This window comes from Amycolatopsis dongchuanensis (assembly GCF_039542405.1).
Lineage (GTDB): Bacteria > Actinomycetota > Actinomycetes > Mycobacteriales > Pseudonocardiaceae > Amycolatopsis_E > Amycolatopsis_E sacchari.
The window spans coordinates 112,863-338,090 of the sequence record NZ_BAABIB010000075.1; the positions used below are offsets into that span (position 1 = coordinate 112,863).

At 71.6% G+C, this 225,228-nt stretch carries 208 protein-coding genes and 1 pseudogene (2 of these 209 running past the window's edge); 117 read left to right on the forward strand and 92 right to left on the reverse strand.

The annotated features are described in order from the left end of the window. Together ABFX51_RS18155 and ABFX51_RS18160 are read left to right on the forward strand one after the other, a co-directional pair. A protein-coding gene (locus ABFX51_RS18155; protein ID WP_143249910.1) for a hypothetical protein crosses the window boundary here: on the forward strand, positions 1-241 show its 3' portion. The gene continues 74 nt to the left of window position 1, outside the view; the window shows 241 of its 315 coding nt (coding positions 75-315); the start codon falls outside the window, past its left edge; it ends in the stop codon at positions 239-241. A gap of 98 nt (positions 242-339) precedes the next feature. Then, positions 340-1,203: an alpha/beta fold hydrolase gene (locus ABFX51_RS18160; protein ID WP_346054294.1), complete on the forward strand. Its 864-nt coding sequence runs from the start codon at positions 340-342 to the stop codon at positions 1,201-1,203. 15 nt (positions 1,204-1,218) lie between these two features. On the opposite strand, the gene ABFX51_RS18165 is transcribed toward ABFX51_RS18160, so the two are convergent. Together ABFX51_RS18165 and ABFX51_RS18170 are read right to left on the reverse strand one after the other, a co-directional pair. Next, positions 1,219-1,749, reverse strand: a complete 531-nt coding sequence (locus ABFX51_RS18165) for a CGNR zinc finger domain-containing protein (protein ID WP_346054296.1) — start codon at positions 1,747-1,749, stop codon at positions 1,219-1,221. A 45-nt stretch (positions 1,750-1,794) separates the two neighbouring features. After that, the gene (locus ABFX51_RS18170) at positions 1,795-2,412 is read right to left on the reverse strand and encodes a TetR/AcrR family transcriptional regulator (protein WP_091510596.1); all 618 of its coding nucleotides are present in this window, start codon (positions 2,410-2,412) and stop codon (positions 1,795-1,797) included. A 113-nt stretch (positions 2,413-2,525) separates the two neighbouring features. On the opposite strand from ABFX51_RS18170, the gene ABFX51_RS18175 reads away from it, so the two are divergent. From ABFX51_RS18175 to ABFX51_RS18195, 5 genes are read left to right on the forward strand one after another with little or no spacing between them, the layout of a single operon-like run. Next, positions 2,526-3,560, forward strand: coding sequence for a fumarylacetoacetate hydrolase family protein (locus ABFX51_RS18175; RefSeq protein ID WP_346054298.1), 1,035 nt, complete (start codon positions 2,526-2,528; stop codon positions 3,558-3,560). Then, a complete protein-coding gene (locus ABFX51_RS18180; protein WP_346054299.1) occupies positions 3,550-5,007 on the forward strand; it encodes a class I adenylate-forming enzyme family protein in 1,458 nt (485 codons plus the stop codon). Before ABFX51_RS18175 ends, ABFX51_RS18180 begins: the two co-directional genes overlap by 11 nt. A 50-nt stretch (positions 5,008-5,057) precedes the next feature. After that, a complete protein-coding gene (locus ABFX51_RS18185; RefSeq protein ID WP_346054300.1) occupies positions 5,058-6,299 on the forward strand; it encodes an MFS transporter in 1,242 nt (413 codons plus the stop codon). After that, positions 6,296-7,258: an MBL fold metallo-hydrolase gene (locus ABFX51_RS18190; protein ID WP_346054301.1), complete on the forward strand. Its 963-nt coding sequence runs from the start codon at positions 6,296-6,298 to the stop codon at positions 7,256-7,258. Before ABFX51_RS18185 ends, ABFX51_RS18190 begins: the two co-directional genes overlap by 4 nt. Beyond that, positions 7,255-8,196, forward strand: a complete 942-nt coding sequence (locus ABFX51_RS18195; RefSeq protein ID WP_346054302.1) for an MBL fold metallo-hydrolase — start codon at positions 7,255-7,257, stop codon at positions 8,194-8,196. The genes ABFX51_RS18190 and ABFX51_RS18195 overlap by 4 nt, the downstream gene beginning before the upstream one ends. A 48-nt stretch (positions 8,197-8,244) precedes the next feature. Here the strand turns inward: ABFX51_RS18195 and ABFX51_RS18200 are convergent, their stop codons facing one another. Then, complete coding sequence (locus ABFX51_RS18200) at positions 8,245-9,444, reverse strand: MFS transporter (RefSeq protein ID WP_346054303.1); 1,200 nt, start codon at positions 9,442-9,444, stop codon at positions 8,245-8,247. 78 nt (positions 9,445-9,522) lie between these two features. Between ABFX51_RS18200 and ABFX51_RS18205 the strand changes: the two genes are divergently transcribed. The 9 genes from ABFX51_RS18205 to ABFX51_RS18245 all read left to right on the forward strand — a co-directional run bounded on the left by ABFX51_RS18205 (position 9,523) and on the right by ABFX51_RS18245 (position 19,552). Then, positions 9,523-10,401: a LysR family transcriptional regulator gene (locus tag ABFX51_RS18205; RefSeq protein WP_346054304.1), complete on the forward strand. Its 879-nt coding sequence runs from the start codon at positions 9,523-9,525 to the stop codon at positions 10,399-10,401. 83 nt (positions 10,402-10,484) lie between these two features. After that, entirely contained in the window at positions 10,485-11,771 is a 1,287-nt protein-coding gene (locus tag ABFX51_RS18210) for a CaiB/BaiF CoA transferase family protein (protein WP_346054305.1), read from the forward strand. A 43-nt stretch (positions 11,772-11,814) separates the two neighbouring features. Further along, the gene (locus tag ABFX51_RS18215) at positions 11,815-13,155 is read left to right on the forward strand and encodes an MFS transporter (protein ID WP_346054306.1); all 1,341 of its coding nucleotides are present in this window, start codon (positions 11,815-11,817) and stop codon (positions 13,153-13,155) included. Continuing rightward, a complete protein-coding gene (locus ABFX51_RS18220; protein WP_091510569.1) occupies positions 13,152-14,270 on the forward strand; it encodes a zinc-binding dehydrogenase in 1,119 nt (372 codons plus the stop codon). Before ABFX51_RS18215 ends, ABFX51_RS18220 begins: the two co-directional genes overlap by 4 nt. A gap of 31 nt (positions 14,271-14,301) precedes the next feature. Further along, positions 14,302-15,843 carry an aldehyde dehydrogenase gene (locus ABFX51_RS18225; RefSeq protein ID WP_346054307.1) on the forward strand — a complete coding sequence of 514 codons (1,542 nt, stop codon included), beginning with the start codon at positions 14,302-14,304 and terminating at the stop codon, positions 15,841-15,843. Between the two features lie 6 nt (positions 15,844-15,849). Further along, complete coding sequence (locus ABFX51_RS18230) at positions 15,850-16,731, forward strand: HpcH/HpaI aldolase/citrate lyase family protein (RefSeq protein ID WP_346054308.1); 882 nt, start codon at positions 15,850-15,852, stop codon at positions 16,729-16,731. After that, positions 16,728-17,687: a 2-hydroxyacid dehydrogenase gene (locus ABFX51_RS18235; protein ID WP_346054309.1), complete on the forward strand. Its 960-nt coding sequence runs from the start codon at positions 16,728-16,730 to the stop codon at positions 17,685-17,687. Before ABFX51_RS18230 ends, ABFX51_RS18235 begins: the two co-directional genes overlap by 4 nt. A 20-nt stretch (positions 17,688-17,707) precedes the next feature. After that, on the forward strand, positions 17,708-18,382 hold the full coding sequence (locus ABFX51_RS18240; protein ID WP_091510552.1) for a GntR family transcriptional regulator: 675 nt from the start codon (positions 17,708-17,710) through the stop codon (positions 18,380-18,382). A gap of 75 nt (positions 18,383-18,457) precedes the next feature. Further along, a complete protein-coding gene (locus tag ABFX51_RS18245) occupies positions 18,458-19,552 on the forward strand; it encodes an alpha/beta hydrolase family protein (RefSeq protein ID WP_346054310.1) in 1,095 nt (364 codons plus the stop codon). Between the two features lie 11 nt (positions 19,553-19,563). Here the strand turns inward: ABFX51_RS18245 and ABFX51_RS18250 are convergent, their stop codons facing one another. From ABFX51_RS18250 to ABFX51_RS18270, 5 genes are all read right to left on the reverse strand, one after another. Then, positions 19,564-20,124 (reverse strand): ester cyclase, encoded by a 561-nt coding sequence (locus ABFX51_RS18250; protein WP_091510545.1) that lies wholly within the window; start codon positions 20,122-20,124, stop codon positions 19,564-19,566. A gap of 156 nt (positions 20,125-20,280) precedes the next feature. Next, the gene (locus ABFX51_RS18255; RefSeq protein ID WP_091510541.1) at positions 20,281-22,023 is read right to left on the reverse strand and encodes a cation:proton antiporter; all 1,743 of its coding nucleotides are present in this window, start codon (positions 22,021-22,023) and stop codon (positions 20,281-20,283) included. A 101-nt stretch (positions 22,024-22,124) separates the two neighbouring features. Next, positions 22,125-22,718 carry a TetR/AcrR family transcriptional regulator gene (locus tag ABFX51_RS18260; protein WP_091510538.1) on the reverse strand — a complete coding sequence of 198 codons (594 nt, stop codon included), beginning with the start codon at positions 22,716-22,718 and terminating at the stop codon, positions 22,125-22,127. A 31-nt stretch (positions 22,719-22,749) separates the two neighbouring features. Further along, entirely contained in the window at positions 22,750-23,067 is a 318-nt protein-coding gene (locus ABFX51_RS18265; RefSeq protein WP_091510533.1) for a zinc-binding dehydrogenase, read from the reverse strand. Further along, complete coding sequence (locus ABFX51_RS18270; protein ID WP_143249909.1) at positions 22,968-23,600, reverse strand: quinone oxidoreductase family protein; 633 nt, start codon at positions 23,598-23,600, stop codon at positions 22,968-22,970. Before ABFX51_RS18270 ends, ABFX51_RS18265 begins: the two co-directional genes overlap by 100 nt. A gap of 384 nt (positions 23,601-23,984) precedes the next feature. On the opposite strand from ABFX51_RS18270, the gene ABFX51_RS18275 reads away from it, so the two are divergent. The 5 genes from ABFX51_RS18275 to ABFX51_RS18295 all read left to right on the forward strand — a co-directional run bounded on the left by ABFX51_RS18275 (position 23,985) and on the right by ABFX51_RS18295 (position 29,817). Continuing rightward, complete coding sequence (locus ABFX51_RS18275) at positions 23,985-24,920, forward strand: ABC transporter permease (RefSeq protein ID WP_245783185.1); 936 nt, start codon at positions 23,985-23,987, stop codon at positions 24,918-24,920. Between the two features lie 54 nt (positions 24,921-24,974). Beyond that, complete coding sequence (locus tag ABFX51_RS18280; protein WP_091510527.1) at positions 24,975-26,723, forward strand: ABC transporter substrate-binding protein; 1,749 nt, start codon at positions 24,975-24,977, stop codon at positions 26,721-26,723. A 66-nt stretch (positions 26,724-26,789) separates the two neighbouring features. Continuing rightward, on the forward strand, positions 26,790-27,803 hold the full coding sequence (locus ABFX51_RS18285) for an ABC transporter permease (protein WP_091510524.1): 1,014 nt from the start codon (positions 26,790-26,792) through the stop codon (positions 27,801-27,803). Then, entirely contained in the window at positions 27,800-28,804 is a 1,005-nt protein-coding gene (locus ABFX51_RS18290; protein ID WP_091510522.1) for an ABC transporter ATP-binding protein, read from the forward strand. The genes ABFX51_RS18285 and ABFX51_RS18290 overlap by 4 nt, the downstream gene beginning before the upstream one ends. A 14-nt stretch (positions 28,805-28,818) precedes the next feature. Continuing rightward, positions 28,819-29,817, forward strand: a complete 999-nt coding sequence (locus ABFX51_RS18295; RefSeq protein WP_091510811.1) for an ABC transporter ATP-binding protein — start codon at positions 28,819-28,821, stop codon at positions 29,815-29,817. A gap of 140 nt (positions 29,818-29,957) precedes the next feature. On the opposite strand, the gene ABFX51_RS18300 is transcribed toward ABFX51_RS18295, so the two are convergent. The 5 genes from ABFX51_RS18300 to ABFX51_RS18320 all read right to left on the reverse strand — a co-directional run bounded on the left by ABFX51_RS18300 (position 29,958) and on the right by ABFX51_RS18320 (position 36,258). Further along, positions 29,958-30,581: a glyoxalase gene (locus ABFX51_RS18300; protein WP_346054311.1), complete on the reverse strand. Its 624-nt coding sequence runs from the start codon at positions 30,579-30,581 to the stop codon at positions 29,958-29,960. A 63-nt stretch (positions 30,582-30,644) separates the two neighbouring features. Further along, complete coding sequence (locus ABFX51_RS18305) at positions 30,645-32,453, reverse strand: glycoside hydrolase family 15 protein (RefSeq protein WP_346054312.1); 1,809 nt, start codon at positions 32,451-32,453, stop codon at positions 30,645-30,647. Positions 32,454-32,457: 4 nt separating this feature from the next. Further along, positions 32,458-33,516 carry a glucose 1-dehydrogenase gene (locus ABFX51_RS18310; RefSeq protein WP_091510515.1) on the reverse strand — a complete coding sequence of 353 codons (1,059 nt, stop codon included), beginning with the start codon at positions 33,514-33,516 and terminating at the stop codon, positions 32,458-32,460. Further along, complete coding sequence (locus ABFX51_RS18315; RefSeq protein WP_091510513.1) at positions 33,504-33,854, reverse strand: DUF6292 family protein; 351 nt, start codon at positions 33,852-33,854, stop codon at positions 33,504-33,506. The genes ABFX51_RS18310 and ABFX51_RS18315 overlap by 13 nt, the downstream gene beginning before the upstream one ends. Positions 33,855-33,867: 13 nt before the next feature. Then, the gene (locus ABFX51_RS18320; RefSeq protein ID WP_091510510.1) at positions 33,868-36,258 is read right to left on the reverse strand and encodes an enolase C-terminal domain-like protein; all 2,391 of its coding nucleotides are present in this window, start codon (positions 36,256-36,258) and stop codon (positions 33,868-33,870) included. Positions 36,259-36,295: 37 nt separating this feature from the next. Here ABFX51_RS18320 and ABFX51_RS18325 point away from each other — a divergent pair, with 37 nt between their 5' ends. Then, on the forward strand, positions 36,296-36,736 hold the full coding sequence (locus ABFX51_RS18325) for a MarR family winged helix-turn-helix transcriptional regulator (RefSeq protein ID WP_245783184.1): 441 nt from the start codon (positions 36,296-36,298) through the stop codon (positions 36,734-36,736). Positions 36,737-36,751: 15 nt separating this feature from the next. Here the strand turns inward: ABFX51_RS18325 and ABFX51_RS18330 are convergent, their stop codons facing one another. Further along, on the reverse strand, positions 36,752-37,009 hold the full coding sequence (locus ABFX51_RS18330) for a YrhK family protein (protein WP_091510505.1): 258 nt from the start codon (positions 37,007-37,009) through the stop codon (positions 36,752-36,754). 191 nt (positions 37,010-37,200) lie between these two features. On the opposite strand from ABFX51_RS18330, the gene ABFX51_RS18335 reads away from it, so the two are divergent. Beyond that, positions 37,201-38,013, forward strand: a complete 813-nt coding sequence (locus ABFX51_RS18335; RefSeq protein WP_091510502.1) for an SDR family NAD(P)-dependent oxidoreductase — start codon at positions 37,201-37,203, stop codon at positions 38,011-38,013. Positions 38,014-38,031: 18 nt separating this feature from the next. On the opposite strand, the gene ABFX51_RS18340 is transcribed toward ABFX51_RS18335, so the two are convergent. Continuing rightward, a complete protein-coding gene (locus ABFX51_RS18340; protein WP_091510500.1) occupies positions 38,032-38,466 on the reverse strand; it encodes a nuclear transport factor 2 family protein in 435 nt (144 codons plus the stop codon). Positions 38,467-38,573: 107 nt separating this feature from the next. Here ABFX51_RS18340 and ABFX51_RS18345 point away from each other — a divergent pair, with 107 nt between their 5' ends. From ABFX51_RS18345 to ABFX51_RS18410, 14 genes are all read left to right on the forward strand, one after another. After that, on the forward strand, positions 38,574-39,029 hold the full coding sequence (locus tag ABFX51_RS18345) for a MarR family winged helix-turn-helix transcriptional regulator (RefSeq protein ID WP_091510498.1): 456 nt from the start codon (positions 38,574-38,576) through the stop codon (positions 39,027-39,029). 104 nt (positions 39,030-39,133) lie between these two features. Further along, positions 39,134-40,003 (forward strand): aldo/keto reductase family oxidoreductase, encoded by an 870-nt coding sequence (locus ABFX51_RS18350; protein WP_091510808.1) that lies wholly within the window; start codon positions 39,134-39,136, stop codon positions 40,001-40,003. A 344-nt stretch (positions 40,004-40,347) separates the two neighbouring features. Next, positions 40,348-40,875 carry an amidase family protein gene (locus ABFX51_RS18355; RefSeq protein WP_346054313.1) on the forward strand — a complete coding sequence of 176 codons (528 nt, stop codon included), beginning with the start codon at positions 40,348-40,350 and terminating at the stop codon, positions 40,873-40,875. A gap of 93 nt (positions 40,876-40,968) precedes the next feature. After that, positions 40,969-41,739: an SDR family oxidoreductase gene (locus ABFX51_RS18360; protein ID WP_091510493.1), complete on the forward strand. Its 771-nt coding sequence runs from the start codon at positions 40,969-40,971 to the stop codon at positions 41,737-41,739. Positions 41,740-41,969: 230 nt separating this feature from the next. Continuing rightward, positions 41,970-43,046, forward strand: coding sequence for a sugar ABC transporter substrate-binding protein (locus ABFX51_RS18365; RefSeq protein ID WP_346054314.1), 1,077 nt, complete (start codon positions 41,970-41,972; stop codon positions 43,044-43,046). Then, positions 43,043-44,668, forward strand: coding sequence for a sugar ABC transporter ATP-binding protein (locus ABFX51_RS18370; protein WP_346054315.1), 1,626 nt, complete (start codon positions 43,043-43,045; stop codon positions 44,666-44,668). The genes ABFX51_RS18365 and ABFX51_RS18370 overlap by 4 nt, the downstream gene beginning before the upstream one ends. Continuing rightward, positions 44,665-45,660, forward strand: coding sequence for an ABC transporter permease (locus ABFX51_RS18375; RefSeq protein WP_346054316.1), 996 nt, complete (start codon positions 44,665-44,667; stop codon positions 45,658-45,660). Before ABFX51_RS18370 ends, ABFX51_RS18375 begins: the two co-directional genes overlap by 4 nt. 68 nt (positions 45,661-45,728) lie before the next feature. Beyond that, complete coding sequence (locus ABFX51_RS18380) at positions 45,729-47,228, forward strand: long-chain-fatty-acid--CoA ligase (protein ID WP_346054317.1); 1,500 nt, start codon at positions 45,729-45,731, stop codon at positions 47,226-47,228. Between the two features lie 64 nt (positions 47,229-47,292). After that, positions 47,293-48,039 carry a TetR/AcrR family transcriptional regulator gene (locus ABFX51_RS18385; protein WP_346054318.1) on the forward strand — a complete coding sequence of 249 codons (747 nt, stop codon included), beginning with the start codon at positions 47,293-47,295 and terminating at the stop codon, positions 48,037-48,039. Between the two features lie 9 nt (positions 48,040-48,048). Next, positions 48,049-48,624, forward strand: a complete 576-nt coding sequence (locus tag ABFX51_RS18390; protein ID WP_346054319.1) for a QsdR family transcriptional regulator — start codon at positions 48,049-48,051, stop codon at positions 48,622-48,624. Positions 48,625-48,787: 163 nt separating this feature from the next. After that, entirely contained in the window at positions 48,788-49,369 is a 582-nt protein-coding gene (locus tag ABFX51_RS18395) for an alpha/beta hydrolase (RefSeq protein ID WP_346054320.1), read from the forward strand. Further along, a complete protein-coding gene (locus tag ABFX51_RS18400; RefSeq protein ID WP_346054321.1) occupies positions 49,335-49,805 on the forward strand; it encodes an alpha/beta hydrolase fold domain-containing protein in 471 nt (156 codons plus the stop codon). Before ABFX51_RS18395 ends, ABFX51_RS18400 begins: the two co-directional genes overlap by 35 nt. A gap of 15 nt (positions 49,806-49,820) precedes the next feature. Beyond that, on the forward strand, positions 49,821-50,273 hold the full coding sequence (locus tag ABFX51_RS18405; protein ID WP_091510481.1) for a MaoC family dehydratase: 453 nt from the start codon (positions 49,821-49,823) through the stop codon (positions 50,271-50,273). Then, a complete protein-coding gene (locus ABFX51_RS18410; RefSeq protein WP_346054322.1) occupies positions 50,273-51,109 on the forward strand; it encodes an enoyl-CoA hydratase/isomerase family protein in 837 nt (278 codons plus the stop codon). Before ABFX51_RS18405 ends, ABFX51_RS18410 begins: the two co-directional genes overlap by 1 nt. 6 nt (positions 51,110-51,115) lie before the next feature. Here ABFX51_RS18410 and ABFX51_RS18415 read toward each other — a convergent pair whose 3' ends face one another. Further along, positions 51,116-52,102: an NADPH:quinone oxidoreductase family protein gene (locus ABFX51_RS18415; RefSeq protein WP_245783182.1), complete on the reverse strand. Its 987-nt coding sequence runs from the start codon at positions 52,100-52,102 to the stop codon at positions 51,116-51,118. A 79-nt stretch (positions 52,103-52,181) separates the two neighbouring features. Between ABFX51_RS18415 and ABFX51_RS18420 the strand changes: the two genes are divergently transcribed. From ABFX51_RS18420 to ABFX51_RS18435, 4 genes are all read left to right on the forward strand, one after another. Continuing rightward, entirely contained in the window at positions 52,182-52,991 is an 810-nt protein-coding gene (locus ABFX51_RS18420; RefSeq protein WP_091510474.1) for an SDR family oxidoreductase, read from the forward strand. Then, a complete protein-coding gene (locus tag ABFX51_RS18425; protein ID WP_346054323.1) occupies positions 52,988-53,626 on the forward strand; it encodes an HAD-IA family hydrolase in 639 nt (212 codons plus the stop codon). The genes ABFX51_RS18420 and ABFX51_RS18425 overlap by 4 nt, the downstream gene beginning before the upstream one ends. A gap of 63 nt (positions 53,627-53,689) precedes the next feature. Then, complete coding sequence (locus tag ABFX51_RS18430; RefSeq protein ID WP_091510472.1) at positions 53,690-54,925, forward strand: acyl-CoA dehydrogenase family protein; 1,236 nt, start codon at positions 53,690-53,692, stop codon at positions 54,923-54,925. 4 nt (positions 54,926-54,929) lie between these two features. Further along, positions 54,930-55,976 carry a phosphotransferase family protein gene (locus ABFX51_RS18435; protein ID WP_346054325.1) on the forward strand — a complete coding sequence of 349 codons (1,047 nt, stop codon included), beginning with the start codon at positions 54,930-54,932 and terminating at the stop codon, positions 55,974-55,976. Between the two features lie 11 nt (positions 55,977-55,987). Here ABFX51_RS18435 and ABFX51_RS18440 read toward each other — a convergent pair whose 3' ends face one another. Further along, a complete protein-coding gene (locus tag ABFX51_RS18440; protein ID WP_346054326.1) occupies positions 55,988-57,487 on the reverse strand; it encodes a carboxylesterase/lipase family protein in 1,500 nt (499 codons plus the stop codon). Positions 57,488-57,848: 361 nt separating this feature from the next. On the opposite strand from ABFX51_RS18440, the gene ABFX51_RS18445 reads away from it, so the two are divergent. Continuing rightward, entirely contained in the window at positions 57,849-58,796 is a 948-nt protein-coding gene (locus ABFX51_RS18445) for an SDR family oxidoreductase (protein WP_091510466.1), read from the forward strand. A 7-nt stretch (positions 58,797-58,803) separates the two neighbouring features. Beyond that, entirely contained in the window at positions 58,804-59,655 is an 852-nt protein-coding gene (locus tag ABFX51_RS18450) for a helix-turn-helix transcriptional regulator (protein ID WP_091510464.1), read from the forward strand. Here the strand turns inward: ABFX51_RS18450 and ABFX51_RS18455 are convergent. Together ABFX51_RS18455 and ABFX51_RS18460 are read right to left on the reverse strand one after the other, a co-directional pair. After that, the gene (locus ABFX51_RS18455) at positions 59,652-60,833 is read right to left on the reverse strand and encodes a TetR/AcrR family transcriptional regulator (protein ID WP_177228804.1); all 1,182 of its coding nucleotides are present in this window, start codon (positions 60,831-60,833) and stop codon (positions 59,652-59,654) included. The genes ABFX51_RS18450 and ABFX51_RS18455 overlap by 4 nt on opposite strands. A 44-nt stretch (positions 60,834-60,877) precedes the next feature. Then, positions 60,878-62,425 (reverse strand): long-chain-fatty-acid--CoA ligase, encoded by a 1,548-nt coding sequence (locus ABFX51_RS18460; RefSeq protein WP_091510459.1) that lies wholly within the window; start codon positions 62,423-62,425, stop codon positions 60,878-60,880. A 119-nt stretch (positions 62,426-62,544) separates the two neighbouring features. On the opposite strand from ABFX51_RS18460, the gene ABFX51_RS18465 reads away from it, so the two are divergent. The 5 genes from ABFX51_RS18465 to ABFX51_RS18485 are packed head-to-tail and all read left to right on the forward strand — an operon-like array spanning position 62,545 to position 66,912. Next, entirely contained in the window at positions 62,545-63,720 is a 1,176-nt protein-coding gene (locus tag ABFX51_RS18465; protein ID WP_091510456.1) for a lipid-transfer protein, read from the forward strand. Further along, positions 63,720-64,178 (forward strand): MaoC family dehydratase N-terminal domain-containing protein, encoded by a 459-nt coding sequence (locus ABFX51_RS18470; RefSeq protein ID WP_091510455.1) that lies wholly within the window; start codon positions 63,720-63,722, stop codon positions 64,176-64,178. The genes ABFX51_RS18465 and ABFX51_RS18470 overlap by 1 nt, the downstream gene beginning before the upstream one ends. Next, complete coding sequence (locus ABFX51_RS18475) at positions 64,175-64,561, forward strand: MaoC/PaaZ C-terminal domain-containing protein (RefSeq protein WP_218153516.1); 387 nt, start codon at positions 64,175-64,177, stop codon at positions 64,559-64,561. Before ABFX51_RS18470 ends, ABFX51_RS18475 begins: the two co-directional genes overlap by 4 nt. Positions 64,562-64,581: 20 nt before the next feature. Further along, positions 64,582-65,412, forward strand: a complete 831-nt coding sequence (locus ABFX51_RS18480) for an SDR family NAD(P)-dependent oxidoreductase (RefSeq protein ID WP_091510452.1) — start codon at positions 64,582-64,584, stop codon at positions 65,410-65,412. Positions 65,413-65,421: 9 nt separating this feature from the next. Continuing rightward, positions 65,422-66,912 carry a carboxylesterase/lipase family protein gene (locus ABFX51_RS18485; RefSeq protein ID WP_091510450.1) on the forward strand — a complete coding sequence of 497 codons (1,491 nt, stop codon included), beginning with the start codon at positions 65,422-65,424 and terminating at the stop codon, positions 66,910-66,912. A 4-nt stretch (positions 66,913-66,916) separates the two neighbouring features. On the opposite strand, the gene ABFX51_RS18490 is transcribed toward ABFX51_RS18485, so the two are convergent. Continuing rightward, positions 66,917-67,519, reverse strand: a complete 603-nt coding sequence (locus ABFX51_RS18490) for a TetR/AcrR family transcriptional regulator (RefSeq protein ID WP_245783181.1) — start codon at positions 67,517-67,519, stop codon at positions 66,917-66,919. A gap of 83 nt (positions 67,520-67,602) precedes the next feature. On the opposite strand from ABFX51_RS18490, the gene ABFX51_RS18495 reads away from it, so the two are divergent. Continuing rightward, entirely contained in the window at positions 67,603-68,529 is a 927-nt protein-coding gene (locus ABFX51_RS18495; protein ID WP_091510448.1) for an SDR family oxidoreductase, read from the forward strand. 10 nt (positions 68,530-68,539) lie between these two features. Here the strand turns inward: ABFX51_RS18495 and ABFX51_RS18500 are convergent, their stop codons facing one another. After that, positions 68,540-69,748 (reverse strand): bile acid:sodium symporter family protein, encoded by a 1,209-nt coding sequence (locus ABFX51_RS18500; protein ID WP_091510445.1) that lies wholly within the window; start codon positions 69,746-69,748, stop codon positions 68,540-68,542. 212 nt (positions 69,749-69,960) lie between these two features. Here ABFX51_RS18500 and ABFX51_RS18505 point away from each other — a divergent pair, with 212 nt between their 5' ends. From ABFX51_RS18505 to ABFX51_RS18520, 4 genes are all read left to right on the forward strand, one after another. Further along, positions 69,961-70,923 (forward strand): amidohydrolase family protein, encoded by a 963-nt coding sequence (locus ABFX51_RS18505; protein WP_346054328.1) that lies wholly within the window; start codon positions 69,961-69,963, stop codon positions 70,921-70,923. Positions 70,924-70,968: 45 nt separating this feature from the next. Beyond that, positions 70,969-71,763 (forward strand): IclR family transcriptional regulator domain-containing protein, encoded by a 795-nt coding sequence (locus ABFX51_RS18510; protein WP_346054329.1) that lies wholly within the window; start codon positions 70,969-70,971, stop codon positions 71,761-71,763. 169 nt (positions 71,764-71,932) lie between these two features. Beyond that, positions 71,933-72,490: a TetR/AcrR family transcriptional regulator gene (locus tag ABFX51_RS18515; RefSeq protein WP_346054330.1), complete on the forward strand. Its 558-nt coding sequence runs from the start codon at positions 71,933-71,935 to the stop codon at positions 72,488-72,490. A 16-nt stretch (positions 72,491-72,506) separates the two neighbouring features. Continuing rightward, positions 72,507-74,075 (forward strand): carboxylesterase/lipase family protein, encoded by a 1,569-nt coding sequence (locus ABFX51_RS18520; RefSeq protein WP_091510434.1) that lies wholly within the window; start codon positions 72,507-72,509, stop codon positions 74,073-74,075. Here the strand turns inward: ABFX51_RS18520 and ABFX51_RS18525 are convergent. Further along, positions 74,072-74,506: a MarR family winged helix-turn-helix transcriptional regulator gene (locus ABFX51_RS18525; protein WP_218153514.1), complete on the reverse strand. Its 435-nt coding sequence runs from the start codon at positions 74,504-74,506 to the stop codon at positions 74,072-74,074. The two genes, ABFX51_RS18520 and ABFX51_RS18525, sit on opposite strands and share 4 nt — an antisense overlap. A 64-nt stretch (positions 74,507-74,570) precedes the next feature. Here ABFX51_RS18525 and ABFX51_RS18530 point away from each other — a divergent pair, with 64 nt between their 5' ends. Beyond that, a complete protein-coding gene (locus ABFX51_RS18530; protein ID WP_091510430.1) occupies positions 74,571-75,656 on the forward strand; it encodes a glycosyltransferase in 1,086 nt (361 codons plus the stop codon). On the opposite strand, the gene ABFX51_RS18535 is transcribed toward ABFX51_RS18530, so the two are convergent. Further along, positions 75,640-76,869 carry an alpha/beta hydrolase family protein gene (locus tag ABFX51_RS18535; protein ID WP_091510427.1) on the reverse strand — a complete coding sequence of 410 codons (1,230 nt, stop codon included), beginning with the start codon at positions 76,867-76,869 and terminating at the stop codon, positions 75,640-75,642. The genes ABFX51_RS18530 and ABFX51_RS18535 overlap by 17 nt on opposite strands. A gap of 90 nt (positions 76,870-76,959) precedes the next feature. Between ABFX51_RS18535 and ABFX51_RS18540 the strand changes: the two genes are divergently transcribed. The 4 genes from ABFX51_RS18540 to ABFX51_RS18555 all read left to right on the forward strand — a co-directional run bounded on the left by ABFX51_RS18540 (position 76,960) and on the right by ABFX51_RS18555 (position 79,439). After that, a complete protein-coding gene (locus ABFX51_RS18540; protein WP_245783180.1) occupies positions 76,960-77,592 on the forward strand; it encodes a TetR/AcrR family transcriptional regulator in 633 nt (210 codons plus the stop codon). 25 nt (positions 77,593-77,617) lie between these two features. Further along, positions 77,618-77,827: a hypothetical protein gene (locus tag ABFX51_RS18545; protein ID WP_091510423.1), complete on the forward strand. Its 210-nt coding sequence runs from the start codon at positions 77,618-77,620 to the stop codon at positions 77,825-77,827. Between the two features lie 8 nt (positions 77,828-77,835). Beyond that, entirely contained in the window at positions 77,836-78,825 is a 990-nt protein-coding gene (locus tag ABFX51_RS18550; RefSeq protein WP_091510797.1) for a MerR family transcriptional regulator, read from the forward strand. 65 nt (positions 78,826-78,890) lie between these two features. After that, a complete protein-coding gene (locus tag ABFX51_RS18555; RefSeq protein WP_091510422.1) occupies positions 78,891-79,439 on the forward strand; it encodes an RNA 2'-phosphotransferase in 549 nt (182 codons plus the stop codon). A gap of 11 nt (positions 79,440-79,450) precedes the next feature. Here ABFX51_RS18555 and ABFX51_RS18560 read toward each other — a convergent pair whose 3' ends face one another. Together ABFX51_RS18560 and ABFX51_RS18565 are read right to left on the reverse strand one after the other, a co-directional pair. Beyond that, on the reverse strand, positions 79,451-79,981 hold the full coding sequence (locus tag ABFX51_RS18560; protein WP_346054332.1) for a DUF4188 domain-containing protein: 531 nt from the start codon (positions 79,979-79,981) through the stop codon (positions 79,451-79,453). A 79-nt stretch (positions 79,982-80,060) separates the two neighbouring features. After that, positions 80,061-80,492: a helix-turn-helix domain-containing protein gene (locus tag ABFX51_RS18565; RefSeq protein WP_091510418.1), complete on the reverse strand. Its 432-nt coding sequence runs from the start codon at positions 80,490-80,492 to the stop codon at positions 80,061-80,063. 199 nt (positions 80,493-80,691) lie between these two features. On the opposite strand from ABFX51_RS18565, the gene ABFX51_RS18570 reads away from it, so the two are divergent. The 3 genes from ABFX51_RS18570 to ABFX51_RS18580 are packed head-to-tail and all read left to right on the forward strand — an operon-like array spanning position 80,692 to position 81,457. After that, the gene (locus ABFX51_RS18570; protein WP_245783179.1) at positions 80,692-80,934 is read left to right on the forward strand and encodes an alcohol dehydrogenase catalytic domain-containing protein; all 243 of its coding nucleotides are present in this window, start codon (positions 80,692-80,694) and stop codon (positions 80,932-80,934) included. Next, a complete protein-coding gene (locus tag ABFX51_RS18575; RefSeq protein ID WP_245783178.1) occupies positions 80,934-81,233 on the forward strand; it encodes an MDR/zinc-dependent alcohol dehydrogenase-like family protein in 300 nt (99 codons plus the stop codon). Before ABFX51_RS18570 ends, ABFX51_RS18575 begins: the two co-directional genes overlap by 1 nt. Beyond that, positions 81,224-81,457, forward strand: coding sequence for a zinc-binding dehydrogenase (locus tag ABFX51_RS18580; protein ID WP_245783177.1), 234 nt, complete (start codon positions 81,224-81,226; stop codon positions 81,455-81,457). Before ABFX51_RS18575 ends, ABFX51_RS18580 begins: the two co-directional genes overlap by 10 nt. Here ABFX51_RS18580 and mftD read toward each other — a convergent pair. Further along, the gene (gene mftD / locus ABFX51_RS18585) at positions 81,448-82,620 is read right to left on the reverse strand and encodes a pre-mycofactocin synthase MftD (protein ID WP_346054333.1); all 1,173 of its coding nucleotides are present in this window, start codon (positions 82,618-82,620) and stop codon (positions 81,448-81,450) included. The two genes, ABFX51_RS18580 and mftD, sit on opposite strands and share 10 nt — an antisense overlap. A 162-nt stretch (positions 82,621-82,782) precedes the next feature. Between mftD and ABFX51_RS18590 the strand changes: the two genes are divergently transcribed. The 3 genes from ABFX51_RS18590 to ABFX51_RS18600 are packed head-to-tail and all read left to right on the forward strand — an operon-like array spanning position 82,783 to position 86,112. Beyond that, complete coding sequence (locus tag ABFX51_RS18590) at positions 82,783-84,132, forward strand: iron-containing alcohol dehydrogenase (RefSeq protein WP_346054334.1); 1,350 nt, start codon at positions 82,783-82,785, stop codon at positions 84,130-84,132. Between the two features lie 4 nt (positions 84,133-84,136). Then, positions 84,137-85,468, forward strand: coding sequence for a MadS family sensor histidine kinase (locus ABFX51_RS18595; protein WP_346054335.1), 1,332 nt, complete (start codon positions 84,137-84,139; stop codon positions 85,466-85,468). Continuing rightward, entirely contained in the window at positions 85,465-86,112 is a 648-nt protein-coding gene (locus ABFX51_RS18600) for a MadR family response regulator transcription factor (protein WP_091510407.1), read from the forward strand. Before ABFX51_RS18595 ends, ABFX51_RS18600 begins: the two co-directional genes overlap by 4 nt. Here the strand turns inward: ABFX51_RS18600 and mftM are convergent. The 7 genes from mftM to ABFX51_RS18635 all read right to left on the reverse strand — a co-directional run bounded on the left by mftM (position 86,082) and on the right by ABFX51_RS18635 (position 94,207). Next, the gene (gene mftM / locus ABFX51_RS18605; protein WP_346054336.1) at positions 86,082-86,981 is read right to left on the reverse strand and encodes a mycofactocin oligosaccharide methyltransferase MftM; all 900 of its coding nucleotides are present in this window, start codon (positions 86,979-86,981) and stop codon (positions 86,082-86,084) included. The two genes, ABFX51_RS18600 and mftM, sit on opposite strands and share 31 nt — an antisense overlap. Beyond that, positions 86,978-88,468, reverse strand: a complete 1,491-nt coding sequence (locus ABFX51_RS18610; protein WP_346054337.1) for a VWA domain-containing protein — start codon at positions 88,466-88,468, stop codon at positions 86,978-86,980. Before ABFX51_RS18610 ends, mftM begins: the two co-directional genes overlap by 4 nt. A 10-nt stretch (positions 88,469-88,478) precedes the next feature. After that, the gene (locus ABFX51_RS18615) at positions 88,479-89,492 is read right to left on the reverse strand and encodes an AAA family ATPase (RefSeq protein ID WP_346054339.1); all 1,014 of its coding nucleotides are present in this window, start codon (positions 89,490-89,492) and stop codon (positions 88,479-88,481) included. Between the two features lie 59 nt (positions 89,493-89,551). Continuing rightward, entirely contained in the window at positions 89,552-90,844 is a 1,293-nt protein-coding gene (mdo, locus tag ABFX51_RS18620; RefSeq protein WP_346054340.1) for an NDMA-dependent methanol dehydrogenase, read from the reverse strand. Between the two features lie 202 nt (positions 90,845-91,046). Continuing rightward, on the reverse strand, positions 91,047-91,406 hold the full coding sequence (locus ABFX51_RS18625) for a DUF779 domain-containing protein (protein ID WP_091510396.1): 360 nt from the start codon (positions 91,404-91,406) through the stop codon (positions 91,047-91,049). Further along, entirely contained in the window at positions 91,406-92,923 is a 1,518-nt protein-coding gene (gene adh / locus ABFX51_RS18630; RefSeq protein ID WP_091510394.1) for an aldehyde dehydrogenase, read from the reverse strand. Before adh ends, ABFX51_RS18625 begins: the two co-directional genes overlap by 1 nt. A gap of 78 nt (positions 92,924-93,001) precedes the next feature. Next, positions 93,002-94,207, reverse strand: coding sequence for a sigma-54-dependent transcriptional regulator family protein (locus ABFX51_RS18635; protein ID WP_346054343.1), 1,206 nt, complete (start codon positions 94,205-94,207; stop codon positions 93,002-93,004). A 41-nt stretch (positions 94,208-94,248) separates the two neighbouring features. Here ABFX51_RS18635 and acs point away from each other — a divergent pair, with 41 nt between their 5' ends. Further along, positions 94,249-96,162: an acetate--CoA ligase gene (acs, locus tag ABFX51_RS18640; RefSeq protein WP_346054344.1), complete on the forward strand. Its 1,914-nt coding sequence runs from the start codon at positions 94,249-94,251 to the stop codon at positions 96,160-96,162. Here the strand turns inward: acs and ABFX51_RS18645 are convergent. Continuing rightward, positions 96,159-97,496, reverse strand: coding sequence for an FAD-dependent monooxygenase (locus tag ABFX51_RS18645; RefSeq protein ID WP_346054345.1), 1,338 nt, complete (start codon positions 97,494-97,496; stop codon positions 96,159-96,161). The genes acs and ABFX51_RS18645 overlap by 4 nt on opposite strands. A 51-nt stretch (positions 97,497-97,547) precedes the next feature. On the opposite strand from ABFX51_RS18645, the gene ABFX51_RS18650 reads away from it, so the two are divergent. Further along, on the forward strand, positions 97,548-98,147 hold the full coding sequence (locus ABFX51_RS18650) for a TetR/AcrR family transcriptional regulator C-terminal domain-containing protein (protein ID WP_346054347.1): 600 nt from the start codon (positions 97,548-97,550) through the stop codon (positions 98,145-98,147). Between the two features lie 15 nt (positions 98,148-98,162). On the opposite strand, the gene ABFX51_RS18655 is transcribed toward ABFX51_RS18650, so the two are convergent. From ABFX51_RS18655 to ABFX51_RS18665, 3 genes are all read right to left on the reverse strand, one after another. Next, a complete protein-coding gene (locus tag ABFX51_RS18655) occupies positions 98,163-98,906 on the reverse strand; it encodes an SDR family NAD(P)-dependent oxidoreductase (RefSeq protein ID WP_346054348.1) in 744 nt (247 codons plus the stop codon). Positions 98,907-98,994: 88 nt separating this feature from the next. Continuing rightward, positions 98,995-100,167, reverse strand: a complete 1,173-nt coding sequence (locus ABFX51_RS18660; protein ID WP_346054349.1) for an NAD(P)/FAD-dependent oxidoreductase — start codon at positions 100,165-100,167, stop codon at positions 98,995-98,997. Between the two features lie 82 nt (positions 100,168-100,249). Continuing rightward, positions 100,250-101,194 (reverse strand): RNA polymerase sigma-70 factor, encoded by a 945-nt coding sequence (locus ABFX51_RS18665; protein ID WP_346054350.1) that lies wholly within the window; start codon positions 101,192-101,194, stop codon positions 100,250-100,252. A gap of 150 nt (positions 101,195-101,344) precedes the next feature. On the opposite strand from ABFX51_RS18665, the gene ABFX51_RS18670 reads away from it, so the two are divergent. Further along, a complete protein-coding gene (locus ABFX51_RS18670) occupies positions 101,345-102,085 on the forward strand; it encodes an RraA family protein (RefSeq protein WP_091507122.1) in 741 nt (246 codons plus the stop codon). A 9-nt stretch (positions 102,086-102,094) separates the two neighbouring features. On the opposite strand, the gene ABFX51_RS18675 is transcribed toward ABFX51_RS18670, so the two are convergent. The 5 genes from ABFX51_RS18675 to ABFX51_RS18695 form a co-directional block, all read right to left on the reverse strand. Then, on the reverse strand, positions 102,095-103,381 hold the full coding sequence (locus ABFX51_RS18675; RefSeq protein ID WP_346054351.1) for a mandelate racemase/muconate lactonizing enzyme family protein: 1,287 nt from the start codon (positions 103,379-103,381) through the stop codon (positions 102,095-102,097). Further along, the gene (locus ABFX51_RS18680; RefSeq protein WP_346054352.1) at positions 103,378-105,309 is read right to left on the reverse strand and encodes an ABC transporter permease; all 1,932 of its coding nucleotides are present in this window, start codon (positions 105,307-105,309) and stop codon (positions 103,378-103,380) included. The genes ABFX51_RS18675 and ABFX51_RS18680 overlap by 4 nt, the downstream gene beginning before the upstream one ends. Before the next feature lie 92 nt (positions 105,310-105,401). After that, positions 105,402-106,826: an extracellular solute-binding protein gene (locus ABFX51_RS18685; protein WP_346054353.1), complete on the reverse strand. Its 1,425-nt coding sequence runs from the start codon at positions 106,824-106,826 to the stop codon at positions 105,402-105,404. 96 nt (positions 106,827-106,922) lie between these two features. Further along, the gene (locus ABFX51_RS18690; RefSeq protein WP_346054354.1) at positions 106,923-108,071 is read right to left on the reverse strand and encodes a Gfo/Idh/MocA family protein; all 1,149 of its coding nucleotides are present in this window, start codon (positions 108,069-108,071) and stop codon (positions 106,923-106,925) included. A 57-nt stretch (positions 108,072-108,128) separates the two neighbouring features. After that, on the reverse strand, positions 108,129-108,872 hold the full coding sequence (locus ABFX51_RS18695; protein WP_245783046.1) for a FadR/GntR family transcriptional regulator: 744 nt from the start codon (positions 108,870-108,872) through the stop codon (positions 108,129-108,131). An 83-nt stretch (positions 108,873-108,955) separates the two neighbouring features. Here ABFX51_RS18695 and ABFX51_RS18700 point away from each other — a divergent pair, with 83 nt between their 5' ends. Further along, positions 108,956-110,113 (forward strand): mandelate racemase/muconate lactonizing enzyme family protein, encoded by a 1,158-nt coding sequence (locus ABFX51_RS18700; protein WP_091507134.1) that lies wholly within the window; start codon positions 108,956-108,958, stop codon positions 110,111-110,113. 191 nt (positions 110,114-110,304) lie between these two features. Next, complete coding sequence (locus ABFX51_RS18705) at positions 110,305-111,441, forward strand: FAD-dependent oxidoreductase (RefSeq protein WP_091507136.1); 1,137 nt, start codon at positions 110,305-110,307, stop codon at positions 111,439-111,441. Between the two features lie 333 nt (positions 111,442-111,774). Here ABFX51_RS18705 and ABFX51_RS18710 read toward each other — a convergent pair whose 3' ends face one another. Genes ABFX51_RS18710 through ABFX51_RS18730 form a run of 5 tightly spaced genes read right to left on the reverse strand, consistent with a single transcriptional unit; the run spans position 111,775 to position 116,380 of the window. After that, positions 111,775-112,509 carry an HpcH/HpaI aldolase family protein gene (locus tag ABFX51_RS18710; protein ID WP_091507139.1) on the reverse strand — a complete coding sequence of 245 codons (735 nt, stop codon included), beginning with the start codon at positions 112,507-112,509 and terminating at the stop codon, positions 111,775-111,777. Then, on the reverse strand, positions 112,506-113,258 hold the full coding sequence (locus ABFX51_RS18715) for an SDR family NAD(P)-dependent oxidoreductase (protein ID WP_245783047.1): 753 nt from the start codon (positions 113,256-113,258) through the stop codon (positions 112,506-112,508). Before ABFX51_RS18715 ends, ABFX51_RS18710 begins: the two co-directional genes overlap by 4 nt. Further along, complete coding sequence (gene hisD, locus ABFX51_RS18720; RefSeq protein ID WP_091507144.1) at positions 113,255-114,550, reverse strand: histidinol dehydrogenase; 1,296 nt, start codon at positions 114,548-114,550, stop codon at positions 113,255-113,257. The genes ABFX51_RS18715 and hisD (ABFX51_RS18720) overlap by 4 nt, the downstream gene beginning before the upstream one ends. A gap of 10 nt (positions 114,551-114,560) precedes the next feature. Beyond that, positions 114,561-115,241 (reverse strand): alpha/beta fold hydrolase, encoded by a 681-nt coding sequence (locus tag ABFX51_RS18725; RefSeq protein ID WP_091507147.1) that lies wholly within the window; start codon positions 115,239-115,241, stop codon positions 114,561-114,563. Next, positions 115,238-116,380 carry a cupin domain-containing protein gene (locus ABFX51_RS18730; protein ID WP_091507149.1) on the reverse strand — a complete coding sequence of 381 codons (1,143 nt, stop codon included), beginning with the start codon at positions 116,378-116,380 and terminating at the stop codon, positions 115,238-115,240. The genes ABFX51_RS18725 and ABFX51_RS18730 overlap by 4 nt, the downstream gene beginning before the upstream one ends. Positions 116,381-116,497: 117 nt before the next feature. Between ABFX51_RS18730 and ABFX51_RS18735 the strand changes: the two genes are divergently transcribed. Then, positions 116,498-117,493: a LacI family DNA-binding transcriptional regulator gene (locus ABFX51_RS18735; RefSeq protein WP_091507151.1), complete on the forward strand. Its 996-nt coding sequence runs from the start codon at positions 116,498-116,500 to the stop codon at positions 117,491-117,493. A 4-nt stretch (positions 117,494-117,497) separates the two neighbouring features. Here the strand turns inward: ABFX51_RS18735 and ABFX51_RS18740 are convergent, their stop codons facing one another. After that, positions 117,498-118,337 (reverse strand): carbon-nitrogen hydrolase family protein, encoded by an 840-nt coding sequence (locus ABFX51_RS18740; RefSeq protein ID WP_091507153.1) that lies wholly within the window; start codon positions 118,335-118,337, stop codon positions 117,498-117,500. Then, positions 118,337-119,665: a histidinol dehydrogenase gene (gene hisD / locus ABFX51_RS18745; protein ID WP_091507155.1), complete on the reverse strand. Its 1,329-nt coding sequence runs from the start codon at positions 119,663-119,665 to the stop codon at positions 118,337-118,339. Before hisD (ABFX51_RS18745) ends, ABFX51_RS18740 begins: the two co-directional genes overlap by 1 nt. A 72-nt stretch (positions 119,666-119,737) precedes the next feature. On the opposite strand from hisD (ABFX51_RS18745), the gene ABFX51_RS18750 reads away from it, so the two are divergent. Beyond that, a complete protein-coding gene (locus ABFX51_RS18750; RefSeq protein WP_091507158.1) occupies positions 119,738-120,688 on the forward strand; it encodes a LysR family transcriptional regulator in 951 nt (316 codons plus the stop codon). 11 nt (positions 120,689-120,699) lie between these two features. On the opposite strand, the gene ABFX51_RS18755 is transcribed toward ABFX51_RS18750, so the two are convergent. Beyond that, positions 120,700-122,037, reverse strand: coding sequence for an MFS transporter (locus tag ABFX51_RS18755; RefSeq protein WP_091507161.1), 1,338 nt, complete (start codon positions 122,035-122,037; stop codon positions 120,700-120,702). Positions 122,038-122,551: 514 nt separating this feature from the next. Between ABFX51_RS18755 and ABFX51_RS18760 the strand changes: the two genes are divergently transcribed. From ABFX51_RS18760 to ABFX51_RS18770, 3 genes and pseudogenes are all read left to right on the forward strand, one after another. Then, positions 122,552-122,758: a heavy-metal-associated domain-containing protein gene (locus ABFX51_RS18760; RefSeq protein ID WP_346054355.1), complete on the forward strand. Its 207-nt coding sequence runs from the start codon at positions 122,552-122,554 to the stop codon at positions 122,756-122,758. Between the two features lie 25 nt (positions 122,759-122,783). Next, positions 122,784-123,709, forward strand: a pseudogene (locus tag ABFX51_RS18765) (hypothetical protein). 17 nt (positions 123,710-123,726) lie between these two features. Further along, positions 123,727-125,991, forward strand: a complete 2,265-nt coding sequence (locus ABFX51_RS18770; protein ID WP_346054356.1) for a heavy metal translocating P-type ATPase — start codon at positions 123,727-123,729, stop codon at positions 125,989-125,991. Positions 125,992-126,004: 13 nt separating this feature from the next. Here ABFX51_RS18770 and ABFX51_RS18775 read toward each other — a convergent pair whose 3' ends face one another. Then, positions 126,005-126,580, reverse strand: coding sequence for a TetR/AcrR family transcriptional regulator (locus ABFX51_RS18775; RefSeq protein WP_346054357.1), 576 nt, complete (start codon positions 126,578-126,580; stop codon positions 126,005-126,007). Beyond that, the gene (locus ABFX51_RS18780) at positions 126,580-126,990 is read right to left on the reverse strand and encodes an ester cyclase (RefSeq protein ID WP_346054358.1); all 411 of its coding nucleotides are present in this window, start codon (positions 126,988-126,990) and stop codon (positions 126,580-126,582) included. The genes ABFX51_RS18775 and ABFX51_RS18780 overlap by 1 nt, the downstream gene beginning before the upstream one ends. 155 nt (positions 126,991-127,145) lie before the next feature. Here ABFX51_RS18780 and ABFX51_RS18785 point away from each other — a divergent pair, with 155 nt between their 5' ends. From ABFX51_RS18785 to ABFX51_RS18795, 3 genes are read left to right on the forward strand one after another with little or no spacing between them, the layout of a single operon-like run. Further along, on the forward strand, positions 127,146-128,021 hold the full coding sequence (locus ABFX51_RS18785; RefSeq protein ID WP_346054359.1) for a helix-turn-helix domain-containing protein: 876 nt from the start codon (positions 127,146-127,148) through the stop codon (positions 128,019-128,021). Beyond that, complete coding sequence (locus ABFX51_RS18790) at positions 128,018-128,899, forward strand: NmrA family NAD(P)-binding protein (RefSeq protein WP_346054360.1); 882 nt, start codon at positions 128,018-128,020, stop codon at positions 128,897-128,899. Before ABFX51_RS18785 ends, ABFX51_RS18790 begins: the two co-directional genes overlap by 4 nt. Next, positions 128,896-129,801 carry an MBL fold metallo-hydrolase gene (locus ABFX51_RS18795; RefSeq protein WP_346054361.1) on the forward strand — a complete coding sequence of 302 codons (906 nt, stop codon included), beginning with the start codon at positions 128,896-128,898 and terminating at the stop codon, positions 129,799-129,801. The genes ABFX51_RS18790 and ABFX51_RS18795 overlap by 4 nt, the downstream gene beginning before the upstream one ends. A gap of 84 nt (positions 129,802-129,885) precedes the next feature. Here the strand turns inward: ABFX51_RS18795 and ABFX51_RS18800 are convergent, their stop codons facing one another. Beyond that, entirely contained in the window at positions 129,886-130,629 is a 744-nt protein-coding gene (locus ABFX51_RS18800; RefSeq protein ID WP_346054362.1) for an SDR family NAD(P)-dependent oxidoreductase, read from the reverse strand. 4 nt (positions 130,630-130,633) lie between these two features. Then, positions 130,634-132,703: a glycoside hydrolase family 36 protein gene (locus ABFX51_RS18805; RefSeq protein WP_346054363.1), complete on the reverse strand. Its 2,070-nt coding sequence runs from the start codon at positions 132,701-132,703 to the stop codon at positions 130,634-130,636. A gap of 63 nt (positions 132,704-132,766) precedes the next feature. Here ABFX51_RS18805 and ABFX51_RS18810 point away from each other — a divergent pair, with 63 nt between their 5' ends. Next, positions 132,767-133,540: a GntR family transcriptional regulator gene (locus ABFX51_RS18810; protein ID WP_346054364.1), complete on the forward strand. Its 774-nt coding sequence runs from the start codon at positions 132,767-132,769 to the stop codon at positions 133,538-133,540. A gap of 8 nt (positions 133,541-133,548) precedes the next feature. On the opposite strand, the gene ABFX51_RS18815 is transcribed toward ABFX51_RS18810, so the two are convergent. The 4 genes from ABFX51_RS18815 to ABFX51_RS18830 are packed head-to-tail and all read right to left on the reverse strand — an operon-like array spanning position 133,549 to position 137,860. Then, positions 133,549-134,493: a DMT family transporter gene (locus ABFX51_RS18815; protein WP_346054365.1), complete on the reverse strand. Its 945-nt coding sequence runs from the start codon at positions 134,491-134,493 to the stop codon at positions 133,549-133,551. After that, on the reverse strand, positions 134,486-135,496 hold the full coding sequence (locus tag ABFX51_RS18820; protein ID WP_346054366.1) for an N-acetylglucosamine kinase: 1,011 nt from the start codon (positions 135,494-135,496) through the stop codon (positions 134,486-134,488). The genes ABFX51_RS18815 and ABFX51_RS18820 overlap by 8 nt, the downstream gene beginning before the upstream one ends. Then, the gene (locus tag ABFX51_RS18825) at positions 135,480-136,580 is read right to left on the reverse strand and encodes an SIS domain-containing protein (RefSeq protein ID WP_346054368.1); all 1,101 of its coding nucleotides are present in this window, start codon (positions 136,578-136,580) and stop codon (positions 135,480-135,482) included. The genes ABFX51_RS18820 and ABFX51_RS18825 overlap by 17 nt, the downstream gene beginning before the upstream one ends. Then, a complete protein-coding gene (locus tag ABFX51_RS18830) occupies positions 136,577-137,860 on the reverse strand; it encodes a D-tagatose-bisphosphate aldolase, class II, non-catalytic subunit (protein ID WP_346054369.1) in 1,284 nt (427 codons plus the stop codon). Before ABFX51_RS18830 ends, ABFX51_RS18825 begins: the two co-directional genes overlap by 4 nt. 64 nt (positions 137,861-137,924) lie before the next feature. Here ABFX51_RS18830 and ABFX51_RS18835 point away from each other — a divergent pair, with 64 nt between their 5' ends. The 4 genes from ABFX51_RS18835 to ABFX51_RS18850 all read left to right on the forward strand — a co-directional run bounded on the left by ABFX51_RS18835 (position 137,925) and on the right by ABFX51_RS18850 (position 143,140). After that, on the forward strand, positions 137,925-138,701 hold the full coding sequence (locus ABFX51_RS18835; RefSeq protein WP_091507200.1) for a GntR family transcriptional regulator: 777 nt from the start codon (positions 137,925-137,927) through the stop codon (positions 138,699-138,701). 216 nt (positions 138,702-138,917) lie between these two features. After that, complete coding sequence (locus ABFX51_RS18840) at positions 138,918-139,046, forward strand: hypothetical protein (RefSeq protein WP_346054371.1); 129 nt, start codon at positions 138,918-138,920, stop codon at positions 139,044-139,046. A gap of 51 nt (positions 139,047-139,097) precedes the next feature. Next, positions 139,098-141,920, forward strand: coding sequence for a lantibiotic dehydratase (locus ABFX51_RS18845; protein ID WP_346054372.1), 2,823 nt, complete (start codon positions 139,098-139,100; stop codon positions 141,918-141,920). Further along, positions 141,917-143,140 (forward strand): lanthionine synthetase C family protein, encoded by a 1,224-nt coding sequence (locus ABFX51_RS18850; RefSeq protein WP_346054373.1) that lies wholly within the window; start codon positions 141,917-141,919, stop codon positions 143,138-143,140. Before ABFX51_RS18845 ends, ABFX51_RS18850 begins: the two co-directional genes overlap by 4 nt. On the opposite strand, the gene ABFX51_RS18855 is transcribed toward ABFX51_RS18850, so the two are convergent. After that, positions 143,129-144,334, reverse strand: a complete 1,206-nt coding sequence (locus ABFX51_RS18855; protein WP_346054374.1) for a glycosyltransferase — start codon at positions 144,332-144,334, stop codon at positions 143,129-143,131. The genes ABFX51_RS18850 and ABFX51_RS18855 overlap by 12 nt on opposite strands. Positions 144,335-144,610: 276 nt before the next feature. Between ABFX51_RS18855 and ABFX51_RS18860 the strand changes: the two genes are divergently transcribed. Continuing rightward, a complete protein-coding gene (locus ABFX51_RS18860; protein WP_346054375.1) occupies positions 144,611-145,114 on the forward strand; it encodes a glycosyltransferase family protein in 504 nt (167 codons plus the stop codon). Between the two features lie 95 nt (positions 145,115-145,209). After that, positions 145,210-146,667, forward strand: coding sequence for a serine hydrolase domain-containing protein (locus ABFX51_RS18865; protein WP_346054376.1), 1,458 nt, complete (start codon positions 145,210-145,212; stop codon positions 146,665-146,667). A 3-nt stretch (positions 146,668-146,670) separates the two neighbouring features. On the opposite strand, the gene ABFX51_RS18870 is transcribed toward ABFX51_RS18865, so the two are convergent. Further along, the gene (locus ABFX51_RS18870) at positions 146,671-147,897 is read right to left on the reverse strand and encodes a cytochrome P450 family protein (protein ID WP_346054377.1); all 1,227 of its coding nucleotides are present in this window, start codon (positions 147,895-147,897) and stop codon (positions 146,671-146,673) included. Between the two features lie 90 nt (positions 147,898-147,987). On the opposite strand from ABFX51_RS18870, the gene ABFX51_RS18875 reads away from it, so the two are divergent. Next, positions 147,988-149,781 (forward strand): MOSC domain-containing protein, encoded by a 1,794-nt coding sequence (locus tag ABFX51_RS18875; RefSeq protein ID WP_346054378.1) that lies wholly within the window; start codon positions 147,988-147,990, stop codon positions 149,779-149,781. Here ABFX51_RS18875 and ABFX51_RS18880 read toward each other — a convergent pair. Further along, complete coding sequence (locus ABFX51_RS18880) at positions 149,756-150,694, reverse strand: SMP-30/gluconolactonase/LRE family protein (protein WP_346054379.1); 939 nt, start codon at positions 150,692-150,694, stop codon at positions 149,756-149,758. The two genes, ABFX51_RS18875 and ABFX51_RS18880, sit on opposite strands and share 26 nt — an antisense overlap. Positions 150,695-150,886: 192 nt before the next feature. Here ABFX51_RS18880 and ABFX51_RS18885 point away from each other — a divergent pair, with 192 nt between their 5' ends. Next, complete coding sequence (locus ABFX51_RS18885; RefSeq protein ID WP_346054380.1) at positions 150,887-152,527, forward strand: long-chain fatty acid--CoA ligase; 1,641 nt, start codon at positions 150,887-150,889, stop codon at positions 152,525-152,527. A 12-nt stretch (positions 152,528-152,539) separates the two neighbouring features. Here the strand turns inward: ABFX51_RS18885 and ABFX51_RS18890 are convergent, their stop codons facing one another. Beyond that, positions 152,540-154,288, reverse strand: a complete 1,749-nt coding sequence (locus tag ABFX51_RS18890; RefSeq protein ID WP_346054382.1) for a helix-turn-helix domain-containing protein — start codon at positions 154,286-154,288, stop codon at positions 152,540-152,542. A gap of 137 nt (positions 154,289-154,425) precedes the next feature. Here ABFX51_RS18890 and ABFX51_RS18895 point away from each other — a divergent pair, with 137 nt between their 5' ends. Together ABFX51_RS18895 and ABFX51_RS18900 are read left to right on the forward strand one after the other, a co-directional pair. Then, a complete protein-coding gene (locus ABFX51_RS18895; RefSeq protein ID WP_346054383.1) occupies positions 154,426-155,829 on the forward strand; it encodes an MFS transporter in 1,404 nt (467 codons plus the stop codon). A gap of 11 nt (positions 155,830-155,840) precedes the next feature. Further along, the gene (locus tag ABFX51_RS18900; protein WP_428832484.1) at positions 155,841-157,466 is read left to right on the forward strand and encodes a tannase/feruloyl esterase family alpha/beta hydrolase; all 1,626 of its coding nucleotides are present in this window, start codon (positions 155,841-155,843) and stop codon (positions 157,464-157,466) included. A gap of 11 nt (positions 157,467-157,477) precedes the next feature. Here ABFX51_RS18900 and ABFX51_RS18905 read toward each other — a convergent pair whose 3' ends face one another. The 15 genes from ABFX51_RS18905 to ABFX51_RS18975 all read right to left on the reverse strand — a co-directional run bounded on the left by ABFX51_RS18905 (position 157,478) and on the right by ABFX51_RS18975 (position 173,111). Further along, positions 157,478-158,953 (reverse strand): FAD-dependent oxidoreductase, encoded by a 1,476-nt coding sequence (locus ABFX51_RS18905; RefSeq protein WP_346054385.1) that lies wholly within the window; start codon positions 158,951-158,953, stop codon positions 157,478-157,480. Positions 158,954-159,160: 207 nt separating this feature from the next. Beyond that, complete coding sequence (locus tag ABFX51_RS18910; RefSeq protein WP_346054386.1) at positions 159,161-160,021, reverse strand: SDR family oxidoreductase; 861 nt, start codon at positions 160,019-160,021, stop codon at positions 159,161-159,163. A 139-nt stretch (positions 160,022-160,160) separates the two neighbouring features. After that, on the reverse strand, positions 160,161-160,940 hold the full coding sequence (locus ABFX51_RS18915) for an IclR family transcriptional regulator (RefSeq protein WP_091507228.1): 780 nt from the start codon (positions 160,938-160,940) through the stop codon (positions 160,161-160,163). Positions 160,941-160,990: 50 nt separating this feature from the next. Further along, on the reverse strand, positions 160,991-161,935 hold the full coding sequence (locus ABFX51_RS18920) for a DUF6282 family protein (protein WP_346054388.1): 945 nt from the start codon (positions 161,933-161,935) through the stop codon (positions 160,991-160,993). Positions 161,936-161,957: 22 nt separating this feature from the next. Continuing rightward, the gene (locus ABFX51_RS18925) at positions 161,958-162,950 is read right to left on the reverse strand and encodes a cyclase family protein (protein WP_346054389.1); all 993 of its coding nucleotides are present in this window, start codon (positions 162,948-162,950) and stop codon (positions 161,958-161,960) included. Further along, positions 162,922-164,118, reverse strand: coding sequence for an MFS transporter (locus tag ABFX51_RS18930; RefSeq protein ID WP_346054390.1), 1,197 nt, complete (start codon positions 164,116-164,118; stop codon positions 162,922-162,924). The genes ABFX51_RS18925 and ABFX51_RS18930 overlap by 29 nt, the downstream gene beginning before the upstream one ends. 21 nt (positions 164,119-164,139) lie before the next feature. After that, entirely contained in the window at positions 164,140-165,495 is a 1,356-nt protein-coding gene (locus tag ABFX51_RS18935) for an MFS transporter (protein ID WP_346054391.1), read from the reverse strand. 32 nt (positions 165,496-165,527) lie between these two features. Continuing rightward, entirely contained in the window at positions 165,528-166,439 is a 912-nt protein-coding gene (locus tag ABFX51_RS18940) for a cupin domain-containing protein (protein WP_346054392.1), read from the reverse strand. After that, positions 166,436-166,831 (reverse strand): Zn-ribbon domain-containing OB-fold protein, encoded by a 396-nt coding sequence (locus tag ABFX51_RS18945; protein ID WP_346054393.1) that lies wholly within the window; start codon positions 166,829-166,831, stop codon positions 166,436-166,438. The genes ABFX51_RS18940 and ABFX51_RS18945 overlap by 4 nt, the downstream gene beginning before the upstream one ends. After that, complete coding sequence (locus tag ABFX51_RS18950) at positions 166,828-167,985, reverse strand: thiolase domain-containing protein (protein WP_346054394.1); 1,158 nt, start codon at positions 167,983-167,985, stop codon at positions 166,828-166,830. The genes ABFX51_RS18945 and ABFX51_RS18950 overlap by 4 nt, the downstream gene beginning before the upstream one ends. Next, the gene (locus ABFX51_RS18955; RefSeq protein WP_346054395.1) at positions 167,982-168,638 is read right to left on the reverse strand and encodes a 3-oxoacid CoA-transferase subunit B; all 657 of its coding nucleotides are present in this window, start codon (positions 168,636-168,638) and stop codon (positions 167,982-167,984) included. The genes ABFX51_RS18950 and ABFX51_RS18955 overlap by 4 nt, the downstream gene beginning before the upstream one ends. Beyond that, entirely contained in the window at positions 168,635-169,366 is a 732-nt protein-coding gene (locus tag ABFX51_RS18960) for a 3-oxoacid CoA-transferase subunit A (RefSeq protein ID WP_346054396.1), read from the reverse strand. Before ABFX51_RS18960 ends, ABFX51_RS18955 begins: the two co-directional genes overlap by 4 nt. Then, on the reverse strand, positions 169,363-170,151 hold the full coding sequence (locus ABFX51_RS18965; RefSeq protein WP_346054397.1) for an HpcH/HpaI aldolase family protein: 789 nt from the start codon (positions 170,149-170,151) through the stop codon (positions 169,363-169,365). Before ABFX51_RS18965 ends, ABFX51_RS18960 begins: the two co-directional genes overlap by 4 nt. A gap of 147 nt (positions 170,152-170,298) precedes the next feature. Continuing rightward, on the reverse strand, positions 170,299-170,781 hold the full coding sequence (locus tag ABFX51_RS18970) for a hypothetical protein (RefSeq protein ID WP_346054398.1): 483 nt from the start codon (positions 170,779-170,781) through the stop codon (positions 170,299-170,301). Beyond that, complete coding sequence (locus tag ABFX51_RS18975; protein WP_346054399.1) at positions 170,778-173,111, reverse strand: molybdopterin oxidoreductase family protein; 2,334 nt, start codon at positions 173,109-173,111, stop codon at positions 170,778-170,780. Before ABFX51_RS18975 ends, ABFX51_RS18970 begins: the two co-directional genes overlap by 4 nt. A gap of 152 nt (positions 173,112-173,263) precedes the next feature. On the opposite strand from ABFX51_RS18975, the gene ABFX51_RS18980 reads away from it, so the two are divergent. Together ABFX51_RS18980 and ABFX51_RS18985 are read left to right on the forward strand one after the other, a co-directional pair. Further along, positions 173,264-174,487, forward strand: coding sequence for an MFS transporter (locus tag ABFX51_RS18980; protein WP_346054400.1), 1,224 nt, complete (start codon positions 173,264-173,266; stop codon positions 174,485-174,487). After that, positions 174,484-175,950, forward strand: a complete 1,467-nt coding sequence (locus tag ABFX51_RS18985; protein ID WP_346054402.1) for an amidohydrolase family protein — start codon at positions 174,484-174,486, stop codon at positions 175,948-175,950. The genes ABFX51_RS18980 and ABFX51_RS18985 overlap by 4 nt, the downstream gene beginning before the upstream one ends. Here ABFX51_RS18985 and ABFX51_RS18990 read toward each other — a convergent pair. Further along, the gene (locus tag ABFX51_RS18990; RefSeq protein WP_091507256.1) at positions 175,877-177,283 is read right to left on the reverse strand and encodes an amino acid permease; all 1,407 of its coding nucleotides are present in this window, start codon (positions 177,281-177,283) and stop codon (positions 175,877-175,879) included. The two genes, ABFX51_RS18985 and ABFX51_RS18990, sit on opposite strands and share 74 nt — an antisense overlap. Before the next feature lie 145 nt (positions 177,284-177,428). Here ABFX51_RS18990 and ABFX51_RS18995 point away from each other — a divergent pair, with 145 nt between their 5' ends. The 4 genes from ABFX51_RS18995 to ABFX51_RS19010 all read left to right on the forward strand — a co-directional run bounded on the left by ABFX51_RS18995 (position 177,429) and on the right by ABFX51_RS19010 (position 181,041). Next, the gene (locus ABFX51_RS18995) at positions 177,429-177,884 is read left to right on the forward strand and encodes a Fur family transcriptional regulator (protein ID WP_346054403.1); all 456 of its coding nucleotides are present in this window, start codon (positions 177,429-177,431) and stop codon (positions 177,882-177,884) included. Next, the gene (katG, locus tag ABFX51_RS19000) at positions 177,881-180,157 is read left to right on the forward strand and encodes a catalase/peroxidase HPI (protein WP_346054404.1); all 2,277 of its coding nucleotides are present in this window, start codon (positions 177,881-177,883) and stop codon (positions 180,155-180,157) included. Before ABFX51_RS18995 ends, katG begins: the two co-directional genes overlap by 4 nt. A 79-nt stretch (positions 180,158-180,236) precedes the next feature. After that, positions 180,237-180,473 carry a WD40 repeat domain-containing protein gene (locus tag ABFX51_RS19005; RefSeq protein WP_346054405.1) on the forward strand — a complete coding sequence of 79 codons (237 nt, stop codon included), beginning with the start codon at positions 180,237-180,239 and terminating at the stop codon, positions 180,471-180,473. Between the two features lie 100 nt (positions 180,474-180,573). Beyond that, positions 180,574-181,041, forward strand: coding sequence for a hypothetical protein (locus ABFX51_RS19010; protein WP_346054407.1), 468 nt, complete (start codon positions 180,574-180,576; stop codon positions 181,039-181,041). A 37-nt stretch (positions 181,042-181,078) separates the two neighbouring features. On the opposite strand, the gene ABFX51_RS19015 is transcribed toward ABFX51_RS19010, so the two are convergent. Continuing rightward, positions 181,079-181,822: a DUF6597 domain-containing transcriptional factor gene (locus ABFX51_RS19015; RefSeq protein WP_346054408.1), complete on the reverse strand. Its 744-nt coding sequence runs from the start codon at positions 181,820-181,822 to the stop codon at positions 181,079-181,081. A gap of 64 nt (positions 181,823-181,886) precedes the next feature. Between ABFX51_RS19015 and ABFX51_RS19020 the strand changes: the two genes are divergently transcribed. Then, positions 181,887-182,438, forward strand: coding sequence for a TIGR03086 family metal-binding protein (locus ABFX51_RS19020; RefSeq protein WP_346054409.1), 552 nt, complete (start codon positions 181,887-181,889; stop codon positions 182,436-182,438). Position 182,439: 1 nt separating this feature from the next. Here ABFX51_RS19020 and ABFX51_RS19025 read toward each other — a convergent pair whose 3' ends face one another. Continuing rightward, positions 182,440-184,662, reverse strand: a complete 2,223-nt coding sequence (locus ABFX51_RS19025) for an FUSC family protein (RefSeq protein WP_346054410.1) — start codon at positions 184,660-184,662, stop codon at positions 182,440-182,442. Positions 184,663-185,052: 390 nt separating this feature from the next. Here ABFX51_RS19025 and ABFX51_RS19030 point away from each other — a divergent pair, with 390 nt between their 5' ends. Then, the gene (locus ABFX51_RS19030) at positions 185,053-188,631 is read left to right on the forward strand and encodes a discoidin domain-containing protein (protein WP_346054411.1); all 3,579 of its coding nucleotides are present in this window, start codon (positions 185,053-185,055) and stop codon (positions 188,629-188,631) included. Here the strand turns inward: ABFX51_RS19030 and ABFX51_RS19035 are convergent. Together ABFX51_RS19035 and ABFX51_RS19040 are read right to left on the reverse strand one after the other, a co-directional pair. Further along, positions 188,612-189,424 carry an alpha/beta hydrolase family protein gene (locus ABFX51_RS19035; RefSeq protein WP_346054412.1) on the reverse strand — a complete coding sequence of 271 codons (813 nt, stop codon included), beginning with the start codon at positions 189,422-189,424 and terminating at the stop codon, positions 188,612-188,614. The genes ABFX51_RS19030 and ABFX51_RS19035 overlap by 20 nt on opposite strands. A 125-nt stretch (positions 189,425-189,549) precedes the next feature. After that, positions 189,550-190,299, reverse strand: a complete 750-nt coding sequence (locus ABFX51_RS19040) for an IclR family transcriptional regulator (RefSeq protein WP_346054413.1) — start codon at positions 190,297-190,299, stop codon at positions 189,550-189,552. A gap of 167 nt (positions 190,300-190,466) precedes the next feature. Between ABFX51_RS19040 and ABFX51_RS19045 the strand changes: the two genes are divergently transcribed. From ABFX51_RS19045 to ABFX51_RS19085, 9 genes are read left to right on the forward strand one after another with little or no spacing between them, the layout of a single operon-like run. After that, the gene (locus ABFX51_RS19045; RefSeq protein ID WP_346054414.1) at positions 190,467-191,726 is read left to right on the forward strand and encodes an MFS transporter; all 1,260 of its coding nucleotides are present in this window, start codon (positions 190,467-190,469) and stop codon (positions 191,724-191,726) included. Then, positions 191,723-192,424 (forward strand): alpha/beta fold hydrolase, encoded by a 702-nt coding sequence (locus tag ABFX51_RS19050; RefSeq protein WP_346054415.1) that lies wholly within the window; start codon positions 191,723-191,725, stop codon positions 192,422-192,424. Before ABFX51_RS19045 ends, ABFX51_RS19050 begins: the two co-directional genes overlap by 4 nt. After that, entirely contained in the window at positions 192,421-193,167 is a 747-nt protein-coding gene (locus ABFX51_RS19055) for an SDR family oxidoreductase (protein WP_346054416.1), read from the forward strand. The genes ABFX51_RS19050 and ABFX51_RS19055 overlap by 4 nt, the downstream gene beginning before the upstream one ends. 23 nt (positions 193,168-193,190) lie before the next feature. Further along, complete coding sequence (locus tag ABFX51_RS19060; RefSeq protein WP_346054417.1) at positions 193,191-193,778, forward strand: nuclear transport factor 2 family protein; 588 nt, start codon at positions 193,191-193,193, stop codon at positions 193,776-193,778. Continuing rightward, positions 193,766-194,605 (forward strand): sugar phosphate isomerase/epimerase family protein, encoded by an 840-nt coding sequence (locus ABFX51_RS19065; protein ID WP_346054418.1) that lies wholly within the window; start codon positions 193,766-193,768, stop codon positions 194,603-194,605. The genes ABFX51_RS19060 and ABFX51_RS19065 overlap by 13 nt, the downstream gene beginning before the upstream one ends. Further along, a complete protein-coding gene (locus tag ABFX51_RS19070; RefSeq protein ID WP_346054419.1) occupies positions 194,602-195,471 on the forward strand; it encodes an intradiol ring-cleavage dioxygenase in 870 nt (289 codons plus the stop codon). The genes ABFX51_RS19065 and ABFX51_RS19070 overlap by 4 nt, the downstream gene beginning before the upstream one ends. Further along, entirely contained in the window at positions 195,468-196,529 is a 1,062-nt protein-coding gene (locus ABFX51_RS19075) for a maleylacetate reductase (RefSeq protein WP_346054420.1), read from the forward strand. The genes ABFX51_RS19070 and ABFX51_RS19075 overlap by 4 nt, the downstream gene beginning before the upstream one ends. 18 nt (positions 196,530-196,547) lie before the next feature. Next, positions 196,548-197,894 (forward strand): MFS transporter, encoded by a 1,347-nt coding sequence (locus ABFX51_RS19080; protein ID WP_346054421.1) that lies wholly within the window; start codon positions 196,548-196,550, stop codon positions 197,892-197,894. A 14-nt stretch (positions 197,895-197,908) separates the two neighbouring features. Then, a complete protein-coding gene (locus ABFX51_RS19085; protein WP_346054422.1) occupies positions 197,909-198,649 on the forward strand; it encodes an SDR family NAD(P)-dependent oxidoreductase in 741 nt (246 codons plus the stop codon). Here ABFX51_RS19085 and ABFX51_RS19090 read toward each other — a convergent pair. Further along, entirely contained in the window at positions 198,636-199,505 is an 870-nt protein-coding gene (locus ABFX51_RS19090) for an alpha/beta fold hydrolase (RefSeq protein WP_346054423.1), read from the reverse strand. The genes ABFX51_RS19085 and ABFX51_RS19090 overlap by 14 nt on opposite strands. Positions 199,506-199,556: 51 nt before the next feature. Next, positions 199,557-200,507 (reverse strand): LysR family transcriptional regulator, encoded by a 951-nt coding sequence (locus tag ABFX51_RS19095; protein WP_091507762.1) that lies wholly within the window; start codon positions 200,505-200,507, stop codon positions 199,557-199,559. A 120-nt stretch (positions 200,508-200,627) separates the two neighbouring features. On the opposite strand from ABFX51_RS19095, the gene ABFX51_RS19100 reads away from it, so the two are divergent. After that, on the forward strand, positions 200,628-201,497 hold the full coding sequence (locus ABFX51_RS19100; protein WP_091507297.1) for an alpha/beta hydrolase: 870 nt from the start codon (positions 200,628-200,630) through the stop codon (positions 201,495-201,497). Next, positions 201,494-202,891 carry an MFS transporter gene (locus ABFX51_RS19105; RefSeq protein ID WP_091507300.1) on the forward strand — a complete coding sequence of 466 codons (1,398 nt, stop codon included), beginning with the start codon at positions 201,494-201,496 and terminating at the stop codon, positions 202,889-202,891. Before ABFX51_RS19100 ends, ABFX51_RS19105 begins: the two co-directional genes overlap by 4 nt. Here the strand turns inward: ABFX51_RS19105 and ABFX51_RS19110 are convergent. After that, complete coding sequence (locus ABFX51_RS19110) at positions 202,845-203,675, reverse strand: helix-turn-helix transcriptional regulator (protein WP_091507302.1); 831 nt, start codon at positions 203,673-203,675, stop codon at positions 202,845-202,847. The genes ABFX51_RS19105 and ABFX51_RS19110 overlap by 47 nt on opposite strands. 101 nt (positions 203,676-203,776) lie before the next feature. Between ABFX51_RS19110 and ABFX51_RS19115 the strand changes: the two genes are divergently transcribed. After that, positions 203,777-204,529, forward strand: a complete 753-nt coding sequence (locus ABFX51_RS19115) for an SDR family NAD(P)-dependent oxidoreductase (RefSeq protein WP_177228693.1) — start codon at positions 203,777-203,779, stop codon at positions 204,527-204,529. 4 nt (positions 204,530-204,533) lie between these two features. On the opposite strand, the gene ABFX51_RS19120 is transcribed toward ABFX51_RS19115, so the two are convergent. The 3 genes from ABFX51_RS19120 to ABFX51_RS19130 form a co-directional block, all read right to left on the reverse strand. After that, on the reverse strand, positions 204,534-207,284 hold the full coding sequence (locus tag ABFX51_RS19120) for a helix-turn-helix transcriptional regulator (RefSeq protein WP_346054424.1): 2,751 nt from the start codon (positions 207,282-207,284) through the stop codon (positions 204,534-204,536). 135 nt (positions 207,285-207,419) lie between these two features. Then, on the reverse strand, positions 207,420-208,175 hold the full coding sequence (locus ABFX51_RS19125) for an MBL fold metallo-hydrolase (protein ID WP_091507308.1): 756 nt from the start codon (positions 208,173-208,175) through the stop codon (positions 207,420-207,422). Between the two features lie 20 nt (positions 208,176-208,195). Next, positions 208,196-208,630, reverse strand: coding sequence for a nuclear transport factor 2 family protein (locus ABFX51_RS19130; RefSeq protein ID WP_346054425.1), 435 nt, complete (start codon positions 208,628-208,630; stop codon positions 208,196-208,198). A gap of 87 nt (positions 208,631-208,717) precedes the next feature. Here ABFX51_RS19130 and ABFX51_RS19135 point away from each other — a divergent pair, with 87 nt between their 5' ends. The 7 genes from ABFX51_RS19135 to ABFX51_RS19165 all read left to right on the forward strand — a co-directional run bounded on the left by ABFX51_RS19135 (position 208,718) and on the right by ABFX51_RS19165 (position 217,014). Continuing rightward, positions 208,718-209,326: a TetR/AcrR family transcriptional regulator gene (locus tag ABFX51_RS19135; protein WP_091507765.1), complete on the forward strand. Its 609-nt coding sequence runs from the start codon at positions 208,718-208,720 to the stop codon at positions 209,324-209,326. Positions 209,327-209,412: 86 nt separating this feature from the next. Beyond that, a complete protein-coding gene (locus ABFX51_RS19140) occupies positions 209,413-210,156 on the forward strand; it encodes a PIG-L family deacetylase (RefSeq protein WP_091507313.1) in 744 nt (247 codons plus the stop codon). 27 nt (positions 210,157-210,183) lie between these two features. Next, on the forward strand, positions 210,184-212,448 hold the full coding sequence (locus ABFX51_RS19145; RefSeq protein WP_143249861.1) for a YfhO family protein: 2,265 nt from the start codon (positions 210,184-210,186) through the stop codon (positions 212,446-212,448). Positions 212,449-212,528: 80 nt separating this feature from the next. Further along, the gene (locus ABFX51_RS19150; RefSeq protein WP_091507317.1) at positions 212,529-213,548 is read left to right on the forward strand and encodes a zinc-dependent alcohol dehydrogenase family protein; all 1,020 of its coding nucleotides are present in this window, start codon (positions 212,529-212,531) and stop codon (positions 213,546-213,548) included. 20 nt (positions 213,549-213,568) lie between these two features. Beyond that, complete coding sequence (locus ABFX51_RS19155) at positions 213,569-214,408, forward strand: MmyB family transcriptional regulator (RefSeq protein ID WP_091507767.1); 840 nt, start codon at positions 213,569-213,571, stop codon at positions 214,406-214,408. A 153-nt stretch (positions 214,409-214,561) separates the two neighbouring features. After that, positions 214,562-215,419 (forward strand): formate/nitrite transporter family protein, encoded by an 858-nt coding sequence (locus ABFX51_RS19160; RefSeq protein WP_346054427.1) that lies wholly within the window; start codon positions 214,562-214,564, stop codon positions 215,417-215,419. Positions 215,420-215,508: 89 nt separating this feature from the next. After that, positions 215,509-217,014, forward strand: coding sequence for an amino acid permease (locus tag ABFX51_RS19165; protein WP_428832480.1), 1,506 nt, complete (start codon positions 215,509-215,511; stop codon positions 217,012-217,014). 271 nt (positions 217,015-217,285) lie between these two features. On the opposite strand, the gene ABFX51_RS19170 is transcribed toward ABFX51_RS19165, so the two are convergent. Then, on the reverse strand, positions 217,286-217,897 hold the full coding sequence (locus ABFX51_RS19170; RefSeq protein WP_346054428.1) for a TetR family transcriptional regulator: 612 nt from the start codon (positions 217,895-217,897) through the stop codon (positions 217,286-217,288). Between the two features lie 190 nt (positions 217,898-218,087). Between ABFX51_RS19170 and ABFX51_RS19175 the strand changes: the two genes are divergently transcribed. Both ABFX51_RS19175 and ABFX51_RS19180 read left to right on the forward strand, forming a co-directional pair. Further along, positions 218,088-220,463 (forward strand): glycoside hydrolase family 3 C-terminal domain-containing protein, encoded by a 2,376-nt coding sequence (locus ABFX51_RS19175; protein ID WP_346054429.1) that lies wholly within the window; start codon positions 218,088-218,090, stop codon positions 220,461-220,463. Between the two features lie 10 nt (positions 220,464-220,473). After that, positions 220,474-221,958, forward strand: a complete 1,485-nt coding sequence (locus ABFX51_RS19180) for a carboxylesterase/lipase family protein (RefSeq protein WP_346054431.1) — start codon at positions 220,474-220,476, stop codon at positions 221,956-221,958. Positions 221,959-221,961: 3 nt separating this feature from the next. On the opposite strand, the gene argG is transcribed toward ABFX51_RS19180, so the two are convergent. The 3 genes in view from argG to ABFX51_RS19195 are tightly spaced (at most 48 nt apart) and all read right to left on the reverse strand, a layout consistent with a single transcriptional unit that may run on beyond the window. After that, positions 221,962-223,410, reverse strand: a complete 1,449-nt coding sequence (gene argG / locus ABFX51_RS19185; protein ID WP_346054432.1) for an argininosuccinate synthase — start codon at positions 223,408-223,410, stop codon at positions 221,962-221,964. Between the two features lie 48 nt (positions 223,411-223,458). Then, entirely contained in the window at positions 223,459-225,096 is a 1,638-nt protein-coding gene (locus ABFX51_RS19190; RefSeq protein ID WP_346054434.1) for an ABC-F family ATP-binding cassette domain-containing protein, read from the reverse strand. Positions 225,097-225,142: 46 nt separating this feature from the next. Then, a protein-coding gene (locus ABFX51_RS19195; protein WP_177228694.1) for a TetR/AcrR family transcriptional regulator crosses the window boundary here: on the reverse strand, positions 225,143-225,228 show its final stretch. 505 nt of this gene lie beyond the right edge of the window; only the last 86 of its 591 coding nucleotides appear in the window; the start codon falls outside the window, past its right edge; the stop codon is at positions 225,143-225,145.

The following is a 225,228-nucleotide window of genomic DNA, read 5'->3' on the forward strand; positions in this document are numbered from 1 at the left end:
GGTGCTGGTGCGGCTGCCCGAGGACCTGGCGCGGCGCGCCGTGGCGGCCTGGGAACGCGAAGACACCGTGCCGCTGGTGGATCCGGAACCGCTCGGTGACCGCCGTGTCCGCCATCTCGCGGGCACCCTGGCGCTGATCGGCCTGGCCATCTCGGAGCGTGGTGACTGGACCGGCGACGAGGTCGTCGTCCCGCTCCCCGTCGAACTGGCCGGCGTGGCGATGGATTCGGCGGACGGCTGACCCACGCCGGCTCCGTTCTAACCTCCTTCGCACTCTTGACAGGTTACAAGCCCCATGCTTGCCTCTAACCACCGTCATGCGCTCAGGAGGTTAGAACGATGCCCGACGTCCACCACCGCTATGCCACCGTCCAGGGGCAGCGGCTGTTCTACCGGGAAGCGGGACCCCTCGACGGGCCCGCGGTCGTGCTGCTGCACGGCTACCCGACCAGCTCGCACATGTTCCGCCACCTGATCCCCCACCTGGCCGACCGCTACCACGTCATCGCGCCGGACCACCTGGGGTTCGGCCTGTCGGACGCCCCGTCCGCCGACGAGTTCGACTACACCTTCGACGCACTGGCGGACCTCACCGCGGGGCTGCTCGACCAGCTCGGCGTGCCCCGCTACGCCGTCTACGTCCAGGACTACGGCGCCCCGATCGCCTGGCGGCTGGCCCTGCGGGACCGCGACGCGCTGACCGCGATCGTCACCCAGAACGGCAACGCCTACGACGAGGGGTTCGTACCGGAGTTCTGGCAGCCGATCTGGGCCTACCACGCCGAACAGAACGCGGAAACCGAAGCGCCCGTGCGGGAAGCTCTCACGGAAGAAGCCATCAGATGGCAGTACGTCTCGGGCGTGCCCGACGCGAGCCTCGTCAGCCCTGACACGTGGCGCCATGACCACCGGTACATCTCACGCCCTGGCAACGATGAAGTGCAGCTGAAGCTGTTCCTGGACTACGCGACCAACCCGCCGATGTACCCGGCCTTGCACGAGTACCTGCGCGACACGCAGGTCCCCGTCCTGGCCGTGTGGGGCGAGAACGACCCGATCTTCGGGCCGGACGGTGCCCGCGCCTTCGCCCGTGACGTCGACGACGCCGAGATCCACCTGCTCGACGGCGGTCACTTCCTGCTCGAGAGCAAGTTCGACGAGGCCGCGAAACTCATCCACGACTTCCTCGACAAGCACCGGTGATCGTCCACAGTGGAGTCATCCGGCACTGTGGCGCTGCCGGGCGTAGTGGCGGGAGGCCTTGAACCGGTTCCCGCAACCGGCCATCGAGCACCAACGCCGCGTGCCGTTCTTGGAGACGTCGTAGAAGTGCAGGACGCAGTCGGGGTGGGCGCACGGCTTGATGCGGTCCGGGGCTTCGTCGAGCAGTTTCAGGTACCCGTCCGCCGCGAGCCACGCCGGGTACCACGAGGGCTCGTCGGTCTCCGGCACGCTGACCGGGCCGCCGGGCCCGAGCGTCCGGCGCACCCGGCCGTGTTCGAGGACCTCGTTGAGGCGCCGCCGTCCGCCGGTTTCGCCCAACAGCAAGGAGTTCAGCGCGTCACGTGTGTACAGCAACGCCTCGAGCACGCCGGGTGTGCTCTCCGCCGTGAGGTCGTTGGACTCGATCCAGACCGCCAGCCCGTCGAGCGAGTCCAGCAGGTCGCGGGAAGCCCCGCGCTCGGTCCACCGGGTGTTCACGAGATCCAGCGGCAGTGGTTCGCCGAGAAGTGGACGGGGGTCGGTCATGCGGCTCAGTGTAACCGCTCACCATCGCCACACCGGTTGGAAAGCTCACCTGCCGAGGATGCCGTCCAGGATCATCGCAAGGGTCTCCAGCAGCCGCCGCTCCAGGTCGAACGGGGCGGGCTCCTCGCCGATCCACGCGCTCAGCGTCGCGAAGTACGAACTCGCGAGCAGCAGGGCCGCGTGCTCGGGATCGGTGCCGGGCCGGACCTCGCCCGCCTTCTGGGCCCGGGCGACGAACCCCTCGAACTGGTGCGCCAGCTCGGGGTTGCCGAAAACGTTCGTGAAACGGATCGCCGCGCCCATGCACGCCACGGTCTCCGCCCTGCTGTCCGCGCTGATCCGCGCCAGCTCGGTCAGGTACCGGGCGAGGATGTCCCTCAGCGGACGGTCCTCCAGGTGCTCCAGCTCGATGGCGTGCATCGCGCGGCGGCGGCGGCGCAGGCTCCACTCGTCGAGGAAGGCGGTCTTGCGCTGGAAGTGGTTGAAGACCGTCGCGCGCGCGGTGTCGGCGCGTTCGGCGATCTCCTCCATCTTCGTGTTGTCGAAGCCCTTTTCCACGAACAACTCGACCGCGGCGTGGTACAGGCGGTCGCGCCGGGCCTCCCGGTGGCGCGCCCTCCGGTCCCCCGTCACGTGGAGTGAGCCCGTCGCGTCTGCCGTCATGATCCGTAGTCAACCAGTCACGTGAGGCCCTCTTGACTTGGACCCCGGTCTAGCTTAACTTTCCGACCCAATGGACTTGAGTCCAACTTCGGACGCTGATCCAAGGAGGCGTCATGCGTCTGGTCACGTACGTATCCGGATCCTCCCCGCAGCCCCGGCTCGGCGTCTTGCACGAGGACGTCGTGGTCGATCCCTCCCGGGTGCTCCGGGCCGAGCGGGCGCAGCGGCGCGGCGAGGCCGCGAGCAGCACGGCACCCGAGGTCCCGGCCGAGATGGTCGCGTTCTTCCAGGGCGGCGCCCAAGCCCGCGGCCTGGCCCGACGGGCGCTGGAAGCCGCGGACCTGGCCGCCGCGCGGGGTGACACCCTCACCGACGGCGGGGTGCCCGCCGTGCTCGCGCAGGACGACGTGCGGTTGCTCGCGCCCGTGCCTCGGCCACGCCGCATCCGCGACTACCTCACCTACAACGACCACGCCGCGGGCTCCGGGCTGGCCGTCCCGCCCGCGTTCTCGGCCATGCCGATCTGCTACAAGTGCAACGTCGAGACGGTGATCGGCCCGGACGAGCCCCTGCTGTGGCCCTCCTACACCGCCCAGCTCGACTTCGAGCTGGAGCTGGGTTTCTTCACCTCCGGTGGCGGCCGGGACCTGACGCCGGAGGAGGCGGCCGGCCTCATCGCGGGCGTGACGATCTTCAACGACGTCAGCGCGCGGGACATCCAGTTCTTCGAGATGAGCCTGACCATCGGCCCGTCCAAGGGCAAGGACTTCTGCACCGCGATGGGCCCGTGCGTGCTGACCATGGACGAGGTCGACGAGTGGGCGGTGCGGATGACCGCCAGCGTCAACGGCGAGGTCTGGGCGTCGGGCACCACCAAGGACCGGCAGTTCTCCTTCGCCGAGGTGCTCGCGTGGGCGTCCCTCGATGAAACCGTGTACCCGGGCGAGTTCCTCGCGCTGGGCACGGTGGGCGGCGGGTGCGGGCTGGAACTGGACCGCTGGATCCAGCCCGGTGACGTGGTCGAGCTCGAGGCGTCCGGGGTCGGCGTGCTGCGCAACCCCGTCGGCGAGCGGCGGCGGCCTCCCGAGGGCGCCGGGCTCCCCTCCTACACCGGGTCCCCCGAGGTCCACGTCCGCCATGACCACTGAGACGACCGCTGCCCTGGTCGCCGCGGCACCGCCGGACGCGGTTTTCTCCATTGTGGACGGCGGTGCCCCGGTGACCTACGGCGAGCAGCACCGCCGGTTGCGGGCCACGGCCGCGCGACTCGCCGCGCTCGGCGTGCGACCGGGCGACCGCGTGCACGTCAGCCTGCCCAACTGCCAGGAGTTCCTCGACGTCTGGTTCGCCACCGCGCACCTCGGCGCCATCCTGCTGCCGACCAACCCGCGGTCAGCCGCCGACGAGTACGCCCACGTGCTGACCGACGCCGGACCCCGCGTCTCGGTCGCCGACGGTGAGGCGGCGAGCGTGCTGGAAGCGCTGGGCCACCACGTCGTCCAGCCCGCCGCGCTCGCGGAGGACGGCGACGTCCCCGCCGTGGACGTCTCCCCCACCGACCCGGCCGCGATCCTCTACACCTCGGGGACCACCAGCCGGCCGAAGGGCGTCGTCCTCACGCACGCCAACTACCTCGCGGTGGGCCGGGCGGTGGCGGACCACCTGTCGGTCACCGCGGCGGACCGCTGGTTCGTCGCACTGCCGCTGTTCCACGCCAACGCCCAGTACTACTGCACGATGTCGGCGCTGGTGCGCGGCGCCTCCGTCGCCGTGGCGCCCCGGTTTTCCGCGTCGCGGTGGGGAATCCAGGCCGCCCGGCTCGGCGCCACGCTCGGCAGCCTGTTCGCCGCGCCGATCCGGATGATCCTGGCCAACCCGCCCGCCGACGGCGAGGCGGTGCTGCGCACGGTGCTGTTCGCGCAGAACCTGTCCGCCAGGCAGGCCACCGAGTTCGAACGGCGCTTCGCGACCCGGCTGGTGCAGCTGTACGGCATGACCGAAACCGTCCTGCCGCCGACCATGAACCCGGACTCGGCGGACCGGCGCTGGGACAGCATCGGCCGTCCCCTGCCGGGCGTCGAGGTCCTGCTCACCGGCGAGGACGGGGAACCGGTCCCGGACGGACAGACGGGCGAAATCCGGGTCCGTGGTGTGCCGGGCGAGACGATCGCCGCCGGGTACTGGCGCAACCCGGAGGCGACCGCGGCCACCTTCGGCGACGGCCTCCTGCACACCGGTGACCTCGCCCGCCGCGACGCCGACGGGTTCCTGTACTTCGTCGACCGGGCGAAGGACATGATCAAGCGCTCCGGGGAGAACATCTCGGCCGGTGAGGTCGAACGGGTCGCCGGTGAGCACCCCGCCGTCGCCGAGTGCGCCGCCGTCGGCGTCCCCGACCCGGTGCACGACGAGGCCGTCCTGCTCGTCGTCGTGCCCGCGCCCGGCACGAACCCCGACGCCGAGGAGATCCTCGCGTGGTGCCGCGAACGGCTGGCCGCGTTCAAGGTCCCCTCGCGCGTCCACTTCCTGCCCGCCCTGCCGCGCACCAGCGTCGGCAAGATCCGCAAGACCGAGCTCCGCACCCTGGTTCCCTGACCCGTTTCCGCCACCTGCACAGCAACGACGCTCTTGCCAGGAGGTCCCCCATGTCCACGCCCACCGGCGCCACCGGCCGCTGGCCGATGCTGGCGCTCATCAGCCTCGGCTTCGTCGCGCTCACCCTGAACTGGTTCGACGTCGCCGCCGCGTTCCCCCTCATCGGCGAGGAGTTCGGCGTCGGCATCGGACAGCTGACCCTGCTGATCTCCCTGTTCATCATCGGCTACGGGCTCGCGCACGTGCCGGGCGGCCTGCTCGCCACGGCGGTGGGCATGAAACGCACGCTCGTGCTCGGCCTGGTCGTGCAGGGCGTCGCCGGAGTCCTTTCCGGACTGTCCTATTCGTACACCGCGCTGGCTGTCTTCCGCACCCTCAGCGGAATCGGCGGGTCGATCTTCATCGCGGTCGCGTTCGCGGCCGTCATCGTGTGGTTCCAGCAGGGGCCGGTCACCCTCGCGCTCGGGCTGTCCGGTGGCGCGGCGTTCAGCGCGGGCGCGGCGTTCGCGCTGTACGTCTGGATCTACCTGCAGCACGCCACCGGCTGGCACCTGTCGCTGGTCATCGCCGGGGTGTTCGAGCTGCTGGTCGCGCTCGCCACGGCGATCTGGTTCCACACCCCGGCGGGCCTGCCCGCGCTGGCCGGGACGCGGTTCGAGGGCCCGGCGCTGCGGGCGGCCGTCGCGAGCCGGGACCTGTGGATCTACGGGGTCGCGCTGATGGGCGGCTACGGCGCGTACTTCACCGCCTCCCAGGTCTTCACGGAGTACGCGACGCAGGAACGGCAGTTCCCGGCGTCCCTCGGCGGTCTGCTGTCCGCCCTCATCGCACTGGCGGGCATCCCCGGCAGCGTCGTCGGCGGCCTGCTCGCCGACCGCAGCCGCAACCTGCGCGCGATCGTCGTCGGGTCGCTCGTGGTGTCCGCGGTGTTCCTCGTGCTGATCCCGTTCGTGCCCACGGGTGCGCTGTGGGTGCTGGGCATCGGGCTGGGCGCGTCGGTGATCTTCGGGTTCGCCGCGTGGTCCGCCGTGCCCGCGCGGGTGTCGCGGATCAAGCACGAGTACATCGGCACCGCGACGGGCCTGATGCTCACCCTCGCCGGGGTGGGCGGGTTCTTCGTGCCCATCGCCTTCGGGCACATCGTGCCCGCCGCCGGGTTCACCACCGGCTGGGTCGCGCTCGCCGGGATCTCGCTGGTGTGCGGACTGGTCGGCATGTTCGGCCGCAACCCCGCCCGGCCCGCGATCGAAACCACCCCCGCCCCGGCGGCCGACGTGGCGGAGGCGCTGTGAAGACCGGACTTCCCCGCGTGGCGCGGGACATCCCGTACACCAAGGGCCTGCACCGGATCACCCGGCACTGCGCGGCGTGGCTCGTGCCGGACGGGACGTGGGGGTGGAGCAACGCCGGGCTGATCACCGGTGAAGGCGAGTCGCTCCTCGTGGACACCCTGTTCGACGTGCCGATGACCCGCGAGATGCTCGACGGCCTCGCCGGCCCGCTCGCCCGGAACCCACTGTCCACAGTGGTCAACACGCACGCGAACGGTGACCACTGGTTCGGCAACCAGCTGGTCGCGGAGGCGGAGATCATCGCGTCGGCGCCCACCGCCGAGGAGATGCGCACGAACGGGCCGGAGCTCATCCGCGGGCTGCTGGGCCAGGAGGGGGCGGCGGGCCGCTTCGCCCGGCACATCTTCGAGCCCTTCGACTTCGGGTCGATCACGCCCACGTTCGCGACGCGGACGTTCACCGGCAGCCTGCGGCTGGAGGTCGGCGGCACGGCGGTGGAGGTGCACTGCCTCGGCCCCGCCCACACCGCGGGCGACAGCGTCGTGCTCGTGCCGGACGAGGGGGTGCTGTACGCGGGCGACCTGTTGTTCATCGGCGGCACCCCGATCACCTGGGCCGGGCCGGTGTCGAACTGGATCGCGGCGTGCGACGCGATGCTGGCGATGGACGTGGAGTTCATCGTGCCCGGCCACGGCCCGGTGACCACCAAGGACGGGGTGCGCCAGGTCCGCGGCTACCTCGAATGGGTGCGGGACGAGGCCGCCGAGCGGCACCGGAAGGGCATGACCCCCGAGGACGCGATGCGGGACATCACGCTCGGCCGGTACGCCGCGCTCGACGAGCGGGGCAGGCTCGCGCAGAACGTGCTGGCCGTCTACTACGAACTCGACCCCGCGATGGAGCGCGTGGACACCCGCGAGGTGTTCCGCCGCATCGCCGAACTGGAGGGATTCTCATGAGCTCCTCGCTCACCGAACAGCGTGACCTGGGTGCCCCGGCCGTCCGTGAGGTCGCCGACGGCGTCTTCGCCTACATCCAGCCCGACGGGACGTGGTGGATCAACAACACCGGCTTCCTCGTCGGCAGCACCCGGGTGGCGGCGATCGACAGCTGCGCCACGGAGGCCCGCACCCGTGCCTTCCGCGAGGCCATCTCGCGGGTGAGCCCCAACCCCGTGCGCACGCTGGTCAACACGCACCACCACGGCGACCACACGCACGGCAACGCGCTGTTCGGCGAAGCCGTGATCGTCGCGCACGAGCGGTGCCGGGAGGAGATGCTCGCGGAGGGCCGGCCGGGCACGAGCGCGCTCGTACGCAGCGGCACGTGGACGGACGTGCACTGGGGCGAGCTGGAGCTGGCGCCACCATTCCTCACCTACGCCGACGGGGTCACGCTCCACGTCGACGACCTCCGCTGCGAGATCCGGCACGTCGGCCGCCCGGCGCATTCCAGCAACGACAGCGTCGTGTGGATCCCCGAGCGCAGCACGCTCTTCGCGGGCGACCTGCTGTTCAACGGCGGCACCCCGTTCCTGCTCGCCGGGTCCGTGACGGGCGCGCGAGAGGTGGTGGCCGGGCTCAAGGACATCCCCGCCACCACCATCGTGCCCGGCCACGGCGACGTGTGCGGGCCGGAGGTGATCGACGACGTGCTGGCGTACCTGGATTTCGTGCTGGCACTGGCGGAACAGGGCGTGGCGGCGGGCGAGGCACCGCTCGACGTCGCGCGCCAGGCCGACCTCGGCCGGTTCGGTGAGCTCACCGACACCGAACGGCTCGCCGGCAACCTGCACCGCGCGTACGCCGACCTCACCGGAGGCACGGTCGACGTGGCCGCCGCACTGGCGGACATGGTGACCCTCAACGGCGGCAAGCCGTTGAGCTGCCTGGCGTAGGGCCGGGTCACGGGCGCCGCGTACGTGGGGCGCGGCGCCCGTGCCGTTTCAGGCTGGCCCGGCACCGCGGCGCTTGCCGAAGGCGGTGAGCAGTGCGGTCACCGTCAACGCGACGCCGAACCAGACCGCGCCGGCGGGCCCGAAGCCGCCCGCGAACAGCCCGCCGAGCAACGCGCCGAGTGCGATCGAGATGTTGTAGCCCATGGTGTTCAGCGACATCGCGGCCTCGAAGGTGTCCGGGGCGGCGGCGAGCATCATGTTCACCTGGCAGAGGTTGGCGGCGCCGAACGACGTCCCCCACAGCACCACGGCGACCGCCAGGCCCGCCAGGCTGCCGCCGGCCACCAGGAGCAGCAGCAGCGAGGCGACGAGCCCGGTGCAGGCGACGACGAACGTCGCGCGCGGGTTCCTGCCGGCCGTGTGCCCGGCGGCGAAGTTGCCGAGCGCGCCGCCGATCCCGAAGACGATCAGCAGCCCGGTCACCCACGCCGCCGACGCCCCGGCGCGCTGCTCCATGAACGGGCGGATGAACGTGTACGCGCCGAAGTGCCCGAGCACGTACAGCGCCACCGTGGTCATCACGCCGCGCAGCCGCCCGTTGCGGATCGGCAGCGCGAACACCTCCCGCACCGGGATGGCGCTCTGGGACGGCAGCGACGGGAGCGTGAGCACGACGGCGAGGAACACCGCCACGCTCAGGCCGCTCCAGATGAGGAACGTGGCGCGCCAGCCGGTGAGGCTTTCGATGAACGTGCCCAGCGGCATGCCCACGACCGTGGCGATCGACATGCCGGAAAGCACGACGGCGGCCGCCTTGCTCGCCTTCTCGCCGGGCACGAGCCGCATCGCCATGGCGACGCCGATCGCCCAGAACACGCCGTGCGCGAACCCGGTGACGAGCCGGGCGGCCAGGACGACCGGGAAGTTCGGCGACACGGCGGTGACGAGGTTCCCGGCCGCCATGACCGCCAGCAGCGTGGCGAGAAGCGCACGGCGGTTGACCGTGCGGCTCCACGCGACCAGGAACGGCACCCCGGCGCCCGCCGAGATGCCGTACAGCGTCACCATCATGCCCGCGACGCCGACGGAGACGGACAGTCCCGCGCTGAGCGGGGTGAGCAGCCCCACGGGCATCAACTCGGTGGTGACGAAGACGAACAAGCTCGCGGTGATGGCCGCGACGCCCAGCCACGCCCGGAACTGCGAACGCGGTCCAGTACTGACAGTGGATGTCCTTGAAAAACTCACGAACCGAGTTTCGAGGCGGGACAGCGATGAGTCCAACGCATTGTTGTCACTTCAGCGATGCCGGGAGATCATTGCTTCATGGAGCTCCAGCAGATGCGTTACGTCCTCGCCGTCGCCGAGACGAACAGCTTCACCCGCGCCGCGGAGCGGTGCCTGGTCGTCCAGTCGGCGCTGAGCCGCCAGATCGCCGCCCTCGAACGGGAACTGGGCGCGCGGCTGTTCGACCGCACCAGCCGCCACGTGCGCATCACCCCGGCCGGGCAGGCGTTCGTTGCCGCGGCCCGCGAGAGCCTCAACGCCGCGGAGCGGGCGGTCGCCGACGTCGCGGCGGTGACCGGCGAGGTGCGCGGCAGACTCGCCCTCGGCCTCATCCCCACCGTGGCCGCCGTCGACATCCCGGACGCGCTGAGCCGGTTCCGCGCGCGGTATCCGCAGGTCCAGCTGAACATCCGGGTCGGGGGCAGCGAAGAACTCACCGAGCAGGTCAGGCAGGGCAGGATCGAGGTCGCCTTCCTCGGGTTGCCCACCACCGCGCGACCGGCGGGGGTCAACGCCCGTGAACTCGCCCGGGACCGGCTGGTCGCCGTCGTCGCCCCCGACCACCCGCTGGCGGGCGAACCGGCCGTCAACCTCGCCCGGCTCTCCACCGAGACCTTCATCGACCTGCCACCGCACACTCCGGCGCGCGCGCAGTCCGACGAGGCGTTCGCCGCCGCGGGGCTGAGCCGCGAGGTCGCGTTCGAGGTCACCACCGCGGACTTCATGATGGCCCGGCTCGTGCGGAAGGGGCTGGCGATCGCGTTGCTGCCCGCGGCCTACGTCCCCCAGCTGACCGGGGTGGCGACCATCGAGATCACCGACGCGCCCGTGCGCGTCGAGTACCTCATCTGGAGCGGCGCCGGGCGCACCCCGGCGGCGACCGCGTTCCTCGACCTGCTGGACCTGCCGGACCGCTGACCGCTCCTCCGCCAAACCGGACTTCCCCGCCAAGATCCACCGGTGGTTGCCAACCGGCGAGCGCGTCGGCTAGATTTTATCAAATGTTTGACACGATCTCTTCCCGCCGGCTCCCGCTGACCGGAGTGCGCGTGGTCGACGCCGCGACGATCTACGCCGGGCCGATGATCGCGACGCTGCTCGGCGACTTCGGCGCCGACGTGGTCAAGGTCGAGCACCCCCGTGGCGACGGCCTGCGCTCCTGGGCCTGGCACAAGGACGGAGAATCGTTGTGGTGGGCGCTCGTGGGCCGCAACAAGCGGGACATCACGCTCGCCCTGTCCGATCCCCGCGGTGCGGACCTGCTGCGCCGGCTGCTGTCCGAGACCGACGTGTTCGTCGAGAACTTCCGGCCGGGCACGCTCGAACGGTGGGGGCTCGACCCGGAGGACCTGCTGCGCGTCAACCCGCGCCTCGTCGTCGTCCGGGTGTCCGGCTTCGGCCAGACCGGCCCGTACCGCACGCGGCCCGGGTTCGGCACCCTCGCGGAGGCGATGTCCGGGTTCGCCGCCACCAACGGACCCGAGGACGGTCCCCCGGTGCTCCCGCAATGGCCACTGGCGGACGGCATCGCGGCGCTCGCCGGTGCGTTCGCCACCATGACGGCGTTGCGCCACGCGGAACGCACCGGGGAGGGCCAGGTCGTCGACCTGTCCATCTACGAGCCGCTGTTCTGGATCCTCGGCGCGCAGCTGTCCGCCTACGACCAGCTCGGCCTGGTGCCCGGCCGCCAGGGCAGCCGCACCGACTTCAACGTCCCGCGTGGCTGCTACCAGACCCGTGACGGGCGCTGGGTCGCGCTCTCCGGGGCCACCACGGCCACGGCGCGGCGCATCCTGTGCGCGGTCGAGCGGGCCGACCTCGCCGACGCGCCGTGGTTCGCGGACATCACCGGCCGGTTCGCGCACCGCGACGAGATCGACGAGGCGATCGCGGCCTGGGTCGCGGCACGGGACAACGACGAGGTGCTCGCGACGTTCGAGGAGCTGGGCGCCACCGTCGGCCCGGTGTACTCGATCGACGACATCGCCGCGGACCCGCACTTCGCCGAGCGCGGCAGCACCACCACCGTCGAGCACCCGAGCCTGGGACCGCTGCGCATGCAGGGGCTCATCGCGAACCTCACCCGCACCCCGGGCCGCATCCGCGGCACGGGCCCCGCGCTGGGCGAGCACAACGAAGAGATCCTGCGCGACCTGCTGGGCTGCTCACGTGAGGAGCTCGAGCGCCTCGTGGCCGACGGCGTGGTCGGCCCGACCGGCGAGCGGTCCACAAAGGACTCCGAGCCCACAGCGTCCACTCCGGACACCGGTTCCCTGCGCGCGGGCTGAACCCCGCGCGGCCCCCATCTCAACGACGAGAGGACCTGCCACCATGTCCACGTCCACTCCCCCGGATCCGCGGCTGATCCGGCGTGTCGCACTGGCCAGCAGCGTCGGCACGATGCTCGAGTACTACGACTTCTACCTCTACGGCGCGCTGTCCGCGACGATCTTCGGCAAGCTGTTCTTCCACAGCAGCGATCCGGCGGTGGGCACGCTGCTGGCGCTGGCGACGTTCGGGGTGGGCTTCGTCGCCCGTCCGCTCGGCGGCATCATCGCCGGGCACTTCGGCGACCGCGTCGGCCGCAAGTCCGTGCTCATCGCGACCCTCGCGCTGATGGGCGCCTCGACGGTCGGGGTCGGCCTGCTGCCCACCTACGAGTCGATCGGCACCGGCGCCCCGCTGCTCCTGGTCGCCCTGCGGGTGCTGCAGGGCCTGGCACACGGCGGCGAATGGGGCGGCGCGGCGATCATGACCATCGAGCACGCCCCGCGCGGGCGCCGCGCCTTCTACGGCACCTGGCCGCAGATGGGGGTGTACGCGGGGATCGTCGTGTCCAACCTCGTCCTCGGCGGCTTCATGCTGCTGCCCGACGCGGCGTTCCACTCGTGGGGCTGGCGGATCCCGTTCCTGCTGGGGTTCGTGCTCGTGATCGTCGGGATCTACCTGCGCCGCTCGATCACCGAATCCCCCGAGTTCGAGAAGACGGTGAGCAGCCGCGAGACGGCCAGGGTCCCGATCGTCGAGGCGCTGCGCACGAACGGGCGGGGTGTCTTCGTCACCTTCGGCGCCAAGGCCGCCGAGACCGGCACGTTCTACCTGATCACCGTCTTCGCGCTGACGCTGGCCAACCGGGATTCGGGGCCCGGACAGGGAGTCGCGCTCAACGGGGTGCTGGTCGCCAGCCTCGTCTCGATCGCCACGGTCGGCGTGTTCGGGGTCCTGGCCGACCGGCTCGGGCGGCGGCCGGTCTACGCATTCGGCGCGGCGTTCATGGCGGTCTTCGCGTTCCCGTTCTTCTGGCTCGCCGGCACCGGGTCCGCGGCCGCGCTGTGGCTCGCGCTGATCGCGGGACTGGCGATCGGCCACGCCTCCATGTACGGCGCGCAGACCCTGTACTTCTCCGAGCTGTTCGACGCGCGGGTCCGCTACAGCGGCGCCTCGCTCGGCTACCAGCTCGGTGCCGCGCTGATCGGCGGGTTCACCCCGCTCATCGCGTCCGCGCTCATGTTGCGCGCCCACGGCGAACCGTGGCCGGTCGCCGTCTACATCGTCGGCCTGTGCCTGCTGACCCTGCTCGTGGTCGGGATCTGGGGCCAGGTCCGCACGCGGACCCCCGCCCCCGCCACGAGCACCTCCCCCACCGACCTCGACAAGGAGATCCGAGCATGACCGGTACCGGCGTCATCCCCGAGCACACCCGCGCGGCCGTGGTCCGCGCGTTCGGTGAGCCGATCACGATCGAGGAGGTCCCGGTACCGCCGTCGGTCGAGGCCGGCGGCCTGCTGGTCGAGGTCGTGGCGTGCTCGCTGTGCGGGACGGACGTGCACTGCTGGGAAGGCTCGCTGGCGCTGGACATCCGGCTGCCGCTGATCCTCGGGCACGAGATGGTCGGCCGGATCGTCGCCATCGGCGAGGGCGCGGACCACGACTCGGTCGGGCAGCGGCTGCGGATCGGGGACCGGGTGATCTGGACGCACGCCTTCTGCGGGCGGTGCCGGATGTGCACCGCCAAACGGCCCGCGATGTGCCTCAACCGGAAGGCCTACGGCCACGTCTCGCTGCAGGACTGGCCTTACCTGATGGGCGGCTTCGCCCAGCACGCCTACGTCCTCCCCGGCGCGGGCCGCGTCCGCGTCCCTGACACGGTTCCGGACGCGCTGGCGAGCATGGCCAGCTGCGCCCTGCGCTCGGTGGTCAACGCGGTCGAGCAGGCCGGCCGCGTGGGACCGGAGCACACCGTGGTGGTCCAGGGCGCCGGGCCGCTCGGCATCCTCGCCACCGGGCTGTTCGCGCAGGCGGGCGCCGGCCGGGTCGTCACGGTCGGCGCACCGGCCGCCCGCCTCGAACTCGCCGCGGCGTTCGGCGCCGACGAGGTGATCTCGCTGGAGGACACCCCCGATCCCGCCGAACGGCTGGCCAGGGTGCACGAAGCCACGGACGGCCGCGGCGCGGACCTCGTGGCCGAGTTCTCCGGGCACCCGGCGGCGTTCGCCGAGGGCGTCGACCTGGCCGCGCCCGGCGGGCGCTACGTCGTGGTCGGCCAGCTCGGCGCGGGCACCACCACGATCGCGCCGGGCACGATCACCAAGAAGAACCTCACCGTGATCGGCTCGTTCTCGGGCGACGTTTCGCACTACCACAAGGCGCTCACGGTCCTGGACCGCTACGCGCGCCGCCTGCCGTTCGACCGGCTGATCAGCGGCCGGTACCCGCTCGAAGACGTCAACGCCGTGATCACCCGGATGCAGGCCTTCCAGGAGATCAAACCGGTCCTGCTGCCCTGACCACCCCCACCTTCCCGGAGAAAGACCAACGATGACCGTGCAAGACCACGTGAAGCCCGGAACCGACCTCGTCGGCACCCTCGCCGACACCGACCACGGCGCGCCGGTGGCGCTGCGCATGTTCGTGGGCGGGCAGTGGGCCGAGGCCGCCGACGGCGGCACGTTCGATTCCTACGAACCCCGCAACGGCAAGGTCTGGGCCACCCTGCCCCGCTCGTCCGCCGAGGACGTGGACCGTGCGGTGACCGCGGCCCGCCGGGCGCTGACCGGCGCCTGGTCGCGGGTGAGCGCGGCCGACCGGGCACGCTTCCTGATCCGCATCGCGGCGATCGTCGACCGGCACCGGGACGACCTCGCCGTCATCGAGTCCCGCGACAACGGCAAGCCGTTGCGCGAGGTGCGTGCCGAGATCGACGCGATCGTGCGCTACTTCGAGTACTTCGCGGGCGTGTGCCAGACGGTGCTCGGGGAGACGCACCCGCAGGCCGCCACGGTCTTCAGCTACACGCGGCGGGAACCCGTCGGCGTGGTCGGGGCCATCGTGCCGTGGAACTCGCCGCTGCTCATGCTCGCGTGGAAGCTCAGCCCGGCGCTCGCCGGCGGGAACACCATCGTGCTCAAACCCGCCGAGGAGACCTCGGTGTCGTCCATCGCCTTCGCCGAGCTGATCGCCGAAGCCGGGTTGCCGGACGGCGTGTTCAACGTGGTGACCGGGTTCGGTGAAGCGGCGGGTGCCGCGCTGGTCGCCCACCCGGGGGTCGACAAGATCGCGTTCACCGGGTCCACCGAGGTGGGCAGGCAGATCGCCGCCACCGCCGCGAACGACCTCAAGCTGGTGACGTTCGAGCTCGGCGGGAAGTCCCCCACGGTGATCTTCGCGGACGCCGACCTCGACGCCGCGGTGCACCGCACGGCGTACGGCATCTTCTCCGCCGCCGGCCAGACCTGCCAGGCGGCGTCCCGGATCCTCGTCCAGGACTCCGTGCACGACGAGTTCCTCGACCGCTTCACCGCGCTCGCGCGGCGCATCCGCGTCGGGGACCCGCTGGCGGACTCGACGCAGATGGGCGCGCAGATCTCGGCGCAGCACCGGGAAAAGATCGCGGGCTACGTCGACAGCGGCACGCAGGAGGGCGCGACGCTCGTCTGCGGCGGCACCCGTCCCGCCGACCCGGCGCTCGCGGACGGCTACTACTTCACGCCGACCGTGCTCGACGGCGTCGACAACACGATGCGGATGATGCGGGAGGAGATCTTCGGCCCGGTCACCGGCGTGCTCACCTTCACCGACGAGGCCGACGCCCTCGCGAAGGCGAACGACACCGAGTACGGGCTCGCCGGATCGGTGTGGACGCGGGACATCGCCAGGGCGCACCGGGTGGCCGCGGGGATCGAGGCGGGGCTGATCTGGATCAACACCACCCGGACCATCAACCACCTCGTCCCCTTCGGCGGCTACAAGCAGTCCGGCTACGGCCGGGAGGGTGGGCTGCAGGTGATGGAGCACTACACCCGGGTCAAGTCGGTGTGGGTGGACATACAGGACGAGCTGCCGAACTGGTACGAGGGCTGAGCGCCGGTGGACCTCACGACGACACCACGCACGCTGCTGTTCGTCCCCGGCGACCGGCCGGACCGGATCCCCAAGGCCGCGGCGGCGGGTGCCGAGGCCATCGCGGTCGACCTGGAAGACGCGGTTGCCTTGTCCCGCAAGGAAACCGCGCGCGCCAGCGCCGTGACCGCGCTCGGCGCGCTGCCCTCCGGCGGCCCGCTCGTCACGGTGCGGATCAACGGCGTGGCCAGCGGGCTCGCCGAGGCGGACGTCGAGGCGCTCGAGCCGGTGCTCTCGCGCATCGACCTCGTGATCGTCCCGATGTGCTCCGGTCCTGACGACGTGCGTGCGGTCGCCGCCCTGCTCGAACGCGCCGAGCGGCACGCGCACCGGGAACCGGGCAGCACGGGGATCGTGCCACTCGTCGAGACGGCCGCGGGCATCTTCGCGGTGCGCGAGCTGGCCGCTGCCGAACGGGTGCGGACGCTCGCGTTCGGTCCCGCGGACCTCTCCCGCGAACTCGGTGTCACGCCGACCGCGGGCGGGCAGGAGCTGTTCGTCGCACGCTCCCAGCTGGTGCTCGCGGCGGCCGCGGCGGGGCTGCCGCGCCCGATCGACGGGCCGCACCTCGACCTGTCCGACGACGAGGGGCTCGCCACCTCCGCCGCGCACGCGCGCTCGCTGGGCTTCGGCGGCAAGCAGGTGCTGCACCCCCGGCAGATCCCCGCCGTCGCGGCGGCGTTCGCGCCGACCGAGGAGGAGCTGCGCTGGGCACGCCGGGTCGACGAGGCCTTCCGCGCGGCCGAAGCGGACGGCGTCTCGTCGATCCAGCTCGACGACGGCGAGTTCGTCGACTACCCGATCGCGCGGCGCGCCCGCGCGCTGCTCGCCGAGCGGGGGCGGCCATGACCGCGCCGCCCCGGATCGTCGTCACCCGCGCGCTGCCGGCGAAAACGCTGGAACCGCTGCGCGCCGCCGGGTCCGTCTGGGTCTCGCCGCACGACCGGCCACTGACACCCGGCGAGCTGCGCGAGGCGGTGCGGGGCGCCGACGCCGTGATCAGCATGCTCTCCGACCGCATCGACGACAGCGTGCTCGACGCGGCGGGAAGCGGTCTGCGGATCGTCGCGAACACCGCCGTCGGCTACGACAACGTCGACGTGCCCGCCCTCGCCCGCCGGGGTGTCGTCGCGACCAACACCCCGGGCGTGCTGGTGGACGCGACCGCCGACCTGACCATGGCCCTGCTGCTCGCGGTCACGCGGCGGGTGGCCGAGGGCGACCGGCTCATCCGGTCGGGCGCGGCGTGGTCGTGGGACATCTCGTTCATGCTCGGCACGGGGCTCCAGGGCAAGCAGCTCGGGATCATCGGCTACGGGCACATCGGCAAGGCCGTCGCCACGCGCGCCGCGGCCTTCGGCATGCGGGTGGTCCACCATTCGCGACGGCCCACCCCCGGCACGGAAGCGGTTCCCCTCGACGAGCTGCTGGCCACCTCGGACGTCGTGTCACTGCACTGCCCGCTGACCACCGAAACCCGGCACCTGATCGACGCGGGCGCCCTGCGGGCGATGAAGCGCGAGGCGTTCCTGATCAACACCGCGCGGGGGCCGATCGTCGACGAGGCGGCGCTCGCGGAAGCGCTTTCCGAAGGCCGCATCGCGGGCGCGGGCCTGGACGTCTACGAGCACGAACCCGAGGTCCACGAGCGGCTGCGCACCCTCGGCAACGTCGTGCTGGCCCCGCACCTCGGCTCGGCGACCGTCGAAACCCGCACCCGGATGGCTGAGCTCGCGGTCGAGAACGTGGTCGCGGTGCTCTCCGGCAGGCCGGCCCCGACGCCGGTCTCGGTACTGTCCTGCTGAGGGAACCAGGAAGGGGTCCGATGGCGGGGAAACGGGAGCGGGGCTCGGTGACGAAGGCCGAGGAGGCCTTCAACGCGATCAGGTGGCAGATCGAACGCGGGACGTTGCCGGGCGGGGCCAAGCTGACGCTGCAGAGCCTGTCGGACGGGTTGCAGATGAGCCTCACGCCCATCCGCGAGGCGCTCCGCATGCTCCAGGCACACGGTCTCGTCGAGTACCGGCCCCACCACGGCCACGTGGTGACCCGGTACTCGATCCCCCGCGCCGAGGAGATCTACCTGCTCCGCGAGACCCTCGAACCGCTGGCCACCAGGCTCGCCGCCGAGCGGGCCACCGACCGGGAGCTGGAGGAGATCCAGGGCCTGCACGCGGAGTTCCGCGCCGCGGCGGAGAAGGAGGACGGCGAGCAGGGCGTGGTCGTGGACCTCAACGCCCTGTGGCACCGCGCCGTGTACGAGGCGGCGCACTCGGCCTTCCTCGACGAGTTCATCGACCGGCTCTGGACGGGCGTGCCGTACCAGGCGATCTGGTTCATCCACCGGCGCCACCGTTCGGTGCTCGACCACCAGGTGGTCACCGACGCGCTGCGCGAGCACCAGCCCGACGCCGCGGCCGCCGCGATGCTCGACCACATCGAACGGGGCAAGAAGGCCACCATCGACCACCTGCGCGCGATCGGCGCCCCGGAGAGCTGAGCGGCCGCGAACCGGGGACGGCCTCCGGGATTTCCCTGACGACGCCGGGCGTTCTCGGTCACTAACTTGATCACCATGCTCCGGAGATCCTTCCTGCTGGCCACGACCGTCCTGCTCGCCTCGACGGCCCTGCCGGCCTCGGCCGCCCAGCGGCTCGCGCTGCCCGCGCCCAGCGGGCGACACCCGGTCGGCCGCACCGACCTGCACCTGGTGGACGCGTCACGGCCGGACCCGTGGCGGGGCGGGGTCCGGGAGCTGATGGTGAGCGTGCACCGGCCCGCGCGGTCCGGGCACGAGCGGATGCCGTACATGCTGCCGGGCGCTGCGGCGCACTTCGCCGCGGTGACGGCGAACGGCCTGCTCGGGCTCGGTGTGCCCGCCGGTGCGGACTGGGCGGGCGTGCGAACCGGCTCGTACGGCGGCGCGGTGCCGGTGCCCGGTGACCGGCCGGTGATCGTGTACTCGCCCGGGCTGGGAGAGCCGCGGACGTGGGCCACCGCGGCGGCCGAGGACCTGGCGAGCCGGGGTTACGTGGTGGTGAGCCTCGACCACACGTGGGAGTCCCCGGAGGTGCAGTTCCCCGACGGTTCCGTGCGCACCATGGTCGACCCCGGTGACCCGGACACCTTCGTGCGCAAGGCACTCGCCGTGCGCGTGGCCGACACGCGGTTCGTGCTGGACGAGCTGGCCGCCCGCGGGTTCGACGTGCGCCGCGTCGGCATGTTCGGCCATTCGATGGGTGGTTCGGCGGCCGCGCTGACGATGGCCGCCGATCCGCGGGTGGTGGCGGGGGTGAACCTGGACGGCAACCTGACCTACCTCGACGGCAGCCTGATGCCGCCCGCCGCGCAGGGTCTGGGACGGCCGTTCCTGCTGGTCGGCAAGGACGGCGAGACCGACACGGGTCCCGGCTGGACGGCCTTCCTCGCCGCGACGCGCGGCTGGGCCAGGCAGCTGAGGCTCCGCGGTGCCGAACACGCGTCCTTCACGGACGCCGCGGCGTTGCTGCCGCAACTGGGCGTCGGGCTGGGCACCCTCGACCCGGCGACCAGCGTGCGGACGCAACGCGCCTACGTGGCGTCGTTCTTCGACCGGTGGCTGCTCGGGCGGGACGACCACCTGCTGGGCGGGCCTTCACGGCGTTACCCGGCGATGGAGTTCGTCGCCTGAGCCGCTCCCCGTCAGCTCTGCAGAACCGGCTCGGCGGTGCGCAGCAGCCGCTCGTCCGGCGCCTCCGCGGACATGGACAGCAGGCCCCGCACGAGTTTCACCAGCAACGGCCAGTTCTTCGGGTTCTTCTTGTCCACGCCGCCGATGAGCTGCTTCAGCATCGACAGCGAGTCGAAGTAGACCCGTTCGCAGGAGAGGTTCTCGTCGGCGTCGAAGATGAAGTACGCGGTCATCCGGACGCGGAACTCCGAACCGGTCGGCGGCAGCTTCCCGAACGGGCCGAAGTGGGTGCCGATCAGCCAGAACTCCACCACGACCGCGTCCTCGCTGTGGCGCAGCGAGATCAGCTCGTGGTGCTGGTCGGGGAACGCCCGCCGCGTGTCTTGGTAGTACCCGCGGACGGCGGAGTCCCCGTCGTGCACCGTCATGGTCGGGACGATCTCGTAGTGCGGGTGCGGGAACGTCGACAGCGTGGCGTCCCAGTCCTGGGCGACCTCGTCGCGGAAGTGGTTCAGGACCACCTCCTGCCGGGCACGCAGGACCTCCGTACCGGGGATGTCGAACTCGCTCATGGTGGTGCACTCCTGTTCCTGTGTTGCGGCGCACCACAGTGAAGCAGGCTCGGGGCCCGTGCCCGGGGAGCCCGGCCAGGCGGGATCGAAGACAGGGACTATCGGGCACGCGACCTTCCGTGCACAGGCCGCGGGCGGTGATGTCCCCGGACGCGGTCAGCCGCGCTCCGCCTGCCCCAGTTGTTCGAAGCGCGCGGTCTCCACGTCGAGAGCGGTCTGGGCGCGGCTGAGGGCGGCGGAGCTGTACTCACCGCTGGCCCTGGCCTGCTGGAGGCGCTCGGCCTGTTCGGCCAGGACGCGCAACCGCAGCCGCAGGTACTGGTGCGCGATCTCGATCTGTTCCTGGGAAGGCGGGCCGGTCGTGGCCTCGGCGGGAAGGCGCGTGTCCGAACGGACCTGGTCGAGGACTCGTCCGGCGAACGGCGTCCCGTCGGCGTCCTCCAGCTCCGGGTCGTCCAAAATTGACTCCGCCACCCCCGCGAGCGTGCCCATGAGGCGGACGTACTCGGTGCGCAGCCGCCACGGGTCCTCCCGGGGCACCCGTGCCGCCCGGATGACCGCCGGCAGCGTCAGGCCCTGCGCCAGCAGGGTCGTGATCGCCACGACGTAGGCGATCAGGACGAGCTGGGCGCGGCCGGGGGTGGCCGCCGGGAGGGTCTGCGCGGCGGCGAGGGTGATCGCGCCCCGCATCCCGGCCCAGCCGAGCACCACCCCACCGCGCCAGCCCAGCGTCTCGGTGAGGCGGAACTCGATGTCGGCGGCCATCCGGTCCAGCCGCTCCCGGAACCGGCGCAGCCGCCGGGGCGACAACCGGCGCAGTCGCGCCCCGACCCCGCTGTCCGGTTCGTCGCCCTGCAGCGCCGCCTGCGCCGTTTCCACGCGGGGCTTGAGGCGCGCCGCTTTCCGTTGCTCGCGGTGCAGTCCGGCGATGAGCGGCGCGACGAAGACGACGCGTATCAGGATGACGACCGCCGAGGCCGCCAGCCCGATCAGGAGCGCGCGGGCGACGCCGGTGCCGTCGTCGTGTACCTCGTCGAGCAGCGTCTGCACGCTCAGGCCCATGAGCAGGAACATCCCGCTCTCCAGGAGGAACGCCACCGTGCGCCAGTTGGTGGCCTCGGCGATGCGGTCCGTCGCGCGCACGTGGCGCGGCCCGAGGTGACCCGTCACCAGGCCGGCGACGACGACCGCCAGGACACCGGAAGCGTTCAGCTCCTCAGCGGGCAGGAACGCGACGAAAGGCACCACGAAGGAGATCGCCGTGTTGAGCACGTCGTTGTTCAGCAGCGCGCGGACGCGGACGTTCACGACGCCGACTGCCAGCCCGATCCCGACCGCGAGCACGACCGCGTAGCCGAACTCCCCGACGATGCCCCAGACGGACACCGAACCGGCCACGGCCGCCACGGCCGAACGCAGCAGCACCAGTGCCGATGCGTCGTTGACCAGTCCCTCGCCTTCCAGCACGGTGAGCAGCCGCGGCGGCAGGCCGAGCCGCCGCCCCACCGAACTCGCCGCGACCGCGTCGGTGGGGCTGATCACCGCGCCCAGCGCGAACGCGGCGGGCCAGCCGATCCCCGGGATCAGCCAGTGGAAGAGCCAGCCCGCGCCGAGCGTGGACATCACCACGAGGAGGACGGCCAGGCCCCCGATCGGGCGGATGTTGCGCCGGAAGTCGACGACCGGCATGTTGACGGCGGCCGAATACAGCAACGGCGGCAGCACTCCCGCGAGGATCAGCTCGGGTGCGATCGCGGGGTGCGGGACACCGGGCAGGAAACTCGCGCCGATGCCGACCACCACCAGGCTCAACGGCGCGGCGAGCTTGAGCCGCTCGGAGAACGCCGCGACCACCGCGATGCTGACGACCGCGAGCACCGCGAAGAGAGTCGGTTCCACGGTCGCGCCCGTCCTCCCAGCTGCACCGAGCAATCATGGAATGCTGTTCCACGGGCATCTTGAAGGAGCGCACCGGACCTGTCAAAACGACGACCTGCGCCTCACCCGGCGTGGGTGCAGGAGCCTTCCCCGGCCACGCCCACTCCGGACAGGACTCCGCTCACCACGTCACGGACGAACCGCTGGTCGAGTTCCCGGTGCCCGAACAGCACGCGGAACACGACGGGCGCGGCGAAGAGGTCGATGAGCAGATCGAGGTCCAGACCGGGACGGACGTCGCCGCGTGCCTGGCCCTTGCGCAGCGAGGAGACGCACGCCTCCCGCCGGGGCTCCCAGACCACGGCGAGGAATTCCTCGCGCAGTTCCGGATCATCCGCGAGTTCGGCCGTCAGGGCCGGGAGGACGGTGCTCATGGCAGGATCGGCCATCCCGGCCCGGAGTGCTTCGAGATGGCCGACGAGGTCGCAGTAGGTGCACCCGGTGTCCATCTCCACCACGCAGGCGCGTTCCTCCGCCAAGGCCGCGACCACCAGGTGCTTCAGGCTTTTCCACCGGCGGCGGATGGCGGGCTTGGTGGTGCCCGCGCGCTGGGCGACGGCCTCCATGGTCAGCGCCGGGTAACCGGCCTCCCGCAGGAGCGCGATCACGGCGGCCGGCACCGATCGGTCGATCCGCTCGTCCCGGTGGCGTGCCATCGAATCCTCTCCCCCGCGATCCGGGATCACCCTACCCGCGGCGGAGGACGACCTTGCCGAACGACCTCCCCCGCTCCACCCGCTGGAGCGCGGCGGCTGCCTCGGCGAGGGGGAAGGTCCGGTCGAGCACTGCGGAGAGCCGGCCCTCGGCCAGCAGCGCGACGACCCTGTCCCAGGTCCGCCTGCGGGCCTCGGGTGCGAGCGAGTTCAGGCTGAACGCGAACAGCGCGGGTGAGTTGTGGAAGCCGTTCAGCACCGCCTCGAACACGCCGGTTCCCGGGGCTCCGCCCGCGCCTCCGCAGAGGACGTACCGCCCGTTGGGACGCAGCAATGCCAGGTGCTCACCCACCGCCGGGCCCGCCGCGGTGTGACCACGGTGACCTCGGCGCCCCTGGCGTGGGCGATTTGCGTGGCGAGCACGCCTATCCCGCCACTCGCGCCACGGATGAGCACCCGCTCCCCTGGCACCACCCCGGTCCGGCTCAGCGCACCCTCGGCGACCAGCGCGTTCAGGCCCAGCGCGACGACGTCGACCGGGTCGGCGCCGTCCGGCACCGGAAGCAGCTTGGCCGCGTCGACGACGACCCGTTCGGCGTAGCCACCGAAGTCCGGCAGCGCGAGCACCCGCTTCCCGCCCAACTCTTGCGGGACACCGGAACCGGCTGTCCGCACGCGGCCGACGACCTCCAGGCCGAGCACCGAACCGACACCGGGAAAGGGCGCGTACTCAACCTTCAGCGCCATGACGTCCACATAGCCCACCCCGATCGCCTCGACCTCGACCAATGCCTGCGCGGGACCGGGAACCGGCTCCGGCACATCGGCCACGGCGACCTGCTGGGGCGCCTCGACGACCACCGCTCGCCACCGATAACGTTTCATTCCGGATCGGAACGCATCGATGGACGGGGGCGCCTGTCAAACTTCCCGTCGCGGACACTGCGCGCTCCGGCGAACCGGACAACCGCCGATACCCGGCGAAACATCGCCGACAAGAAACGGAAACACGTGGTCCAGTCCTGTTTTCCAGGTTCATCCGGCCCCTTTTTCCCGCACTTTCAGGCAATTCAGCCGGTTCCCGGTCACGATTGAGCCTCGAAGCCCGGCGCGGGCTGGCCTTCGCCGTCACGGCGGCAGAGGCTGTCCGGGATTTCGGGCGGGCGCCCGGGAAGCTGCGGCACGACGCCGGGAAAGGGGCCGAAGCGGATGGCTGCTCCGCTCGATGTTCCGCCCACCGACGCGCAACCGGAATCCATCACGGCCGGAATGGGACGCGCGATCGAAGGCCGTTCACTGGGGCAGATCGCCTGGGTCCGGCTGAAAAGGGACAAATGGGCGGTGGGCGGCGGCATCGTCGTGGTCCTGCTCGTTCTCGGCGCGCTCGCTTCGCTGCTGCTCAACGCCCTCGGCGTGCTGCAGCCGGACACCTACCACCCCGAGCTGATCGACGCGACGTACGGCCGCCCGGTCGGCGCGTTCGGCGGGATCAGCTGGGCCCACCCCCTCGGCGTCGACCCCGGCAACGGCCGTGACCTGCTCTCCCGCGTGCTGGTCGGTTCGCAGTTCTCACTGCTCATCGCGGCCGGGTCCACGCTGCTGTCCGTGGTGATCGGCGTGACGCTCGGGCTCGTCGCCGGGTTCGCGGGCGGCTGGGTGGACAGCGCGATCAGCTGGCTGATGAACGTGTTCCTGGCGTTCCCCCTGCTGCTGTTCGCGATCGCCCTGTCGGGCGTGGTGCAGCAGTCGGCGTTCGGGCTGTCGGGCAACGCGCTGCACGTCGCCGTGCTGATCTTCGTGATCGGCTTCTTCAACTGGCCCTACCTCGGGCGCATCGTGCGCGGCCAGACGCTGTCCCTGCGGGAACGCGAGTTCGTCGACGCGGCCAGGAGCCTGGGTGCCCGCACCGGCTACATCCTGCGGCGCGAGCTGCTGCCGAACCTGCTCGCGCCGATCCTGGTCTACACCACGCTGCTGATCCCGACGAACATCCTGTTCGAGGCCGCGCTGTCGTTCCTCGGCGTCGGCCTGCACCCGCCCGCCCCCAGCTGGGGCGGCATGCTCTCGGACGCCGTCAGCAGCGGCTCCTACTCCGCCGACCCCGAGTACGTGCTGGTCCCCGGGCTCGCCATCTTCGTCACGGTCATGGCGTTCAACCTGCTCGGCGACGGCCTGCGCGACGCGCTCGACCCGCGAGCGAGGTAGCACCGTTCTTCCCGGTTTCCCCATCCCATCGAGTACGAGGAGCGTGGTGCGCGGATGAAACGACGCAACCTGACCGCGGTGGCACTGGCCATGACGGGTCTCGGCCTGCTCACGGCCTGCGGCGGCGGCAGCGGCGGCGGAGGCGGCAGCGCCGGCTACAACGCGGCCAACACCTCGGTCGTCAACGCGTCCGACGCGACCGGCGGCACCCTCAACTTCGGGATGACCAACACCCCGGACTCGATCGACCCCGGCAACACCTACTACGCGTTCATGTGGAACTTCTCGCGCCTGTACGCGAGCCCGCTGCTGACCTACAACCCCGCGCCGGGACCGGACGGGCTCAAGCTGGTCCCGAACCTCGCGACGGGGCTCGGGCAGGTCAGCGACAACGGCCTCACCTGGACCTACCACATCCGGTCCGGCATGAAGCTCTCCGACGGCGAGCCGGTCACCACCGCGCAGATCAAGTACGCGGTCGAGCGCGGCAACTTCGCCAAGGACGTGCTGGCCAACGGGCCGAGCTACTTCGCGCAGTACCTAGCGGGCGGGTCGGGCTACCAGGGGCCGTACAAGGACAAGTCCCCCGGCGGCCTGGCGTCGATCGAGACCCCCGACGACACGACGATCGTGTTCCACCTGGCGCAGCCCTTCGCCGACTTCGACTACCTCGTCACGAGCCCGCAGACCGCCCCCGTGCCGCAGGCCAAGGACACGGGCGCGAACTACCAGACAGCCCCGGTCTCGTCCGGGCCGTACATGGTCGAGCCCGGCTCGTTCAACCCCAGCACGGGGCTCAGCCTGGTGAAGAACCCCAACTGGAAGCAGTCGGACACCCCGAGCGTCAAGCAGACGGTGGACCGGATCAACCTGACCTACAACGTCTCCGGTGACGACCTGGACAACAGGCTGCTCAACGGTTCCCTCGACGTCGACGCGTACGGCACCGGCATGCAGACCGCGGGGCGCGCCAAGGTGCTCAACAACCCTGCGACGAAGAAGAACGCCGACGCCGCGCCCTCGGGCTTCGAGTGGTACTTCCCCATCAACACGCAGGTGATCCCCAACGTCGAGTGCCGCAGGGCGATCGAGTACGCCGCGGACAAGACGCTGTTCCAGAACGCCTACGGCGGCCCGGAGGCCGGCGGCGACATCGCGAGCACGGTGCTGCCGCCGAGCGTGATCGGCTACCAGAAGTACGACCTGTACGGGGCGACGACGCAGCCGGGCGGTGACCTGGCGAAGGCCAGGGACGCGCTGGCCAAGTGCGGTCAGCCGGACGGGTTCTCGTTCAACATCGCGATCCGCGGCGACCGCCCCAAGGAGGGCCAGACCGCGCAGGCGCTGCAGCAGTCGCTCGCGAAGGTCGGCATCAGGACCGACATCCTGCAGTACCCGACCGGCGACTACGGGACGAGCTACGCGGGCTCGCCGCAGTTCATGAAGGACCACAACATCGGCATGGCGACCTACGGCTGGTCCGCCGACTGGCCGGAGGGTTTCGGCTACCTGTCGCAGATCGCCGACGGCCGCGCGATCCGGTCCGCGGGCAACTCCAACATCGAGATGCTCGACGACCCGCAGGTGAACCACCTGCTGGACCAGGCGGCGGCGGCCACGGATGCCGCCACCCGCAACGGGTTCTACGCGCAGATCGACCACATCATGATGGACCAGGCGGTGATCCTGCCCGAGCTGTACGCGAGGTCGCTGTTCTACCGGGGGCCGAACCTGACGAACGTCTTCGTGTCACTGGCCTACGGCATGTACGACTACACCCAGCTCGGCAAGAAGTCCTCGTAGTCCCCGGAAGCAGGTGAAGGCACCGGTGGCCGGGGCGTCCCGCGCCGGCCACCGCCGCCGCCGTTCGTGATCACGTTCATCGTCCGCAGGCTGATCTCGGCCGTGGTCCTGCTGATCGTCGTCAGCATGGTGACGTTCGGGATCTTCTTCGTGGTCCCCCGGCTCGCCGGGCAGACCACCGACCAGCTCGCCGCGAACTTCGTCGGCAAGAGCCCCGGTCCCGACGTGCTGCACCAGATCGAGGCGCGGCTCGGGCTCGACCAGCCGCTCTACGCGCAGTACTGGCATTTCGTCAAGGGCGTCGTGGCCGGCGAGGACTACGACACCGGTACCCAGGTCGTGCACTGCTCCGCGCCGTGTTTCGGCTACTCGTTCAAGAACCAGCTGCCGGTGTGGCCGCAGATGGCCGACGCGCTGCCGGTGACGGTGTCACTGGGGCTCGGCGCGGCGGTGCTCTGGGTCGTGACCGGGGTCGGCGTCGGCGTGCTTTCGGCGCTGCGGCGCGGGTCGTGGTTCGACCGCGCCGCGATGAGCACGGCACTGGCCGGGGTGTCGCTGCCGGTGTTCTTCACGGCCCTGATCTGCCTCGCGCTCTTCCGCGACACCCTCCCGGTCTTCCCCGACGCGGGCACCTACATCCCGCTCGCGGAAAACCCGGCGCGGTGGTTCTGGGCGCTCGTGCTGCCGTGGGTCACCCTCGCGTTCCTCTACGCCGCGCTCTACGCACGGCTCACCCGCGCCGGGATGCTGGAAACACTCGGCGAGGACTTCATCCGCACCGCCCGCGCCAAGGGACTGCCGGAGCGGACCGTCGTGCTCAAGCACGGCCTGCGCGCCACGCTCACGCCGATCCTGACCATCTTCGGTCTGGACCTCGGCCTGCTGCTGGGCGGGGCGGTGCTCACGGAAACCGCTTTCTCGCTGCCCGGCCTCGGGCACTACGCGATCGTCGCCATCAACGGCAAGGACCTGCCCGCGATCATGGGCGTGACGCTGCTCGCCGGGTGCTTCATCGTCGTGGCCAACCTGGTCGTGGACATCGGTTACGCCGTCGTCGACCCGAGAGTGCGGTACTCATGAGCTTCCTGGAACTGAAGGACCTGCGGGTGCACTTCCCGACCGACGACGGGCTGGTGAAGGCCGTGGACGGGCTGTCGTGCACGCTGGACCGCGGCCGCACCCTCGGCATCGTGGGCGAGTCCGGCTCGGGCAAGAGCGTCACGAGCCTCGCGGTACTGGGGCTGCACAAGGGCGCGCACATCTCCGGCGAGATCTGGCTCGGCGGCAGGCAGCTCGTCGGCGCACCAGCCGAGGAGGTGCGCCGGCTGCGGGGCAGGCGGATGGCGATGATCTTCCAGGACCCGCTGTCGTCACTGCACCCCTACTACACCGTGGGCAGCCAGATCGTCGAGGCGTACCGGCTGCACAACGACGTCAGCAAGCGGGCCGCCCGCGAGCACGCGATCGACCTGCTGGCCAGGGTCGGGATCCCGCAACCGAAGACACGGGTCGACGACTACCCGCACCAGTTCTCCGGCGGCATGCGCCAGCGGGCCATGATCGCGATGGCCCTGTCGTGCGATCCCGAGCTGCTCATCGCCGACGAGCCGACCACCGCGCTGGACGTCACCGTGCAGGCGCAGATCCTCGACCTGATCCGGGACCTGCAGGAGGAGTTCCACTCGGCGGTCGTGGTGATCACGCACGACCTCGGCGTGGTGGCCGAGCTGGCCGACGACATCCTCGTGATGTACGCGGGGCGGGCGGTCGAGTACGGCACGGCGGCCGACGTGTTCCGGCAGCCGCGCCACCCGTACACGTGGGGCCTGCTCGGTTCGATGCCCCGGCTGGACCGGAACCGCGCCGAACGGCTCCGGCCCATCCCGGGCACGCCGCCGAGTCTCATCACACCGCCGCCCGGGTGCCCGTTCCACCCCCGGTGCGCCTACGCCTCCCGCAACGGTGGCGCGAGCGAGACCGTCGTGCCGGAACTCACCGGCGACGGCCACCAGGCCGCCTGCCACCTCCCGCTCGAGACGCGGCGGGAGATCTGGGAGCACGAGATCAGGCCGGTGCTGTGACCGAGGGGAAGACGATGCTCGAAGTGTCCGGACTGCGCAAGCACTTCCCGGTGCGGCGCGGCCCACTGCGGCGGCGGACGGGTTCGGTTAAGGCGGTCGACGGGCTCGACTTCACTGTCCACAAGGGAGAGACGTTGTCCCTCGTCGGCGAGTCGGGCTGCGGGAAGACCACGACGGGACGGTTGCTGACGCGGCTGCTGGAGCCGACCGGCGGGCGGATCGTGCTCGACGGCACCGACATCACCCACCTGCCGCCGAGCCGGATGCGCCCGTTGCGGCGGGACGTGCAGATGGTGTTCCAGGACCCGTACTCCTCGCTCAACCCGCGGCACACGGTGGGCACGATCATCGGCGCGGCGTTCCGGCTGCAGAAGGTGCCGACGGAGCACGGGGTGAAGCGGGCGGTGCAGGAGCTGCTGGAGCTGGTCGGGCTGAGCCCCGAGCACTACAACCGGTACCCGCACGAGTTTTCGGGCGGGCAGCGGCAGCGGATCGGGATCGCGCGGACGCTGGCGTTGCGGCCGAAGCTGGTCGTGGCCGACGAGCCGGTGTCGGCGCTGGACGTCTCGATCCAGGCCCAGGTGATCAACCTGCTGGAGGACCTGCAGGACGAGCTCGGGCTGACCTACGTGCTCATCGCGCACGACCTGTCCGTGGTGCGGCAGGTGTCCGACCGGGTGGCCGTGATGTACCTGGGCAAGATCGTGGAACTGGCCGACGCCGACGCGCTCTACGCCACGCCGCACCACCCGTACACGGTGGCGCTGCTCTCGGCGGTCCCCGTGCCGGACCCCGGCCGCCGCCGGAAGCGCGACCGGATCCGTCTGTCCGGCGAGACCCCGAGCCCGCTGTCGCCGCCCCCGGCGTGCCGGTTCAGCACCCGCTGCTGGAAGGCCCGCGACGTGTGCCGTACGCAGGAGCCCCCGCTGGCGGAGGTGTCCCCCGGCCGCCGGGTGGCGTGCCACTTCCCGGAGAACGCGGCGGGCGGCGAGCTCCGGGAGCCCGGTGCGTGAGTCCGCGGGGTTGTCTCAGCGCCCGCCCGGCGGCACCGGGTCCAGGCCGGCCTCTGGAAGCTCCGCCTCTGGAAGCTCCTCCTCGGCCGGGTTCCGGCGCACGTCCGCTTCCCGCTCCTGTGGCGGGCGGTGCAGGCACATCAGGACATCGCCGCCATCGGCGCGGTCTCCCACGCGAACCCGTCCGGGTCGGTGAACGGGCCGCCGGCTCCGCCGATCGCGATCCGGTGCGCGCCGTCGCCCTCCGGGGAGACCCCGGCGTCCTTGGCGAGGGCCTTCCGCCGGTACAGGGCCAGCTTGACCGCACCCGCCCCGGCGAACTCGACGTACATCCGGCCGAAGCTCTTCCCCACCGTGAACCCGCGCTCGGTGTAGAACCGCTTGCTGGCGGCCACATCCGCGACGCCGAGGAGGAGCACGACGCTGTCCACCCGCCGGGTGGCCGGGCCGCTGTCCTTCTTCGCCGACGTGGCGACCTTCCAGATCGTCCCGTCCGGCGCCTGCACCACCCCGCCCCAGCCCCACAGCGACTTCGCGACCGGCTTGAGGACGGTGGCTCCGGCGGCCACGGCGGCGTCGACCAGGGCACGGACGTCGGCGGGCTGGGACGCCACCAACGACAGGGTGAACCCGCGGAATCCCGTGCTGGGTTCCTGCGACGCCCGCAGGCGCAGCCGGTCGCCGAGTCCGAAGGCGGCGGCGTAGAAACGTTCGGCGGCCGCGGGATCGGCCACCTCGAGGGTGATCGTGTCGATTGAGGTCATGCCGGTAACGCTAGGTCCGCAGCCGTGACCGCCGCTTCTCGATTCCTGACCGGTCTCCCCCGCTCACCGGTGCGGCGGCCGCGTCCCGGCCCTGGTGTCGACCGGCTCGTCGGTGGCCGTGAGGTGGCGGGCGGTGTTGACCAGGCCCACCATGCTGAACGCCTGCGGGGTGTTGCCCGCCTGGCGCCCCCGCGTGGTGTCGTACTCCTCGCTCAGCAGGCCGACGTCGTTGCGCAGGTCGAGCAGCCGCTCGAACAGGCGCCGCGCCTCGGCCGTGCGGCCGGTGCCGTGGAGCGCGTCGGCGAGCCAGAAGGAACAGGCGAGGAAAGCGCCTTCCTGCCCTTCCAGGCCGTCGACTCCCCCGTCCGCGTCGGGGTCGTAGCGGCGCAGGAAGCCGTCATGGTCGAGTTCCTTCCGCACGGCGTCGACGGTGCCGCGCACGCGCGGGTCCGACCAGGGCAGGAAACCGACCCGCGGGATGAGCAGCAGCGCCGCGTCCAGCCCGCGGGAGCCGTAGAACTGGGTGAACGTGCCGCGCTCGGCGTCGTAGCCGTGCGCGCAGACGTCGTCGAAGATGCGGTCACGCAGGCTCCGCCAGGAATCCGCCGGACCGTCGAGACCGTGGTGCTCGACGGTCCGGACGGCCCGGTCCACCCCGGCCCACGCCATGACCTTCGAGTGCACGAAGTGCCGGCGCGGGCCTCGGACCTCCCACAGGCTGTTGTCCGGCTGGTCCCAGTGGCCTTCGAGGAAGTCGAGCAGCCCGCGTTGCAGGTCCCACGCGGGCTCGACCGTGGGCAGCCCGGCCTCCCGGCTCAGGTGCAGGCCGTCGAGGACCTCGCCCCACACGTCGAGCTGGAACTGGCCGGCGGCGGCGTTGCCCGCGCGCACCGGCGAGGAGCCCTCGTACCCGGCCAGCCAGTCCAAAGTGGACTCGGGCAGGCGGCGGGTGCCGTCGAGGCCGTACATGATCTGCAGGTCGGCGGGATCACCCGCGACCGCCCGCACCAGCCACTCGCGCCACTGCCGGGCCTCGTCGGTGTACCCGGTGCCCAGCAGCGCCTGCAGGGTGAAGGTGGCGTCCCGCAGCCAGCAGTAGCGGTAGTCCCAGTTGCGGGCACCGCCGAACTGCTCGGGCAGTGACGTCGTCGCGGCCGCGAGGATGCCGCCGGTGGGCCGGTAGGTCAGCGCCTTGAGGGTGACCAGTGCGCGGCGGACCTCGGCGGACCACGGGCCCTCGTACCGGCAGCGGGAGATCCACTCCGTCCAGAAGCGCTCGGTGTCCCGCAACGACTCCTCGGGGTCGGCCACCTTCGGGTGCGGCAGGTGGGACTCCCGGTGGGTGAGCACGAACGGCACGCGCTCGCCCTCGGCCACCGTGAACTCCGCCGTGGTGGCCGAGTCGTCCCCGTGCAGGGGCACCGGGGTGCGCAGCCACACGGCGTCGGGACCGGCGACCGCCGCCAGTCCGCCGTCCTGGCGCCGGACCCAGGGGACGATCGAGCCGTAGTCGAACCGCAGCCGCAGCGACATCCGCATCGGCACCCGGCCCGACACGCCTTCGACGATGCGCACCACGTCCGGCGCCTCGCCGCGCGGGGGCATGAAGTCCAGCACCCGCACGGTGCCCTCCGGGGTGTCCCATTCGCTGGACAGGACCAGGGTGTCGCCCCGGTAGCCGCGGCGGGTCGCCGGGCCACCCGACGCGGGGGCCAGCCGCCAGCTGCCCGCCTTCTCGTCGTCGAGCAGCGCGGCGAAGCACGCGGGCGAGTCGAAGCGGGGCAGGCAGAGCCAGTCCACCGCCCCGTCCCGGGACACGAGCGCGGCGGTGTGCAGGTCGCCGAGCAGGGCGTAGTCCTCGATGAGCGCCATCGGCTCAGCCTTCCCCGTCGAGCGTGAGCACCACCTTGACGTCGTCCTCGCCGCCGTCGAAGGCCTCCTTCGCACGTTCGAGCGGGACCCGCCGCGTGATCAGCGCTTCCAGCCAGGAGCGGTCCGCCTTGGCGAGGGCGTCGGCGGCGGCGCGGTAGTGGCGCAGGTTCGCGTTGACGGAGCCGAGCACGACCCCGTTGTCCAGCACCAGGTCCCGGTTGACCGAACCGGCGTCGACGCGCAGCGGGCGGCCGGTGGCGGAGACGCCGGTGAGGCACACGATGCCGTACGGCGCGGTGCCGCTGATGACGTCGAACACGACGGGTCCCGCGCCCGTCGCCTCGATCACGACGTCGGGGCGGAGCCGTTCGGTGACGGCCGCCGCGTCTTCGGCGTGGTACGTGGCGCCCAGCCTCGATACCAGGCCCGGCTTCGGCCCGTCCTCCACCCGGTCCAGCACGTGCACGTCGAGCCCGCGCTGGACGCCGAGCAGCGCGGCGAGCAGCCCGATCGGGCCCGCTCCGGTGACGAGTGCCCGGCGGGGCTCGAACCAGGCCCGCTCGCCCACCCGCTGCACCTCGTCCCAGGCCTTGGCGACGACCGTGGTCGGCTCCATCAGCACCCCGGTCTCGTGCAGCCCCGGGTCCAGGCGGACGGCGTAGTCGGCCTCGACCGTCCACAGTGTACTGCCGTAGCCGTCGAGCTCCTTGATCCCGCGCTCGGTGTAGCGGCCGTTGCGGCACATGTCGAACTGCCCCCGCGCGCAGGCGCCGCAGGGCTCCGGGTCCGGCCGTCGCACGACACCGACCACGAGGTCCCCCTCGGCAAAGTCGCCGCCCCGCGGCGCGCGGCGGACCCGGCCGAGCGACTCGTGGCCGAGCACGAGCCGGTCCCTGCCCGGTGGTGCCCAGCCGTACTCGCCGCGGGCGATCTCCTTGTCCGTGCCGCACACGCCGAGCGCGAGCCCCTCGACGAGCAGTTCGTGCTCCCCCGGCTCCGGGTCGGGCACCTCGGACACGGCCAGTGAGCCGCCGTGGCCGGGGATGACGGTCAGCGCACGCATTTCCGGTTCCTTCCCTCGGGTTGCTCCAGTGCCGCCCGGACCTTCCGCACCAGCCTGTCCGGTCGCGGCCGGACGGGCGCGGGCCAGGCCGCGAGGACGTCGGGCGGTTCGTTGCGTTCCGGCTCGACGGCCAGGCTCCAGCCGCCGTCACTGCTCCACTGGAGCATCAGGAACCGCCCCGGGTGGCGCGGCGAACGGTCGGCGAGCGCGATGTAGGCGGTGGACGGCGCGTTGGGCTCGCTCCAGCACGCCGCGGGTTCGACGCCGAGCAGCCCCGCGACCGCCTCGACGTAGCGGCGCAGCGCCTCGCGCCGCGCGTGTTCCGGTTCGGGTTTCACGGTTTCCTCCGCTTCAGCCGACCGCGAAGGCTTCGATGTCGGGTTTGAGCGTGAGCCCGTGCCCGGGCACGCCCGGGTCGGGCGCGACGCGGCCGCACGCCGGGTCGAGCGCTCCGTCGAAGAACCGCGACTCGATGCGGTCGTGGTCGGCGAACCATTCCAGGTGCCGGAAGTTCGGCGTGGCCGCGGCCACGTGCGCGGACAGGTTCGGCGCGCAGTGGGCCGACACCTCGCGGTTCGCGGCGGCGGCGACGGCCGCGGCGCGGCGCCATTCGGTGTACCCGCCGCACCGGGTCACGTCGATCTGCAGGCAGTCGACGGCGGGCACCATGCGCGCGAAGTAGGGCAGGTCGTAGCCGTACTCCCCCGCCGCGACGTCCATCGTGGTCTTCGCGCGCAGCTCCGCCAGGCCCGCCAGGTCGTCGCTGGACACCGGTTCCTCGAACCAGCGCACGTCGTGGTCCTCCAGCCGGCGGGCGATCCGGCGGGCCTGGCCGATCGAGTAGCCGCCGTTGGCGTCGACGTACAGCTCGGCGTCGTGGCCGATCACCGAACGCGCGGCGCGGACGCGGGCGAGGTCGCGCTCGGGTTCGCCGCCCCACGCCTCCCCGATCTTGATCTTCACCCGCGGGATGCCCTGCCGGTGCACCCACCCGTCGAGCCGCGCCCGCAGCTGGGGCACGCTCTCGCTGGTGAAACCACCGCTGCCGTACAGCTCGACCTCGTCCCGCACCCGGCCGAGCAGGCGGCTGAGCGACAGCCCCGCGACCCTGGCGGCGGCGTCCCAGAGCGCTATGTCCACAGCGGACAGTGCACAGGAGACGATCCCGGGGCGGCCGAGGTTGCGGATCCGGCGGCGCATCGCCTCCCACCGCGCCGGCACGTCGAGCACCTCCTGGCCCTTGACCACCGGGGCGAGCACCCCGGTGACGACGTCGGCCACGGCGGCGTCGGCGTAGGTCCAGCCCAGCCCCGTTTCCCCGCCGGCCAGTACGTGGACGACGACCACCGCGGTGTAGAGGTCGAAGGGGATCCTCGTGTGCACGCAGCCCTGTCCGAAATGGCCGTACAGCGCGGGCCCGGTGTCGCTCGCGTACCCGAACTCCTCGTACAGCCGCTGCAGCCGGCGCAGGTAGTCGCCCAGCCGCTCCGGCGGGACGGCGGAGTCCTCCCAGCCCTCGAACGTGTCCGGGCGGTCCGGCACGTGGGCGGTCGCCCCGAGCCCGGCCTCGCGGACCTGCCACAGCTCGTGCTCCCGGTCCGGGTCGTCGAGGAACGAGACCGCCGGGTCGTGCTCGGTGTCGTGGAGCGCGGCGAGCATCCGGTGCGCCCGCTCGTCGGCCTCGTCGGTGGTGTCCCCGCCGAACTGGACCATCAGGAACGCCTTGCCCTCGGGCAGTTCCCGCAGGGCCCGCGGGTTGAGGTGCTTGATGCGCTCGTCGCGGATCAGCTTCGCGTCCAGCCCCTCCAGCGCGATCGGCTCGTGCGGCAGGATCGAGGGCACCGCGTCGGCCGCCCTGTCTACGCTGGGGTAGCCGAGCACGACCAGTGTGCGCTCGCGGACGACGGGGACCAGCTTCAGCTCCGCGCGCAACACCGTGACCAAAGTGGACTCGCTGCCGACCAGCAGGCCCGCGACGTCGAACCCGTGCTCGGGCAGCAGGGAGTCGAGGTTGTACCCGGACACGCGGCGCGGGATGTCCGGGAAGCGGGCGCGGACCTCATCGGCGTACCGGTCGCGCAACGCCCGCAACTGCCGGTAGATCGCCGCCTTCGGGTCACCGCGGCGCTCGATCTCCGCGTACTCCTCGTCGGTCGTGGGGCCGCACCAGAACCGCGTGCCGTCGTAGCAGAGCACCTCCAGCGCGGCGATGTTGTCGACGACCTTGCCCGTGCGCTGGGCCGTCGCCCCGCACGAGTTGTTGCCGATCATGCCGCCGAGCGTGCAGTTCGGGTGCGTCGCGGGCTCGGGGCCGAACCGCAGCCCGGTCGGCGCGAGCCGCCGGTTCAGCTCGTCGAGCACGATGCCCGGCTGCACCACGCACGTGCGGGCCGCGGCGTCCACGGATTCCAGCCGGTGGCAGTACTTCGACCAGTCGAGCACGAGCGCGGTGTTGGTGCACTGGCCCGCGAGGCTCGTGCCGCCGCCTCGCGAAAGCACCGGCGCGCCGTGTTCACGCGCGACCGCGACGGCCTCCGCGGCCGCCTCCGGGGTGCGGGGCACCACGACCCCGATCGGCACCTGCCGGAAGTTCGAGGCGTCGGTCGAGTACGCCGCGCGGCTCCCGCGGTCGAACCGGACCTCGCCGTCCACGCGCTCGCGGAGCGCCGCGGCGAGCGCCTCGACGTCCGTTCGTCCGTTTTCATACCGGATCACCGGATCCGGCAGGTTCGTCGTACTCATCCGACCTCCCGCGTCCGTCTACCCCTACAATACTTGCGTGACGCAAAAGTGCATGGCGAACGAGGACACGCGGGTGGCACTGGCCGCCCTGCGCACCATGGTGTCCATCGGGGACGCCACCCTCGCGAAGGTGACGAACCAGCTGACCCTCACCCAGTTCCGCGCGCTGCGCACGGTCGCCGAGCGCACCCCCGTGACCATCACCCGCGTCGCGCAGGAACTGGAGCTCAACCCGTCTTCCGTGACGCGGGCCTGCGAAAAGCTGGTCGCGCTCGGCCTGGTGAACCGGGCGCAGAACCCCCTCAACCGGCGGGAGACCCTGCTCGCCCCGACCGCGCGGGGCCGCCAGATCGTCGACCAGGTCGACGCCGACCGCCAGGAGGTGCTCGGCGCGGTGCTGGACCGGCTGAGCCCGGAAACCCGGGCCGCGGTCGTCGCCGCGTTCGCCGAGTTCACCGCAGCCGCCGCCGAGCATTGATGCGTCGCGCAAAGATCATGAACGGAAGCCGGCCTCGGCGGGCGCCGGGCGTCCCGGGGCACCGTTGAGGCGGTGCCGCTCGTGGATGTACACCGCCTGGCCGATGGCACCGAGCATCATGCCGAACGAGCCGACGATGAACAGCCAGATCGCGACGAGCTCGACCGCCTTCCAGAGGAACAGCACGCTCCCGACGAAGAAGATCACGTTGCCGACCACTCCGATGGCGAGGTGGACAGCCGGGAATTCGCGGATGAACTCCTTGGTACGCACAGTTGCTCCTCCCGCTGCGGGCACGATCCTTCGTCCCTGACACCTTCCCGCGCACCGGGCACGGCAAACGGCAACCGGGGTCACGATGTCGCCGGCGTCCACTTCGGACCGTCCCGGCCATACCCGGACCGCATGACGAGGTGCGGAACAGGTCTTGGACGCGGTGACCGGCGGCGAGTTCGCTGGGTGCCATGACCACCGACTACCGCGCCCAGACCGTGCTGCTCACCGGAGCGAGTTCCGGTATCGGGGCGGCGTTCGCCAGGGCACTGGCCGCACGCGGCGCTGACCTCGTGCTCGTCGCCCGGCGCGCGGACCGCCTGACCTCGCTGGCGGAGGAACTCCGCCGCTCCACCGGCGTCCGCGTCGAAGCGCTCCCCGCGGACCTGTCCCGCCCGGACGTCGCGGACGCACTCCGCCAAGCGGTCGCCCAGCGGGGCATCCAGGTCACGGGCTTGATCAACAACGCCGCGTCCGGGTCGTTCGCCCCGTTCGCCGGTTCCGATCCCGGCACCCTTTCCGCCGAGATCGCCGTCGGCGCACTGGCGCCGATGCGGCTGACGGCGGCGTTCCTCCCCGCGATGGTGCACGCCGGCCACGGCTTCGTCGTCAACGTCGCCAGCGTGTCCGCTTTCCTGCCCTCTCCCCGGATGGCGGTCTACGGCGCCACGAAAGCCTTCACGCTCAGCTTCACGGAGTCACTGTGGACGGAGCTGCGTGGCACCGGGGTCACCGTGTTCGCGGTTTGCCCCGGCGCCACCGCCACCGAATTCACCCGCGACTTGGGGCCGGACGCCGCCGTGCTGACCGCTGGACGAGTACGCCGGCCAGACGACGTCGTGAACACGGCGCTGAACCACCTCGACAGCCGCGGCCCCGGCCCCGTCGTCATCGACGGGCGTTCGGACAGGTTCGGCGTGCTCGCGACCCGGCTGCTGAGCCGCCGGCGAACCGCGCTGATGATGACGCGCGTCTTCGACCCCGGCCGCTTGCCCGCGCGGTGAAGCGGAGGCCCGGCCCCGCTAGAGAGCCCGGCCGAGGGCTTCGGTCAGCGCGACCGGGGTGATCTCGAGGTGGTCGAAGCGCCAGCCGTGCTCAGTGCGGCGTGCCCGGTAGCGGTGCACCCCGGCCGCGATGGCCTCGGTCGCGTCGTCGATCACGAACACGGCGACGTCGTGCGCCCGCACCGCGGCGGTGTCGCCCTGGACCTCGATGACGAGGTTGGACTTGTTGTGCAGGGTGCGGACGTACCTGTCGTGGCCCGAGCGCGCCAGTTCGATGAGCGCCGTGACACCGCGGGCCTCCCCGCGCGGGGAAGTGACGACGACGTCCTCGGTGAACAGCCGGGCGGTCTCGTCGTAGCGGCTCTCGTCGATCCACAGGCTGTGGCGGGCGACCAGATCGGCGAGTTCGGCGCGGTCGGCGAGCTCACAGGTCAGGTTTTCGGTGGTGGACATGGGGCCTCCTCGGGCAGCGCCACGGATAACCGTTTGGGCGGCTAACGTTTGTCTACCGAACGATATCACAATCGTTGGCCGGTCCAACGATTTGGTAGGCTCGCCCCGTGGAGAACCCGCCCGAGGACCCGCCCCCCGGCTGGCAGAGCCTGCCCAGCTGGCTGCTCACCCAGACCGCCCAGCACGCGCACCGCCTGGTGGCCGACGGGTTCTCGGCCGTCGGGGCACGCGGCTACCACTACCGCCTGCTGGCGACGCTGGAGGAGTCCGGTCCGGCCAGCCAGGCCACGCTCGGCCGCCGCAGCGGCATCCACCTCAGCGACATGGTCGCGACGGTCAACGACCTCGCCGAGCGCGGACTGGTCGAGCGCGCGCCCGACCCCGCCGACCGGCGGCGCAACGTCATCTCGCTGACCGCCGCGGGCAGGCGGCAGCTCCGGCGGCTGGAGAAGCGGCTGGCCGAAACGCAGGAAGAACTGCTGGCCCCGCTGTCCCCCAGGGAGCGGCAGCGGTTGACCGAGCTGCTGTCCAGGCTGCTGGACCACCACAACCGGCACCCCTGAGCGTGATACCTGGGGAGTATCACGAGGTACCGGATCGGTGTTGGCCGTCTTCGCGACCGCTGCGGAGGATCGGCGGCAGGAGCACGAACGCACAAGCTGTTCCCCTGCCCGGCGGCACGTGGTCCCTGGGCGACCTCACCGTCACCCGGTTCGGCTACGGCGCCATGCAGCTGGCCGGCCCCGGGGTCATGGGCCCGCCGGCCGACCACGACGGCGCACTCGCCGTCCTGCGCAAGGCAGTGGAACTCGGCATCACCCACATCGACACCGCGGCCGCCTACGGCCCCCGCATCACCAACGAGCTGATCCGCGAGGCGCTGCACCCGTACCCCGAACCGCTGCTCATCGCGACCAAGGTGGGCGCCGACCGCGACGAGCAGGGTGGCTGGCCGCCCGCCCGGCAGCCCGCCGACCTTCGCCGCTCCGTGCACGAGAACCTGGAAACCCTGGGCGTCGAGCGGCTCGACCTGGTCAACCTCCGGCTCGGTGACGCACAGGGGCCGCGGCCGGGCTCGCTCGCCGAGGCGCTGGGCACCCTGGTCGAACTCCAGCAACAGGGCCTGATCCGGCACCTGGGCGTCTCCAACGCCACCAGGGAGCAGGTCGCCGAAGCGCTGACGATCGCGCCCATCGTGTGCGTGCAGAACCTGTACAACCTCGCCTACCGGCACGACGACGCGTTGATCGACGAGCTCGCCGGCAAGGGCATCGCGTACGTGCCCTTCTTCCCGCTCGGCGGGTTCAGCCCGCTCCAGTCCTCGGCGCTGTCGGCCGTCGCCTCCCGCCTGGGCACGACGCCACTGTCGGTCGCGCTGGCCTGGTTGCTGCACCGGTCACCGAACATCCTGCTCATCCCGGGCACGTCGTCGGTCGCGCACCTGACCGAGAACGTCGCGGGCGCCGGAATCCGGCTCTCCGAGGACGACCTCGCCGAACTGGACAAGATCGGCGCGACGGAGCACGTCGCCGGGTGATCCGGGACCGGGCGCACGCGGTCGACGAGACCACCGCGTGCGCCCGTAGTGGCCCTACTGCCCGCCCGGAACCCGCGGTCGGTGCCCGACATGCACAGGTAGGGCGGCGCCTGGTTCTGGTACCGGAAGTTGCCGTCCGCGGCGGCGGTCGCGTCACCCTTGGGCGCGGCGAAAGCCGGACCGGCGGCCGCGACCGTCAGCGCGGCGACAGCGCACAAGAGGGCAGTGGTCTTGCCGAACAGGTGTTTCCGACAAGACGGTCCCGGCGATTCGTCAGCAAGGGTGGGAAAGGCGCGCGGCACGGCAGCGGTGGGTTCCGGGCCGGCGTCGACCTCACCTGGCGCTTGGACGACATCAAACGGGCGCTGTGGGCGCACTTCGGCGTCGGCCGGTCCGCCGAGATCCTGGAGCTGCACCGGCGACGACCGGGGCTGATCACTCCGTACACTTTGGACTACGCGCAGCACGGTGCGGAGGCCGCGGCCCGGGTGGACGCCGCGACCGGCCGTGCCCTCGAACTCGCCGTCCAGGAGCAGCTGGATCGCGTGCTGGCCCGCTACGACGCACTGGTGCTGCCGACCGTGGGTGCGACCTCCTTCGCAGCCGGGGAGGGCTACGTCGGCACGAAGCTGGTCGTGGACGGCGGGGAACTGGACCACTTCTCCGACGCGTCGCTCACGCCGGCGTTCAACATCTGCTCGGCACACCCGGTGGTGGCCGTCCCCTCGGGCTGGGCTTCGCACGGTGTGCCCACCGGGGTGCAGGTCGTCGCCGGGAAGTGGGCCGACACCACGGCTTTCCGCGTGGCGGCGGCCATCGAGCGCGGGGTGCGCGCCGGGTGCGCGGGGGACCGGCGGCCTGTCGTCGCGTAGCCCTTCCAGCGGCAAAGTTGAGATTGACTTCGGATTCAGTTTCTGCCCACAATCGTGCACACCCCACTGGATCCAAGTCGCCGAAGGACGCCGATGGACACCTCCAAGCTCTTCTCCCTCGCCGGGCGGTCGGCGTTGATCACGGGTGGTTCCCGGGGGATCGGACGGATGATCGCGGCGGGTTTCCTCGCCCAGGGCGCCCGCGTGTACCTCTCGGCACGCAAGGCCGAAGCGTGTGACCAGGCCGCGGCGGAACTGTCGGAGCTGGGCACGTGCGTGTCGTTGCCCGCCGACGTCTCGACCCGCGAAGGGATCGACGAGCTGGCCGCCCGCTACCGAGCGCGCGAACCGTCGCTGGACATCCTCGTCAACAACGCGGGCACCGCCTGGTCGGCCCCGTTCGACGAGTTCCCGGAGTCCGGCTGGGACAAGGTGATGGACCTCAACGTCAAGAGTGTCTTCTTCCTCACCCAGGCGCTGAAACCCGATCTGGCGGCGGCGGCGACCGATCACCTCGCGAAGGTCATCAACGTCGCCTCGATCGACGGGCTCTCGATGCACCCCTACGAGACCTACTCGTACCACGCGAGCAAGGCGGCGGTCCTCCACCTCACCAAGCGGATGGCGTTGCGCCTCATCCAGGACCGGATCGCCGTCAGCGCGATCGCCCCCGGGGCGTTCCCCTCGGCGATGAACACCGACGCCCGCGACACCCCCGGGAAGATCCTCGGGCACATCCCCGCCGCCCGGATCGGTGAACCCGAGGACATGGCGGGAGTGGCGATCTACCTGGCGTCCCGGGCCGGTGACTACGTCGTCGGCTCGACGGTCCCCGTCGACGGCGGGGTCTTGCTGACCCGTTGAGAGCCTCCCGCCCGGCTTGGCACTCGAAGCCCATTCCCCCAAACATGAACCTGAGTTAGGTTTCAAAAAGTCGTTGACCGCCGCTGTGGCGGAAGCTACATTTTTCGAAGATGTAACACGACCCGGGGGAACCGCTACGAGTCAGGAGAATCATGAGGTCGTTCACAAGAGGCATCCCGTCGGCCCGGTCGGCGACGGTACTGGTACCGGCACTTCTCGCCGTCGGGACCTTGGTCACGGCGTGCGGCTCCACGACGCAGACCGGTGAACGCCCGTCGTCGGCGGCAATCGAGGGTGCACAGGCGACCGTGAGGGAAGCGGAGAAAGTCCCTACGACGATCTCCGCCACGACGCCGCTGACGAAGCGACCGCCAACGGGCAAGTCCATCGTCTTCCTCCAGGACGGGACCCAGCCCAGCGTGGAGATCTACGGTGGAATCCAAGAGGCCGCCGAGGCTCTCGGATGGACCGCGAGGTCCATCAAGTTCGATCCGGCCGACCTGTCCACACTCAACGCGGGCCTGCTGCAAGCACTCACGACCGGCGCGGACTACGTCGTCGATTCGGGCTTTCCCGAGAGTCAGCTGAGCACGTCGACCGTCGCCAAGTTCAAGGCAGCGGGCGTCCCGATCATCGTCGTCGGCACCACTCCCGTGCCCGAGACCGATACGTTGCTCGGCGACTACAGCGATCAGAACCACTACGTCCTCGCCGGCAAGCAGCTCGCCGACTGGTTCGTGACCGACGCCGACGGGCAGGGGACCGCGCTGGTCGTGAACCTCACGACCTACCCGTCGCTCACGTTGTTCACGGACAGCTTCTCAGCCGAGGTGGCGAAAATCTGCCCGTCGTGCAGGACCGACACGATCAAGTCGACCATCGGTGATGCACTCAAGGGCACGTTGACCGCGCAGGTCATCGCCAAGCTCCGTGCTGACCGGTCGATCAAGTACGCGGTGTTCGACAACTCCGGCGAGATCGCCGGTCTCGACGCGCAACTGAAGACCGCCGGGCGCACGGACGTGAAGGTCATCGGCCACGGCATCGACCCGGTCACCCTGAAGAGCTTGGAATCGGGCCAGGCCAAGGCGTTCATCGCGTACAACTTCCGATACTCGGGCTGGGCGGCGACGGACATCGCCGCGCGCAAGTCGGTCGGAGACCCGGTCGCGAACCCGAAGTCCGTGCAGCCCTCGCAGCTGATCACGAGTGCGACCGCGAACCAGTTGCCCGCCAACGCCATCTTCCGCGAGCCGGCCGACGGTCTGCAGCAGTTCAAGAAGCTGTGGCTGGATTCGGGCTCGTGACGGACGCCGACGTGGCCAGCTCAACCGTGCCATCACCCAAGACGGCCGGGGTTCCGGCGCCCGCCTTGGAGCTACACCATGTCGTCAAATCGTTCGGCAGCCGGACGGTGCTCGACGTCGAGGCGCTCGACATCAGAGCGGGCGAGGTCCACGCCCTGCTCGGCCAGAACGGATCGGGAAAATCGACGCTGATCAAGATCCTGTCCGGATACCACGATCCCGATCCACAACCGGGTATGACGGTCAGGGTATCGGGAGTGGACATCTCCCCGAACGCGGGCGACATGGCCCGGCGAGCCGGGCTCCGCTTCGTGCACCAAGACCTCGGCATCGTCCCAGCGATGTCGGTCGTGGACAACCTCTATCTCGGGCGCGCTTATCCGACCCGTGGCCTCACCGTGAGCACCCGCATCGCACGAGCGAATGCTCGAGAGGCGTTGGCGGGGGTCGGCCTCGCGTCGGTGGATCCGGACGCTCGCCTGGGCACACTGGGTCCCGCGGAAAGAACGGGCGTGGCGATCGCGAGAGCGCTCGCCACCGACAGCGACAGCGCGCCCAGCGTCCTCGTCCTCGATGAGCCCACCGTCACTCTGCCCGCGCCCGAGGTCGACAGGCTCCTGGGCATCCTGAGGGATGTAGCCGACGCTGGAGTGGCGATCTTGTATATCACCCACCACCTCGATGAGGTCTTTTCGATCGCGGAGCGCGTCACGGTCCTGCGGGACGGGCGAACGGCGGCGTCGGGTCCCGTCACCGAGTTCAGCCGCGAGGAGATCATCCACCACCTCGTCGGCAGTGAACTCGAGGAGCTGCACCGTCCCACCGGTGCCGCACACTCCGATGGCGCAGCCCGCGACGAGGACCCCGTGCTCGTCGTCGAGGGGCTCACGGCGGCCAGGATTCACGGCGTTTCCTTCTCGATCGCGCCGGGAGAGATCGTCGGTTTCCACGGCGTGAGCGGGTCAGGCCGGGATTCGATCCTGGGCGCCGTATTCGGCGCCGAGCACCGAGCCGCGGGATCAGTACGGACAGCGGAAACCGAACTCGTGCCCGATCGGCCTGACCTCGCGATCGCGAACGGCATCGGGTTCGTCCCCGCCGACCGCAAGGCGCGTGGCGGACACCTCGACCTGAAAGTCAAGGAGAACCTCACCCTGCCGGGCATCGGCGCCTTCTGGCGGCGCGGACGGCTCGATGCGACCGCCGAGCTGACCGAGACGAGGACTTGGCTCACGCGCTTGGACGTGCGCCCGCCCAACAGCGCCGACCTGCCCCTGTCCAGTCTCAGCGGCGGCAACCAGCAGAAAGTCGTCCTCGCCAAATGGCTCAGGAAAGGCCCCCGGGTACTCCTGCTCGATGAGCCGACCCAGGGCGTCGACGTCGGCGCGAAGGCGGCCATCCACCGCACGGTACTGGATGCTGCCGCGAACGGGCTGGCCGTGGCCATCGCCTCCAGCGACCACGAAGAGCTCGCGGCCCTCTGCTCTAAGGTCCATGTCTTCCAACGGGGTCGCATCGTCGACACGCTGGTGGCTGACGAGATCACCGAGGCGGAACTCAACAGGCGGCTGAACCACTCGGGACACGGGCAGTCGCCCACTACCGAAAGGACCCGCCCATGACCAAGCGCCTGAACCTCAAGTTCGATCGGCTCAGCGGCGTCTACCTCCTCGTGGTCTTCATCGTCGTCTTCGGTGCGCTGCGGCCGGACACCTTCCTGACCATGGACACCGTCCATCTGCTCGCCTCCGGTCAGGCTCTCAACGGCCTGGTGGCGATCGCCGTCCTGATCCCGATGACCTGCGGGCAGTTCGATCTCTCCGTTGGCGCCAACGCCAACCTGGTCGCCATGGTGGCCGTGCAACTGCAGGTCGAGAAGGGGATATCCGTGGTGCCCGCCGTCGCCGTCGCCGTCGTGCTCGGGATCGCGATCGGCTTCATCGTGGTCAAGCTCGGCGTGAGCTCCTTCATCGCCACGCTGGGAATGGCCTCCGTGTTGACCGCCTTCCAAACCATGGTGACCAAGTCCGAGCTTCCCCCGGTGCCTGAATCGTCGCTGTGGTCGGCCATCACCCAGAAGGAGGTTTTCGGTTTCCAGGTCGTGTTCCTCTATCTGGTCGTGGCCGTCGGCATCGCCTGGTGGGTACTGGAATACACCCCCGTTGGCCGTTACATGATGGCCACGGGCAGCAACGTCGAGGCAGCGCGACTGTCCGGGGTACGCACCGATGTCTGGTCCTGGACTTCCTTCGTGGCGGCTGGTGGGATCTCCGCCGTCGCTGGCGTCCTCTACGTCTCGCTCACCGGGCCGTCGGTCTCCTTCGGCAACTCGCTGGTGCTGCCGGCCTTCGCCGCGGTGTTCCTCGGCTCCACCCAGCTCAAGCCCGGCCGCTTCAACATCCTTGGCACCGTGCTGGCGATCTTCGTACTCGCCACCGGCGTGCTCGGACTCCAGCTGCTGACCAGTATTTCCTGGATCAACGACATGTTCAACGGCATCGCGGTCATCGCGGCGGTGGCGCTGGCGGTGGCGCGACGACCGGGCGCACGACCTCGCTTGCGGAGACGCCGCGCGGCCGCGGCCACGCGGCAGGCTCTCGCAGCAAAATATTGAATCCGAGCACATGTTCATTCATGTTCGATCGATCAAACACGCACTCACGTCCAGGAGAGCAGTCCAAGGTGAACATCGCAGCCAAGGTGTGGCGGCAGGCCGAGCTCCGAGGTTCGAAGGTGGCTGTGCGCTCGGCACGCCTCGACCTGTCGTACGCGGACCTGCGGGAGCGGAGCAGCCGCCTGGCCGGGGCCGTCCGGTCGGCGGGCCTGGAGCCCGCCGACCGGGTCGTCCTGATCTGCCCGACCGTGCCCGAATTCCCGGTGGCCTACTACGGCCTGGCCGCCGCGGGTACCACCGTCATCACGATGAACACGATGTCGACGGTGCCCGAGATCGAATACGTCCTCGCCGACTCGGGCGCGTCCCTCGTCCTCGCCTGGCACGAAAACGCAGGCGCGGCCCGGTCCGCCGCCGGGGCCGCGGGCGTGCCCTTCCGGGAACTGGGTGACGGCGCGCGGTCCGACGCCGCCCCGCTCGCGGAGGTCCACGAGTTCGCCCAGGACGACACGCAGGTGATCCTGTACACGAGTGGCACGACCGGGCGGCCGAAGGGCGCGGAGCTGACGGCACGGAACCTCGACACGGCCGCGACGATGCTGCTCGACGGCTTCGACTTCCGCGTCGAAGACCGCTTCGCGACGGCCCTGCCGCTGTTCCACGTCTTCGGGCAGGCCGCCGTGCTGAACAGCGCACTCGCCAACGGAGCGTCGATCTCCTTGCTGGCCCCCTTCGACGCCGCCGCGCTGCTCGACGTCATCCGCAGGGACGCGATCACACTCGTGTCCGGTGTGCCGACGATGTGGACCGCCTTGCTCCAGGCCGCCCGCGAGGGGGCACCCTCCGACTTCGGCACCCTGCGCTACGCCACTTCCGGTGGCGCCGCGCTGCCCCTGGAAGTGCTGCGGGAGTTCGAGGAGCGGTTCGGCTGCCAGATCCTGGAGGGTTACGGACTCACGGAAACCTGCGCCATCGCCACGACGAACGACGCCAGGACGACCAGGAAACCGGGGACCGTCGGCCGGCCGGCACCGGGCGTCTCGATCGAGATCCGCGACGAGGCGAACCGGCCGGCACGGCCCGGTACCGTCGGCGAAGTGCACGTGTCCGGGCCCACCGTGATGAAGGGCTACTGGAACCGCCCGGAGGCGACGGCCGAGACGAAGACCGGCGGCTGGCTGCGGACCGGCGATCTCGGCGTCCTGGACGACGACGGGTATCTGACCATTGTGGACCGGATCAAGGACCTCATCATCCGTGGTGGCTACAACGTCTACCCCCGCGAGGTGGAGGAGGTGCTGATCACCCATCCGGACGTCGTGGAGGTCGCCGTGCTCGGCGTCCCCGACAGCTACTACGGGGAGGAGGTCGCGGCCGTTCTCGCGCTGCGGCCCGGTTCCGCTGTCCCGGCACGGGAACTGAAAGCCTGGGCCAAGGACCGCCTCGCGGCGTACAAGGTTCCCCGCCTGTACCACTTCGTGGACGCGCTGCCCAAGGGGTCCACCGGGAAGATCCTCAAGCGCGGCCTGGACAGGAGCGCTCTCCTGAACGTCGCCGTGCGCGGTTAGCGGAGGACACCGTCTGGCAGGATGGTACGGCCGGGAGCCCACGGGCCGGCAGGAAGGAGCAGCGATGGCGGCCGACGACCCGTCCACGGACGTCCCGAGCCTCGCCGACACCACGGCGCTGCGCGAGCCGCCGACGGCGAAGGGCAACCGCACGAGGTCGGCGCTGATCGCCGCCGCCCGCAGGGTTTTCGAGCGGGACGGCTACTTCGACACGCGGCTCGTCGACATCACCGCTGAAGCGCGGTGCTCGATCGGCACGTTCTACACGTACTTCGCGAGCAAGGACGAAGTCCTGCAGGCGGTGATCGAAGCCGCGGAGCACGACATGCTGCACCCCGGCCTGCCACGGCTGGGCCCCGACGACTCCTCGCCCCTCGCCGTCATCGAGGCGAGCAACCGGGCCTACTTCGTGGCCTACCAGCGCAACGCCAAGTTCATGCTGATCCTGGACCAGCTGGCGGCCAGCGATCCGGCCTTCCGGGTCCTGCGCGCGCGGCGCAACGTCGCCTTCGGGCAGCGCAACGCGCGGAGCATCAAGGATCTGCAGGACCGGGGCCTCGCCGACCCCGGGCTCGATCCCTACCTCGCCGCACGCGCGCTTTCCGGCATGGTGAGCCGCATGGCGTACGTCGTGTACTGCCTCGGCGAGGAGGTCCCGCTCGACGACCTCGTCGCCACGGCGACGAGGCTGTGGGCCAATGCGCTGAGGCTCGACCAGGACGAGGAGCAGTCCGGCTCCGGGGCGAAGAAGCGCTCCCCCGCGCGGCGGCCGGACCGGCCTCGCCAGCGGACCGGCCGTACCCGGTCCTAGGATGACGCCATGGGCGCCGACCGAGAGTCCACGGGCAGTGGCCGGGCGAAAGCCCTGGAGCTGGCCAAGCGGAAATACCTCGCCGGTGAGCGGCTGGACATCGGGCGCCTCGCACAGGAACTGGGGGTCAACCGGGTCACCCTCCAGCGCTGGGTGGGCACGCGCGACGCGTTGATCGTCGAGGTCGTCTGGCCCCTCACGCAGGCCACCCTCGACCGGGAATGGGCGAAGGTCGAGTCCCTGCCCGGACCACGGGTGCCTCCTCTCGTCGGCGGTTACCTGCGGGCCAACCTGTTCCGCGGGCCTGCCCAGCGGTTCCTGCTGGAGGAGAACGAGCGTGCGATGAAGATCTTCACGCTCGCCTCCTACGGCTACCAGCCCCGCCTGGTCGCCGCCGTCCGCGGCTACCTCGAGGACGACATCCGCACCGGCCGGATCACGTCGCGGCTCTCGCTGGACGAGCTCGCCTACGCGACCGTCCGCATCGCGGAGTCCTACGCCTACCTCCCCACGATCACCGGGCAGAACCCCGATCCGGCGGGAGCCGAGCGGGTACTGGACGCGTTCCTGGGCGGCCACGCCTGACGGTTGACGCCGACTACAAAATTGAAATATGTTGCATGTCTCGGCTTCGGCCCGCGACGTGCAAAGGAGCATGGCAGTGGCGTCCGCTCATCCCCCGCTTGTTCCCACCGAGGCACCCGGACGGCTCGGTGACCCGGCTCGTACCCCCGCGACCGATCCGCGCGTGAACAGCGAACTGCTGGCCACCCTGGCGCGGTTCGGCCTCGATGGAGCCGCCGCCGATCCCCCGGTGGACCGCTCGGGCGCTCCCGCCGACATCCACGCCGTCCTGGAAAGCTCGCACGCCGGCACCGAACTCCTCCTCGAATCCCTGCCGAACTCGGATCCCCGTCGCACGCTGGAGCGGGTCACGCGGGACGTCCTGACGATCCGCGGCGCCGACGGCAACCCGATCGACCTCTACGTCTACGCACCCGCGGACCGGAGTGGCACCCTTCCCGCGGTCGTCTACTTCCACGGCGGCGGTATGACGATCGTTTCGGCGGACAACCGCGGGACGAGCACCTGGTGCCGGGAACTCGCGAGCCTCGGGCTGGTCGTCGTCGGCGTGGACTTCCGCAACGCACACCACGGCGGTCCGAACCCGTTCCCCGCCGGACTGAACGACTGCGTCGCGGCCGTGCGGTGGCTCGACGAGCGCCGCGCCGACCTCGGGGTCGCCAACATCGTCCTGCAGGGCGAGTCCCGGGGGCGCCAACTTGGCCCTCGCCGTGGCACTGGCGGCGAACCGCGGTGGGTGGAGTGACCGGATCGCCGGGGTCTACGCCCTGGTCCCCTACATCAGCGGAGCCTACGGCTGGCCGAGGGAGCGCAAGCTGCGGGAGCTGCCCTCGCTCGTGGAGAACGACGGGTACTTCGTGAACTGCGCGGAAATGGACCTCCTCGTGCACAGCTACGACCCGACAGCGACGCACACCACCGATCCGCTGGCGTGGCCGTATTTCGCGACGGCAGAGGACGTCAAAGGTCTTCCGCCGCACGTGATCTCGGTCGACGAGCTGGATCCCCTCCGCGACGAAGGGATCGCCTACTTCCGCAAGCTCCAGGACGCCGGGGTGCCGGTCGTCGGCCGGGTCAACCTCGGCATCACGCACGCCGCCGAATCGATCTTCCGGGAGGCGGCGGCCGGATATTTCGACGCGACCACCGCCGACATCCACCGCTTCGCCCACTCACTCTGAACGCGGGAGTCGCAGATGAGGGTTTTCCAGAGCCTGCGGGAGTTCGAGCGTGCCGCCGGCACCCGGCTGGGGCACGGCGAGTGGTTCGAAGTGGCCCAGGACCGCATCGACCGGTTCGCCGACGCCACCGGTGACCGCCAGTGGATCCACGTCGACCCGCGGCGGGCGGAGGCGGGGCCGTTCGGCACCACGATCGCCCACGGCTTCCTCACGCTCTCGCTGATCCCGGCGCTGACGGAGGGGATCGTGCGGGTGGCGGGTCTTGCGGCGGCCGTCAACTACGGCTGCGGCAAGGTACGTTTTCCCGCTCCCTTGCCCGTCGGCTCCCGCATCCGCGCGGGCGTCGACCTCGTCTCGGTGGACAGCACCACCGCGGGGGCGCTGTCCACGACGCGGGTCACCGTCGAACGCGAAGGTTCCGGAAAACCCGTCTGCGTGGCCGACACCCTCACTCTGCTGGTCCCGTGATGGACGAGAACGACTCCGGCGCACCGGTGCTGGTCTCTGTTGTGGACGGTGTCGGCCGCATAACGTTGAACCGGCCCGAGCGCCGCAACGCGCTGTCCCCCGAGATGATCAGCGAACTCGCCCGGGCGCTGTCGGAGCTCACCGAGCTCGACACCGTCGCCGCGTTGCTGATCACCGGCGCGGGCCGGGCGTTCTGTTCGGGAGGCGATGTCAAGGCCTTCGCGGAGCAGGGCGGCGAGGGGGGCGGGGCGGCGGTGCCCGACCCGGCCGCGATCGAGCTGCAACGCCAGGCCCAGCGCGCCACCGTGGGGACGATCTACCGCTCGCCGAAGCCCGTGGTCGCGGCGCTTCCCGGCGCGGTGGCCGGTGCGGGGATCGGACTCGCGCTCGCCGCCGACTTCCGCGTGGGATGCGCCGGCACGGTGCTCGTCACCGCGTTCGCCACCGTCGGCCTGTCCGGCGACTTCGGCGTCGCCTGGCTGCTCGACCGGATCGTCGGGCCCGCCAAGGCCCGTGAGCTGCTCTACCTCAGTCCGCGGCTCGGTGCCGACGAGTGCCTCGCACTAGGCCTGGTGCACCGCCTCGTGCCCGACGACGAACTCGACTCCGCCGCCCTGGACCTCGCCACGCGGCTGGCACGCGGTCCGTCGCAGGCGCTGGCGGGGATGAAGGCCAACCTCCTGCGTGCCCCGCTGGCAGAGCTCGAAGACTCGATGGACGCCGAAGTCGCACTGCACAAGGCAACCGGCACCACGGCGGACCACGTGGCCGCGGTCCACGCGTTCACCGCGAAGCGATCCCCCGTGTTCCCACCCCGCTGGAAGCCCTTGCCCTGACCCGCGTCAGGGCAAGGCCACCACACGGCCGGTCGTCTCACCGGCCGCGAGCCGCCGGAGGCCTTCGGGCACCTCCTCCAGCGCGATCCGCTCACTGACCAGGGGAACGGCGGCCCCGGCCGCCGCGAGCCCGGTCAGCGCCTCGTGGCAGCTCCGCACCAGCGCAGGATCGCGCTCGAGGTACAGCCCCCAGTGGAGGCCGTCCACGGAGTAGTTCTTCACCAGCGCGTGGTTCAGCGGCGCGGACTGGATCTCGCCGCCGGCGAAGCCGACGACCACGATGCGCCCCTCGAACGCGACGCACTTGGTCGACCGCCGGTAGGTCTCGCCGCCCACGGGATCGAAGACGATGTCGGCGCCTCGCCGTCCGGTCAGTTCGTTGACCACCGCCACGAAGTCCTCCTCACGCCGGTCGACCACGACGTCGGCGCCCAGCCCGCGCGCCGCCTCCGCCTTCCCAGGCCCGCCCACCACACCGACGACCGTTGCCCCCGCCGCCTTCCCCAGCTGGACCGCGGCGCTCCCCACCCCACCCGCGGCCGCGTGCACCAGAAGGACATCCCCGGCGGCGATGCGGGCCCGCCGGTGGAGCGCGAACCACGCGGTCTGGTAGCCGATGTAGAAGGCCGCGGCCTGCGCGTCATCCAGTGTGGAGGGAGCACGGAACGTGGTGCCCGCGTTCATCAACGCGAGTTCGCCGAAGGCTCCCGCCACGGAAGCGCCCACCACCCGCTCGCCGACCGCCAGGCCTTCCACGGCAGCGCCCAGCGCCACGACCTCGCCGCACAGCTCGACGCCGGGCGTGAACGGCAGCGGCGGCTTGACCTGGTACTGCCCGCGGCACATCAGCACGTCGGAGAAGTTGGCCGCGGCGCCCAGCACGCGGACGAGCACCTGTCCCGGCCCGGGTTCGGGCTCGGGCACCTCGCCCAGCGAAAGCGCTTCCTCGGGCTCCCCGAGGCGCACGACCTGCCACGCCCTCATCGCTCGCATGCCGAACTCCTCGTTGATCCGTGGCCCACGCCTACCCTAGCATGAAACTGAACTTGAATTCGGATTCGTAAGGAGCGACATGAAGGTGGCAGGCACGGTCGCCGTGGTGACCGGCGCGGCAGGAGGCATCGGATACGCGATCGCGAGGCGATTGCTGGAACACGGCGCACAGGTCGTCGTCCTCGATCTCACGGCCCGGACTGTCGAGGCCGCGGTGGACAGCCTGTCCCGGCACGCGCCGGGACAGGTCGCGGGACTGGCCGGTGACTGTTCCGCGGAGGACGACCTGCGAGCCGCCATCGACCTGGCCCGGGCCCGGTTCGGGCCGGTCGGCCTCTTCGCCGCCAACGCCGGGGTGGCGCTCGGCAGCGGGCTCGAAGCCTCCGATACCGACTGGGCGGCGTCGGTCGAGGTGAACCTCCTGGCACACGTCCGGGCGGCCCGCCTGCTGGTACCCGGCTGGCTCGACCGCGGCCGCGGCTACTTCCTCAGCACCGCCTCCGCGGCCGGCCTGCTGACGCAGCTCGGTTCCGCCGCCTACTCGGTCACCAAACACGCCGCCGTGGCGTTCGCCGAGTGGCTGTCGGTCACCTACGGCTCCCGCGGGATCGCCGTCAGCTGCCTGTGCCCGATGGGCGTGAACACCGCCATGCTCCACGACGGCAGGCAGTCCGCTGACGCCGTGGCCCGGCTGGCCGCGAAGGCCGTCGCGGACTCAGGCGCGGTCATGGAGCCACTCGACGTCGCGGACGCCGTGCTGGAGGGCATTCGCGACGAGCGCTTCCTGATCCTGCCCCACCCGGAGGTACTCGGCTTCTTCCGGCACAAGGCCGCCGACTACGACCGGTGGCTCGCCGGAATGCGCCGCTACCAGGAGGCGCTCGCGTGACCGGCGCGCGTACCGCGGTCCTTCTGGACTTCGGAGGTGTGCTGACGTCGAGCGTGCTCGAGGCGATCGGCGACTTCGGACAGGAGGTCTGTGGCGACCGGGCACTCCCCCTTCGGTTGCTCGCCGCCGACCCGGAGTCGAAACGACTCCTCGCCGACCGCGAAGAAGACCGCATCGGCGCCAGGACGTTCGAGTCGGCCTTCGCCGCGAGACTTCGCGCCCACGGCGCCGAACTCGGAGACGACGGCCTGCTCCACGCGCTGCGGTCCCGGCTGCGCCACGACTCCCGCATGATCGGCCTGGTCGGCACCCTGCGCGGCGCCGGCGTACCGGTCGGCCTGATCTCGAACTCGCTCGGCACGGACGACTACGCGGGTCTCGACCTCGACACGCTGTTCGACGCGGTCGCGATCTCAGGCCGGGAGGGTGTGCGCAAGCCGTCGCGGCGCCTGTACGAGATCGCCTGCGAGCGGCTCGACGTGCCCCCACGGGACGTCGTGATGGTCGACGACCTCCGGCAGAACGTCGAGGCCGCCGAGCGCCTCGGTATGGCCGGCATCGTGCACCGGGAGGCCGGCGCGACGACGGCGCGCCTCGGCCACCTGCTGGGACTGGACCTCGTCCAGGAAACTTGAACCTGAATTCGAATTCGTTTTAAGGTAGCCCCGTCAGGGCCGCCCGGCAACCGAGGAGAGCCGATGGATTTCACCCCCAGCCCGCGAGCACGCGAGTACCAGGAGAAGCTGCTGGCCTTCATGGACGAGCACGTGTACCCGGCGGAGCCGGTCTACGCCGCGCAGATGGCGGAATCGGGCAACCCGAACTTCCACCCGCCCGTCGTCGAGGAGCTCAAGGCCGAAGCGAAGAAGCGCGGGCTGTGGAACCTCTTCCACCCGCACCGGGACGAGGCGTGGGGCTCGCCCGGGCTCAGCAACACCGATTACGCGCCGCTGTGCGAGATCATGGGCCGGAGCCCGCAGCTGGCGCCCGAGGCGACGAACTGCAACGCACCCGACACCGGCAACATGGAGGTGCTGCAGCTTTTCGGCACGGCGGAGCAGAAGGAGACCTGGCTCAAGCCGATGCTCGCCGGTGAGGTCTCGTCGGCGTTCGCGATGACCGAGCCCGGGGTCGCGAGTTCGGACGCCACCAACGTGCGACTGCGCATGACGGCCGACGGGGACCACTACGTGCTCAACGGCCGCAAGTGGTTCGCGTCCAACACCTTGCACCCCCACTGCCGCGTGCTGATCGTGATGGGCAAGACCGACGCCGGCGCCCCGGTGCACCGGCAGCAGTCCATGATGGTCGTCCCGCTCGACACTCCGGGCGTCACGGTCGTCCGCGGCCTGCCGGTCTTCGGCTACCTGGACCGCGAGGGGCACGCCGAGATCGTCTTCGAGGACGTCCGCGTGCCGAAGACGGCGTTGCTGGCGGGCGAGGGCGACGGGTTCATGATCAGCCAGGCCCGGCTCGGCCCTGGCCGCATCCACCACTGCATGCGGGCGATCGGGATGGCCGAGCGCGCGCTCGACCTGCTGATCACCCGCGCGCAGAGCCGGGTCACGTTCGGCGAGCCGGTCGCCAGCCGCGCCAACATCCAGGACTGGATCGCCGAGTCCCGCATCGAGATCGAGATGGTCCGCCTGCTCACGATGAAGACGGCCTGGCTGATGGACACCGTGGGAAACCGGGCGGCCCGCACCGAGATCGCCGCGATCAAGGTCGCCGCCCCGCAGGTCGCGCTGAAGGTCATCGACCGGGCGATCCAGGTCCACGGCGCCGGCGGCCTGACCCAGGACTTCCCGCTCGCCCAGTTCTACGCCTACGCGCGCACGCTCCGCCTCGCGGACGGACCCGACGAGGTCCACAAGCGCACGATCGCCCGGATGGAGCTGCGGCGACTGGCGCCCGCGACGGAACGGCAGGGGTGAGCGGGTGGCGCACACGGCCAAGGCGGACATCGCACTCGACCTGGGCACTCTCGGGCGATTGCTCCGGCGGGACGGGATCGACGTCGCCGGCGAGCTCACGGCCACGCGTGTCGGTCTGGGCCAGTCGAACCTGACCTACCTGGTCGAGGACAGGGCGGGCGGCCGGTGGATCGTCCGGCGGCCACCACGCGGGCACCTGCTGGCCTCGGCCCACGACGTGCTGCGTGAGTACCGCATCCTGGAAGCGCTTTCCGGCACCGGGGTGCCGGTTCCGCGCACGGTGGCCGGATACCGTGACGACCGGCTCGCGGAAACCCCCGTCGTGGTGATGGAGTACGTGAACGGTCTGGTCGTCGACCGGATGGAGGTCGCGCGGTCGCTGGACAACGGCACCCGCGCGGCGATCGGGCCGTCGCTGGCGCGCACACTCGCCGACGTACACCGGGCCGACATCGACGCGGTCGGCTTGGGCGAGCTCGCCAGCCGCGCGCCGTACGCGGCACGGCAGCTCAAGCGGTGGTCGCGGCAGTGGGCGGACTCCAGGACCGGCGACCTGCCCCGGCTCGACGCGCTGACCGAGCTGCTCCGCCGCCGGATGCCGGAGCAGACCGAGGTCACGCTCGTACACGGCGACTTCCACCTCCGCAACGTCATCCTGACCCCGGACGGCGGGGCGGTCAGCGCGGTGCTGGACTGGGAACTCGGCACGCTCGGCGACCCGCTGGCGGATCTGGGCAGTTTCCTGGCGTACTGGCCGGAAGCCGGGGACGGGCCCACCCAGCTGTTCGCCGCTTCGGCGCTGCCCGGATTCGCGTCCCGTGCCGAACTGGCGGACGCGTACCTGGAGGCGTCCGGTCGTGCCCGTGCGGACCTGGACTACTGGCACGCCTTCGGGCTCTGGAAGATCGCCATCATCGCCGAGGGCGTGTTGCGCCGGGCGCTCGACGAGCCTCGCAACGCCGCGGAGGGCGGGCCCGCCACCCGGGAAGCGGTCAGCATGGCGGTCGAGCGCGCGTGGGCGGTCGCCGAGAGGGCCGGTCTCACCGCCTGAGCGCGCAACGCCTACCGGCGCCCGTCCCACGCCCGGCGCAGTGCGGCGTCCGGATCGTCGACCACGGAAACGGTCTCACCGAGCAGTGCCGTCGTGCGGGTTCCGGCGCGGTAGGCGGGCCAGCCGGGATCTCCGCCGGTGATGAACCGCACCCACACGTCGTGCGTCGACGCGGCGACCGCACGGGAGGGGGCCGGCCCGATCAAGGGCTCGAGCTCCGGCCGGCCGGTGGTGTCGAAGACGTACGGCAGTTCGACCGCGTGGGCGGCACCGAGGCCGTGGTTGTCCTCGGGGCGCGGCCAGTCGAACCGGTAAACCCACGTTGTCCCTCCGCCTTGTGCGCGTGCTTCCGCGAGCCGGACGGCCGGCACGGTGTAGTACCAGTCGGTCACCACCTGTGCCAGCAGGTCGCCGGGCGCCAACCCGGGAAAACGGCGGCGGTAGGTTTCGAGCCCAGCCCGCGGGAGGCCGTACGCCGCCGCGAGCTCGGCCAGAGCCGTCTCGTCGATGTCTCCGATGATCCCGGGGGCGACGAGGAAGAGCCGCGCCTCCTGGCGGTTGGCACCGGCCAGCACCGCGACGTCACTGCCCGCGCCACTGCGGAAAGCCTCCAGCGGGTGCCGTGGCAGGTTCGCGCTGTCGACGACGGGGGCGAACGGCAGCGTGCTCAGCGCGAGCGCACCCCATTTCGCCACATCGCGGGTCGTCTGGATCTCGGTGACGAGCTCGGTGACAGCCTCCACCACCGAATCGAGGTCCACGTCCGCGATCGCCGCGCGTTCGGGCTCGGTGCCGAGCCTTCCGGCCAGCGTACGGGCGACGGCGATGCCGGTCTCCGCGGTCAGGGTGTTCGCGGCTGCCCCGGACTGGGCGATCACCTGGCTGAAGAGCCCGGCGGCCGACGGCATCGACAGCAGGGTCGTCACCGCCATCGCTCCGGCCGACTGCCCGCCGACGGTGACCCGCGCGGGGTCTCCGCCGAAGGCGCGGATGTTCGCCTGGACCCAGCGGAGCGCCGCGATCTGGTCCAGCAGGCCGAGGTTGGCCGTGCCCGCACCACGATCGGCCGCGGTGAACAGGAAACCTTCGGCGCCCAGGCGGTAGTTGACAGCCACGCACACCACGCCGTCCCTGGCGAACGCGGAACCGTCGTAGGCAGCGACCGCGTTGGACCCGTTCGTGAACGAGCCGCCGTGCACCCACACGAAGACCGGCAGGGATCCACCGGGGAGCGCATCGGCCGGTGTCCACACGTTGAGGTTGAGGCACTCCCCGCCGGGGATCACCGGCTCGGGAAAAATGGCCCGGTACTGCGGTGGATACTCACCCTTGGGGGCGGTCGGCCCGTACGAGGTCGCCTCCCGCACCCCGTGCCACGGGCGCACCGGCGCCGGCGGCTTCATCCGGTGCGGACCGAAGGGTGGTGCGGCATAAGGAATCCCGAGGAACCGCGCTACCCCGTACTCGGTCGTGCCCCGGATGGTCCCACCGGTAATCGCAACGTCGACCACGGCCGCCTCCAGCTACATTTCGTAGGTTTGTAGCATAGTGGCTCGCGTCACCCCCGCCGTCAAGGTTCCAGGCCGCGATGATCATCCCCGGCACGTCGTCGGTCGCGCACCCGGCCGAGAACGTCGCGGGCGCGGGAATCCAACAGAGTTCCCTGCGCGAGCGCAAGAAGGCGCGCACCCGCGCCGAGTTGCCGCGAACAACTCCGCAGCGGCGTCCCGCTGTTCGGCGAGCCGGTCGTGGGCTCCTCGTGGCCGGCGGCCGGCGCGATGATAAGGCGACCGGTCCGAGCTGTCCAGGGAGCATCGCACCGCGGACGAGACAGCCCTTCTGGTCCGGCAGCGCGCAGGCAATTCTGGTGCCATGGCTCGAACTTCCACGGATATCGACGTTCCCGACCTCAGCGGAAAACTCGCGGTGGTGACCGGCGCGAGCGACGGCATCGGCTGGCACATCGTCGCGCGCCTCGCCCGTGCCGGCGCCGAGGTGGTCCTCCCCGTGCGCTCACGGCCCAAAGGGACAGCCGCGGTCGAGCGGATCCGCGCGCAGACCCCGGGCGCGAAGCTCTCGCTGCGCACGCTCGACCTCGCCTCGCTGGAGTCCGTCGCCGCGCTGGCGGACGGGCTCCTCAGCGATGGACGCCCGATCGACATCCTCATCAACAACGCGGGGATCATGTCGCCGCCCACGCGCCAGACCACGGCCGACGGTTTCGAGCTGCAGTTCGGCGTCAACCACCTCGGCCCCGTCGCGCTGACCACCCGGCTGCTCCCCCTGCTGCGGGCCGGCCGCGCCCGCGTCACCACCCAGATCGCCCTCGCGGCCGATCAGCACGAGCTGCACTGGGACGATCTGCAGTGGGAGCGCGGCTACCACCCGTTCCGCGCCTACTGCTCGTCGAAGATCGCACTCGGGCTGTGGGCGCTGGAACTCGACCGCCGCAGCACCCGGGGCGGGTGGGGCGTCACGAGCAACCTGGCGCATCCGGGTGTCTCGCCGACGAACCTGCTCGCCGCGCAACCGGGAATGGGCCGCCCGAAGGACACTCGCGACGTGCGCATCGCGCGGCTGCTCTCGCGGCTGGGTTTGCTGCTCGGCACTCCGGAGACCGCGGCGTTGCCCGCGGTGTACGCCGCCACCGATCCGTCCGCGGTCGGCGGCGGGTTCTACGGTCCGGGTGGCTATCGCCATCTGCGCGGCGCACCCGCGGCGGAGCCGCTGTACAGCCGGCTGTCGAGCGCTGAGGAAGCCTCGCGCGTCTGGGAGATCTCGGCGGAACTGGCCGGTGTCGCATCGCTCGCGAAAGAATAGAACCCTTATGGACCGATCACAGCTCGCGGACTTCCTGCGGCGGCGCCGCGAAGCACTCGAACCCGAGGAGGTCGGGCTCACCCGCGGCACGCGGCGCCGTGCTCCCGGGCTGCGCCGCGAGGAAGTGGCGATGCTCTGCGACATGTCCGTCGACTACTACAGCCGGCTGGAGCAGGCGCGGAGTTCGCAGCCATCGCAGCAGATGCTCGCGGCGATCGCCCGCGGTCTGCGGCTCACCGTCGACGAACGCGACCACCTCTTCCGGCTCGCCGGGCAGAATCCGCCGACGAGGACACCGGCCGACTCGCACGTCGCGCCGGGGCTGATGCGGCTGCTCGACAGGCTCAGCGACACCCCCGTCGTCGTGATGAGCGGCCTCGGTGAGACGCTGCTGCAGACCTCGCCCGCGAGAGCGTTGTTCGGCGACGAACGGACGCTGACCGGCCTCTCCCGGATCGCCGCGTACCGGTGGTTCACCGATCCCTCGTCCCGCAGCGCGTACCTGCCGGAGGATCACGCTGTGCAGTCCGGGATCCTGACGGCGGACCTTCGCGCGGCATACGGCACCCACGGGCCCTCGTCGATCGTGGGGTCCGTTGTGGACGCTCTGCTCGCGGAGAGCCCCGAGTTCGCGGGCCTGTGGGCGAAGCACGACGTGACGACGCCGCATTCCTACGAAAAACGGCTCCAGCACCCGGAAGTCGGGCTGATGAGCCTGCACTGCCAGATCCTCCACGACCACCAGCAGGGGCAGTCCCTGATCGTGTTCACCGCCCTGCCGGGAAGTGACAGCCAGCAGAAGCTGGACCTGCTCGCCGTGCTCGGCAGCGAACGGTTCGCCCCGGAACGGGGGCACTAGGCGCCGGTGCTGAGGACGGCCCTGGCCAGAGCGGCCGCCTCGCTGGCGAGGTGCGGGCGCGTGGCGAGCCGGTGGACGCCGACGAAGTGGTTGACCACGCTCAGCGCCGCGTGCACGAGGACCCGCACGTCGGTCTCCGCCAGCTCCGGCCTGGACCGTCCGAGCAGGACGGCCCACTCGTGGACGTAGGCCTGCTGGTACCGGCGGAACCGCTCGCGGTCGGCTTCCTCGAGGCTGATGATCTCCGACAGCAGCACCGAAATCGTGGCCGGCAGCTCGGCGGCGAGGGTGGCGTAGCTGTCCAGCACCCGGTCGAGCGCGTCGGCCACACTGTCGGCCGCGGCGAGAGCCTGGTGCAGGGCGAGCCAGATCGCCTCGTTGCCGCGGGTGAGCGCCGCGACCAGGATCTCGGTCTTGCCGCCGAAGTGCCTGTAGATCACCGGCCCGGAGAGACTGGCGGCGGCACTGATGTCGGTGATCCCCACCGCGCTGTAGCCGCGCCGGTCGAACAACCTGATGGCAGCGGCGAGAATCGCCTCCCGGCGCGAGGCGGGAAGCTGCGGCGCGGCGCCCGGCTTCGGGGCGCCGGGCAGGACATCGTGCGCGGGAACAGGAGCGCGCAGCACAGCGGCGGCGGCCTGGGTGAGCAGCCGGACGAAGTCGTCCGGCGCGAGCTCGACGTGGTGCCGCGAGGGGCTCGACAGCACGGCGTACAGCGCGTGCGTCCGCAGCCGCGCCTCGTCGGCGCGGTGCGCGAACTCGGCGGCCACGGCCTTGGTCACCCGGACTGTGATCGCGTTCAGCCGCGAGCGCAACGCGGCCCTGTCGTCGTCGGGCAGGGACGCCAGGTCCCGGCCCCACAACGTGCCGAACTCACGCCGCTCCAGCGCGAGCCGGGCCAGCGCCTCGACGGTCGCGGCCAGGTCCCGCGGCTCGCGGGTCAGGCGGTCGAGCTCGACGAGGGTGCGGTCGAGGACGGCGACGAGGAGGTCCTGCTTGCCGCGGAAGTGGCGGTACAGCGCGCTGGCGCCGATGTCGACCGCCTCGGCGATGTCGGCCATGGCGACCTGGTGGTAACCGACCTGCCAGAACTGACGGGCGGCGGCGTCGAGGATCTGCTGCTTCCGGTCACGCGGCCGTCGCCGGGCGACCGCCTGCTGTCGACTCGGCGTGGCCACGCAGGCGATTATCCCTTCCGGCGGGACCCGCGCCCCGGCGGCGGTCAATGCACCTGCCTGGCGGCTTCGCCCCAGTACCGCCTGCGCAGTTCCCGCTTGAGGATCTTGCCCGCGCCCGACAGGGGCAGCGCGTCGACGAACTCGGCGGTGCGAGGGGCTTTGTACCCCGCGATCAGGGTTTTGGCGTGTTCGCGCAACTCCTCGGCGGTGACGTGCCGGCCCTCGTGCAGGACGACGACGGCGTGCACGCGTTCTCCCCACTCGGCGTCGGGCACTCCGATCACGGCACACGCGGCGACGGCGGGATGGGCCGCCAGCGCGTTTTCGACCTCGGCGGAGTAGACGTTCTCGCCACCGGTGACGATCATGTCCTTCATCCGGTCCACGATGTACACGTAGCCGGCGTCGTCCATGTAGCCGCCGTCGCCCGTGTGCATCCACCCCCCGCGCAACGCTTCCGCGCTCTGCTCGGGCTGGTTCCAGTAACCGAGCATGACGTGCCCACCCTTCACGACAATCTCCCCCACGGTGCCGCGCGGGACCTCGCGGTCTTCGGCGTCGACGATCCGGACCTCCGCGTGCGGAGCGGCCCGGCCCGCGGACGGCAGGAGATCTGCTCGGTGGTGGTCGTCGGGGCCGAGCAGGGTCGCCACCGGGCCCAGTTCGGTCATCCCGTAGGCCTGCGTGAACGACGCGTTGGGGAACGCCTTCATGGCCCGTTCGAGAACCGGCTGCGTGATGGGCGAACCTCCGTAGGCGATCGTCCGCAGGCTGCTCACGTCGTGGCGGTCCAGCTCCGGGCTGTCGAGCAGCAGCTGGATCATCACCGGGATCAGCAGCACGTCGGTGACCCCGTGGGCGGCGATCGCGCTCAGCACGGCGGCCGGGTCGAACGCGGGCACGAACACCTGCGTGCTGCCGCTGGTGGTGGCGGCGTTCCAGCCCACGAAGTCGGCGAGGTGGAACATCGGTGCCGCGTGCAGGTACCGCATCCCGGGGGCGAAGAGGTGGCCGCTGGAGGCGACCCCGAGCGCGGAGACCATGAGGTTGTCGTGGGAGAGCATGACACCCTTGCCGTGGCCGGTGGTGCCGCCGGTGTAGAACAGCCCGGCGATCTCGTTCCCGCCACGGCGGACGTCCTCGGCCGGCTCACTGCCCGCGACCAGTTCTTCGTACGACAGCGTGCCGTCCGGTGCCGCGCCGTCCCCGGCGTGGATCACTGTGGTCAGCCCGGGATGTGCGTCGCGCAGCGCCGGGACCAGGTGCGCGAACGCGTCGTCGACCAGCAGCACGCGAGTGCCGGAATCACGGAGTGAATACGCGATCTCGGCCGCGCTCCAGCGGACGTTGACCGGGTTGAGCACCGCGTTCGCCCACGGGACCGCGAGCAGGTACTCGTGGTACCGGTCGGAGTTCAGCGACAGCATCGCCACCCGGTCGCCGCCGCCGACGCCCAGCCCGCGCAGCGCGGCGGCCAGCCGCGCGACCCGCTCCGCCACCTCCGCGAAGGTGCGTTGCCGGTCCCGGTAGACGGTCGCGACTCCGTTCGGGTTCTGCTGGACGGCCCGGTGCAGGCCCTGCGTGAGGTACATGCGACACACTCCGTTGTGAATCTCCGTTATCGCAACTATCGGATCAAAGTCTTCCTCTGTCAATGCTGATAGTGGTACTAAGTGAATATCCGATACAGACGACCGCGGGAGGTGCCCGAATGGGCCGACGGGCGGCGGTGGCGGGCGTGGGGATGGTGCCCTTCGCGACGCCGAGCCGGAGCAAGAGCTATGACGTGCTGGCCGAGACCGCGGTGCGGGCCGCGCTGACCGACGCCGGGATCGGCTTGGACCGGGTGGAGCAGGCCTACGCCGGTTACGTGTACGGCGACTCGACCAGCGGGCAGAACGCGCTGTACCGGGTCGGCATGACGGGCGTGCCGGTGATCAACGTCAGCAACAACTGCTCGACGGGGTCCTCGGCGCTGTTCCTGGCGCGGCAGGCCGTGACCTCGGGGGCGGCGGACTGCGTACTGGCCTTCGGGTTCGAGCAGATGCGGCGTGGTGCGCTGAAAGGGTACTGGGACGACCGGCCCAGCCCGTTCGCGCGGTTCGACGCGGTGCTGGGTGACGACGGTGCGGACGTGCCGATGGCGCCGCGGTACTTCGGCGGTGCCGGTGCGGCGTACTGCGAGCGCTACGGCCTGGACCCGCGGGTGTTCGCGCGGATCGCGGTCAAGGCGCGGCGCCACGCCGCGAACAACCCCTACGCGGTGTTCACCGGGCAGGTCACGGTCGAGGAGGTGCTCGCGTCACCGCGCATCACCGGGCCGCTCACCCGGCTCCAGTGCTGCCCGCCCACGTGCGGCGCCGCGGCGGCGGTGGTGGTGAGCGAGGAGTTCGCGCGCCGCCACGGGCTGCGCACCGGCGTCGTCATCACGGCGCAGGCCATGACCACCGACACCCCGGCCAGCTTCGGCGGCGACCTGATGAAGCTCGTCGGGTACGACATGACGAAGTCCGCCGCGCACCAGGTCTACGAAACCGCCGGTGTGTCCCCAGAGGACATTCCCGTGGTGGAGTTGCACGACTGCTTCACGACGAACGAACTGCTGTCCTACGAGGCGCTCGGGCTGACCCCGGAGGGCACGGCCGAAAAGTTCATCGCCGACGGTGACAACACCTATGGCGGCCGCGTGGTCACCAACCCCTCGGGCGGGTTGCTGTCCAAGGGCCACCCGCTCGGTGCCACGGGTCTCGCGCAGTGCGCCGAACTGGTGTGGCAGCTGCGCGGCGAAGCCGGCCCGCGACAGGTCGAGGGCGCGAACATCGCGCTGCAGCACAACATCGGGCTCGGCGGCGCCGCGGTGGTCACCCTCTACGAGAAGGTCCGCTGATGGCGATCGATCCCGGCCGGGCGAAGGCGCTCGCGCTGGACCCGATCACGGTGGCCGTCGAGCGGGGCAGGCTGGCGTTCTTCGCGCGGGCGACCGGCCAGCACGATCCCGTGTACTCCGATCCCGACGCCGCCGAGGCCGCCGGTCATCCGGACCTCCCGGTGCCGCCCACGTTCTTCTTCAGCCTGGAACTCGAATCCCCCGATCCGTTCGCCTACCTCACCGCGCTCGGCGTCGACCTGCGGGACGTGCTGCACGGCGAACAGGCCTTCACCTACCATTCGCTCGCGCACGCCGGGGACACCCTCACCCTGCGGCCCCGCATCGTCGACGTGTTCGCCAAGAAGGGCGGCGCGCTCGAGTTCCTCGTGAAGAAGACCGAGATCACCCGCGGCGGCGAGCCGGTCGCGGACGCCACTTCGACCCTCGTCGTGCGGAACCCGGAGGCGGCCCCGTGATCCAGGTCGGCGACGAACTCCCGGCGTTCACCGCTGAGCCCATCTCCCGCACCACACTGGCCCTGTTCGCGGGTGCTTCGGGCGACCACAACCCGATCCACCTCGACCTCGACGTCGCGCGCGGCGCCGGGCTCGACGACGTGTTCGCCCACGGCATGCTCTCGATGGCCTACCTCGGCCGCCTCCTCACCGACTGGGTGCCGCAGGAGCGCATCCGCGCCTACCGCGTCCGGTTCGCGGCGATCACGCCCGTGCACACCAGGCCGACCTGCACCGGGCGCGTCACCGCGCTCACCGGCGGCGTGGCCACCGTCGAGGTCGCGGTGACCCTCGACGACGGCACCACCACCCTCACCGGCGAAGCCGCGATCGCGCTCGCCTGACCGGAAAAGGCAGGACAGTCATGGGAAAACTCGACGGTAAGACGGCACTCGTCACCGGTTCGGGCCGGGGCATCGGCGCGGAGCTCGCCCGCAAGCTCGCCGCGGAGGGCGCCGCGGTCGTCGTCAACGACCTCGACGAGGCCCCGGCGAAGGAGACCGTCGCGGCGATCGAGGCGGCCGGGGGAAGGGCGGTCGCGTGCGCCGGCAGCGTCACGGAGGACGGCTTCGCCGACCGGTTCGTCCGCGCCGCCACGGACTCCTTCGGCGGGCTGGACATCATCGTCAACAACGCCGGTTACACGTGGGATTCGGTCGTGCAGAAGATGACCGACGAGCAGTGGGACGCGATCCTCGACGTCCACCTCAAGGCCCCGTTCCGCATCCTGCGCGCCGCGCAGCCGGTCATCTCGCGCCTGGTCAAGGCCGCGAAGGAGAACGGCGAGCCGGTGCCGTGCCGGAAGGTCGTGAACATCTCCTCGATCGCGGGGCTCGGGGGCAGCGCCGGGCAGGTCAACTACTCCGCGGCGAAGGCGGGCGTCACCGGCCTGACGAAGGCACTCGCCAAGGAGTGGGGCCGGTACAACGTCACGGTCAACACCGTCGCGTTCGGACTGATCAGGACGCGCTTGACCGACGCCACCGCCGACGAGGGCAGCACCATCGACGTCGCGGGCCGCGAGATCCGGGTCGGGGTCAACCCGGACCTGCTCGCCACGATGGAACGGCAGATCCCGCTCGGCCGCGCGGGCACCCCGGCGGAGGCCGCCGGTGCGGTGTACCTGCTGTGCCTGCCCGAATCCGACTACATCAGCGCCCAGACCCTCGTCTGCGGCGGCGGTTTCACGATCTGAAGGAGCACCATGACCTCGGACAGGATCCGCGTCCGGCTGTCCGACGGGACGGCCGAGGGTGTTGTGGCGCAAGGCGTGCAGTGCTTCTACAGCCTGCCCTACGCCGCACCGCTGACGAACGGGCGCCGTTTCCGGACACCGGCTCCCGTCGAACCGTGGAGCGGGATCCGGGACGCCACGCGGCCGGGTCCGTCAGCGCCGCAGAACCCTCCCCCACCGTCCGAAATCGCCCTCGGTCCCTTCGCCGCGACTTCCGGGGTTGCGGGCCCGGATTACCTGACCCTCAACGTTTTCGCTCCGGTGCGAGCCTCGGCGGCACTTCCTGTGATGGTGTTCGTCCACGGGGGCAGCTTCGTCGCGGGAAGCAAGGACGCACCGGTCACCGACGGGCGCGCCTTCGCGCGTGACGGCGTCGTCTGCGTGGTGATCAACTACCGTCTCGGCATCGAAGGGTTCCTGCCACTGGACGGGGTGCCCACCAACCTCGGGCTGCGGGACATGATCGCGGCACTGCGGTGGGTGGCGCGGAACGCGCACCAGTTCGGCGGGGACCCGCACAACGTCACGATGTTCGGCGAATCAGGAGGCGCCTACTGCGTGGCCGCGCTGATGACCTCTCCCCTCGCCCGAGGGCTCTTCCACCGCGCGATCTGCCAGAGCGGGCACGCGTACGCCAGCCGCGACGAAGCGCTCCTGCGCCAGGTTTCCGAGCAAACCGCCCGCTACCTCGGCGTCGCCCCGGACCGGGACGGTTTCCTGGCGGTGAGCGTCGAGAGGATGCTCGAAGCACAGGCGTGGATCATGACCCCCGAAGCCAGGATCGACCTGCGCGACGCCAGCGGCACGGACCCCAGCTTCGGTCTCACGCGGTTCCTGCCCGTACACGGCGACGATGTCCTGCCGGTGCCGCCGCTGGACGCCCTCCGCCAGGGCGCGGGACGTGATGTGGACCTTCTCATCAGCACCAACGCGGAAGAGGCGAACCTGTTCCTCGTGCCCGGTGGCCTGCGGGACACCATCGACCGGGAAACGGCGGTGCTGTTCCTGGAACGGGGGCTGGCACGCGCGCGAGAGGCGCTCACCGCCTACGGCTTCGACGACCCGGGCCACAAGCCCGGCCACGTGCTCGCCCGCGCGTTGACCGACCTGATGTTCCGGTCCATGGCACGCCGGACGGCCGAGGTGCACACCGGCCGCTCCTGGGTGTGCGAGTTCGACTGGCGCTCACCGGCACTGGGCGGCGAATTCGGTGCCGCACACGCGGTGGAGCTGCCGTTCGTCTTCGACACGCTGGACGCCGCACGGGGCGCCCACGGCGTCCTCGGGATGGCCCGCCCCCAGGAACTGGCGGACTCCGTGCACGGGCGCTGGATCGAGTTCGCCCGCTCCGGACGTCCGGACTGGCCTGAATTCGACCGGGCCGACCGTCAGGTGTTCTCTCTGACAGGCGGTTCGGCTGCCGCCGAACCGCCCATGCCTGCCACGCGCTTCCTGCGCTGAGAACTCAGCCGCACTCGGTGCGGAGCACGGCGGCGCACTGGTCGAAGAGCGTGCTGATCTCGGCGCGGCCGTCGCCGGCGACCCAGGTTTCCAGCGCCGCGTCCGCGCAGGCGGCGGCCGCGGCGATCAGCGCACGCGCGCGCGGGTCGGGGCCCGGGTCCTCGATGCCCATTCTCGCCTCGACGACCGGCAACAGCGCGTCCTGCATGCGCAGCCGCTTCTCGATGAAGCGGGCGCGCAGGGACGCGGTGCCCAGGATGACGCGCATCCGTTCGAGCAGCTGGTCCGGCCGGCCGGACGACAGCGTGGCGAGGAAGCCCGCGCGCAGGGCGGTCCAGGCGGAGACGTCGGCGGGCTGCCTCCGGACGGTGTCCACCAGGACCGCCGCGAACATCTCCTCGTCGCCACCGATGAGGTCTTCCTTCGTGCCGAAGTAGCGGAACAGCGTCCGCTGGGAGACGCCGGCCTCGCGGGCGATCTGCGCGATCGTCGTCTGCTCGAAGCCCTGCTCGGTGAACAGCCGCAGCGCGGTGTCGCTGATCTCCCGCCCGGCCATCTGCCGGGACCGTTCGCGCAGCGTGAGCGGCCTGCGTTCCTCGTCCTCCACGCCGCCGAGCTTACCCGACCGGTGTCAATATGACCGCTACCTTCATTTTGACAGCGACTGCCAATTAGTCCTACGCTGCCATCATGGAAGCCAGAGACATCTCGTCTGTGCTCGTGATCGGCGCGTCCGGGTTCGTCGGCCGTCACGCGGTCGGCGAACTGCTCGAAAAGGGCTACCGCGTGCGCTGCGTCGCCCGCAGGCCCGAGGCGATCGAGGACCTCGCCGCCCGTGGCTGCGAGGTCGTCAAGGGCGACATCACCGACGCGGGGTCCATGGGGCGGGCGCTGGATTCGATGGACGCCGTCGTCGTGTGCGTGCACACGCTGCTCCCCCGGGCGCGCGGGACGGACGCGTCGGCCGACTTCGTCGAAACCGAACTCGAGGGCCTGCGGAACATCGTCGCCGGGTGCCGGGCGAACAACGTCGGACGGCTCGTCTACGTCACGTTCCTCGGCGTCAGACCCGACGCCGAGAACCCGTGGACGCGGGGCCGCTGGAAGGCCGAGCAGTACCTGTTCGACAGCGGCCTGGACGTGACGGTCTTCCGCCCCGGCATGATCGTGGGTACCGGCGGGCGGGGGTTCGGCGTCCTGATGAGCCAGGCCAGGAACCCGGTCTCGGTGATACTGGGCAACGGCAGACAGCGCTTCCAGCACATTGCCGTGACTGACCTCGCCTACTACCTGGTCGGCTCGCTGGCCCGGCCGGAAACGTTCGGCCAGGCCTTCGACGTCGGCGGCAGCGAAATCCTGAGCTACAACCAGATGGTCGACCTGGCCGCCGGCGTGCTCGGGCGCGGCCGCACCGTGAAGCTCCACCTCCCGCGGTGGCCGCTCGCCATGGCCGCGCCGCTGATCGAGCGGGTGAGCCGCATGCCCCGCGGCTCGCTGCGTGCCTTCCTGGCCGGCCTCAAGACCGATTCGGTCGGCGACCCCGGCCCCATCCAGCGCATCCTGCCGCGTCAGCCCCTCAGCTTCACCGAGGCGGTGAAGCAGGTAGCGGGCAGGTAGGTCGGCGAGGTCAGTCGGCCACCGCCGAGTCCGGCACCCGCTGCGTCGGAGCCTCCCGGCCCGGCTGGTCGCGCCGCTGGAACCGGCGGGCGAAGACCATCACCGCCAGCAGGTTCTGGGTCTTGCCGTACACCACGGCCGGCACGATCGCGAGCGGACCGAAGTAGCTGGCCGCCAGCGCGGGCGCGATCGCGGCGTTCTCCACCCCGACCTCGAAGCACGACGCGATGCGCTGTTCGGTGGTGAACCGCAGGTACTTCGGGATGAAGTAGCCCAGCGACAGCCCGGCAAGGCCCTGGACCACGCACGCGGCGGCGACGTAACCGAGCACGTAGAGGTTGTTGAGCATGGTGGCGGTGCCCTTGGAGACGGTTCCCGTGAGCACGCAGGCCAGCGACAGCACGGCGAGCGGCCCCAGCACGGGTTTGACCGCCTCGACGACCCTCGGGAACAGCGTGCCGAAGATGCTCGCCACCACGACGGGGACCAGGACCGTCGTGGCGAGGTCGACGAACATCCCGTGCGCGTCCACGGAAGTGCTGCTGCCGACGAACAGTTTCACCAGCAGCGGCTGCAGGAACGGCGCGAGCAGCACGTTGACCGTGGTGGCCGAAACCGACAGCGCGAGATCGCCGCGCGCGATGAGGGTGAGGCTGTTCGAGGCCGCACCGGTCGGCGAGGTGCACAGCAGGATCATGCCGATCGCGAGGTCGTCCGCCAGGTGCGCGGGCAGCAGCAACCGGAAGGCGACGAAGGAAACGCAGTAGCCGACCAGGGGCATGACGAGCCACCTGAGCACGACCACGACCGACACGGCGCGGAGGTTGCGGGCCACCCCCAGCCACTCCCGGCCCATGATCTGCACCCCCATCACCACGAGGGTGATCGCCAGTATCGAGCTGAAGTGCGTGCCGACGAAGGTGTGGGAGACGGTCGGGTGGTAGACGAACCCGACTCCGATACCGAGCATGAGCCAGGTCGCCGAGGTGCCGGCGACGTACGCGCAGACCCCGCGCCAGCCCCGCTCGGCGGCGGGCCGCCGGGCCTGGAACGCCCGGTACCCCACCACGAGACCGGCGACCCAGAGGACGACGCTCGCCGCGAGCGCCACCGGACTGGCTCCCATCGGCATGCCCCGGAACCCGGACACGACGAAGGGCACGAGGAAGCCGAGGAGCAACAAGATCTGGGAACTCGCGGTGAGACGCCGTGGTGTCATGGGACAGTCCTTCCGGGATCGCCGGTATTCGGATAGCGAAATTCTCTTCGAACACCGAACGGATTCCTCAGCTTAACCCGATGTGTCAAGAGGGCACCGCGCGTCGATAGTGCCTGGTGCACCACAAGAGCCCGCGCCTTGACACCTGTTGCCGATGCCTGCTGTACTTTTCGATATTCGTTGGTTCGTTCGTTATCCGAAAGCAGGTCTCGATGAAACGCATCGCGCTCGAGGAGCACTTCGTCACCGAGGAGCTCTACGACCGCTACTCCCGCGGCTCGAAGTTCGTCATCGACCCCAGCCACGTCGAGTACGTACTGGGGCGCACGCTCGACATCGGCGAGCAGCGGTTGCGGGACATGGACGAGAACGGCATCACCACGCAGGTCCTGTCCCTGCGCCAGCCGGGGATCCAGGCCGAGCCGGACGCCGCCACGGCGGTGAAGGCCGCCCAGGCGACCAACGACTACCTCGCCGGCCGGGTGGCCGCGCACCCCGGCCGGTTCGCCGGTTTCGCCGTCCTGCCCCTGCAGGACCCGGCCGCCGCGGCCGACGAGCTCGAACGCGCCGTGCGCGAACTGGGCCTGCGTGGCGCGATGATCAACGGTCACTCGTGCGGCCGCTACCTGGACCACAAGGACTTCTGGCCCGTCTACGAGCGGGCGCAGGCGCTCGGCGTGCCGCTCTACCTGCACCCGGTGCGCCCCCAGCAGGCGGACGAGCTGCGCATCTTCGAAGGTCACCCGGAGCTGCTCGGGCCGAGCTGGGGCTTCGCGTTCGAGGCCGGCACCCACGCGTTGCGCCTGTTGTTCAGCGGTGTCTTCGACGCGTTCCCGCGCTTCAACCTCATCCTCGGGCACATGGGCGAGAACATCCCGTACATGGCGTGGCGGCTGAACCGGAGCTTCAAGCGCGCCAGCTTCGGCACCACGCTGCGCAAGGAACCGCTGGACTACCTCAGGGAGAACTTCTACATCACCACCAGCGGGCACTTCTCGGACCCGGCCCTGCTGTGCGCCGTGGAAACGGTGGGCATCGACCGCGTCCTGTTCGCGGTGGACTACCCGTTCGAGCTCAACTCCGAGGGGGTGGAGTTCATCGACAACGCGCCGATCAGCGACGAGGACCGGGCGAAGATCTGCCACCGCAACGCGGAGGCCCTGCTGAAGCTCTGAAACCCGGCGGTTTTCGGATACCGAAGAAGTGGCTAGACTGCGCACATGAGTTCGGACACCAGGCCTGCGAACGACCGGACCCGCCCGTCCCCACCGTCCGAAGGCATGGCCGGGCTCGCCAAGGGGCTGGCCGTCATCGAGGCGTTCGGCGCGGAGCGGACGCAGATGACGGTGACGGAGGCCGCCCGCGCGGTGTCGCTCTCCCCCGCCGCCGCGCGCCGGTGCCTGCTGACCCTGACCGAGCTCGGCTACCTGGTGCAGGAGGACCGCTACTTCCGCCCCACCCCGCGCATGATGCGGCTGGGCGAGGCGTACCTGGAAGGCGCGACGCTGCCGACGCTCGCCAGGCCCTTCGTGGAGGCCGGCCGCGACGAGCTGGGCGAGTCGATGTCGCTCGCGGTCTACGACGAGGGCACCGCCCTGTTCGTCGCGCGGGCGGAGGTGCACCGCATCGTGTCCACCGGCGTGCGGCTGGGCGCGCGCCTGCCCGCGTACGCGTCGGCCACGGGTCGCGTCCTGCTCGCCGGGCTGCCGGAGGAGGAGCGGGAGCGGTACCTGCGCACCTGCGAACCACGCAGGACCACTCCCCATTCGGTGACCACGATCCCGGAGATCCGGGACCGGATCGAGGCGGCCGCCGCGGAAGGGTTCGCCGTCACCGACGAGGAGCTGGAACTGGGCATGCGGTCGATGGCGGTTCCGGTCGTCGACTCGGCGGGGCGCGTGCACGCGGCCATGAGCACCAGCGTGTTCGTGGCGCGGGTGACCATGGAGGAGATGCGCCGCCGCTACCTCCCGGTCCTGCGCGCCCAGGCCGCGGCACTGGGCCGCCTCCTCTGACGTTCTGCGAGCTGCCGCCCTCCATCCGTCCTTTGTGGACGAACCGGCCAATCTCCTGCCGCGACGACGGCGGAGGGAGCGGCCGGGTGGCGTGCCCCACAGTTGACGGGGGCACCGGCCTGCTCCTATTCTTTGAACGTCTGTATTAGAAAATCGATCAGGAGGCGCCGTGGCGGGCAGGCCGGTCGACCACCAACGGCGGGCGGAGTTGCTGGACGCGGTGGTCGACTACACCGTCGAGCACGGGTTCTCCGAAGTGTCCTGGCGGCCACTGGCCACCGCCCTCGGCGTCTCGCCCACCACGCTGGTGCACCGTTTCGGCACGAAGGAACAGATGCTCGAGGAGGTCCTCGAACGCCTGCGGGAACGCATCTTCGCCGCCACCGGCGACGCGCTCGGGCAGCAGCCCGACCTCGCAACGGCGGCTCGCGCGGTGTGGGCACGGACTTCCGCACCCCGACGCGCAGCCGAATTCAGGCTGTTCTTCGCCGTCTACGGCCGGGCTTTGCAGGCGCCGCACCAGTTCCCGGACTTCCTCGAGCACGTTGTCGCGGACTGGATGAACGCACTGACCGGTGCCCAAGGCCCCGGCACCGACCCGGCGACGGCGACGCGCAGGGCCACCCTGGTGATCGCGACCGTCCGCGGCCTGCTGCTCGACCTGCTGGCCACCGGCGACCGGGACCGCGTGCAGGACGCGGCCGAAAACTTCTTCGCCACCCTGTGAAGACGGGAGCCCGAAAATGTTCGCACGACGGACCGCCCGGCTGGCGGCCGTGCTGGTCACCCTGGGCACCGCCCTGGGCGCGCTGCTCACGTCCGCGTCCAGCGGGCACGCGGCCGCCGACGACCTGGTGGTCCACACCAGCGGCGGCCCGGTCCGCGGCCTCGCCGCGGGGCCGGTCGACGAGTTCCTCGGCATCCCGTATGCCGCACCGCCGGTCGGTGCATTGCGGTGGCAGCCGCCGCAGCCGGCCTCGAAGTGGTCCGGTGTACGGGACGCGACGCGGTTCGCGCCCGACTGCGCGCAACCCACGGGCCCCTTCGGCCGGCCCAGCACGGCGGAAGACTGCCTGTACCTGAACATCTACACGCCCCACCGCAAGCCGCCACGCTCCGGTTTCCCGGTCATGGTGTGGATCCCCGGCGGCGGGTTCCACAGTGGAGCGGGCAGCTTCTACGACCCCGCGGCACTGGTGGCCGACGGCGTCACCGTGGTCACGATCAACTACCGGGTGGGCGCGCTCGGTTTCCTGGCGCACCCGGCACTGGCCGACGCACGCGGCCAGTCGGGCGACTACGGCCTCATGGACCAGCAGGCCGCCCTGCGCTGGGTGCGAGGCAGCATCTCCGGCTTCCACGGGGACGCGCACAACATCACGATCTTCGGGGAGTCCGCGGGCGGGGCGTCCGCGCTGGCACAGGTCGTCTCACCCCAGGCGGCCGGGCTGTTCGAGCGAGCGATCGCCGAGAGCGGCTCCTACGACACCACGCAGACGACGCTCGCGGCGGCCGAGTCGGCGGGAACGGATTTCGCCGCCAAGGCGGGCTGCGCCGACCAGAGCGCGGCGTGCCTGCGCGCCCTGCCCGTCTCCACGATCCTGGCCGACGAGGCCACCGAGTACCGCCCGAACCTCGACACCGAGGTGCTGCCGCGGCCGGTGGGGACCGCCCTGGCCACCGGCCTGTTCAACCACGTCCCGATCCTCAACGGCACGAACCACGACGAATGGCGGCTGATGGTGGCGGGCAGCACGCTCGCGGGCCGGCCCGTCACGGCGGCCGACTACCAGGCGATGATCTCCGCCGCCCTCGGGGTCTCCCCGGCCCGCGCCGCGGCCGTCGCCGCCCGGTACCCGCTGACCGCCTACCCCAGCCCGGCCCTCGCGCTCGGCGCGGTCGGCACGGACGCGGTCTTCGCCTGCCCCGCACTGACGATCGACCGGTCCGCCGCACGCTTCGTGCCGACCTTCGCCTACGAGTTCAACGACGAGAACGCACCGGAGGACTTCCTGCCCCCGGCGGGCTTCCCGTACGGCGCACCGCACGCGTCCGAACTCCAGTACCTGCTGGGCCTGCCCTACGCCGCCTACCCCAAGACGCTGTCGGCGCAGCAACAGCAGCTGGCGACGGTCATGCGCACGTACTGGACGAACTTCGCCAAGACCGGGTCGCCCACCGCTGCGGGCACCCCGCGCTGGCCGTCCTTCGGCGACGGCAGCCAGCGGGTGCAATCACTCCTGCCACCCGCTCCCGGCACCGAGACCGATTTCGCCGCCACGCACGACTGCGCGTTCTGGGACCGCGGCTAGGACTCGCCAAGGAGGAGTTCGATGCCCTCGATGAGCACGTTCAGCCGGTCCTCCGGCCAGGACCCGATCATCGAGCGCACGTTCCGGGCCAGCACCTCGTTCAACTCGGCGGCCAGCCGGCGGCCCTCAGGAGTCAGCGAGAGCAGGCTCGCCCGCCGATCGGCCGCATCGGGTTCCCGAAAGAGCAGACCTTCGCGGCTCAACCGGTCCGCGTAGCGGCTGGTGCCGGAGCGGTCGATCCCGATCGCATCAGCCGCCTGCGCCGCGGAGAGCGGGCCGCGCCGCGCCAGGGTGATCAGCAGGAAATAGCTCTGCGCATCGAGGCTGACCGGCGCCGCGGCGATGACCGGCGCGCACAGCCGGTTGCGGTTCCGCGGCAGCATGAGCTGGTTGAGCACCCGCTGGAGCCGGTCGGCCTGGTCGTCGTCCACCGGGCGAGCATAGGCCGCGACCGATGCGTGCGATTCGCACGCATCGGTGCTACGGTCCTCCCCCATGCGCCTGCTGATCAGTGCCGTGCCCGTCGCCGGCCACCTGCTACCGCTGCTGCCGATGGCCACCGCGGCCCGCGACGCCGGCCACGACGTCGCCGTTCTGTCCTCAATGGACCTCCGCGACCTGGTGGCCCCTTTCGACGTGCTGGTCGCGGGACCGTCGATCCGGGTCCAGCGCGAGACGACCGTCCGCCGCCTCGGCAGGGACTGGACCGCCCCCGGCCCCGAGGCCGCCGAGATGTTCGCGGGCACCCGGGTGGACATGACCTTCCCCCCGGCCCTGGAGCGGGCCCGGCAGTTCGCGCCGGACCTGGTGCTGTGCGATCCCCTGGACTTCGTCGGACCGATGATCGCCGCCGCACTCGCGGTCCCGTGGGCCGCGCACGGCATCTCCGGCGGGCTGCCGGCGCCCTTCCACGAAGCGCTCGACCACCGGTGGGCGAGTGAGCTGCGGAAGTACGACCTGCGGGCGTCCCCGCGCCTCGCCTACCTCGACCCCTATCCGGAGCTGCTGCACGCGGGCCCTTGGCCCGCCGACCGCCACCCGGTGCGGTTCCAGCCCTACCAGCGCCCGGATTCGGCCCCCGGACCGGCCTCCTTCGCCGACCCCGGCTTACCCACCGCGCTGCTCACCCTGGGCACCACCCTGCCGGACCCCGGCGTCGCGACCGGGCTCGCCGCCGCGCTGTCCGGAGCGGGGTTCAACGTGGTCTGTACCAATGACCTCCCCGCGGAGCTCGTCGCGCACCCGCGCGTCCACCACGTCGGGTTCACCCCGCTCGCGGAGTTGCTCGGCGCCGCGGACGTGGTGGTGTCGGCCGGAGGCACGGGAACCGTGCTCAGTGCGCTCTCGGCCGGCCTGCCGCTGGTCATCCAGCCGTTCATGGCGGACCAGCCGTTCAACGCCGCGCGCGCCGAGCACGTGGGAGCCGCGCGGGTGATCAGCGAGACCGGCGCCGCGGGGACGGCCGCGACGGAGGTGCTCGCCGATCCCCGCTACCGGCAGGCCGCCGAGCAGGTGCGGGATCAGATCCGCGCCTGCCCCACGCCCGCCGAAGTGCTGGACCGGCTCATTTCGAACCGGTGAGACCGACGTGGTCGTCGAGGAAGTCGAAGAAGCGCTGGGCGGCGAGGGAGCGGGCCATCGGCTCGCAGTGGCCGGCGGCACCCTCGGCTTCGGTGAAGCGGACGTGCACCTTCTCCCCCGGGATCATGTCGTACAGCCGCTGGGGCTGCCCGGCGAAATACCCCTCCTGGTCGGGGTCGGCGATGAGCACCGGTGTCGTGATCCGCGCGGCGAGTTCGGGCGTGATCCGGTAGCGAGCCGCTTCCACGAACGTGTCGTAGAAGGTCGGGCAGCCGAACGGGTGAGCCCGCCAGCTGAGGTTCCACTTGACTCGCGCCGGAAGAGCTTCGATCGCCGCGTTGAAGCCGTCCCGGTCCCCGGCGGCCAGCGATTCCCGCTGCTCGGGCGACAGCATGGCGTGCCAGGCCGCCGACACGTCGACCACGCCGTCGTCGAGGACCGCGGCCTTGAAACGGTGCTCGAACGCGAGCGCACGTGGGGCCCAGTACCCGCCCTGGCTGACCGCGTACAGCACGAGCCGCTCCGGGTCCACGTCCGGAAGACCCAGTGTCAGGTCGACGACCGGGGTGAGGACGTTCTCCCAGTCGGGCCGGAACGGCACGCCCCGCTCGAACAGCATGCGCTGCTGCCCCGGCCCGTCGAACACCACGACGTTGTAGCCACGCAGCGTCGCCTCGGAACCGTAGCCGGGCCACAGGTAGCTCGCCGCACCGTCGGCTCCGTTGACCATCACCAGCGTCGGCTTCGGTCCTTCCCCTGGCGCCGCGAAGAACCAGCCGGGCATCGTCGTGTCCTCGTAGGGGATCTCCAGCGGCCGCGGCGGGTTGTCAAGGAGGCTCAGGTACTGCTCCCAGCGGCGGCGGTACGCGGCGAAGGTCCGCTTCCGGACGGCCTCGGGCTCCGCGCACCCATCGGCCACGATCACGCAGACCGCGTAGTACGTCGCGGCACGCAGGAGCGCGTTGCGGCCGCTGATCCGGTGCCCCCGGCGCACGCAGTCGTCGCCGATCGCCGCGACGCGGTCCGCGGTCGCCTCCCACTCCCTCACCCACGACTCCAGGTCGCCGTCGGTGATGCGGTCGATCGTCGTCAAGGTCTCGCCGGTGTCCGCCGCACCGGTGTACACGCGCCCGAGCATCGCCCGGGTCATCGCGTTCATCCTCGCGTTGGCGAAGAAAACGCCGCGTGTTCCCGTCTCCGTCACAGTGCTCATCCCCTGGTTCCCCTTATAAGAGTTGGATCCCTCTCCTACGAGAGTAGGCCCGGCTGGTAAGAGATGCAACCCTTCCTTATAATGGGAGCCGTGAGCTCCTCCCCCGGCCCGTCTCCCCGCCAACGGCGGCGCGGGCCCGCACTCGAGGCCGCGCTGCTGGGCGCGGCCTGGGAGGAACTGGTCGAAGCCGGTTACGCGAAGCTGACCATGGAGTCCGTCGCCACCCGGGCGGGCACCGGCATCGCCGTGCTGTACCGCCGCTGGGCGAACAAGGACGAACTCGTGCTCGCGGCACTCGAGCACCACCGGATCAGCCATCCGGTCGACCTGCCCGACACCGGCAGCCTGCGCGACGACCTCGTCACCGCGCTGACCGGCATGGGCCGGGCTCGCGCCGCCTTCTTCGCCATCGCCATCGCCACGGCCTTTTCGGGACTCCTCACCGGTCCCGGACTGACCCCGGGCCAGGTCCGCGACCGGATCCTGGGCGAACAACGGCTGTCCCGGGTGGCGACCCTCTACCAGCGCGCGCACGACCGCGGCGAGATCGACCTGGAGCGGGTGCCGCCCGCGGTGCTCGCCCTGCCGTTCGACCTGGTGCGGCACGACCTGCTCGTGGACCTCGAAGCCGTGCCGCCGGACCGCATCCGCTCGATCGTCGACGAGCTCTTCCTGCCCCTCGCCCGCTACTATTCGGCCCAGGAGCCCGCCGGCGACCGGTGACCGCCTTCCCCGGTTCGGAGGTGCGATGCCCGAGGTGGCGACCTTCGCCGAGCAGGCGCGCCGCCCGTCGGTCAGCGAGCGGGCGAGGCGACAACTGGTCATCGACGAGTTGCTGGTGACCCCGGATCTGCTGCCCGCGTGGGAACTCCCGCCGAACTGGCCGGAGCTGTACTGGGACGAAACGGGCAGGCTCGTACGTCGGTCCTTGACTCTCAAGCCGCTTGAGATCTCATAGTGGCCGGCATGAACGAGCTCTACCCCATCGGGGACGTCGCCCGCCGCACCGGGCTCAGCGTGAGCGCGATCCGGTTCTACGCCGACGAGGGCGTCGTCGCTCCCACCGCGCTCAGCGAGGGCGGCTTCCGGCAGTACGACGTGCACGCCATCGCCCGGCTCGAACTCGTGCGCACCCTCCGCGACCTGGGCGCCGGCCTGGAGGAGATCCGCGGGGTGCTGGCGGCGGAGACCACCCTGCACGACCTGGCCGTGACCCACCTGCGGCTGGTGGAGGACCAGCTGCGGCAGTTCCGGGCGCGCCGCGCCGTGCTGCGGACCATCGTGCGGCAGCACACCACGGCGGAGCAGGTGAGCCTGATGCACAAGCTGGTGTCGATGTCCGACGACGAGCGGGAGCGGCTCATCACCGAGTTCTGGGACTTCGTGACCGACGGGCTGGACGTCCACCCCGGCTACGTCGAGCGGTTGTACCAGCAGCGGCCGCACCTGCCCGAGGACCCGTCGACCGAGCAGCTCGAAGCCTGGATCGAACTCGCCGAGCTCGTGCGCGACGAGGAGTTCCGCACTGCCGTGCGCGGTTACTACCACCGCGTTTTCGGCACGGAACAGGGAAAGCTGATGGCCACGCCGGAAATGCTGGACCGCGCCGGGCAGCACCTGGCTCTCTACCGGGAGGCACAGGCGGTACGGGAGAGCGGCGCACCCGCGGACTCCGCGCGGGCCAGGGAGATCGCCGAGCGCATGGCGGCCAGCTCGGCCGACTTCCTCGCCGCGATGACCGGCGAGCACGACCTCGACAAGGCCCGCCGCAGCATGATCGGCTTCGACCGGAACAGGGCGGCGGCGCTGCGATCCCGCATGACCGGGATGCACCTGGTAGTCCGGTACAGCACGCTTGTCGCGACGATCAACGGCACCGCCAAGCCGGACCCGGACCGGACGGCGGCGGTCCAGGAATGGCTGGCCGCCGCCCTGCGCGAAGGCAATTCCCCGTAGGCGCCGCCTGCCGGCCGCAATTCCGCTTGCGCGAGCAGGCTTGGCCATGAACCAATGGAACGGTCATGGACAACCGGCAAATGGTCAAGCTTTCCAAGCGCCTCGCGCGGCACCTGCGCCACGATCCCGCAGCCCTCGGCATCACCCTCGGCCCCGGCGGCTGGGTCGAGGTGAGGTCCCTGCTCGCCGCACTGCGCGGGGACGGGGTCAGGATCACGCGCGCCGATCTCGAAGAAGTGGTGGCGGGCAACGACAAACAGCGGTTCGCGTTCGACGCGACCGGTGAGCGGATCCGCGCGAACCAGGGCCACAGCGTCGAAATCGACCTCGGACTGCCCGCCACCACGCCGCCGGCCGTGTTGTACCACGGCACCGTCGAACGTTTCCTGTCCGCGATCTTCCACGAGGGCCTGCGCCCGATGAACCGCCACGACGTGCACCTTTCCCCGGACCGGGAGACGGCCGTCAGGGTCGGTTCGCGGCGGGGGAAACCGGTGGTGCTGGAAGTCGACGCGGGTGCGATGAGCCGGGAAGGTCACGAATTCCGCGTCAGCGCCAACGGGGTGTGGCTGACCGCCGCCGTGCCACCGGAGTTCCTGCGCAGGATCGGCTGACGCGCGGGCCGTCAGCGGGCGGCGTGGGCTTCCGCCGCCCGCCGGGACGCGCGTCCGCGCGCCACGCGCTGGCGGGAGCTGGACGTGGTGCGGTCGACCTTGGCGTGCCCCACCGCCTCGGCCAGGCCGAACAGCGGCATGTTCGCGTAGATCGCCTCGAAGGAGCCCGGGCCCACCAGGTAGGTCTCGTGCCACACGCCCACCGCGCCGGACTGGCTGGCACGGCGGTAGTAGCGCCGCCAGGCGGGCGCGTGCGGCGCGTCGTTGTCGGCGGCGAACGCGACCAGGTGCTCCAGGCTGCGCCAGTACCCCACCTGCATCGTGGTGCGGCCCAGCCAGTTGCGCGCGCGAATCATCCCCGCCTCGGGGTGCTCCGCGAGGTGGCGCAGCATCCGCGCCATCGCCAGGAACACCCACACGTACTGGTCGACGCGCCACCACTTGTTGACCCGCATGCCGATCAGGAACAGCACCACGCCCGTGTCGTCCGGACTCCCGGAGTCGAGCCGGGCGGTCCAGCGGCCAGGGAAGATCTCGGACATCGCTACCTCCGGAACAAGGTTTTGTGACACTGTTATGAAACGCCGTCGCAAGCGGGTTGTCAAGGAGCGCTCGTTCTCGCTACGGCAAAGCGGGCGTCGGGACCGCGGAGTGCGAGCCCTGACCACGCTTCCGCCAGGCGCCCGGGGTGACGCCCTCCCGGCGAAGGAACACACGGCTCAGCGCGGTGCCGGTCTGGTAACCGACCCGGACGGCGATTTCCTGGACGCTCAGGGAGGTGTCCCGCAGCAGGGTCTTGGTCCGGTACAGGCGCCAGGCCGTGAGGTAGCCCAGCGGCGCGTCTCCGGTCTTTTCCTTGAACAGCGCGGCGAACGCGGAGCGCGACATGCCCGCCGTACGCGCCAGCGCCTCGACGGCCCAGGGGTGGTCGAGGTTCACGTGCAGTTCGTGGATCGCCGTGGCCAGCTGAGGATCCCGCAGGGCCGCGAGCCAGCCGATCGTCCCACTGCCCACGTCGCTGCAGGCGGCGCGCAACGCCTGGACGAACAGCACGTCGGACAGGCGGCTCGTGACGAACCCGGCGCCGAGCGCGTTGGCCGCGGACTCCTGGGCGAGTCACAGTCGGCGAGTGCGCGGCCCTGCTCGTCCTGCAGCGCGAACTCGACGCCCGCCCGGACCAGGAACAGTCGTTCGTGGACAGCTGCTCCGGTTGGTCCAAAGTGGACCCGATGAGCCAGCGCGAACGGCGCGGATGTTCCAGGTGCGGGGCGACGGCCGCCCGGTGGTCGCGGAGGAACGTCCCGTGCCCGCGCCGGCGGCGGGTGAGGTGCTGGTGCGGGTGCAGGCCAGCTCACTCAACGCCCGTGATCTGCCGATCGTCGAGGGACGGTATTCGCGGCCGGTGCCACCCGGGCGTGTGCCCCTCTCCGACGGTGCGGGCGTCGTCGAAGCAGTCGGCGCCGGGGTCACCCGGTTCCAGCCGGGGATCGCGTGATGGGCACCTTCCACCCGAACTGGCTCTACGGCTCGCTGGGCGGGTGGGGCGAGCTTTACGGGGTGCAGCTCGACGGATGGCTGACCGAGTACCGCACGGTGGGCGAACAGAGCCTCGTCCCGGTACCCGGGCGCCTGTCGTTCGAGGAGGCGGCCACCCTCCCCTGCCTGCGCGCCCTCGGCGCGTCGGACGTCATCGACTACACCGGCACGCCGGAGTGGGGCGCCAGGGTGCGCGAGCTCACGGCGGTCGCATCTCGCTCGTCGGCAACCTCGCCCCGGGTGAGGGCATGGACCTGACCGAGTTCCTGAACCGCGGCGCGACGCTGCGCACCATCACCGTCGGCAGCCGCGGCGACTTCGAGCGGATGAACCGCGTCATCAGCCGCCACGAGCTGCGACCGGTCATCGACCGGGTCTTCCCGTTCGACGAGGCCCCCGCGGCGTTCGCCTACTTCCCGGAGCGAACGCACTTCGGCAAGGTGGTCATCACGCACCGACCACCGGCCCCGGGCTACCCGTGAAGCGCGAACCCGTCCGGGATGACGAGGTCCTCACGGCTCAGCTCGTGGACGCTGGCCTTGCCGAGGGCGAGCAGGGTGGAGTCGATGCCCTGGCGCAGCACCTCCAGGGTGTTGGTCACGCCCCGCTCGCCCGCGGCCGCCATGCCCCACAGGTACGCGCGGCCGATCAGCACCGCCCTGGCGCCCAGCGCGAGCGCCTTCACCACGTCCGAGCCCCGCCGGATGCCGCCGTCCTGCAGCACCTCCACCTGGTCGCCGACCGCGTCGACGATCGCCGGGAGGGCGCGGATCGACGCGGGGGTGCCGTCGAGGTTGTTGCCGCCGTGGTTGGACACCGAGATCGCCGTGCAGCCGGCGTCCACCGCGCGCCGGGCGTCGTCGGGGTGCATGATCCCCTTCACCGCGAACGGGCCGCCCCACTGCTCCCGCAGCCACGCCACGTCCTCCCACGTCACCGGTGGTGTGCCCATCCACTGCCCGGACGCGCCGAAGAACGTCGGCGCGGCCTCCCCTTCGGCGGCGAGGTTCGGCGTCGTCAGGTCCGGCAGCTTGCCGGTCTTCGCGAAGCTCCACAGCCACCGCGGCTTGCGCAGCACCTCCGGCGCGAAGTGCAGTGCCGCCTTGAGGTCCACCTTCTCCGGGATCATCGGCGCGTCCCAGTCCCGCGCCGAGTCGAATGACCAGTCCAGCGTCACGATCAGCGCCTTCGCCCCGGCCTTGCGCGCCCGCTCGGCCCGCGCGAGCAGCTGGTCCCGCGTGCCCACCCAGTACATCTGGAAGAACGTCTTGTCGTTGACCGCCGCCACGTCCTCGATCGACCGGCTGGCGAACGAGCTGAGCCCCATCGCCGTGCCAGCCGCCGCCGCGGCCCGCGCCACCGCGACCTCGCCCTCCGGGTGCACCGCCTGCACGCCCGTCGGGGAGATGACCACCGGCAGCGAGACGTCCTGCCCCAGCACGGTGGTCGCCTGGTCGCGTTTCGCCGGCAGGTCCGCGACCCTCGGCAGGAACCCCAGCTCGTCGAACGCGGCGACGTTGTCGGCGGTCGTCAGGCCCTTCCCCGTACCGGCGACCAGCGCGAGGTAGACCGAGCGCGGCAGCCGCTTCTTCGCGCGCCGTTGCGCCTCGGCGATCGTCTCGAACCAGTCCTTCGTGCTCGCCATGTCCCGGCCGTCCTTCCCTATTTTGGCACCGGGTGTCAGTATTAGGGAAAACCGGCTCGGGGGGAAGACCTGCCCGTCCGATCGGACAGGGCGGCCGGCCCGCGCGGAGAGGTGTCCCGCCCTCCCCGGGGCGGTAGCGTCGGCCCGACGAGGAGCGAGGTCATGCCACGACTGTCCGACCTGCCGAAACCGCCCGGCACCGGGGCCGCGGGTGTTCTCGACGGCCGCCGTCGTGCCGTACGGTGGGACCGGTCGCCGCGAGGACGCGGTGACCGCGAACCGCCGGAGGTCGCCGTGCCGCGCAGAGCCCTCGACGAGGCCGAACCGCTGACCGGACCGTGCGGGGCCGCCGCGGGCGCACCGGCGGAGCTGGCGAAGTTCCACGTCCCCGAGATCGTGTTCGGCCCCGGCTCGCTGGCCGAGCTCGGGCACGCCGCGCTCCGCGTCGGCGCCCGGCGGCCGTTCCTCGTGACCGATCCCGGGCTGATCGAGGCGGGCTGGGTCGAGGAGGCCCGCGGCCACCTCGAACTGGTCGGGCTGCGGCCGGTGGTGTTCTCGGGCGTCACGTCCAACCCGAAGGACCACGAGATCGAGGCCGCCTACCAGCAGTACGCGGCGGCGGGCGCGGACGTGATCATCGCCGTGGGCGGCGGCTCGTGCATCGACGCGGCGAAGGGCGTGGCGATCCTGTCCGGCAACGGCGGCACGATCCTCGGCTACGCGGGCGTGGACCGCGTCGTGCAGCCGATCCCGCCGCTGGTCATGGCGCCGTCCACGTCCGGCACCGGCGCCGACGTCTCGCAGTTCGCGGTCGTCACCGACACGACCCAGCACACCAAGATCACGATCATCAGCCGCACGCTCGTGCCGGACGTCTCGATCGTCGACCCGCGCCTGCTGACCACCATGCCCGACGAGCTGAACGCCGCGACCGGCCTGGACGCGCTCACCCACGCCGTCGAGTCGTTCGTGTCGCGGGCGCACAACCCGCTGACCGACCAGCACGCCCTGCACGCGGCCACCCTGATCACGCGCAACCTGCTGCACACGATGGTCCACCCCGCCGCCGCCGAACCGCGGATCGCGATGGCGCAGGGCGCGCTGGAGGCCGGGATGGCCTTCACCAACGCGATCCTCGGTATCACGCACGCGATGAGCCACCAGGTCGGCGGCCTGCTCGACGCGCCGCACGGCGTGCTCAACGGGGTGCTGCTGCCGCACACGATCCGGTTCAACGCGGCCACGGACCCGGAGCGGTTCGTGCCGCTGGCCGCGGCGACCGGGGTGGACGTCGCGGGCAGGTCGGCGGCCGAGGTCGCCGAGTCGTTCGCGTGCCGGGTGCGTGAGCTGGCCGACGCGGTGGGGGTGCCGCGCGGGCTCGCCGCGCTGGGCGTCACCGAAGCCGACATCGGCACCCTGACCCGCACCACGCTGCAGGACGCGTGCCTGGCGACCAACCCGCGCACGGCGAGCGCAGCCGACATCGCCGCGCTGTTCCGGCAGGCGCTGTAGACCGATGACGGCCAACGACTACCTCGGCGCGCTGACCGGCGTGCGATCCGGCAAGCGGTCCTACTACCCCGAATACGTCCGCACCGCGGAGCGGCTGGAGCGCGCCGTGGGCGCCCTCGACCGCATCTCGCGGGCCCTCGTGCGCACCGGGGAAGGACCGCGGGCGCTCGTCGAAGCGGTCGTGCGCGCGGCGGCGGACCACGTGCAGGCCGACTGGCTGCTGTTCGCCCTCGCCGATGGCGCCTTGCGCGCGGCCCGGCCGCGGTTCCTGTTGCTGGCTGGGGAAAACCTCGTGGAGGACGAGCGGCTGTTCCCGCCGGACGCGCTCGCGCACCTGCGGATCCTGCGGACGAGACCGTGGGAGGCCGGTGAACCCGCCGGAAGCGGAGTGCGCGTGCCGATGACGCTCGACTGCGAGCCGGTGGGCGGGATCGCCGCCCGGCCCGCCGCCGGGATGGAGGTGGCCGACACCGATCTCGCCGTGCTCCGCGTGCTGGCCAACCAGGCGGCGGTCGCGCTGCACAACTCGTTCCTCGTGCACGCCACGATGCGGCTGCGGGGCCGCACCGAGCAGCTGTCCGAGGCGGCCGAGCAGCAGGCGCGCGACCTCGCGGCGCGCAACGCCGAACTCCAGGAGACCCAGCGCCGCCTCATCGGGGTGATGCAACGGCAGGCGCTGGACGACGAGCGGCACCGGATCGCGCGGGAGCTGCACGACAGCGTCACCCAGGACGTGCTCTCCGCCGGGATGATGATCGAGATCTGCCGCAGCGACCTGACGGAACCAGACGCCGACCTCGCCGCCGTGCGCGAGAAACTCACCGAGGCCAAGGCGCTGACCCGGCACGCGGTGGAACGGCTGCGGGCCGCGATCTACGCGTTGCACCACAACGAATCCGAGCCGCCCGGCTCGCTGCCCGTGCTGCTCGAGCGACTGTCCACAGTGCACCTTCCGACCGACCTCGAGGTGGGCGTCACCGTGCTCGGCGAGCCGGTGCCGCTACCGGGCGAGGCCGAGCACTCGCTGCTGCGGATCACCGGCGAGGCGTTGTTCAACACCGTGATGCACACCAACGCCACCCGCGCGCGCATCCGCCTGCGGTACCTGCCCGACCGGATCCGGCTGTCGATCTCCGACGACGGGGACGGCGACCCCGGGCAGCTGCGCCGGACACTGCGCCTGGCGTCGGCGACGAACCTGGCCGGCACGCACCGCGGGCTGGCGAACATGCGCGCGCGGACCGAGGAACTGGGCGGAACGCTGGCCATCCGGCGTTCCCGGATCGGCGGGATCCAGGTGCTGCTGGAGATCCCGCTGCCACTGGAGGCCGGATGATCACCGGGCAGCGGACGCTGGGCATCGTGCTAGTGGACGACCACGCCATCGTGCGGCAGGGGCTGCGGACGATACTGGACCGCGAGGACGACCTCACCGTGATCGGCGAGGCGGCGAGCGCGGCCGAGGCGCGGGCGGTGGTGGACCGCACGCGGCCGGACATCGTGCTGCTGGACCTCAAGCTGTCCACCGGCTCCGACACCGAGGGCCTCGACCTGTGCGCGGAGCTGGCCGCCGGGCACCCGGAGACCGGGGTGCTGGTGCTGACCACGTTCCTCGACGACGCGCTCGTGGTGGAGGCGATCCACCGCGGCGCGCGCGGCTACGTGATCAAGGACGTGGAGACCACGGGCCTGGTGTCGGCGATCCGCGCGGTGGCACGCGGGGAAAGCGCTTTCGACTCCCGCTCCGCCTCGGCGATGGTCCGCTCGATCCGCACGCCGCGCGAGGAGCCGGTGCTGACCGCCCGCGAGCAGAACGTGCTGGAGCTGCTGGCCCGCGGGCTGAGCAACCGCGACATCGGGGCCCGCCTGTACATCTCGGAGACCACGGTCAAGTTCCACGTCCGCAACGTCCTGCGCAAGATCGGCGCGTCCAGCCGCGCGGAGGCCGTCTACGAGGCGGGCAAGCGCGGACTGCTCTGACGCGGCCGGTCCAGCACCAGCCAGCCGCCGTGGAACGCCGACACCCGCGCGCGCCAGCCGGTGCCCGCGCCGAGTTCGGCCAGCGTCGCCAGGTCGAACCGGCGCACGTGCCCGTAGTCGGCGTTCGGCACGTCCTCGAACGGCACCGCGACGACCACCGTGGACCGCGCCAGCCGCAGCGCCTCGGCCAGCACCGCCTCGCCCTCGGCGGGTGGCAGGTGTTCCAGCAGGTGCACGATCGTCACGGTGTCCACAGTGGAGTCCGGCAGCGGGACACGGGCGGCGTCGCACACCAGGGTGCGCAGCGGCACACCGCGGGCGGCGGCCACGGTGTCCAGCACCCGCATCGTCCCCGGCACGACGTCCGAGGCGGTCACGGTGGTGCGCGGCCGTTGCGCGAGCAGCAGCGGCAGGAACCCGAAGCAGGAACCGAGGTCCAGGACGCTGCCGGGCCGCACCAGCCTCAGCACACGCGAGTAGACGGGCGCGATCCCGGCGATCAGCGGTGGCGCGTGGCGTGGTTCACGCAGGTGGGCGAGCGTGTTGGCGTAGAAGGTGCACCACGCCTGCCGGGGGTCGGGCAGGGTGCTGCGCACGACGCCGGTGAACACCCGCTCGAAGACGTCCTGGCCGCACAGCCAGCCCGGGGCGAACAGCTCGTCGATCAGCAGCCCGGTCAGCCCGTTGTCGAGCTGTTCCGGGCGAAGCCGGTGCGAGACCTCGATCCGGCGTCCCGCGCGCGACAGCCGGAAGTGCTCGGTCCGCACCACCGCCGGCCCGCCGTCGTCCTCGGCGCGCACCACGCGCACGACGTCGTCGAGGTACTGACCCGCCGGGTACGACCCGAGCGGGTCCAGCACGGCCGTCACCGCGCCACCAGGTCGAGTGCCACCCGGTCCAAACCGGACAGATCACGGACCACGCGCACGCGGCGGCAGTACTCGGCGTAGGCAGGCAGGTCGCAGCCGCCGAGCCCCCACGAGTAGCGGGGCTCCGGGGTGAGCCAGATGGTCTCCTTCGCCCGGCGCGTGATCTCGGCGAACGCCGTGAGGTTGGGGTCGTTGCCGTTGCCGCGGCCGTCCCCCAGCACGAGCACCGTGGTCCGGCGCGTGATCGCGGAGGCGTGCTCGGCGAGGAACTCCCCGAACGCCCTGCCGTAGTCGGAGCCGGCGTCCACGTCCAGCACGTCCCCGCCGAAGACCAGGCCGAGCGCGCGCTCCAGCGGGTGCTCCGCGAACAGCTCCGTGGTCTCGGCGATGCCGTCCACGAACGCGAACGACCGCACCTGCGCGAACAGGTCCTGGAGCCCGTACACCACCTGCAAGGTGAACCGCGCGGTCGCCCGCACCGAGAGGCTGACGTCGGCGAGCACGACCAGGCGCGGCCGGTCCTCGGCCCGCCGGACGGTGACCGGGTTGAACGGGATGCCGTCGAACCGCATGTTGCGCCGCATCGTCCGGCCCGCGTCCACCCGCCCAGCCCGGGAAACCCGTCTGCGGGAGGTGAGCGCCCCGCGCAGCCTGGCGGCGAGCCTGCGCAACGCTTCCTCCAGCTCGGCGCGTTCGCTCTCCCCCGCCCGCGCCACGTCCGCCGCCCGGCTGGGCTCCGCTCTCTCCCTTTCCAGCTGCAGCAACGCTTCGGCGTGCTGTTTCAGCGCCTCCGGCAGATTCGCAAGCACGCCCGCCAGCCGTCGGCGCAGTGCCGCCGCGTCCTCCTCGTCCCCGCCCGCGTCCTCCACCCGGTCGAGCCACGCGATCAGCGCGTCGTGCTCGGCCAGCGACAGCGTCGAGTCCATCCGTGCGCCCGGCTGCGTCGTCAGCTGCCCGGGCGGGGCCGCGGTGTGCAGCCGCTCGGCGTCGACCTGCACGTGGTAGCCGTCCCCTCCGGTCACCACGTTGTCCTTGTCGAACACGATCTCGTCGGTGACGGACGCCAGCTCGATCTTGTTCTCCTCCTCGTGCAGGTTGTACCGCTCGGCGAGGTCCGCCGGGTCGAAGAAGTCCCGCAGGTCCGCGGGTTTGCCCGGCGTCAGCCCCCGCTGCGTCGTCCGGCTCGCCCCCTCGGACAACGTCACCTCACCGTCGCTCGGCTGCCCCTCCCCCGGCTCTGCACCCGGCCGCTGCTCGGCGGAGCCGAGGCGGACGTGCCCGAAGAACGCGTCGAACAGCTCCTCGAACACCGGATCGTCCCGCTGGTCCTTGACGAGCGCGCCCCGCAACGCCTCCTTCAGCACCAGCCGGTCGGCCAGCACCCCGGGCGCGGCCGCGCAGCGAAGCGCGTCGAGCACCTCCGACACCGAGACCCGGACGTCCCGCAGGCGCAGCAACCGCGCGAACCGGTGCAGGCTGGCTTCCACCCCACCGCTCCTAACGCGACTTCGGCCGCGCGAACGACCGGCTCCCCCGGTCCGCGCTGACCTTCGGCGGAGCGGGTTCCGTTGGCACCTCAGGGGTTCCGGGTTCCTCGCCGAGGAGACGGGGCAGCGCCTCCAGCGCCTTGCGCAGGTCCTTGTCGTACTTGACCACCACCGACACCGTGTCCGCCAGCACCGGCGCGGTCAGCTCGCCGACGCCCAGCACGGCGAGCGTGCGCGCCCAGTCGATCGTCTCGGAGATGCTGGGCGACTTGCGCAGCTCCAGCTCCCGCAACCCGCGCACGACGGCCACGAGCTCACGCGCCAGCGCGTCGGGCAGCCCGGTGTCCTTGCTGCGGACGATCTCCAGTTCACGTTCGGCCGAGGGGTAGTCGAGGAACAGGTGCAGGCAGCGCCGTTTCAACGCCGCTGCCAGATCGCGCGTGTTGTTCGACGTGAGGATGACGTACGGGCGGTTGCGAGCGGTGAAGGTGCCGAGTTCCGGTACGGAGATCTGGTACTCCCCCAGCATTTCCAGCAGCACGGCTTCGAGCGCCTCGTCGGCGCGGTCGATCTCGTCGATCAGCAGCACCACGGGTTCCTCCGAGCGCACGGCCTCCAGCAACGGGCGCGCGGCGAGGAAGCGTTCGGAGAAGAAAACGCTTTCCTGCGCGCCGACGCGGTCCACCGCCTCGTGCAGGTCCGGCGCGTCGGCGACGAGCTGGCCGATCTTCTCCCGCAGGAGCTGCGTGTACAGCAGCTGCTTGCCGTAGTCCCACTCGTAGAGCGCGCTGGCCTCGTCCTGCCCCTCGTAGCACTGCAGGCGCAGCAGCCGGCGGCCGGTCGCGGCGGCCAGCGTCTTCGCCAGTTCGGTCTTGCCCACCCCGGCCGGCCCCTCCAGTAGCACCGGCCGTTCCAGCCGGGTGAGCAGGAAGACCATCGTCGCCAGCCGCCGGTCGGTGAGATAACCCTGTGCCGCCAGTGCTTTCGCGGCCTCGTCGACCGAGTCGAACGCCGGTGCGCCCACGTCACGCCCTCCTTCGTCGCGGTGCCGGGGACGGGCCCGCGCCCGCCCCCGGCGGATCCTCAGCTGATCAGGTCGTCCAGGTCGCCGTTGAAGCAGTGGTCGACGACCGGGCGCACCGTTTCGAAGGTGCACTCCTTGGCGTTGCCCGGGGTGCAGGCGTCGCCGAGGACGTGGTGCGTGACGCGGTCGATGTCCCCGTCGTCGCCCTTGATGACCGATGCGCGCTGGTAGAACTTCGTCGGGCCCTGCCCGAGCCGGTTCTTCGAGTAGGTGTCCTGGCGGATGTCGGTGAACCGCTCGGGGATGCCGACGTCACGCAGCAACCGGATCGCCGCGGCGACCGCCGCGTCCGCGGCCTGGACCACCGTCATGCCGCTGGTGTCCACACCCATCATCTCGGCGAGGTCGGCGTAGCGGCGGTAGGCGACGGGCAGGTTGAACGCCCACACCCGCGGCAGCGCGATCGCGTTGTTCAGCCCGTGGTGGGTGTCGTAGAACGCGCTGACGGCGTGCGAAATCGAGTGGATGATGCCGAGCCCGCCGGAGTTGAACGCCTGCGCGGCGATGTACTGCGCGTACATCATGCCCTGCCGCCCGGACAGGTCCTGCGGGTTCCACGCCGCCGTCCGCAGGTGCTCGGCCACGAGTTTGGTGGCGTACAGCGCGTTGCCCATCGACGGCTCGAAGTTCAGGCGTGCCACATAGGGCTCCGAGGCGTGGGCGAGCACGTCGAACCCGCACTGCGCGGTGTAGTCGACCGGGCAGTCGTAGTACAGCACCGGGTCGTCGACCGCGAGCGTCGCGACCGAGGCGTCGTCGAAGGCCACGTACTTGTGCGGGTTGTCCGGGTCGGTGGTGGTGTCGGTGATGACGTAGGCCCAGGAGGTCTCCGAACCCGTGCCCGCCGTCGTGGACACCGCGATGTGCGGTGGGTTCTTCTGGTTCTCCGACTTGTTGAACCCCTCGAAGTCGTTGATGTTGCGCCCGTCGTGGGCCAGCGAGATCCGCGCCCCCTTGCACGCGTCGTGCGACGAGCCGCCGCCGATGGACACGAAGCTGTCGCACTTGTTCTCCTGGTACAGCTTCACCGCGTCCATGACGTTGTAGTCCTTGGGGTTGGACTCCACCTTGTCGTAGACCACGACCTCCAGCCCGTGGTACTTCAGCGACTCGGTGATCTTGTGCACGATGTCCGAGCCGCGCAGTCCGCTCGTCATCACCAGCGTCTTGCGGAAGCCCAGTTTCAGCGCCTCCGGGCCGATCATCTCGTGTGCGCCGGGCCCGAGCAGTGCGCGCGGGAACGGGTGGAACTCCTTGATGGGAAACGGTTTCAGTAGTTCGTCGACCTGCATGACCGGTCCGTCCTTTCCTGCGCGAGAGCGACTGTGATGACGCGCACTCCCGACGCTAACCAGGGGCCGGTAAGGCGGGAACTGTTCCGCGGGAGGGCAGGAATGTCCCAGTGGCGGGGGAAAGCCCGTCCTTTCGGACAGGGGTGTGGTGGCGCGAAAGAAAAGGGCCCGGACGAGCGTCCGGGCCCTTTCGTCGTTGTATTCACTTTTCCAGCAGTGCCAGCTCTTCGTCGGTGAGCAGGCGGGAGCGGATCAGGAAACGCACGCCTTCGGGCGCTTCCAGGGAAAACCCGCTGCCCCGTCCCTCGACGACGTCCACCGTCAGATGCGTGTGCCGCCAGTAGGCGTACTGGTCCGCGCTCATCCAGAACGGCGTGCCGTCGCCGACGTGGCCGAGCAGCACGTCGGAGTCGCCCACCCGGAACTCGCCCTCCGGGTAGCACATGGGCGCGCTGCCGTCGCAGCAGCCGCCGGACTGGTGGAACATCACCGGCCCGTGCTGCTCGACGAGCCGGCGCAGCAGCGCCGCGGCGGCCCCGGTCATCGAGACCCGCCGCACCATCAGAAGAAGCCGAGCTTGGTGGCCGAGTAGCTGACGAGCAGGTTCTTCGTCTGCTGGTAGTGCTCCAGCATCATCTTGTGGGTCTCCCGCCCGATCCCGGACTTCTTGTAGCCGCCGAAGGCCGCGTGCGCCGGGTACGCGTGGTAGCAGTTCGTCCACACGCGACCGGCCTTGATGCCGCGGCCCAGCCGGTAGGCGGTGTTGACGTCCCGCGTCCACACCCCGGCGCCCAGCCCGTACAGCGTGTCGTTGGCGATCTTGAGCGCCTCGTCCACCGAGTCGAACGTCGTCACCGACACGACGGGGCCGAAGATCTCCTCCTGGAAGATGCGCATGTCGTTGGTACCGCGGAAGATCGTCGGCTCGATGTAGTACCCGCCGGGGTGCTCGGCCACCTCGCGCGCACCCCCGCCGGTGAGGACCTCGGCGCCCTCCTTCTTGCCGATGTCGATGTAGGACAGGATCTTCTCGTACTGGTCGTTGCTCGCCTGCGCGCCGATCATGGTCGCCGGGTCGAGCGGGCTGCCGCCGCTGATCGCCTTGGTGCGCTCGAGGCAGCGGCTGATGAACTCGTCGTAGATCGCCGAGTGGATCAGCGCCCGCGACGGGCACGTGCACACCTCGCCCTGGTTGAGCGCGAACATGACGAACCCCTCGACGGCCTTGTCGAGGTAGTCGTCGTCGGCGTCGGTCACGTCGGGCAGGAAGATGTTGGGGCTCTTGCCGCCCAGCTCCAGGGTGACCGGGATGATGTTCTCGCTGGCGTACTGCATGATCAGCCTGCCGGTGGTGGTCTCGCCGGTGAACGCGACCTTCGCCACCCGGGGGCTGGACGCGAGCGGCTTGCCCGCCTCGACGCCGAACCCGTTGACCACGTTGAGCACGCCCGGCGGGAGCAGGTCGGCGATCAGCTCGACGACCTTGAGGATCGACGCCGGGGTCTGCTCGGCGGGCTTGAGCACCACGCAGTTGCCCGCGGCCAGCGCGGGCGCCAGCTTCCACGTCGCCATCAGGATCGGGAAGTTCCACGGGATGATCTGCCCGACCACGCCGAGCGGCTCGTGGAAGTGGTAGGCGACGGTGTCCGCGTCGATCTCGGCGATGCTGCCTTCCTGCGCGCGGATCGCGCCGGCGAAGTAGCGGAAGTGGTCGATCGCCAGCGGCAGGTCGGCGGCCAGCGTCTCGCGCACCGGCTTGCCGTTCTCCCAGGTCTCGGCGACCGCCAGCTCTTCGAGGTGCTCCTCCATGCGGTCGGCGATCTTGTTGAGGATGTTGGCGCGCTCGGTCGTCGACGTGGCACCCCATTTGGCGGCGGCCGCGTGCGCGGCGTCCAGCGCGCGGTCGATGTCGGCCGCCGAGGAACGGGCCACCTCGCAGAACACCTTGCCGTCCACCGGCGACGGGTTCCCGAAGTAGCGTCCCTCGGCCGGGGCGACCCAGTCACCGCCGATGAAGTTGTCGTACCGCGCGGCGAAGCTGACGACACTGCCGTCGGCACCGGGCTTGGCGTAGGCCATGGAAGCACTCCATTTCACTCGATCACGTCGGTGTGATGGGTGCCACCGTGCCCGGCGGAGGTTGGCGGAACGTTGGCGTCAGTCCCGCAACGCGTCCCGCACCCGCGCCGCGACGATGCCCCGGCGCCCGTCGCCGGGGGCGAGCAGGTTGTGGGCGTACTCGTGGACCTGCAGGTCGAACGGGTGCCGTTCGCCGTACCGCAGCGCGAGGTCCGCGCTGCCCGAAGCCAGCACCGCCTCCCGCACGGCGACCTCCAGGTGGTCACGCCACCGGGTGATCCCCGGTGCTTCGGAGGCGGGCAGCAGGGGTGCCGTGTAGCGGTGCACAGCCGTCGCGGTGTCGCCGGATTTCAGCGCGGCCAGCACGTCGGCGGCGTCGCAGTCGATCGGCGTGGTGAGCGCGTACCGGCGGCTGGTGAGCGCCCCGTTGAGCAGGCGCCGCAGGTGCGAGGCCTCGGCCCGCATCGTGGTGATCGTGACGGGGAGATCGCCGTAGAGAGCCTCGCGCAGCGCCTCCGGTGAGAACCCGGCGGGCTCCAGCGCCAGCAGGGTGAGCACCTCCAGCTGGCGCGGCGAAAGCCTCAGCGCGGAGCCGTCGAGCGTGGCGTGGCCGGGCCCGAGGCACGACAACCGCAGCCCCGGCGCGGCGGCCGGGGCGGAGTGCAGTCGTGACTCGATCGCGGTGACCAGGGTGCGCACCGTGGACATGGCCAGCGGGTGCGAGCGGTCCCAGGTGGTCGAGAGGTCCAGCACCCCCAGCTGACGGCCGCTGGCGTCCCGGATCGGCGCGCAGTAGCAGACCCAGCCGTGCAGCGCGGCCACCAGGTGTTCCGCGGAGAACACCTTGCTGGGCCGCCCGGTGCGCAAGGCCAGCGACAACGCGTTCGTGCCCATGTCCGGTTCGTCCCAGCGGCCGCCCGGCGCGAAGTTCACCTGCTCGGCGCGGCGCCGCATGACCCGGCCGCCGCAGGTCCACAGGATCGTGCCGGACTCGTCGGTCACGGCCGCGACGAACCCGGCGTCGTCGGCGATGCTGCGCAGCTCGTCGGCCAGTTCGGTGACCGGCCCGCGCAGCGGCGACTCACGCCAGCGGGCCCGCACCTCGTCACCCGACGCGGGCGCGCTGTCCCGCGCCGGGTCCACGATGGACAGTGAGCGGGCCCAGGACGCGGCCACCTCGCTGGGCAGCTCCCGGGTCTCCGGGCGTGCCCTGGCCGGCACCCAGCGGGCCCATTCGCGTTCCAGCACCGCCCGGCGCTCGTGGAGCGCACTCCGCTCTGCCATGTCCCGACTCCGTTGTCTCGTTCACCCGCACAACCGTCCTCATGGTGCCGGACGATCGGGCCCGGCGCACCTACCCGGCCGGACGGGTACCAACGTGCCGCCAACGTCGGCGGGCGAAGCTGCGGGGCATGGCGGACCGGGAAGCGTTCTGGGCGGAGCAGGCGGAGCGGTTGACGTGGGACACGAAGTGGTCCCGGGTGCTGGACTGGTCCGGTGCCCCGTTCGCGAAGTGGTTCGTGGGTGGCAAGCTGAACGTGGCCTACAACTGTGTGGACCGGCATGTCGAGGCCGGGCACGGGGACCAGGTCGCCATCCACTGGGTCGGCGAACCGGGCGACACCCGTGACATCACCTACGCCCAGCTCAAGGACGACGTCTCCCGCGCCGCGAACGCCCTGCTGTCGCTGGGGGTCAAGGCCCATGACCGGGTGGCGATCCAGCTGCAGATGATCCCCGAGGCGATCGTGGCGATGCTGGCCTGCGCCCGCATCGGCGCCCTGCACAGCGTGGTGTTCGGCGGGTTCTCCCCCGCCGCGCTGCGCTCCCGCGTGGACGACGCCGCCGCCAAGATCGTCATCACCTCCGACGGGCAGTTCCGCCGCGGCAAGGCCGCCCCCATGAAGGCCAACGTCGACCAGGCCCTGGAGGGCGCCGAGTCGGTGGAGAAGGTCATCGTGGTGCGCCGCACCGGCGAAGACGTCCCCATGAACCCCGAACGGGACGTGTGGTGGCACGACCTGGTCGACGCCCAGTCCCCCGAGCACACGCCGGAGGCGTTCGACTCCGAACACCCCCTGTTCATCCTCTACACCTCCGGCACCACCGGCCGCCCCAAGGGCATCCTGCACACCTCCGGCGGCTACCTCACCCAGGTCGCCTACACCCACCACGTCGTCTTCGACCACAAACCCGGCCGCGACGTCTACTGGTGCACCGCCGACATCGGCTGGGTCACCGGGCACTCCTACATCGTCTACGGGCCCCTGGCCAACCGCGTCACCCAGGTCGTCTACGAAGGCACCCCCAACACCCCCCACGAGGGCCGGCACTGGGAGATCATCCAGAACTACAAAGTCTCCATCTACTACACCGCCCCCACTTTGATCCGCACGTTCATGAAATGGGGCGACGACATCCCCGCCAAGTACGACCTGTCCTCGCTGCGCGTGCTGGGGTCGGTGGGTGAGCCGATCAACCCCGAAGCCTGGATCTGGTACCGCGAACACATCGGCGCCGGCAAAGCCCCCGTCGTCGACACCTGGTGGCAGACCGAAACCGGGGCGATCATGATCTCCCCGCTGCCCGGGGTCACCGCGACCAAGCCCGGTTCCGCGCAGACCCCGCTGCCCGGCATCTCGGCGATCGTCGTGGACGACACCGGCAAGGAGGTCCCGCACGGCGGCGGCGGTTACCTGGTGCTGGACAAGCCGTGGCCGTCCATGCTGCGCGGCATCTGGGGCGACGACGAGCGCTTCAAGGAGACCTACTGGTCCCGTTTCGCCGACCAGGGCTACTACTTCGCGGGTGATGGTGCGAAGTACGACGACGACGGCGACATCTGGCTGCTGGGCCGCGTGGACGACGTGATGAACGTGTCCGGCCACCGCATCTCCACCACCGAGGTCGAATCCGCGCTCGTGTCCCACCCCGCGGTGGCCGAGGCCGCTGTCGTGGGCGCCTCGGACCCGACCACCGGGCAGGGCATCGTCGCGTTCGTCATCCTGCGCGGGGAAGCGGCTGTCCAGGAGCTGCGCGACCACGTGGCGAAGGAGATCGGACCGATCGCCAAACCGCGGCAGATCATGGTCGTGCCCGAGCTGCCCAAGACCCGCTCCGGCAAGATCATGCGCCGCCTCCTGCGCGACGTCGCCGAAAACCGCCAGATCGGCGACGTCACCACCCTCGCCGACAGCTCCGTCATGGACCTCATCTCCGCGAAACTCGCCGAAGCCTAGTTCGCCCAGGCGACGTAGCCGTCCGGGCGGACGAGTGCGGACCGCACCCCCGCCCACTGCGGCGGAGCACCCACCAGCTGTGTCCCGTCGAGCCGCACCGGCTGCCCGGAACGCAGGAGCGACAACAGGTTGCTCCCATCCGTGAGCGCGAGATCGGGAGCACGGGTGCCGGTCAGCGGATGGGCGGCGGGGTCGGTGGGCCGGTAGGCGACGTCGAGCGCCGCCAGCCGTTCGGCGAGGACCCGGGAGAACTCCGGCACTTCGGCGATCAGTCCACTGAGGACGGACCGGAGCGCCCGCCCTTCGGGCGTGTAGGCGGTCATCAGCGCGGTTTGCGCCCGGGTGTGTTCGAGGAGGGCGGCGCCGACCGGGTGCCGTTCGGCGTGGTAGCTGTCGAGCAGCCCGTCCTCGGCGGTGCCGTGCACGGCGGCGGCGAGTTTCCAGCCGAGGTTGGTGGCGTCCTGCACCCCGACGTTGAGCCCCACGCCGCCGGCGGGGAAGTGCATGTGCGCGGCGTCGCCCGCCAGGAAGACCCGGCCACTGCGGTAGCGGACGGCTTGGCGCGTGGCGTTGCCGAAGCGGGACAGCCAGTGTGGATCGCGCATGCCGAAGTCGGTTCCGAGCACCCGTGTGGTCTTGGCGCGCAGCTCGTCGAAGGTCAGTTCGCCGGGGTGGGCGCCCTGGTCCTCGGGCGTGTGCCCGACGATCCGGCTGATCCCGCCCGGCAGCGGCACGAGCATCACGCCGCCGTCCTCCCCTGCGACGTTGACCGGCTGCGCGGGCGGCTCGTCGAGGACCACGTCGCCCAGCCAGCCCCACACCGTGGCGTCGGTGCCCGGGAAGCCGATCCCGGCGGCCTGGCGGACGGTGCTGCGGGTGCCGTCGCAGCCGACGACGTACTGCGCGCGCAGCCGTTCACCGCCTTCGACCTCGACCGTGACCCCGTCCCCGTCCTGCGCCAGGCCGGTCACGCGGTGACCCCACCGGATGTCCGCGCCGAGGGCGCGCGCGTGCTCCTCCAGCAGCTCCTCGGTGCGGACCTGCGGCAGGAACAGCGTGTACGGGAACGGTGTGTCGAGCACGGCGAAGTCGAGCCGGTTCTCCAGTGCGCCGAAGTGGCCCGTCGGCACCGGCAGGCCCGCTGTCGTGAACCGGTCGGCGATCCCGCGCATGGCGAAGATCTCCAGCGTGCGCGGGTGGAGGGTGAGCGCTTTCGAATGCGGGCTGCGCTCCCGCCGCGCCTCCAGCACGGTGACCGCGACCCCCTGCAGCCGCAGCTCGGCGGCGAGCCACAGCCCGGTCGGTCCGGCGCCGGCGATCAGTACGTCCGTCATAGTTCTCCTCTTGGTCAGTGACCTAGTGACTTGATCCAGTAAACTAGGTCAATGACCAAGGCGCAAGGTTCCCGGCTGACCCCCGAAACGGTCGTCGCCACGGCGCTCCGCCTGCTCGACGAGCGCGGCCTGGAGGCGGTCACGACACGGGCGGTGGCCGAAGCGCTCGGCGTGCGGATGAACACGGTGCTGTGGCACATCAAGAACAAGGCGCGGCTGCTGGAACTGATGGCCGACGCGGTGGTGGGCGAGGTCGTCTACGACGGACTCCCCGAGGACGGCACGGAACGCGCGCGCGAACTGCTGCGCCGCTACCGCCGGGCACTGCTCGCCCACCGGGACGGCGCCGCGCTCGTCACCGGCACGTACGCGGCTGACCCGGGCACCCTCCGGTTCGCCGACGCCGTGCTCGCCGCGCTCACCGCCCGTGGTGACAGCGCCGAGGCGGGGGCCTGGACGCTGTTCGCGTTGATCTACTTCACGCTCGGGCTCACGCAGGAGGAACAGGCGGTTTCCAGCGCCGACGAGCCCAGGCTGCACGGCGCGGTGCTGGCGGGTGAGTATCCGGCGCTGCAGCAGGCCCTGCCCCACCTGACGGGCAACACCTTCGAGGAGCGCTTCACCGACGGGCTGAACAGGCTCCTCGGCTGAGGCACCCGATCGGGGTCAGAACTGGTTCTCGCCGCCGTCGACGTAGAGGTTGGCGCCCAGGATGAAACTGCTCTCGTCCGAGGCGAGGAACGCGACGGCGGCGGCGACCTCCTCCGCGGTGCCCACCCGGCCGATCGGTACCCGCGCCGCGAAGCCCGCCTTGACCTCCTCGACGTTCTCCTCGCCGACCACGCCGGTGAGAGCGGGCGTGTCGATCGTGCCGGGCGAGACCGCGTTGACCCGGATGCCCCGGCCCTTGAGCTCGTTGGCCCAGGTCCGGGTGTAGGAACGCAGCGCCGCCTTCGTGGCGGCGTACGCGCCGAACGCCTCGACCCCATCATCGGCGCGGACGGAGAGATTCACGATCACCGAAGCGCCCTCGTTGAGCAATGGAAGCGCTTTCTGAACCGTGAACAGCGTGCCACGGACGTTGACGCCGAAGATCCGGTCGAAGTGCTCCTCCGTCGTTTCCTCCAGCGTCGCGAACCCGGCCGCCCCGGCGTTGGCGAAGAGCGTGTCCAGCCCCTTGCCCCGGGCACGCACCGCGTCGTAGAGCCGGTCCAGGTCGGCCGGGTCCGCGATGTCGCCGCGCACCGGGGTGGCCGAGCCGATCGCCTCGACCGCCGCGTCGAGCTCGTCCTTGCGGCGGCCGGTGACGAAGACGTGGGCCCCCTCGTCCGCGAGGCGGCGGGCCGCGGCCAGGCCGATCCCGCTGCTCCCGCCGGTCACGACCGCCGTCTTGCCTTCGAGCTGACCCACGTCTTCACCCTCCGCATAGTTGTGTACCGCTCAGTACCGAAGTGGACCGTAGCACTTCCGTATCGATCAGTACACAACAAGAGGGGTGTCACACAGCGGTCGCGAGGACCTCGACCGGCACCAGGTGGCGGTGGCGGACCGGGAGCATCGACGTCGGGTGGGAAACGCTCCAGACGGCGGTCCTGCAGATCAGCTCCTTCATCCGGGCGGCCGCCTTGCCCGTGACCGCGGACGGTTTGACCTGGTCATCGGGGGTCACCCACTGCAGGACCCCGTCGCGGCGGCCCAGGCTGACGCACTGGGCGTTGTAGCCGATCTTGTTCGGCGGGACCGGCCGTCCGGTCAGGCGCGCGGCGATGACGTCGGCCGCGTGGTGGGCCGCCGGAACCCCCGAGGCGCACGACATGCGCAGCGGACTGCCACTCGCGCCCGGCGCAAGCGCGGCATCCCCGACCGCGTAGACGTCCGGGTGCGAGACCGACCGCATCGTCTCGTCGACGATGATCTGCCCCTCCGCGGACACCTCCAGGGTCGTCGCCGCGGCGATCGGGTGCACGGCGAACCCGGCGGTCCACACGGTCACCTCAGCCGGGATCTCCCCGCCGCCGACGGTGATCGCGCGGCCCGGCTCGACACCGGTGACCTCGGTGTGCTCGTGCACGGTGATGCCGAGCCGGCCGAACGCCGTGCGCAGGTGGCTCTGGGCCTTCTCGCTCAGCCAGTCACCGAGGCCGCCGCGCGCGGCGAGCGCGACCTCGAGGTCCGGCCGCGCCTCGGCGATCTCGGTGGCGGCCTCGATACCGGTCAGGCCACCGCCGACGACGAGCACGGTGCCGCCCGCGGCGAGGTCGGCCAGCCGCGCACGCAACCGCAGCGCGGACTGCCTGCCCGCGACGTAGTGGGCGTGCTCGGCGACGCCGGGAACGCCGTGGTCCGCGGCGGTGCTGCCGAGGGCGTAGACGAGCGTGTCGTAGGCGAGCTCACCGGCACCCTCGGTGTGCACGGTCTTGCGTTCGGCGTCGACGGCGGTGACCCGCGCGATCCGCACCTGAACCCCCGTGCCGGCGAAGACTTCGGCCAGCGGGCGGGGCTTGAGGTCCTGGCCGGTGGCGAGCTGGTGCAGCCGGATGCGCTCGACGAACTCGGGCTCGGCGTTGACGAGGGTGATCTCGGTCTCGGCGGGGTGCAGCCGCCTGGCCAGCCGCCCGGCCGCGTTGGCTCCGGCGTATCCGGCCCCGAGGACGACGATGTGGTGCTTCATGGTCTCACTCCTGTCCGGTTGGTGTGTGCCCCCTGAACCGGACAGCGGTGCGAAACCTGACAGGAGCTGGACGTGACCTGCGTCACCAGGTGTCGGGAAGCGCTTCCCCGTGCTCGCCCGCGGCCCACTCGCGCGTCACACGCTCGAGCTTGCCCGGGTTGACCTGCGCGTGGACGGCCGCGATGCCGTCTTCGGTCACGTCCAGCGACACCACCCCGGCGACCCGGTCGCCGACCACCAGCACCAGCGCGGGCACGCCGTTGGCGACCGCGGCGAACAGGGTGGGCCGCCCGCCGATCATCTCCCACTTGGCTTCGCTGGGCTCGAACAGCCCGCGCAGGAACCTCGCCACCCGCAGCGCACCGGTGACGGGCCGCGGCAGCGAGAAGACCACGCCCCCGCCGTCGCCGATGCTGATCGCGTCGTCGGTCAGCAGCCGCACCAGCGAGTCGGTCCTGCCGCTGAGCGCCGCGGCGAGGAACTCCTCGACGATCTTGCGGGCCGCGGCCGCGTCGACCGGGACCCGGCGCCTGCCTGCGGCCAGGTGCTGCTTGGCGCGCCGGTAGATCTGCTGGCAGTTCGGCTCGGTGAGGTCGAGGACCTCGGCGATCTCGCCGTGCGAGTAGCCGAACGCCTCGCGCAGCACGTACACGACGCGTTCCCTGGCCGAGAGCCGCTCCATCAAGGTGAGCACCGCGATCGAGACGGATTCCCGCTGCTCGACGGTTTCCGACGGCCCGAGCATCCGGTCCCCGGCGAGGACCGGCTCCGGTAGCCACTGCCCCACATACGTCTCCCGCCTGGCGCGCGCCGAGGTGAGCCGGTTGAGGCAGATGTTGGTGAGCACCTTGGTCAGCCACGCTTCGGGCGCCTCGATGCTCTCCCGGTCGGCGGCCTGCCAGCGCAGGAACGTGTCCTGCACCGCGTCCTCGGCGTCGTTCGCCGACCCGAGCAGCCGGTACGCGATCGCCTCCAGCCGCGGCCTGGCCGCCTCGAACAACCCGACCTCTTGCGCACCGAGCAACATCTGCCCAGTTAACCATCCGTGCTGGTAGTGATCGACAGCGAAACGGTGTTCGACGCCGTGGCCGCCTCTCGGTAACCTGACCAAGCTGGGGGCGGTGAGATCGTCGTCCGCGGCAGTTCCGGTCAGTGCGGACCCGAGGGAGCCACCGACGTGGTCGAGACGCCCGACATCGTTCGCCCGCCCGCCGAGCTGAGTGCGGCCCTCGCGGCCATCGGCAGCGCCACCGCCAGCGCCGAGCTCAGCCGCATGGGCATCCGCAGCGCCTTCATCCGCGGCCCGGTCACCGTGACCCCCGGCGTGCGCGTCGCCGGGCCGGCGCTGACGTTGCAGTTCCTGCCCAAGCGCGAGGACCTCTACCCCGTCGACGAGTACGCAGAACCGGAAAAACAGCTGCACCGGCACGTCATGTACCACACCCGGCCCGGCGACATGATCATCGTGGACGCACGCGGTGACATGAGCAGCGGCGTGTTCGGCGAGATGATGCTGACCTACTTCAAGGGCCGCGGCGGCGTCGGCGTGGTGGTCGACGGGTGCCTGCGCGACATCGGCGAGGCCAAGAAGCTCGGCCTCGGGCTGTGGATCCGCGGCGCCACACCGAACTTCCACGCCCAGACCGACATCGTCCCGGCCGCCGTCAACGTGCCCGTCGCGTGCGGGGGCACGCTCGTCGAGCCGGGCGACATCGTCGTCGCCGACGACGACGGGGCGGTCGTGGTGCCGGTCAAGCTCGCACCCGCCCTGCTGGCCGCCGCCCAGGAACACGCGGAATGGGAGGAGTTCTCCCGGATCCGCCTGTCCCAGGGCGGGGACATGCGGTTGTACTACCCCCTGTCGGAGGAGGCCCGGCCCGAGTACGAGCGGTGGCGCGCCGAGCAGGACGGGGCCTGACAGACACCTTCAGCTCCACAGCCGGTCGTGGCTCGATTCGGCGTCCCAATGCGTCGTTTCGGCGAAGAACACCGGATCGCGCGGGTCGAGGTGGCGGCGCACCAGCTCCTCGTCGAGCTCACCGAACCCGAGCCCCGGTGTGTCCGGCACGGTGATGTGCCCGTTCTGGATCAGCGGGCGGGGCAGCCCGGTGACGAGGTCGTTCCAGAACTCCACATCGGCCGCGTGGTGTTCGAGCGCCAGGAAGTTCTCCGTGGCCGCCGCCAGGTGCACGGACGCCATCGTCGCGATCGGTGACGCCGCCAGGTGCAGCGCCATCGGGATCCCGCACTCCTGCGCGTGGTCGCCGACCCGTTTGGTCTCCGCGATCCCGCCCGCCGTCGCCGGGTCGGGGTGCACCACGCGGATGGCGCCCGCGTCCAGCAACGGCCGGAAGCCGTCCAGCAGGTAGATGTCCTCCCCCGTGCACGTCGGGACGGCGACGGCCTCGGTGAGCTGGCGCCACTGGTCGGTCAGCTGCCACGGGATCAGGTCCTCGATCCAGGCGAGGGTGAACGGTTCCAGCGCGCGCCCGATCCGGATGCAGGAATCCAGTGCGATGTGGCCGAAGTGGTCGGCGGCGAGCGCGACGTCGTAGCCGACGACCGACCGAACGGTGTCCACATAGGACGCCAGGTGTTCGACGCCCTTCGCGGTGACCTGGATGCCGGTGAACGGGTGCATCGTCGTCAGATCCGCGCGGGCACCCGCGGGCGCGATCAGCGCCCCCGGCACGTCCCACAGCAGGTCGATGCCCACGTCCATCTTGAGCATCGTGAACCCGCGCCGCTTGCGCTCCAGCAGTCGCGCGCCCATCGCGTGCGGATCCGGCAGCGACGGCGTGTCCGCGTAGCAGCGGACCTCGTCCCGGAACCGGCCCCCGATAAGCGCGTACGCGGGCACCCCGTACGCCTTGCCCGCCAGGTCCATCAGCGCCATCTCGACGCCGGAGACCCCGCCGCCCTGACGGCCGTGGAACCCGAACTGCTTGATCTTGCGGAAGATCTTGTCGAGGTTGCACGGGTTCTCCCCGACCAGCCTGCTCTTGAGCATCAGCGCGTAGGTGGCGCTGGCCTGGTCGCGCACCTCCCCGTAGCCGGCCAGCCCCTGGTTGGTGTCGATGCGGATGATCGACGACCGGAACGGCACCCCGGCCAGGTTCGCCACGCGCAGGTCGGTGATGCGCAGGGCGCTCGGCCGGGACCCCTGCGCGACGTGCTCCTCCGTGATCGCCGCGGTCTCGCTGTGCACACTCATCCCTTCACGGCCCCGGCGGTGAGGCCTTCGGTCAGGAACCGTTGTCCCAGCCCGTACATGAGCACGACCGGGATGCTGATCAGCAGTGACGCCGCGGCCAGCTGCCCCTGCGGCACGACGTCACCGAAGATCATCGACTGCATGCCGACGGGCAGCGTCTTGTAGTCGTCCTTGGTGATGAACACGAACGCGAACAGGAACTCGTTCCACGCGTTGGTGAGCGTGAACAACGCGACCGCGAGCAGGCCCGGTTTGGCCAGCGGCAGCACGATCCTGGTGAACGCGCCGAACCGCGTGCAGCCGTCGACGAGCGCGGCCTCCTCCAGGTCCGCCGGGATCGACTTGAAGTACCCGACGAGCAGCCACGTCGCGAACGGCAGGGTGAACGTCGGGTACGCGAGCACCAGCGACCACAGCGAATCGTTGAGCCCGATCCCGCTCACCAGCTGGTACAGCGGGATGAACAGCAGCGCGCCCGGCATCACGTAGGTGAGCAGGATCGTCACCGTGAAGCTCTGCGAGCCGCGGAACTTCAGCCGTGCCAGCGCGTACCCGGCGAGCGCGGCGCAGACCAGTGCGATCACGGTGGACGCCACGGACACCAGGACCGTGTTGACGTACCAGGTGCCGAACGCCCTGCCGGAGAACAGGTTCGTGAACTGCTCGGTGCTCCACGGGTTCGGCCAGAGGTCGTCGGTGCGCGCGACGATCTGGTCGTCGGACTTGAAGGCGGTGATCGTCATCCAGTAGAGCGGGGCCAGCACGAAACCCAGCAGGGCCAGGAGCGCCACACCCGAGCCGGTGCCGCTGACCAGGCGTGCGGCCAGCCGGTTGCCGCGCGTGGCGAGCACGGAGACGAGCCGCCCGACGGCGGCCGTGATCGCCACGAACACGCCCAGCACGAGCGCGGCCTTCCACACGATGTGCGGCGAGGCCCAGGCCAGCAGGAGCACCCCGGCCGCGACGACCACCCACGGCAGCGCCTTGCGCTGCGCGGGACTCAGGCGTCTGCGCCCGAGATCCGCCGCGCCCGGCTGGTCACCGCGCCGCATCAACCGCACGAGGATCACCACGAGGACCGCGATGATCGGCAGCATCACCAGCGTGACCGCGGCACCCGCGCCCAGCTGCAGCTGCTGGATGGCCTTCGAGTACGCGACCATCACGTACGGGGCCGTGGCGTCGCCCGGCCCGCCCTGGGTCATCAGCCAGATCAGGTCGAAGTTGTTGAACGTCCAGATCGACGACAGCAGCACCGTCACGATCATCACGGGACGCAGGCCCGGCAGCGTGATGTGCACGAAACGCTGCCACGGCGACGCGCCGTCCACCATCGCCGCCTCGTGCAGGTTGCTGTCGATCGCCTTGAGCCCGGCCAGGAACGTCACCGTGAAGAACGGGATGCCCTTCCAGACGTTGACGAGGATGACCGCCGGCATCGCGAGCGCGGGGTCCGACAGCCACTCCGCGGGCCAGGAGCCGACCAGCCCCACCGCGGCGAGGGCGGGCCCGATCCCGGAGTCGGTGAGCAGGACGTTGACGCTGCCGAAGATCGGGTCGAACAGCGAGCGCCAGGTGAACGCCGTGACCACGGTCGGGATCACCCACGGCAGCAGGATCACCCCGGCGACGACCGCCTTGCCGCGGCGCATGTGGTGCAGCATCAGCGCCGCGATGAGGCCGAAGACCACCTTGAAGATCTCGGCGTACGCGGTGAAGACGAACGAGTTGAGCACTCCCTTGTGGAACAGCGCGTCGCCGATGAGCGCGGTGTAGTTGGCCAGCCCGACGAACGCGGTCTCCGCACCGTGGCGCTCCGTGGTGCTGGTGACGACCGAATCGGCGATCGGGACCAGGATCAGGCCCGCGACCAGCAGCAGCGTCGGCCCGATGAACACGACGGCGAGGCGCCAGTCGCGGCCGAGCACGCGTTGCCACCTCGTCAGAGAGGAGGACCCGCCCGGTGACGGGCGGGCCTGCGGCGACCGCGTCAGTTCTGTCCTCTTTGGACGCAGGACCGTCATTGCCGGTAGCCCTGCTGCTCGAAGATCTGCACGATCCGGCTGTGCGTCGTGGCGACCGCGTCGGCGGGCCGGGTGCCCTGGATGACCGACTGCATCATGTCGGTCAGCAGGTAGGCGGCGACGGCGGCCTGCTCGCCCGGGCTCGGCGCCTGCGGGAACGCGTAGCCGGTCTTGGTGGTCACCGGGAGGGGCACGCGGGTCTGCTCGCGCAGCGCGGGGAACGCCGGGTCGCCGCTGGTGTAGTACGGGTCGGAGTCCCACACCTTGTCCCACGACGGGTTCACCAGGCACGGCGCCTCCTTCGCGACGCCGAGCAGCGCGCTCCCGCCCGCCATGAACTTCGCCACCAGCTTGGCGAGATCGGGGTTCTTCGCCCCCTTGAACACGACGAACGAGTTGGACTCGCCGAACGCGAGCGGCCGGTCGAGCGCGGGCCCGGTGGCGCCGTTGAACGGGTGCGTGTTGGCGTAGACCGGGTTCTTCTTGGTCTTCGAGTCGGCGTAGACGCTGAACTGGTTGAGCGTCAGGCCCAGGATCTGCGCCAGCCAGTTCTCGTTGTTGCTCGAATCCGTCCAGCTCCCGACCCCGGGCGGCAGCATCGGCGCGTACTTCGGGTTCTTGTAGATGTCACCGATAAACGCGACGGCCTCGACGGTCTCGGGCGAGTTGAACACCACCTTCGTGCCGGTGTTGTCCGCGATCGCCCCGCCGTAGGTGTTGATGACGTTCTGGATGAAACCGTTGGCGTCACCGGAACGGTTCACCGTCAGCCCCCAGCCGAAGCGCCGCTTCGACGGGTCGGAGACCTCCAAAGCGTTGTCGCGCAACTCTTCCCACGTGTAGTAGGGCTTGAGCGGCAGGCCCTTCTCCGCGTACCAGTCCTTGCGCAGGTACATCCCGGAAGCGATGAAGTGGTACGGGATCGCGTACCAGCGCCCGTCGAACACGCAGTAGTTGTTCGCCTCCGTGGCGGGCGCGCCGTAGAGCGTGCGCATCTCCTCGACCACGTCGGTGACGTCGGTGAGGTCGCCGAGGTTGTGGAGCTGGCCGACGAACCGCCGGTCGCTCACGAACGCCAGGTCGCGGCTGTTGCCCGCCTTCACGTCGGCGTCCATCTTCGCGACCATGTCCCCGGCGTCGCCGGAAACCAGGTCGTTGCGGATCGTGGTCCCGGTGGCCTGCGCGAACACCTGCAGCGACTTGTCCAGCGCCCGGTTGGCGGCCTCCGAGTACAGCTTCTGCGAGAGCATCCCGACCGACCCGCCGCGGAGTGCGGCGGCCTGGTCGAGCAGCGCCTTGGGCACCTGCACGTCCACCTGCGGCGGCGCGGCGGGGCCGCTCCCGCACGCGGCGAGACCGAGCGCGCCCAGCGCGCTCATCCCGAGGAACGCGCGCCTCGACCAGTCCGTTTTCTCTTCCATGACCACTCCTCTCGCGTCCGGGCGGGCGGACGCATACCGACGGGGCGACGTTGCAACCGGCGGGACAGCGGGGCGAGTGCCGCGCTGCCGGGTCGTTCATGCGGCGAAGGACGCCGAACTGCTGATGCGTTGTCCTGGCAGCCCGTCGAACAGCCCGGCCGAGCCACGGGGCCGCCACAGCGGTACCGGGCCCGCGCCGGGCACGGGGTCGAGCGCCAGTGCGGCCGCCCGTTCCGCGGAGTCGAACGCCCGCTGGACGACCATCGTGTTGGCCACGCTCTGCGCGACGCTGCCGACGGGCCGCGCGCCGAACCGCACGGCATCGGCGAAATCGACGAGTTCCGCGCGGTAGCCGTTGTCACTGCCGCGGAAGACCGTCGTGTGCGTGGTGGCATCGGGGCCGCTGCGCGTCACGCGGCGCTCCGACTCGGATCCGGCGAGCACGAGCACGCCTTCCGTGCCGTACAGCCGCATCTCGTTGGGTTCGGGCGGCACCGGGATCTCGGGGTAGGAAGCGGTGTAGTTGCCGATGGCACCTCCGCTGAAGACGAGGGTGAGGGTGAGGTCCGACGGCGCGTCGATCGTGCTGTTCGCGGTCTGCACGGCACCGTGCACCCGCGCGATTTCGCCGCACAGCAAGCGGATCTGGGCGATGTGGTGCACGCCCGCGTCGAGGTGCACGCCGCCGCGGTACCGCGGCCGGTGCCGCCACGGCGTGCTGGTGAACGAGCCCTCGCGGGGCACCACCTGGCCGGCGTGCCGCCACGCCATCAGGTGGAGGCGGCCGATCGCGCCGGCGTCGACCAGCTCGCGGGCGTAGCGCAGGTCGTCGCGGTAGAAGAAGTTCTCGCCCACCATGAAGGTGCGGTCCGGGTGCTCGGCTTCGAGTGCGAGGAAGGCGGCGGCCTGCTCCGCGTCGACGCCCGCGGGCTTCTCGCAGAGCACGTCCTTCCCCGCCGCGAGCGCGTCGCGCGCCACCTCGTACAGGTGCGGGATCGGCACCGAGATCAGCACGGCGTCGACATCGTCACGGGCCAGCAACGCTGCCCGGTCGGTGGCGGCCAGTGCCTGGTCGACCCCGCTGTAGGCGGCGAACCGCCTGCCCTGTTCGGCGGAGGAGTCGGTGAACGCGGTGACGGTGTACCGGTCGGTGAGCGTGCGCAACGCCGGCCAGTGCAGCTTTTCGACCGCGAGTCCGGTGCCGATCAGTCCCAGCCGGATCGGTGAGATCGCCGGTGCTGCCATGCCTGGTCCGTCCTCGTCAACGGTTGCCGGATCTCGGTCGTGCAGTGCGTGCTGTGCCTAACGCCGCCGGGCGGCCCGCTTGCTTCGCTGCTCCTTCTGCGCGAGGAGCGTGGAGTTGTTGCTCAGGTGCTTGCGCATCGCCTCGCGGGCCCGTGCCGGGTCGCGGGCGACGAGCGCCTCGTAGATCTCCGTGTGGTCGGTGGTGGCGCAGCGTAGCGCGGCAGGCGCCTGGTTGGTAATACGCCGACTGGCCGTGCCGAGCCAGCGAGCGGAGTACATGATCCGGTCGAGGAGGCGGTTTTCGGCGGCCCGGCAGATCTCCATGTGGAACTCGTGGTCGACCTCGAGGTAGGCGTCGGGATCCGCCTCCAGCGCCGACATGCGGTCGATCTCGTCCCTGAGCCGGCCGAGCGTCTCGTCGGTGATGCCGGCCGCGGCCATCGCGGCGAGTTCGGGCTCGAGCAGGACGCGCAGCTGGTGCAGTTCCTGCAGCAGCTCGCCGACGGTCTCCTCGGGCAGCCACTCGATCAGCAACGGGCTCAGGTAGTCCCATTCCGCGTGGGGGCGCACGACGACGCGGCGGCCCTGCGCGACGTCGACGATGTCGAGCGAGGCGAGGATCTTGAGCGTCTCCCTCGCCACCACGCGGGAAACCCCGAACTCCTGCGAGATCTCGAGCTCCGACGGGGCGCGGCCGTCCTCGATCTCGCCGCTGACGATGCGCCGGGTCAGGTGTGCCGCCACCTGCACCGGGAGAGTCCGGATCTTGACAGCGTCCGGAGACTCCTGTCTCCTTTGCATGTGATGAGCTTATAGGACAAGTCGGACAGCGCGACAGTCCGTTTTACCTGCGTTTACCTGCACGACCCGGCGGCGGGAGAGCGATGCGGATCGTCAACGTCACGACGGCGGTGGTGGCCTACCACGGTCAGGCCACCCTGGTGCGGATCGACACCGACGAGGGGCTCAGCGGGTTCGGCGAGGCCAATCCCGACGCCGGCGCGGGCGGTGTCGTGGGGGTGATCAATTCCCTGACCCCGCTGCTGATCGGTGAGGATCCGCGCAACGTCGAGCGGTGCTGGGAGAAGTTGCGCCGCAGCAAGGTTTTCGCGGGTCCGCAGGGCGGGGTGTTCGTCATCGCCCTGTCCGGGATCGAGCTCGCGCTGTGGGACCTCGCGGGCAAGGCCGCGGGCCAGCCGGTGTACCGGCTGCTCGGCGGGAAGTTCCGCGACAGGATCCGCGTCTACGCCGACTGCGGCGACGGCGACGACCCGGCCGGTTCGGTCGCCGGGTGCGTCGACCGGGCCCAGCGGATGGTCGCCGAAGGCTTCACCGCGCTCAAGTTCGACATCGACGACCTGAGCCACCCCGCGAAGTTCGACGCGTTCAACCACACGATCAACGCCTCGGAGCTGCGGTCGATGGTCGACCGCGTGGCGGCCGTCCGGGAGGCGATCGGCCCGGAGGTCGACCTGGCGATAGATCTGCACGCCCGCTACGACGTGCCGAGCGCGTGCCGGATCGCGTGGGAGCTGGAGCCGTTCAACCTGATGTGGCTGGAGGAACCGCTGCCGGCGGAGAACGTCGACGCACTGGTGCGGGTGCGCGCGCAGACCCGCACGCCGATCTGCGCGGGCGAGAACCTGTACCTCCGGTGGGGATTCCGCGAACTGCTCGAACGCGGGGCGGTGGACGTGATCGAGCCGGACGTGCCGAAGTGCGGTGGCCTCGCCGAAGCCAAGAAGATCGCCAACCTCGCGGAGATCCACTACGTCCCGTTCGCGCCGCACCTGGTGTCGACCCCGCTCGGCACGATGGCCACGTCGCACCAGTGCGCCGCGATCCCGAACTTCTTCGTGCAGGAATGGCACGCCCTGGAGGAACGCGCCGTGTGGGACAGCTACGTCCACGCCCCAGACGGCAGCGACTCCATCGTGAAGGACGGTTACATCACGCTGCCGGAGGCCCCGGGCATCGGCGTGGAACTCGACATGGACGGCGTGCGGGCGCACGCCGTGGAGGGGTTCGGGGTGTTCGAGTAGGGGACCTCAGCGCCGGGCGGGTTGGTCACGCCGCCTCCGGATACGAGGCCTCCAGTCCGGCGAACACCGCCCCGGCACAGTGACAGCGCACTGGTACGCCGTACCAGTGCGCTGTCAGCGACGCGTGCGCACGGTGCCAGCCGCCCTGGCCAGGATCGAACCCGGTTACCGAAAGGGCGGAAGGAGCTCCCATGCATGTTCCAGTCACGATCATCGGCGCCGGGGTCGGCGGGCTGACCCTCGCGCGGGTCCTGTGGGTCCACGGGATCCCGTCGGTGGTGTACGAGGCAGAACCTTCTCCGACGGCGCGGGCGCAGGGCGGGATGCTAGACATCCACGACTACAACGGGCAGCTGGCCATCGAGGCCGCCGGGCTGGCGGACGAGTTCCGCGGCCTCGTCCTCCACGGCCGCCAGGCCTTCCGGGTGCTCGACCGGGACGGGAACGTCCTGTTCGACAAGGCCGACGACGGGACCGGGGGCCGTCCCGAGGCGTTGCGGGCGGACCTGCGGCGGATGCTGCTCGACTCGCTCCCGTCCGGTACCGTCCACTGGGGACACAAGGTCACCGGCGCCCGCGCGCTCGGCGGCGGGCGGCACGAGGTGAGCTTCGCAGACGGGAGCACCGTCGCCACAGGCCTGCTGGTGGGGGCCGACGGTGCGTGGTCGCGGATCCGGCCGCTGCTCACCGACGCCGCACCCGAATACGTCGGCACGTCGTTCGTCGAGACCTACCTGTACGACGCCGCGACGCGCCACCCCGCCACGGCGCGGGCGGTCGGCGGCGGGTCGATGGTCGCGAACGGGCCCGCCCCGGACGTGGCGATCAACGCGCACCGGGAAAACGGCGACACGCTGCACGCCTACATCCAGCTCACCCGGCCGCTCGACTGGTTCGCCGCCATCGACTTCACCGATCCGGCCGCGGCCGCCACCCGGATCGCGGCGGAGTTCGACGGCTGGGCACCGGAACTGACCGCGTTGATCACCGACTCCGACACCGCACCGGTACTGCGGCCGCACCACACGCTGCCGATCGGGCACAAGTGGGAGCGGCAGCCGGGAGTCACCCTGGTCGGCGACGCCGCGCACCTGACGGCCCCGAACGGCGAAGGCGCCAACCTCGCCATGCTCGACGGCGCCGAACTCGCCCAGGCACTCGCCGCCCACCCCGACGACACCGAGGCCGCGCTGGCCGAGTACGAGCAGGCGATGTTCACCCGGAGCGCCGCCCCGTTCGACGAAGCCCTCGTCATGGAAAGCCTCTTCGGCGACGACATCCCCGAGCAGCTGGCCGAGCTGTTCAAGGACCACGACCAGACGGCCTGAGCCGGGTCCCCGTGGCCCGTCCCGAGGGGCGGGCCACGGCCTCGCGGGGACTGTGGTGTGGATCACCGGCACCACGGGCCGGTTGTGCGAAGTGGACACCGCGGTGCTGGACGGGCTGATCAGCGCTGTTCAGCACCAGAGCGCACGGCACGTCAGCTACCCGGCCCACTCCTGCGGCGCGCTGGATCCCTGGTCGATCCTTCATCGGCGGCCGCGCCTCCCCGACCACTCAGCCCGACGCGGCGTCCTGCGTGATCAGAACCGACCTCGGTCCGGCCCCGGTCGCGGGTGAGCACGAGCTGGCGAGCCTGACGAGCTGCCCGGCCACTGACCTCACCGGGCCAGCCCGCGCAGGGTGTGGAGCAGGACGTGGGCCAGGTTGTAGATCACCGCGCCCGGTGGGGCGGCCGCGGCCTGCTGGACGGAACCCACGATGCTCACCATCGGCTTGCCCGCCCGGGCCGCCGCGGCCGCGACGTCCGCCATCGCCTGCGCGACAGCGGGTTCGGCCGCACCACCGGTCAGTCCCATCGCGACGGACAGGTCCGCAGGGCCCACGAGCACCGCGTCGACACCCGGCACCGCCAGGATTTCCGGCGCCGCGGTGCACGCCGAGGGTGTCTCGATCATCGGCACGACGATCGTCGTCTCCGCGGCGTATTCCAGGTGCTCGGCGATGCTCCGCGCGCCGAACCGGCCGGCTCGGCTGTACGTCGCGAAACCCCGCTCCCCCAAGGGCGGGTAACGCGCGGCCGTCACGACGGCGCGGGCCTGCTCCGCCGTGTCCACGTGGGGCACGATGATCCCGTCGGCTCCGAGGTCGAGGACCCGCAGCACGAGCGCGGGCTCGGCGGCCCCGACCCGGACCAGCACGCCGAGTCCGTGCGCCTGGGCCGTCACCACGTGCTGCTGCAACGGCACCAGATCGGCGGGCCCGTGCTCGCAGTCGAACACCACGAAGTCGAGCCCGGCCACGCCCACCATCTCGACGAGCGTCTCCGACGGCAACCGCAGCAACCCGCCCAGCAGCCGCTCCCCCGCCACCAGCCGATGCCGCAGCCCGCTCACCGCGCCACCATCCCCGCCGACAGGTCGATGTCCGCCGCGCACAGGCCCGGCATCCGCAGCATCGCGAGCACGGCGGCCGCCACCTCGGCCTCGGTGACCATCCGGCCCAGCGCCGCCCGCCCGGTGAACGCCCGCTCCGCCTCGGCGTAACTCGTCCCGGTGTGCTCGGCCTCCAGCCGGAAGTTGCGCGCCATCCGCTCCCCCTCCACCGGCCCCGGCGACAGCGAGTTCACCGCCACCCCGGACGGCCCGACCTCGCCCGCGAGCGTGGCCGTCAACCCGATCACCGCCATCTTCGACGCGCAGTACGGGGTGCGGCGCAGCAACGGCCGCTTCCCGCTCACCGACGCGATGTTGATGACGTCCCCGGCCCCGCGCTCGACCATCGCGGGCAGGAACGCCCGGCACACCAGGTACATCCCGCGGACGTTCACCGCGAAGACCTCGTCCCACTCCTCCGGCGTGACCTCGACCAGCGGCTTGACCGGGCCCGCGATGCCGGCGTTGTTGACGAGCACCGAGATCTCCTCGTCCGCCAGCTCACGAGCCAGCGCGGCGACCGAGTCCGGGTCGGCGACGTCGCACACCGCGGCCCGGCCCGGTCCCGGCAGTTCCGCCACCGTTTCGTCCAAACTGGACTTCCGCCGCCCGGTCACGACGACCCGCGCCCCGGCCTCCGACAGCGCGACCGCGATCGCGCGGCCCAGGCCGTTGCCGCCACCGGTCACGAGCGCGGTCCGCCCCCTCACGCCCACCGCAGCTCCCCACGGCGGAACCCGGCCGCGCGCACGTCCCCGGACCGGGCGTGCCCCTCGAACAGCTCGACGCGCGCCGCCCGCCCGCAGACCTCACCGAGCAGCACACTCGACTCGCTGCTCGTGACCTCCTGGTACGTCACGGTTTTCAGGTACTTGCCGACCCACAGCCCGCCGGTGTAGCGGGCGGCGCCGCGCGTCGGCAGGACGTGGTTCGTGCCGATCACCTTGTCCCCGAAGGACACGCACGTACCGGGCCCGAGGAACAGCGCCCCGTAGTTCCGCATCTTCTCCAGCGCCTGCCGCGGCTGCGCGGTGAGGACCTGGACGTGCTCGGACGCGTAGGTGTCCGCCAGCGCGAAGGCCTCGTCGACGGTGTCCACCACGTGGATCTCGCCGTGGTCGCGCCACGCCGGTTCGGCGAAGTCCCTGGTGGGCATACCGGGCAGCAGCGCCTCGACGTGGTCGAGCACCTCCCGCGCCAGCTCCTCCGACGTGGTGATCAGCACCGCCGGCGAGTCCGGCCCGTGCTCGGCCTGCGACAGCAGGTCCACCGCGACGACGAACGGGTCGGCGGTGTGGTCGGCGACGATCAGCACCTCGGTCGGGCCCGCGAACAGGTCGATGCCGACCTCGCCGAACAGCTGCCGCTTGGCCTCGGCGACGTAGGCGTTGCCCGGCCCGGCGATCAGGTCGACGCGGCCCATAGTCTCGGTGCCGACGGCGAGCGCGGCCACGGCCTGCACCCCGCCGAGGAGGTAGATCTCGTCGGCGCCCGCGAGGTGCATGGCCGCCACGGTGGCGTCCGGTACCTCACCGCGGATCGGCGGGGTGCACGCGGCCACGCGCGGCACCCCCGCCACCTTCGCGGTCACGATCGTCATGTGCGCTGAGGCGGTGAGCGGGTACCGGCCACCGGGGACGTACGCGCCGGCGGCGGCCACCGGGACATGTTTTTGTCCCAAGTGGACACCGGGTAGCGTTTCGACCTCGAACTCCCGCAGCGAGTCGCGCTGGTGCCGGGCGAACGCGCGCACCTGGTCCTGCACGAACCGGATGTCCGCCAGCACCTGGGCGGGCACCCGGGCGACGATCTCCTCGACCTGGTCGGGCGAAAGCCGGAACGACTGGGGCGACCACGAGTCGAACTCCGCCGAGTAGTCGCGCACCGCGGCGTCGCCGCGCTCCCGGATGTCGGCGATGATCGCGCGGACGCGGTCGGCGACGTCGCTCCGCTGGGCGGCGACCTGGCCGGCGGGCACCGCGGACTTCAGGACCTTGGGCATGGGAACTCCTTCATCGGATCAGGCGGAGCCAGTCGCGCAGCAGGGTGGCCACGGCGGTGGGCTCCTCGAACGTGAGCAGGTGCCCGGCCTCCGGGAGCACCCGCAGGGTCGCCTCGGCCGCGTGCGCGGCGATCGCGTGGTGGAACGACGGCGGGCACAGCGCGTCGCGTTCCCCGCACACCACCAGGACCGGGCAGGACAGCCCCGCGATGGCCGCGTGGGCGTCACGCCGGGTGGCCTGCGCGGCCAGCTGGGCGCGGAAGGTGCCCGGGCCGACCCGGTGGGCCATGTCGAGGAACCGTAGCCCCAGCGGGGAATCCGGTTCGGCGAACATGGTCGGCAGGATCCGCTCGACGGCGGAGTCGAAGCCGCCGCGAGCGGTGAGGCGGTCCAGTTCGGCCCAGCCGGCCAGCTGCGCCGCGGTCGGGGCTCCCGCGTTGGTCGACAACGCGCAGAACCCGGCGAGCCGCTCCGGGGCCTGGCGGGCGACCTCGAACCCGGCGATCGCGCCGAGGCTCAGTCCCGCGAGCACGAACGGACCGTCCACTGTAGACAGAATCTGCTCGGCCATGCCGCCGATGGTCGGGGCGGTGATCCGCGCGTGCACCACCGGTCCCGGCGGCTCGACGCCGGCCCACAGACCGGCGTCGCACAGCATGCCGGGGACCAGCACCACCGGCGGTGCCGTCACCGCCCGGCCGGCCTGGGCAGGAGGTGGTAGGGCGCGAGGTAGCCGTTGTGGTCGAGGCCGACCCCGGCGTCGGCGGCCGCCTTGACGACCTCGTCGTCCCAGTCCAGGCGGACCCGGCCGTCCCCGCCGTTGACGACGAGCAGGGTCGCGGTTTCGCCGGAGACGTTGCGGAGGCTGCGCCACGCGCCGCGCGGCACGGACAGCATGTCCCACGGGCCGAGGCGGACGCTGACCTCGTCGTGGCGGTTGAGGGTGACCTCCCACTCGCCGTCCTTGACCAGCAGCACCTGCGTCTCGTCGTGGCGGTGGAGCGGCACACCCTCCCCCGGCTCCGCCCGCAGCCACGCGATGTTGTGCCCGTGCGGGTGGTAGATCCGCGGTTCCTGGTCGCGGTCCTCGGTCATCCCGAAGCCGATCACCGGGGCCAGCTCGGCGCGCCCGCCGGGCAGGACGCCGCCCAGCAGGGCCCGCGAGGACCACTGGAGGTCGTCCGTCGTGACGACCCGGCGGCGCAGCTTTTCCACGTCGTAGGACGGCAGGGCGGCGATGTCCTCGGCGACCATCGGGCGGACCAGCTCGGCCGGGTCCGGCACCTCGTCTCCCGCGACGGTGTCCACGAGGCGGTTGTCCGCCGTCAGGTAGAGGCCGTGGCCCTCGGCCTCCCGCAGCACGGACGGTCCCCAGATGATCCCGCCGGTGTCGTCGTGGCCGAGGACGGTGAACAGCCAGCCGTCGTCGGGGCCGATGTTGGTGAAGCCGCGGAAGATCCACGTCGGGATCGAGGCGATGTCACCCTCGCGCAGCACCAGCTCGCCCTCGTTGCCGTCGGCGCCCCAGCGGAGCAGGAACTCGCCGCGGAAGCACAGGAACACCTCGGCGGTGAAGTGCAGGTGCAGGTTGTTGGTGATGCCGTGCGGCATGGCGGCGGCGCCGATGTTGAACCCGTGGGGCTCGCGCAGGTTGACCACCTGGTCCGGGTTCTGCGTCACGCCCGGCCCGATCATCGAGTAGTTCTCCTTGCGGTCCGAGCCCGGCGTCCGGCAGTCGATGAACGCCTGGTCGCAGGAGACGAAATCGGCCCGCCGGATCGTGCGGCGGCGCAGTTCCGCCGCCGTCACCCGCCCCTCGCCGTTGCGCATGACATCCTCCGAAGTCGTTGTTAATACGTATGCAGAACACCATCCACAAGCGGGACCTGTCAAGGGATGGATTCCGGTAGGATCCGTATGCACGCCCGCGCTCAGGGAAGGACGCCGATGTCGATCACGAGCCATGACGTGGCCCGGCTCGCCGGGGTCTCGCAGCCCACGGTCTCCCGTGCGCTGCGCGGCGATCACCGGGTTTCGGAGGCCACCCGCGCGCGGGTGCGCGAGGCGGCGGAGGCGCTCGGGTACGTGCCGAGCGAAGCGGGCCGGAGCCTGTCGACGCGGTCGACCCGCCGCGTCGGCGTGGTGGTCACCGACCTGACCAACCCGTTCTACCCGCATCTGATCGGCCCGCTGCACGACGAGCTCGAGCGGCACGGGTACCGGATGATGCTGTTCACCGAGCGCAGCGAAACCGCGCTGGAGACCGAGCGGCTGCTCGACCGCTCGATCGACGGCGTCGTGCTCACCACGGCGGTGATCGGCTCACCCCTGCCCGCCGAGCTGAACCGCCGTGGCCTGCCGTTCGTCTTCCTCAACCGCGAGACCGGCAATGACGGCGCGGACGCGGCGGTGGTCGACAACGAGGCGGGCGGCAGGCTGGTCGCCGAGGAGCTCGTGCGCCTCGGGCACACCGACGTCGCCCTGATCGGCGGCCCCGCGGACACCACCACCGGGCGCGACCGCGAGCTCGGGTTCCGCGTCGGTCTGTCCGAGGCCGGGGTCGGCCTGCCCCGCCACCGCGTGCGCCGGGGGCCGTTCGACTACGGCACCGGTTACCAGGGGCTGCTCGAGCTCGCCGCGGACGGGCCCCGTCCGACAGCGGTCTTCTGCGGCAACGACGTGATCGCGATCGGGGCGATGAACGCGGCGCGGCGGCTGGGGCTGGACGTGCCGGGCGACCTGACGCTGATCGGCTTCGACGACCTGCCGATGGCCTCGTGGGAGACGTTCGACCTCACCACGGTCCGGCACGACCTCGACGGCATGGCCAAGGCCGCCGCGGGCCTGCTCGTCGAACGCCTTTCCGGTGGCGCGCCGGAGGAACCGCGCCGCGTCACGTTCGCCCCGGAGCTGGTGCCGAGGGGAACGCACGCGGCGCGGTGACGCCTCACCGCCGGTCCGCCTCGGCCCAGGCGGACGGGGTCAGCGCACCTCCGTAGAGCGGCATCGGGATCGGCTCGTCGTCCTCCCGCAACTGCTTCCACACGCGGGTGACGCCGAAGCTGCCGTGGCGGCGGACGGCGGTGACCGAGTCCAGGTCGATCACCGCCGTGAGCACGCCGGTGGCGGCGCCGGGCAGTTCGGCGAGCACCTGCCCCTCGGGTCCCACCAGCACCGAATGCCCCAGCCCGGTCTGCGCGGCCGCGTTGACGCTCGCGACGAACACCTGGTTGACGGTCGCGTTCGCGCGGGCGAGCACGACCTCCTGGGCGCGGTCGGCGGTGTCGGTGCGGACCACGTTGAGCACCAGCTCGGCACCCAGCCACGCCAGATGCCGGGTCACCTCGGGGAACCAGGCGTCGTAACACACCGAGAGCCCGATGCGGCCGACGCCGGGGATCGGGAACACCACGAACTCCCGCCCCGGCCGGAACGGCTCGTGCGGCCGCCAGGGGAAGACCTTCCGGTAGGCGGCGGCCAACTCACCCTCCGGCGAATACACCACGGCCGTGTCGTAGACGTGGCCGTCGGCACCGAGTTCGGCGACGCTGCCCGGGCACAGCCACACCCCCAGGTCTCCGGCCAGCTCGGCGAAACACCGGTGCCGCGGGCCGTCCCGGACTGGCTGAGCGTCCACATCCGACTCACCGGTCAGGTGCAGCTCCGGGTAGACCAGCAGCCTGGTGCCGGGGAACCGCCGCAAGGTCGCCGTGACGTGCCCGGCGAAACCACCGAGATCCCGCCGTGCCGGAACCTGGGCCAGCGCGAGGGTGAGCGGCCTGCCCATCACACCTCCTGCGGGACCAGCCGCCGCGTGCGCAGGGCGGCGGTGGCGCGGTGGGCGGCCATGCCCTCGGAAGCGGAGATGACGTCGACGGCGTCGGCGAGCGCGGGCGTGGCTTCCCCGGCGACGCGCTGGTAGGTCAGCGGCCGGAGGAACCGCGACACCGACAGCCCGGCACTGTGCCGTGCACCGCCCGCGGTCGGCAGCACGTGGTTCGTCCCCGCCATGCCCTTGTCGGAGTAGGCCACCGTGCTCCACGGCCCGAGGAACAGCGAGCCGTACGCGGTCAGGTTGTCGTGGTACCAGCCGTCTTCGGCGGTCTGGATCTCCAGGTGCTCCGGGGCGAGGTCGTCCATGAGGGCCGCCGCCGTCTCGCGGTCGGCCGCCACCGTGATCGATCCGTGGTCGCGCCACGCGGGGCCGGCGATCGGCGCGGTCGGCAGGGTCGCGAGCTGGCGTTCGACCTCCGCGGTGACCGCCGTCGCGAGGTCACCGCTGGTCGTGATCAGGGCCGCGGGCGAGTCCGGGCCGTGCTCGGCCTGGCCGAGCAGGTCGGCGGCGACGAGTTCGGGGTCGGCGGTCCCGTCGGCGATCACGGCCACTTCGGACGGTCCGGCGAGGAGGTCGATCGCGACGGTGCCGAACAGCTGGCGCTTGGCCTCGGCCACGAAGGCGTTGCCCGCGCCGACGAGCATGTCCACCGGCGTGTCGCCGACGAGCCCGTAGGCCATCGCCGCGAGCGCCTGCACACCGCCGAGCAGGAAGACCCGGTCCGCACCGGACACGTAGGCGGCGTAGAGGACGGCGGGGTTGGGGCCGCCGTCCGGCTGCGGCGGGGTGCACGCGACGACGGACGGGACCCCGGCTGCCTTGGCGACGTTCACGGTCATGAAAGCGCTGGCGGTCAAGGGAAACCGGCCTGCGGGCAGGTACGCGCCGACGCGCTGCACCGGCAGGTAGCGGTACCCGGCGACGAGCCCCGGTTCGAGCTCGACCTCCATGTCCTTGAGCGCCTCGCGGGAGGCCTTCGCGAACGCCGCGGTGCGGGCGGCGCCGAGTTCGATGGCCGCGCGCAGGTCCTCGGGCAGCCGCTCACCACTGCGGCGCATCTCCTCGCGCGAGACCTCCAGCGGGCGGCCGTCGTACCCGTCCAGTTCGGCCGCGTACCGGCTGACCGCGTCGAGGCCCTCGGTACGGATCCGGTCGAGCATGCGGGTGACGGTCTCGATGACGGCCGGGTCGCGCTGGGCCGGGGCTCCCCCGGCGGCAGGTGCCTTGACGACGGTGAACCGGCCGGCGAACCGGCGCTGGATGGCTTCGCTGAAGTACATGTCCCGAAAGCTAGTTCCGCGCAAGGCACAGGAACACCTTGTCTTCCATTGGACTACCTATAGGGTTTCCTTGTGACACTGACGCAATTGCGCGCGCTGGTCGCGACGGCGGAGCTCGGCTCGTTCACCGCCGCGGGCACCGCACTCGGCTACACGCAGGCGGCGATCTCGGAACTGGTGCGCCGCCTGGAGGAGGAGTGCGGGCTGCAGTTGTTCCACCGCGGCGGGCGGCGACTGACGCTGACGCCCGCGGGTGCGCAGCTGCTGCCCCACGCGCGCCAGACGGTGAGCGCGGCGCAGAACGCCGAGGACACGATGAAGGCGGTGCGGGGGCTGACCGGCGGGGTCGCCTCGTTCGGCCTGTTCCGCAACGCGGACTTCTACCTGCTGGCCGAGCTCGGCGAGCGGTTCGCCGCGGCGCACCCGGACGTGCGGGTGCGGCTGGTCGGGGTGAACGCCGCGCTCGTCGCGGAAGCGGTGGCGGCCGGGGATCTGGAGGCGGGCATCGTGGTGCTGCCGGTGACGCCCTCAGGACTGGAGATCACGCCGCTGGCGCGGGACGAGGTGCTGTACGTGTCGGCGGACCCGGAGCACGTCGCGGCCCCGGTGGACATCACGACGCTTGCGGCGCGGCGCCTGGTGCTCTACGACGCCCACGTGGGCTGGGCGGACCCCGACCGGCTGCAGCTGGCGGAGCGCGCGCAGGTCGCCGGGGTGCGGCTGGAGCCGTTCATAGAGGTCGAACAGGCCCAGGCGGCGCTGCACCTGGTGGCCCGCGGGGTCGGCGACACGTTCCTGTCCCGCGCCGTCGCCGAACGGCTCACGCGGACCGAGGGCCTGCGGCTGCACACGACGACGTTCGACCCGCCGCTGCACAACACGTTCGCCCTGATCCGCCGACGGCACACCCAGCTCTCCCCCGCGACGGCGGAACTCGCGCGGCTCGCGGTGGACCTCCTGCTGCACCACTCGATGCTCGAACACCGGCGGCCCCTGCCACCGCAGGAGCCGCCGGAGCCGTGAGGGAAGCGCTTTCAGCGGGCGAACTTGTCGGCCGCGAGCTCGCTGCGGTAGGTCTCCTTCATGAACACCGTGATCACCACCAGCGCCAGCACGGCCGCCGCGGCGAGGTACACCCACACCGCGTAGATCGTGCCGAACGCCGACACCAGCAGGGTCGCCACGAACGGCGTGATGCCCATGAAGATCGAGAACGAGCTGTTGTAGGCGATCGAGCTCGCGCTGAACCGCGTGCGCGTCGCGAACAGCTCCGCCGCACAGACCGTGACGATGCCGGTCAGGAAGAACTCCGGGACGAGGTAGATCAGCTGGCTGCCCACCGCGGCGGCGAACGTGCCCCGCTCCCCCACCCAGAACGCGAGCGGCACCAGCACGATGCACGCCACCGCGCCGGTGATCAGCATCGGCTTGCGGCCGATGCGGTCGGAGATGATGCCGGCGACCGGCACGAGCGGGATCAGCACGGCGACGGAGATCATGTTCGACAGCCAGGCCGAGGACTGGGACAGGCCCAGCGTGTCCGACAGGTACTCGGGGTAGAAGGTGACCCAGGTGTAGGACAGGATCGCCAGCATGATCGACGCGCCGCAGAACACGAGGATCGGCCGCCACTGCGATCGCAGCGCCTCGCGGAACGGCGCCGCGACGACGTTCGTCCCGTGCTCGGTGGCCGCCTCGAACTCCGGCGTCTCGCCGATCCGGCTGCGCAGCCACATCCCGACCAGGCACAGCGGCAGCACCGCGAGGAACGGGATCCGCCAGCCCCAGCTGTGCAGCGCCGCGTCGGTGCACACCGCGCTCATCAGCGCGGCCACGCCGGCTCCCGCCAGGATGCCGAAGAAGCAGCTGTTGGACGCGAACGAGGTGTAGTACGCGCGCCGGCGCGGCTCGGCCCACTCGACGACGAACGCGACGGCGCCGACGTACTCGCCGCCCGCGACCATGCCCTGCACGACCCGCAGCACCAGCAGGATCAGCGGGGCGGCCAGCCCGATCTGGCCGTAGGTCGGCAGGACGCCGATCAGGGCCGTGGAGATGCCCATGAACACGACCGTCCACAACAGGACGCGCTTGCGGCCGAACCGGTCGCCCCACCGGCCGAGCAGGCTGCCGCCGAGCGGCCGGACGAGACACGCGATCGCGATCACGGCGTACGCGCTCAGGACGCTGGCCGTGTGGTCGCTCGCCGGGAAGAACGACGAGGCGAGGACGGGTGCCATGTAGCCGTACAACCCGTAGTCGAACTGCTCGACGAAGTTGCCGATGCTGCCGGCGACGATCGCGCGGCGGATCACCTTTCGACGTCCGGCCGCATCGGGGGACGCGGCCGTGGTCGGCGCGAGGGTGGACATGACACCTCCGATTGTGCCACAACGGCAGAGCCGTTCTGCATACGTATAGAGCAGCAACATAGGTGGGTGTCAGCGGCTGGTCAAGGGGCGCAAGAGTGGCTTGCGGTGACCAATGCATACGAATACAGTGCTCGCTTCACGCCATGGGGGTCGCCGGACCCCGGTCGCCATCGTGCATCGTGGCCTCGTCGCAGGCCGGGGCGGGGTGAGGCCGACGCGAAGCCGGCGGGCTCCGCACTTGCGGACCGCGGGCCGTGCGAGCGAGACCGCGGGCGGCGCCCAGCTACCCCGGGACCGCGATCCTCCCGTCGCGCTGGCGGAACGCCTTGCAGCCCTCGAACACGATCTGCCGATTCTCCAGTGCGGGCACGAGGCGGGCACAGCACATTCAGCCCAGTGGGAAACACGCACGCAGCATGCTCCGGAAGCCGGGCCCGGCACGTTGACTCCTACCCCCAGGGGGTATAAGTTACCCATACCGATACGGGGTACCCCCACCAGGAAGGACGCGGAGATGACCCAGCAGACCTACACCGTGACCGGCATGACCTGCGAGCACTGCGTGCGCTCGGTGACCGAGGAGGTCGGCGGGCTGCCCGGCGTCACCGACGTCGCCGTGGAGCTGCCCACCGGGAAGGTCACCGTCACCAGCGAAGCGGAGCTCCCCACCGACCTGGTGCGCTCCGCCGTCGAAGAAGCCGGTTACCAGCTGACCGCGTAGCGGCCGCGCGAGGACAGGGAATGCCATGAACACAGCAGGGAAGCTCTCCGCCTACGGTGCGGCGCTCGTCCTGGTCGCCGCCGGCGCCTGGGCGATCGGCACCGCTGTCGGTCCCGTCGCCGGCGAGGCCGGCGTGCACGGCATGGAGGAAGCCACGCACGGGGACGACCACAGCGGCACTGTCGCGGAGATCCAGCCCGCGGGACTGGCGTCGTCCAGAGGCGGTTACACCCTCACGCCCACCAGCACGACGCTCGCCACGGGCACCACCACCGAGTTCGCCTTCCGGATCACCGGCCCCGACGGCACGCCCGTCACCGCGTTCGACGTCGAGCACGACAAGCGCATGCACCTCATCGTCGTGCGCCGCGACACGGCTGGCTTCCGGCACGTCCACCCCGCCATGACGGCGGACGGTACCTGGACGGTTCCGCTGGACGCCGCGAAGCGGGCAGCTACCGCGCCTTCGCCGACTTCAAACCCACCGGGGGCGAGGCCACGACGCTCGGCGTCGACCTGGCCGCGGCAGGCGACTTCCAGCCGCGGACCTACGCGCCCTCGCGCGAGTCGGTCGTGGACGGATACCGCGTGCGCCTCGACGGCGACCTCACGCCGGGCCGGTCGTCGAAGGTGACCGTCACGGTCACCAAGGACGGGCACGAGGTCACCGACCTGCAGCCGTACCTGGGCGCCTTCGGCCATCTCGTGGCGTTGCGCGAAGGCGATCTGGCCTACCTCCACGTCCACCCGGACGGCACGCCGGGAGACGGCACAACCCGTCCCGGGCCGGACGTGACCTTCTACGCGGAGGTCCCGTCAGCGGGCACTTACCGGCTGTTCCTGGACTTCCAGCACGAGGGCAAGGTGCACACGGCCGAGTTCACGGTGCCGACCGGCCCACAACCGGCCACCGCACCACAGCCGCCCGCCGCCGAACACGGCCACGGCTGACCGAGGAGGGATGATCGATGACTTCCACGCTGCCCGGTTCGCCGGCCACCGGCGAGCGGCGTGACCTCGAACTCGCGATCGGTGGCATGACCTGCGCCTCCTGCGCGATGCGGATCGAGCGCAAGCTCAACAGGCTCGACGGCGTCACCGCGAGCGTCAACTACGCCACCGAGAAGGCGAAGGTCAGCTTCCCCGCCGGTCTCGACCCGGCCACGCTGGTCGAGCAGGTCGAGGCGGCGGGCTACACGGCCACCTTGCCGCAGGTGGAGACACCGGAGTCCGAAAAGGACACTGACGACCCGGCTCGGTCCCTGCGGCAGCGGCTGATCGGCTCGGTGGTGCTGTCGGTGCCGGTGATCGTGCTGGCGATGATCCCGGCGCTGCAGTTCACGTACTGGCAGTGGATCTCGCTCACGCTCGCCGCGCCGGTGGCCGGGTGGGCCGCCTGGCCGTTCCACAAGGCGGCGTTGACGAACCTGCGGCACGGTGCGGCCACGATGGACACCCTCGTGTCACTGGGCACGCTGGCCGCGTTCGCCTGGTCGCTGTACGCACTGTTGTTCGGCAGCGCCGGCGTGCCCGGCATGAGGCACCCGTTCGAACTGACCATCGAGCGCATCAGCGGCGACGGTGCGATCTACCTCGAGGTCGCCGCGGGGGTGACGACGTTCATCCTCGCCGGCCGCTACTTCGAGGCCCGGTCCAAGCGGCGGGCCGGGGCCGCGCTGCGCGCGCTGCTGGCACTGGGCGCGAAGGACGTGGCGGTGCTGCGCGACGGCCGCGAGGAACGGGTCCCGGTCGAGCAGCTGGCCGTGGGTGCGGAGTTCGTGGTCCGGCCCGGCGAGAAGATCGCGACCGACGGCGTGGTCGTCGACGGCAGCTCGGCGGTCGACGCGAGCCTGCTCACCGGCGAGTCCGTGCCGGTCGAGGTCGGTCCGGGTGACGCGGTCACCGGGGCGACCGTGAACTCGGGCGGGCGGCTCGTGGTGCGGGCGACTCGCGTCGGCGCGGACACCCAGCTCGCGCAGATGGCGAAGCTGGTCGAGGAGGCGCAGACGGGCAAGGCCGCCGTGCAGCGGCTCGCGGACCGGATCGCCGGGGTGTTCGTGCCGGTCGTCATCGCGCTCGCGATCGGGACGCTCGCGTTCTGGCTCGGCGCGGGCGGCACGGTGTCGGCCGCGTTCACCGCGGCGGTGGCGGTGCTGATCATCGCCTGCCCGTGCGCGCTGGGGCTGGCCACGCCGACCGCGCTGCTGGTCGGCACGGGCCGGGGCGCCCAGCTCGGCATCCTGATCAAGGGCCCGGAGGTGCTGGAGTCCACCCGCCGCGTCGACACCGTCGTGCTCGACAAGACCGGCACCGTCACCACCGGCCGGATGGCCCTGACCGCGGTGCACCCCGCGGACGGTGCCGACGCCGCGGAGGTGCTGCGCCTGGCGGGCGCGCTGGAGCACGCCTCCGAGCACCCGGTCGCCAAGGCCATCGCCGCGGGCGCGCGGGAGCGTGTCGGCGAACTGCCGCCCGTCGAAGGCTTCACCAACGTGGAAGGCCTTGGCGTGCAAGGGATCGTGGACGGGAAGGCCGTGCTGGCCGGGCGCGCCGCACTGCTGGCGGACTGGGGGCAGCACCTGTCCCCCGAACTCGCCGACGCCAAGGCCGCGGCCGAGCGGCAGGGCAGGACGGCGATCGTCGTCGGCTGGGACGGCGAGACGCGGGCGGTGCTGGTCGTCGCCGACACCGTCAAGCCGACCTCGGCCGAAGCGGTCCGGCAGCTGCGCGGGCTCGGGCTCACCCCGGTCCTGCTCACCGGCGACAACGAGGACGCGGCGAAGGCGGTTGCCGCCGAAGTCGGCATCGAGCGGGTCATCGCCGAGGTCCTGCCCCGCGACAAGGTCGACGTGGTCCGGCGCCTGCAGGACGAGGGCAAGGTGGTGGCGATGGTCGGCGACGGGGTCAACGACGCCGCCGCGCTCGCCCAGGCCGACCTCGGGCTCGCGATGGGCACCGGCGCCGACGTCGCCATCGAGGCGAGCGACCTGACCCTGGTGCGCGGCGACCTCCGGGTGGCGGCCGACGCGATCCGGCTGTCCCGGCGCACGCTGCGCACGATCAAGGGGAACCTGTTCTGGGCGTTCGCCTACAACGTCGCCGCGCTGCCGCTGGCCGCGGCGGGCCTGCTCAACCCGATGATCGCGGGCGCCGCGATGGCGTTCAGCTCGGTGTTCGTGGTGAGCAACAGCCTGCGGCTGCGGGGGTTCCGCGCCGCCCCGCCGTCGTCCTGACCGGGGGTGGTGCTCACCCCTGCACGAGCGATGCCACCAGGGTCTCGGCGATGGCGCGCAACTCGGCGGGGCCGTGGCCAGCCCTCTCCATCACCGCGATACCCCGGGTGGTCGCGACGATCAGGCGCGCGGCCGCCCGGGGTTCGACGTTCAGCACGCCGTCGCCGAACGCGGCCAGCCGGTCGTGGACGACGTTCTCCAGGTCGTCGAGCATGGTGCGCACCGCGGTGGCGAGGCGGGGGGACGCGGTGGCCGCCTCGATGGCCGTGCGGGTGGACAGGCAGCCACGGGGCGGCGACCCGCTCGTGATCGCGCCGATGCAGTAGCCGAAGAACGACAACAGCGCCGACCGAGCGTCCGGGCGGTCGAGCGCCGCCGCGGCTCCGGCCAGGAACCGCTCGGTGTGGTCGCGGAACGCGCGGAGGAAGATCTCCTCCTTGCCCCCGTAGGCGTGGTAGAGCGAGCCCCGCTGGACACCAGTGCCCGCCGCCAGGTCCAGCATCGACGTGTCGCGGAACCCCCGCTCCTCGAACACGTTCAGCGCGCGCGAGAGAGCGACCCGCTCGTCGAACTGCCGTACTCCCGCCATCACGCCGGTGCCGTGGTGAGGCGCTGGAAGAGCTCCCACGACGCGCGCTCGACGTGGTTGTGCACCAGCTTCCCGTCCTCGCGCACCTCCCACACGGCTGTGCCGGTGAACGAGATCGGGCGCCCGTCCGGCTCGGTGCCGAGCACGCCGTTGTTGCGCCCGTGCACGCGCCACCGCGACGCGACCCTGCTGCCGTCGTGGTTCTGGAAGGTCTCGAGCACTTCCAGCTCGAAGTCGTGGACCTGGGCCAGGAACGCCGCGATCCACCTCTTGAAGTTTTCGCGGCCCTCGATGCGCTGACCGGCGTTGGTGATCACGAAGTCCTCGACGACGTACTCGTCGACGGCGGCGGGATTGCGCGCGTTCCACACGTCACGCCAGAACGATTCGACCACTTCCACCGCGTTCACCACGCACCACCTCCGCGAGCTATGTTTGACACTGCTGACAAACATAGCAGAGGACCACAGCCCGCTGCCTGTCCATCGCGTGGACAGGCAGCGGCAGCGGGTCGCGATCCACACTGGGCCCGGGAAGTCCGCCGGGAGACGAGAGTCTGGAGGAAATGGTGGTCGGCAAGCCGTCGCCGGGAGAACTCGGTGAGTTCCTCCGTTCCCGCCGGGCCTCGGTCAGCCCGCGGGAGCTGGGCATCACCCCGTCCTACGGGGAACAGCGCCGGGTGCCGGGGCTCAGGCGCGAGGAGGTCGCCGAGCTCGCCGGGCTCAGCACGACGTACTACACGCGGCTGGAACGGGGCGAGAACCACCAGGTCTCGGACGCGGTCCTGGACGCGATCGCACGTGTACTGCGGCTTTCCGCCGACGAAAGGGCCCACCTCTACCGGCTGGCGCGGGCCCTGCCGCCGGTCCGGGGGGCCGGGCACGAAGACCGCGTGCGAGGTCCCGTCCGCGATCTCGTCGCCGGGAGCCTGGGCGCCGCCGTACTCGTCGGCAGGCGCACGGACATCCTCGCGGGCAACCCGCTCGGATACGCGTTGTGGTGCCTGACGGAGGCGGAAGTCGCGGCCGTCGGGACGCCGGAACCGCCGAACCAGGCCCGGCGGGTCTTCCTCGACCCGGCCGCCCGCGACCTCTTCGCCGACTGGGCGCGCCAGGCCGAGGACCTCGTGTCCTACCTGCGGATGGCGACGGCCGAACGACCGGACGACCTCGCGCTCCACCGGCTCGTGTCCGAACTGGCCACCGGCAGCGAGGACTTCTCGCGCCTGTGGCGGCACCACCCGGTGCGCGACTGCCTGCACACCGTCCGCCGCTACCGGCACCCGCTCGTCGGGGACCTCGTGGTCAACGAAGAGATCCTCCGCCTGCCCGACGACCCCGGGCAGCGCCTGATCATCAGCGTCGCCGAGGCCGGCACGCCGTCGGCCGAGCGGCTCACCCTGCTCGCCACCCTCGCCGCGAGCCGAAAGGAACAACCATGATCGTGGTGTCCTCTGCCACCAGCCACACGGGTTCGGCCGTGGCCGACGCGCTGCTCGCCGCCGGTCAGGAGGTCCGGGTACTCGGGCGCAGCCGCGACCGGCTGCGCGCCTTCGCCGACCGCGGCGCCGAAGCCGTCGAAGTCCGCACGGACGACGAGGTCAGCATCCGCGACGCCTTCGCCGGTGCCGACGCGGCGTTCGTCATGATCGCCCCCGGTCTCGCCCCCACGAGCACCGATTTCCCCGGCTTCCAGCAACGGGTCATCACCGCGCACCGGAAGGGCCTCGCCGGGCTCGAGGGGCTCACACGGATCGTGAGCCTGAGCGGCTGGGCCGCGAACCACCCGGGCGCGCGGGGACCGGTGTGGGGGCTGCGCCCGCTCGAAGAAGCCCTCGACACCCTCACCGGCGTGGAGACGATCCACCTGCGCCCCGGCTGGTTCATGGAAAACGCCCTGCCGATGATCGAGGAGGTCCGGGAGACCGGCACCGCGCGCGGGCTGATCCCCGCGGACCTGCCGCTCCCCGCGATCGCCACGGCGGACATCGGGGCGGTCGCCGCCGATCTCCTCAGCGGGCGCCGGAAAGCCCCGCGCCGGGTGCTCGAACTGCACGGCCCCCGCGACGTCACGCTCGACGAAATCGTTGCCGCCATTGGCAAAGCCGTCGGACGGCCGGACGCCCGCTACGAGCGGATCGACACCACCGCGATGCGCGACGGCCTCCTCGCGGCGGGGTTCTCCGAGCACATGGCCGACGGGACCACCGCCATGACCTCGGACGTCGCCGACCGCCGGATCGCCATGGCCCAGCCGCGGGACGCCGAAACCACCACACCCACGACGTTCGAGGACTTCCTCGCGAGGGTCATCGCATGAAACCGTCCACTTTGCTCCAGGTCCCTGGCTTCACCCGCACCCGCGTCGGCGCGATCACGATCACGACCGTCTACGACGGCGCCCTGCCGATCCACGCCGCCGACATGCACGACGAGCCGCCCGAGCGGATCACCGAGCTGCTGGCCGACGGGTTCCTCCCGCCCGAAGGGGACCTCCTGACGGCCGTGAACACCTTCCTGTTCACCACCGGCGGACGCACCGTGCTGGTCGACGCCGGTGCGGGCACCTCCCTCGGGCCCGGCACCGGCCACCTGCTCGAAAACCTCGCTGCCGCAGGGCATTCGCCCGCCGAGGTCGACGACGTCCTCATCACGCACCTCCACCCCGATCACGTCTTCGGTTTGATCACACCCGGGGGTGACCCGGCGTTCCCGTCGGCGACCGTGCACGTGTCGGCGGAGGAAGCCGGGCACTGGCTCGACGACGCCGTCGCCGCGCAAGCCGAGGGGGTGCAGGCACAGATCCACCACTGGGCGGCACAGGCCCTGCTCCCCTACCGCGCGGCGGGACGGCTCGCCACGTTCCGGCCGGGAGACCAGCCGGTGCCGGGGGTGACCGCGGTGGACCTGCGCGGCCACACGCCCGGCCACACCGGCTACCTCCTGGGCAGCGGCGGGGAACACCTGCTGTTCTGGGGCGACACCATGCACTCCCACACCGTTCAGCTGCGCGCTCCGCACGTCACCATGGAGATCGACAGCGATCGCGCCGGTGCCCGTGCGGCACGGCTCCGCGTCCTGGCAGACGCCCGGGCGCGGAAGTGGGCCATCGGGGCCGCGCACCTCCCCTTCCCGGGAATCGGGAGGATCCGCGTTCACGACGGTGAATACGAGTGGGTCCCGGCCCCGTACCGCCCGCTTCAGACGCCTGCCGACGAGTAGCACGGAACGGGCGGCGGGCCGGCGTGGGCAAGGCGGCGCTGTACCGGATTTGCGCCACCGCCGTCCGTAGCCGCCTGCGGGCGGTTATGCCGCGTACCCGCCGTCGATCCTCAGCACCGCGCCGGTGACGTAGGAGGCCTGCGGGCTGGCGAGGAAGACGACGCCCGCGGCGATCTCTTCCGGCCTGCCGTACCGCCCCATCGCCGCGGTCGGGAGGAACACCGATGCGGCCGGGCCGTCGGCGGGGTTTCCTTCTGTGTCGACGAATCCGGGCTGGACGACGTTCACCGTGATGCCCCGGTGCGCCAGATCGCGCGCGGCGCCCCGGCTGAAGCCCTCGAGGGCCGACTTCGTGCCCGTGTAGTACGCCATCCCCTGGAAACCCGCCCGGGTGGCCACACCCGAGCTGATGCTGACGATCCGTCCCCCGTCGGGCAGCAGCGGCACCGCCGCCTGGACCGCGGCCACCACACTCGTGTAGTTGACGGCGAGCCGCCGATCGATGGTGGCCTGGTCGGCGGGTTCACCGCCGAGCAGGCCGCCACCGCCCACGGCCGCGTTGTCGACCAGGATGTCCAGCTTCCCGAACCGCTCGGCCACGCGCCGGATCAAGCCGGCCGCCTGGGCCGCATCCGCCTGGTCGGCCTGGAAGGCCGCCGCACGCACCCCTTTCGCTTCCAGGTCGGCGACCACGGCCTCGGCCGCTCCGCCGAGGACGAGTAGCTGATCGCGACGTCGGCTCCCTCGTCGGCAGCGCCAGTGCCGACGCCGCCCCGATCCCCCGTGCCCCCCGGTCACGTTCGCCACCTTGCCGTCCAGCTTTCCCATGTCCTCAGCCGAGCGGCTCCGCCACGATGAGCTGGAAGCGCTCGAAAGCCAGCTGCACCGTGTTGTGCCGCGCATCGACGACCCCGAGCGAGGCACCCGCGAACGGGTCGGTCAGGCGGTACCGGCCACGGCCGAGGCCGCGCAGTTCGACCTTTCCGTCCCACCGGGCGGCGTAGAAGGCGTAGTGCAGGGTCCTCCCCTTCGCCACCACGTGTGCTTCCGGCTTGTCGAAACCGATGTCGTACAGCTCGCCCCGGTACTCGCCCGTCGAGAGCATGTTCTTCCGGTACAGGCCCACCCATTTCCGCCAGAGCACCTCCTTCTCCGGGGTGAGCACGTACGGGTCCTCCGCCGACGCCGCGGGATAGGTGAACTTGGTCGACAGCACCGCGCCCACGCCGTAGCTGGACGCGAAATCATCGCCGCCGTCGCTGAGTTCGACGTGGTCGCCCGCGTAGCTGCTGCCGGGGCCCATCAGCGCCTTCATCGTCTTGCCCTTGCTGCGGACCTGGTAGGACGACTCCGGGTCCGAGGCCGGGTACTGGTCCACATAGGGCAGGTTGTGAAACGCGAAAGCCGTGCCACACGGGCAAAGTTCGACCACCGCGTCGCGGTTGGCCTGGTGCACGGCGTCGTGGATGCGCTTCCAGAACCGCGCCAGCCCCTCAGTCGACTCCTCGGGCCGGGCGTGCCGGTGCGCCGGGTTGTGGCAGGGCAGCACGGCGTTGAGGTGCTGGCCGTCGATCTTGAGCCCTTCGTAGCCCCAGTCCCGGATGAACTTCGTCGCCTGCGCGACGAAGTACTCCACGGTGGGCTCGTACGCCGGGCACAGCGTGAAGGCGTCCCACCACGTCACCTGCTGCTTGTTGCCCGCACTGTCCAAAAGCAACATGTCGGGACGCTGCCGGAACAGGTTGCTGTCCGGGTCCGCCGCGAGCGGGGCCCACCACAGGCGCGGCCGCATGCCCGCCTCGCGGATCCGCCGCGTGAAGTCCCGCATGTCCGCTTCACCGCGCGGGAACTTCTCCCTGTTGAGGTCCCAGTCGCCCTCGTTGGTCTGCCAGCCGTCGTCGAGCACCGCCCACTTCAGACCCACGTCGGCCGCCTTGGGCAGGGTGCCGACGACCTGCTCCACGGTGAACCCGCGCTCGTAACCCCACGCGCACCAGATGGGTTCGAGCGCGGCGGCCGGGGTCTCGGGGGCGCGCTGGCCGATGTCCCCCATGTACTGCCGGTACCGTTGCAGCGGAACGAAATGATCGCCTGCGTGGGCCACCAGGAAGGTGGTGTCGGTGGCCAGCTGCCTGCCCGGTGCCAGCCCACCAGCGGCGTCGCCTTCGACCGCGATGCTCGCACCGGCCGCCGTCCTCCGCACCGGCAGGCGCAGGATCCTGGCGACCGGTTCGACGTGCCCCACGGACAAACCGGCGTCCCGGCGCCACACGGTCGCCAGCGGGGTGCCGCCGCCGTAGTCGGAAGCCACCATCCCCAGCGAGTTCTCCTGGGCGAACCCGTCCGTCACCGGCTGCACCCAGTCCCGCCGGTCCTCGTGCGTGGTGCCGGAAAACGTGTAGAAACCCCCCGGTGCAGCCAAGAGCTCATGCGCACCGCTGCGCCACCCGGTGACGGGCAGCGCGGTACGGGACTGGTTGGTGTAGGTCACCTTCATCACGACCATGCCCGCGAGGCGCTGGAACGACGTCAGCTCCACCGTCTTCCGCACGCCCTCCGCGGAATCGCCCTGGAGCGTCACCTGGACTCCCGGGCCGTGTTGCGGGTGCCAGGTGTCGCGGGTCTGGTGGCCGCGGTAGCTGAACTCCTCGATCGTCCGGTCCCCGAGCACCAGGGCTTCGCTCGCATCGAACCGCGTGACCGCCTTGCCCGCCAAGGTGACCCGGCTGCGGAGCCGGTCGTCGAACTCCACTGTGATCGAGCTGTCGCCGACCCCGGCGAAACCGGGCGGGCGGCCGGGTGTCGCGGCCGCCGCGCCGCCACCGGCCAGCACGGGGAAGGCGGCCAGTCCGGCACCTCCCAGCGCCACCTTCAGCACGGTCCGCCGCTGCATGTTCGCCATGTCGCACTTCCCTTCGTTCTGGATCTCGGATTCCGGCGCCGGGAGGACCGGTATGGTTCTGGTATGACCGTTGCGAGGACGCCGCTGCCGCGTGGCCTGTTCGCGGACGACGCGCTCCCGCTGTACGAGCGCACCGCCGCCCGGTTGCTGGACGAGCTGCGCGCCACCGGCGCCCGCACGGGCGACCGGCTGCCGTCCGAGCGAGCGCTGTCCGCCCGGTACGGCGTTTCCCGCGTCACGCTGCGCGCCGCCCTCGCCGAGCTGGAGGCGCGGGGCATCGTGCGCCCGACGTCGTCGCGCGGGTGGTTCGTGGCCGAGCTCGGGGCCCCGGCGCCCGCCGCGGCGGCGCCGCAGGTCCAGGGCTTCGCCGACTACGCGGAGGTCAACGGCCTGACGGCGAGCAGCCGGGTGCTGTCGGCGACGGTCCGCCCGGCGACGGTGCCCGAGGCCGAACAGCTCCGGATCGCCCCCGGCGCCGACCTCTTCGACCTGCACCGGCTGCGCTTCCTCGACGACCTGGTGGTCGTGCTGGAGCACAACCGCCTCCCGCTGGCGGTCTGCCCCGCGCTGGCCGGAACCGACTTCGGCAAGGCCTCGCTGTACGCGACCCTCCGCGCGGCGGACCCGCCGCAGCTGCCGCGCGTCGCCGACTACTCGGTCGAGGCCCGGCACCCGACGCCGCGGGAGCGGGAGCTGCTGGAAACCGGCGACACGATGCCGATGCTCGTGGCGACCCAGCTGACCTTCAACCAGGAGGACCGCCCGATCGAACTGACCGTGCAGGTCTACCGCGGGGACCGCTACCGCTTCCGGGCCTCGATCACCAACCAGGCCTGAAACCGCCGTCAGGACCGGTCGGAGTGGACGGCGGCGCCGACGTCACCCGTGACCTCGGTGGTGGGGCCGGACTCGTCGGCGTAGACCATCAGCGTCGAACCGCCGATCGCCAGGACGATGCCGATGAACCCGTACACCGAGGGCAGGGTCTGGTAGACGATCAGCGAGAGGATGATCGTGAGCACCGGCGCGAGCGCGTTGGTCACCGGCGCGACGATCGTGGCCTTGCCGCGGGAAAGCGCCATCACGAGGAACAACGCGCCGACGGCGTTGAGCAGCTGGGTGCCGAGCGTGAGCGCGGGCGCCTGCCACGGGGCGTGGCTGGGGAACTCCCCCATCATGAACCACGCCACGGGCACGAGGAGCAGGCCGCTGATCGTCATCCACACGAACGTCGTGGCGTCGTTGACGCCGACGGTGGCGGCCTTCTTCATGTAGTAGGCCTGCACGCCCCAGGCGATCATCACGATCAGCGCCAGGACCAGCCACGGTCCCGTCGCCGCGTCACCCGAGCCGCTGCTGATGCTGAACAGGACGATGGACGCCAGCGCCGCGACCACGCCGACGGTGGCGAGCGGGCGGATGCGCTCCCGCAGGATCGCCACGGCCATCAGCACGGTGATCGCGGGCGAGATCGAGATGAGCGGGAAGATCAGGTAGGCCGGGCCGATCGTCAGCGCCTTGAACAACACGAGCTGGCCGCCCGCGCCGGTGAGGCCGACGATCAGGCCGTACAACGCCGCGACCGGCCGCCGGTCGAGCTTCTGGCCGCGCATCGCGAACGCGGCCGGGATGATCATCGTGACCGCCCACAGGATGTAGACCATCTCGTTGGGGTAGTCGTACAAGGACGTCGGGGTGCCGGAGAACGCACCCCACACCCCCCAGAACAACACGAGCAGTCCGGCGTAGGGGATCCAGCGGTTGCCGCGGGGTTTCGTCAGGTCAGGCATCGTCGCCTCCTTGGGGAACGGTGGTCGCGTGGGTCCGCAGCCGGTCGACGGCTTCGGCGCGCAGTGGGGTGCCGGCCAGCCGGGCCGCGTAGAGCGCGGCGCCGAGTACCGGCGGGAGGAGCGGGGTGCACAGCTCGACGGGCGCGCCGTCGAGCCGTTCGCGGAAGGCCTCACGCACTTCGTCGCTGGCGAAAACGCCGCCGGACCACGAAACCGGGACGACCTCTCCGGGTGCGTAGCCGAGGCGGTCGACGGTGGCCAGCACGAGATCGGCCAGCCGCACGCCCGCCTCGCGGAGGATCGCGGCGCATTCGGTGTCGCCGTCGGCCGCGGCGGCGGTGACGACCCTGGCGAGTGCGGCCACCCGCATCCGGTCGCCCTGCCAGCGGTTGAGCACGACGTCGACGAGGTCCAGGTCGGTGGCCAGGCGCAGGTGGTCCCGCAGGTGCCGGAGCAGCGGCCCGGCGGGCAGCCGCCCGTCGGACATCCGCGCGAACGCGTTGAGCCCGCGGATCGCGATCCAGTAGGCGGATCCCTCGTCGTCGAACAGCTCGCCCCAGCCGCCGACGCGCAGTCCACGGCCCGCGCGCTCGCCGTAGGTCATGGACCCGGTCCCGGCGATCACGTTGACGCCGTCAACGGCACCCAGCGAACCCGCCCAGCCGGCGACCATGTCGTTGTCGCAGCGGTACCGCTGGTGGCCCAGCACCCGGCCGGGGATCGCGTTCAGCGTGTCGAGGTCGGCGCTCACCTCGCCGTAGCCGGGCAGCGCGACGAACGCGTACGTGAACGCCGCGGCGGGGATCCCGGTCTCGCCGCACACCGACTCGACCCCGGCCCGCAGGACCTCCTCGACCAGGTCGATGCTGTGCCCGAGGTAGTAGCTGCTCGGCGCGAGCGCGGTGGCGAGCAGCTCGCCGTCGCCGGTCAGCAGCGCGAACGCGGTCTTGGTGCCACCGCCGTCCACCCCGAGGAACACGCCGGCTTCATTCGTCGAGGGCATGGATGGTGACTCCCTTCACGACCCGGTTCACTTCGTGGGCCGGGAACGGGTTGTCCGGGTCGAGCCCGAGCGCGCGGGACGTCGCCAGTGCGACTTGCTGTGCGGCGAGCAGGAGCACCGGTGCGACGGTGGCGTCGGGCAGGTGGCCGAGCCCCGGGAACGACCACGTCTCCTCCTCCGCGTCGTCCCGGCAGCCGATGGTGATCACCTGCCCCTCGGGCAGGTCCGCGCGCAGCTCGCGGGCGATGTCGAGGTCGTAGCGGCGCGTGTAGGGGTCGTTGGACAGGTACACGAGGGCGACCGTGGCGGGGTTGAGCACGGACTTCGGCCCGTGCCGGAACCCCAGCGAGGAGTCGAAGTAGCTCACGACCCGGCCCGCCGTCAGCTCCAGCAGCTTCAGCGCGGACTCGCGGGCGAGCCCGGTCAGCGGGCCGCTGCCGAGGTAGACGAACCGGTCGGCGCCGTCCTCCGCGAGCACGCGCGCCCGCTTGGCGAGGTCGGGTAGCGCGTCCGCCGCGACATCCGCGAGGAGCGTGACGTCCGGGTTCGCGCCCAGCACGGTGAGCGCGGCCAGCATCATGCTGGTGACGCTGGAGGTCATCGCGAAACCGCGGTCGTTGGTGCCCTCGGGCATCAGCAGCGCAAGGCTGTGCTCTCCCGCGGTGTTCCGGTACAGCTGCCCGTCGGGGTTGCACGTGAGGACCAGGTGGTGGCAGTCGGAGAGCACCTCCTCCGCGAGCTCGACCGCGGCGAGCGACTCGGGGCTGTCCCCGGAGCGCGCGAAGGAGACGAGGAGCGTCGGGACGTCCTCGGCCAGGTACTCGCGCGGGTTGCTCACCAGGTCCGTGGTGGCGACGGCGTCGATCCGCCGGCGCAGCGTCCTCGACAGCCCGGGCGCGAGGATCTGCCCGGCGAACGCCGAAGTACCCGCACCGGTGAGCACGATCCGCAGGTCCTCTTTGGCCAGCAGTGGCGCGAGGAACGCGTCGATGCGCGGCTTGTCGGCGGCGAGGGACGCGGCGAGCGTGCGCCAGACGTCCGGCTGCTGGGCGATTTCTCGTGCGGTCCACAGGTTCCCGGTCATGCGGTGACCTTGCCGCAGGCGTAGGCGTAGTCGCGCAGCACGTCGCGGACGTGGTCGATGACCAGCGCCCGTGCGCTGGTGGACAGCTCGCCGGTACGCACACGCCGGTACTGGTCCGGGAGGTGCTGGCTCAGCATCGGCAGCGGGATGCCGACGGTGTCGAGGTTGTGGAACAGCCGGTCCACGGCCGCCGCCACGGCGGGCTGCGGCCAGTAGTACCGCGACCGGTCGCTGTAGCTGTAGCGGCGGGCCAGGCGCTGCTCGCCGGGATCGCCGTCGTAGTACCCCGCCCACCACACGGGGTCGGCGAGCATGGCCGCCTCCAGCTCGTCCACCAGGCGCGACCGGTCGCCCTCGGGCACCAGCTCGTCCTCGATCGCCGCGAGTGCGAACAACGCCTCGCGCAGGGCGAACGTCAAGCCGGGCCCGACCTTGAGCACCGCCCAGTGATCACGCACCAGCCGCGCCAGCGCGTCGCGGGTCTGGTAGTCGGTGGAGTGCGCCTCGAAGACCAGACCGGGGTACTCGGTGACGACCGCGCTGAGGTTCCGCGCCGCCTCGGGCGCGTAGTCGAACACCCGCACGTGGTCGAACTCCACCCCCGGCTGCACGACCAGCGCGATCACCCGCTGCCACGCGTCCGCAACGCCGGCTTCGGCGAACGCGGCGCGGTGCTCGGCGACGGTCGCGCGTGCCGCATCGGGGGTGGTCGGGGTGAGCGACTCGATGGTCTCGCGCGCCCCGCCCGGGACCGGGACCTCGGTGCCGATCACGTAGCTCAGCTCCGCCGGCCTGCCCAGCTCGACGGCCGCCTTCTCGGCCGCCCTGGCGAGCCGGGCGGCCCGCTCGGCGACCAGGGTGCCGGGCAGCGGAACCGGATCGCCCGCGCACGCCTCGCTGCAGTCCAGGTGGATCTTGGTGAAACCCGCCCGCACGTAGGCGGTCACGAGGACGTCGGCGCGGTCCATCGCCTCTTCCGGACCGAGGTCACGCCACCGCTGCGGGCCCAGGTGGTCCCCGCCCAGCACGACCCGCTCGCGCGGCAGGCCGACGCGGTCGACGATCTCGTGCACCAGCGCCGCGAAGTCGGCCGGTCGCATACCGGTATACCCGCCGTACTGGTCGACCTGGTTCGACGTCGCCTCGACCAGCAGCAGCCCGTCACCGGCCAGCGCCTCGAGCGCGGCGGCCTCGATGACCAGGGGGTGCGCGGAACACACGGAGGTGACGCCGACTCCGCCGTCCCGGTGCCGGGACGGCAGTTCGTGCAGTGAAGTCATGCCGCGAAAAGGTAGGGAGACGCAGACTGGTCTGCAATGAATCTGATACTGGTATCGTACTGGTATGTCCGGTCCCTACCGAGGCCTCAAGCCCCTCCCGCTCCCCCGCGGCGCGTTCGACCCGGGTTCGCTCCCGCTGTACGAGCGCATCGCCGGCCGGCTGTGGGAGGACCTGCGGGCGAGCGGGGCGCGCAGCGGTGACCGCCTCCCGTCCGAACGCGTCCTCGCGGAGCGCTACCACGCTTCGCGGGTGACGATGCGCTCCGCGCTGGCGTTCCTCGCCGAGCGCGGGGCCGTGCAGGCCGCCCCGGCCCGGGGCTGGTTCGTCGCGGGCGAGGTGACCACCGCGACCGCCACCACCCACGTCGAGGGGTTCGCCGACTACGCCCGCAAGCACCGGATCCCGCTCAGCAGCCGCGTTCTGCTGTCCCGCGTCCGGCCCTGCACGGTCCGGGAGGCGCAGCGCCTGCGCATCACCCCGGGCGACGACCTCTTCGAGATGCGGCGGCTGCGCTCGCTCAACGGGATGGTCGTCGTCCTCGAACACAACCGGCTGCCGCTCGCCCTGTGCCCGGCCCTCGCCGACACGGACTTCACCCGGGCCTCGCTGTACGCCACGCTGCTGACCGCCGACCCGCCCCAGATCCCGCGCCGTGCCGAGTACGCCGTGGAGGCCAGGCCCCCCAACCGCGAGGAGCAACGGCTGCTGGAGCTGGAAGGCACCTCGGTCCCGGTCCTGATGGCGCGGCAGCTCACCTACAGCCAGCACGGGCATCCGCTGGAGGTCACCGACCAGGCGTACCGGGGGGACCGGTACCAGTTCCGGGCCGGGATCACGTAGCACGGATATCCGGGACATTTCCGGCGCGATCTCTGTCCACAACGGACTGTGTTACGCACATCCCGGCACCGGGGAACGAAAACGCACAACGAAAGTCGTGATTGATCAGGCAAGGTTCGGTGGACTATATGGCAGTCGGGGTCCTGCCGGGACGGGCTCCGTTATCGTCGGAAACGCTCCATCCGAGCGCACTTTCCTGACCAGAGGAGGAGATCGATGCACGCGAACGAAACGCAAGACCTGCTGGAACTCGACGTGCAGGAGTTCGAACTGCCCGCCACCGCCGCTGAGCCGCCGAGCCAGCAGATCCCACCGCGGACCGTGACCACCTGTTCGCTCTGCTGACCGGCGGGCGGGCCCGTCGACGGGCGGGCCCGCCCACTGGGGGAACTCATCGTGGACAACGTTTTCCGTTGCTACCCCACGTTTTTGTTGCGTGCTCCCCTGCTGCCGCGACACCGGCTGCATGCCGCGCCGACCGCGGACGACGGGATGCGCGAACGCCTCGGCTCCCCGTTGCTGCGCGAGGCCGTCGCGGTCGCGAGCCCGGCGTTGGCCGCGGCGGCGGACAAGGTGCAGGCCGGGCAGGAACCGGCATCGCCGCGCTTGCGGAGCGCGCTGGCTCGCTACGAACTCCGCATGGCCGGGCGCCCCACCCCGTTCGGGCTGCTCGCCGGAGTCGCCCTCGGTGAGTTCGCCGACCACGTGGACGCGGTGCTGGGCTCCGCGCACCGCCGGCACGTGCAGCCGGATCATGCGTGGCTGTCGGACTGGGCCGACGAACTGGAGGCGGACGCCGAAGTACTGGCGCGCCTGGAAGTCAGGCCCAACAACCTGTTCACCCGACACGGCGACCGGCTCTCCGTGCCCCACGGCAAGCGGCTCGCCAGCGTGCGCGCGACCGCTGTGGTCGATCACGTCCTGTGTGCCGCGGCCGACGGCATCCGCGTCGCCGAGCTCGTCGACGTTGTCGCACAAGGGTTTCCCGGCCTCGACCGCTCCCGGGTCGCGACACTGGTGACGCAGCTGGTGCGGTTGGGCTTCCTGCGGACGCCCCTGCGCCACGCCGAGGACCCCCTCGCGGCATTCCCGGACCACCAGCGGGCGGCGCGGATCCAGGACCTGATCGACGACTACCGCCGCAGTCCACTCGGTTCGGGTACCGCTCAGCTGGCCGCCCTTCGGTGCGCGACCGGTGCCGATTCCCCGGTCCAGGTCGACCTGGAGCTGGACGCGCGGGTGAAACTTCCCCGTAACGTGGCGCGCGAGCTGGAACAGACCGCCGACGCCGTGTGGCGGCTGTCCGCAATGGACAACGCCCGGTCCCGCGCCCTGACCGCTTACCACGCCAGGTTTCTGGAGCGTTACGGGCTGGGCGAGCTGGTGCCCGTGACCGACCTGCTCGACCCGGACGTGGGCATCGGCCCTCCCGCAGACTACGAAAAGCCGTGGACGGCCGACCCGGACGACGCCCGGCAGCCGGTGCTGAACCGCCTTCTGGTGCAGGCGCTCGTCGACGGCGTCCGCGAAGTCGTACTCGACGACGACCTGATCGCCCAGCTGTCCCCGCCCGGCGGCACTCCCCCGGCCACCGCCGAGCTGTTCACCACCCTGCACGCGGTCTCGCCCGAGGCGCTGGACCGGGGTGAGTTCGAGCTGGTCCTCAATCCCGTCATGGGCACCCAGCTGGCCGGGGCGTCCTTCGGGCGGTTCGGCCACCTCCCCGGTGTCCGCGAACTGCTCGCGGATCTCGCCTCGCGCGACGACCGGGTCCCGGTGCAGCTCACGCACGTGACCACTGAGCCGCGGCACGCGAACGTGACGCGTGCGCCGCTGGTGCTGGACCATTCGCTGGCCGTGGGCACCGGGCAGGCGAGCGAGCTGCGGTTGACCGAGATCGCCGTGGCCGCCGACGCCCACCGGTTGCGGCTGTACTCCGTCTCGCTGGGCCGCGAGATCGTGCCGCGCCTGCTGCACGTGCTGGACATCAGCACGGCGGCGCCGGAGGTCGTGCGGTTCCTGTGGGACGTGTCGATGATGGGCGTGCGCACGCTGAAGCCGTGGAACTGGGCCGCGCTGCGGGATTCCCCGTTCCTGCCCGCGATCCGGTACGGGCGCGCGGTGCTCTCCCCCGCGACCTGGCGGGTCACCGCGGACGACGTGGCCACCGACGACGCGCTGACGGCGTGGCGGAAACGGTGGGGCGTGCCGGACCGGGTGCGGCTGACGCAGGTCGACCAGCAGTTGTGCCTGGACCTGACCGCCTCCGAGCACCGCGTGCTGCTGCGCGAGGACACGCGCAAGTCGGGCACCGCCGTGGTGTGCGAGGACCGGGCGCCGGACCGGGACCAGGGATGGTTGCGGGGGCCGGAGGGCGCCCACGAGGCCGAGCTGGTCGTACCGCTGATCGCCGTCGAACCCGTGGCGCGCCCGGTGAAGACGCCGTTCCCGCTGCGCACGAAGGCGGTGGTCCACCTGCCCGGCGGCGAGTGGGTGTCGGCGCACCTCCAGTGCTCCCCGCACCGGCAACGCGAAGTGCTCGCCGGGCACCTGCGCCCGTGGCTCGCCACGCTGGAGTCCGAAGTGGACCGATGGTTCTTCGTGCGCTACGAAACCGAAGACCAGCGGCCACACATCCGCCTCCGCCTCCACGGCGACGTGCTGCCCCGCTTGCGCGAACAGCTCGCCGCGCTGGCCGACGCGAGGGTCGCCGGTGAGTTTTCGCTGCAGGTCTACCGTCCCGAGGTCGAACGTTACGGCGGCGAGCACCTGATCGGCCTGGCCGAGCGGTTCTTCACCGCCGACAGCCGCCTCGTACTGCGGAGGATGGCCACCGGCCAGGACATCGTCGCGGTCGCCGCCGACGTCGTGGCGCTGGTCAGCTTGTTCCACGGCGAGGACTGGCCCCGCTGGCTGCTGTCGGCCTTCCCGAAGAACGAGACCACGCACAAGGCGTTCACCCGGCGGCGCCGCGACGCGCTGGCGGCCGTCACGCTGGACCCCGTTCCCGGGGACGAGGAGTGGGCCGAGCTGTTGACCCGCTACGGGAAGGAGGCCGCGACAAGCGCCGGGGCATCGCCGGACGAGATCCTGCGGGCGTTGCTGCACCTGCACTGCAACCGCGGGCTGGGCACGGACTTCCGGGCCGAGGCCGAGGTCTACGCCGTCGCGAGGGGTGCCGTGCAGGCACACCTCGACCGCAGGCGGGCGACCCGGTGAACCCACGGGCGTGGCTGGCCGGGGCCGCCGCCCGGCTCAGCCGTCCCGCCGAGGTGGACCTCGGCGACGGCGACTGGCCGCACCACCCGATGTCGCTCGCCGATGGGCACAGCGGGTTCGCGATGGTGTTCGCCCGCCTCAGCGAGGAGTCCCCTGAGCTGCGGAAAGTGGCCCACGAGCACCTGTCCGCCGCTGCGCGCGCACAGCGGCCCGCCGTGGAGAACCTGTTCGACGGCTTGCCTTCGCTGGGGTTCGCCGCGCGCACCATCGCGAGGGCCGAAGGGGACTACCGGGGTCTCCTCGCCCGGGTCGACCCACCGGTGCTGCGGCTTGCCGAAAACCTGGTCGATGCGGAGGAGGCCCGGCTGCGTGACGGAGAGCCCGGCGCCAGGATGGCGCGCTACGACGTCACTTCCGGTCTCGCCGGGCTGGGCCGGTACCTGCTCGCCTGCGGGGCCGAGGCCGTGCTGGCGCGGGTGCTCGGATACCTGGTGCGGCTGACCGAACCGGTCGTCGTGCACGGTCACCGCATACCGGGGTGGTGGACGCCGGATCCGCCGATGCTGGCGGATCCGATGTCACATCCCGACGGGCATCTCAACATCGGGATGGCACACGGCATTTCCGGCCCGCTCGCGTTGTTGGCCTTGAGCCACCGGCAAGGGATCGTCGTCCACGGGCACGAGGAGGCGATGCGCCGGATCGTCACGTGGTTGCTGGCTCGCCGGGGCAGCGACCAGTACGGCCCGTACTGGCCCGCGCTGGTGCCTCTGGAGCAGGAACTCGCCGGTACCGTGGAATCCTTGGCGCCCAGCCGTGTCGCGTGGTGTTACGGCGCGCCCGGGGCGGCACGAGCGGTGCAGCTGGCGGCGACGGCACTGGGCGAACCCGCGTGGGCCGAGGAGGCGAAGTCCACGTTGCGGGCGGCCTTGCGGCGACCGTGGGAACACTGGGGCATCCGGGACGCGTCGCTGTGCCACGGTTCCGCGGGTGCCCTCCACGCCACGGCGCTCGTCCTCGGCAGGGAGGCCGAAGCGCTGCCGAGGCTGTGCGATCACCTGCTGTCGCAACGCGAAGGGGACGCCGTGGTCACCGTGCCCCCGAACCGGCCGGGGTTCCTCGACGGCACGGCGGGAACGTTGTTGGCGCTGCACGAACACCTGAACCCGTCGTCGTCTCCCGCTCGCCTGCCGTGGAGCGCCGCTTTGCTACTGACGTGAACCGAGCAGCCGCCTGGCCGCGAGCATCGCGCCGTCAGTGCCGACCCTCGCGGCCAGCGCCTTCGCCCGGGCACGGGTTTCCGGCGCGAGTGCCGTCTCGATCGCAGCGTACAGCGCTGCACCGGCCGGAGCTCCCCCGTGCAGTGCCACGCCCACCCCGAGGTCCGCGATCCGGTCGGCCCAGTACGGGTTGTCCGCCACCGGCAGGGGGATCACCACCTGCGGCACACCCGCCCGTGCCGCCACCAGCGTCGTGCCCGCGCCGCCGTGGTGCACGACGGCGGCGACGCGCGGGAACAGCCGCTGCTGGTTGACCTCGCCGATGGCGAACAGGTCCTCGCGGCCGTCGACCAGGTCCAGGTCCGCCCAGCCGCGGGAGACGAGCACCCGGTGCCCCTGCGCGCGGATGGCCTCGACGGCCCGGTGACCGATGTCCGGTGACGGCCGCATGCTGCCGAAGCCCACGTACACCGGCGCGGCTCCGGCGTCCAGGAACGCCACCAGCTCGGCCGGGAGCGGGCGTTCGTCGGGCAACGTCCAGGCACCGGTCTGGACCACGTCGAGGCCCGCGGTCTCCCGCCACGGGCCCAGGACCGGATCCGCCGCCAGCCACGGGCGGCCGGAGTAGACGTGACCGCGGACGTCGTCCACGGGTGGCAGGCCGAGCGCCGCCCGGTGGTGGTTGAGGGTCTCGGCGAACTCCGCGTGCACGCGGCGGGCGTCCATCTCCCACCGCGTCCGGTTGTCGTCCGACTCCGGCTCCGGCCAGCCCGGCCGCGGTGGCGGGGCGTGGTGCGGGGACGGCAGGTTGACGGCCGAGTAGGCCACGTACACGTAGGAAATGCCCGCAGCTTCGGCGACCGAGCGCGCGGCGACCTGCGCCAGGCCCGCCGCCACCAGCACGTCGCACCCGGCGGCCGCCGCGGGGAGGGCCTCGAACTGCGCGCTGACCAGCTCCGTGCGATACCGCGACAGTTCCGCCGCCGATAGCGGAGCCGTGTCGCGCATCAGCTCCCGCACCGACGGGCCCACGGGCACCCGCGGGATCCCGAATTCCGCCGGGCGCGGCGCGAAATCCTCGTCCGGCGGGGTGCAGATCCGCACCTCCGCCCCGAGTTCCCGCAGGCGCACCGCGAGTGCCACCAACGGTTCGACGTCACCCCTCGTCCCATACGTCGACAACAGCACCCGCACCCCCCGACGGTACTGCGAACTCTGCCCCGGTGGGCAGTGCCGGCCGTCGATCGGGCCCGAACGCGCACGACGGGACAACCGTTCGGTGCATAGTTCGTCCGTGCCCCTCCCCGATGTTTCGGTCGTGCTGCCCTGCGCCGGGTTCGGCACGCGCTTCGGCGCGCCCTACCCGAAGGAGCTGCACAGCCTGGCGCCCGGCGTCACCGTGCTGGACCGCAGCCTGGAGGGGGTCGTCGCGCTGGCCGACAGCGGCCTGGAAGTGCGGCTGGTCGTGGTGTGCAGACCCCACAAACTGGACACGGTGAGCTATCCCGGCGCTACGCCGGGAAGTTCCAGATCGTCTTCGTGTTCCAGGACGAAGCGTTCGAACCGGGACTCGAAGGGGCGATCCGGTCGGCGCTGCCGATGACCCACGGGCCGGTGGCCCTCGTGCTCCCCGACATCGTGGTGTCCGGCGCGGAAAGCCTGCTCTCCGCGGTGCGGCAGCTCGGCACGACGGACTGGAGCTTGGTGGCCGTCGAAGAGCGGGATTCCGGCGTGCTGCGGGAGATGGGCGCGTTGGCGGTCACCGGCGAAAACGGTGTCGCGAAGGTCGAGGCGGCCGCCGAGAAGCCCGACGATCCCACGGGTTTCAACGCGTTCTGGGGCATGGTCGCGGTTTCCGAGCACGAGGCGCACCGGTTGCCCGACGTGGTGCGGAAAGGAGCGGACAACCCGCTGGCCGGTGCGTTCGCGCTCCTCGTGGACCGCATCGTCAACTACAACACCGCCGACGGATGATCAGCGGCAGGAGTCCGTTCGGGCAGAGTTCGGCCGCGGCCGGCCGGCCGTGGTGTTAGCTGTCCGGAAGGACTGAAAGCGTTTCCCGGAGAAGCATGCTCGACGACGTGATGGCGGCCCTCGACACCGTCCTGCCCCGGCTGGCGGCGGTCACGGGCACCCCGGGGGTCGCCGTGGCGGTCGCGACGAGCACCGAACTGCGCACGGCCGCGACCGGGTTCGCCGACCTGCGCGCGGGCACCCCGATGACGGCCGACACGGTCGCACCGGCGGGCTCGCTCACGAAACCCGTGACAGGGCTGGCATTCCTGCGACTGGTGGAAGCGGGCGAAGCCGGCCTGGACACGCGGATCGACGAGGTGCTGCCGCCGGGTTTGCGTGGTCCGGACCCCGCGCCGGTCACCGCCGCGATGCTGGCCGCCCACCAAGGTGGTTACTACAGCGACATCGTGGCCGCGACCGCGCAAACCGCGCCGGCCGAAGGAATCCTGGACTTCGTCCGCCGCCGGCACGAAACCGGACGCGCCGTGGAGTACGGCGGGGCGCTCCCGCTGACGACGAAACCGGGCCCGTACTCGTACTCCACCTTCGGCGTCGGGGTGCTCGGTGGCGCCGTCGAGCACCTGACCGGCGAACCCTACGGCGACCACGTGCGGCGGCACGTGTTCGCGCCGGCCGGGATGCGCGACACGAGCATCGACGACGGCACGGGCCGGCCGCGGTCCGGCGGCGCGGCCGGTTACATGGCGTTCGGCGACTGGTGCCTGCCCAGCCCGCCCCTGCGTTCGTCGGCGTACCCGGGCGTCGGGATGCACTGCAGCGCCACGGATGCCGGTCGGCTGCTGCAATCCCTGCTGCGCACCGCGAGGGGCGACCGCGGTGTCGTCGGGCCGGACTCGCTCGCGGCCATGGTGACGCCGCGGGTCGCGCGGCCGAGCCCGCACGGCGTGAAGTCGTTCTCCGGCCTGACACTCGAACTCGCCGACCCCGAGCTGGGTGAGGACTGGTGGTGGGGTCACACGGCGGCCTTCCCGTGGGGGTTCTGGTGGGAGGCCAGGGTCTGGCCGCACCGCGACGTCGCCGCCGTCGCGGTCGGCAACCGGTGGGACATGGCGCGGTTCCACAACCCCGCCGGCCGCAGCGCGCCCGGGCTCGCCGTCGAGTGGGCCGGGCGCTGGGCCGCGTCCGGTGTCCCGCAAAGCCTTCCGGCGCGAGACGGGCGGCTCCGCTGGACCGGGCCGCGGCCCACCCCGGAAAGCTCGTACTGGATGGGCGTTCTCGTCGGGGAACGCGTCCACGGGCTGTTGTCCGTGCCCGACCCGCTGCCGCCCGCGACGACGGAAGGGGCCCGCTGCCTCGGCGACTCCGAACCGGACGGCTGGGACCCGGAGGCGTTCGGGCGCGGGGTAGCGCAGGCGCGGGCCGCCTCCCCCGACCCGGAAGAGCTCCGCGCGCTGGGCAAGGGCCTCGGCCACGGCGCGGCGTTGTGGATGCTGGAGTGCGGGGCGTCGAGCGCCGAGGTGACGATGCCGGTGGACTTCTTCGCCCGCTGACGCTCAGCGCAGCCGCACGTGCAGGCTGACCCGGTGGCGGGCGCGCGGCAGCGGCACCCACTCCGGCTCGTCCACCGGGTGCATCGCGGGAAAGCGCTCGAACAGGCCGCGCAACGCGACCTCCGCCTCCAGCTTCGCGAGGGCGACGCCGAGGCAGAAGTGCGGCCCCCAGCCGAACCCGAGGCTGCCCTCGCGGCGGCCGTGCTCGGCCTGCCAGCGCACGTCGGCGTGGCGCGGATGGGCGAACTGGGCGGGATCGCGGTTCGCGGCGCCGAGCACGGCCTGCACCGGGTCCCCCGCCGCGATCCGCACGCCGCCCACCTCCAGGTCGGTCGCGGCGTACCGCAACCGGGCGAGCTGCACCGGGCCGTCGGTGCGGACGAGTTCGCGCACCGCCGCCGGCCAGAGCGCCGGTTCGGCGCGCAGCAGCTCCCGGTGGGCGGGGTTCCGCATGAGGGCGAGTGCGCCGTTGGACAGCAGGTGCGCCATGGTCTCGTGCCCGGCGAGCACGAGGAACACCACCAGCGCCACGATGTCGACGTCGGTCAGCCCGCCCTGGGCGATGACCTGGCTCACCAGGTCGTCCCGGGGCTCGGCGCGCCGCCGCTCGACCAGCGCGTGGCAGGAGGAGACCATCTCGCCGAACGTCGGCGTGATCTGTGCCGGGTCTTCGCCGACGAGCACCTTGCCCCAGCGCCACCAGTCCGCCCAGTCGGTCTCCGGGACGCCGACCAGTTCGCAGACCACGGCCGTCGCCACCGGGTAGGCGAAGACGTCGAGCAGGTTCACGGGAGTGTTCCCGGCACCCGGCGCGGCCTCGACGTCGTCGAGCAGCTCGTCGACGATCTGCTGCACGCGGGGGCGGAGTTCGCTCACCCGCGAGGCGCTGAAGGCGTGGCTGATCCTGTGGCGCAAGCGGGTGTGCTCGGGCCCGTCCAGGCTGAGCATGCTCGCGCGCAGGTACGGCAGGTGCTCCGGAGGCGTGCCCAGCGCGAGGAAGGCCTGCTCCTGCGTCTGCGCGCCCTGGCCCGGCAGGCCGGTGGGATCGGTGCGCACGGCCGGGTTCGTGAGCACCGCGCGGACGTCCTCGTTCCGCGTGACGAGCCAGCCCTCCTCGCCGCTGGGCAGCCGGGCCCAGCAGATCGGCGACTCGGCGAGGACTCGGTCGTAACCGCACACCGGGTCGGCGAGGACGGCCGGGTCACGCAGGTCCACCACGGGTTCGGGCATTCGACCATGGTGCCACGCGGTTTTCGCCACGACGGCTGGTTGACACAGCGGGCAACGACACTGCCCGCCCGGTTCTCGTACCCTGGGCGGATGGCCACCCTGGTATCGGTCAACGTCGGGATGCCCGCGGACGTGCCGTGGCGCGGCAGGACGGTGCACACGGGCGTGTACAAGCGGCCGGTCACCGGCGCCAGGGTGGTCCGGCGGCTCAACGTCGACGGTGACGGGCAGGGCGACCTGGGCGGGCACGGCGGTGAGCACCGGGCCGTGCTGGTGTACCAGACGGAGGCCTACCGCTTCTGGCGGGCGGAACTGGGCCGCGAGGACCTCGAACCCGGTGCCTTCGGCGAGAACTTCACGGTCGACGGCCTGCTCGACGCCGAGGTCTGCATAGGCGATCGCTACCGCATCGGCGGTGCCCTGTTCGAGGTGTCCCAGCCACGCGTGACGTGCTACCGGGTGGGGTTGCGCCTCGGCGAGGAGCGGATGGCGGCGTTGCTGGTTTCCCACCGCCGCCCGGGTTTCTACCTCCGGGTGCTCGAAGAGGGCGAAGTCGAGGCCGGGCAGGAGATCGTCAAGGTCGCCGGCGGGCCGGAAGGGATGACCGTCGAGGAGCTCGACGGCCTGCTCTACCTGCCGGGACACACCCGCGAGCAGGTCGAGCGCGCGCTGCGGATACCCGCGCTCAGCCCCGGCTGGCAGGGCTCGCTGCGCAAGCTCCTCGACCGGGCGGACGACGAAATGGATGGATCATCCGGGAATGTGGGGCTCACCGACGCGGCGAGCGCCCCGCCTCCCGGCTGGCCGGGTTTCCGGCCGCTGCGCGTGGTGGACGTCAAGGCAGAGAGCCGCGACGTGCTTTCGCTGACGCTGGCCGATCCCGGCGGCGCACCGCTGCCGGACGCGCGGCCGGGGCAGTTCCTCACGGTCAAGGTCCCCGCTGGGGACGCGGCGCTGGTCCGCAGCTACTCGCTGTCCGGCGGGCAGGGCGTCGGCCGGTACCGGATCAGCGTGAAGATCGAGCCGCACGGCGCGGCCGGCGCCAGGCTGCGCGACGAGGTCCGGGCCGGGAGCACCCTCGACGCGGCCGCGCCCCGCGGCGTTTTTTCGCTGCAGGACGGCGAAAACCCGGTTGTCCTGCTGTCGGCGGGGATCGGTGTGACGCCCGTGCTGGCCATGCTCCACGCGCTCGCCCGGGCGCGGAGCGAGCGTGAGGTGTGGTGGCTGCACGGTGCCCGCGACGGCAGCGAGCACCCCTTCGCCGGGGAAACCCGTGCCCTGCTGGGAAAACTCCCGCACGCCCGCTCGTTCGTCTACTACAGCAGCCCCCGTGCCGCCGACCGGCGCGGCGCCGACTACACGGAGGCAGGCCGGCTGACGCAGGACGTCATCCGCGCCTTGGCGCTGCCCACCACCGCGGACGCCTACGTCTGCGGCCCGGCGGCCTTCCTGACGAACATGACGCAGGCGCTGACCGGATGCGGCTTGGCGCCCGCGCGCGTGCACACCGAGGTCTTCGGTGCCTTGGGCGCCCTCACGCCGGGGCTGCGCGAGGCCACGACCACGCCGCACCCGCCGCCGGGTCCGCCCGGCGGCGGGCCGGCTGTTTCCTTCGCGCGGAGCGGGCTCACCGTGCCCTGGGACGACCGGCACGGCTCGCTCCTGGAACTCGCCGAGGCGTGCGACGTGCCGGTCCGCTGGTCGTGCCGGACCGGCGTCTGCCACACCTGCGAACTGGCCCTGCTCTCCGGCGCCGTCGGCTACCGGCCCGAGCCGCTGGAGCCCCCCGGCGGACGGGAACGTCCTCATCTGCTGCGCGAAACCCGCCGAACCGGTCGTGCTGGATCTTTGAGCAGGGTCAGCGCCGCAGCCGGGCGAGCATGAGGGTGGGGTCGTCGCCCGCGAGGTTGGCGCCGTTGGTGACGTAGACACGATCTCCCCTGACGGCGACAGCCGTGGTGCCCTGCATGCCGTCCCCCGCGTCGAGGAGGGTGTCGTGCGTGCCGTTCGCGTTCACGCGCACGAGCTCGTTCGCCTGGTTGATCGCGGCGAGGATTTCGTCGCCCCGGCCCGTGAAGTCGAAGTCGTCGATGCCCGCCAGGCCCGTGGCGCGGACCTCCGCGCGGCCGGAGCCGCCGTCCCTGGTGACCGGGATGCGGACGATCGTGCCGCGGTCGGAGTTGCTCGCCCACACGGCACCGTCGTGCACCTTCATGCCGTTCGCGCCGAAGAAACCGTTAGGGGCCAACGTCGGGTCCGCCGACCACACGGTCGCCCGGCCGCCACCCAGCGGGGCCTGCCAGATGCGCCCACCCGCGGAATCGCTGACCAGAAAGCGCTTTCGCGCGGCATCGATGACGAGGGCGTTCGGCATCGTGTCGGCGGGCAGCGGTACGACGAGCCGCGGTGCACCCGAGCGAGGGAGCTGCCAGATGCCTGTCAACCCGCCCTGGCCTGAGGAGTAGAGGAAGTACAACGTCCCGCTGTCGGCGCGGGCCACTCCGGTGACGACAGGATCGCCGACGACGGGGGTGGTCCCGCCGCCGCCCGGCGGCAACGGCATCGTGGTGAGCACGGCGACCGCCCCGTCCGGCGCGACGCGCACGACCTGGCGGGCGGGGATCATGCCGATGACCACGCCACCGCCGGGCTCCAGCGCGATGCTTTCGGCGGCCTGGCCCGCGGCCCGGTCGAAGTGGGCGAGGACGCGGACCTCGCCGAGGCTGCTCGCCGACGCCGGAACCGCGGTGCCGACGACGAGGAGTGCGGCGAGGCCGAGTGTGCGGATCGTTTTCACGCTCCCAGCGTCGCTTCCCCGGCGGCGGTCCGGCCAGGACCTGCCGGAACCCCCCAGCGTGGGTCACGTCACGGGACGGCAGTGTGAGGAACCGCCGCCGGAACCGCTGGACGAGTGGGAGGTTCGCACCTCTCCTCGCGCCCGGGAGCACGCCTAGTGTCGATCCGTGTCACCGAGGGAAAGCGAGGACCCATGCCTGTGACCAGGGACAACGACGTCATGGACGGGTTGATGCAGCCGCGGCCGCTCACCATCGCCCACATCCTGGAGCGGGCCGAGCGGCTCTACGCGCACAAGCACGTCACCACGGCGGGCGGCAAGCGGCTCACCTACGCCGAGGTCGCCGAGCACGTCCGCCGCCTCGCCACCGCGCTGGACTCCCTCGGCGTCCCGCGCGGCGCCCGTGTCGGCACCTTCGCCGCGAACACCCGCCGCCACCTGGAGCTCTACCTCGCGCTGCCCGTGACGAAGCGGGTGCTGCACTCCATCAACATCCGCCTGTCCGCCGAGCACCTCGAATACATCGTCAACCACGCCGAGGACGACGTGGTGTGCGTGGACCGGGGGCTGCTCCCCCGGATCTGGCCGAGCGCGGAGCGGATGCCCGGGGTGCGGTACTGGGTGGTGCTGCCGGACGGCACCGGCACACCCGTCCCCGACGACCCGCGCATCCTGGACTACGACGAGCTGATCTCCGGCAGCGAGCCCTTCACGGGTTCGTTCGAGGACGCTTTCACGCTCGCCGACGAGAACCTCGCCGCCGGGCTCTGCTACACCTCCGGCACGACCGGATCCCCCAAGGGCGTCCTCTACAGCCACCGTTCGACGGTCCTGCACTGCCTCGGCACCCTTGCCGCCGGCTTCATCGGCCTCTGCGAAAGCGACGTCGTGATGCCGATCGTGCCCATGTTCCACGCCAACGCCTGGGGCCTGCCCTACGGCGCGATGATGACGGGCGCCGCCCTGGTCCTGCCCGGCCTGTCGGCGGAGCCCGCGCACCTGCTGGGCCTGATGGAGGCCGAGCGCGTGACCGTCGCGGGTGCGGTGCCGACCGTGTGGACGAGCCTGGCGCCGCACCTGAGGGCGCACGACCTGAGCGCCACGCGGTTCCTGCTCGGCGGCGGTTCCGCCGTTCCCACGGCGCTGTCCGAGACCTACCGCGCCGCGATCGGCGTGCCCATCACGCATTCCTGGGGGATGACGGAGGTCAGTCCCGTCGGGGTCATCGGCGGCACGCGCACGCAGCACCGCGACGCGACGGAGGAGGAGCGGGTGGCGGTGCGGTCCGCGCAGGGCCAGCCCCTGCCGCTCGTCAACATCCGCATCGTCGACGTCGAGACGGGCGCCGAGCTGCCGCGCGACGGGAAGGCGGTCGGCGAGCTGCAGGTGGCGGGCCCGTGGGTGGCGGGCGGCTACTTCCGGGTGGACACCCCGGAAAGCTTCACCGAGGACGGCTGGCTGCGCACGGGCGACCTGGCCACCATCGACGCCGACGGGTACCTGCGGCTGGTGGACCGGATGAAGGACCTGATCAAGTCCGGCGGCGAGTGGATCTCCTCGGTCGAACTGGAGGCCGCCATCTCCTCGCACCCCGACGTCGTCGAGGTCGCCGTGATCGCCCGCCCCGACCCGCGGTGGATGGAGCGCCCCGTCGCCTACGTCGTGCTGCGCGACGGGAGCACCGCCACGGCCGGCGAACTGCGGGCGCACATCGAGCCGATGGTCGCGAAGTGGTGGCTGCCGGACGACTTCGTGTTCATGGCCAAGCTGCCCAAGACCGGGACCGGCAAGCTGTCGAAGGCCAGCCTGCGGGACGCGCAACGCATCGCTTGAGCGACAGTCCACTCAGGACTGTGTGCTCGTCCTGAGCTGGTGGAGCCGGAGCCCCAGCCGCAGCTCCAGGTCGTTGCCCTGGCGCCAGTCGGGACCGAGCACCGCGCCGACGCGGTCCAGCCGCTTCAGCAGCGTGTTGACGTGGACGTGCAGGGCGCGGGCGGTCGCCGCGACGTTGGTCTGGTTGGCGTAGTAGGCGCTCAGCGTGTCGACGAGGTTGGTGCCCCGGCGCCGGTCGTAGTCGAGGAGCGCACCGATCGTGTCGGTGAGGAAACGGTCGAGCTCCCCCACCCGGTCGGGGTCGAAAACCATGGCGTACAAGGCATAGCGTCCGGTGGCAGCACCGACGTCGGTGTGCCCGACCGCCCGCATCACCGCCGCGCAGCGACTGGCCAGCGAGAACGCGCGCGCCCAGTCGTGGCCGGACGTCCGCTGCCCGGCGACGACGACGGGCGCGCCCAGTGTGCGGCGGAGCCGTTGGTGCACCTCCCCGGCGGTCCGGTCGGCGTCGTCGCCGGGGAGGATCATCGTGGCCCTGCCGAGGTGTTCGCCGGCCAGCCCCGCGCGGTCGCGGGCGATGTCGTGCAGGTGGCGCGCGAGGTCGGTCGACGGCACCGCCGGGCAGTCGGCGACCAGGACGAGGTCCAGCCGGTCGACGTCGATGTTGCGGGCCCGCGCGCGGGCGCGCTGAGCCGGGCTGATCCCGGGGCTGCCGAGCATGAGCTCGGTCAGGAGCTCCCCGCTCAGCCGCTCACTGGCCTCGGCCACCGCCTGCTCCTTGAGGATGAGCAACCCGAGGATGTGCGTGGCGCGTTCGACCGTGCGCAGGTCCATGCCGTCCGGGGCGTCACCCGTCGCCTTGCGGCACCACACCAGCGCGCCGAGGTAACTGTCGCCCGCCTGGATCGAAGCCACACTGCGGGCGATGCCCGCGCCGTCGACCGCGGTGGTGCAGCGGCCCGTGCGCCGCGCGTCGCGCACCAGATCGGTCAGGTCGGCTTCCGTTGGGGTGCAAGGGTTCGACACGGAATTCCGGCGGGCGACGGCGGCACCGGCGCGGTCCAGGAGCGTGACGTCACCGCCGAGCTGGTCGGCGAGGAGCTGCGCGACGTCGCCCGGTGACCCGCCCTCCAGCACCACGCCGGTCAGCGCCTCGTGCAGCGCCTGCGCGCGCTCCATGACCGCCATGTGGTCTTCGATCCTGCGGTAGGCGATCTGCAGCTCCCGCAAGGCTTTCCGGCTCTCCTCGTAGAGCCGGGCGTTGTCGAGCGCGACCGCGGCGTGGTCGGCGAACGCGGTCAGCAACGCGATCTCGTCCGCGCGGAACGAACGCTCGGAGCGGTCCGCGGCGAACAAGGCACCCACCGCCTCGCCCCGGATGACCAGCGGCACGCCGAGCAACGCGACGAGCCCCTCGGTGGTGACCAGGCGGTCGAAGTCCGGGTCGTGGTCGATGATCGTCGCGGCCGCGTAGTCCCGCACCCAGTGCGGGCTCCGCGAGGCCAGCACCTTGCCGCCCAGCCCCACCCCCGCCGGGATGCACGCGGCGAGGAAGGACGCGGAGATCGTGCCCTCCGAGGCCCTGGCCGACAGCCTGCCGTCCTCGCCGACCAGCGACAGGTAGGTGAAGTCCGTGCCGATCAGCTCGTGGGCGTGGTGCACGATCGACTGCAGGACCTCGTCGAGCTCGCCCAGCGCGGTGAGCGACTTGGCCGTCGCGTACAACGACGCCAGTTCACGCTGCCGCCGGTCGTCGGCCACGATGCCTCCTTCTGGAGGTGGGCGAAAAGCCCACCGGAACGCCGGGAGTTGTGGATGGTCCACACCTCAACCGCAGCCTAGCGGCGCCATACCATGACCGCCATCACTTGCCTGCGCTACCAACGAAGGCGGCACCCATGGCATCCCCACGCACGCAACCCGAAGGCCAGTCAGGCCAGGCCGAAACCGGTCCTCCGCCGATCCGGCGCCGGGCCTCCCGCAAACTGCTCGCGGCAGGACTGGTCGGCAGTTCGATCGAGTGGTACGACTTCTTCCTCTACGGCACCGCGGCCGCGCTGGTGTTCCCCAAGGTCTTCTTCCCGCACTCCTCCGCACTGACCGGCACGCTCCTCGCCTTCAGCACGTTCTGGGCGGGGTTCGTGGCGCGCCCGGTCGGCGGCGTGCTCGCCGGGCACCTCGGCGACAAGTACGGCCGGAAACCCGTCGTGGTCGCCTGCCTGGCGCTGATGGGGGCGGCGACCTTCCTGATCGGCTGCCTGCCCAGCGCGGCGGCGGTCGGCGCGCTCGCCCCGTCGCTGCTGGTCACGCTCCGCTTCGTGCAGGGCCTCGCGGCAGGCGGCCAGTGGGGCGGCATCGTGCTCCTGCTGACGGAGTCCGCGAGCCCGAAACAGCGGGGCTTCGCCGGCACGTTCGGGCAGACCAGCGTGCCCGTCGCCGTGATCATCTCGAACCTCGTGTTCGTCGCCGCCAGCGGTCTCATGCCGGACAGCGCGTTCCTCAGCTGGGGCTGGCGCATCCCGTTCCTGCTCAGCGTCGTGATGTTCGCGGTGGTGCTCTACATCCAGACCAAGGTGGAGGACACCCCGGAGTTCCGCGAGCTGCAGCGGGAGGTCGCGAAGCCCGACGCGCCGGTGGTGCGGGCGCCGCTGGCGCAGGTCATCCGCCGCAAGGGCGGCACCATCCTCCTCGGCTGCGGGCTGCTCTCGGCGACCAACAGCCTGTTCTACGTCAGCATCTCCGGGCTGCTGAGCTACGGCACGGGCAAGCTCGGCCTGCAGCGCAACCCGTTGCTCGCGGTCGTGCTGGCCGCTTCCGTGGCGATGCTCGTGACGATCCCGTGGTCGGGGCACCTCTCGGACAAGCTGGGCCGCCGGCCGCTGATCCTGATCGGTGGCCTCGGGGTCGCCGCGTGGGCCTTCCCGTACTTCGGGCTCGTCAACACCAAGTCGCTGCCGCTGATCTTCGTCGCGGTGGCGGTGGGTTTCGTGTTCCAGTGCCTCACCTACGGCCCGATCGCGAGCTTCCTCGGCGAGCTGTTCGCCCCGAACGTCCGCTACTCGGGCGCGTCGCTGTCGTACCAGCTCTCGGCCATCATCGTCAGCGGTGGCACGCCGTTCCTGATGACGGCGCTCATCGCCGAGACCGGGAGCACGGTGGCGGTGGCCGCGTACATCATGGCGATGGGGCTGATCACCTTCGTCAGCGCGTGGTTCCTGCCCGAGACGAACCCCGCCGAGGTGCGCGCCGATCCGCTGGCCGTGCCCGGCACCCACCTCTACGACGGGAAGGGGCTGGCGTGAGCGGCACCAGGATGCGCCGCCTCGGCGTGGTGGCGGCCGTGGTCCTGTCGGCGGCCGCCGTCGTCCCCGGCGCGGACGCCACGACGGCTTCGGCGACACCGGTCTGCGAAGGTCTGGACCACCTGCGGATCCCGGCGTCGGTGATGAGCCTGCCGACGACCGGCGGCGAGGTCGAAGCGGTTTCGGTCAAGACGAGCGTCGTCAGCGGCCAGACCGTCCAGTACTGCCAGGTCGACGCGGACCTCTTCCCCGTCGATCCGGCCGCGCCGCACATCAAGATGCGCGTCGCCCTGCCCTACGGGTGGAACCACAAGGCGCTGATGTTCGGCGGTGGCGGGTACAACGGCACCATCCCCGACCTGGCGTCGAACGTCCCGTTCGGGCCCGCGGACCAGCCCGCCCCGCTCGCCCGCCGCTACGCGACCTTCGCCAGCGACTCCGGGCACCAGCAGAACCCGGCTGTCCCGCCGTCGCTGGACGGTTCTTTCGGCGTGAACGACGAGGCGGTGCGCAACTTCTCCGCCGGAGACGCGCTCAAGAAGACGCGTGACGCGAGCCTGTTCCTCATCCGGCACGCCTACCACGCGACGCCCCACGAGATCTACTTCGCGGGCGGTTCGACCGGCGGCCGCGAAGCCCTCAACGTCGCGCAACGGTGGCCGGACGCCTTCGACGGCGTCATTTCCGGTTATCCCGCGTGGAACAACCTCGCCGAGGTCCTCGATCTCGGCTACCTGACGCAGGTCCTGTCCCGGCCGGGCGCCTTCCCCGGTCCCGAAAAGCAGACCCTCCTCTACAACAAGGTGATCGACGCGTGTGACGGCCTCGACGGGCTCAAGGACCGGGTCGTCTCCAACCCCGACGCCTGCCGGTTCAACCCGCGCACGCTCCGGTGCCCGGGCGGCGCCGACACCGGACCGGGCTGCCTTTCGGACCCGCAGATCGACGCCGTGATCGCCATGTCCACGCCGTTCCGGTGGCCGTACCGGGTCGCCAGCGGCGAAACGCAGTACCCCGGCTTCCCGTTCCTGTCCGGGGCGGACATGAGGACCCCGTTCCTCGGCTTCGGCACGACCGCGCCGGCGAACCCGATGCCGGTGACGAGCGGCTACGGCATGCAGTACTGGGACCAGTGGGTCAAGTACTTCCTGACCAGGGACCCGCAGTACAACTCGCTGGACCTGGATCCCCGTAATCCCGGGAAGTGGCTCGGCCGGATCAGCTACCTGTCCACGATCCAGGACCGCAACAACGCCGACCTGCGCCCGTTCGCCCGCGCGGGCGGGAAACTGCTGCTGCTCCACGGCGCCGCGGACGAGCTGGTCTCCCCCTTCGCCACGAACGACTACTACGAGCGCGTGCGTGACGTGGTGGGCCCGGGGCAGACCCGCGGGTTCCTGCGGTACTACGTCGTGCCCGGGGCGAACCACGCCAACTTCGGCACCCCGGCGTTCGCGGCGGGCTGGGACTCGCTCACCGCACTGGAACGGTGGGTCGAAAAAGGACAGTCACCGGTGAACCCGGTGGTGACCGACCTGGCCCACAACCGCACCCGTCCGCTGTGCGAGTTCCCGGCCTGGCCGCGCTACCGCGGCGGAAACCCGGACAGCGCCGCGAGTTTCACCTGCGCCCGCTGAAGAACCGGAGATCAGGAGCCGACCTGCGCGGGCTCACGCTCGTGCAGGAAGGCGCCCTGTTCGCGGAGTTCCTGGCGGATCTCGCCGACGTCGAGCGCCCGGGGCGCGACCCCGGACCGCGCGGCGAGACCCGCCGCGGTGCCCGCCGCGTGCCCGGTCATCCAGCACTGCGGGATCTCCCGCATGAACGCCTGGGTGGTGGCGTCGCTGGCGACGTGCCTGCCGCCGACGACCACGCCGTCGAGGCGTTCCGGCACGAGCGCGCGGTAGGGCACGGAGATCGTCGGGAACTTCTGCGAAGGCGACGGTGACACGCCGATCTCGTCGGGGTGCCGCACCCCCGCCCGCCATTCCTCGGCGGTCATGGGGTGCAGCCCGGCGAGGCGGCGGGTCATCCGCACGCCGATCTGCGGTGCGGCGAGCATGATCCAGGCGTTCTCGAACCCGGGTGCCTCCCGGCGGAAGAAGTCCAGGTGCGCCACCATGCGGCGGCGCGATTCCAGCTCGACCGTGCTGAGGTCCTCGACGTCGAGCCCGCTGTAGCCGGACATGCGCGGGCCCATGAAGACGACGACGTCGTCACGCCAGCCGACGTGCGGGGTGTCGAGGTAGCCGAGCAGCTCGCGGCCGCGGTTCATCAGCTCCTGGTGCGCGGAGGGGTTGTCGCGCTTGAACTCCAGCCACCGCTGGAAGTCCACCCCGGTCCAGGTGAAGGCGGTGTTGATGCAGTGCTGGACGTTGCCGCCCGTGCCGTCCTTCCGCGCGTCGGTGACGAAGGCGCCGCCGGCCTGGGCGACCACGTCGAGGTCGCCGGTCGCGTCCACGACGACCTTGGCGAGGATCGCGCGGCGGCCCTGCTTGCTCTCGAAGATCATGCCCCGGACGGCGCCGTCCTCGGTGATCGCGGCGACGGCCCAGGAGTGCAGCAGCACCCGCACCCCCTCGCCGACGAGCAGCTCGTGGGACACGATCTTGAGCCACTCGGGGTCGATCATCGGCGAGCGGCAGACGGTGTCGCGGAACGCGGACAGCCGCTCGCGCCAGTACGCGACGTGGCCGGGGTCGGTGGAGCCCCACAGCTCCGGCCCGGGCCCGGCGACGGCTCCCTCGGGCAGCCGGTCGAGCAGCTCGGCGCCGATGCCCGCGATGACGGGGGTGCCGCTCCAGTCGGTCATCCGGTCGATCCAGATGACCAGCCCGCCCGCGGAGAGGCCGCCGAGGTCGCCGTACCGCTCGACGAGGGTCACCCGCTGCCCGAGCCGCGCGGCCGCCACCGCCGCCGCCGTACCGGCCGGTCCCCCGCCGACGACGAGGACGTCGGTCTCCTCGTGCACCGGGATCTCCCGCGCGGGCTCGGTGATCGTGGCGACGGAGGGCGCGGCCGGGGCCGGCGAATGCGGCCGGTCCGCCAGGCCGCCGTCGGTGAACAGGGGCCTGGTGGTGGAGAAGTAGCTCTCGGCGTCGCGTTCGCGCTGCGGCTGGTCCATTCCCCCTTCGTAACCAGCGGCGGGCAGCGGGGTCAACGGAATGTTTGCCGTGCGGAAGTATTTTTTTTCAGGGCGCGGTGGACGCCGCCGACCAATCGCGGCTCCGGCGATGGTGGATGGGGCGGCGCCCCAGGCCGCGAAGTCCGCGGCGCTCGCCGCCCGCCCCGGCGGCCCAGCCCGGGCTGCCGGGGACGGCGCCCCACCCCCTCAGGCCGCGAAGTCCGTGGCGCCCGCGGTCTCCGCGGTGGCGTCCAGGTTCTCCCGCAGGGCTTCGACCTTCGCGGTGGCGTAGGCGTGTGCGTCCGAGCCGAGCAGCTGGCGGAGCGGGCCGCCGCCACCACCGACCACGCGCCCGATGATCGCCTCCGCGCCCTTCACCGGGTCGCCCAGCTGGGTGCCCTGCAGCTTCAGGTGGTTCTCCGTCATCTCCCGCAGGGCCGGGTACGCGTCCGTCGTCTCGGTGGGCAGCGCGAGGGAGTCCCTGGTGAGGAAGTCCGTGCGGAAGTAGCCGGGCTCGACGAGGGTCACGCCCACCCCGAAGCCGCCGACCTCCCCGGCGAGCGCCTCGGTGAGGCCCTCCAGCGCGAACTTGCCTGCGCAGTACAGCCCCCACCCGGGCATGGCCGTCAACCCGAGCACCGACGACACGTTCACGACGTGCCCGCCGCGCTGCCGCCGCTGGATCGGCAGCGTCGCGCGCAGCACGTTCCACACGCCCACCACCTGCACGTCGAGCATGTCACGGACATCGCGGGCAGTCGTCTCCTCCACCGCCGCGAGGAAGCCGTAGCCCGCGTTGTTCACCACCACGTCGAGACCGCCGAAGCGCTCGGTGGTGCGCTGGACAGCCTGCCGCACCTCCTCCTCGTCACGCAGGTCCACCCGAAGCGGCAGCAGCCGCGCGGTGTCCACCCCGTCGCCGAGGGCCGACACCAGCCGCTCGCGAGACCGGGTCGTCGCGGCGACGTGGTCACCCCGCCGCAGCAGCTGCCGCACCAGCTCCAGGCCGAGGCCACGGGAGGTGCCCGTCACGAACCAGGTCGCGGGTCGATCCGCCGGAAAGCTCATGGTCGTCCTTCGCTCACGATTTCGCTGACGCGCCACCGGGTTCTCCGCGGTGGCGTGCTTCCAGCTTGATCGACCACGACCCGCCGCGGGGGCGCATCTCGCGCCCTCCGCTGCCTAGGACTCGCAGGTCCAGGCGGGCTCAGTCCGGTTCGGTGAGCGCCGCGCGGCGGGTGTCCCCGCCACCCAGTTCCTCGGTGATCGCCCTGGCGGCGCGCAGCAGCGCCTCCTCGGTGTCCACCGCCTGCTCCGGCAGGGACGACGTGGTGCCCACCAGCGCCACCGTGGCGGCGACGTCGTGCTCGTCGAAGACGGCCGCCGCCAGCACCACCCCGTCGATCGCGGGCACCGCGATCCGGCTGAGGCCGCGGGCCCGGCACGCCTCCAGCTGGCCTTCGAGCTTCGCCCGCGCCTCGGCCGGAATCCCGCCGAGGTACCGCTTGACCCGCTCCTCGTCCCTGAACAACGCCATGAACAGCCGCGTCTGCGCGGAGTCGGGGCCGAGCGTCGACCCGATCCGCACGGTGATCAGGATCGGGTGCGTGCCGGCCTCGGACACCAGCGACACCACCGGGCCGGACGCGCCCCACAGCGACAGCACCACCGACAGGCCGGTCTCGACCGACAGCGCGTCCATGTGCCGCGGGGCGACGTCCAGCACCCGGCGCTGCCCCTGCGCGACGGCGCCGAGCTGCAGCAGCAGCCTGCCCGGCATGTACGCCGTCGCGTCCCCGGGCGCGCGCTCGAGGATCTCGTCCAGCACCATCGAGCTGAAGTAGCGGTGCAGCGTGGTCCGGTTGAGGCCGATGCTGGCGGCCGCCTCCGCGACCGTGACCTGGGGCTTGTTGAGCGTGAACAACCGCAGGATCTCGGCCAGGCGGTGCACCGCCTGGATGTCCCCGGTGCCGCCCCCGCTCGTCACGAGCCCACTCCCTCACGTCGGTCCACGCGAGTCGGACTATACCGAGCGGGTCAGCGCTCCAGCAGCTGACCGGCGTTGCCCCCCGTCATCGCCTTGATGTCGTCGTGCGCGACGCCCTCGTCCAGCAGCGCGCGCACCATCCGCCGGTAGGCGGTGACCGGCAGCGGGTTGCCGCGCTGCCCCAGGTCGGAGGAGAAGATCGTGTGCGCGGGGCCGGCCTCCCGGTAGAACTCCGCGATCCTCGCGAAGGGCCGTTCCTTCGGCTCCCGCCCGGTCAGCATCGCCAGGCAGTGCTCGACGAACGCGCCCTGACGGCACCACTTCCCGATCCGCTCCGGCTCGGCGCCGAGCACGAAATCGGGGTGGCTGATCACGATCCGGCTCACGCCCGCTTCGAGCGCGGCCGGGATGAGCACGTCGATCTCGGCGGCGGGCAGGTGCCCGCAGTTGAGGATCGCGGACTCGGCGGCGATCACGTCGAGGATGTCGCGCGCGGCGGCGTTGAGCCCACCTTCCTCGTCGACGACCGTGATCGGCTCGTTCTCCCGCAGCGGGACCCCGGCGACCGGGAACCCGCTGTGGTTGTGCGCGTGGAACTCCAGGTGCGCCCGCGACGCGATGGTCGGGAACCACACCACGCGCCCGCCCATCCGCAGTGCCAGTTCGACGGCGTAGGGGTTGAGCCCGCCGACGGTGCGGTTGAGCGCGATCCCGCCGTACACCTTCACCGGCACGTCCGCCAGCCCGGCCTGCTCCAGCGCCAGGATGTCGGTGACCATGCTGTGGTGGTGCGATTTCGCCACCAGCGCACGGAATCCGGCCGTCGCCGCGTCCCTCGCGGCGTCCATTATGGACATCCGGCGCGGGAAGGGGCTGGGGCCGGGGTGGGTGTGCAGGTCCACGGCGCCGGTGAGCAGCTCGTCCACCTCCGGGTCGGGCCGCAGCCGGTCCGCGTCCAGCTGCGGGTCCAGGAGTTCGCTCACGGTCTGGGTCATCGGTTGTCCTCGTTTCGATCGGTCATTTGACGGCCAGTGCGTTGGGCGGGGAACCGACCCCGCCCACCAGGTTCAGGGGTTTGGCGGTGAGCAGGAACTCGTACGCGCCGTCGGCGGCGCAGTCCTCCGCCAGCTCGTCGAGCTTCCACAGCTCGCCGATGACCAGGCCCAGCAGCGCGATGAGGGGGCGGTGCATCATGCCGTTGTGCGAGGGCCCGCGGGGCGGCGGCGGTTCGTCCGGGTCCACCCAGCCCGAGCCGGGGTCCACCGGGAAGGCCTCCAGCCCGCCGTTGTCGGCGGCGGCCAGCGAGATCCGGTGGTCCCACAGCCAGGCGAGCATCTCCTCGGACTGGTGCAGGCCGGGGCTGCCGGAGCGCGCGGCCCGCCGTTCCGGCGTGCTCGCGAGCCAGTGCTCGGCGAAACCGGTGCGCAGCAACAGGATGTCACCGGGCCGCACCACCACGCCGAAATGCTCCGCCATCGAGTCCAGTTCGGACGGTGTGATGCCGCGCGGGGCGTCGGGCGCCAGCGGTTCGCCGAGGTGGTCGAAGTACCGCACGGCGTCGAGCAGGATGCCGCGGCCCACCAGGCCTTTTTCCGCCAGCAGCTGGATGCCCAGCGCGGGCGTGCCCACGTCGATCTCGCTGTCCGCGACGCCGCCGTAGAAGCCGTGGCGCGGGTGGCGGATGTGCCGCAGACCGTCCACTTGGGACGTGGACTGCAGGTAGAACGAATCCAGCCAGTCGTCGCGATGGTTGGGGTTGTTGGAGAAGATGTGGTGCTCGGTGGGCGGGCGCGTACCCGCGAGGCTGGGCACGAAGGTGTTCAGCGGGTAGTCGAGGTTGAACACCCGGCCGCGTTTGACCAAGGCCGCCGCGGCTCGTGCCGTCTCGGGGGTGAGGAAGTTGAGCGTGCCGAGCTGGTCGTCCTGCCCGAACACGTGCCAGGACGAGCCGGGTGGCGCGTCCGTGCGGGTGCGGAGCTGCTCATACCGGGGAACGTTCTCGGGTTTCATCGGCCCTCCTGGTGCGGGCCCCGCGTGCCCACGGCAGCAGCAGCGGGACGGCGACGGCGTTGAGCACGAACAACGCCAGGTACGCCAGCGGGTAGTCGTGCGAGATCGAGTACAGCTGCCCGAGCACCAGCGGCCCGGCGGCGGAACCCAGGCTGGTCCACGTCTGGAAGCGCGCGAACTTGCCCGCGAACTCGCCGATCCCGAACAGCTCCACGATCACCTGCGAGCGGATGAGGATCGTGTTGCCCAGGCTCTGCCCGATCAGCACGGCCCCGAGGAACAGGACCCAGCCCGCCGGCGCGAGCCCGACGAGGGCCACCCCGGCGGCCTGCGCGCAGAAGCTCGTCATCGTCCAGCGGTGCAGGCCCAGCCGCCGGATCCCGGCGCTGCCGAGCCAGCGCGAGGCCACCGCGGCCGCGGTGGCGACGGAAACCGCCAGCCGCGCACCGGTGAAGTCCCGCGACATCCCGGTCGCCACGAGGTACGAGGTCGCGCCCAGCTGTGAGGCACTGACCAGGCTGAACGCCAGCACCAGCGGCCAGTGGGCGGACAACCTGCCGGGCGGCGGGGCGGGCCTCGCCGCGGACGGCTGCCATCCGGCCGTCGCCCACCCGTTGAGCACGAGCGCCCCGCAGGTGATCACGAGGAACCCCGCCGCGATCACCAGGAACGAAGACGCCACGACCGCCTGCGTGGTCAGCAGCAGGGCCAGCACCGGGGACACCAGGATGCCGCCCGCGGAGGAGCCGGACGTCGCCAGCGCCATGCCCGCCGTGGGCCTGCCCTCGAAGACCCGCACCAGCACGGTGGTGCCCACCACGACGAGGCCGCCGTTGAAGATCGCGCCCAGCACCGCGAACGCGCCGATCACGACCGGGCCGTTCGGTGCCAGCCCCATCGCCGCGATGGCCGCGGCCCCGCCCAGGACCGCACAGCACAGGACCAGGTTCGGCCGGTGCCGCCCGTAGCGGCTGAACACCGGCCCCGTCACCGCGCCCACCAGGAAGAACGCGGTGCTCGCGAGCGACAGCTGCGCCGCGCCCACCAGTCCCGAGCGCAGGAACGCCGCCAGGTAGATCGGGATGCCGTACACCGCCACCCCGCTGCCCGCGGTCTGCAGGACGAAGACGGCGATCGCCACGGGCGTGGTGTTCCGGTCGGAGCGCATACCTGGCCTTCACGGGAGACGTCACGACTGCGCCACGGCCTTCTCGCCCACCGTGTTCAGGTCGACCCCGCGGGTCTCCGGGCCCGACCGGACGGCCAGCAGGATGAGCAGGCCGCCGAAGGCCGACAGGATGCCGGCGGTGTAGGCGAAGGGCACGAGTTTCGACAGCCAGAGCTGGTAGTAGGAGAAGAACGCCGGGATGATGACGGCGGTGCTGTAGGCCACGCCCCAGCCCGAGGACCGGACGGCGGTGGCGAAGCGTTCGTTGATGTAGGCGGGCAGCACGCCCAGCGAGCCGACGATGAACACGTTGGTCAGCGAGGCCAGCACGGTCAGCTGGAGCCAGCCGTGCACGTGCCCGCCGCCCATCAGCGTGAGCGTGACCGGGGTGAGCACGACCGTCGTCGTGGCCGCGATGTAGAGCGCGCGCTTGCGCCCGATGCGGTCACTCAGCCAGCCGTAGAACAGGTAGGTCGCCATACCGGGCCAGGCGTTGATCAGCTGCGTGTGCGCGAGGTCGGAGGCGGTGAACCCCTTGTTGGACAACAACAGCTGCGGCATGACGCTGCCGAGCATGTTCACCGCGAAGAAGACGCCGGTCATGATGACGTAGGACTGGACGAACGCCCGGCCGGAGGCGCCGCGGAGCATGTCCCGCAGCGGGGACTTCGTCGTCGCCGTCTCCTTCCACACGTCGGAGTCCTCGACCCGCCGCCGCAGGAACCACGCGACCAGCCAGGACAGGACGGCGCCGATGAGGAACGGGATGCGCCAGCCCCACTGCACGTAGGGCGAGTGCAGCCCGGCGTTCGGCGCGAACACCAGCACCAGCGTGGTGACCACGGCGACCACGAACGGGCCCCCGCTGGCCGAGCACTGGATGAGGGCGCCGGTGAACCCGCGGCGGCCCTTCGGCGCGTACTCCAGCGCCATCGGGGTCGCCGCGGTGTACTCGCCGCCGAGGAAGATGCCCTCGATGAACCGGAGCCCGATCAGCAGCGCGGTCGCCAGTCCCGCGCCGACCAGCTCGGCGCCCGGCAGCAGGGCGATGAGCAGGGAGATCGTGCCGAAGCCGTAGATGGTGATCGAGCCGACCTTCCGCCGGCCGATCCGGTCGGCGAAGTGGCCGAACAGCAGTGCCCCGACCGGCCGGCCGAGCAGGGTCGCGGCGAAGGTCATGCCGACGAACACCGACAGCTGGCTCGGGGACAGGTTGGCCTGGAAGTAGACCATCGCGGGCAGCAGCGAGGTCGAGGCCACGTAGATGGAGTAGGAGTCGATGGCGAAACCGGCCCAGGCGCTGGTGATGGCCCGCCGTCTGCGGGCCCGCAAGCTGGTGTCGGCGGTGGTGGCCGGGACGTCGGTGTTGGAGGACATGGCGGTTCCCTTCGGCGCTGAAGGACGCGGGGTCAGCCGCGGGGTGCGGGGTAGTCGTCGGCGTTGAGCACCCAGCCGGGCTGGGCGGAGAAGTCGGCACGCGGACCGGCGAAGATGTCGATCAGGTGGTTCGCCCCGGACCCGATCGCCTGGGACGTGTGCACGGTCGGCGGCGGGATGATCGTCACCGACGGGCTGCCGACGCGGACGTGGTCCTCGGGCCGCCAGGTCGTCGCGTCGGTCCCCCACGGGGTCTGGATGTGGTGGATGTACGTCCCGGCCACGACGAGGCTGCACTGCTCGAAGTCGTCGTGGAAGTGCGGCGACAGCTTGTGCGGGTCCCTCGGCCCGTGGCCGGGCTTGAAGAAGTTGACCATGAACGCGCGGGTGCGGAAGAGGCGGCCGAACCGCCCCGGCTGGTCGGGCACGTCGGCCATCCGGTAGGTGCGCCAGCGGTAGCCGCCGACGGGTTCGGGCCACGGTTCCAGCGGTGCGACGTGGGGGTGCGGCTCGGCGTAGGAGTCCGCATTGGACGCCCGCTTCGCCCACTCGTCCTCGTCGGACTGCAGCAGCTGGACGATCGGGCCGCTGCCCGTGCTGACGATTTCACTGCTCCCCGGCGGGATGACGACCAGCGCGGGTCCCGTCACGGCGTGTGTCTCACCCCCGGAAGCCCCACGCAGCGCGCTGTTCTCGTCGATCAGCAGCACGACCTGTTCACTGGCCAGGTCCGCGGACCAGATGAGGTCGCCCGGTGCCGGTTCGGTGTGGATGAGCACGAAGTTCTGGCCCCGCACGAGCCACTGCCTGCTGCCCGCTCCGGTGGTCACATCGGGGAGCGTGACCGAGAAGTCGAGGAACTCGGGTGCGGCGACCGGGCCGCCGGGTTTGCCGCCGCTGCTCTGCGACAGCGCCGAACGCGGGTCGTCCTTGGTGTACGTCATGCTTCCTGCCCTTCGGGTTCGAACCTCAGCCGCACTTTCCCGTCCGGTGCCAGGCCACCGCTGAACCGGACCGGGTCGCCCACCCGCAGCGTCTCCGGGTCCTCGATGTCCACATGCGACAGAACGCGTGGGCCTTCCGCCAGCTCGATGTAGGCGATGACGAACGGGTCCCGTCCGGCGTACTCGCCCTGGCCGCGGCGGTTGATGGTGTAGGAGTAGACCGTCCCCTCGCCGGAAAGCGCTTCCCAGGTGAGGTTCGCGGACATGCAGTGCGGGCACCGGGCCCGGGGGTACCAGATCAGCGTGCCGCAGTCCGCGCAGCGCGGGAGTTCCAGCCTGCGCTCAGCGAGACCGGCGGAAAACCGGTCGAGTACGGGGTCCTGGGTGCTCATGCGTCCTCCGCTCCCAGCAGCAGGGTGGCCGCGGCGGTGCGGAACCCGAGGTTGCCGCCGTGGCCCTGGACCAGCCCGATCCGGCAGTCCGGCACCTGGACCTCCGGCGCCGCCTCGCCCCGCAGCTGGCGGACCGCTTCGATGGTGCGGATCATGCCGCCCCGGAAGTCCGGGTGGTTGTTGCACAACCCGCCGCCGTCGGTGTTGAACGGCAGCAGGCCGTCCGGCCCCTGGAGCGTGCCGCCGGTGACGAAGGCACCGCCCTTGCCCTTCTCGCAGAACCCGAGATCCTCCAGGCTCATCAGGACCGTGATGGTGAAGGAGTCGTAGATCGACACGTAGTCCACGTCGCGCGGGGTCAGCCGGGCCTCGGCGAAGGCCCGCGGGCCGGACACCGCGGCCCCGGTGTACGTCAGGTCGATCCGGCCCGTTTCACTGTGCTTCACGGTTTCCCCGTGCCCCAGCACCTTGACGGTCCGGCCGAGCAGGCTCCGCGCGACGTCCTCGGACACGACGACGAGCGCGCCGCCGCCGTCGGTCGTGATGCAGCAGTCCAGGCGGTGCAACGGATCGGAGATCAACGGCGAGCCGACCACGTCCTCGATCGTGACGGGCTTGCGCAGCACGGCGTTCTGGTTGTACTGCGCGTGGTGGGCGGCCGCGACCTTGATCTCCGCGAGCTGCTCGGACGTGGTGCCGTACTCGTGCATGTGCCGCCGCGCTGCGAGCGCGTACCCGGCGGGCACGGTCACGCCGTAACCCGACTCGTAGGGGTGCTCGGGTCCGGGGGCGCCACCGGAGGTGCCGCCGCCGGACAGGGGCAGCCCTGCCATCGCCACCAGCGCGACGCGGCACTTGCCCGCCGCGACCGCGGCGACGGCGTGCCCCACGTGCATCAGGTAGGACGCGCCACCACCCTCGGTCACGTCCACATAGGACAAGTCCGTGAGCCCGAGGTAGTCGGCCATCGCGACCGAGCCCAGCCCGGGCACCTCGGAGCAGAGGAAACCGTCCACGTCGGCGATGCCCAGCCCGGCGTCGGCGAGCGCGCCGTACGCGACCTCGGCGAGCACCTGGGGCACGGTCCGGTCGGGGATCTTGCGTCGCGGATGTTCGTAGGCACCGGCTATCCGCGCCGTCGCCGCTCTGGTCATGCGGGTACTCCTCGGGTCTGCAGGTCGATCCGGTAGGTGGCTTCGGTCAGGGGGACGAGGTCCTCCGGGGTCACGCCGGGAGCGCATTCGCGCAGGGTCAGGACGCCGTCGACGAACTCGAAGACGGCGAGGTCGGTGTAAACGCGGTCGACCACTCCACGCCCGGTGAGCGGGAACGTGCACCGCTTGCGCAGCTTGGGATTTCCGCGTTTGTCGAGGTGGGTCATCATCACCCAGACGCGGCGGGCGCCGACCGCGAGGTCCATCGCCCCGCCGACGCCGGGGTTGCCGCCGGGCACCAGCCAGTTCGCCAGGTCACCGTTCTCCCCCACCTGCAACGCGCCGAGGACGCAGAGGTCCAGCCGCCCGCCGCGGGCGATGGCGAAGGACAGCGACGAGTCGAACGACGCGGCGCCGTCGAGCAAGGTCACCGGGTTCTTGCCGGCGTCCGTGACGTCCGGGTCCGGCTCCCCGGCCGGTGCCGGGCCGACGCCCAGGAGCCCGTGCTCGCAGTGGTACAGGATCTCCTTGCCAGGGGTGTGTTGTTCCGGCAGCAGCAGGGGCGCTCCGATGCCGACGTTGACGCACCAGCCGTCCTCCAGGTCGTCGGCCACGCGACGGGCGAGTTGCGCCCTGCTCAGCCCGGCGGTCATCGGGCGAGCTCCAGCGTGGTCGCGACCACGTGGTCGACGAACGGACCGGGCAGGTGGACGTCGTCGGGGTCCAGCGTGCCGGTGTGGTCGACGTGATCGGCCTGCGCGATGGTCGTGCGTGCGGCCATCGCGGCGAGCGGGTTGAAGTTGCGGGCGCCGAACCGGAACCTGAGGTTGCCGTACCGGTCCGCCCGGTGTGCCTTCACCAGCGCGAAATCCGGCCGCAGCGGGGACTCGAACACGTAGGTGCGGCCGTCGATCACCCGGCTTTCCTTGCGGGGCAGCAGTTTCTCCGGCTCACCGTGCTCGCGGTAGCGGACCACGAAACCGCCGTCGCCAAGGAGCGTCCCTGCCGCGGTCGGCGTGTAGAACCCGCCCAGCCCGGCACCGCCCGCCCGCAGGCGCTCCGCGAGCGTGCCCTGCGGCACCAGCTCGATCTCGACCTCGCCGGAGAAGTACCGTTCGAAGAAGGCGGGGTTGACCGGGAAGGAACAGGAGAAACGGCTGACGCGGTTCTCCCGCAGCAGTCTGCCGATGCCCCGCTCGCCCGGCAGGCCCTGTCCCCCGTTGTTCGCGATGACGTGCAGGTCGCGCACGTCCCGCTCGCACAGTGCGTCGATCAGGTCGACGGGTACCCCGGCCTGGCCGAAGCCGCCGATCGCCACCACAGCACCGTCGTGCACACCGTCCACAGTGGCCGCCGCGTCCGGGCGGATCTTGTCGATCACCGGACGCCCGCCGGCTCGGCGACGGCTTCGCGGGCCTGCGCGAGGGTGCGGCGCGCGGCACCCGAGAGCATCCCGGTGTCGTTGCCCACCAAGAGGAACCGGCACCCCTGCCCCGCCCGCAGGCGCAACTGCTCCTCGCCCTGGACCACCGTGCCGACCGGGACCCCGGCGCGGACCGCCGCCTCGATCGACCTGGTCACGGCTTCGTGCACCGGAGGCGAACCGCCGGGCACGCCCATGCTCAGCGAAAGGTCGCCGGGGCCGATGAACGCGGCGTCCACCCCGGGCGCGGCGAGGATCCCGTCGATGTCCTCGACGGCTTCCCGCTCCTCGATCATCGCGACGCGCGCGACGTCCTCCTGTCCCGTGCGCACGTACTCGGCCGGTCCGCCGTCGAGACTGCCCCACAGCCCGGCCCGCGCCGCGTAGCCCATCCCCCGCGTTCCGGCGGGCGGGAACAGGAACTGCTTCATGGTCACTTCCGCCTGCGCGGCGTTGGAGACGTGCGGCACGAGGATCCCGGCGGCGCCCGCGTCGAGGTAGCGCTGACCGTCGCCGTAGCCGTGGTCGGTGATGCGCACCAGCGGCGCGACGTTCAGCCGGGAGTAGACGACCACCAGCGAGTACACGTCGCGGACCGAGAGCAGGGCGTGCTCGGTGTCGATCACGACGAAGTCGAAGCCCGCGGCGCCGATGATCTCGGCGACCTCCAGCGCGGGGAGCTTGACGAAGGTGCCGATCAGGGGCGGTCCGGACGACTTCAGCAGCTGCTGGAACACGATCATCTCCGTTGATGCTTCAGTTCGTTATACGAACAGGCTGTTCGCGATATGAGGAGGATTGCATGAATCGCCCGTCCAGGCAAGAACGGGTGCGCGCGCCGGACAGGCACGAACTACGGAGAAGTCAGGGAAATATCCGACCGGACGCGGTCAGCTCGTCAGCACCTGCGGGGACAGCTGCTTGAGCATCGCGTTGGTCCACTTGAGCTGCCGCAGGGTCTGCGGGTGGCAGCGGCTCGCGAGCGCCAGCAGGTCGCCGTCCTTGGCGGCCTGCGCGCCCTGGGCGAGCAGCTCCCAGTCGAGCGAGACGCCCGCGCAAGCCCGGTGCAGCCGGCGCAGGTCGGCCAGCAGCAGGAGCCCCGGCTCGGCACGGGAGCTGAGCAGGTCGCTCACGGCGGTGCGCACCGGCGCGAGCGGGCCGGACGTCTGCCGCACCTCCGCCGACAGCTCCACGTCGTACGAGCGGGCCGCGTCCGCCAGCGAGCGCACGTGATCGCGGGACCAGGTGGCGAGGTCACGGGTGACCTGGGAGACCTCCGGCTCCGCGTGGTGCCGGTCGGACACCTTGAGCAGGTCCCGCACCAGCGCCTTCTCCGCGCGGTGCAGTTCCCGGAGGGCGAGCCCGAGCTTCATCGCTCTCCCCCGTCCGCACTGGCGATCACCGCGGCGGCCGTCTTGAACAGCGGCTGCTTCGACACCGGGTCCCAGTCCGTCCTGGTCAGCTCGTTGGCGGCACGGTGCCCATCCTGACCGGCCGGGTCGCCGGTGTCCCAGTAGCCGTAGTGGAACGGCAGGAACAGCACGCCTTCGCGGATTCCGCCGATCCGCACCCGCGCCCGTACCACGCCGCGTGGAGTCGTGATCTCGGCGAGTTCGCCTTCGACGAGATCGTGCTTCGCTGCGTCCACTTCGGACACCTCGACCCATGATTCCGGTGCCGCGTCACGGAGTTCGGGCGTGCGACCGGTCTTGGTGCGGGTGTGGAACTGGTAGATGGTCCGGCCCGTGATCAACGCGAAGGGGTATTCGGCGGACGGCGTTTCGTGCGACTCGACGTATTCGGCGGCCTTGAGCATCGCCTTGCCGTCGGGGTTGGCCGCGCGGTACTCGTCGGGCTCGGCGGGCGCACCGGTGATCAGGTCCCGGCCGTAGGCCTCGCAGTAGTCGGGGTGGGCGAAGAACTTCCCGTCGGCGTAAAGCCGTTCAGTCCCCTCGGGACGCTCGGGCGTGCACGGCCACTGAACCCCGCCTTGACGGAGCTTCTCATAGGACAGTCCACTGTAGTCACACGGCCGTCCCGCGCTGGCGCGTTTCCAGGCTTCGAAAGCGGATTCCGCGTCGTGCCACGCGGGGAACCGCTGCCCGTCCTTGTCACGGAAGTCCATGCGACGGGCGTAATCGAGCCAGATGTCGAGGTCGGGTTTGGCTTCCCCTGGCGGTTCCACGGCCTTGTCCGACAGGTGCACGGTGCGGTCGGCGTTGGTGAACACGCCGGTCTTCTCGCCCCACATCGCGGCGGGCAGCACGACGTCGGCCAGCTCGGCGGTTTCGGTGCGGAACGCGTCCTGCACCACGAGGAACAGCCGTTCCTGTGACAGCACGGAACGGATCCGCCGCAGCTCGGGCAGGGACACCGCCGGGTTCGTCGCCGACACCCACAGCATCCGCAGCGTGCCGTTCTCGGCGTAGCGGAAGATCTGCATCGCGTGCGTGGGCGGGGCGTAGTGCGGGATCTGCAGCGGTTCAAGTTTCCACAGCTCCGCCAGTTCGGCCACGTGGGCGTCGTTGGCCCAGTTGCGGAAGCCGGTGAGATCTCCGTCCGCGCCGCATTCCCGGGTGTTCTCGGCGGTGGGCTGCCCGTTCATCTGCAGCACCCCGCACCCGGGCTTGCCGAGCATCCCCCGCAGCAGGTTCACGTTGTTGACCTGCACGGCGGCCGCGGTCGCCTGCGCGGACTGGTAGAAACCCTGCAACACCGTGCACAGCAAGCGTTCGGCCCGGCCGAGGAGGGCGGCGGCCTCGCGGATCCGCTCCGGGGCGACACCGCAGATCTCCGCGACGCGCTCGGGCGGGTAGTCGGCCACCAGCGCGGCGAGGTCGTCGTAGCCGACCGTGTGCTCGCGGACGTAGTCGTGGTCGACCCAGTCGTGGGCGATGATCTCGTGCAGCAACCCGTTCATCAGGGCGACGTTCGTGCCCGGCAGCGGGGCGAGGTGGAGGGTCGCCGCACGCGCGACCGGGGTGTCCCGAGGATCGACGCACAGCAGCGCGGGCGGCTCGGGACCGGCCAGCCGGTCGAGGATCCGCATCCACAGCACGCTCTGCGTCTCCGCGACGTTGTGCCCGAACAACGCGATGACGTCGGCGTGGTCCACATCGGTGTAGGAGGCGGGCTGCCCGTCGCAGCCGAAGGTCTCCTTCAGCGCGGCCGCGGCGGTCGCGGTGCACAGGCGCGTGTTCCCGTCCAGGTGGTTCGTCCCGATCGCCCCGTGTGCGATCGCGGCGAGGGTGTAGTACTCCTCGCAAAACAGCTGGCCGCTGGTGTAGAAGCCGAGCGCGCCGGGCCCCTGCTCGGCCAGCAACCGCTTGCTGCGCTCGACGACCAGCCCCATCGCCTCGTCCCAGCTCGCCTCGGTGAGGCGGCCCTCGCGCCGCACCAGCGGCACGGTCAGCCGGTCGCCCGCGTTGTTCGCCTGCCAGCCGAAGAGGTCCTTGACGTCGAGCCGGCCGTGGTTCACGCGGTCATCGGCCCGGCCGCGGACTCCGACGATCCGCCCGTCCTTCACGGCCAGCTCCATGCCGTCGCCGTTGGAGTGCAGGACCGCCGCCGTCGGCACCCACCGGTCGACGTCCTCCTCGGACAGTCCCTCCGCGAGGTGCGAGTCGACGCGCACGGGCCACCGCTCCCCCGGCCCGTAAGGCGTACGCGGCCCCCACGGGTCGGCGATGACGTCCCGGCTCACCTCCGCGTCGTACCCGCTCGAGCGGCTTCCGAAACCGGACGGCTTCGTCCGCACGACCGAAAACCCGCCGATCACCGGTGACGACCGGACGAACCACGGACACGGTTGGTGATCGGACAATGCTTCGATCCCCTGCGGCGGAAGGAGCGCCTTTGAGCCCCGACAACACCGTCCGGCGGACGGGGCGGACCACGGTCGCCCTGCTCGCGGGTGTCTACATCATCGACTACATCGACCGCGTGATGATCGCGATCGCACTGCCGCTGATCGGCGCCGAGTTCGGGCTGAGCCACACCGGGCAGGGGCTCGTCGTGTCCGCGTTCGCGATCGCCTACCTGCTCGGCCAGCTGCCGGGCGGCCTGCTCGCCGACCGGGCCGGTGCCCGCCCGCTGCTGGTGGTCTCGCTGCTGGCGTGGTCGGTGTTCACCGCCGCGACCGGGCTCGCCCCCGGCCTGGTGGTGCTGCTCGTGCTGCGGGCGCTGTTCGGGCTCGCACAGGCCCTGTTCCCGGCCGCGTCGTTCAAGGCGCTGGCCGAACGCACCACCCGCGAGGCCCGCAGCCGGGCGGCCGGCCTGATCCTGGCGTCGAACAACGTCGGCGCGGGGCTCGGGCCGCTCGTCGTCGCGCCGCTCGTGGTGCTCGCGGGGTGGCGGCACACCTTCTGGATCGTCGCGGCGGCCGGCCTGGTCGTCGGGTTCGCGCTGTGGAAGCTGCTGCCCCCACCGCTGCCCCGTGAGCTGACGGAGCCGGACGACGCGCCCGCCGCCTCGGTCGGGGTGTCGGTGGCCCTGCGCGACGGGCTCGTGCTGCGCTGCGCGCTGATGTTCGCCTGCTACAACATGCTGAACTACGGCATGATCACCTGGGTGCCGTCCTACCTCGTCGAAGCGAAGGGGATGTCCCTGGTCTCGGCGGGCGTGTCGTCGGCGATCCCGTTGCTGGTCAACGCCGTCGGGGTGATTGTGGGCGGCTGGCTGATGAGCCGCTGGTTCGACCGCAGCGCCCGGCGGCTCGTGGTGCCCGCGCTCGTGGTCTCGGCCGTCCTGCTCGTCCTGATGCTGCGAGCCGGGTCCACGACGGCCTTCACCACGTTGCAGACGCTGGCGATGTTCGTCAACGGGCTCGCGGCGATCGGCATCGTCGGCCTGCCGCTGCGGGTGCTGCCACGGGCCGTCGTCGGCTCGGGCATGGGGGCGGTCAACACGGGCGGCCAGCTCGCCGGGGTGCTCGCCCCGCTCGTGATGGGCTGGCTCGCGGACCGCTTCGGGTTCGGGGCGGCGTTCGGTTTCCTCGCCGCGACCACGCTCGCGGCGGCGCTGATCTCGCTGGTCACGCGCCAGCGGCAGGCACGGCAGGTGAAGGAGGCGGTTTCGTGACCACGCACGATCTGGTCATCAGGGGCGGCAGGGTGATCGATCCCGCCTCGGGCACCGACGCCGTGCTCGACGTCGGGATCACCGGCGGAACGATCTCCGCCGTAGCGTCCGGTTTGGACGGTGCGACGGTGCTCGACGCCCGCGACCGCGTGGTGGCCCCGGGTTTCGTCGACCTGCACAGCCACTGCGACGACATCCCCGGGCTGCGGCTGCAGGCGCTCGACGGCGTGACCACGGCGCTCGAACTGGAGGTCGGCAGGCACCCGGTCGCGGCGGCGTACTCCCGGGCCGCGGCTGCGGGACGCCCGGTGAACTACGGGTTCTCGGCGAGCTGGGGCGCCGCACGGCTGGAAGTCGTCGGCGGGGTACCGGCGACGAGCACGCTGCGAGACGTCGCGATCGCGATGAACGTGCCGGAATGGCAACGGGAAGCGCCTCCGGCACTCGTCGACCGCGTCATCGCCCTCGTCGAGGAGGACCTCGCGGCGGGTGCGCTGGGCATCGGCATCCCGATCGGCTACGCACCCCGCGTCGCGCCCGCCGAGTACGTCGCCGTCGCCGCGGCGGCGGCCCGGGCGGGCCGCCCGACCTACACGCACGCACGCGACCTCGTGGAGCAGGACCCGGAAACACCGATCGACGGCGCCGAGGAGGTCGTCCGCGCCGCGGGCGAGACCGGGGCGCACATGCACTACTGCCACGTCAACAGCACCTCCGGGTGGCACCTGGACCGCGTGCACGCCACGATTTCCCGCGCGGTCGCGGCCGGGGCGCCGGTGTCCACCGAGGCCTACCCGTACGGCACCGGGATGACCGGGATCGGCGCCGCCTTCCTCGCGCCGGAACTGTTGCCGCGCCGCGGGATGACGCCGTCGTCGATCCAGCTCCTCACCACCGGACGCCGGATGGCCGACGCGGAAGAACTGCGCCGCGCCAGGGCGGAACACGGCGACGAGTGGGCGTTCGTGCACTTCCTCGACGAGTCCGACCCCGCCGCCCACGAACTCCGGATGAAGGCCATGGTGTTCGGCGACACGGCGGTGGCGTCCGACTCGCTGGAGCCGGTGTGGCGGGGCGGTGCACGGGACCCGCTGACGTGGCCGCTGCCGCCGGAGGTGGTGAGCCACCCGCGGACCGCGGGCACGTTCGGGCGGACATTGCGGCTGCTGGTCAGGGAATCCGGCGCGCTGACCCTGTCCGAGGCGATCCGCCGGTGCAGTCTCGTCCCGGCGGAGATCGCGGCGCACGGGGTTCCTGCCATGGCGCGCAAGGGCCACCTCCAGCCGGGCGCGGACGCCGATGTGGTGGTGTTCGACCCCGCGACCGTCACCGACAACGCGACCTACACCGACACCGTGCGGCCCACCACCGGCTTCGACCACGTGCTCGTCAACGGGGAGCCGGTGGTGCGGAACGGTGTGCTCGACCCGGCGGCGCTGCCCGGCCGCCCCGTGCGCGCCTGACGAGCGGGTACAGCAGGAGGATCACCGCGAGGCTGAGCACGCTCAGGTACAGCTGGGACCGCGCGTCGGCCACGAACAGCATCGACACCACCACGGCGAGGGCTCCGGCGAGGGTGACCCACGTCAGCCACGGGTAGCCCCACATCCGCAGTGTGAGCCGCTCCGGGGCCTCCGCTTCGAGCCTGCGGCGCATCCGCAGCTGCGAGCCCGCGATGATGACGTACACGAACAACGCCACCGCGCCGGCCGAGTTGATGATGAAGTAGAAGACGGTGTCCGGCGCGACGTAGCTCATCACGACAGCGACGTAACCGACCACAGTGGACACGAGGATCGCCTTCCACGGCACGCCGCGCTTCGTGGTGTCGGCGATCCATCGCGGCGCCCACGCGTGCCGCCGCAACGCGAAGAGCATGCGTGAAGCCGTGTACAGGCCGGAGTTCAGCACGGACAACGCGGCGGTCAGCACCACGACGCTCACGATGGTTTCCGCGGCGGGGATGCCGAACCGCCCGAACGCGGCCGCGAACGGGCTCGTCCCGCTCGGCACGTCCCGCCACGGCGTGATCATCACGAGCAGCGCCACGGAACCGACGTAGAACAGGATCACCCGCCAGGCGGTGGTGGTCGTCGCCTTGGTCACGGCCTTCGCGGGCTCCTCGGACTCGGCGGCGGCGATCGTGACGATCTCCGTGCCGAAGTAGGAGAAGATCACGATGACCACGCCGTGCACGACGGAGAACCCGCCGGTGGCGAAGAACCCGTCGAGCGCGATGTTGCCCGCCGAGAACGTGCCGTGCGGCCACCAGCCCAGCACGAACAGCGTGCCCAGCACCAGGAACACCACGATGGTCGCGACCTTGACCGACGCCAGCCAGAATTCGGTCTCGCCGAACGAACGCGCCGAGACGAGGTTCGTGCCGGTCAGCAGCAGCATCAGCGCCAGGGAGAACACCCACTGCGGCACCGCGGGCAGCCAGCCCACGAGGATCTTCGCCCCCGCGACGGCCTCGAACGCCACCACGCCCACCCAGAAGTACCAGTACAGCCAGCCGATGGTGAACCCGGCCCAGCCGCCGAGCGATTCGCGCGCGTACTCCATGAACGAGCCCAGCGCCGGGGACGCGGCGGCCATCTCCCCCAGCATGCGCATCACCAGCACGACCAGCAGGCCGCCGAGGGCGTAGGACAGCACTGCCGCGGGGCCGACCGTGTGGATCACGGCACCGCTGCCGATGAACAGGCTCGCGCCGATGATGCCGCCGAGCGCGATCATGCGGACGTGCCGCTGGCGGAGACTCGAGCGGGGTGCCGCTCCGGCTTCCTGGCTCATCCGTCCGATGGTGGCAGGGTCGGTGGCTACCGGGAAAGTCCTTGACACAAAGCCGCACTGAATACGTCGTTATACGCCGATCACGCACCACCCGACCGCGTGGCGAAACTTGATTTGTTCCAGACAACTGGTCTAGGGTCGTAGCGTGACGGCGGACTTCGAAGCGCAGCTGCGGGCCGTCTCGTTGCGCGTGACACGGCCACGGCTGGCGGTGCTCGCCGCGCTGCGTGACCACCCGCACGTCGACACCGAAACGGTGATCGCGCTGGTGCGGGCCGAACTCCCGTCGGTGTCACACCAGGCGGTCTACGACGTCCTGCGGGCGCTCACCGACGCCGGGCTGGTGCGGCGCATCCAGCCCGCCGGCGCGAACGCCCGCTACGAGACGAGGGTGGGGGACAACCACCACCACGTCGTGTGCCGCTCGTGCGGCGCCATCGCGGACGTCGACTGCACCGTGGGGCACGCCCCCTGTCTCACCGCCTCGGACGACCACGGTTTCATGATCGACGAGGCGGAGGTCGTCTTCTGGGGCACCTGCCCCGACTGCGCGGCCGAAACCACCCCCAATGATCAGCGAGCTCGGAAGGCAAGCAGATGAGCGACTCCCAGGACAACACCCCCTCCAGCGCACAGGGGGTGGACAAGAAGGCCGCGGCGGGCTGCCCGGTCGCGCACGACTCCGTCACCTCGCACGGCAGCGAGAGCGAGAACCCGGCGATCAGCTCGCCGACGCCGAAGTCCGCGGGCCGCCCGCGCACGAACCGCGACTGGTGGCCCAACCAGCTCGACCTGACGGTGCTGCACGCGCACTCGTCGAAGTCCAACCCGCTGGGCGCGGACTTCGACTACGCCAAGGAGTTCGCCAAGCTCGACGTCGAGGCGCTCAAGCAGGACATCATCCAGGTCCTGACCACGTCGCAGGACTGGTGGCCCGCCGACTTCGGCCACTACGGCGGCCTGATGATCCGCATGAGCTGGCACTCCGCGGGCACCTACCGCATCCACGACGGCCGCGGCGGCGCGGGCGACGGCGCGCAGCGGTTCGCCCCGCTCAACAGCTGGCCCGACAACGCGAACCTGGACAAGGCGCGCCGCCTGCTGTGGCCGGTGAAGCAGAAGTACGGCCAGAAGATCTCGTGGGCCGACCTGCTCGTGTTCGCGGGCAACGTCGCGCTGGAGTCCATGGGCTTCAAGACCTTCGGCTTCGGCTTCGGCCGCGTGGACACCTGGGAGCCCGAGGAGATCTACTGGGGCCCCGAGGACGACTGGCTGGGTGACGAGCGCTACGTCACCGACTCGGAGATGGTGCCCGAGCTCGGCGCCACCGAGATGGGCCTGATCTACGTCAACCCCGAGGGGCCCCGCGGCAGCGCGGACTTCCTCGCGGCGGCGCACTTCATCCGCGAGACCTTCGGCCGGATGGCGATGAACGACGAGGAGACCGTCGCGCTGATCGCCGGTGGCCACACCTTCGGCAAGACGCACGGCGCGGCCGTCGCCGACGACCACGTCGGCCCCGAGCCCGAGGGCGCCCCGCTGGAGGCGCAGGGCCTCGGCTGGCTGAGCACGCACGGCAGCGGCAAGGGCCCGGACACGATCACCAGTGGCCTCGAGGTGACGTGGACGGACAAGCCGACCGAGTGGAGCAACCGCTTCTTCGAGATCCTGTTCGGCTACGAGTGGGAGCTCACCACGAGCCCCGGCGGCGCGAAGCAGTACGTCGCCAAGGACGCGCCGGAGATCATCCCGGACCCGTACGACCCGAACAAGAAGCACAAGCCGACCATGCTCACCACGGACCTGGCGCTGCGCTTCGACCCGACGTACGAGAAGATCTCCCGCCGGTTCCTGGAGAACCCGGACGAGTTCGCGCTGGCCTTCGCCAAGGCCTGGTACAAGCTGCTGCACCGTGACATGGGCCCGGTCAGCCGCTACCTGGGCCCGTGGGTCGCCGAGCCGCAGCTGTGGCAGGACCCGGTGCCGCCCGTCGAGGGCGAGCTGGTGAGCGAGTCCGACATCGCCGCCCTCAAGGCGAAGGTGCTCGACTCCGGCCTGACCACCGCCCAGCTGGTGTCCACGGCGTGGGCGTCGGCGGCGAGCTTCCGGTCCACCGACAAGCGCGGTGGCGCCAACGGGGCCCGCATCCGCCTGGAGCCGCAGCGCAGCTGGGAGGTCAACCAGCCGGAGCAGCTGGCGCCGGTCCTGGAGAAGCTGGAGAGCATCCAGCGCGAGTTCAACGAGGCCGGTGGCGCGAAGATCTCGCTCGCCGACCTGATCGTGCTGGCGGGCTCGGCGGCCGTCGAGAAGGCCGCGCGGGACGCGGGCGTCGAGGTGACCGTGCCGTTCCACCCGGGCCGCACGGACGCCAGCCAGGAGCAGACCGACGTCGAGTCGTTCAAGGTACTGGAGCCGCGTGCCGACGGGTTCCGCAACTACCTGCGGGCCGGCGAGAAGCTCCAGCCGGAGGTGCTGCTGGTCGACCGCGCCTACATGCTCGACCTGACCGCGCCGGAGATGACCGTCCTCGTCGGCGGCCTGCGGGCGCTCGGGACGAACCACGGCGGTACCCAGCACGGTGTCCTCACGGACAAGCCGGGCGTGCTCACCAACGACTTCTTCACCAACCTGCTCGCGCCGGGCACGCGGTGGAAGGCGTCGGAGACCGAGGAGAACGTCTACGAGATCCGTGACGCGGCGACGGACGAGCTGAAGTGGACCGCCACCCCGGTGGACCTCATCTTCGGCTCCAACTCGCAGCTGCGGGCGCTCTCGGAGGTCTACGCCAGTGACGACGCGCGTGAGAAGTTCGTGAACGATTTCGTCGCGGCCTGGACCAAGGTCATGGAGCTGGACCGCTTCGACCTCGCCTGATCGGGGCACCACGGAAGCACGGGCCCGGCCGGTCCCCGCGATCGGCCGGGCCCTTTCGCGTCCTCTGTGGACGATCGACATGGACATCGCCGACCCGCGGCGACCCAGCCTGCTCGCGACGCTGACCGGGCACACCGAGACGGTGCGTGCCGTCGCGTTCACCGGGCGGCTGCTGGCGACCGGTGGCGCGGACCACACGATCCGGTTGTGGGACACGGAGGTCGAGTCGGTGGCGGCCCGCGTGTGCCGCGAGGCCTTCCCCCGGCTGACCGCGCGCTACTTCCCCGGAGTGGGCTACCGCCCACCCTGCGGGTGACCGCGGTTGTCCGGACCTTGTCGTTCGATCCCCGCGGCACCGGCGCCGGACAACCCCCTTCCGCCAGGCAGGAGGTCTCCGAAGGAAGGGAGTTCTCCTCATGCGTACTCGACTGGCCGCAGCGGTGCTGGCGCTCGCGGCGGCGCTGACGGGGTCGTTGCTGATGGCTCCGGCCGCCTCGGCGGGCACGGAGACCGCAGGCGAATGCGAGCACGGTGCCAACGGCTTCGTGGACATCCCCGACTGGATCAACGGCGAGTTCGTCAACGTCACCGTGCCGGGCGGGCTGATCAGGGTGGAGCTGCAGAAGGGCTACGTCGGCGGCGTGCTGCGCGGGTGGGCGAAGATCCTCACCCCCAACCAGCCCGGCGACCTCGTCTGGATGGACTGGACCCGGGACGGTGGCCGGACCTGGCTGCAGTGCGGTCCGTTCGCCGTGGACAGCCCCAACACCACGAAGACCAGTGCGGCGCAGCGCACGAGCTCAGACCCGAACTGGCAGTTCCGGGCGTGCGGCATGGTGCACGGCATCTCGTCGTCCACGCGCTGCACCTCGCCCTGGTGGTGAAGGGGGTCGTGGGGACCCGGTGCGCCGGGTCCCCACGTCAGTAGCGCTGGGCGTACCAGGTGGGCGGCTCGCCGAACAGCGAACGGAAGTCGCGGACGAAGTGGGCCTGGTCGGCGTACCCGAGGTCGGCCGCGAGCGCGGCCCAGTCGACGTCGCCGCCCGCCGCCATGCGCTCGGTGACCTCGTGCAGCCGGTAGCGGCGGATGACCCATTTCGGCCCGATGCCGACGTACTCGGCGAACAGCCGCTGCAACCCGCGCACGCTCAGGCCTGCCCGCTCGGCCAGCTCCTCCACCCGGGTGATGCCCGGCTGGTCCGCGACGAGCGCGACCGCGTCGGCCGCTGCCGTGGCCCGCGGATCCGGCGCGGGCAGGCGGGCCAGCAGGAACTCCTCGACCTCGCCGACGTCCGGATCACGCGGCAGGTCCGGGCCGAACACCTCCTCCGCCGGGACGACGCGGTCGGTCAGCGTCGAGACTGACGTGCCCAGCCACGGCCGGAAACAGCCGGGCCGGAACGCCACCCCGAGCACGTGCCCCACGCCTTCCAGCACCCGGACCTGGTGACCGCCGGCGACGCCGTTGACGTAGGCGCGGCCGTCGTGGAAGGACAGGTGCACGTTCGGGTAGGGCACGATCTTCTGCCGGTACGGCTCCTCGTAGTCCCAGTCCACCACCCAGTACCGCGCGATCCACGGCCGCAGCGCCGCGCACGGCTCGGGGTAGCCGAGCCGCTGGTACCTCGCCCACGCGCCGCCCAGCTCGCGGGCATCCCTTTCCACGGCAGCGGATTCTATGTCGCGTTCGTTCAATACGCGCCCGCCGCCCGCGTCCTAACCTGCGGGCATGTCCGAAATCTCCACCGCGGCCGCTGCCCTGGCCACCGTCGTCAGGGGCATCCGGCCCGAGCAGCTGACCGACCCGACCCCGTGCACCGAGTTCGACGTGCGCGCCCTCGTCGGGCACCTCGCCCAGTGGGCTCCGTCGCTCGCCGGCGCGGGCCGCAAGCAGATCGTCGAACCCTCCGAAGTAGACGGTGATGACCCGCGAAACGTCCTGCTGGAACGGGTTTCCGACCTCGTCGACGCCTGGGATTCGCCGGGCTCGCACGAGGGCACGACCCACATGGGCGGGCCGACCGAGATGCCGGCCGCGCTCGTGGCCGACATGGTCCTCGGCGAACTGGTCGTCCACGGCTGGGACCTCGCGCGGGCCACCGGCCGGCCCTTCGAACTGCCGGAGAACCTGCTGAAGCGCCTGCACGACGGAGTGGTCGCGACCGCCGGCGAGGCCAGGGCGATGGGCGTCTACGGGCCCGAGGTCCCCGTCCCGGCCTCGGCGTCGGCTTTGGACCGAATACTCGGCCTCACGGGGCGGAACCCTGCCTGGGCAGGCTGAGTCACCGCCACCACGGCCGGTGGCGCAGGTCGGCGACGAGCATCGCGGGCGGGACGAGTTCGTCCAGGCGCCCCATGAGGTGCCGGAGGTGCTCCCCCACCCACAGCGCGCAGTGCAGGTCGGCCGCCTTCGCCCCGGCCGCCCGCGGATCGCGGAACTCCGGCGGCGCCAGCACCGGAACCGCCCCGTGATCGGTGCGGTCGAGGCGCGAGGCGAGGTGGTCGTACCACGCCGCCAGCTGCCCCGCCTGCTCGGAGAGCTGGGTCCGGAACCGGTCGGGCCCCGCCTCCGGGTTCGGCAGCCCCGCCAGGGAGTACGCCGTGAGCCGCGCCCGCATCGTGCCCGCGACGAGCCGCCACAGGTCGTCCTTCGGCAGGCGTTTCGAGCCCTGTTCGGCCAGGAACCCGCGCAGCGCGTCGTCGAGCCGGACCCCCGCCGCGATCGCGGGGCCCGGCTGCGGTTCCGCGGTCCGCAGGCCCAGCGCCCAGTCCACCGACTCCGCGAGGTACGCCCCGCCCGCGCGCAGGGCGTCGGCCAGGTCGTCGGCCACCACCGAGGACGCACCGCGGGGCCAGAACACCATCCCGACGACGAAGCTCACCGCGCAGCCCAGCGCGACGTCCTCGATGCGCACCACGCCGATCTCCCAGCCCGCCGGGGCGAGCAGGTTGAACAGCACCGACACCACGACGGTGAACGCCGCCTGCCCGGCCGCGAACGGCAGGGCACCCGGTGCGTAGGACGCCACGAGCACCGCGATCGGCAGCGCGATCCACAGCGCGCCGGGACCGGTGCCGATGACGAGCAGCAGTACCGCGCCGACGACGAACCCGACCACCGTACCGAGGAGCGCGCGCAATGCCGTCGCTCCTGTCGCGGCGGCGCTCGTGCGCAGGACCGACAGGGTGCCCAGCACCACCCAGAACCCGTGCTCGACGCCCGTCAGGTCCGCGACGGCGACCGCCGCCGCCAGTGCGAGTGCGCCCCGCACGCTGTTGAGGAACCACACCGACCGCAGGCTCGCGTGCCGCGAGACCACGCCCGCCGCGGCCACCAGCCCCGCCAGCCGCCGCTCGCCGAGCGCCTCGGTTTCGAAGGTCTCGCCGTACCACCGGCGCCGCGAACCCGGCACCGCCGACGGATCGGCGCGGTGGGCCGCGATGAGCGCGTCCGTCATCGCCGAGTGCGCCGCGACCGCCGCCGTGCGGGCGTGGAAGGACAGGTGCACCGCGTCGGCGTAACCGTCCCCGTCGCTGTTCAGGCGCCGCAGGTATTCGACGCTCTCGCCGAGCTGCCGCTCCAGTGGTTCGAGGTCCACCCGCACGGCACCGTCGTCCAGCAACGCCCCGGTTTCACGCAGCACCGTCGCCGTTTCGGCGAGCAGTTTCCGTTCCACTTCGGGAATCGCGCTCAGGTCGCGGTACTCGCCGACGCTGTCGATGATCACGTACGCGCACCATTCGAGGAGCCCGACGAGGCTGTCCATGGCCTGGTCGGGGGTCGCGAGCCCGGTGGGCCGGTACGGCGTCGAGGTGAACGTCGTCTGCAGCTCGTGCTTCGCTTCCACCGCGGCGGTGCGGAACGCGGGATCGCTGTCGCCGGCCAGCGCCGCGTCGAGCTGGTCCGCCAGCGCCCGCGCGCACCGCGCCGCCGCTTCCCGCAGCGCGAAACCCGGTGCGCGGGGTGAGAACAGCAGGACCGCGGCGGTGCCCGCGACCGACGCCAGCCACCAGCCGCCGAGCCGCGCGGGAACCTCGGCGAGCGTGCCGGGAGAGGCCGCGGGCAGCACGTACGCCAGCAGCGCCGCCGTCCCGCCCGAGGCGGCGTTCGGCCCGGCGACCCCGGCGAACAGCACCGCGAACGCCACCGGGATGGTGATCAGGGAGGCGAGCAGGACCGACCCGTTGACGGCCGTGCCGATCACGACGAGCACGGTGCCCGCGAGCGCGAGACCGAGGTGCGCGCGCAGCTTGTCCTGCCACCGCCCGCCGAACGACGCCAGCACCAGCGTGGCGAAGCCACCGAACGCGGCGAACGTGGCGACCTGCAGATCGCCGAGGACGGTGTAGCCGAGCGCGAACAGTCCCGGGACGACGAGGGTCGCCCGGACGGCGCGCATCGCCGCCGCGCGGGACCACCCCGGCAGCCACGAGGGCCTGCCCCTGCCCCCCGCCGCCAACGGCAGCCGCCGCCGGAGCACCACCGTCGCCGAGCCGCGAGTCATCGCCTGATGATAGGGCGGCGCGGCACGCGCGTCACCGCCTCGGCGCGCGCCCGGATCCTGTCCGGATTCCGTGCTCGGCCGCATCTTGTCCGCCCTGCGCGCCCGCCCTCCGCGCCAGGCCTTCACGCCCGCCCCCCGCCCGGATCTCGCCCGCCTCCCGCCCGGATCTTGTCCGCCATCCGCGTCCGCCATCCGCGCCCGTCCCGTCCCGGCCGGATCTCGCCCGCCTTCCGTGCCCGCTCACCTCCTGCACCCACGCGCATCCCGCCCCGCCCCGCCCGGATCTTGTCCGGATTCCTGTCCTGCTCCGCCCGTTGACCTTCCGGGCGGGAACGCAGAAGCTTCCTGTCAACGTTGTCAGTGGCTTGTCGATGGGGACAGGAGTTGTCGATGACGCAGGACTCCAGCGGAATTTCGCGGCGGAACGTGTTGTCCGCGGGCACCGGGCTGCTCGCCGGGTTCGGGGTGCTCGGGCTGGTGCCGGAAGCGGCGGCGGCCGCCCCGGCACCCGGGGGCGCGAAGACCGATCTCGCGTTGTTCCGCCCGGTCACCGTGTCCTCCACCGACTACGCCGCCACCCCCGCCGAGTTCGCGGTGGACGGCCTGGCGCAGGTCGGCGTGCGGGGTTCGGGCTGGCGGGCCGCGCCGGGTGACGGCCAGTGGATCGTCGTGGACCTGCAGGGCCGGTGCCTGATCAGCTCGGTCGTGCTGACCTTCGAGGCCCAGCCGGGCGACCCGGCGATCGACCTGAGCGCGTCCCGCAGCCACAGCACCGGTTTCGAGGTGCTGTCCAGCTACGCCGTGTCCTTCGACCTCGACGTTTCCCCCGACGGCCGCACGTGGCGGACGGTCCACCACACCGACAACGGCACTGGGGGCGTGGTCACGATCCCGCTGACCCCGGCCGTGCCCGCCCGCTGGGTGCGCCTGTCGGCCTCCCGCCGCTCGACGACGAACCCGTTGGGGCTCAACGGCTTCCAGGTGTACGGCACCAGCACGGAGGCCCGGCCCGCGGTACGCGGCTGGACCAGCTGGCCGGTGCGGCAGCGGGACGACGCCCCGGACCTCTCGGTCGCCGACGACGGCACCGTGCCGCTGGAGTCCGGCTGGGTGCTGACCATGGCGGACTGGGCGCCCAGCGACGACGGCGCCGTGCTGTCCGGCACCCCGGTCGACACGCGCGGCTGGCTGCCCGCCACGGTGCCGGGCACGGTGCTCGCGTCGCTGGTCGAACAAGGCCAGCTGCCCGACCCCGTGTCCGGGATGAACAACATGCACGTCCCAGAAGCGCTTTCCCGGCACGACTGGTGGTACCGGCGCGCGTTCCGCCTGCCCCGCGGACTGGACACCTCGCCGGGCCGCCACGTGTGGCTGGAGTTCGACGGCGTCAACCACGAAGCCGAGATCTGGCTCAACGGAGCCCATGTGGGCGATCTCGCGCACCCGTTCGGCCGCGCCGCGCTCGACGTGACCGCCGCCCTGCGCCGCACCGGTGACCAGGCCCTCGCGGTGAAGATCTCGCCCCCGCCACACCCCGGCAGCCCCAGCGACAAGGGGCCCGACGGCAGCGCGTGGAAGGACGCGGGCGGCACGATGTTCGAGAACTCGCCCACGTACCTCGCGGTGTCCGGCTGGGACTGGATGCCCGCCGTGCGCGACCGCGCGTCGGGGATCTGGAACCACGTGCGGCTGCGCTCGACCGGCGCGATCGTCCTCGGCGACGCGCGGGTGGACACCGTGCTGCCGAAGCTGCCGGACACGAGCGTCGCCGAGGTGACGGTCACGGTGCCGGTGCGCAACGCGGGAACCGTGACGCAGCGCGTGAACGTCACCGCGGCCTTCGCGGGCAAGTCGCTGACCAGCACCGTCACCGTCGCGGCAGGCCAGCGGACGGAGGCAGTCTTCTCCCGGGTCCGGATCGACCGGCCGCAACTGTGGTGGCCCAACGGCTACGGCGATCCCACGCTGCACGACCTCGTGCTGACCGCCGCGATCGGGCGGACCGTGAGCGACCGGCGGACGCTGCGGATCGGGCTGCGGCAGATCGGTTACACCTACGACCTGCCCGTGGTGATCTCCGACAGCCGCGCGGAGCAGACCGTGGACTTCCCGCGGCAGCAGGCCCGCTACGTCCGGATGCAGGGCGACCGGCGGGCGACCAACTGGGGTTTCTCGCTCTGGACGATGTCCGTTGTGGACAGTGCGGCACCCGGGACGGACCTGGCACGGGGCAAGACCGCCACGGCCTCGTCGGTGGGAGACGGCAACCCGCCGGAGAACGCCGTGGACGGCAACCCGTCGACGCGGTGGTCCTCGCAGTACCAGGACGGCCAGTGGCTCCAGGTGGACCTCGGCGAGGCCGTGGGGTTCGACCGGGTCGTGCTGACGTGGGAGACGGCGTACGCGCAGACCTACCGCATCCAGGTATCGCAGGACGGCAACACGTGGACGGACGTCGCGTCGATCGACAACACGCCGAAGCCGCTGACGATCTTCGTCAACGGGGTCAAGGTGTTCTGCCGGGGCGGTAGCTGGGGCTGGGACGAGCTGCTGCGCCGCATGCCGCCCGAGCGCGTGGACGCCGTCGTCGCGATGCACCGCGACATGAACTTCACGATGATCCGCAACTGGGTGGGCTCCTCCTACCGCGAGGAGCTGTTCGAGGCGTGCGACCGGTACGGGATCCTGCTGTGGAACGAGTTCTGGGACGGCTGGTCGACGGATCCGGCCAACCACGACGTGTTCCTCGCGCAGGCCGAGGACACCGTGCTGCGGTACCGGCACCACCCGTGTGCCACGGTCTGGTTCGGCTGCAACGAGGGCACGCCGCCCACGGTGCTCGACAACGGGCTGCGGGACATCGTCACGCGGAACACGGACCTGCTCTACCAGGGCAACTCGGCGAGCGGCGTGATCACCGGTGACGGGCCGTACTTCTGGCTGGATCCGAGGATGTACTTCACCGGCCAGGCCACCGGCGGCAAGGCCGGGTTCTGGAGCGAGATCGGGCTGCCGACCGTGTCCGTGGTCGAGAGCATGCGCAACCTCGTCGGCGAGGGCGACCCCGGCTGGCCGATCGGCGGCCCGTGGTTCCTGCACGACTGGTCCACGCAGGGCAACCAGGGCGTGCAGGGCTACCAGGGGGCGATCGACGCGCGGCTCGCGCCGTCGACGAGCCTGGACGAGTTCTGCCGGAAGGCGCAGTTCGTCAACTACGAGAGCATGCGGGCGATCTTCGAGGCGTGGAACGCCAAGCTGTGGCAGGACGCGACCGGGGTGCTGCTGTGGATGTCGCACCCGGCGTGGCACAGCACGGTGTGGCAGACCTACGACTACGACCTGGACGTCAACGGCAGCTACTACGGGGCGCGGAAGGGCTGCGAGTCCCGGCACGTGCAGGCGGACCTGTCCACGTGGCAGGTCAAGGCCGTCAACCACACCCCGCAGGCGCTGACCGGCGTGACCGTCACCGCGCAACTGTATGGTTTGGACGGAGCACCGATCGGTGCCCCGTCGCGCCAGGTCCTCGATGTCGCCCCGATTTCGACGACCGCCGCGTTCACGGTGCCGTTCACCGACGCCCAGCCCGACCTGCACCTGCTGCGCCTGACGATGACCGACGGGCGCGGGACGGTGCTTTCGGAGAACACCTACTGGCGGTACCGCGCGGACACGGCGATGCGGGCGCTGAACCAGCTCGCGCGGACGAGCCTGTCGGTGGACTTCCGGTCCACAAGGGACGGTCACGTGGCCACGATCCGCAACACCGGCCGCACCGTCGCGGCGATGGTGCGGCTGTCCCTGCGGGAGCGCAACGGCGTCGACCGCGTGCTGCCGACCCTCTACGGGGACAACTACTTCTGGCTCCTGCCAGGGGAAAGCCGCGTGGTCACGGTGTCGCCGCGCCGCCAGGTCGACCACCCGAAGCTGCGCGTGGAGGCGTACAACGTCACGGCGAAGGTGGTGTGAACCACCGCGTGAGGATCTCGTCCACGACCTTGGCCGTGGGCAGCTGAGGAGCCGGCTCCAGTCCCGGCTCCTCGGCCAGCGGGTGGGCGAGATCCGGCACCGTGACGAGTTCGACGGTCTCCGGGTTCGCGTACCGCGCGCGCAGGGCGCCGGCCAGCGCGGCCGCGTCCGCCCGGAGGCCGGGGTGGTCCCGTTCCCCGCTGACGAGCAGCAGGGGCGGCTCCCCCGGGAACTCCCCCGCGGCGAAGTCCAGTTCCCGCGCGACCTCTTCGGCTTCGGCCGTCCACTCGTACGGCTTCCCGGCGATCCCCTCGGTCATCTCCGCGGCGGTCCGGATCCGCACGGCGGGGTTGACCAGGGCGACGGCGCTCACCGGGATCTCCCCCGTGGCCAGCACCCGCAGCGCCACGGTCCCGCCGAGTGAGGCGCCGAGGATCACGGTGGGCCCGTCGTCGACGGGTAGCTGCCGGCGCAGCGCGGAAAGCGCGGCGGGGAACTCGGCGGCCGCCTGCCGCGCGACGGGTGCGAGGAAGGCGAGGAGCGCGTCCCGGCGGATGAGGTCGAAGACGGCGTCGAACCCGCCTGCGGGACTGCGGACCCCGGACATCGGCATGCCGAGGTGCACCCGCCACGCCGGCACCCCGGTCATGGGCAGCGCGGCCGCGAAGGCCGCGTGCGTGCGTGGCGCGGACAGCATGTGCCAGGTGACGAGCAGCGGCGCGGATCCGTCGGCTTGCTCGGGCGGGACCGCGGTGAACGGAACCCCCGCGGCGGTACCGGTGATCGTGTCCACGGCGCCACGGTAACGGGCGGACCGGCTCGCGCGGCCCCACTTTCGCCGACGGCGGAACCGGGTTCACGCCTCCTGCCGCGCGCCGGGGCGATCCGTTCACCGACAGCCGCGACCGCAACGCGCCCTCACCCCGTCCACCGCGCGATGCCCAGCGCCGCGGCCCGCACGGCCGGAGCGAGCCGGTCCACCGCGGCGCGGGAGTGCGCCACGATGCCGAGCGCGGCGCGGACCTTGCCGTCCATGCCCAGCACCGGGGCCGCGACGGACACCGCGCCCAGCGTCATCTCCTCGTAGCAGTAGGCGACCCCTGTCTTCCGCACCTCGGCGAGCGCGGCGGCGAGCCGTCCCGGCTGGGTGATCGTGTGCGGGGTCATCCGCGCCAGCCCGGCGTCCGCGACCGACCGGAGGAGTTCCTTGTCCGAAAAGGCCAGGATGGCCTTGCCCACCCCGGTCGCGTGCAGGGGCAGGCGGCCGCCGATGTGCGTCATCGTCGGCACGGCCTTCGAGCTGGAGATCTTGTCGATGCACAGCGCGTGCGTGCCCTCCAGCACGGTCAGCTGGATGTTCTCCTGCGTGGCCTGGAACAGGTCGTGCATGAACGGCAGCGCCGCCTCCCGCAGCCCCCGCTGCCGCGGCGCGAGCGAGCCGATCGTCCACAGGCGCATCCCCACGCGGTAGCGGCCGTCGTCGAGGCGTTCCAGGCCGCCCCACGCGCACAACTCGCCGATGAGCCGCCGCGCCGTCGACACGGGCAGGCGGCTGCGGGTCGCGACCTCGGTGAGCGACAACGCCGGGTGCGCGACGTCGAAGCAGTCGAGGACGCTGAGCAACCGCCGCGAAACCGTCTGCCCAGGGGTGTTCGTCCGGCCCGCCACCTCCGCAATGTAGCCGCGATTGCCACTGGATGGCAACGAGCGCTGGTGCCGGCCGGTGATCGGCCCGCAGGATCGGGGCCCGGCAGGGAAAACTCAGCGGAACAAGGAGGTTCTGGGATGTCGGCACGTCAGGCAGGCCGCGAAACTGCCACTGGACGGGAAAGCCGGTGAGCGGGTTCTGGGCCCGGCAGGGCATCGTCCCCCACCTCCGCTGGGGGTTCGTGGCGCTCACCCTGTTCATGATCGGTGACGGGATCGAATCCGGGTTCCTCTCGCCCTACCTGGCCGAGCACGGTTTCGGGGCTGGGCAGACGTCCCTGCTGTGGAGCGTCTACGGGTTCGTCGTCGCGGTCGCCGCGTGGCTGTCGGGCGCGCTCGCGGAGGCCTTCGGCCCCCGGCGCGTGATGCTCGCGGGGTTCGCGATCTGGGTCGTCTTCGAGGTCGCGTTCCTCGTCGCGCTCGCACAGGGGAACTTCACGGTCATGCTGCTCGCGTTCGGCGTCCGCGGCCTCGGTTACCCGTTGTTCTCCTACGGTTTCCTCGTCTGGGTCGCGACCGACACGCCGGAAGCCGCGCTGGGCAAGGCCGTCGGCTGGTACTGGTTCTTCTTCGTGCTCGGCCTCGGGGTGGTCAGCTCCTACTACGCGGGCGCGGTCCTCCCCGTGCTCGGGGAGTTCGGGACGCTGGCCTCGTCACTGGCGTTCATCGGCGTCGGAGGGCTCCTGCTGCTGTTCCTCGTGAAAGCCCGCAGGCCCGCCCCGGCCGGGCTGCGCACCAGCCTGCGCTCCGTCCTCGGCGCGTTCACGATCGTCGCGGAACGGCCGAGGATCGGGCTCGCCGGCATCGTCCGGGTGATCAACACCCTGGGGTTCTACGCGTTCGTCGTGTTCCTGAGCACGTTCATGGTCCGGGACGTCGGGCTGTCCACGCCGCAGTGGCAGACGGTCTGGGGCACGCTGACGTTGACCAACATCCTCGCCAACGTCGTGTTCGGCTACGTCGCCGACCGCATCGGCCGGGTCCGCACCGTCGCGTGGTTCGGCGGGCTGCTGTGCGCGCTGAGCGTGCCCGCCTTCTACTACGTCCCGCAGCTGGCGGGCCCGAACTTCTGGGCGATCCTCCTGGTGGCGGTCGTCTACGGCGCCGGGCTGTCGGGTTTCGTCCCGCTGTCGGCGATCGCGCCCGCACTGGCGCCACACCGCGTCGGCGCGGCCATCGCGATCCTCAACCTCGGCGCGGGGGTGAGCCAGTTCCTCGGTCCGGTCTCGGCCGGGCTCGTCGGGCCCCTGGGCGTGGCCGGCACGCTGTGGCTGATCGCCGGGCTCTACGTCGTCGGCATCGTCCTCACCTACTGCCTGCGGGAACGACGTGCCACAGATGATCACTCCACATCGGACAAGACTCTGACCGGAAGGACGGCAGCATGACCACCTTCGTCCTCGTGCACGGGATGTGGCACGGCGGCTGGGCCTGGGAGCGCGTCGCGTCGCTGCTGGAAGCGGACGGCCACCCGTGCGTGGCGGTCACGTTGCCCGGCAAGGACCGCGCCCCGGGTGACCCGACGTTCCGCGGGCACTGCGACCACCTCACGGGTGTCCTCACCGGGATCGACGGTGACGTCGTCCTCGTCGGGCACTCGTATTCCGGGGCGCTGCTCACCGAGGTCGGTGCCGCGCCGAACGTACGCGCGATGGTCTACGTGAGCGCGTTCTGCCTCGAACCCGGGGAGTCGGTCGCGTCCGTCAACGACGCCGAAGCCGGTTCCCAGGCCGGGAAGGACGACATCCGCCAGGTCGGCGACTACCTGGTGATCGACCCGGACACCGCGCGCAACGCCTTCTACCACGACTGCGCGCCGGAGGACGCGGCTTACGCCGTCGAACGCCTCACGCCCGAGCACGCCGGGACACGGGTGGCGGTGGTCTCGCGGGCGGCGTGGCGGGCCGTTCCCTCGCACTTCGTCGTGTGCACGCTGGACCGCGCCTGCACCCCCGAGGTCCAGCGGATGATGGCGGCGAGGACGCACTCGTGGAGCGAACTGGAGGCGAGCCACTCGCCGATGCTGTCCATGCCCGACGCGGTGGCCCGCACGATCGTCGAGTTCGCCGGGAAGCACGCCGCATGAACGCCCCCGTCGCGATCGTGACCGGCGGAGCCGGAGCACTGGGCAAGGCGATCGCCGAAGTCCTGCTCGGCGATGGTTTCCGGGTCGCACTGCTGGACCGGCAAGGGACGGCGGACGCCGCGGCGGCGCTGGGCGGTGAGGTCCTGCCCGTCCAAGCCGACGTGACCGACGACGAGTCGGTGCGGGCCGCAGTCGAGCAGGTGGACCGGACGTGGGGCCGGGTCGACGCGCTGGTCAACAACGCGGGCATCGAGCCCGCGCACTCGTTGGCGGGCATGGCGCCGGACACCTGGCGCGCGACGCTGGAAGTGAACCTGACCGGGCCCGCGCTGATGATCAAGCACTGCGTGCCGTGCTGGCGGCGGCAGGGCGGCGGGCGCGTGGTGTCGATCGGCTCCCGGGTGTGGCTCGGCGGCGGCTGGACGCCGGCGTACTCCGCCTCGAAAGCCGGCCTCGTCGGGCTGACGCGGGCAGCGTGCCAGGAACTCGGGTCGCTCGGGGTCACGGTCAACGTCGTCGCGCCGAGCTTCATGCGCACCCCGTTCAACACACAGAAGGCCGGCGACGGGCTCCTGGCGGAGCACGCCGGGCGGTTCGCCGCCGCGTCGCCGCTGGGCAGGCTGGTGGAACCGGCGGACGTGGCGAACGCCGTGGCGTTCCTCGTCTCCGACCGGGCCGCGGCCATCACCGGCGAGGTGCTGCACGTGGCCGCGGGCACCCAGCTCGCCCCGGCCGTCCATTGAGTACAGTGAGGAGATTTGCCAAGGTGGGGAACAACTTCGAGGACAGGCTCGCCGTGCGCGAGCTGGTCGAGAACTGGGCGGTGTGGCGTGACGCCGGGGACTGGGAGCGGTTCGCCACCGTGTGGCACCCTGAGGGCTGGATGAGCGCGACGTGGTTTCACGGCCCGGCGGCGGAGTTCATCGCCGCCAGCAAGGCGGGTTTCGAGCGCGGCGTGAGCATCCTGCACTTCCTGGGCGGGCACACCGCGGACATCGAGGGCGACCGGGCCGTCGCCCAGACGAAGATGACGATCAGCCAGCGCGCGATGGTCGACGGCGTCGAGGTCGACGTCGTGTGCACCGGCCGGTTCTACGACTTCTGCGCCCGTCACGAGGGGCGGTGGAAGATCGTGCGCAGGCAGCCGATCTACGAGAAGGACCGGCTCGACCCGGTCGACCCGGCCGCCGAACTGGTGCTCGACCAGGAGCTGCTGAACCGGTTCCCCGTCGGGTACCGGCACTTGGGCTACGTGCAGACCAAGGCCGGGTTCACGGTCAGGACCGGGCTGCCCGGCCTGACCGGTGAGGCGGTCGAGCGGCTTTACGACGAGGGTGCGAAATGGCTGGTGTGACGGAGAAGTTCCTCAACTGCAGCGCGAACACCCTGCGTGCGGCCGACCTGCCGACGCGGGTTTCGGCGGCGGCCTCGGCCGGGTTCACCGGGATCGGGCTGCGCGTGCGCGACTACCTCGAAGCGGACATGGCCGACGAGGAGATCCGCGACCTGCTGGACCGGCACGGGCTGCGGGTGCTCGAGTTCGAGCACAACTGGGACTGGGCCCTCGGCGTGGATCCCGCGGAGGAGGCGATGCTGCGTTTCGCCGGGCGGATCGGCGTGCGCCACCTCAACGTGCCGATGTTCGCCGAGCACCCGCTGTCCGATCTCGTCGAGCCGTTCGGGGCGTTGTGCGACCGCGCGGCGGAGCACGGCGTGCTGGTGGGGTTCGAATTCCTGCCCTACAGCCACGTGCGCACGATCGGCGAGGTGTGGGAGGTGGTCACGGCGGCGGGGCGACCCAATGCCGGGATCACGCTGGACCTGTGGCACTGGTTCCGCTCCGGCGCCCGTGCCGGGGATCTGACCGGTATCCCCGCTTCGACGATCACGACGGTGCAGCTGTGCGACGTGCGCGCCGAACCCGGGCCCGACCTCACCGAGGAGGCGCGGCACCGCCGCCTGCTCCCCGGGCGCGGTGCCGGGGACACGCGCGAAGTGCTGACCGCACTGCGGGAGCACGGGGTCAGCGCGCCGGTATCGGTCGAGGTGTTCTCCGACGACCTGGACGCGCTGCCAGCGGCCGAAGCGGCGCGGCTCGCGTACGAGGCGGGCGCCGAGGTCCTCGACGCCACCGGTCTGCCCGCCCCGTCCTGGACCACGAACCTGGAGGGTGCCCGGTGACCGGCTTCTCCGAGGAGAACTCGGCGCAGGTCGTCGCCGAGAGCTTCGCCGCCACCCCCGATCCACGGCTGAAGCAGGTGTTGACGAGCCTCGTCGAGCACCTGCACGCGTTCGTCAAGGACGTCGAGCCCAGCGAAGCGGAATGGCAGCAGGCGATCGACTTCCTCACCGCCACCGGGCACAAGTGCGACGACACGCGGCAGGAGTTCGTCCTGCTCTCCGACGTGCTCGGCGTGTCGATGCTGGTCGACGCGATCAACAACCGGAAGTCCCCCGCCGCCACGGACACCACCGTGCTCGGCCCGTTCCACCTGGTCGACTCGCCGCCGCGGGAGCTGGGGGCGAACATCTCCCTGGACCACAACGGCGAGCCGTGCGTGTTCGCCGGGCAGGTCCGCTCGTCCGACGGGACCCCGCTGCCCGGCGCACGCGTCGACGTGTGGCAGGCCAACGGGGCCGGGTACTACGACGTCCAGCAGCCCGGCGTCCAGCCCGAGCGCAACCTGCGGGGGTTGTTCACCACGGACGAGCACGGCCGGTTCTGGTTGCGGACCGTCGTGCCGCGCTACTACCCCATTCCCGACGACGGCCCGGTCGGCCGCCTGCTCGCCGCGACCCGGCGGCACCCGAACCGGCCGGCGCACATCCACGTCATCGCCGAAGCCGCCGGGCACGCCCCGCTGACCACCCACGTGTTCGTCGAAGGCAGCCCGTACCTGGACTCCGACACGGTGTTCGGCGTGAAGGAGTCGCTGATCCGGCCGGTCACGACCGTCGACGACCCCGGACGCGCCCGGCACTACGGGACCGGGAACCCGTTCCGGCTCATCGAGTTCGACGTGGTCCTGGACAAGGTCACGCCGTGAGCCTCGACTTCGTCCACGAAACCCGGCCCGGCCGGGTCGTCTTCGCGGTCGGCGCGCGGCACCGGCTGCCCGAGGAGGTCGATCGCCTCGGCCTGCGCCGCCTGCTCGTCGTGTCCACCCCGGAACAGGCCGCGCTCGCCGCCGAGCTGACCGCCCCGCTCGGCGGCCGGGCCGCCGAACCTCACCCCCACGCCACCATGCACGTGCCGGTCGCGGTCGCGGAGCGGGCCATCGCGCGTGCCCGGGCAGCCAGTGCCGACGGCTGCCTCGCCGTGGGCGGAGGCTCGGCGATCGGCCTGGCGAAGGCGGTCGCGAAGGAGACCGGGCTGCCGATCGTCGCGGTGCCCACGACGTACGCCGGGTCCGAGATGACGCCGATCTGGGGCCTGACCGGCGCCGACCGCAAGACCACCGGCCGTGATCCGCGCGTGCTTCCGTCCACAGTGGTCTACGACCCCGAGCTGACCGTGACGCTCCCGCCCGGGCTGTCGGTCACCAGCGGGATGAACGCCCTCGCGCACTCCGCCGAGGCGCTCTACGCGCCCGACTGCTCGCCGGTCACGGCGCTCGCCGCGGCGGATTCGGTGCGGGCCCTCGCCGCCGCCCTGCCGCGCGTGGCCGCCGATCCCGGTGACCTGGAGGCCCGCTCGGACGCCCTCTACGGGGCGTGGCTCGCGGGCACCGCGCTGGGCTCGACGACGATGTCCCTGCACCACAAGCTCTGCCACATCCTCGGCGGCACCTTCGACCTCCCGCACGCCCAGACCCACACCGCGGTACTCCCCCACGTCCTCGCCCTCAACCTGCCCGCCGCGCCCCGGGCGCGGGCCGCGCTGGAGCACGCGCTGGGCACGGAGAACCCCGCCGCACACCTGTTCCGGCTCGCACGGGACCTGGGCGCGGAGATGTCGCTCAAGGCACTGGGCATGCCGGAGGACGGCGTGGAAACCGTTGTCACACAAGCGTTCGCCGCACCCTACGCCAACCCGCACCCGGTCACCGGAGCCGATCTGCGGCGTCTGCTCGCCGACGCACTCGCCGGGACCGCACCCGCATAACCGTCCAACGGAGGACACATGCCCACCCTCGACCTGCGCACCGTCATCGACCGGCACGGCGTCGGCGGCCTGCAACGCCGGGTCCTGCTGCTGTGCCTGGGAGTCACGACCCTCGACGGGATCGACGTCGCGATGGTCAGCTACCTCGGGCCTTCGCTCATCGCGGACTGGCACATCGGCAAGGCCCAGCTCGGGCCCGTCGTCACCAGCGGGCTCCTCGGCCTGGCGCTCGGCTCGCTGATCGCGGGGCCACTCGCCGACCGGCTCGGCCGCCGCAAGGTCATCCTCGCCTCGCTCGTCTTCTTCGGGCTGATGAGCGCGGCGACCGCGCTGAGCACGAACATCCTGTGGTTCTCGGTCCTGCGCGTGCTCACGGGGTTCGGGCTCGGCGCCGCGCTGCCCAACGCCACAACGCTCGTGTCCGAATACGCCCCTTCCCGGCGGCGCAGCCACCTGATGGCGCTGACCTACTGCGGGATGACGCTGGGCGGGGCGGTCGCCGGGTACCTCACCAGCCTGTTCGTGCAGGTCGCGAGCTGGCACTGGGCACTGGTCGCGGGCGGGGTCCTCCCGCTCGCCTACGCCGTCGTCGTCGCCGCGGCCCTGCCCGAGTCACCGAAGTTCCTCGCCCGCCGGCCCGGACGCCAGGCGGAACTGGTCGCGCTGATGAACCGCGTGGTGCCCGAGCGGTTCGGCACGGACACCCGGTTCTCGCTCGACGAACCCGCCGTCGCCGCGCGCGTCCCGGTCGCCGGGCTGGTCACGCGCCGGTTCCGGCTCGGCACCCTCACCATCTGGACCGGGTTCGTGTGCGCGTTCTTCATCGTGTACCTGATGAACAGCTGGCTGCCAATCCTGATGACCGACGTCGGTTTCTCGCTGACCGCCGCCGCGACGATGGGCCTGCTGCTGCAGGCGGGCGGCACGCTCGGGAACCTGGGCATCGGCTGGCTGATGGACCGCTTCGGGCTGCACCGCACCGTAGCCGTCGCGATGAGCTGCGCCGCCGTGATGCTCGTCCTCGTCGCACTCGCCCCCGCCCACGTGCTGGTCCTCGGCACCCTGATCTTCGTGCTCGGCATGTTCACCAACACGGTCGGCACGGGCTTCCCGATCCTGTCCGCCGCCTTCTACCCCACGTCCATCCGCGCCACGGGGACCAGCTGGGCCACCGGCATCGCGCGCTTCGGCGCCATCGGCGGCGCGGCCGCCGGCACGGTGCTCGTCGCCGCCGGACTGCACTACCGGCAGGTCTTCCTCGCCCTGCTCGTGCCCGCCGCGGTCTGCGTCGTGGCGGTGGCGGTCAAGGGCAGGCACACGTCCACAATGGAGCGAGCCGCGGAACGCGCGCCCGTGATCCGGTGAAAGGAACCACATCCATGCGACTGCACGACAAGACCGCCCTGATCACCGGCGCCGCCGGTGGCATGGGCCGCGCCACGGCCGAGGCCTTCGCCCGCGAGGGCGCGACGGTGTTCATCGCCGACATCCTCGACGACGAGGGCGCCACCACGGCCAAGGAGATCGGTGCCGCGGGCTACCTGCACCTCGACGTCACCGACGAGACGTCGTGGGGGGCCGCGATCGAGGAGGTCACGAAGCGGTCCGGGCGGCTCGACGTGCTGGTCAACAACGCGGGCATCAGCGGCACCTTCGACCCCGACCTCACCAGCACGGAGTTCTTCGACCGGCTCATGCTGGTCAACGCACGCGGCGTGTTCCTCGGCATCAAGCACGCCACCGCCGCCATGACCCGCACGGGTGGCGGCTCGATCGTCAACCTCTCGTCCATCTCCGCCTCGATCGGCCAGCCCGGCGTGCACCTCGGCTACGGCGCGTCCAAGGCCGCCGTGAAGTCCATGACGCGCACCGCCGCCGTGCACCACGCCGACGCCGGAATCCGGGTCAACGCCGTCGCCCCCGGCATGCTTCCGCCGATGCGCACCTCCCGCGGCTCGGCGGATCCGGTGTGGCGGGCGAAGCAGATCGACGGCGTGCCGATGAAGCGGGCCGGGGAGGTGCGCGAGGTCGCCGACGCCGTGTTGTTCCTGGCCAGCGACGAAGCGTCTTACGTGACGGGCGTGGAACTCCTCGTCGACGGCGGCCTCACAGCTGTTTGAGGAACGCCTCGACGGCTTCGAGGGTTTCGCGAGGCGCTTCCTCGGGGACGTAGTGCCCGCCGGGCACGGCACGCCCCGACACAGCCGCGGGATCGGCGTGGTGCTCCTGCCAGATCCGCACCACGTCGGCCCCGGCGAGACCGTCTTCGGCGCCCCACAGCACCAGCAGCGGAGCCCGCACCCGCACCCCGCGCGCGTGATCGGCCTCGTCGCGTTCGAGGTCGACCGTGAAACCGGTGCGGTAGTCCTCAAAGGACGCCCGCAGGTGCGCGGGATCGCTGAAGGCGGTGACGTAGTGCTGGAAGGTCTCCTCGTCGACGGCCCCGGATTCCCGTACCCGCGCAAAGAAGTGCCCCAGGTACGCCTCGACGTTGCCCGACACCAGCCGCTGGGCCAGATCGGGATCGCGGTGGAAGAACCAGTGCCACATCGCGCTCGCCGAGTCGCGGTCGAACGAGTTCATCACCACCCGGGTCGGCAGGATGTCGAGCAGCACGAGCGCGTCCACTTCGGACGGACGGTCGAGCGCCCAGCGGTGTGCCACCCGGGCCCCGCGGTCGTGCCCGACCACCGTGGCGGAGGTGAACCCCAGGTGCCGGATCAGCCCGCCCAGGTCGGCGGCGGTGGCGCGCTTGTCGTACGCGCCCGACCGCGCCAGCCCCGAAGCGCCGTACCCGCGTAGGTCCGGGACGACGACGGTGCGCCCCTCGCTCAGCGGGCCGGCGAGGTGGCGCCAGCACTCGCCGGTCTGCGGCCAGCCGTGCAGCAGGACGACGAGCTCCGGCCCGTCACCGGCGACGCGGTAGGCCAGCTCGACGTCGTCGAGGCGCACCGATTCGAGCGGTTGGCGAGGCATGGTTCTCCCTTGTGGTGTAGGCGGTTTCCGTGACCACAGTGGACCGGCGGCTCAGGACGCGCCAAGGGCCGGTTGCCGCTCAGTGGCAGCCGGGTGCCGGGCGAGCAGGGCGTCGAGGCGGCTGCCGACCTCCGCGCAGTTCTCCCGCACCACGGACAGGAACGCCGCGAGCACCGGCGAGGAATCGGCCGCCCGGAACGACATCCGCAGGTCCGGCAACCGGAAACGGGGCGTGACGTCGCAGAACCGGACGTCCTCGCGGGCGATCAGCCGCATCCGGGACGGGCCGAGCCCGACCCCGGCGCAGCACGCGGCGAGACCCGCGATCGTGTGCACGTCACGGGCCTTCGCGGCCGCGTCGAGCACGGACGGATCCGCGCCGAACAACGGCCTGAGGTACGAACTCGCCGCCTCCGGGCTGACGATGAGCGGCTCGTGCGCGAGCTGGTCGACGGAGACCGCCGGGCGCCCGGCGAAGGGGTGCACCACGGACACCACGGCCACCAGGTGGTCCGCCCCGATCGGCACGCTCACCAGGTCCTCGGCACCGGCACCTCGCGGGCCGCCCCGCCCGACTGCCACGTCCAGCTCGCCCGCGAGCAGTGCGGCGTCGGCGTTGTCCAGTTCCTGCAAGGAAAGCCGGACCTCCGGGCGGCTCCGGCGGAACTTCCCCAGCACGCCGGGCAGCGGGTCGAGGAGCGAGGAACCGATGAACCCGATGCGCAGGCGCCCGGTCTCCCCGCGTGCCGCCCGGGCGGCGTCGACGCGCGCGAGGTCCATCTCCGCGAGTGCCGCGCGTGCCCTGGCGAGGAAGGCGTCGCCCGCCGCCGTCGGGAACACGCCGCGTGGCGTGCGGTCGAACAACCGCTCGCCGACCTCGCGCTCGAGCGCGGCGATCTGGGTCGACAGCGGCGGCTGGGCGATCCCGAGCGACGCCGCGGCGCGGCCGAAGTGCTGGTGCTCGGCGAGGGCGAGCGCGTAGCGCAGATGACGGGCCTCCACGCGGACCACGATACGTGTGGGATATCGCGAGAGCCATGGTGAGATATGCCGGTGGATGACGGCCGGGCCGTCCGGTGAGCTGGAGGAGTCGTTGACCAGCTCTACCGGAAGGAAATTCCCGTGCACCGTCCGTCCTCGTCCGAGACCGTCGTGCTGCTCGTCCACGGCGCCTGGCACTCCTCCGTGCACTGGGCGCCGACGCAGCGCGCACTGGCGCGTCACGGCCTCGCGAGCGTGGCGATCGACCTGCCGGGCAGCGGGCTCGGCGCACCGCTGCCCCGCGGGTTCCACCTGCCGGGCCAGCCCGGCCTCGACGGCGAGAAGTCCGCGCTGCACGACGTCACGATGGGGCAGCTGACCGAGGTGGTGCTCGACGCGCTCGCCGAGGCCCGCACCCGGTACCGCCACGTCGTCCTCGTCGGGCACAGCGCCGGTGGCGGCCCGTGCTCGGCCGCCGCGGAACAGGCCCCGGAACTGCTCGACCACCTCGTGTACCTGTCCGCGTTCGTCCCGGCGGGCCGCCCGCGGTTCGCCGACTACATCGCCGCCGAGGAGAACGCGGACGCCGTCCGGATCCCGATGCTGGGCGATCCCGCCGAGCTGGGTGCCTTCCGGATCAACCCGCTCTCCCCCGACCCGGCCGAGATCGGCCTGCTGCGCCGCGCCTTCCTCAACGACCTGCCGGCGGACGCCCCGGACTCGTGGCGCCAGTTCCTCCACCCCGACCACCCGTACGCGAGCTTCAGCACCCCGGTACCGGTTTCGCCGGGGCGCTGGGGCAGCGTCGACCGCACCTTCATCCGGCTGACCGACGACCAGTCGCTGCCACCCGCCACCCAGGACCTGATGATCGCCGAGGCCGACGCCGTCGCGCCGGAGCGGCCGTTCCACGTGCACTCCCTGCCCGGCGGCCACTCGCCGTTCGTGACGCGGCCCGCGGAGCTGGCGAAGGTGCTCGCCGCGACCGCACTGCGGCGGACGTCCCGATGACGGTCCCGGGCCCGCCGGGGCGGCTCCTGCTGCCGATCGTCCTGTCGGGCACGTTCGTGCAGCTGTTCAGCGTGACGGTCATGCAGGTGGCCGTGCTCGACGTGCAGCGCGATCTCGGCGCGGGCGCCGGTGCGGGCCAGCTCGTGCTCGCCGGGTACACCCTCACCTACGCCTGCTCGCTGCTCGTCTCGGCACGGCTGGGCGACCGCTACGGCTACCGCCGGATGTTCGTCGCCGGCATGGCGTTGTTCACCGCGGCCTCACTCGGCGCGGCCGCGGCGCCGGACGCCACCGTGCTCGTCGCGGGCCGCCTGCTGCAGGGTTTCGGCAGCGGGCTGATGGCACCGCAGATCCTCTCGCTCATCCAGTCGGCGCTGCCCGCGCACCGCAGGCCCGCCGCGCTGAGCGCCTACGGGGCCACGATGGCGGCGGCCTCGCTCGCGGGACCGGTGCTCGGCGGCGTGCTGATCCAGCTCGACCCGCTGGGCCTGGGCTGGCGCGCCGCGATGCTGCTGACGGTGCCCGTGGGGATCGCCGCGATCGTGTTGTCGCCGTCGCTCCCGTCCGTCCACTCAGGACACGAAGGGCAGCGCGTCGACCCGGTGGGTGCCGGGCTGAGCCTGCTGGGCTTGGCACTGCTAGTACTGCCGCTGACGGCGGGGCGAGACGCGGGCTGGCCACTGTGGACCTGGCTCAGCCTCGGGTCGGCCGTGGTGCTGCTCGCGGCTTTCGTGGTGTCCCAGCGCAGGGTGGCGGCTCCGCTCGTGCACCCGGCCACGCTCACCGAACCGGCGACGCGCTGGGGGCTGGCCGTCGTCCTGGTGTTCAACGCCGGGGTGCCCTCGTTCACGCTGCTGCTGTCCACGCACCTGCAGGGCGCGCTCGGCTGGAGTCCACTTCGGACCGGACTGGCCATCACGCCGTACGCCGTGGGCGCGCTGGCGGGCAGCGCGGTCGTGCGTGTCGCGGGCCGCCGGTTCGGCCCGTGGACGCTGGCCGCGTCCGCCGTCGCGATGGGGCTCGTCTCCGTGGCGGTCGCGGCGGTGCTGGGCGGCGGGGGTGCCGGGTGGCCGCTGTGGCTCGCGCTGTTCACCGGCGGCGCCGCTTTCGGGGTGTTCACCGCGTCGGCGTTCACGCAGGTCCTCGCCAGGGTCCGGGCGGAGGCGGCAACTTCGGTCTCGGGCCTGCTCCCCACGGCACAACAGCTGGGCGGGACACTGGGTGTCACGTTCGCGGGCATCGCCTACTCGGCGCCCGCCGCCGCGGACGCGCTGTGGCACGCGATGACCTACGAAGCCGTGGCGTTCGCGCTGGCCGCCGTCTGCGCGGGTGGTCTCGCAGGGCGCTTCACGCCTGTTGACGCGTGCCGGCCGCCAGCGAGCCGAGCAGCCTGAGCGCGTCGGCGCTCGGCGAGCCCGGTTCGGCGTGGTAGACGACCAGTTCCTGGCCGGGGCTCGACCGGACGTCGAACGTCTGCATGGTCAGGGTCAGCGGGCCGACGCCGTCGTGCTGCAAGCGCTTCCGCTCCAGCGACTTGCCGCGCGCGTCGTGCCGGGCCCACAGCTCGGTGAACTCCCGGCTCTGCGCCAGCAGCTCACCCAGCACCTGGCGCAGCCGGGGGTCGCCGGGCGCCTCGCCGTAGCCGAGCCGGAAACCGGCCACCGAGTTCCGCGCGACCTCCTCCCAGTCCCGGTAGAACACGCGGGCCCGCGGATCGGTGAACACGACGTGCATCAGGTTGTGCGAATGGGACCAGGCCCCGAACAACGCGTCGGCGATCGCGTTGGACGCCAGCACGTCGTACGCCCGGTTGTAGACCAACGCCGGGTTGTCCGGCCACGCCGACATCAGCTGCAGCAGGCTCGGGTCGACGTGGTTGCTCACCCCGGCGGCCCGGGGGCGGGGGCTGAGCCCCGCCACGCGGAACAGGTGCGCCCTGCCGTCGTCGTCGAGGCGCAGCGCGGCGGCCAGCGCGTCCACCACCTGGGCCGACGGGGTGCGTTCGCGGCCCTGCTCCAGACGGACGTAGTAGTCCACGCTCACGCCGGTCAGCATCGCCACCTCTTCGCGGCGCAGGCCGGGGACGCGGCGCCTGCCGGTGGTGGGCAGGTTCACGTCCTCGGGACCGAGCTGGGCGCGGCGGGCGCTGAGGTAGGCACCCAGTTCCGTTTGAGCCATATGGCCAGGTTAAGCGCGCCACGCCGACTCATCCTGGGTGCGTTCCACCCAGGAAAACCGCGCCCTCCCACGCCGGGCGCCGGGCCACGACCGTGGACCCCATGACCTCCTCCTGGGACCTCACCGGCCGCGTCGCGGTCGTCACCGGTGCCGCCCGCGGCATCGGCCACGCCACCGCCACGCTGCTTCGGGAACGCGGCGCCCGGCTCGTCGTCACCGACCGGTCGGACGCCGTGGAAAAGCTCGCCGCGGACCACCCGGACACCGTCGCCGCGCTCGTGGGCGACGTCGCCGACGAGGAGCTCGCCCGCGCGACGATGCGGCTGGCCACCGACCGGTTCGGCCGGCTGGACATCCTCGTCAACAACGCCGGGCGCACCCTCAACAAGCCGGTCACCGAGACGACCGTCGAGGACTTCGAAGGCATCATGCGCGTCAACGCCCGCGGCAACTTCGTGCAGGCGCGCGAAGCGTTCCGGGTGATGGAGGACCACGGCGGCGGCGCCATCGTGTCGATCGCCTCGGTCTCGTCGGTCGTCGCCTTCGAGACCCAGACCGCCTACGCCGCCTCCAAGGGCGCACTCGCCCAGCTGACCCGCGTCCTCGCGATCGAGGGCGGCGCCAAGGGGATCCGGTCCAACGCCGTGCTGCCCGGCGTGATCGACACCGACATCATGGAGGGCGTCGTGGAGAACGGGCGCGAGATGCTCGCCTCCTTCGGCGACGCCCACCCGCTCCGGCGGATCGGGCAGCCCCGCGAAGTGGCCGAAGCCGTCGCCTTCCTCTGCTCCGACGCCGCGAGCTTCGTCACCGGGGCGCTCCTCGCCGTCGACGGCGGGTGGACCGCCCAGTGACGCCTCACTCGGACGCGATCAGCTTCCCGGCGGGCAGCGCCGACCGGAGCTGACGCCGCGAGCTGATCCCGAGCTTGGCGAACACCTTGCGCAGGTGCCATTCGACGGTCCGCGCGCTGAGGAACAGCTGCGCGCCGATCTCCGGGTTGGAGAACCCGCTCCGCGCCAGCCGCGCGATCTGGGCCTCCTGGGCGGTCAGGGACACGGTGGCCCCGCCGTACCGTTCACGGGCCGCGACACCCGTCGCGGCCAGCTCCCGTCGCGCGCGCTCGGCGAACCCCGCCGCCCCCATCGCGGTGAACGCCTCGTGGGCCGTGCGCAGCTGGGCGCGGGCGTCGGTCCGGCGGCCCGCCCGGCGCAGCCACTCGCCGTACAACAACCGCGCCCTGGCCAGCTCCAGCCGCATCCGGCCGCGCCCGAGGTGCTCGATCGCCTCCCGGTACGAGCGCTCGGCCTCGTCCCCCTCGGCGAGCAGGGCGCGGCACCGGGCCTCGATCCCCGATGCCCACGCGGTACCGCTCGCCCGCGTACTGCCGACAAGCCGGTCGAACGCGTCCGCGGCCCGCTCCGGGCGGCCACTCCTGACCGCCGCCTCGACGAGCTGGACCAGCGAGTAGTTCGCGAACGCGAGTTCGTCGGGGTTGGCGGCGCCGTCGGCCGCGGCCTCGAACGCTTCGCCGTAGCGGCAGAGTCCGTTGTGGAGCACCGCCTGCGCGTGGCGCACGACCGTCAGCCCCATCCCATCACCCCGCCGGACGGCGTTGTCCACAATGGATTCCGCGAGCGTGCCCAGCCTGGTTTCGTCGCCCCGGTAGGCCGCGAGGGCCAGCTCCCCGTAGGCGGGCAGGCCGCTGCCGGTCGCCTCCGTGACCGCCGCGACCTCCCCCACCAGCGTCGCGGCGGCGTCCAGCTCCCCGGCGAACAGGTGCAGCCCGATCCGGGCGGTCAGCGCGATCGGCAGGATCGCGAGCGCGCCCGCCTCCCTGGCCAGCCGGACGTGCCGGTCGCCCAGCACCTGCCAGGAGTCGTCGTCCCACAGGTCGTGCGCGGCGTGGGTGGCGAGCCACAGCCGGCGGATCGCCTCCGCCTGCGGCAGCTCCGCGGTCCGGAATGCGGCCACGGCCCGTTTCAGCGCGGGGCCGCCGGCCTCGTAGCCGCCGGTCACGACGGCCGCCAGGCCCGCCGCGAGCGAGCCGGCCGACCCCGCACCGGGCGGCATCGCCTCGCACACCTGCCGCAGTCCGGTTTCGCCGGCGAGGCGGCCGACGTACAGCCCCGCCGCGAGCGCCTCGAGATACGCCTCGCGCGCGAGCGCCGGGTCGAGCGGCGCGAGCTTTTCCGCCGCGGCCAGCAACAACGGCGGGGCGTCGCGGCCGTGGCTCGACGTGAAGGCCAGCCGCGCTCGCAGGAGGTCCACCCGTGCCCGGGTCAGCTCACCGGGCGTGCTCGCCGAGGCCAGCGCGATCAGCGCGCGCGCCTCGTCCGGCGTGCCCGCCTGGTGTTTCGCCTGCGCCGCCGCCAGCGCCCTGGCGGCCACCCGCCCGGGTTCGGCGGTGACCGCCGCGGCGCGTTCGAGCAACGCGGCCGCCGCCGCGAGCCCGCCGCGGGCCTGCGCCCGCCCCGCCGACCGCTCCAGCTCGACCGCGACCTCCTCGTCCGGCCCGGACACGGCCCTGGCCCGGTGCCACGCGCGCCGGTCCGGATCAGCCGCCGGGTCGGTGACCTCGGCCAGCGCCCCGTGTGCCGCGCGCCGGTCCGCCGCCGGGGCCGACCGGTAGACCGCCGAGCGCACCAGCGGGTGCCGGAAGCGGACCCTGGTCCCGAATTCGACCAGCTCCGCGAAGTCCGCGCCGGACGCCGGGGCGGGCTCGATGCCCTGCGCCCGCGCGGCACGCCACAGCAGCGCGACGTCCCCGGCGGGCTCGGCCGCGGCGGTGACCAGCAGCCTGCGGGCCTGTCTGGGGAGCGACCGGAACCGGCGCGCGTACCCCGCTTCGAGCCGCCGGTCCAGCGGGAGGCCGGGCAGGCCGAAGCCACCGGCCAGCTCCGCCGGGGTGAACGCGCGCGGCAGCTCCAGCAACGCCAGCGGGTTGCCCCGGCTCTCCGCGACGATCTGGTCGCGCACCGACGCGTCGAGCGGGCCGGCCAGCGCGCCCATCAGCAGGGCGCGCGCGTCGGCGTCACCGAGCCCGGCGAGCGCGAGCTCGGGCAGCCCGCGGAACCCGTGCTCGCCGTCCGCCGCCCGCACGGCCGCGACCAGCACGACCGGTTCGGCGAGCAGCCTGCGGGCCACGAACGCGAGCACCCGCGCCGAAGCGCTGTCGAGCTCCTGCACGTCGTCGACGAGGCAGAGCAGCGGCTGGTGCCCGGCGGCCTCGGACAGCAGGCTCAGCACCGCGAGCCCGACCAGGAACCGGTCGGGCGCCGGACCGGTGCTCAGCCCGAAGGCCGTCGCGAGCGCGGCGCGCTGCGGGGCGGGCAGGCGGTCGAGGTGGCCGAGCAGCGGCGCGCACAGCTGGTGCAGGCCCGCGAACGCGAGCTCCGCCTCCGGCTCCAGCCCCGCCGCGCGCACCACGCGGTAGCCGGGAGCCTGCGCGGACAGGTGGTCGAGCAGCGCGCTCTTGCCGATGCCCGCCTCGCCCCGCAGCACGAGCACCCGGCTCGTCCCGCCGCGCGCCTGGGCCAGCAGCTGGTCCAGGCGCCGCAGTTCGCCGTCGCGGCCCCGCAGGTCCGGCCCGGAAGCGCCAGCAGTCATGACTCCCCACCGAGGTTCGATGCGGTTCGCCCGCCGGGGTGAAGCTCCATCGTGGCACACCCCGGGCCGGATTCCCCCCGCGGAAACCAGGGAGTCGCACTGGCGCGACCGGTGCCTGCCCGGCCGCACGTGGACTCAGGGGGACACGGTCAGCGGTTCTCCAGGGTTGATGACCGTGACCGGGACATCGGGGACGAGGCGGCGGGCGGCCTCGACGAAACGAGCGGGGTCCTTGTCGCTCTTGAGGAACAGCCTGTCGCCGATCGGGCCGCCGGTGAAGGCGTAGTGCTGCGGCACCGCCAGTTTCGGGCGCAGCACGGCGGTGAGTTCGGCCGCCTCTTCGGCGTTCATGACGACCTGCTTGTTGCCCGCCATCCGGATGTGCAGGCCGTTGACGGGAAGCAGCGCCACGTCCAGCGGGCCGTACCGGTCGGTCAGGGTGCGCAGTTCCGGGACGAGCAGCGTGTCCCCGGCGAAGTAGACGCGGCGCCCGCCGGCGCTGAGCACATAGGTGACCTCGTAGCAGCCGTGCTTGCCGGGCGCCGCGGCGATGGTCAGGTCGCCGACCCGGGCGGACTGCCACGGTTCCAGCGCGCGGACGTTGGTGAACCCCGCCTTGCGGGCCGGCCCGACCACCGGTCCGGCGACGAGGAGGGGCACGTCCTTGTCGCGGTAGCGGCGGAAGGCGCCGAGGTCGCAGTGGTCGTAGTGCTCGTGGCTGATCACGACCGCGTCCAGGTGGGGCAGGGTCTCCGGCTGGAAGGCGACGGGCTCGCCCGGGTGGTAGAAGAGCTTCTGGCTGAACCAGGGGTCGGTGAGCACGGTCAGGTCGCCGAACTGGATCAGGTGGCAGCTGTGGGTCACCCGGGTGATGACGAGCGGCTCGGTCATGGCTGTTCCCTCGTTTCGTGTCACCGGTTGCCCGCGTCGGCGGGGCTGGCTCCGCCCAGAGGTGCGCGCTGCGGGGAGATGACCCGGCGGCTGATGCGCCAGGCATCGTCGTGGCGTCGCAGGCTGTCGAGGTGCGTCACGCTGGCGAGTGTCCCGTCGGCCAGGATGACGAGGCCCTTGGAGCGTGCGGTCGCCCGGCCTTCCTCCTCGCCGGTGATGACGATGTTCGTCAGGTGGTGGGCGATGGGGTTGTCCGCGCCGAGGTGCAGGGCGGCGCTCCTGACCGCCTCGATCCCCTCGAAGGTTCCGACGCCGAGAGCGCTCATGTCGTAGACGACGTCCGGTGTGAAGACCTCCCCGAGCCGGTCCAGGTGGCCTTCGTCGAACAGGTGCCCGTGCAGGGACAGGGTCTCGCTGATCGCCTGGCGGTCTTCCGCGCGCAGTTCCACTATCACTGTGTACTCCGTTCTTGTTGGTACCCAGTACCAGACTGTACGCAGTTCCTCATGGAACGGCAAGCCACTCTTGCTATGCTGGTGGTCATGACCTCGCCTCGTCCGCTCGTGGAGCGCAAGCGACGCCAGGCGCGAGCGCGCATCATCGAGGCCGCCCAGGAGCTGTTCCACGAGCGGGGCTTCGACGGCGTCTCGGTCGGCGACATCGCCGAGCGCGCCGAAGTCGGCCGCACCACGTTCTTCCGCCACTTCGTGGACAAGCAGGAGGTCGTGTTCGCCAGGGAGCAGGAGCTGCTCGAGGTGGTCGACGCGACGGCCCGGGCGGACGACGTCCCGGCCGCACGGAGCGCGACCGAAGCCATCGAGCAACTCCGCCCGGTCGTGCTCGCGATCTGCGCCCAGGCGGCCGCCGACCCGGAGGGCTACACCCGCCACTTCCAGCTCATCGAGCAGCACCCGGAACTCCGCGCCCGCGACGCCGTGAAGGTGCAGGAGATCGCCGACAAACTGGGCGATCTGCTCATCGGCCGCGGATCCGACGAGGCCACCGCCCGCTTCGCCGCGCACATCGCCATCGCCTGCTACCAGACCGCCAAACGCCTGGGCAACGACCCCCGCACCCTGGTGGACGACGTGCGGGCCGCCTTCGAACGAGTGCTCACGCTGGGCGCAGGCCCCACCGAACCCCGGTCGTAGCCCGATCCAGGACTGGGCGTCCACTTCGGGCTCGCCGGGGAAACGGCGCCGGTCCCCACCGCGACTACGGGGGTGAGGAGGCGGGGATGGCACACAGCTTCTACTTCGCGGCGCACGCCGACGACGCGCTGTTGTTCCGGGGCAACCAGCTCTTCGCCGACGAACACACCCGCGGCGCGCAGGTCGTGCACGTGACGACCACGGGCGGGGACGCCGGGCGCACCGACGGCTGGTGGCAGGCGCGCGAGCAGGGCCTCGTGGACGCCCTGAACGCCACCGCCGGCGATCCACCCGTCACCACCGAGACGATCACGCTCGGCGGCCGCGCCCTGACCCGGTACCGCGCGGCGAACTGGTTCCTCTACCCGCTCCGCCTGCCCGACGGCGGGCTCGACGGGCAGGGCTTCGGCCTCGGCTCGCTCACGATGCTGCGCGACGGGCGGCTCGGCGCGCTGACCCCGCTCGACGGGAGCACGCCGTACCAGGGCTGGCCCGCGGTCGTCGCGACCCTGCGGGCGATCGTGGCCGGTCACCGCGACAGCGGCGAAACGCCGTGGCTCAACGTCGCCGACCCCGATCCGGCCCGCAACCCCGGCGACCACCCCGACCACTACGCGACCGCGGCCGCCGCCGACGCGATCGCCGACGCCGACCGGGCCAGCGCCTGGTTCTGGACCGGCTACGACACGAAGAACCGGCCCGCCAACCTCGACGGTCTCGCGCTGGAGGCGAAACGTTTCCTCTTCGCCGCGTACGGCTGGCGGACCGGCGGGCCCGACGAGACGGAATGGGGTTGGTGGGGGCCGCGCGACTACGGCCGGGTGCGCTGACGGAAAATCGCCCGTAACGCCATTTGGGTGACGTCCGATAGGGGGACCATGGGGCTCGACGCCGAGGTCGGCAACGCTACTGCGCTGTCCCACACCACCGAGGCCCCCGCCCCGCGGTCACGCCGCGTGCCGGAGTGGCTCGTGGTCCTGGCCGTCGGTGCCGTGGCCGTCGTCGGATTCTCGATCCCGTACTGGCTGCAGCCGCGCTTCTTCTTCGTCGGCGACAACCCCGAGTCGTTCGTGCCGCTCTGGCACCACCTCGGCACGCAGCTGCGTGCCGGGCACTGGCCGATGATGGACGCCGCGGGCTGGTACGGCGGCAACTACGCCGCCGAGGGCGAGTACGCGATGTGGAACCCCGTCGAGCTGCTCGGCTACGTGGTGGTTTCGCTGTTCGACAACCTCGCGGCGGCCTCGGCGGTCGTCAACGTCGCCTTCCTCGCCCTGCTCAGCATGGCCGCATACCTGCTGTGCCGCGAGTACGGCGCCGCGCGCGTGCCGTCGGTGGTGCTGGGGCTGGCGATGCCCGCCGGGGGCTTCACGCTCTTCTACGCGGCGGCGGGCTGGCCGGCCGAGCTGATGGCGCTCACGTGGCTGGCGTGGTTCTGGTGGGCCGCGCGCCGGCACGTGCGCGGCGCGCTGAACCCGTTGGTGCCGTTCGCCTTCGGGGCATTGGCGATCACCACCGGGAACCCGTACGCCGCACTGGGCATCGCGATCGTCAGCACCGGGATCATCGTCGAACTGGCCCTGCGGCGCCGATTCCGCCCCATCGCGCACCTCGTGCTCATCGGGCTGTGCGTCGCGGCGGCCGCCTTCCCCGCGTTCCTGCCGCTCCAGCTGGTGCTGCCGGTGACCGACCGGCAGGGCCTCGCCATGATCAGCAACGACATGTTCCAGGTGCCGCACCTCGGCGACCTGCTCACCTCCAGCGCCCCCACGTACCTGCCCGGCATCGTCAACTGGGACGGCGCGGTGCGCGAAACCCTGCCCTCCACGTACTTCGCGTGGTTCGCCGTGCCGCTGCTGCCGTGGGTGCGGTTCGGCGCGCTCCGCCGGGCGGCCCGCCCGCTCACGAGCGTCGCGGTGATCTGCGGGATCTACTTCCTGCTGGTGCTCGGCCCGTCCAACCTGTGGCTGTTCCGCTGGCCGATCCGGCTCATCGAGCACCTGTACCTGGGGGTGGCCGTCCTCGTCGCGGTGCTGCTGTCCGCGGGGCTCGCGCGGGACCACGTGCGGCGGCGGGCGGTGGCCTCGGCGTGCCTGGTCCTGGTGGCCGGGTACCTCTCGACCGCGCTCAGCCCCGAGATCTCCTGGCTGCACCTGCTCGCCACCGTCGCCGTGCTGGCGCTGGTCGCGGCCGCGGTCGTCGTCCACCGCCGGTACGGGCCGCGCCCGTTCGGTGCCGTGCTGCTGGCCGGCACGGTCGCGATCATGGCCTACCAGACCGGGAACCTCCCGGTGAAGGCGGCGCCGACCGCGGAGGGCCCGGTTTCGGTGAGCCAGATCCGGGAGGGCGCGGTCACGATGCGCGGCACAGTGCTGCAGCTCGCGGACCAGACGCCGGTCCGCACGGAGGACTACGCGAACGGGGACCTCCTGTTCGGCAACGAGAACATCCTGCGCGGCCACGAGACGATCAACCACTACAGCGGCATCAGCTTCGCGAAGTTCAACACGGCGCTGTGCATGACCTACAAGGGCGAGGTGTGCCCGGACGCCTTCCGGCGGCTGTGGCAGCCGGACGCGGACACCGGCGTCCCGCCGGTGGACGCGCTGCGCGTGCAAACCCTGGTCCTGCAACGGCATCTGCTGCCCGAGGCCGCCGACCAGCCACCCCCGCCGGGCTGGCAGGTGGCGGCCCGCGACGCCGTCCGCACCGTGTGGACGCGGTCCGCGCCGCCCTACCCCGGCCGGGTGTCGTGGGCCTCACCCGGCACCGAGGTGCTGGACTCGCGGTCCCAGCCGGAGCAGGAGGCGGTCACCTACCGCGCCCAGCCTGGTGGCGGCCGGATCCTCTTCGCCCGGCTGAACTGGCCCGGCTACACGGCCACTGTGGACGGTGCCGCCGTCCCGGTGCGGGAGGACGCCACGGGCCTGATCGTGCTGGACGTGCCCCCCGGTGAGCACCGCGTGGACCTGTCCTTCCGCGAGCCCGGGCTGCGTGCCGCCGCGTGGGTGTTCGGGGCGGCGACGGTCGTCGCGCTGGCGCACGCGGCCGTCTGGTGGTGGCGCCGCAGCCGGCTGAGGGGGCCTCGCAGAACCTCCCAGCTCCCCTCTCCGCCGACCTAACGTGGTCGTGTCACGGCCGCCGCAGCGGGTATGCCCCTCCGCGCGACCGTGCTCGAACGACTCACGAGGAGCGACACGAGATGCTTGGTGTGGTCATGCACGCCCCCGGCGACGTCCGGGTCGAAGAGCGTGAAGACCCGAAGATCCAGTACCCGACGGACGCGGTCATCCGGGTCGCCGCGGCCTGCATCTGCGGGTCCGACCTGTGGCCCTACCGCGGCGCCGACGACGTCCACGACGCCCCGATGGGCCACGAGTACGTCGGCGTGGTCGAAGAGGTCGGCGACGAGGTGCGCAACGTCAAGCCCGGTGACTTCGTCGTCGGCTCGTTCTTCGCCTCCGACAACACCTGCGAGATCTGCCGCGCCGGGTACCAGTCCCGCTGCGTGCACGCCGAGCCGATGGGCGCGCTGGGCACCCAGGCGCAGCGCGCCCGCGTCCCGCTCGCCGACGGCACGCTCGTGGCCACCCCGGGGATGCCGGACGCGGACCTGGTCCCGTCCCTGCTCGCCGCGTCCGATGTGCTGGGCACCGGCTGGTTCGGCGCGGTCGCGGCGGAGGCGGGGCCTGGCAAGACGGTCGCCGTCGTCGGCGACGGCGCGGTGGGCCTGCACGCGGTGCTGGCCGCGAAGCAGCTGGGCGCCGAGCGGATCGTCATCTTCAGCAGGCACGCCGACCGACAGCGGCTCGCCGCCGAGTTCGGCGCGACCGACGTCATCGCCGAACGGGGTGACGAAGGGGTCGCGAAGCTCAAGGACCTCACCGGCGGGCTGGGCGCACACTCGGTGGTCGAGGCCGTGGGCACGCAGGAGTCGATGATGCAGGCCATCCGCGCGACCCGCCCCGGCGGGCACGTCGGCTACGTGGGCGTCGCGCACGACGTCGCTTTGCCCGGCGGCGAGCTGTTCTTCTCCGGGGTGCACCTGCACGGCGGACCCGCACCCGTGCGCCGCTTCCTGCCCGAGCTGATCCAGCTCATCTGGGACCGCACCATCGACCCCGGCAAGGTCTTCGACCGCACCCTCCCGCTGGCCGACGCCGCCGAGGGCTACCGGGCGATGGACGAACGACGGGCGATCAAGGTCCTGCTCACGGTATGAACGGCGCCTACCGTGGAGCCGTGGACTGGAAGAAGGACGTCCGGGACTTCCTGGTCTCGCGCCGCGCCAGGGTGACCCCGGCGCGCGCGGGGCTGCCCGACGTGGGCGGCGAACGGCGGGTGCCGGGGCTGCGGCGCGAGGAGGTCGCGACGCTCGCCGGGGTCAGCACCGACTACTACACCCGGCTGGAGCGCGGCAACATCGCGGGCGCGTCGGACGGGGTGCTCGACGCGATCGCCAGGGCCCTGCAGCTCGACGACGCCGAGCGCGCGCACCTGTTCGACCTGGCCCGCGCCCGTGCCCGCCGGCCCCGGCACTCCGCGCGGCACGTGCGGCCGTCGGTCCGGCGGATCCTCGACGCGATGGACGTCCCGGCCATGGTGCAGAACGCCGCGCAGGACGTCGTGGCAGCGAACGCGCTGGGACGGGCGCTGTACGCCCCGCACTTCGAGGCGGGACCGCGGCCCAACATCGCGCGGTTCATCTTCCTGGACCCGCGGGCGCGGGAGTTCTACGTCGACTGGGAGCTGGCCCGGCACACCTGTGCCGCGATGCTGCGCCGCGACCTCGGGCGTGACCCGGCGAACGCGGACCTCGCCGCGCTCGTCGGCGAACTGTCCGCGCGCAGCGGCACCTTCGCGCGGGACTGGGCGCGGCACAACATGCACATCCACCGCACCGGCACGAAGGCGTTCCGGCACCCCGGCGTCGGCCTCCTCGAGGTGGACTTCGACGTGTTCGAGCTGCCCGGGGACGACAACCTGATCATGGTCACCTACAGCGCCGCACCCGGCTCCCCCGCGGCCGACGCGCTGGCGCTGCTGGCGCTGGACTCCCCTGCGGCGGCCGATATCGCCTGAACGTCCGGATCACCCGGTGATGGGAGGTTTCACACCGGATACCGGCACGAGTGCGTGAACGGATACCGCACGCTGATCTGCCCGCCACGTCCGCGACGCGGGACGGAGATCGAATGCGGGCGTCACCGCAGCGTACGGAGAAAGGACAAGCTCGTGCCGATTCCCGCGTCCGAAGCACTCGGCCTGCAGGCCGAGGTCGCCGAAGGCAAGATCGACGACCTGCGCCGCCCGGGGCGCTACCTGGTGAGCTCGCTGTTCGCCGGGGCGTTCATCGGGGTCGCCGTCGTGTTGCTGCTGGAGGCGACCGGACCACTCGACGCGGCGCACTCGCCCTGGACGAAAGTGGTGCAGGGACTGGTGTTCGGCATCGCGCTGACCGCCGTGGTGTTCGCCGGCGCGGAACTGTCCACCGGCAACATGATGACGATGACGCAGGGCGTGCTCGTGCGGCGGCGCGGGGTGGGTGCGGCGGTGGCCGTCGTGCTCGTGTCGTTCGCGGGCAACCTGCTCGGCTCGGTCCTGTTCGCGTGGCTGGTGCACGAGGGCGGCGTGCTGGCGATCGGGGCTACCCCCGGCCACGCGGCGCCCGGTGCCGCACTGCTGGCGAGCCTGCTGAAGGCCAAGACCGCGGAGTCCGCGGGCGCGTTGTTCTGCCGCGGCGTGCTGTGCAACTTCCTGGTGTGCCTCGCGGTGTGGATGGCGGCGCGCACGAAGTCCGACGGGGCCAAGCTGGCGCTGATCTTCTGGTGCCTGCTGGCGTTCGTCGCGTCCGGGTTCGAGCACGTCGTGGCCAACATGACGACGTTCTCACTGGGGCTGTTCGAGGACGTGCCCGGCGTGACGCTCGCGGCGTTCGGGCGGAACCTGCTGTTCGTCGGGCTCGGCAACCTCGTCGGCGGCGGGCTGCTCGTCGGCGCCGGGTACGCCTTCGTGGCGCGGCGGCCGGGCGCCAAGGCGCACGGGACCGACACCGCGGGTCAGGAGGGCGAGCTGGCGAGCACGCGTGCGTGACGGCCCGGCCCGTCCTTGACGGTCTTCCCCGGCGGGGCTACTTTCTGCGGACTCGCATTGGCGCGTTCCTGGACCATTGAGGGGATCCCGTGGACGAGGACAGCATCCGGCTCCACCAGCTCGGTTACGCGCAGGAACTCCGGCGCACCATGTCGGCCTTCTCGAACTTCGCCGTCTCGTTCACGATCATCTCGATCCTGTCGGGCTGCCTGACGCTCTACGGGTTCGGCCTGGGCACCGGCGGCCCCGCCGCGATGGTGTGGGGCTGGCCGCTGGTCGGGGTGTTCGTGGTCCTCGTCGGGCTCGGGATGGCCGAGGTGTGTTCGAGCTACCCGACCGCGGGCGGGCTCTACTACTGGGCGGCGAAGCTGGCGCCGCCCCGCAGCGCCGCGGCCTGGTCGTGGTTCACCGGCTGGTTCAACCTCGTCGGGCAGGTCGCGGTCACCGCGGGGATCGACTTCGGGGCCGCCCTGTTCCTCAACGCGTTCCTCGACCTGCAGTTCGGGTTCGCCGCCACGCCGGGGCACACGATCACCCTGCTCGCGATCATCCTGGTGCTGCACGGGCTGCTCAACACGTTCGGCGTGCGGCTGGTGGCCTTCCTCAACAACGTCAGCGTGTGGTGGCACCTCATCGGTGTCGTGGTGATCGTGGCGGTGCTGGCGTTCGTGCCGGCGCGCCACCAGTCCGCGTCGTTCGTGTTCGGGCACTTCGTGAACAACACGGGCTGGGGTTTCGCGCCGTACGTGTTCGCGCTCGGGTTGCTCGTCGCGCAGTACACGCTCACCGGGTACGACGCGTCCGCGCACATGACGGAGGAAACCCGCAACGCGGCGAAAGCCGGGCCGCGCGGGATCGTCCACTCCATACTGGTGTCGCTCGTCGCGGGCTGGATCCTGTTGCTGGGCTTGACTTTCGCGATCCAGGACTACGACGGCGCGGTGAACTCCGCGACCGGTGTCCCGCCCGCGCAGATCTTCCTCGACGCGGCGGGCGCGACCACCGGCAAGTTCCTCCTGCTGATCGCGATCGGCGCGCAGCTGTTCTGCGGCATGGCGTCGGTGACGGCGAACTCACGCATGATCTACGCCTTCGCCCGCGACGGCGCGATCCCCGGATCCTCGTGGTGGCACCGCATCAACAAGCGCACCCGCACGCCGACGAACTCGGTGTGGCTCGCCGCCGTGGGTGCACTGGTCCTCGCACTGCCGTACCTGTGGAGCGCGACGGCGTACGCGGCCGTGACGTCGATCGCCACCGTCGGCCTGTACGTCGCGTACGTGATCCCGGTCTTCCTGCGGGTGCGCAAGGGCGACGCGTTCGAGCGCGGCCCCTGGCACCTCGGGCGGTGGGGCCGCCTCGTCGGGATCGTGGCGTCGGTGTGGGTCGCGTTGATCTTCGTGTTGTTCATGCTGCCGCAGGCGTCCCCGATCACGGTGCGAACGTTCAACTACACGCCGGTCGCGTTCGTCGTGGTGCTCGGCGGGGCGGCGGTGTGGTGGTTCGCCTCGGCGCGGAAGTGGTTCACCGGCCCGAAGGTGCAGGGCTCGGCCGCGGAACTGGAAGCCGTGGAGGAGGACCTGCGGGTGGTCTGAGCGGAGCCGCGGCGCCCGTCGGCTTCACGGCGGTGCGCCCGTGCCGGGCGAGCCGCCGCCCGGCCAGGCCCCGTCGCCGGTCAGGCCCCGTCGCGGGGCCCCCGCCGCGCAGCGATCCCGCCGCCGCGGAGCAGATTTCCAGCACCGCCAGCAATCCCGCCCTCACTGAGCAGCCCACTCACCGCCGGGCGCCCACAGCGCCTCGCGCCCGCGCGCCGAGTAGCGGTGCACCCCTCCCCGATGGGGAACCGGCGCAACGACCCAGCCGCGCCTACCCTTCGTCCCGGGGCGCGAGGTGTTCCAGCAGGATCCGCACGAACGCCTCGAACGCGGCGGTCATGTCCTGGTCCCGGTCGAGGAGCCACTGGATCTGCAGCCCGTCGAGCATCGCGAGCACCAGGTTCGCCAGCACGGCCGCGTCGACGTCCGTGCGGAACTCGCCCGTGTCCTGGCCCTGCGCGATCGCCCGGCGGACGCTGCCCCGCAGCCGCTCGTACCGCTCCTCGAAGTACTCGTGCGCGGGATGGCTCTCCGACACGCCCTCGCCCACCAGCACGGTGAACAGCTGCACCAGCTCCGGCGTCGTCGTGTTGCGGGCCACCAGCGCGACGAGCGCGCGCAGTGCCGCGCTCCCGCCCTCGGACCAGGTGTCCCGCATCCACCGCATCGCCTCGCGGTCGCGTTCCTCCAGCACCGCGAGCAGCAGCCGCTCCTTCGACGGGAAGTGGTGCAGCAGACCGGGCTGGGTCAACCGGGCCGCTTCGGCGACCGACGCGAGCGGGGCGCCGCGGTAGCCGTGGCGGGCGAACAGCGGGGCGGCGGCGTCGAGGATCGCGGCGCGGGTGCGCTCGCCCCGCCGCGTGGGCTTGCGGGTACTGGGCATGCCCCACCCTAGACTCCGAAAAGCCTAACGAACGGTAGCGAACGCACGCAGAAGCCCCGCGTGACCTGCTTCTTCATCGATCCGTGACAACCTACCGACTACTAGGTCTTCCGCCGGCCCCGCTCCGCGCACTACCTTGGCCGACGCACCGAAACCACCCGCCGACCAACGACGAGAGGCGGCTGTGCCGATGGACGTCGATCGACGCACCCTGTTGCTGGCGACCGCCGCGGTCGCCCTCTCCCCCGCGCTGACCGCCACCGCCTCGACCGGGGACCCCGTCTCGCGGATGACCCTCGAAGAGAAGGTGTCGCTGCTGCACGGCGCCACCGATCCGGCCTCGCTCGGGCAGGCCGGTTACCTCCCGGGAGTGCCCCGCCTCGGCATCCCCGAGGTCCGCCTGACCGACGGCCCCGCCGGGATCCGCGTCACCCGCCCCGCCACCGCCCTGCCCGCCCCGGTCGCGCTCGCCGCCACCTTCGACCCCGCGACCGCCCGCGACTACGGCCGCGTCCTCGGCGAGGAAGGCCGGTCACTGGGCCAGGACGTGCTGCTCGCCCCCATGACCAACATCGTCCGCGTGCCGCAGGCCGGCCGGAACTTCGAGACGCTGGGCGAAGATCCGCTGCTGGCGGGCGAGCTCGTCGCCGCCGAGGTGCGCGGCATCCAGGAAGCCGGCCTCATCGCGACGGTGAAGCACTACGCGGCCAACAACTTCGAGAACGGCCGCCAGACCGTCAGCGCGGACGTCGACGAGCGCACCCTGCGCGAGATCTACCTCCCGGCGTTCGAAGCGGCAGTGCGCGCCGGAGCCGGTGCGGTGATGGCCTCCTACAACCGCGTCAACGGCGTGTACGCGTCGGAGAACGCGCACCTGCTCACCGAAATCCTGCGGGGTGACTGGGGTTTCCGCGGTTTCGTGATGTCCGACTGGGGCGCGACCCACAGCACGGAGGCGATCCTCGCCGGGCTCGACATGGAGATGCCGAGCGGCACGTACTTCGCCGCTCTCGTCACCGCGGTGCGCGAGGGGCGGATCCCCGAGTCCGTTGTGGACACCGCGGCACGGCGTGTCGTCACCCAGCTGCGGCGGTTCGACACCCCGAAGACCCGGCCACCCCTGGACCGGGCCGGGCACGCCCGCGCCGCCCGGCGGTTCGCCGCGGCGGGCGCGGTGTTGCTGCGCAACGAAAACGCCGTCCTGCCGCTCACCGGGCTGCGCTCGGTCGCCGTCATCGGGCCGACGGCCCGCAGCCCGCTCGTCGGCGGGGGCGGGAGCGCGCACGTCGTCCCCGAGTTCGCGGAAAGCCCGCTCGGCGCGCTCGCGCGACGGGCCGGCCGCCCACTGCCCTACGCACCGGGCGTGGACCTCGACGGGGCGCCCGTCCCCGCTTCGGCGCTGTCCACGGGCACGATCGACTTCACCGGTTCCGCCGCACTGCCCGCCGGCACCACGCGCACCTGGACCGGCACGCTGACCGCGCCCGAAACCGGCGACTACGACCTGCGCATCCAGGGCAGCGGTGCGGTGCAGTCGTTCCAGGGCGGTATCTCGCTCACGCTCGACGGCACGCGGATCGGCTCGGTCGGCGCGATCTTCGGCGGCAACAGCCGCCTGCTCGCCACCGGCGACGGGCTCGGCAACGCGGGCACGGTCGTGCACCTCGAGGCTGGGCAGCCGCACCAGTTCACCATCACCGCCACCGGTGCCGCGGACACGCCGTTGCAGGTCCGGCTCGCGTGGATCACTCCGGTGCGGCGGCGGCAGGCGCTCGACGAGGCCGTGGCGCTCGCCCGCTCGGCGCGGACGGTGCTGCTGTTCGCGTTCAACGAGGGCACCGAGGGGCAGGACCGGCCGGGCCTGGCCCTGCCCGACAACCAGGATCCCGTCGTCGCCGCCGTCGCGGCAGCGAACCCGCGCACCGTCGTCGTGCTCAACACCGGGGATCCGGTCACCATGCCGTGGCTCGACCGGACGGCGGCCGTGCTGCAGATGTGGTACCCGGGCCAGGAAGGCGCCGACGCGACCGCCGCGCTGCTGCTGGGCGAGGCGAACCCGGGCGGGAAACTGCCCGTGACGTACCCGAAGCGCGAGGCCGACGCCCCGACCGCACCGCCCGAGCGCTACCCGGGGGTGAACGGGCACGCGCAGTACAGCGAAGGCATCTTCGTCGGCTACCGGCACTACGACGCCCACGACGTCGAGCCGTTGTTCCCGTTCGGGCACGGGCTTTCCTACACCCGCTTCCACTACAGCGACCTGTCCGTGCACGGGCGCCAGGTGGAGTTCCTGCTGCGCAACACCGGTGACCGCGCCGGGGCCGAGGTCGCACAGGTGTACCTCGGGCCACCGGCCTCGGCGCCGGTGCCGATGGCCCGTCAGCTGGCCGCGTTCGCCAGGGTGGAGCTGCGGCCGGGGGAAAGCCGCCGCATCCGCCTGGAGCTGCCCGGGCGCGCGTTGTCGTACTGGTCCGGGGGCTGGCGGGTGGTACCGGGCGACCGCGAGGTGCAGGTCGGCTCGTCCTCCCGCGACATCCGGCTGAACCGGACCGTCTTCGTCCACTGAGGAGGATGTGGTGAAGCTCTTTTCCCTGCTGGTCACGCTCCTCCTGCTCGCCACCGGCACGGCCACGGCCGCCACCGGGGCGCCGCACGCGCACACCCGGGCCGGGGTGGTGCGCGGCAGTTCGGCGGACGGGGTGGACAGCTTCCTCGGCATCCCTTACGCCGCACCGCCGACGGGCGACCTGCGGTGGCGTGCCCCGGCCCCGCCCGTCCCGTGGACGGGGGTGCGGGACGCGACGGCGTACGGCAACCGGTGCCCGGCCGCGGCGAGCACGAACGGGCCGCGGTCGGAGACCGAGGACTGCCTGTACCTCAACGTGCAGCGGCCCTCGGGCGCGAAGAAACTCCCGGTGTTCGTGTGGATCCACGGCGGCGGTCTGCGGAACGGCAGTTCGAACCAGCACGACGGCAGCCTGCTGGCACGCCGTGACGTCGTCGTGGTGACGATCAACTACCGGCTCGGCGTGTTCGGGTTCCTCGCGCACCCCGGGCTCACCGCGGAGGCCGGGCGGTCGGGCAACTACGGTTTCCTCGACCAGCAGGCCGCGCTGCGCTGGGTCAGGGACAACATCGCGGGGTTCGGCGGGGATCCGCACCAGGTGACGTTGGGCGGCGAGTCCGCGGGCGGCTTCTCGACGTGCGCGCACCTCGCTTCCCCCGCCTCGCGCGGGCTCTTCCAGCAGGCGATCATCCAAAGTGGAGCGTGCCCGAGCACCCCGCTCACGACCGCCGAGCAGAGCGGCACCGCCGTCGCACAGTCCTTGGGCTGCCAGGACGTCGCGTGCCTGCGGGCGCTTCCGGCGGCCCGGCTCGTCGACGTCGACGCGGCACCCACGCTCGTCAGCGGCGTGCCGGAGCTACCGCGGCCGCCGGACAGCGTCGTGCGCGCCGGCGAGTTCACCCGCGTCCCGCTGCTGATCGGCGCGAACCGGGACGAAGGGCGCACGTTCGCGCTGGGCTTCGTCGGCGCCACGCGCGAGCAGTACGAGTCGTGGGTGCTCACGAACTACAGCGCGGCGGCCCTCGCTCGCTACCCGTGGCCGGAGCGGTCCGACCGGTTCACGGCGGCGTACCTGATCGGCGCGATCATGACCGACTCCGGGACGGTGGGCGGTATCGGCGGATGCGCGACGCGTTCGCTGGTCCGGTCCTTCACGCACTACACGCGCACCTACGCCTACCAGTTCGACCACCGCACGGGCCCGGGCCTGAGCCCCGAACCCGCTGGGTACGTGTGGGGCGCCGGGCACGCGGCGGAGCTGGCGTACCTGTGGCCGAGCTTCGACAACGGCACCCCGATCGCGCCGACGTTCGACGCGGCGGAACGGCAGCTGTCGCGGGACATGGTGCGGTACTGGACGTCGTTCATCCGCACCGGCGACCCCGGCTGGGCCACCTACCCCGGCTCGACGTTCTCGCTGCGCGCGGGCGGCACGTCCGTGCCGATCCCCGACCGGCAGTTCTCCGTCGAGCACCAGTGCGGGTTCTGGGGCTGACGCTCAGTCGGTCCCGGCCTCCATCGCCGCGTTGTCGAGCAGGCCCTCCTCCTCGGAGACGGTGCCGCGCGAGGCGATCGTCTCCGCGCCACCCGCGGGCATCGCGCCGATGAGCCCGGTGGAGGCCGCCTGCGCGGCGCCCACGAGCGTCGGGTTCGAGCTGCCGACGAGACCGAGCGCCACGTACTGCTCCAGGCGCGCCCGCGAGTCGGCGATGTCGAGGTTGCGCATGGTCAACTGCCCGATGCGGTCGGTCGGCCCGAACGCCGAGTCCTCGGTGCGCTCCATCGACAGCTTGTCCGGGTGGTAGCTGAACGACGGCCCCGTCGTGTCGAGGATCGAGTAGTCCTCGCCGCGCCGCAGCCGCAGGGTCACCTCGCCGGTGACGGCCGCGCCGACCCAGCGCTGCAGGGACTCGCGCAGCATGAGCGACTGCGGGTCGAGCCACCGGCCCTCGTACATCAGGCGGCCGAGGCGTCGGCCCTCGACGTGGTAGGCGGCGAGGGTGTCCTCGTTGTGGATCGCGTTGACCAGCCGCTCGTAGGCCGCGTGCAGCAGGGCCATGCCGGGCGCCTCGTAGATGCCGCGGCTCTTGGCCTCGATGATGCGGTTCTCGATCTGGTCGGACATGCCCATGCCGTGCCGGCCGCCGATCGCGTTGGCCTCCAGCACGAGGTCGACGGCGGTCGGGAACTCCTTGCCGTTGATCCGCACCGGACGGCCCTGCTCGAAGGCGATCGTCACGTCCTCGGCCGGGATCTCCACGGCCGGGTCCCAGAACCGCACGCCCATGATCGGCTCGACGAGCTCGATGCCGTTGCCGAGGTGCTCCAGCGCCTTCGCCTCGTGGGTGGCGCCCCAGATGTTGGCGTCGGTGGAGTAGGCCTTCTCGGTGCTCGCGCGGTAGGGCAGGTCACGCGCCTGCAGCCACTCCGACATCTCGGTGCGGCCGCCCAGCTCGGTGACGAAGTCGGCGTCCAGCCACGGCTTGTAGATGCGCAGCGAGGGGTTGGCGAGCAGGCCGTAGCGGTAGAACCGCTCGATGTCGTTGCCCTTGAAGGTGGAGCCGTCGCCCCAGATCTGCACGTCGTCCTCGAGCATCGCGCGCACGAGCAGCGTGCCCGTGACGGCGCGGCCGAGCGGCGTGGTGTTGAAGTAGGTGCGGCCGCCCGAGCGGATGTGGAACGCGCCGCAGGCGAGCGCGGCGAGCCCCTCCTCCACGAGCGCCTCGCGGCAGTCGACGAGGCGGGCGATCTCCGCGCCGTAGGTGCCGGCGCGGCCGGGCACCGAGTCGATGTCGGGCTCGTCGTACTGCCCGATGTCGGCGGTGTAGGCGCACGGCACGGCGCCCTTCTCGCGCATCCACGCGACCGCTACCGACGTGTCGAGACCACCGGAGAAGGCGATCCCGACTCGTTCACCGACAGGCAGGGAAGTGAGCACCTTGGACACGAGTGGAACTATATGCAACGCGATGCATGGCCATTCATCCGGGGTGCCTTAGCCCTCCGCGACCCGCCCTCCGGACACCGCCAGCCGCGGGGTCACGTGCACCGCGTCCAGCATGCGGCGGTCGTGCGTCACCAGCAGCAGCGTGCCGGGGTAGCTGTCCAAAGCGGACTCCAGCTGCTCGATCGCGGGCAGGTCGAGGTGGTTGGTCGGCTCGTCGAGCACCAGCAGGTTCACGCCCCGTGCCTGCAGCAGCGCCAGCGCCGCCCTGGTCCGCTCCCCCGGTGACAGCGTCGCCGCCGGGCGCAGCACGTGGGCCGCGGTCAGCCCGAACTTCGCCAGCAGCGTGCGGACGTCGGCGTCGGCGAACTCCGGCACCTCCCTGGCGAAGGCCTCCGCGAGCGCCACGTCGCCGAGGAAGCGCCGCCGTGCCTGGTCGACCTCGCCGACGACGACACCCGGGCCCAGCGCGGCGCTGCCTCCGGCGAGTTCGGCCCGGCCCAGCAGTGCCGCGAGCAGCGTGGACTTCCCGGCCCCGTTCGCGCCGGTGATCGCGACCCGGTCCGCCCAGTCGATCTGCAGGTCCACCGGCCCGAGCGTGAAGGCCCCCCGGCGCACGACCGCGCCGCGGAGGGTGGCCACGACCGCGCCGGCGCGCGGGGCGGCGGCGATCTCCATCCGCAGCTCCCACTCCTTGCGGGGTTCCTCCACGACCTCCAGGCGCTCGATCATCCGGTCCGTCTGCCGCGCCTTGGCCGCCTGCTTCTCGGTGGCCTCCGAGCGGAACTTGCGGCCGGCCTTGTCGTTGTCGGGAGCCTTGCGCCGGGCGTTGCGCACGCCCTTCTCCATCCACGCCCGCTGCGTCCGGGCGCGCGCCTCCAGCCCGGCCTTCGTCGCCGCGTACTGCTCGTACTCCTCGCGCGCGTGCCGCCGCGCGACCGCGCGCTCCTCCAGGTAGGACTCGTAGCCGCCGCCGTAGGTGGTGACCTGCCGCTGCGCGAGGTCCAGCTCCACCACGCGGTCCACCGTGCGGGCCAGGAACTCGCGGTCGTGGCTCACCAGCACGGTCGCCGCGCGCAGTCCCGTCACGAAGCGCTCCAGCCGCTCGAGCCCGTCCAGGTCGAGGTCGTTGGTCGGCTCGTCGAGGAGGAACACGTCGTAGCGGCTGAGCAGCAGCGAGGCCAGCCCGGCGCGCGCGGCCTGGCCGCCGGACAGCGACGTCATGGGCTGGTCGAGGTCGACCGCGAGCCCCACCTCCGCCGCGACCTCGCCGGTCCGCTCGTCCAGGTCGGCGCCGCCCAGCGCGAGCCAGCGCTCCAGGGCGGCCGCGTAGGTGTCGTCGGCGCCCGGCGCACCCTCGGTGAGCGCCTCGGTGGCGGCGTCGAGTTCGGCCTGCGCGGCCGCGACCCCCGTGCGGCGGGCGAGGAACGCGCGGACGGACTCGCCGTCGCGCCGCTCCGGCTCCTGCGGCAGGTGGCCGACGGTCGCGGTCGGTGGGCTCAGCCGGATCTCCCCCGCCTCGGGCGGCGTCAGCCCGGCGAGCAGGCGCAGCAGCGTGGACTTCCCGGCGCCGTTCACCCCGACGAGCCCGACGACCTCCCCCGGCGCGACGACCAGGTCCAGCCCGGAGAACAGGGTGCGTTCGCCGTGCCCGGCGGCAAGCCCCTTCACGACGATCGTTGCGCTCATCAGCAGGTGAGTCTAGGGACCGTTGCGGGAGCGATCCGCGGCCGCCTCAGCCCCAGGCCCGCTCCGCGATCCGCGCCACGGCCTCCAGCTCCGCCCGCGACGCACCATCGCGGGCCGCCTGCGCCAGGCCCG

What these genes read in the sequence shown, in the direction of transcription:
- ABFX51_RS18160 (WP_346054294.1), top strand. Translation starts at nt 340, where the DNA reads ATGCCCGACGTCCACCACCGCTATGCCACCGTCCAGGGGCAGCGGCTG.
- ABFX51_RS18165 (WP_346054296.1), bottom strand. Translation starts at nt 1,749, where the DNA reads ATGACCGACCCCCGTCCACTTCTCGGCGAACCACTGCCGCTGGATCTC.
- ABFX51_RS18170 (WP_091510596.1), bottom strand. Translation starts at nt 2,412, where the DNA reads ATGACGGCAGACGCGACGGGCTCACTCCACGTGACGGGGGACCGGAGG.
- ABFX51_RS18175 (WP_346054298.1), top strand. Translation starts at nt 2,526, where the DNA reads ATGCGTCTGGTCACGTACGTATCCGGATCCTCCCCGCAGCCCCGGCTC.
- ABFX51_RS18180 (WP_346054299.1), top strand. Translation starts at nt 3,550, where the DNA reads ATGACCACTGAGACGACCGCTGCCCTGGTCGCCGCGGCACCGCCGGAC.
- ABFX51_RS18185 (WP_346054300.1), top strand. Translation starts at nt 5,058, where the DNA reads ATGTCCACGCCCACCGGCGCCACCGGCCGCTGGCCGATGCTGGCGCTC.
- ABFX51_RS18195 (WP_346054302.1), top strand. Translation starts at nt 7,255, where the DNA reads ATGAGCTCCTCGCTCACCGAACAGCGTGACCTGGGTGCCCCGGCCGTC.
- ABFX51_RS18205 (WP_346054304.1), top strand. Translation starts at nt 9,523, where the DNA reads ATGGAGCTCCAGCAGATGCGTTACGTCCTCGCCGTCGCCGAGACGAAC.
- ABFX51_RS18210 (WP_346054305.1), top strand. Translation starts at nt 10,485, where the DNA reads ATGTTTGACACGATCTCTTCCCGCCGGCTCCCGCTGACCGGAGTGCGC.
- ABFX51_RS18215 (WP_346054306.1), top strand. Translation starts at nt 11,815, where the DNA reads ATGTCCACGTCCACTCCCCCGGATCCGCGGCTGATCCGGCGTGTCGCA.
- ABFX51_RS18220 (WP_091510569.1), top strand. Translation starts at nt 13,152, where the DNA reads ATGACCGGTACCGGCGTCATCCCCGAGCACACCCGCGCGGCCGTGGTC.
- ABFX51_RS18225 (WP_346054307.1), top strand. Translation starts at nt 14,302, where the DNA reads ATGACCGTGCAAGACCACGTGAAGCCCGGAACCGACCTCGTCGGCACC.
- ABFX51_RS18235 (WP_346054309.1), top strand. Translation starts at nt 16,728, where the DNA reads ATGACCGCGCCGCCCCGGATCGTCGTCACCCGCGCGCTGCCGGCGAAA.
- ABFX51_RS18240 (WP_091510552.1), top strand. Translation starts at nt 17,708, where the DNA reads ATGGCGGGGAAACGGGAGCGGGGCTCGGTGACGAAGGCCGAGGAGGCC.
- ABFX51_RS18245 (WP_346054310.1), top strand. Translation starts at nt 18,458, where the DNA reads ATGCTCCGGAGATCCTTCCTGCTGGCCACGACCGTCCTGCTCGCCTCG.
- ABFX51_RS18250 (WP_091510545.1), bottom strand. Translation starts at nt 20,124, where the DNA reads ATGAGCGAGTTCGACATCCCCGGTACGGAGGTCCTGCGTGCCCGGCAG.
- ABFX51_RS18260 (WP_091510538.1), bottom strand. Translation starts at nt 22,718, where the DNA reads ATGGCACGCCACCGGGACGAGCGGATCGACCGATCGGTGCCGGCCGCC.
- ABFX51_RS18270 (WP_143249909.1), bottom strand. Translation starts at nt 23,600, where the DNA reads ATGAAACGTTATCGGTGGCGAGCGGTGGTCGTCGAGGCGCCCCAGCAG.
- ABFX51_RS18275 (WP_245783185.1), top strand. Translation starts at nt 23,985, where the DNA reads ATGGGACGCGCGATCGAAGGCCGTTCACTGGGGCAGATCGCCTGGGTC.
- ABFX51_RS18280 (WP_091510527.1), top strand. Translation starts at nt 24,975, where the DNA reads ATGAAACGACGCAACCTGACCGCGGTGGCACTGGCCATGACGGGTCTC.
- ABFX51_RS18290 (WP_091510522.1), top strand. Translation starts at nt 27,800, where the DNA reads ATGAGCTTCCTGGAACTGAAGGACCTGCGGGTGCACTTCCCGACCGAC.
- ABFX51_RS18295 (WP_091510811.1), top strand. Translation starts at nt 28,819, where the DNA reads ATGCTCGAAGTGTCCGGACTGCGCAAGCACTTCCCGGTGCGGCGCGGC.
- ABFX51_RS18300 (WP_346054311.1), bottom strand. Translation starts at nt 30,581, where the DNA reads ATGACCTCAATCGACACGATCACCCTCGAGGTGGCCGATCCCGCGGCC.
- ABFX51_RS18305 (WP_346054312.1), bottom strand. Translation starts at nt 32,453, where the DNA reads ATGGCGCTCATCGAGGACTACGCCCTGCTCGGCGACCTGCACACCGCC.
- ABFX51_RS18310 (WP_091510515.1), bottom strand. Translation starts at nt 33,516, where the DNA reads ATGCGTGCGCTGACCGTCATCCCCGGCCACGGCGGCTCACTGGCCGTG.
- ABFX51_RS18320 (WP_091510510.1), bottom strand. Translation starts at nt 36,258, where the DNA reads ATGAGTACGACGAACCTGCCGGATCCGGTGATCCGGTATGAAAACGGA.
- ABFX51_RS18335 (WP_091510502.1), top strand. Translation starts at nt 37,201, where the DNA reads ATGACCACCGACTACCGCGCCCAGACCGTGCTGCTCACCGGAGCGAGT.
- ABFX51_RS18340 (WP_091510500.1), bottom strand. Translation starts at nt 38,466, where the DNA reads ATGTCCACCACCGAAAACCTGACCTGTGAGCTCGCCGACCGCGCCGAA.
- ABFX51_RS18360 (WP_091510493.1), top strand. Translation starts at nt 40,969, where the DNA reads ATGGACACCTCCAAGCTCTTCTCCCTCGCCGGGCGGTCGGCGTTGATC.
- ABFX51_RS18375 (WP_346054316.1), top strand. Translation starts at nt 44,665, where the DNA reads ATGACCAAGCGCCTGAACCTCAAGTTCGATCGGCTCAGCGGCGTCTAC.
- ABFX51_RS18385 (WP_346054318.1), top strand. Translation starts at nt 47,293, where the DNA reads ATGGCGGCCGACGACCCGTCCACGGACGTCCCGAGCCTCGCCGACACC.
- ABFX51_RS18390 (WP_346054319.1), top strand. Translation starts at nt 48,049, where the DNA reads ATGGGCGCCGACCGAGAGTCCACGGGCAGTGGCCGGGCGAAAGCCCTG.
- ABFX51_RS18405 (WP_091510481.1), top strand. Translation starts at nt 49,821, where the DNA reads ATGAGGGTTTTCCAGAGCCTGCGGGAGTTCGAGCGTGCCGCCGGCACC.
- ABFX51_RS18410 (WP_346054322.1), top strand. Translation starts at nt 50,273, where the DNA reads ATGGACGAGAACGACTCCGGCGCACCGGTGCTGGTCTCTGTTGTGGAC.
- ABFX51_RS18415 (WP_245783182.1), bottom strand. Translation starts at nt 52,102, where the DNA reads ATGCGAGCGATGAGGGCGTGGCAGGTCGTGCGCCTCGGGGAGCCCGAG.
- ABFX51_RS18420 (WP_091510474.1), top strand. Translation starts at nt 52,182, where the DNA reads ATGAAGGTGGCAGGCACGGTCGCCGTGGTGACCGGCGCGGCAGGAGGC.
- ABFX51_RS18430 (WP_091510472.1), top strand. Translation starts at nt 53,690, where the DNA reads ATGGATTTCACCCCCAGCCCGCGAGCACGCGAGTACCAGGAGAAGCTG.
- ABFX51_RS18445 (WP_091510466.1), top strand. Translation starts at nt 57,849, where the DNA reads ATGGCTCGAACTTCCACGGATATCGACGTTCCCGACCTCAGCGGAAAA.
- ABFX51_RS18450 (WP_091510464.1), top strand. Translation starts at nt 58,804, where the DNA reads ATGGACCGATCACAGCTCGCGGACTTCCTGCGGCGGCGCCGCGAAGCA.
- ABFX51_RS18460 (WP_091510459.1), bottom strand. Translation starts at nt 62,425, where the DNA reads ATGTACCTCACGCAGGGCCTGCACCGGGCCGTCCAGCAGAACCCGAAC.
- ABFX51_RS18465 (WP_091510456.1), top strand. Translation starts at nt 62,545, where the DNA reads ATGGGCCGACGGGCGGCGGTGGCGGGCGTGGGGATGGTGCCCTTCGCG.
- ABFX51_RS18470 (WP_091510455.1), top strand. Translation starts at nt 63,720, where the DNA reads ATGGCGATCGATCCCGGCCGGGCGAAGGCGCTCGCGCTGGACCCGATC.
- ABFX51_RS18480 (WP_091510452.1), top strand. Translation starts at nt 64,582, where the DNA reads ATGGGAAAACTCGACGGTAAGACGGCACTCGTCACCGGTTCGGGCCGG.
- ABFX51_RS18485 (WP_091510450.1), top strand. Translation starts at nt 65,422, where the DNA reads ATGACCTCGGACAGGATCCGCGTCCGGCTGTCCGACGGGACGGCCGAG.
- ABFX51_RS18495 (WP_091510448.1), top strand. Translation starts at nt 67,603, where the DNA reads ATGGAAGCCAGAGACATCTCGTCTGTGCTCGTGATCGGCGCGTCCGGG.
- ABFX51_RS18500 (WP_091510445.1), bottom strand. Translation starts at nt 69,748, where the DNA reads ATGACACCACGGCGTCTCACCGCGAGTTCCCAGATCTTGTTGCTCCTC.
- ABFX51_RS18505 (WP_346054328.1), top strand. Translation starts at nt 69,961, where the DNA reads ATGAAACGCATCGCGCTCGAGGAGCACTTCGTCACCGAGGAGCTCTAC.
- ABFX51_RS18510 (WP_346054329.1), top strand. Translation starts at nt 70,969, where the DNA reads ATGAGTTCGGACACCAGGCCTGCGAACGACCGGACCCGCCCGTCCCCA.
- ABFX51_RS18520 (WP_091510434.1), top strand. Translation starts at nt 72,507, where the DNA reads ATGTTCGCACGACGGACCGCCCGGCTGGCGGCCGTGCTGGTCACCCTG.
- ABFX51_RS18530 (WP_091510430.1), top strand. Translation starts at nt 74,571, where the DNA reads ATGCGCCTGCTGATCAGTGCCGTGCCCGTCGCCGGCCACCTGCTACCG.
- ABFX51_RS18535 (WP_091510427.1), bottom strand. Translation starts at nt 76,869, where the DNA reads ATGAGCACTGTGACGGAGACGGGAACACGCGGCGTTTTCTTCGCCAAC.
- ABFX51_RS18545 (WP_091510423.1), top strand. Translation starts at nt 77,618, where the DNA reads ATGCCCGAGGTGGCGACCTTCGCCGAGCAGGCGCGCCGCCCGTCGGTC.
- ABFX51_RS18550 (WP_091510797.1), top strand. Translation starts at nt 77,836, where the DNA reads ATGAACGAGCTCTACCCCATCGGGGACGTCGCCCGCCGCACCGGGCTC.
- ABFX51_RS18555 (WP_091510422.1), top strand. Translation starts at nt 78,891, where the DNA reads ATGGACAACCGGCAAATGGTCAAGCTTTCCAAGCGCCTCGCGCGGCAC.
- ABFX51_RS18560 (WP_346054332.1), bottom strand. Translation starts at nt 79,981, where the DNA reads ATGTCCGAGATCTTCCCTGGCCGCTGGACCGCCCGGCTCGACTCCGGG.
- ABFX51_RS18570 (WP_245783179.1), top strand. Translation starts at nt 80,692, where the DNA reads ATGTTCCAGGTGCGGGGCGACGGCCGCCCGGTGGTCGCGGAGGAACGT.
- ABFX51_RS18575 (WP_245783178.1), top strand. Translation starts at nt 80,934, where the DNA reads ATGGGCACCTTCCACCCGAACTGGCTCTACGGCTCGCTGGGCGGGTGG.
- ABFX51_RS18580 (WP_245783177.1), top strand. Translation starts at nt 81,224, where the DNA reads ATGGACCTGACCGAGTTCCTGAACCGCGGCGCGACGCTGCGCACCATC.
- mftD (WP_346054333.1), bottom strand. Translation starts at nt 82,620, where the DNA reads ATGGCGAGCACGAAGGACTGGTTCGAGACGATCGCCGAGGCGCAACGG.
- ABFX51_RS18590 (WP_346054334.1), top strand. Translation starts at nt 82,783, where the DNA reads ATGCCACGACTGTCCGACCTGCCGAAACCGCCCGGCACCGGGGCCGCG.
- ABFX51_RS18595 (WP_346054335.1), top strand. Translation starts at nt 84,137, where the DNA reads ATGACGGCCAACGACTACCTCGGCGCGCTGACCGGCGTGCGATCCGGC.
- ABFX51_RS18600 (WP_091510407.1), top strand. Translation starts at nt 85,465, where the DNA reads ATGATCACCGGGCAGCGGACGCTGGGCATCGTGCTAGTGGACGACCAC.
- mdo (WP_346054340.1), bottom strand. Translation starts at nt 90,844, where the DNA reads ATGCAGGTCGACGAACTACTGAAACCGTTTCCCATCAAGGAGTTCCAC.
- ABFX51_RS18625 (WP_091510396.1), bottom strand. Translation starts at nt 91,406, where the DNA reads ATGGTGCGGCGGGTCTCGATGACCGGGGCCGCCGCGGCGCTGCTGCGC.
- adh (WP_091510394.1), bottom strand. Translation starts at nt 92,923, where the DNA reads ATGGCCTACGCCAAGCCCGGTGCCGACGGCAGTGTCGTCAGCTTCGCC.
- ABFX51_RS18635 (WP_346054343.1), bottom strand. Translation starts at nt 94,207, where the DNA reads ATGGCAGAGCGGAGTGCGCTCCACGAGCGCCGGGCGGTGCTGGAACGC.
- acs (WP_346054344.1), top strand. Translation starts at nt 94,249, where the DNA reads ATGGTGCCGGACGATCGGGCCCGGCGCACCTACCCGGCCGGACGGGTA.
- ABFX51_RS18645 (WP_346054345.1), bottom strand. Translation starts at nt 97,496, where the DNA reads ATGACGGACGTACTGATCGCCGGCGCCGGACCGACCGGGCTGTGGCTC.
- ABFX51_RS18650 (WP_346054347.1), top strand. Translation starts at nt 97,548, where the DNA reads ATGACCAAGGCGCAAGGTTCCCGGCTGACCCCCGAAACGGTCGTCGCC.
- ABFX51_RS18660 (WP_346054349.1), bottom strand. Translation starts at nt 100,167, where the DNA reads ATGAAGCACCACATCGTCGTCCTCGGGGCCGGATACGCCGGAGCCAAC.
- ABFX51_RS18665 (WP_346054350.1), bottom strand. Translation starts at nt 101,194, where the DNA reads ATGTTGCTCGGTGCGCAAGAGGTCGGGTTGTTCGAGGCGGCCAGGCCG.
- ABFX51_RS18675 (WP_346054351.1), bottom strand. Translation starts at nt 103,381, where the DNA reads ATGAGTGTGCACAGCGAGACCGCGGCGATCACGGAGGAGCACGTCGCG.
- ABFX51_RS18685 (WP_346054353.1), bottom strand. Translation starts at nt 106,826, where the DNA reads ATGGAAGAGAAAACGGACTGGTCGAGGCGCGCGTTCCTCGGGATGAGC.
- ABFX51_RS18690 (WP_346054354.1), bottom strand. Translation starts at nt 108,071, where the DNA reads ATGGCAGCACCGGCGATCTCACCGATCCGGCTGGGACTGATCGGCACC.
- ABFX51_RS18695 (WP_245783046.1), bottom strand. Translation starts at nt 108,872, where the DNA reads ATGCAAAGGAGACAGGAGTCTCCGGACGCTGTCAAGATCCGGACTCTC.
- ABFX51_RS18700 (WP_091507134.1), top strand. Translation starts at nt 108,956, where the DNA reads ATGCGGATCGTCAACGTCACGACGGCGGTGGTGGCCTACCACGGTCAG.
- ABFX51_RS18705 (WP_091507136.1), top strand. Translation starts at nt 110,305, where the DNA reads ATGCATGTTCCAGTCACGATCATCGGCGCCGGGGTCGGCGGGCTGACC.
- hisD (WP_091507144.1), bottom strand. Translation starts at nt 114,550, where the DNA reads ATGCCCAAGGTCCTGAAGTCCGCGGTGCCCGCCGGCCAGGTCGCCGCC.
- ABFX51_RS18730 (WP_091507149.1), bottom strand. Translation starts at nt 116,380, where the DNA reads ATGCGCAACGGCGAGGGGCGGGTGACGGCGGCGGAACTGCGCCGCCGC.
- ABFX51_RS18735 (WP_091507151.1), top strand. Translation starts at nt 116,498, where the DNA reads ATGTCGATCACGAGCCATGACGTGGCCCGGCTCGCCGGGGTCTCGCAG.
- ABFX51_RS18740 (WP_091507153.1), bottom strand. Translation starts at nt 118,337, where the DNA reads ATGGGCAGGCCGCTCACCCTCGCGCTGGCCCAGGTTCCGGCACGGCGG.
- hisD (WP_091507155.1), bottom strand. Translation starts at nt 119,665, where the DNA reads ATGTACTTCAGCGAAGCCATCCAGCGCCGGTTCGCCGGCCGGTTCACC.
- ABFX51_RS18755 (WP_091507161.1), bottom strand. Translation starts at nt 122,037, where the DNA reads ATGTCCACCCTCGCGCCGACCACGGCCGCGTCCCCCGATGCGGCCGGA.
- ABFX51_RS18760 (WP_346054355.1), top strand. Translation starts at nt 122,552, where the DNA reads ATGACCCAGCAGACCTACACCGTGACCGGCATGACCTGCGAGCACTGC.
- ABFX51_RS18770 (WP_346054356.1), top strand. Translation starts at nt 123,727, where the DNA reads ATGACTTCCACGCTGCCCGGTTCGCCGGCCACCGGCGAGCGGCGTGAC.
- ABFX51_RS18775 (WP_346054357.1), bottom strand. Translation starts at nt 126,580, where the DNA reads ATGGCGGGAGTACGGCAGTTCGACGAGCGGGTCGCTCTCTCGCGCGCG.
- ABFX51_RS18785 (WP_346054359.1), top strand. Translation starts at nt 127,146, where the DNA reads ATGGTGGTCGGCAAGCCGTCGCCGGGAGAACTCGGTGAGTTCCTCCGT.
- ABFX51_RS18790 (WP_346054360.1), top strand. Translation starts at nt 128,018, where the DNA reads ATGATCGTGGTGTCCTCTGCCACCAGCCACACGGGTTCGGCCGTGGCC.
- ABFX51_RS18795 (WP_346054361.1), top strand. Translation starts at nt 128,896, where the DNA reads ATGAAACCGTCCACTTTGCTCCAGGTCCCTGGCTTCACCCGCACCCGC.
- ABFX51_RS18800 (WP_346054362.1), bottom strand. Translation starts at nt 130,629, where the DNA reads ATGGGAAAGCTGGACGGCAAGGTGGCGAACGTGACCGGGGGGCACGGG.
- ABFX51_RS18805 (WP_346054363.1), bottom strand. Translation starts at nt 132,703, where the DNA reads ATGGCGAACATGCAGCGGCGGACCGTGCTGAAGGTGGCGCTGGGAGGT.
- ABFX51_RS18810 (WP_346054364.1), top strand. Translation starts at nt 132,767, where the DNA reads ATGACCGTTGCGAGGACGCCGCTGCCGCGTGGCCTGTTCGCGGACGAC.
- ABFX51_RS18815 (WP_346054365.1), bottom strand. Translation starts at nt 134,493, where the DNA reads ATGCCTGACCTGACGAAACCCCGCGGCAACCGCTGGATCCCCTACGCC.
- ABFX51_RS18820 (WP_346054366.1), bottom strand. Translation starts at nt 135,496, where the DNA reads ATGCCCTCGACGAATGAAGCCGGCGTGTTCCTCGGGGTGGACGGCGGT.
- ABFX51_RS18825 (WP_346054368.1), bottom strand. Translation starts at nt 136,580, where the DNA reads ATGACCGGGAACCTGTGGACCGCACGAGAAATCGCCCAGCAGCCGGAC.
- ABFX51_RS18830 (WP_346054369.1), bottom strand. Translation starts at nt 137,860, where the DNA reads ATGACTTCACTGCACGAACTGCCGTCCCGGCACCGGGACGGCGGAGTC.
- ABFX51_RS18835 (WP_091507200.1), top strand. Translation starts at nt 137,925, where the DNA reads ATGTCCGGTCCCTACCGAGGCCTCAAGCCCCTCCCGCTCCCCCGCGGC.
- ABFX51_RS18840 (WP_346054371.1), top strand. Translation starts at nt 138,918, where the DNA reads ATGCACGCGAACGAAACGCAAGACCTGCTGGAACTCGACGTGCAGGAG.
- ABFX51_RS18865 (WP_346054376.1), top strand. Translation starts at nt 145,210, where the DNA reads ATGCTCGACGACGTGATGGCGGCCCTCGACACCGTCCTGCCCCGGCTG.
- ABFX51_RS18870 (WP_346054377.1), bottom strand. Translation starts at nt 147,897, where the DNA reads ATGCCCGAACCCGTGGTGGACCTGCGTGACCCGGCCGTCCTCGCCGAC.
- ABFX51_RS18875 (WP_346054378.1), top strand. Translation starts at nt 147,988, where the DNA reads ATGGCCACCCTGGTATCGGTCAACGTCGGGATGCCCGCGGACGTGCCG.
- ABFX51_RS18885 (WP_346054380.1), top strand. Translation starts at nt 150,887, where the DNA reads ATGCCTGTGACCAGGGACAACGACGTCATGGACGGGTTGATGCAGCCG.
- ABFX51_RS18895 (WP_346054383.1), top strand. Translation starts at nt 154,426, where the DNA reads ATGGCATCCCCACGCACGCAACCCGAAGGCCAGTCAGGCCAGGCCGAA.
- ABFX51_RS18900 (WP_428832484.1), top strand. Translation starts at nt 155,841, where the DNA reads ATGCGCCGCCTCGGCGTGGTGGCGGCCGTGGTCCTGTCGGCGGCCGCC.
- ABFX51_RS18905 (WP_346054385.1), bottom strand. Translation starts at nt 158,953, where the DNA reads ATGGACCAGCCGCAGCGCGAACGCGACGCCGAGAGCTACTTCTCCACC.
- ABFX51_RS18910 (WP_346054386.1), bottom strand. Translation starts at nt 160,021, where the DNA reads ATGAGCTTTCCGGCGGATCGACCCGCGACCTGGTTCGTGACGGGCACC.
- ABFX51_RS18920 (WP_346054388.1), bottom strand. Translation starts at nt 161,935, where the DNA reads ATGACCCAGACCGTGAGCGAACTCCTGGACCCGCAGCTGGACGCGGAC.
- ABFX51_RS18925 (WP_346054389.1), bottom strand. Translation starts at nt 162,950, where the DNA reads ATGAAACCCGAGAACGTTCCCCGGTATGAGCAGCTCCGCACCCGCACG.
- ABFX51_RS18930 (WP_346054390.1), bottom strand. Translation starts at nt 164,118, where the DNA reads ATGCGCTCCGACCGGAACACCACGCCCGTGGCGATCGCCGTCTTCGTC.
- ABFX51_RS18935 (WP_346054391.1), bottom strand. Translation starts at nt 165,495, where the DNA reads ATGTCCTCCAACACCGACGTCCCGGCCACCACCGCCGACACCAGCTTG.
- ABFX51_RS18940 (WP_346054392.1), bottom strand. Translation starts at nt 166,439, where the DNA reads ATGACGTACACCAAGGACGACCCGCGTTCGGCGCTGTCGCAGAGCAGC.
- ABFX51_RS18945 (WP_346054393.1), bottom strand. Translation starts at nt 166,831, where the DNA reads ATGAGCACCCAGGACCCCGTACTCGACCGGTTTTCCGCCGGTCTCGCT.
- ABFX51_RS18950 (WP_346054394.1), bottom strand. Translation starts at nt 167,985, where the DNA reads ATGACCAGAGCGGCGACGGCGCGGATAGCCGGTGCCTACGAACATCCG.
- ABFX51_RS18955 (WP_346054395.1), bottom strand. Translation starts at nt 168,638, where the DNA reads ATGACCGCCGGGCTGAGCAGGGCGCAACTCGCCCGTCGCGTGGCCGAC.
- ABFX51_RS18965 (WP_346054397.1), bottom strand. Translation starts at nt 170,151, where the DNA reads ATGATCGTGTTCCAGCAGCTGCTGAAGTCGTCCGGACCGCCCCTGATC.
- ABFX51_RS18970 (WP_346054398.1), bottom strand. Translation starts at nt 170,781, where the DNA reads ATGAAGCTCGGGCTCGCCCTCCGGGAACTGCACCGCGCGGAGAAGGCG.
- ABFX51_RS18990 (WP_091507256.1), bottom strand. Translation starts at nt 177,283, where the DNA reads ATGAGCCAGGAAGCCGGAGCGGCACCCCGCTCGAGTCTCCGCCAGCGG.
- katG (WP_346054404.1), top strand. Translation starts at nt 177,881, where the DNA reads ATGAGCGACTCCCAGGACAACACCCCCTCCAGCGCACAGGGGGTGGAC.
- ABFX51_RS19005 (WP_346054405.1), top strand. Translation starts at nt 180,237, where the DNA reads ATGGACATCGCCGACCCGCGGCGACCCAGCCTGCTCGCGACGCTGACC.
- ABFX51_RS19010 (WP_346054407.1), top strand. Translation starts at nt 180,574, where the DNA reads ATGCGTACTCGACTGGCCGCAGCGGTGCTGGCGCTCGCGGCGGCGCTG.
- ABFX51_RS19020 (WP_346054409.1), top strand. Translation starts at nt 181,887, where the DNA reads ATGTCCGAAATCTCCACCGCGGCCGCTGCCCTGGCCACCGTCGTCAGG.
- ABFX51_RS19025 (WP_346054410.1), bottom strand. Translation starts at nt 184,662, where the DNA reads ATGACTCGCGGCTCGGCGACGGTGGTGCTCCGGCGGCGGCTGCCGTTG.
- ABFX51_RS19030 (WP_346054411.1), top strand. Translation starts at nt 185,053, where the DNA reads ATGACGCAGGACTCCAGCGGAATTTCGCGGCGGAACGTGTTGTCCGCG.
- ABFX51_RS19050 (WP_346054415.1), top strand. Translation starts at nt 191,723, where the DNA reads ATGACCACCTTCGTCCTCGTGCACGGGATGTGGCACGGCGGCTGGGCC.
- ABFX51_RS19055 (WP_346054416.1), top strand. Translation starts at nt 192,421, where the DNA reads ATGAACGCCCCCGTCGCGATCGTGACCGGCGGAGCCGGAGCACTGGGC.
- ABFX51_RS19065 (WP_346054418.1), top strand. Translation starts at nt 193,766, where the DNA reads ATGGCTGGTGTGACGGAGAAGTTCCTCAACTGCAGCGCGAACACCCTG.
- ABFX51_RS19080 (WP_346054421.1), top strand. Translation starts at nt 196,548, where the DNA reads ATGCCCACCCTCGACCTGCGCACCGTCATCGACCGGCACGGCGTCGGC.
- ABFX51_RS19085 (WP_346054422.1), top strand. Translation starts at nt 197,909, where the DNA reads ATGCGACTGCACGACAAGACCGCCCTGATCACCGGCGCCGCCGGTGGC.
- ABFX51_RS19090 (WP_346054423.1), bottom strand. Translation starts at nt 199,505, where the DNA reads ATGCCTCGCCAACCGCTCGAATCGGTGCGCCTCGACGACGTCGAGCTG.
- ABFX51_RS19105 (WP_091507300.1), top strand. Translation starts at nt 201,494, where the DNA reads ATGACGGTCCCGGGCCCGCCGGGGCGGCTCCTGCTGCCGATCGTCCTG.
- ABFX51_RS19110 (WP_091507302.1), bottom strand. Translation starts at nt 203,675, where the DNA reads ATGGCTCAAACGGAACTGGGTGCCTACCTCAGCGCCCGCCGCGCCCAG.
- ABFX51_RS19115 (WP_177228693.1), top strand. Translation starts at nt 203,777, where the DNA reads ATGACCTCCTCCTGGGACCTCACCGGCCGCGTCGCGGTCGTCACCGGT.
- ABFX51_RS19120 (WP_346054424.1), bottom strand. Translation starts at nt 207,284, where the DNA reads ATGACTGCTGGCGCTTCCGGGCCGGACCTGCGGGGCCGCGACGGCGAA.
- ABFX51_RS19125 (WP_091507308.1), bottom strand. Translation starts at nt 208,175, where the DNA reads ATGACCGAGCCGCTCGTCATCACCCGGGTGACCCACAGCTGCCACCTG.
- ABFX51_RS19135 (WP_091507765.1), top strand. Translation starts at nt 208,718, where the DNA reads ATGACCTCGCCTCGTCCGCTCGTGGAGCGCAAGCGACGCCAGGCGCGA.
- ABFX51_RS19140 (WP_091507313.1), top strand. Translation starts at nt 209,413, where the DNA reads ATGGCACACAGCTTCTACTTCGCGGCGCACGCCGACGACGCGCTGTTG.
- ABFX51_RS19150 (WP_091507317.1), top strand. Translation starts at nt 212,529, where the DNA reads ATGCTTGGTGTGGTCATGCACGCCCCCGGCGACGTCCGGGTCGAAGAG.
- ABFX51_RS19170 (WP_346054428.1), bottom strand. Translation starts at nt 217,897, where the DNA reads ATGCCCAGTACCCGCAAGCCCACGCGGCGGGGCGAGCGCACCCGCGCC.
- ABFX51_RS19175 (WP_346054429.1), top strand. Translation starts at nt 218,088, where the DNA reads ATGGACGTCGATCGACGCACCCTGTTGCTGGCGACCGCCGCGGTCGCC.
- ABFX51_RS19190 (WP_346054434.1), bottom strand. Translation starts at nt 225,096, where the DNA reads ATGAGCGCAACGATCGTCGTGAAGGGGCTTGCCGCCGGGCACGGCGAA.